Genomic DNA, 230,686 nt, shown 5'->3' with positions numbered 1-230,686 from the left:
ACGACATCGGCGGCCCAGACGATCAGCTTGTGCTCGCCCACGGCGCAGAACGCCCCTGGGTAAGGCTGGGTGACCGCGCGAACGAGGTTGAACAGTTCTTCGGCTGGCTTGCTCCAGACCAGTTTGCCGTCAGCCGGGGTACGACGACCGAAGTAGCTGGCTTGGGATTCGTCCTGAACGGTTTCGCTCAGCTCGCCTTGAGCCAGTTGTGGCAGGACGTCGCGCAAGAGGCTGGCGGCGCTGTCACGCAGCTTGGAATGCAGGCTCAGGGCGGTATCGCAACGTTCGATGGCGATCCGATTCTGCGCCAGGATGCCGCCGGCATCGGCACGCTTGACCATGCGGTGCAGGGTCACGCCAGTCTCGGTTTCGCCGTTGACCAGCACCCAGTTGGCAGGCGCGCGACCGCGATAACGGGGTAGCAACGAACCGTGCAGGTTGAATGCACCCTTCTTGGCGATGCTCAGCAGTTCTTCACTGAGTAGGTTGCGATAGTAGAAGGAGAAGACGAAGTCCGGACTCAGTTTGGCGATGCGCTCGACCCACAGCGGGTGGTTGGCGTCTTCCGGTGCATGCACCGGGATGCCCTTGAGTGCGCACAGTTGGGCAACGGAACCGTAGAAGGTTTTTTCCTTCGGGTCGTCGGCATGGGTAAACACCGCGGCAATTTCATAGCCAGCGTTCAGCAGGGCTTCGATGCCTGCGCAACCGATATCGTGATAGGCGAAGACAACGGCTTTGGGACTCATGATGCGACCTGATTGGCGGGAGTGGTAGAAGAACATTCAGTGCTGGCGCTGCTGGAACGCGGTTGGCTACGCGACACTTTTTCGATAAAGAATCGTGGGCGGGCGCGGACATCGCTATACATACGCCCCAGGTATTCGCCCAACAGGCCCATACCGATGAACTGGCCGCCGGTGAACACGAACAGCACGGCGAACAGCACGAACATACCGTCACCGGCCCACGCGGCACCGAAGATCAGGCGCAGGACGATCAGCATCAGCGCGAACAGTACACCGAGGCCAGCCATGGTGAAGCCAATGATGCTCAATAGCCGCAGGGGCGTGGTGGTCATGCAGGTGACCAGGTCGAACATCAGGTTGATCAGGCGCATCGGGCTGTATTTCGAGTCGCCGTGCTCACGCTCGGCGTGTTGCACCAGCAGCTCGGTGGTGTGGCGGGCGAAGCTATTGGCCAGGATGGGGATAAAGGTGCTGCGCTCGCGGCAGGCGAGCATGGCATCGACGACACTGCGACGGTAGGCGCGCAGCATGCACCCGTAGTCGCTCATGGCTACCCCGGTGGAGCGCTGCACGGCCAGGTTGATCAGGCGCGACGGCCAGCGACGCAGGGCCGAGTCCTGGCGATTGTTGCGCACGGTACCGACGACGTCGTAACCCAGCGCGGCCTGTTCCACCAGGCGCGGAATTTCTTCCGGCGGATTTTGCAGGTCGGCATCCAGAGTAATCACCACATCGCCGATGGATTGTTCGAACCCAGCCATGATCGCGGCGTGCTGGCCGTAGTTGCGATTGAGAATGACCGCAACGACCGGGCTGTCTTCGCGTTCGGCGGCTTCCTGAAGAATCTCGGCGGAGCGATCACGGCTGCCGTCATCGACCAGGATGATTTCCACGTCCTGGGTCAGTTGCGCACAAGCCGCTTGGGTACGACGCAACAGCTCGGGCAGGCTCTGTTCTTCGTTGTAGACCGGTATGACGATCGATACGCGCTGGATTGGATAAGGTTTCAAAGGTTTCTTTCCAGAATGGTTTCAATAATGCAGACGATGATCGGTGTCATCGTGTGGCAAATCGGACTCGTATACGCCTCAATCGGCCTGTACCAGTCATAGCGGCGGACACGGAACAACCCATGAAAGGATGCCAATACATTAATCGGCATCCGGGGACTAACGCCTGAAACCTGGAAAGGCACTGCTGTGCAAGAGTGGTATCTTCATGATTTTCATAGACTCCCTGACATAAGATCGGACATGGGCCTACGGTAAACGCTGAAATGTGAAAAGCCTATGAAAGATGGATCAACAACCTGTCCTTTTTGCCATCCAGACAGCCTGTATTCAGGAAATGATTCATTGGCCCCGCCACGCCACGGACCACCCTCCATGAGTGCCTCAATCTGCTGGACTTAACGTTCCTCGGGGTTGCCCGCAGCACGCCGGTACGAATCCCTGCCGGCCCCGGCCATGACGAAGGGCTACCTAACCATTGGCAAATAACTTCTCATTTCGGCAGAATAAATAATTCTAAAAAGTGTTGATATGGAAATTATTTTCCAATAAAGTCATTTGCAGGTTGCCGACTTATCATGTCTCGCCGATTCAGATTCATTGAGTCTGCTGCGGGCGAACCAACAAAAACAACAGGTGCCGTCGATGAAAACCTTCACTGCCGCACTGCGTCTGCGACGTACCTCACCTCACCGCCCATGCGAGTGCCTCGCGCCCGCATCCTCGTTTTGCGCTCTGGAACCTCATGCCGCTGTGCTGTCGAACGCAAGGGCAGCGTGCCTGTGCGTTGAAATAAAGGAGTGCTCTGAAAGGCTTCCCTCATAAAATCAACAACAATTGTGGAGACAGAATATTCATGGACACCAAGATTCGTTTCGCTTCGCTGGCCTTGTCTCTGCTGTTCGCCAGCGGCGCGGCCATGGCCGACCTGAGGATTGGCGTCAGCATGTCGCAGTTCGACGACACCTGGCTGACCTACCTGCGCGAGAACATGGACAAGAAAGCTCAATCGATACCCGAGGGCGTCAAGCTGCAGTTCGAAGACGCCCGCAGTGACGTGGTCAAGCAGTTGAGCCAAGTGGAAAGCTTCATCAGTCAGAAGGTGGATGCCATCGTGGTCAACCCGGTGGACACCGCTGCCACCCGGAAAATCACCGAAGCTGCGGTCAAGGCCGGCATCCCACTGGTCTACGTCAACCGCCGTCCCGACGACCTGAACCTGCCCAAGGGCGTGGTCAGCGTCGCTTCCAACGACCTGGAAGCCGGCCAGATGCAGATGCAGTACCTGGCCGACAAGTTGGGCGGCAAAGGCGAGATCGTGATCCTGCTGGGTGACCTCGCCAACAACTCCACCGCCAATCGCACCAAGGGTGTCAAGGAAGTCCTGGCCAAATACCCGAACATCAAGATCGACCAGGAGCAGACCGGAGTCTGGTTGCGCAACAAAGGCATGGACCTGACCAATGACTGGCTGACCCAGGGTCGTAAGTTCGATGCAGTGGTCTCCAACAACGATGAAATGGCCATCGGCGCGTCCATGGCTCTGAAACAGGCCGGGGTGGAGAAAGGCAGTGTGCTGATCGCCGGGGTCGATGGCACGCCGGACGGCTTGCGGGCCGTGGAGAAAGGCGATCTGACCGTCTCGGTATTCCAGGATGCCAAGGGCCAGGCCGACGGCTCTATCGACACGGCGATGAAAATGATCAAGAAGGAGCCGGTCGAAGCCGTGGTATGGGTGCCGTACAGGTTGATCACCCCACAAAACGTCAAGGATTTCAAACAAGCTTCGTCTCAATAACAACAATAAACCGGCAGGGTAATTCGTGACGCCTTGCCCACCCCGAGCTGAGGAGTCCCTAACCATGCTCGCTAGCGTGACTGCTGCGTCCACCGTCAACGCCACCGCTGGCGGTTCGCCCTACCTGCTGGAAGTGATCAACGTCAGCAAGAGCTTCCCCGGTGTGATTGCCCTGTCCAATGTACAGTTGCGGGTTCGCCCTGGTTCGGTGCTGGCGCTGATGGGCGAAAACGGGGCTGGCAAGTCGACCTTGATGAAAATCGTCGCCGGCATCTATCCGCCGGACGCTGGCGAACTGCGCCTGCGTGGCAAGCCAGTGACCTTCGATGCCCCCTTGATGGCGTTGCAATCGGGGATCGCGATGATCCACCAGGAACTCAACCTGATGCCGCACATGAGCATCGCCGAGAACATCTGGATCGGGCGCGAGCAACTCAATCGCTTCCACATGATCGATCATCGCGAAATGCATCGTTGCACCACGCACTTACTCGATCGTCTACGTATCGACCTCGACCCGCAAGAGCTGGTGGGCAACTTGAGCATCGCGGAACGGCAGATGGTCGAGATCGCCAAGGCGGTGTCTTACGATTCGGACGTATTGATCATGGACGAGCCCACCTCGGCCATCACCGAGAAGGAGGTCGCTCACCTGTTCTCGATCATCGCCGACCTCAAGTCCCAGGGTAAGGGCATCGTCTATATCACCCACAAGATGAACGAAGTCTTCAGCATCGCCGATGAAGTCGCGGTGTTTCGCGACGGCCAGTACATCGGCCTGCAGCGGGCCGACAACATGGACAGCGACAGCCTGATCTCGATGATGGTCGGGCGTGAGCTGAATCAATTGTTCCCGGTGCGCGAGAAGCCTATCGGCGAGTTGCTGCTGTCGGTACGGGACCAGCGCCTGGATGGGGTCTTCCAGGGCGTGTCGTTCGACCTGCATGCCGGGGAAATCCTCGGGATTGCCGGTCTCATGGGCTCCGGGCGGACCAATATTGCGCAAACCTTGTTCGGCATTACCCCCGCCAGCGGTGGCGAGATCCGCCTGGACGGCAAGTTGCTGCGAATCAGCGATCCGCATCTGGCGATCGAGAGGGGTTTTGCGCTGCTGACCGAGGATCGCAAACTCAGTGGCCTGTTCCCTTGCCTGTCGGTGCTGGAGAACATGGAAATGGCGGTATTGCCACACTACGTCGGCAACGGTTTTATCCAACAAAAGGCCCTGCGTGCCCTGTGCGAGGACATGTGCAAGAAACTGCGGGTCAAGACCCCGTCTCTGGAGCAATGTATCGATACCCTGTCTGGCGGCAACCAGCAGAAAGCCTTGCTTGCGCGCTGGCTGATGACCAACCCACGGGTGCTGATCCTCGATGAGCCGACCCGTGGCATCGATGTCGGGGCCAAGGCCGAGATCTATCGGCTGATCGCTTACCTCGCTGGCGAGGGCATGGCGGTGATCATGATTTCTTCGGAACTGCCGGAAGTGCTGGGCATGAGCGACCGAGTGATGGTCATGCATGAAGGCGACCTGATGGGGGTCCTGGACCGCGGCGAAGCGACTTCGGAGCGGGTGATGCAACTGGCGTCGGGTATTGCGGCGATTCACTGACTTTATCAAGGTGGGCACCGCATACCGGGGTCTGTCGGTGGCAAAGGAGAATAAGCGGTCATGAGCGCAGTCCTGGAAAACAAACCGGCGGACAACAAGCCCGCCCTGGCACCGATCAAGCACCGTCGACGGTTGCCGAGCGAACTGAGCATCTTCCTGGTACTGATCGGGATTGGCCTGGTCTTCGAGCTGGCCGGCTGGATCGTCCGCGATCAAAGCTTTCTGATGAGTTCCCAGCGTCTGGTGCTGATGATCCTGCAGGTATCGGTGATCGGCCTGCTGGCCATCGGCGTGACCCAGGTCATCATCACCACCGGGATCGACCTGTCCTCCGGCTCGGTGCTGGCGTTGTCGGCGATGATTGCCGCCAGCCTGGCGCAGACCTCGGACTTTTCCCGGGCAGTGTTTCCGTCGCTGACCGACCTGCCGGTGTGGATACCGCTGGCGGCTGGGCTGGGTGTCGGGCTGCTGGCGGGGGCGATCAACGGCAGCATCATCGCCGTGACCGGGATCCCGCCTTTTATTGCGACCCTCGGCATGATGGTCTCGGCCCGAGGCCTGGCTCGATACTACACCGAAGGGCAGCCGGTGAGCATGCTCTCGGACGCCTACACGGCCATCGGTCACGGGGCGATGCCGGTGATCATTTTCCTGGTGGTGGCGGTGATCTTCCATATCGCCCTGCGCTACACCAAGTACGGTAAGTACACCTATGCCATCGGCGGCAATATGCAGGCGGCCCGCACCTCGGGGATCAACGTCAAGCGCCATCTGGTGATCGTCTATAGTATTGCCGGGCTCCTCGCCGGGCTGGCCGGGGTGGTGGCTTCAGCCCGAGCAGCTACCGGGCAGGCCGGAATGGGCATGTCCTATGAGCTGGACGCGATTGCCGCGGCGGTCATCGGCGGCACCAGCCTGGCCGGCGGCGTGGGGCGTATTACCGGCACGGTGATCGGTGCGCTGATTCTCGGGGTCATGGCCAGCGGTTTTACGTTTGTCGGAGTCGACGCCTATATCCAGGACATCATCAAGGGCCTGATCATCGTGATCGCGGTGGTTATTGACCAATACCGCAACAAGCGCAAGCTCAAGCGCTAGAGCTCAGGCTTCCGAGGTGGGAGCGTTGCTTGTCGGGCGGCGTTCCGATAAAGCTTTTGAGCGCCCCGGCGGCTTTTTTCCGGATTAGCCCAACCCTCAGTTGTGCCGTTTGTCCCCTGAGTGCGGGCACTGAACGAAATTTCTTGTTATAAACACACTCCGATGCGCATCCATGAAAGGGCTCCAGGACGCTCGTCCGAAGCTATCGGAGGATTTTTGCTGTCATTTCAGTTGCTGACTCGATAACTCGGCCTTAGACTGCCGCCCCTCGTAAATTGAGTGCCGGGTGGCGCTTGGAATGGACGGCGCCTTTCTGTGCATCCCCTCAGGTGCTCAGGACGCTCCCTAATTCGCCTTAATGCACGTATTTTCTATAGAGAAGTCAATGACAAAGGAAAAGTTGCTGGCCATGCCGGCGGACGACTACATGAACGCCGAGCAACTGGCTTTCTTCACCGAGCTGCTGCAGGCAATGAAAGTCGAAACCCACGCGCGTATCGAGCAGAACCGTATTGCTATCGAAAGCCTCGATACCCCGGCAGACCCGGCCGACGCCGCATCCGTTGAAGAAGAGCGCACCTGGCTGGTGAATGCGATTGACCGCGACCAGCGCATGCTGCCACAGCTGGAACAGGCTCTGGATCGCATTCGTGAAGATTCCTTCGGCTGGTGTGACGACAGTGGCGATCCGATTGGCCTCAAGCGCCTGTTGATCAGCCCGACCACCAAGTACTGCATCGAAGCTCAAGAGCGCCACGAGCAGATCGATAAGCATCAGCGTCAGGCCTGATTCAGCTTTCGTGGCGATCAGGCCAGCCTGCTCGCCACCTGTTGAACTCACTCTCCCAAGACCTCGCCACATCCTTTTTCTGCTTTCAGATTCCGCGCTTGCGATTACCACTAATGGAGCATGGCTAATGGCCTTGTAGTGGCGTTTAATGCAAGAAAATAACTAGAAACTGAAAGTAGGTAATGCACATGTCTGGAGAAGGAATTCTGTCTGAGGCCCTGACGCAATCGCCAGTGCAGTCGAAGTCCAGCTCGCATTGGTGGGGAGTGTTGATACAAAGTGTCGGGCTGACGTTGCTGTTGGCAGCCATGGCCTATGCCGACTGGCCATTGGTCGCCTGCCTGCCACTAGCGCTGCTGCTGGTCTGGCTGCCGCACTTGAAGTCGCGCCAGGTAGCGGTTGCCGTTGTCCCCGGCAACAGCGCCTTGGGCGAGCTGACTCGTGATTTGTCCTATGTGACCAGCCATAATGCGTTGTCCGCCGCCGGCGTGGCCTTTTCGGTCAAGCAATTGGCCGGCAAGCTGCAGTCGCAACTCGGCGCCGCGGCGCAGATCGTCAGCAGCGCCGAAATGATGCTCGACACCGAACAAGCCACGTCGCTACTGAGCCAGCAAGCGCTCGTTTGCGCCAGCGAAGCACGCCGGAGCGGTGCCGAAGGGCATGCGCTGCTGTCGGAGTCGATCACGCGCATGCATCAACTCAGCCAGCGTGCCGGCGCCAGCCGGGAGCTGATCGAAGCCCTGAGCCTGCGTAGCGAGGAGATCCAGCGGGTGACTTTGGTGATCCAGGCGATTGCCAGCCAGACCAACCTGCTGGCACTCAATGCCGCCATCGAGGCTGCGCGCGCCGGGGAGCATGGCCGCGGTTTTGCCGTAGTCGCCGATGAAGTCCGTGGGTTGGCCGGTCGCACAGCGACCGCCACCGATGAGGTTGGGGTGATGGTCGCTGATATCCAGCAACGCACTGCCCAGGTGGTGGAGCAGATCCAGCAATTGTCCATGGATCTCAACAACGGTGTCGAACAGGTCGAACATACCGGTGCGTATCTGGAAAATATTGCCCGCCTGGCTGCTGGAGTCGAAAGTCAGGTCAGTGAAATTGCTCGGGGCGCGCACAATAACCGTGAACAGTTGGGTAGCCTGTTTGTTGCGGTAGAGCAGATGCGCAGCGACCTGGCGGCGAGCGACCAACAGACCCGTGGCCTGGCCGAAGCCGCCGTACAAATGGAAGGGCAGGCGGAAACCATCAGCGAGCGCCTGGCTGAGATTGGTCTGGACGACTATCACCAGCGTATCTACGACCTGGCTCGTGAAGGCGCCGAGCAGATCGCCGCACGCTTCGAGGCGGATATCGAACAGAGTCGGATCAGCCTCGACGACCTGTTCGACCGTAATTACCTGGCGATCGCCAACACCTCGCCGGCGAAGTTCCAGACCCGCTTCGATCGTTACACCGACCAGGTGTTGCCGACGATTCAGGAACCGCTGTTGAGCCGACATGAGGGGCTGGTATTTGCCATTGCCTGCACCCCCCAGGGGTATGTGCCAACCCATAACCAGGCATTTTCCCAGCCCTTGACCGGCGATGTAGCGAAAGACACCCTGCAGAACCGGACCAAGCGCAAGTTCGATGACCGCACCGGCGTTCGCTGTGGCAGTCACCGGCAACCGCTGCTCTTGCAGACCTATACCCGCGATACCGGTGAGCTGATGCATGATCTGTCAGTACCGATCATGGTCAAGGGCCAGCATTGGGGCGGCCTGCGCCTGGGCTACAAACCGGAAAATGCGCCCCACGCCGCCCGCAAGCGTTGATCGTTATCATCGATGCAAAGGGCTATCGCGCCCATAGCTTTTTCCCGTCGGTATTGGTCATCTATGATGAGCCACCAGCTATGACGGGAGATCCTTTATGCACAGCAAGATCGATGTGGTGGTGATGATCGGCAGCGGCGTTCCGGCCATGCTGCAGTCGTCTGGACAACGGGTATGTTGGGTTGTGTTGGTGAATGGAGAGCGCCGTGGCACGGCCTTTTCCACTCGGCTCGAAGCGCAAGAATGCCGGGAGGCGTGGTTGGCGCAACTGCATGGGCTTGAAGCGCCGGGCGTGTTCAGCGCCGCCTAGTGGCCTGTGTGACTAGTTCTGTTAGTCAATTTAGGAGGCGACCAACCGCTGATCGGCGTTGCTGCTCCCCCCATAGCGAGCTATGATTCGTCACGGCGTCTTGGGTGTGGGCTTGTGGCTTCCGAACCTGAGCTAAGGTAACCGTGCAGACTATTAGCGGTGCTGACATGGACTCGGAGTGCTTGCAGCTTGCAGCTTGCAGCGTGGGCTGATGCTGACTATCGCCGGAAAGTTTTTTCCGTCATGGCGTACAACGGCGGTGCAGGGACTGGCAGCAGAAAATTTCTTCCTGGCGCCTGTCCGGCCAGAGGTCAAGCCGATACCAATCGCTGCTTTTTTGTCTTGTTTGATATCCATTGTCAGTAGTTTGAATAGCCGCAACAGGTCGACGTGTTCTAGAATCAACCGGTGCTTTGAGGTTTGGTTCATTCGGGGCATTATTTTACTTGTACGTCGGAAACTATTTTTTTCAGGAAAGGGATTCCCGTAACTTCTCTGCCTCACTTTCTGGAGTCAGCAATACGCGGCGTTTTCCTTCACGCTCTGGTGATTGTTCGCAGAAGTAATAGGGTTTTGGATCCTTTAGTCTTCCTGTGTTCCCCGGCGGTCTGCGCAAGGCCGATTTGCAGTCATCAGGGTTTCCAGTGAGTCACCGTCGGCAGTCGCCGAATGTCCTGTGCCGCCCGACCTCTGGCGGGGCGGTTTCATTCTTTGGGTTTGAGGGTTTTTCGTTGGCAGTCAGCAATCTCGATATGCACGCGTTATTTGTACTGGGCGATCTGCGGGCCAAACTGGTCAAGCAGTTTCAATCACGTTTTGTCTACATCACCGAACAAACCGCTGAAGGTATCTATATCGCCGAAATAGACACCGAAACGGCGTTGGTCGTCGATGACAAGCCACGTCTTGAACTGAAAGTCGGCGATCACTTCCGGGCAGCGGTATTGCCCAGCCGCGAAGGCGGAAAGTTCGATATCAAGTTTCGTGACATCAAGCAGACGGTCTATGGCTTGGGCGACTACGCCTATGTGACCACGGAGCTGGGGCATGGGATCCTGTTCAAGGAAGGTCACACCATTATCATGGCCTTCGCCGCCAACGAACAATTATGCGAAGGTCTGACCAAGACGCTCAAGGATGTGACCAAAAAGGCCGCCAAGTGGCGCAAAGGCGAGTTGATTTTCAAAGCCAGTGAGTAGTGAGCGTCGGCAGGGCCGAATTTCACCCGCGATATCTCTACCAGACACACCGATGCTCGGTGCCTGTGGGTGCGCAAGGTCGAGTTGCATTAGAGGGGGTATGCCATGACGCTGGCGACCTATGTCCGTAAGGTCGGGGAGAGTTGTCGCAGTTTCAGACACAGAGCATGGAATAAGTTGACGTACACCGCTCCCGAAATCTCTACTAAAGTCAGTTGATTGAGTTATCCAGAAACTTTCGACTTTCGTCGAAAGCTATCCAGCGACCGAGGTAGATCCATGAAAGTATTTCGCGCGCGGCTGGCCAGCGCCTTGGCTGTATTCTGCGTCACTATCGCGTCACTGTTGGCTCAGGCAGCGCCTGCGCCCGCACCGATTCATTTTGCCGACTTGAACTGGGAAAGCGGCAGCCTGATTACCGAGCTTTTGCGTTATATCGTCGAGCACGGCTACGAGTTGCCAACGGATATGTTGCCGGGTACTACCGTGACCCTGGAAACTGCCCTGGCCAAAAACGATATCCAGGTGATCGGCGAAGAGTGGGCTGGCCGCAGCCCGGTCTGGATCAAGGCCGAGGCGGCGGGCGAGGTGGTCGCGGTGGGCGATACCGTCAAGGGCGCCACCGAAGGCTGGTGGGTGCCGGAGTATGTGATCAAGGGCGATCCAAAGCGGGATATCAAACCCCTGGCGCCGGATCTGCGCAGTGTCGAGGACCTCAAACGGTACAAGGACGTGTTCAAGGACCCCGAGTCGCCTGACAAGGGGCGTTTCCTCAACAGCCCGATCGGCTGGACCTCCGAGATCGTCAATAAGCAGAAGCTCAAGGCTTATGGTTTGAGCGATAGCTACGTGAACTTTCGCAGCGGTTCCGGCGCGGCGCTGGATGCCGAGATCACCTCGTCAATTCGTCGTGGCAAGCCGATCCTGTTTTATTACTGGTCGCCGACGCCGTTGCTGGGCAAGTTCAAGCTGGTGCAGTTGCAGGAGCCAGCGTTTGATGCCGAGGCCTGGAAGACCCTGACCGATGCCGACAATCCCGATCCCCGGCCGACCCGGTCGCTGCCTTCGAAGTTGAGTATCGGTGTGTCCACGCCCTTCAAGGCGCAGCACCCGCAAGTGGTGGCATTCTTTGCCAAGGTCGATCTGCCGATCGATCTGTTGAACCAAGCGCTGGCGAAGATGGCTGACGAGCGTCAACCGCCTGCCCAGGTGGCCCGCGCGTTTCTCAAGGAGCATCCGCAGGTCTGGCAGGCCTGGGTGCCCAAAGACGTGGCGGACCGGCTCAGCGCCAGTCTGTAGGAACAGACCGGCACCGCGTTGCTAAAAAAGCGCGCCTTATGCAACCGCTCGCAGGTTGTCGGTGTCCCGGCCAGGCAGGGCTCCAACGGTGAGGCTTCTTAAGCGGACGGTATCGGTTTTGGGAGGCCGTTAACTCTGGCCTGCTCGCCTGCTTGTGCCTGGAGCAATTCGTACAAAGTCTAGGAAAGGAAGCCACCGTCGACATTCAACGCCACGCCAGTGGTGTAGCTCGATGCTTCGCTAGCCAGGTACAGCACGGCTCCGGCCATTTCGCTCGGCTCGGCTACACGCTTGAGCGGGATCTGTTGCAGCGCGGTCTGGAGGATTGCCTCGTTCTTGACCAGGGCCGAGGCGAATTGAGTGTCGGTCAAGCCTGGTAACAGGGCGTTGCAACGAATACCGAACGGCGCGCATTCCTTGGCGAAGACCTTGGTCATGTTAATCACTGCGGCCTTGGTCAGCGAATAGACACCCTGGAACACTCCAGGGGAAATACCGTTGATCGAAGCCACGTTGATGATGCTGCCAGTACCGTTGTCGCGCATTAGTTTGCCGGCTTCCACCGACATAAAGAAATAACCGCGGATATTCACCTCGACAGTCTTCTGGAACGCACCGAGGTCGGTGTCCAGTACATGGCAGAACTGCGGGTTGGTGGCGGCGTTGTTGACCAGGATGTCCAGGCGTCCGAATTGTTCACGCAGGGTGGCGAAAACCTGGGTGATCTGTTCCATATCGCCGATATGGCAGGCGATAGCGGTGGCTTGGCCACCTTCGGCGACGATCGCGTCGGCGACGCGCTGACAACCGTCGAGCTTGCGACTCGAGACAATCACCTGGGCGCCTTGCTGAGCCAGCAGCCGGGCAATGGCTTCACCGATGCCACGGCTGGCGCCTGAGACAAAGGCAATCTTGCCGTCGAGATCGAACAACTGAGTCTTGGACATGGTTTTTCCCTTGTTTGTGGTCGCGGTCAGAGATTGGACTTATGCAGGACTTGCAGGCTCATCTGCTCCAGCAGCTTGTTCATGTGAATGAACGGCTCAAAGCGTTTGTCCTGAGTCTGACCGTGGAAGAAGCGGTAGTAGATCTGCTGCACGATACCGGCTAAGCGAAACAGGCCATAAGTGTAGTAAAAGTCGAAGTTGTCGATCGACTGGCCCGAACGCTCGGCGTAGTAGTCGACGACCTGACGGCGGCTGAGCATGCCCGGCGCATGGCTAGGCTGGCGCCGCATCAGTTGCACCGCTGGCGGGTCGCCGGCCTCGATCCAGTAGGCGAGGGTATTGCCCAGGTCCATTAGCGGGTTGCCAAGGGTGGTCAGTTCCCAATCAAGCACGCCGATGATCTGCATCGGATTTTGCGGGTCGAGGATGACATTGTCGAAACGATAGTCGTTGTGGACGATGCTTGATGTCGGATGGTCGGCGGGCATCTTGTCATTCAGCCAGGCCTTGACCGTTTCCCACTTCGGGGCGTCCGGGGTCAGGGCTTGTTCATAACGCTCGCTCCAACCGCGAATCTGCCGCGCGACATAGCCTTCGGGCTTGCCCAGCTCGCCCAGGCCACAAGCGTTGTAATCGACGCGGTGCAGTTCGACCAGGCGCTCGATAAAGCTCTTGCACAGCGTCTCGGTTTGGGCGGCATCGAGGCCAAGCTCCGGTGGCAGGTCGGAGCGCAGGATAATGCCCTTGACCCGCTCCATCACATAGAACTGCGCGCCGATCAGGCTTTCGTCGCTGCAATGCGCATAGGCCTTCGGGCAATACGGGAAGCCGTCCTTGAGCCGATTGAGGATGCGGAATTCGCGCCCCATGTCGTGAGCTGACTTGGCTTTGTGGCCGAACGGCGGGCGCCGAAGAACCAACTCCTGCTCGGGATATTGGATCAGGTAGGTCAGGTTCGACGCACCGCCGGGGAATTGACTGATCCGCGGCAGGCCGCTGAGACCTGGAATATGCGCCTTAAGGTATGGATCGATCAACTCGGCATCGAGTTCTTCGCCGGCCCGGGTGCTGGTGGACTGGTCAGTAAGCGCCATGCTTATCCCTTCTGCTTATTCTGAAGATCAGAGATTATTGGCTAATCTAATGCTCGCTCCGCAGAGGTACAAGCAGGACCCGGTCTTATAGGGGCGCGTGTTGCCGGGTAATCAGCGTGCCTGATGCGCTACCGCAAATCTTGTAGTGATGGTGGTGTCAGAGGAATGTATCAGAGGCTTTCGTCGAGGAATTGTACAACCGTGCCCATGCAAGCCTGGCGCTCTTCGACATGGGGCATATGGCTGGAGTCTTCGAATAGCGCCCAGCGTGCGCCGGCGATGTTCTCGACATAGGGCCGGACCACCGCTTCGGTGGCTTCATCGTGGCGACCGGAGATTACCAGCGTCGGTACCCTGATCCGATGCAGGCGGTCGATGATGGTCCAGTCCTTCAACGAACCGATGACGTGGAATTCGGTCGGGCCGCTCATGGCGTGATAGACGGTGGGATCCGCATCGATCTGGGCGAAGGTGCGGGCCACTTCATTCGGCCATGGGGCGATACGGCAGACATGGCGATCATAGAATACCCGCGAGGCCTCGACGTATTCCGGATCGTTATAGGTGCCGGCTTGCTCGTGCTTGAGCAGGGTCTGTTGGACGTTCTCCGGCAACAGCTCGCGCAAGCGATTGGCCTCGCTGACCCAGGTGCGCATGCACGAGGGCGAGTTGGCGAGGATGATCGCCTTGAGCCCTGCCGGCTGGCGCACCGCATGCTCGCTGGCGAGCATGCCACCCCAGGACTGGCCGAGCAGCACGTAGTGCTGGCGAATGCCCAAGTGATCGAGCAGATTGTCCAGTTCGTCGAGAAACAGTTGGACGGTCCAGAAGGACGAGTCCTGAAGAGGCAAGTGGGTCGATTTGCCATTACCTAGCTGGTCGTAATGCACCACTGCGTGACCGCTGGCGGCGATGTCCTTGAAGGCGTCGACATAGTCATGGGTACAGCCTGGGCCGCCATGGAGAATCACCAAGGGGGTACGACCGTTGGCCAGGTCGCCGGTGACACGGTACCAGGTTCGGTGCGAACCAAAGTCCGCAAAACCTTCGCGTATTTCATTGAATTCCATTTCTTCAGACTCCCTGAGTGCATGATTCAGGGCACGATAGCGAAACTTGTTCGGCGACATAACTAGGTGAATTGATAGGTTTTTGCCGGGTCAGCTGTCGAGCAACCGATAATGCGCCGCTCGCAATACCGCCTGTACGCGGTTTTTTGCCCCTAGCTTGTGCATGGCGGACGTCAAGTGCAGGGTCACGGTGGCCAACGACCGATGCAGGTGTTCGGCTATTTCCTTGGCGGTCAACCCCTCGGCAGCCCATTGCAGGCACTCGCGTTCACGCCGGGTCAGGCGAATAAGTGGATATACGCGCATTTCCGGGCTGAATAAAGGGTAGGCGACTTCCTGTAACGCATGGGAAATAACGCTGAAGTCTGTAAGAGTTTGTCGTGCATCCTTTAGGACATATTTACCGTTGCCTGTACGCAAGCCCGTCAAGGAGGCAAAGCCACCCTTGGGCAGATGGATCGGCACGCTGACACCGCAGGTCATTTGCCGGTCCTGCAGGTAGCTGGTCACAGGCGAATGGCGCTGCTCAATGACCTTTTGCAGGGCGGTTTCAGCCTTGGGCTGATAGGACCAGACAAAGGGCGAAACAGTGTTCAGTGCCAGCTGCTGCACAGGATCTATCTGGTAGAAACCCTGTTCGCACCAGAGCGAGTGCCAGTCCGAGGGGGTGTTACGGACCTGAAGCACTGACGGGGTAATCATACTGCCGTCGTGGTCCAGCGGCACCGGCGTATAGTCGTATACCAGGGCATCGAATCCCAGGTGACCTGCGAGGACCAGTGCGTTATCCATCAGTTCATCCATGTTGTTGCCGGATAAGCGACGGGTATCGACCTCAGAGAATTTGACCTGCATCCTTTCCTCTCCTGAATAAATTTCAATCCTGAAATCAGGCAAGTAGAATGCCACGTCTGGACGAGGGACAGCCAGATCAAACCTATAAGAATTGCTAGCTTATGGGCTAGGAAATTCCCCGCTAGGGTGAAGCCGACAGGCTACATAAAGCCAGCAACAGGGAGAGCGTCATGTGGTACGAACTGGAACCGGATCAGCGTTACACCCTAGAAGTCGATGGCCACAGTGTCGTGGTTTATAGCTACGGGAGTGGCGATGAGGTGCTGTTGTGTCTCAACGGCGGTCCGGGCTTGCCATGCGACTACCTGCGCGATGCCCATGGCTGGCTGAAGGAAAAGAACCTGCGGGTAGTGGCGTTCGACCAATTGGGCACCGGCGCGTCCGATCGCCCCACCGACCCGGCATTGTGGGATATCAGCCGGTACGTCGCCGAAGTCGAGCAGGTACGTCAGACCCTGGAGCTGGGCCGGGTGCATCTGCTTGGGCATTCCTGGGGCGGCTGGCTGGCGATCGAATATGCGATCCATCATTCGGCGCACCTCAAGACCCTGGTACTGGAAAATACCGTCGGCGATATCCCGCACTTGACCCAGGAGTTGCAGCGCCTGCGTGCGGCCCTAGGCAGCGAAACCGTGGCGATGATGCAGCGCCATGAGGCCATGGGCACCCTGGATCACCCGCAATATCAGGCGGCGATCACTTTGCTCAACTACCGGCATGTGTGCCGCCTCGATGAATGGCCGGCACCGGTCAAGCGTTCGCTGAATGACTGGAACATGGGACCCTACGAGGCCATGCAGGGCCCCAATGAATTCCTCTATGTCGGCAATCTGAAGGACTGGAACCGCATCGAGCAGATGGCCGATTTCGAGATGCCGGTGCTGATCACCACCGGTCAGCATGATGAGCTGACTCCGGCTTGTGCCTATCGGATGAAGCGGGCGCTCAGGGATGTCGAGCTGCATGTGTTCCCCAACAGCAGCCATATGCCGTTCTACGAGGAGCCCCAAGCCTACTTTCCGGTCCTGCTCGACTTCCTGCAGCGTCATCGGGGCACTGCATGAACCTGCAGCGCTACCGCTTTATCCTGACCCGACCGTTGCAATTGCTGCCGGTGCTGTTCGGCATCAGCCTGGTGACCTTTGTCCTGATCCGTTCGATTCCCGGCGATCCGGCGCGAGCGTTGCTAGGATCGCGAACCACGCCAGAGGCGCTGGCGAATATCCGCGCCCAGTTCGGTCTCGATCAGCCGCTACCGATGCAGTATGTCTATTTCCTGAAGAACCTGCTGCAAGGCGACCTGGGGCAATCGATCCAGTATCGGGTCGATACCTTGAAGCTGATTGCCACGCGTATCGAGCCAACGCTGGTCCTGGTCCTGGGCAGTGTCTTGCTGGCCTTGCTGATCGCGATTCCGTTAGCGACCTTGGCGGCCCGGCACCAGGGCGGCTGGGTCGATAACCTGGTGCGGGTCTTCACCACCAGCGGCCTCGGAGTGCCGGCATTCTGGCTGGGAATCATGCTGATCCTGGTGTTTAGCGTGCAGTTGGGATGGTTTCCGGTGACCGGCTATGGCCGCACCTGGCTGGACAAGCTGCATCACTTGGTACTGCCATGCCTGACCATTGCCCTGGCCCTGTCCTCGGTGCTGATTCGCAACTTGCGAGCCAGCATGCTGGTGGAATTGCAGGCCGATCATGTCAGCGCCGCCCGGGCGCGGGGCTTGTCCGAGGCAGCCATCCTGCGCCGGCATGTGTTACCCAATTCACTGGTGCCCACGGTCAACCTGCTGGCGGTGAATATCGGCTGGCTGATCAGCAGCACAGTGGTGATCGAAAGCCTGTTTGCCATTCCAGGGATCGGTCAGTTGCTGGTACGCGGGATTTTCGGTCGTGATTACATGGTGGTACAGGGCGTGGCGATGGTCCTGGCGCTGGCGACGGTGGCGGTGAACTTTCTCGCCGATATCGCCACGGTGGCCATCGATCCACGGGTGAAGGTCCGATGAGTGGTGCCGAGGTGATGGTGGCGCGACGCAATGCTCTCAGTCTGCGTCTGCGCCACGGTCGACTGGCGATGTATCTTGGCTTGGTGATTCTGGGCGGCTGGCTGCTGCTGGCACTCTTGGCGCCGTGGATCGCGCCCTACGACCCGATCCTGCAAAACATCGAGGTGCGTTTGCTGGCGCCGAGCGCGGCTCATCCGTTCGGCACCGATCACTTTGGCAGGGACGTGCTATCGCGGGTTATTTGGGGCGCCCGGGTCGACCTGCAATTATCGGTGTTGGGCGTGATTTTCCCGTTCCTGATTGGCACCGTGGTGGGGGCCTTGTCCGGCTATATCGGCGGTCGTTTCGACACGCTGTGTATGCGTCTGATCGATATCGTCCTGGCCTTTCCGTTCCTGGTCCTGATGTTGGCGATCATGGCCATTCTCGGCCCTGGGCTGACCAGCTTCTATATCGCCATGGCTCTGGTGGGTTGGGTGTCCTATGCGCGGCTGATCCGCTCGCAGATCCTGATCCTCAAGGAAAGCGATTTCGCCCTGGCGGCGAAAAGCCTCGGCTTCGGTCATGGACGCATCCTGTTCCGTCACCTGCTGCCCAATGCGCTGTTCGGTTCGGTGGTGTTCGCCATGTCCGATGCGGTGCTGGTGCTGCTCAATGGCGCGGCGGTGAGTTATCTCGGGCTAGGCGTCCAGCCGCCGACAGCGGAGTGGGGCACCATGGTTGCCGAAGGGCAGAGCCTGATTACCAGTGCCTGGTGGATCTGCACCTTTCCTGGTATCGCCATCGTGACCCTGGCCATGGGTTTTAGCCTGCTGGCCGACGGTGTCGCCGATGCCATGGGAGCGCGCACATGAGTTCGCCGGTGCTGCAAGTCCAGGACCTGAGTGTATTGGCCCACAACGGCCCAACCCCACTGACCCTGGTCGATCGCCTGTCCTTCGATCTGGCGCAGGGCGAGATCCTCGGCCTGGTGGGTGAAAGCGGTTCGGGCAAGACTCTGGCCTGTCGAGCGCTGATGCGCTTGCTGCCGTCTGCCGGACTGAGTGTCGAGGGTACCGCCGTGCGGCTGGCCGGGCAGAACCTGCTGACGCTGGACGAGGCCGGCATGCGCAGGATGCGCGGACGACAGATCGGCATGATATTCCAGAATCCCAGCAGTCACCTCGACCCGCTGATGCGCATCGGCGAGCAGATCGCTGAAGGTATCCGTCAGCACCAGCAATGCACACGCCGTGAGGCTCGCGTGCAAGCTATCGAGGTACTGCGTCAGGTGGGAATTTCCGATCCCCAGCGCCGCATCGACAACTATCCCCACGAGTTTTCCGGTGGCATGCGCCAGCGGGCGATGATTGCGGTGGCCCTGGGCTGCGAGCCCAAGGTGTTGATCGCCGATGAGCCGACTACCGCCCTCGACGTGACGGTACAGGCGCAGATTCTGCGCTTGTTGCTCGATCTGCGGGATCAACGCGGGCTGTCGCTGATTATGATTACCCATGACCTGGGCGTGGTGGCCCAGACCTGCGACTCGATTGCCGTGATGTATGCCGGTCGCCTGTGCGAGCACGGCAGCAAGCGCGATCTGCTGGCGCGACCGGGCCATCCCTACACTGCCGGGCTGGTGGCGTGCCAGCCGGCCGATGGCGCGGGCCAGGAGCCGTTGCTCACTATCGGCGGCCAGCCTCCCTTGCTCAGTGACCTGCCGACAGGCTGTCGTTTTAATCCGCGTTGTCAGCACCTGGGGTCTCATTGCAGTGACACCTTGCCGGACCTGCGGATAATCGAACATGGGCAGCGGGTGGCCTGTCATTACCCCCTGGCGTTGGGAGGTCGGCCATGAACCTGCTTGAAGTCAAGGATTTGCACGTGCGCTTTGCCGCCCAAGGCGGCGGTTTGCTGGGGATGAGCCGCCAGTGGGTGAGGGCAGTCAACGAGGTTTCCCTGACTCTGGGCGCGGGGCAAACCCTGGGATTGGTCGGCGAATCGGGCAGCGGTAAAAGCAGCTTTGGCCGCGCCATCTTGCGACTCAACGATATCGCCGCCGGCCAGGTGTTGTTTGACGGGGTGGATGTCGCCCAGGGCCATGGGGTTGAGTTGGAGCGCCTGCGCCGCGAAACCGCGATGATCTTCCAGGATCCCTATGCCGCGCTCAATCCACGCCTGAGCATCGGCGAAACCATTGCCGAGGTGCTGCGGGTGCAACGCAAGGTGAGCGTTGAGAAGATTCCGGCACGGGTCGAGGAACTGCTGACCCTGGTCGGACTAAGGCCGGAACTGGCCGGGCGCAAGCCGGGCAGTCTCAGTGGTGGGCAATGCCAGCGAGTGGGCATTGCCCGAGCCCTGGCGGTGGAGCCACGATTGATCGTTGCCGACGAGTGCGTGGCGGCGCTCGATGTATCGATCCAAGGTCAGATCATCAATCTGTTGCTGGAGCTGCGGCAGCGCCTGAACCTGTCGATCCTGTTCATCGCCCATGACTTGGCCATCGTCCGGCGCCTATGCGACCGGGTCGCGGTGATGTACCTGGGGCAGATCGTCGAGGAAGGCAGCGTCGAGGCGGTCTTCACTGCGCCACGCCACCCCTATACGGCGGCGTTGATCAATTCGATCCCCAATATCGATCCGGATCGTCAACTGCCCACCGAACCCTTGCCCGGCGAGCCACCGAGTCCGTTGAACGTTCCGAGCGGCTGCGCCTTTCACCCGCGCTGTCGTCTCGCCCGGCCAGGTTGCGCCGAAGCGCCACCGCCGACCCATTACCTCGCGCATCAACGCTATAGCTGTGTGCTCGAGGAACCGCTGTTGCAAACACTCAACCTACCATCGACTAACAGGGAGTTATACGCATGAGATCCAGGCATTTGAAATTGTTGAGCGCCGCCGCCCTGGCGGTCTGCTCGTTGGCGGCAAGTGTGACGCAAGCCGCAGGCGTGCTGACCATTGGTTGCCGGGAAGACAGCACCACCTTCGACCCGATCAAGAGTGCGCAGAACCGCGATACCTGGGTGTTCGCCAACGTCTACGACACCCTGGTGCGCGTCGACAAGGCCGGCACCCAACTGGAGCCCGGACTGGCGCAAAGCTGGACGACCTCGCCCGATGGCTTGACCTACACCTTCAAGCTGCGCCCGGCGAAGTTCTCCGATGGCTCGGCGATCACCGCCAGCGATGCAGCGTTCAGCCTGTTACGCATCCGTGATAACAAGGCGTCGCTGTGGAGCGATTCCTACAAACTCATCGACAAAGCCGAGGCCAAGGACCCGCAAACCTTGGTAGTCACCCTCAAGACTCCTTCGGTGCCATTCGTCTCGCAACTGGCTTCACCGACCGCTTCGGTGCTGTCGCAAAAGGCCATCGAGAAGATGGGCGAGGATGCCTACGCCGAGACACCGGTGGTCTCCGGTGCCTTTACCGTCAAGGAATGGATTCGCGGCGATCGCGTGGTCCTGGAGAAGAACCCGGACTTCTGGCAGGCCGCCAGCGTCAGCCTCGATGGCGTGGAATGGATCTCCATCCCGGATGACAATACCCGCATGCTGAAGGTCCAGGCGGGGGAGTTGGACTCGGCGATCTTCGTGCCATTCTCGCGAGTGGATGCCTTGCAAAAAGACCAGAATCTGGTGGTCCATCTCGACCCTTCGACTCGCGAGGACCACCTGCTGATCAACCATGCCCATGGCGAATTGGCCAAACCGCAGGTGCGTGAGGCTCTGGACTATGCGATCGATAAGAAATCGCTGGTGGACACCGTGACCTTCGGCAAGGGAGTCGTGGCCTATTCCTATATTCCCAAGGGCGGTCAGTACCACTACGCGGACAATCTGCAACGCCGTTACGATCCGGAGAAAGCCAAGAAGCTGCTCAGCGAAGCCGGTGTGTCGAACCTGAAGCTCAACTATGTGGTCAATGCCGGTAACGAAGCGGACGAGCAGATCGCGGTGATGGTCCAGCAGCAACTGGCCAAGGTCGGCATCACAGCCAACCTGCAGAAAGTCGATCCGACGCAGAGCTGGCAGATGCTGATCGACGGGGCCTATGACTTGTCGGTGATGTACTGGACCAACGATATTCTCGATGCCGACCAGAAAACCACCTTCGTCCTTGGTCACGACACCAACAACAACTATATGACGGGCTATCGGAACGAGAAGGTCAAGGAACTGGTGGCGGCGGCCCGCATCGAAAGCGACCCGGTCAAGCGCAAGCAGATGTACATCGACCTGCAGAAGATGGCCAAAGCCGATGTCAACTGGATCGATTTGTATTACAGCCCGTACATCAACATCTCGCGCAACAACATCGAGAACTTCCAACAGAATCCACTGGGTCGTTTCTCGCTGGAAGAGACCGTGAAGAAAGATGACAAGGTAGCCAGCAACTGATCAGCGACTGAGTCGCCAGGCGGGTAAAACACAAAAGCCAGGGATATCCCTGGCTTTTGGCAACCTCTATGGAAGCTGACCAGCGGTTTCCAACAGGTCTTGGGACGGGAACAGCTCGCTCAGTTTCATGGCCAGCATCATGTCGCCCTCAGCGCGCAGCTTGCCGACCATGAAAGCCTGCATGCCGTCGGTTTCGCCACTGACGATGCCTTTCAGCGTCTCGCTGTCCATCACCAAGGTTACTTGCGCGTCCGGATTTTCGCCTTCCTGCAGTTCGCAAGTGCTGTCCTTGACCACCAGCGAGAAGTGCTTGGTGTCGTCGATACGGAAACCGAACACCAGATCCAGTCCGGCAGCGGCGGCTGGGTTGAATTTGGCGTGCATTGCTTGTACGGCATCGGCTACAGCAGTCATGATTTGATCCTTTTATGGGTGATTACAGCGACTCCAAGGGTCACGGTCAGCCGGTTCTCAATGGCAGGTGAGGAGGTCGGGTGTCTTCAGCAGTTGCAAGTGTGTCTGATTGTTGCCGGACACCAAGGTCACTTCGCGCCCAGGGAACTGGAGTGGAGGAGTGAGGTATTGACGAATTAGCAGTCCAATTCGAATGCCTGCCGTACAGACACCTTGAAGAAGGCCTAGCCATATCGAATCAAGTAGATACTGCCCACGTCCGCGTCGCCCCGGTACGTTGAAGTTCTGGCGAGGTTATGGGGATGACAGAAACCTGTCAATAAAAAAACATACGCTCGTTTGAAATGTTTGTCAGGGACTTGTTTTCTGGCGCAACGGCGGCTGGCCGCAGGGCTGTCCCGACGGTATGCTTGAGGTGTCACGCCCCCAAAGCCGGGGGTAGCCTCGTTTTTAAGGAGTCACTGTGGATTTTCTTGCCGAGTACGCAAGTTTTCTGGCTAAAACCGTCACCCTGGTCATTGCCATCGTCGTGGTGCTGGTCGTCGCGGCCTCGTTGCGTGGCAAAGGGCGACGCAAGTCCGCCGGCCAATTGCAGGTCAGCAAGCTTAACGATTTCTACAAAGGCCTGCGCGAGCGCCTGGAGCAGAGCTTGCTGGACAAGGGGCAGCTCAAGGTGCTACGTAAGGAGCGGGGCAAGCAGCAGGGCAAGGACGATAAGAAGAAGCAGAAGCAGCCGCAGGACAAACCACGGGTGTTCGTGCTGGACTTCGACGGTGATATCAAGGCGTCGGCGACCGAAAGCCTGCGTCACGAAATCACCGCGCTGCTGACCCTGGCCACCCCCAAGGACGAAGTGGTGCTGCGCTTGGAAAGCGGCGGCGGTATGGTCCACAGCTATGGCCTGGCTTCCTCGCAACTGGTGCGCATCCGCCAGGCCGGGGTGCCCTTGACCATCTGTATCGACAAAGTTGCAGCCAGCGGCGGCTACATGATGGCCTGCATCGGCGAGAAGATCATAAGTGCGCCGTTCGCCGTGCTAGGCTCCATCGGCGTGGTGGCGCAGTTGCCCAACGTCAACAAGCTACTGAAGAAGCACGATATCGACTTCGAGGTGCTGACCGCCGGCGAATACAAGCGCACGTTGACAGTTTTTGGCGAGAACACCGACAAGGGGCGTGAGAAGTTCCAGGAAGACCTGGACATCACTCACCAGTTGTTCAAGAACTTCGTCTCCCGTTACCGCCCGCAACTGGCCATCGACGACGTGGCCACCGGCGAGGTCTGGCTGGGTATGGCCGCGCTGGACAAGCAACTGGTCGACGAACTCCGGACCAGCGACGAATACCTGGCCGAGCGCGCCAAGTCCGCCGAGCTGTTTCACCTGCATTATGCCGAACGCAAGAGCCTGCAGGAGCGCATCGGCCTGGCCGCCAGCGGTTCGATCGAGCGCATGCTACTCAACGGCTGGAACCGCATGATCCAGCAGCGTTTCTGGTAAGCCCCCCCAGCTCGTTGACCGCTGTCGGTCTTCACCGCTGGAGGCCACCCGCCAGCGATAAGTACTGCTCCTTCCCATCAGGCGATTCATACACTGGACATCCCTAAGGATGTCCAGGTTGATTGATATGGAAGAAAAAAGCGTCATTGAGCAAATCCCAACACCTGCCGAAGCAGGCATTCATTTCGATACGATCAAGGAAAAAATTCCCCATTGGCTCTATCTGGCCACTGCGCAAACACGCCTGTCATTTCGTGAGAACCTGCTGGCCCTGGAGGCCGCCAGGCATGAAGTCCGGCAAATCATGGCGCAGCTCCAAAAGATCGACGCATTCTGCATGCCACGCCTGGTTCAGGCACTGGAAAGACAGGTCAGTGCCAACCAGAACGTGCAGAGTGCCCGGTTGGTCAGGCTCGATACGGCTTACCTGTCCAGTATCTTCGAGGACCGGCTCTTTAGTTTCTCCCGTAGTCAGACACTGCTTGAGGCGGCCCTGCAGAACTTCGACGCCGACGAGGCCGTGGAGGGTGCTCTTGCGGGCCAGGCTATTATTCAGTTTCCAGGGTCCTCCGCGAGCGGCGACAGGTCTCTCAACCCAGAAGACTTTGCCTGGCTCTGTCGAACATTGGACTTGGGGGGCTTGTATCAGGCGCATATCGACAGTGTGTTCAACCCTCCGGGCCCGTCGGCTAACGGCGTCTTGTCGGTAAAGCAGCATTTTATCGAGTACGACAAACAGGCGCTGGCGGTGAATGCGGATATCGCCTACATGAAGGGAGAGATCTCTTCCACGACCTATGATTTGCTGAAGGGACTGATCAACGGGCAGGCCGGTTTGAAGCTGGGTGGCGAACCGATTCATTGCAGTTGGATGAAAATGTTCGATATCGAGTTGAGTGGGTGGGTGGTCATCGGTGCGAAATTGGTGGAGGGCTGGGCCTTACCCTGCATTGCCTATATTCCGGATGACCCGCACGGCCCGCTGAAGCTCTACAGGCACTTTGTCCACTTGGAACATGATCTGACCCTGAAACTTCGGGATCCGTCTTACCAGAAATTTTTTGCTCGCTTCGTCCCCGAGAAACACCGGCTGCGATTCTTTCGGACCCTGAATGCCAGGTTGCCTCCGCTGAGTCGAAAATGGCCACCGGTACCGCCAGTCTTGCAATATCTCCCGTTAAGTGAAGTGCCCATCGACGGTGATTTATTCGAGAGCTTTCAGCAGCAGCGCCATAGCCAGATCAAGGCGCACGCACGGCACCTGGTGGTACCCACGGCTGATGTCGACGCCCGCTCGCGTCAGGCGCGCCTGGACGCCTATCGCGACGCCGGCCTGAGCCTATTGTCGCTGGCTTTGTCGTTCTTGCCGGTGATCGGCGAGATCGTCTTGGCGGCAGCGGTGGTGAAGATGGTTGTGGAAGTGTATGAGGGCTTTGCGTCCTGGCAAATCGGAGAGAAACACGAGGCCATTTCCTACCTGCTGGGTGTTGCGGAAGACATTGCCATGATGGTGATCGGGTCTGAGGTGGTGAAGGGCGGTAAGATACTGTTCAGGAGCCGGGCTCCGGCTTCGGTCGACGCCTTGGTGCCCATTGAAGGCCCGGGAGGCCAGCGCCGATTGTGGCGAAGTGACCTTGCGCCCTACGAGTGTGATATCCGTTTGCCGAAGGATCTGCAGGCCAATGAAATGGGACTTTACCCGTTTCAGGGCGACCTCTATCTGTCGCGGGAAGGCAAGCTGTATGCCGTGAAGTACGACAGCGCCCGCCTGCAATGGCGGATTGAACATCCGCTAGGCGAAGCGTTTCATGCCGTGCCGCTCAGGTACAACCGCGCGGGTGTCTGGCAAACGATTTACGAACGAGTGGCTGAGTGGCCTGTGGAGCAATTGTTCCGCCGCCTCGGCGAACCCATGATCGGACTCGGCGCCGAGTTGAACTTACAGATCCGTCAATTGTGTTCCGGCCACGAGCATGCCTTGCGTAAATCCCTGGCGGACAATCAGCCGGCGCCCGCGCTGCTGCTCGATACGATCAAGCGCTTCAGAATCGACCAGGCCATCAGCGAGTTTATCGGCAAGGCGCCCGACGCCCTCTCGCACACACCGGAACAGGGCGATCTGCGCTTACGGCTGTTGACATCGCTGCCCGAGTGGCCGGAAAACCGCGTGGTTCAGGTATGCAACGGTTCGGGTGAAATCATCGAGGAATATGGGCAGCGCCGTTCAGAACAGTTCTCCTCGCTGCAAATTATCGAGTCGCAGCTCGCGAATGGCGACTTGCTCAAATCGACGTTGAACATGCTAAGCGAGTCCGAGCGTCGTACCCTGCTCGGCGCGGATCTGCTCGAGAATGATGCGCGCGTCCAGGTCTTGAGCCAACGCCTCAAGAGTTGGGCCGCACAGCGCAGGCAATGGCTGTTCGATCAGTTGTACGCGGCGAGCGAGCGGACCAACGATCCCAGGATCAATCGGATGCTCGAAGCGTTCCCTGGCTTGCCTACCAGTGTCGCCCGGGAGTTGATTGGCCATGCTAACAGTGCTGAACTCGATCTTTTGAGCGAGCGCGTGCCACTGCGGCTCTCGGAGGAAATCGGCTGGTACCTCAAGCAGTTGCAGCTTAATCGGGTGTGCGAGAGTTGGTACTTGCAAGCACCGCAATACGCCCTGGCGGATCGCCTCGCGCTGCATACGCTCAAGCGCCTGCCGGGCTGGCCGGCCAAGGGTCTACGGATCGAGGTGCGCGAGCAGCGGTTTACCAGCCAAGCATCCGAAACGGTGGGGGATCTGGATATCACCACGCCGCGGGTGATTCTCAAGGTCGCTCGACAGTACAACGCCTTTGATCATTCAGGGGCGCTCCTGGGGAGAGCGGATAACATTTTCGATGCCATGGTTCACATCCTGCCAGAGCCTGACCGCATTGCCCTCGGACTCAACGGTACCGCGCAAGGTGCCTGGCTGAAAGAGCGGATTGTCGGCCAGATTATCCGAGATCCCCATGCCGCCCAGGAGACGCTAGGCCTATCGCCCTTCAGTCGTTGGTTCAGGCCTCCGATTCGCCTTGCCTCATGGCGCATCGGCTACCCGATGAGCGACGGCAGTGGGGTTCTCGGGTATTCCCAGCGACTGATCGGTCGTGTGCGTGACCTGTATCCGGGGTTTTCATCGGAGGAAGTGGGGCATTTTCTCACCTCGCTACGCTTGCCCGAATCCGCCTGCCTGGTGAAACTAGAACGCTTGCGGGAAGAGTATGAAACGCTGTTAGCCACGCTGGATAAATGGGTACACCGCCAGACCTGGAGGTCCGTAGGTGGAACCTCGCAGGTCACTCCCGTGAGCCTCGATAGCAGGCAGCGGGTGGCTGATGCGATCCTCGCCTGCTGGAGAAAACAGTCCAACCGCAACGCGTTGGATGGGCGCTATTTCTATGAACTCGACCTGTTAGGTATGCGTGTCGGGGATCTGCCGGCGATCAGTGCCGACTTCAGTCATGTAGGCTTTTTGTTCATGAATGACATGGCCATAGCCAGCAATGAAGTTTCATTCTTGTCGTGTTTCAGGCAACTGCGTTGGTTGTCCATGGGTTTTAATCATCTAAGCAGTCTGCCGGAGCAGCTTGCGCAGATGCCCGAACTGGAGCAGCTACACCTGCCGGGCAATCAGATTGTGCTGAACGATCAGGCATCCACCGTGCTGGCCAGCCTGACCCGGCTGAAACTCCTCAATCTGTCGGACAATCCGTTGTGCCTGCCGCCTGATGTCAGCCCGATGAGCGAATTGGAGAGCCTGTTGCTGCGTCATGCGGAGCTGGATCGTTGGCCTGTCGGGCTATCGGGATTGCGCAACCTGCAGTGCCTGGACCTGCGCGACAATCGGATCGCGACGATCCCCGAGGCGGTTTACTCTGGGCTAGTTTCCACCAACCGGGCTACCTATCTGCATGACAACCCGGCGCTTTCGGCCGAAGGCATGCAACGGTTGCAACGTTACGAGCGCGAAACCGGCATCACCTTCGGCATCGATACCCAGGGTCGACAGCGGGCCCACGCCCAGCGCGGAACCCCGTCAGACGAGTGCGATCATTGGCTGGATGCCGTATCCGCCGACCAGAAAGTCTTGAAGCAACAGCAGTGGCAGTTGCTTTATCGGCAGCAAGGCTGCAAAGACTTTTTTAGACTGTTGGCGGATCTGACTATCACCGCCGAGTACCGCGAGGCACGCCAGGGTTTGAGTCTGCGGGTCTGGCAGGTCATGGATGGGGCCAGTCAATACACTCAACTACGCGAAGAACTGTTTGACCTGGCCTCTCACCCGCAGGCTTGTTCCGATGGCGTCGAGCTGGTCTTCAGCGATCTGGAGGTCAGAGTCATGGTGAATCGGGCGAGTGCAATGGCCGCGAGCACCTCAGTCGACACCGAACTGAATCTACTGAAGCTGGCTCGGGGCTTGTGGCGCCTGGATGAGGTCGACACTCTGGCTCAGGCGGATGTCGAGGCACGGCTGAAGAACTCCGACTCGCCACGGAGCGATCTGTCGGACCTGCGGTTGGCTTACCGCGTTGGCCTGAGAGAGCGACTGCGTTTGCCGGGCCAGCCAGGGCACATGACAGTGACCGGGTTGGCCCAAGTAACGGAGCAAGATCTGGCGGTGGCTTGTGCCAAAGTATTGGCCCGAGAGCACAGCCCTGCGTATGCACGGGCTCTGGCAGATTGCGAGTTTTGGGTCGATTACCTGAAAGAACATTACCCTTCGCGGTTCAACGACATCGATGAGCAACACCAAACGGCGGTCCGTGCACTGGATGCCCTGCGTATGAGTAGCCGCAGTCGCCATTGGCATGAGTTCATTGATGTCGAACTTGAAGCGCAGATGGGCGACCAGCTCAAGGCGTGGCGAGAGGCGATGGCCAATGAGGCGCTGGCTCAGACCCGCAAAATACTGGCGAGGATTTCAGAGCAAACGCTTGATTCATGAGCGCCGGCCCGAGCGCGGGATCCGCCCGGGCCGAACAGGCTTAGCGTCGACGGAACAGTGGCAAGGGTTCGTCAGTGGCAGCCTGGTAGGTCACCGAGAAGTCCTTGAGGCTTTCCAGGGCTTCATACGGATCCTTGTCCGCGCGCAAGGCGTAGGCATCGAAGCCGCAACGGTGCAGGTAGAACAACTGGTCGCGTAGTACATCGCCAATGGCCCGCAGTTCGCCCTTGTAGCCATAGCGGTCGCGCAGCAGGCGGGCATTGGAGTAGCTGCGCCCGTCGGTGAAGGAGGGGAAGTTCAGCGCGATCACCTGGAAGTGGTGCACGTCGACGCCGATTTCCTCGGCTTCTTCGTCGGCGTCCAGCCACACACCCAGGCCGCCGTCGCGGACCTTGAGGGCGTGAGCGTGCTCGCGCCACAGGGCCAATGGTACGATCAGATCGTCACAGTTGGTGATACCGTCGAGGGTCGCGTCCTTGGGCAACAGGTGCCAGGTTTCGTCGACAACCTCGTGGTTCTTAATGATTCGCTGCATAGACGCGTTCCTTGAAGAGGTCGATGCCGATACGTTGATAGGTGTCGATGAAGCGTTCGTCTTCGGTACGCTGTTCCACGTACACCTCGATCAGCTTCGAGATCACCTCGGGCATATCGTCCTGGGCGAAGGACGGGCCGAGGATCTTGCCCAGGCTGGCATCGCGGCTGGCGCTGCCTCCCAAGGACACCTGATAAAACTCTTCGCCTTTCTTGTCCACTCCGAGGATACCGATGTGACCCACGTGGTGGTGACCGCAGGCGTTCATGCAACCGGAGATGTTCAGGTCCAGTTCGCCGATGTCGAACAGGTAGTCCAGGTCGTCGAAACGGCGCTGGATGGATTCGGCGATCGGAATCGACTTGGCATTGGCCAGGGAGCAGAAATCACCGCCCGGACAGCAGATAATATCGGTCAGCAGGCCAATGTTCGGTGTGGCGAAACCGTGTTCGCGCAGTTCGCCCCAAAGGCTGAACAATTGGCTCTGCTCGACATCGGCCAAAATGATGTTCTGCTCGTGGGAGGTGCGCAACTGACCGAAACTGTAGCGGTCTGCGAGGTCGGAAATGGCCTCAAGCTGCTTGTCGGTGACATCGCCTGGAGCAACGCCGGTAGGCTTGAGTGACAGGGTTACGGCAATATAACCGGGCTTCTTGTGAGCCAGGGTATTGCGAGCGCGCCAGCGGGCGAAACCGGGGTGCTGCTGGTCCAGTTCGGCGAGTTCGGTGGCCTGGTTGCCCAATGCCTTATAGTCGGGATCGACGAAGTGCTTGGCCACGCGCTGCACCTCAGCTTCGGTCAGCGTGGTCTGGCCGCCGCGCAGGTGGACCATCTCGGCCTCGACCTTCTCGGCGAAGACCTCGGGAGTCAAGGCCTTGACCAGGATCTTGATCCGCGCCTTGTACTTGTTGTCGCGACGGCCATAGCGGTTGTAGACCCGCAGGATGGCGTCAAGATAGCTCAACAGGTCCTGCCACGGCAGGAATTCGTTGATAAAGGCCCCGACCACCGGGGTACGCCCCAGGCCACCGCCGACCAGCACGCGGAAACCCAGCTCGCCGGCAGCGTTGTACCGTGGCTCCAGGCCGATGTCATGGACTTCGATGGCGGCGCGATCGGAGCTCGACCCGTTGATCGCAATCTTGAATTTGCGCGGCAGATAGGCGAATTCAGGGTGAAAGGTAGTCCACTGGCGAACGATCTCGCACCACGGGCGCGGGTCGACCAGCTCATCGGCAGCCACCCCGGCAAACTGATCGGTGGTGACGTTGCGCAGGCAGTTACCGCTAGTCTGGATTGCGTGCATCTGCACGGTTGCCAGCTCGGCGAGAATATCGGGGATGTCTTCCAGCGCCGGCCAGTTGAACTGGATGTTCTGCCGGGTGCTGACATGGGCATAGCCCTTGTCATAGTCGCGAGCGATCTTGGCCAGCATCCGCGTCTGCCGTGATGTCAACTGGCCGTAGGGCACGGCAACCCGCAGCATCGGGGCGAAACGCTGGATATAAAGGCCATTTTGCAAGCGCAGAGGGCGGAACTCTTCTTCGCTCAGATCACCCTCCAGATAGCGTCGGGTCTGATCACGGAACTGCTTGACGCGGTCCTCGATGATCCGCTGATCGTACTCGTCGTATACGTACATATTGATCCTGTTTTCAGGCTTTTATAGGTCCCGTGAACCCACAAGCGCAGTCACGTTACCTGAACAATTTCCGCGCGCACGGCCGCACGATCCCACAAGGAACTGGCGCAAGATAGCAGTTTGCATTTATGTGCAAAAGTGATGTTTTTGAATATGAACATAATTGAAATCGATAAGCAGATCGACCTGACAAAGACCTTGGTTGTGATAGGGGCAATTGTCGTCTTAACTATCGGTGAGTCTTCGAGCAATCACCGATAAAACCGACAAGAGGCGATGCGATGGGCAATCCAACCAAAGCAAGGAAAAGCGACAGTACGGTCGATGCCTGGGCGATCCTGTTCCTGATCATCCTGGTGGTGGCCACGGCCGTGTTCTGGGTCAGCCATAAATAAAGCCAGGTTTCCTGGCCTTACCATAAGGGCGAGCTGGCTCCGGTGGCATGGCGACGATAACGTCAAGGCTGTGCGACGCTATCGTTGGCATCCACCGTCAGTGAGCTCGTCCCGTCGTCTCGCGCAGGAGAAGACGGCCTCAGACACCGGCAAACAGCAGCACCAATTTCACGATGCCGAACAGCGTCAGCGCGAACACCGCCGTGAACAGGATGCCCAGTATCACGAAATGGCTCGGTTTGCCGTGGGTGAAATCGCGAGCGCGATTTCTCCCGCTTTGTACACCGAAGGCTGCCGCCATCACGCTGTGCAGCATCTGCCAGAAGGTTGGGGGTTTGTTGTCGAGCGGGTCGTCCATAGAATCCTCCACACAAGGTCTGTGTGTGCAGAGCATAGACAATGATCGGCTTCCCGGATCCTCCAGAGAGGTATTTGCGCGGACGGTGAGCGATCATCCGCGTGCGAGATCAATTGTCGTAGCCCAGGTTAGGTGACAGCCAGCGTTCACTGACGCTCAGATCCTGGCCCTTGCGTGCGGTGTAGCTTTGCACCTGGTCCTTGTCAACCTTGCCCACGGCGAAATACTGCGCCTGTGGATGGGCGAAGTACCAGCCACTGACTGCCGCCGCCGGGAACATCGCATAGTGCTCGGTGAGGAACACACCGCTCTTACCGGCCTTGCCTTCGCTGGCATCAGGATCCAGTAGAGTGAACAGCGTGCTTTTTTCAGTGTGGTCCGGACAGGCCGGATAGCCGGGAGCGGGGCGGATACCCGTGTATTGCTCCTTGATTAGGGCTTCGTTGTCCAGTTGTTCTTCCTTGGCATAACCCCAGTAATCTTTACGGACCTGCTGGTGTAGCCATTCGGCACACGCTTCGGCCAGACGGTCGGCAAGGGCCTTGACCATGATCGAGTTGTAGTCATCGCCCTTGTCCTGGTAAGCCTTGGCGACTTCCTCGGCGCCGATCCCCGCCGTGGTGATGAAACCTCCCACGTAGTCGGTGATATCGCTGCTCTTGGGGGCGACGAAGTCGGCCAGGGAGAAGTTCGGCTTGCCGTCGGTCTTGATGATCTGCTGGCGCAGGTGATGCAGTTTCGCCAATGGTTGGCCGTCTTCGCCATAAACCTCCAGATCATCGTCCTGTATCTGGTTGGCTGGCCAGAAGCCGAACACGGCGCGGGCGCCGATCAGTTTTTCGTTGATCAGCTTGTCGAGCATTTCCCGGGCATCGGCATAGAGCGCGGTGGCAGCTTCGCCGACCACTTCGTCCTCGAGAATGCGCGGGAACTTGCCGGCCAGGTCCCAGGAAATGAAGAACGGCGTCCAGTCGATGTATTCGACGAGGACTTTAAGGTCGATATTGTCCAGTACCCTGGCACCGATGAAGCTCGGCTTGACCGGCTGGTAAGCGCTCCAGTCGAACTGTGGCTTCTTGGCGATGGCGGCGGCGTAGCTCAGGCGTTCGGTACGGGCACTGCGGTTGGCGGTGCGTTCACGGACCTCGACGTACTCCTCGCGGGTCTTCTGGACAAAACCGGCCTTGAGCTCCCTGGACAGCAACTGCGTCGCCACGCCGACGGCGCGGGAGGCGTCGGTGACATAGATCACCGCATCGTTGCTGTAGCGTGGTTCGATCTTTACCGCCGTATGGGCCTTGGAAGTAGTCGCACCGCCGATCATCAACGGCAGGTGGAAATCCTGGCGTTGCATTTCCCGGGCGACATGGATCATTTCATCCAGCGACGGGGTGATCAGACCGGACAGGCCGATAATGTCGCATTTCTGTTCCTTGGCCACCTGCAGGATCTTCTCCGCTGGCACCATCACGCCGAGGTCGACGATATCGTAGCCGTTGCAACCCAGGACCACGCCGACAATATTTTTGCCGATATCGTGCACGTCACCCTTGACCGTGGCCATCAGGATTTTGCCCTTGGCTTGCGGCTTGTCGCCTTTTTCCAGTTCGATAAACGGAATCAGGTGGGCCACCGCCTGTTTCATCACCCGGGCGGATTTCACCACCTGGGGCAGAAACATTTTCCCGGCACCGAACAGGTCGCCGACGATATTCATGCCGGACATCAACGGACCTTCGATCACTTCGATCGGGCGGGCGAACGACTGGCGTGATTGCTCGGTATCTTCGACGATATGCGTAGTGATGCCCTTGACCAGTGCATGCTCCAGGCGCTTATTGACGTCCCAGCCACGCCACTCCTCGGTCTCGGCTTCCTTGCTGCTGCCATCGCCCTTGTACTTGTCGGCGATGGCGAGGAGGTCGTCGGTACCTTGCGGGGTGCGGTTGAGAATCACGTTCTCGACGGCATCGCGCAGTTCTGATGGGATCTGGTCGTAGATCTCCAGTTGACCGGCGTTGACGATACCCATGGTCAGGCCGTTGCGGATCGCGTACAGCAGAAACACCGAGTGGATCGCCTCGCGTACCGGGTTGTTGCCGCGAAACGAGAAGGACACGTTAGAGACGCCGCCGCTGGTCAGCGCATAGGGCAGCTCGTCGCGGATATAGGCGCAGGCGTTGATGAAATCGACGGCGTAGTTGTTATGCTCTTCGATGCCGGTGGCGACGGCGAAGATGTTCGGGTCGAAGATGATGTCTTCCGGCGGGAAGCCGACTTCGTTCACCAGAATGTCGTAGGAACGTTTGCAGATTTCTTTCTTGCGCGCCTCGGTGTCGGCCTGGCCGGCTTCGTCAAAGGCCATCACCACCACGGCGGCGCCGTAGCGCTTGCACAACTTGGCGTGGTGAATGAACTGTTCGACGCCTTCCTTCATGCTGATGGAGTTGACGATGCCTTTACCCTGGATGCACTTGAGGCCCGCTTCGATCACCTCCCACTTGGAGGAGTCGATCATGATCGGTACGCGGGAGATGTCCGGCTCGCCGGCAATCAGGTTGAGGAAGGTCACCATGGCCTTCTTCGAATCGAGCATCCCTTCATCCATGTTGATGTCGATCACCTGGGCGCCGGCTTCCACCTGCTGCAAGGCGACTTCCAGGGCTTCGGTGTAGTTGTCCTCGCGAATCAGCCGGGCAAAGCGCGCGGAACCGGTAATGTTGGTCCGCTCGCCGACGTTGACGAACAACGATTGACGGTCGATGGTGAACGGTTCCAGGCCGGATAAGCGGCAGGCTTTGGGAATATCCGGAATGGATCGCGGCGCGTAGCCGGCAACGGCCTTGGCGATGGCCGCAATATGGCCGGGGGTGGTCCCGCAGCAGCCGCCGACAATGTTCAGGAAGCCGCTCTGGGCGAACTCCTCGATGACCTTGGCGGTTTCTTCCGGCAGCTCGTCGTACTCGCCGAATTCGTTTGGCAGGCCGGCGTTGGGGTGCGCCGAGACGTGGGTGTTGGCCTTGTTCGATAGTTCTTCCAGGTACGGCCTCAGTTCGCTGGCGCCGAGGGCGCAGTTCAAACCGACCGAGATGGGCTTGGCGTGGGCCACCGAGTTCCAGAAAGCCTCGGTGGTCTGCCCCGACAGGGTCCGGCCGGAAGCATCGGTGATGGTTCCGGAAATCATGATCGGCAGTTCGAAGCCCAACGCCTCGAAAACGCCTTGCACAGCGAAGATCGCGGCCTTGGCGTTGAGGGTGTCAAAGATGGTTTCGATCAAAATCAGGTCGGCACCGCCTTCGATCAGGCCCTTGGTGGCCTCGGTGTAGTTCTCCACCAGCTCGTCGAAGGTCACGTTGCGGTAGCCGGGGTTATTCACATCCGGCGACAACGAGCAGGTGCGGCTGGTCGGGCCCAGTACTCCAGCGACGAAGCGTGGCTTGTCCGGTGTTTCCAGCGTTTTCGCGTCGGCCACCCGGCGCGCCAGGCGAGCGCCTTCCACGTTGAGCTCATAGACCAGCGTCTCCATGCCGTAGTCGGCCTGGGACACCTGAGTGGCGTTGAAAGTGTTGGTTTCCAGGATATCGGCGCCAGCATCTAGGTATGCCTTCTCAATCGAGCCAATCACGTCTGGACGCGTGATGATCAGAAGATCGTTGTTACCCTTGAGATCGCTGGGCCAGTCGGCGAAGCGTTTGCCACGATAGTCCTGCTCCTCGAGTTTGTAGCTCTGGATCATGGTGCCCATGCCGCCATCAAGAATCAGGATACGTTCTTTGAGGGCTTGCTGAAGAGCGTATAGGCGAGCACTGCGATCGGACATGGGGCTACCTGGAAAGACGGACACAGAAGAAGCGCGATAATAACAAACCTGTGCGCTTTTAGAGCATGCATGGGTTTTGCATGAATATCGCTCATGCTTAGGCCGCGATGAGGCTGTAGAATCATGGCATTTTATGTCCAGGATCAGGGCTATGTCGTACCGCTTTGTCAGCGCTTTTTTATTGTTATGGTTCAGCAGTCTCACTCAGGCACAGAGCCCGGCCCCAACGATTTCCTATACCCGCGACATCCAGCCGATCTTTACCGAGAAGTGCGTGGCTTGCCATGCTTGTTACGACGCAGCTTGCCAACTCAATCTCGGCAGTGCCGAAGGCGTGGCACGCGGCGCATCGAAGGTCCCTGTGTACAACGGCAATCGCGGCAAGGCGTCGAATCCGACCCGGCTGTACTTCGACGCTCAGACCCCGCTCCAATGGCAACAGAAGAAGTTCTATTCGGTGCTGGATGCCCAGGGCAGCCAGGCGGCCCTGATGGCGCGCATGCTGGAACTGGGCCACCGCACGCCCTTGCAGCCCAATGCCAAGCTGCCGGAAGACATCGTGCTGGGTTTGAATCGCCAGAACATGTGCCCCATGCCCGGCGAATTCGAGGCGTATGCGGGCGCTCATCCGAAAGAAGGCATGCCCCTGGCCGTGACCGGTTTGACAGACCAGCAGTACCAAACGCTGCAACGCTGGCTGGCCGCCGGTGCACCGATGGATGCCCAAGTATTGGCACCGAGTGCCAAGGAGTCGCTGCAGATTGCCCAATGGGAAAACCTACTCAACGCACCAGGCGCGCGGGAAAGCCTGGTGGCACGCTGGCTCTATGAACACTGGTTCCTGGCACATATCTATTTCGAAGGCGGCGAGTCGGGCCATTTTTTCCAATGGGTGCGGTCACGCACGCCGAGTGGACAGCCGATCGACCTGATTAACACCCGGCGCCCGAACGATGATCCAGGGACCCAGGTGTACTACCGGCTATGGCCGATACAGGGGGTGATCGTCCACAAGACCCATATTACCTATGCCTTGAGTGCGGCCAAGATGGCCCGGGTCAAGACCCTGTTCTACAGCGGCGACTGGCAGGTCAGTGCCTTGCAGGGATATGGTCCGCAGCGTCGGGCCAATCCCTTCGAGACATTCGAGGCCATTCCGGCGGCTGCGCGTTATCAGTTCATGCTCGATAACGCCGAGTACTTCGTCGATACCTTTATCCGTGGGCCGGTCTGTCGCGGGCAGATTGCTACTGATGTGATTCGCGACAATTTCTGGGCATTGTTCCAGGCGCCGGAGCACGACCTGTATATCACCGACCCAAGCTATCGCGGTGCAGCCACGCCATTGTTGGCGATGCCGGGGCAGAACGACGATGTCGGCAGCGTGCTGAACCTGTGGTTGGCCTATCGCGATAAGCGCAACCAATATGAAGCTCTGCGTGCCGAGGCCTATGCGGCGGTGCCGGCGCCCGGTTGGTCGAGTCTGTGGACCGGCAACGACAACGCCTTGCTGAGCATTTTTCGGCATTTTGACAGCGCCACCGTCAAAAAGGGCCTGATCGGCGAGGTTCCACAGACGATGTGGCTGTTCGACTATCCGTTGCTGGAGCGCACGTATTACCAGTTGGCGGCCAATTTCGATGTGTTCGGCAATGTCTCGCATCAGGCGCAGACCCGGCTCTACTTCGATCTGATCCGCAACGGCGCCGAACTGAACTTCCTGCGCCTGATGCCGGCGGATTCCCGCAATGCTTATCTCGATGACTGGTACCAGAACAGCGGCAAGTTCAAGATGTGGCTGGACTACGAGAGCATCGACAACGATAAGCCAAGTGCGCTGAAACTCGATGACAAGAACCCGAAACTCGATTTCGCCAGGCAGTTGCTCACCCGCTACCGCGAACTCAATGCTCATCCCGATCCGATCAACCGCTGCGAAGGCGCCTACTGCTCGCGGCGCAACATTGCCCCGGCATTGCAGGAGGCCGAACAGTCCCTGAGTCGCCTGACCTCGCGCCCGGCGGCCGGGCTCAAAGTCATCGAGCAACTTCCGGAAGCGACGATGCTGCGTATCGAGACCCGCGGCGGCCAACGCGAGGTCTACAGCTTGCTGCGCAATCGCGCTCACAGTAACGTAGCCTTTATGCTCGGAGAGGCCTACCGCTACCAGCCCGGCCTGGATACCTTGACCATTTACCCAGGAATCCTCACCAGCTACCCCAACTTCATGTTCAATATCCCGGCCGACCAGGTGCCGGCGTTTGTCGATGCCATGGAACAAGCCAAGGATGCCACCAGGTTCGAGCAGATCGTCCAGCGCTGGGGGATTCGCCGCAGTCATCCGCAGTTCTGGCACTATTTCCACGACTTGACGACCTATTTGCGGGAAACCGACCCGATCAATGCCGGGGTGCTGGATATGAACCGCTATGAGAACCTGTGAGGGCTAAGGGAGTGTCCCGGCGCTCGCCGCACTCTCTTACCCATGACTTGACTCGCTGGTTGTCACTGCTTTTCCGACAAAAACACTAGGACTTTGTCCGGCGGCCCGATTGGCGTAAACTGCTGGCAAGTCTGTGAGGAGATTCCATGAGCGCCATAACCATTACCGATGCCGCCCACGATTATCTGGCTGATCTGCTGTCGAAGCAGAACACACCGGGGATCGGCATCCGCGTTTTCATTACCCAGCCGGGTACCCAGTACGCCGAAACCTGTATTGCCTACTGCAAACCGGGCGAGGAAAAACCTGAAGACACGGCGCTGGGGCTGAAAAGCTTCACCGCGTGGATCGACTCCTTCAGCGAGGCCTTTCTTGACGATGCCGTGGTCGACTACGCCACCGACCGCATGGGTGGCCAACTGACCATCAAGGCGCCTAATGCCAAGGTGCCGATGATCAATGCCGACAGCCCGATCAACGAGCGCATCAACTATTACCTACAAACCGAGATCAACCCGGGCTTGGCCAGCCACGGTGGTCAGGTGAGCCTGATCGAGGTGGTTGAGGACGGTATCGCCGTGCTGCAGTTCGGTGGGGGTTGCCAGGGGTGTGGTCAGGCCGACGTGACCTTGAAGGAAGGTATTGAGCGAACCTTGCTCGAACGTATTCCCGAGCTCAAGGGCGTGCGTGACGTGACCGATCATACGCAGAAAGAAAATGCCTACTACTGAGTTCGGTGACAGGGCATTCGCTGCGTTCGGTTGAATAAAAAACGGTGTCCGTGAGCACCGTTTTTTTAAGCGGGGCGGATAGGCCGGGTTCGCTCTTCAAGATAGTGGCGCAAGCGCTCCTGCAGATAGGGCACGCCCAACGGGTGCTCCAGGTACTCGGAAATCGACATCATCCGCCAGTACTGGCCTTCATCGCCAAACCGGATCGTCTCGATTTCCGCCCGTTCCAGTTGCCCCACCAGAAACCACGAGTGAGTATTGGGTTGGGTGACGCTGGGATAACGCCGGATCCATTCGATGCGTTCGGCGTCGAGGTGCAGGGAAAACTCTTCGTCCAGCTCTCGGAGCGCGCATTCGCTCGGGGTTTCATTGCCCTCGCGGCCACCACCGGCAAAGTCCCAATGTCCAGGGTAGGGGATACTGTCCTTCATGTCGCGCAGATAGGTCAACAGCTCGTCACCGCAGATCAGCGCCAGCTTGGCACCGGAAAACAATGGCTCGGACATCGGCGTCCTCCAGATCAAGGCCGATAAAGATGGGCGTGGCTGGCACGGTACAGCGACGAATCGCTGAAGTGGTCGCTGGCCAGTACGCGCCCCACCAGGATCAATGCGGTGCGGCGAAAGCCCTTGGCCTGGACCTTGCCCAGGATGTCCGCCAGTGTACCTTGAACCCAATCCTGATCGGGCCAGGTGGCGCGATGGATCACGGCGATGGGACAGTCCGCGCCGTAATGAGGGCGCAACACCTCGACGATCCTGTCCAGGTGCTTGATTCCCAGATGAATTGCCATGGTGGCCTGGTGTCGGGCCAGGCTGTCCAGCTCTTCGCCGTCTGGCATCGTGGTCTTGTCGGCATAACGGGTGAGGATCACGCTCTGGGAAATATCCGGCAGTGTCAGTTCGACACCCAGCAGGGCCGCGCAGGCGGCGGTCGCGGTTACTCCTGGAATGATCTCGTAGGCAATGCCCAGCTCGCGCAGATGGCGAATCTGTTCGCCGATGGCGCCATACAGCGAAGGGTCCCCCGAGTGCACCCGCGCCACATCCAGGCCCAGGGCGTCGGTCGCCTTGATCAGCTCGATGATCTGTTCCAGGTGCAGTTCGGCACTGTTGATCACTTGTGTAGCGCAATGACCTTCCAGCACAGCTTCAGGGACCAGCGAGCCAGCATAGATGATCACCGGGCAACGATGGATCAGGCGTTGACCCTTGACAGTAATGAGTTCCGGATCGCCAGGGCCGGCGCCGATGAAATAGACGGTCATAACACTCTCTGAACAGGTCTGCACGAGGCGCCACATGAACAACGTTCATGCAGGAGACGGGGATTATCGGGGGTTTTGCCCCGTCCAGGCCAGTGCAAAGGTTGCCAGCGGATGTTTCTGGCGTGAAATCAGCAGGCTCGCGGGGGCTGGTCCCAAGCGTTCGGCGAGGGCCAGCGCGGCACTTTCCGCGACGCCATGGCAACCGGTACGTTCGAAGGCCAGGTCGGAGCGATGGCTCAGGCGGGCTTCGTAAGGTGCCAGTTCAGCGGCACTGAAGAACAGCAATGGCAGGCTCAGGCGCTGCGCGAGTTCAAGTAGCCCTGGCTCATGCTGCTTGTCATTAATGCTGGCCAACCCTTTGAGTGCCTTGAGATCGATCCGGTAGACCTGCAGTGACTGCTCAAGCAGTGCCTGGAGGGTCGATGCGCTGCAGCCTTGCCGACAGCCGAAGCCAACCGCGAGGGTTGGCGTCGTCCAGGTTTCATTCATGCCGGGTAATGATCGTCGGCGTTACGGCGAAACCACCAGGCGCTGATCAGGCCCAGGGCCAGCCAGAACGTCGCGTTGGTCAACTGCGAGGCCATTTTGAACTGCGCTTGCAGTTCTTGCGGCGCGAGGCTGGAGTGAACTGGCGGCTGTGGCGCGCCGATCAGATGGGGCACCACGATAATCGCCACGCCCACCCCTTTGAGTACCCAATGCTTGCCGAAGACCACCAGGGCAATGGCCACGGCGGTGGACGCAGCGGCGCCCACCCACCAGATCTGTCGCGCCAGCAGGTCCGCGGCAGCGGTGCCAGGCAGTTCCGGTGGCAGGCCGAGGGTCGGTGCCAGGCAGAAAGTCGCATAGCCGGCCAGGCCCCAGAGCACTCCTTGGGAGGTGCGCTTCGGTGCGCGCAGGGTGTAGAGACCCGCCAGCATCAGGGCAAAGCCGATCGCCACCACCAAGTTGCTGCCGGTCGTGGAGAGCAGGCGTTGCCAGCCGTCTTGCGGTTCCCAGGCTTCTTCATCATGGCTGTGGTTGTGGCGGGCGGCAGCGGCGTGTTCATGCATCTGGGCGGCGGCGGCTTTCTCATAGGTCTCGGCCTGGAGAATCAGCGGCGCGACCCAGAAGCTCTGCAGCAGGGTCAGCAGCAGCGCGGCCAGCAAACCGGTGAAACCTGCTGTTTGGGCGATACGCTTGATCATGTCGGTATGCTCATTATGTCAAGTCGTAGCTCAATGGCACGGGAAGGCGGAGCTGTGGCGGGTATCATGGGCGGCGTTGTGAACCGCTTCGATTGGTGAGAAACCAGCGAAATAGACCAGTAGTGCGCCGAATACGCTGGCGCCGATGGCGACGGCGATACGATGGATCGAGGTTGCCGCGGCAGCGTTCGAGTGGTTGGTGGTGGTGATTGACATGGCCTTTCCCTCTGAAACGTCAGCGGGCGGCCAGGCGTGAAAAAACCTCGGCGAGCAAGTGCCCGCAGGTTTCAACAGCGCCCGCCCACCGCAGGTTTGTTTTCGATATTTCCGGGCCGGTCTCCGGGCTTGCAAGGGGTTCGAGCCTGGCTTGAACCTGCAAGCGTCGCCTTCCCATGCCGCTGGCGGCACAGTGGATCTGACGCTTCTCTTGCTTACCGTTGCGGGGGCAGCACCGGAGTTGCCAGGCTCGATAACAATCGACCGACGCACCGGTTTCCCGTTTCACCCTGTGAAGGGCACCCAGAACAAGACGGACAGGAAAGCATACGGTTACCCGGCGAGTCAATAAAGCCGGTCGTAGGGCACGGGTTGTGTCGCTGCGGGTAACGGGTGCTTTGAATGACCCGGTTGTGGAACTTAAAGTGATTTATAACAATACAAATTCACATATAATCAGTAAGTTATATAATTAACTTAATTTTGTCCCTCAATTGATCAATAGAGAAAGGTTTGCCGATCAAGTGCATGCCTGTTGGCACCTCGATGCTTTCGGCATAACCGCTGGCAAACAGGATCGGTAGCCCCGGCCGGACCCGGCGCGCCGCTGCCGCCAGTTCTCGTCCATTCATTCCAGGCAGGCTGAGATCCGTCATCAGCAGGTCGATCGGTATGCCGGTGTCATTGATCAGCTCCAGCGCCAAATCGCTTCTACTGGCTTGTAGTACCTTGAACTCCAGTTCCTCAAGTACATCGACAATCAGCATACGGACAATTCTGTCGTCTTCTACAACGAGGATGGTGGAGTTTGCTGTGCACATAGTGGGCTTCCCAAAAAATGAAGGCGAGCAGGAGGATGAAGAACGTTCGCCTCTTGCATCAGTAAGCCGCCGATCGGCACGTTGGCGCCGTTGTACAAAAAAACGCGACCTGTACAAAGCTGACAGGATAGCGCTTCTCCTTGATGGAAGGCAGTACGAGGTCTGAAATTGCCTTCATAGTTGTGAGAAAAATAGATTTTTTTTTTGCAATTACGGCAAACTTCTTTACTTCAACACCCCGTCCGAGGCCCGACATGAACTCACCGTCTTCGGTTGATGAGCGCAGTTTTCGCACAATCTTGAGTCGCAACATTAGCTTGCCACTGGGTGTTGGGGTACTCAGCGCGGTGTTTTTCGTCTCATTGATCACTTATCTGCTGTCGGTGATCCAATGGGTCGAGCATACCGACCGGGTAATCAGCGGTACCAACGAGGCAATGAAGCTGTCTGTCGACCTGGAAACCGGCATGCGCGGGTTCCTGATCACAGGCGATGAGCATTTCCTCGATCCCTATGAAGTCGCCAAGCCGAAGCTCATCGCCGAGCTGCGCGGGTTGCAACAGTTGGTGGCAGATAACCCCCAGCAGGTCGAGCGATTCAAGCGTATCGAAGCCCTGCAAGAGGCCTGGACCGAATACGCGCAATCGATGATCGAGCTGCAACGTTCCGACGGCGACTATCGTGGAGCGGTGAAGGCCGGGCGTGGCAAGCGTCTGAGCGACGAGATTCGCAGTGAATATGAGAGTGCCGTCGACACCGAGCAGCAACTGCGCCTTGCTCGGAACGAGGATGTCAGTCACACCACGATCTGGGTCACTGCTCTCTACTTGTTTTTTGTACTCGGGCTGAGCGTTTTGCTCGCCTATGTGGGGCGAAAAGACTTAATAAATCTTTCAGGTAGTTACAGCAAAAATATCGCGTCGCAACTCAAGAGTTCCCAGCGTCTGGAGAAGCAGGCGTGGCTGCGTAGCGGCCAGACCGAATTGGCTGAGCAGATCCTCGGCCAACTCAGCCTCCACCTGCTGGGGCGCAATATCCTGCAATTCTGCGCCCGATATCTGGGTAGCTCGGTTGCCGCGCTCTATGTGCGCCAAGATCATGGGAGCCTGAAGCGGGTGGCGTGTTATGGCTTTTCCCGCGAGCAGGAGCAGCAGGAGCAATCGATCTATACCGACGAAGGCATTGTCGGTCAGGCCGCCAGCCAGGGGCGATTGATTCGCCTCGACGAAGTGTCGATTGACTACTTCAAGGTCAGCTCTGGTCTTGGTAATGGCTCGCCACGTAGCGTGCTGGTGGTGCCGATCACCAATGACGAGCAGGTCAACGGAGTGATCGAACTGGGTTTTTTGCGCGAGCTCAACGAGCGTGACATCGAGTTGTTGGAACTGATCGCAGACAATATCGGCACATCCATCGAAGCCGCTCGCTACCGCCAGCGCTTGCAGGAGGTTCTGGCCGAGACCCAGCAGCTCAATGAAGAATTGCAGGTCCAGCAGGAAGAGCTCAAAACCGCCAACGAAGAACTGGAAGAACAGTCGCGGGTGCTCAAGGAGTCCCAGGCTCATCTGGAAACCCAGCAAACTGAGCTGGAACAAACCAACGATCAACTGGCCGAACAGCGCGATGCCATGGACCGCAAGAATGGCGAGCTGAATCAGGCTCAGGCGCAGTTGGAAGAACGTGCGGAGGAACTACAGCGTTCGAGCAAATACAAGTCCGAGTTCCTTGCTAACATGTCCCATGAGCTACGCACACCACTCAACAGCTCGTTGATCCTGGCCAAGTTGTTGGCGGAAAACCCTCAGGACAACCTCACCGGCGAGCAAGTCAAGTTCGCTGAGTCGATCTATTCTGCGGGCAATGACCTGTTGAACCTGATCAACGACATCCTCGACATTTCCAAGGTCGAAGCCGGCAAGCTTGAGGTGCGCCCGGAGAACACCAGTGTGGTGCGGCTGGTGGAGGGGTTGCACGACTTGTTCCTGCCCTTGGCGAGCGACAAGCAACTGGCATTCACCGTGGAGATTCAGGAGGGCGCGCCGGCCATGCTGTTTACCGACCGCCAGCGCTTGGAGCAAGTACTGAAGAACCTGTTGTCTAACGCGCTGAAGTTCACCGAGAAAGGCCAGGTCAGCCTGAGCGTCTTTCGTCAGCCAGGCGTGGGGGTTGCCTTTACAGTCCGCGACTCGGGGATCGGGATTGCGCCCGAAGCGCATGAAAGCATCTTCGAGGCGTTCCGTCAGGCCGATGGCACCACCAATCGCCGTTACGGCGGAAGCGGCCTGGGCTTGTCCATTTCCCGCGACCTGGCCGCTTTGCTCGGTGGTTCGATCAGTGTGGCGAGCGAACCAGGGCAGGGCAGCGTATTCACCCTGGCGTTGCCGGAGCACTATGTCGAAGCCGTTGAGGGAACCCCCGCGGTCCAGGCCCCGGCCCATGTACCATCGGTTATGGCTCCGGTGGTGCGCGACGAACCGCCGGTGGCGAGCGAAACACCGATTGCCCGGTTTGCCGATGATCGTGACAAGGCGCCGTTCGGCACGCGCCGCATCCTGGTGATCGAGGACGAGCTGAGTTTTGCCCAAATTCTCTACGACCTGGCCCATGAGCTGGGTTACCAGTGCTTGGTTGCCTGTGGGGCCGATGAAGGCTTCGGGTTGGCGGCGCAGTTTGTTCCAGATGCAATCCTACTGGACATGCGCCTGCCCGATCATTCCGGTCTGACGGTGCTGCAACGACTCAAGGAACTGGCGGCGACCCGGCATATTCCGGTGCATGTGATTTCCGTCGAGGATCGCATCGAAGCCGCCATGCATATGGGCGCCATGGGGTATGCGGTCAAGCCGACGAGCCGCGATGAGCTCAAGGAGATCTTCTCCCGGCTCGAAGCCAAGCTGACGCAGAAGGTCAAGCGTGTACTGTTGGTCGAAGACGATGATCTGCAACGGGACAGTATCGCGCGGTTGATCGGTGACGAGGATATCGAAATCACCGCGGTCGGCTTTGCCCAGAATGCCCTTGAGTTGCTACGCGAGAATGTCTATGACTGCATGATTATCGATCTCAAGCTGCCCGACATGCTCGGTAACGAACTGCTCCAGCGCATGTCCACTGAAGACATCCGCGCCTTCCCGCCAGTGATCGTCTATACCGGTCGCAACCTGACCCGTGATGAAGAAGCCTACCTGCGCAAATATTCGCGCTCGATCATCATCAAGGGCGCTCGCTCGCCCGAACGCCTGCTCGATGAAGTGACATTGTTTCTGCACAAAATCGAATCGCAGTTGTCCCATGAACGTCAGCGCATGCTCAAGACCGCCCGCAGCCGCGACAAGGTCTTCGAGGGTCGCAAGATCCTGCTGGTGGACGACGACGTGCGCAATATCTTCGCCCTGACCAGCGCCCTGGAACACAAAGGCGCCATTGTCGAGATCGGTCGTAACGGTCGCGAAGCGATTGAAAAACTCAATGAAGTCGACGACATCGACCTGGTGCTGATGGATGTGATGATGCCGGAAATGGATGGCTATGAAGCCACCGTGGAAATTCGCAAGGACCCACGCTGGCGCAAGTTGCCGATCATCGCGATCACGGCCAAGGCCATGAAGGACGATCAGGAGCGCTGCCTGCAAGCCGGCTCCAGCGACTACCTGGCTAAACCCATCGACCTGGATCGCTTGTTCTCGCTGATTCGGGTGTGGTTACCGAAAATGGAAAGGACCTAGTGGAGCAAAATTTCGACATCGAACTGCGTCTCTTGATCGAGGCGATTTACCTTAAGTACAGCTATGATTTTCGCGACTACTCCGACGCGTCCATCAGGCGTCGGGTCAACCACGCTTTGCGCCAGTTCGACTGTGCGACGGTTTCGGCCTTGCAGGAGCGTGTGCTGCACGATCCGACGGCATTCATGAAGTTGTTGCAGTTTCTGACCATACCGGTCAGCGAGATGTTTCGCGATCCCAGCCACTTCCTGGCGATTCGTCAGGAAGTGGTGCCGCTGCTCAAGACCTACCCATCGATCAAGATTTGGATCGCCGGTTGCAGCACGGGCGAGGAGGTCTATTCGCTGGCCATCCTGCTGCGTGAGGAGGGTTTGCTGGAGCGCACGATCATCTACGCCACCGATATCAATCCCAGCTCCCTGGATAAGGCCAAGCAAGGGATCTTTTCCCTGGATAACGTGCGCGCCTATACCCACAATTACCTGCAAGCTGGCGGCCAGCGAGAGTTTTCCGAGTACTACACGGCAGCCTATGGCTATGCGATTTTCGACAAGACGTTGCGCGAGAACGTGACCTTTGCCGATCATAGCCTGGCAACCGACAGCGTATTTTCAGAAACTCAATTAATTTTATGTCGCAATGTATTGATTTATTTTAATAAAAAACTTCAAAACCGTGCCTTTGATTTGTTCCATGAATCGCTCTGTCGTCGTGGTTTCCTGGCGCTTGGCAGCAAGGAAACCCTGGATTTCTCTCCCTTTGACAAGCAGTTCGAACCTCTGATCAAGCAAGAGCGGATTTATCGCAAGCTATGAGTAGACAGACTCTCGAGTTAACCCGGCAACAGCGTGTGGGTGTCATTGCGGTCGGCGGGCACGAGCCGGAGTATATTCTCCCTTTACACGGCATCAGCTGTCTGTCTGTCGAGCCGGAACGAATCGAATGCTAAATACTATCCAGGCCAAACTGCTGATCGTCGACGATCTGCCGGAAAATCTGCTGGCGCTGGAGGCACTGATCAGGCGCGAAGATCGCGCCGTCTACAAGGCCTTGTCGGCCGATGAGGCCTTGTCCCTGCTGTTGCGGCACGAGTTCGCAATAGCCATTCTCGATGTGCAGATGCCGGGCATGAACGGTTTCGAACTGGCGGAGCTGATGCGCAGCACCGAGAAGACCCGCAGTATTCCCATCGTCTTTGTCAGTGCCGCCGGGCGTGAGCTCAACTATGCCTTCAAGGGCTATGAAAGCGGTGCGGTGGACTTCCTCTACAAGCCCCTCGATACCTATGCGGTGAAAAGCAAGGTCAATGTTTTCGTCGATTTGTATCGTCAGAGCAAGGCGATGAAGCAGCAGGTCGAGGCCCTTGAGCAGAGCAGGCGCGAGCAGGAGGCGCTACTCAAGGAGCTACGGGCAACTCAGGAGCAATTGCAGTGCGCGATCCGCACGCGCGATGACTTCATGTCAATCGTTTCCCATGAGGTGCGCACCCCCCTCAATGGGCTGATCCTCGAGACCCAGCTACGCAAGATGCATCTGGCCAAGGATAACGCGGCAGCGTTCACCCTGGACAAGGTGCACGCCATGGTCGAGCGCGATGAACGGCAGATCAAGAGTCTGATCCGGCTGATCGAGGACATGTTTGATGTGTCACGCATCCGCACCGGCAAACTGTCGATACGCCGGAGCCGCTTCGATCTTTCGCAACGGGTAGCCAAGGTGTTGGAAGGGTTCGCGCCCCAAGTGGAGGCCGCCGGGTCGACACTCAACTTCCAGGCCGCGCAACCGGTGGTGGGCAACTGGGATGAATTTCGCATCGAGCAGGTCATCTCCAACCTGTTGACCAATGCCTTGCGCTACGGTGCCAAAAGCCCGATCGATGTACGAGTCTACGCCCAGGATGGTGAAGCACGGATTGAAGTTCGCGATCATGGGATCGGGATCAGCGAAGACAACCAGAAGCGCATCTTCCAGCAATTCGAACGGGTTTCGGCCAGCCATGTGGCCGCCGGACTCGGGTTGGGGCTATTCATTTCCGAGCAGATTGTCAGCGCCCATGGTGGCACTATCAGGCTACAAAGTACTCTTGGTGCAGGCGCCACTTTCTGTGTTTGTCTACCGTTGCAGGAAAACCAGGCAATTTCTCGCTGAGTGGATAGTCATATTGGCAGCAACCTTAAGAATGAAGGCTTTCCATGAGTGAAGATGCACAAGACGTCGTCCTGATCGTCGAGGACGATCCCGCGATCCTGATGGTGTTATCGCACTATCTGTCTGGTGAAGGTTATCGGGTCCTGCAGGCCGAAAACGGCGAGGAAGCATTCAAGATCCTCGCGACCAAGCCGAACCTGGACCTGATGGTGACGGATTTTCGCTTGCCCGGTGGGGTCTGCGGAGTCGACATCGCGGAACCTGCGATCAAGCTGCGTCCAGACCTGAAGGTGATTTTCATCAGCGGTTATCCGGCCGAGATTCTCGAGACCAATAGCCCCATCACCCGGATCGCACCGATCCTGGCCAAGCCCTTCGATCTGGACTCACTGCAAAATCAGATCCGGCGCTTACTGGCCTGAGGCAATCAATGTCCAGGACCTGACCGAGCGGTTCCGCCTTTTTGTCGACGTTTCAAAGTCCCTGTTGTAGAGCCGGATCATCGGGATTCTGCTGTTCCAGTTGGGCCAGCAGGATCTGCACGTTCTGCAACTGACCGCTTTCTTTCCAGTAGTTGATCAGCAGTACTCGGGCTTTGCGGTTCGCCGGACGACGCTGGACCAGCTCTTCGAGCTGACGCTGGGCAGCTTCGAGCTGGTGCAGCTCATGCAAGGTGGTAGCGAGCTTGTAGCGGTATTCGCTGTTGTCCGGCTCCAGCTCAACGGCTTTGGCCAGGCCCAGCAGCGCATACTCGGCCTGGTCATGATGCAGCAGCCAAATGCCAAGGGCATGTTGCAGATACGCCGATTGTGGTTGCTGTTCCAATTGCTTGGCCAGCAGTTGTCGGGCCTGATCCGACTGGCCACGCTTATCCAGCAGTTCAACCTGAGCGACCAACGCTTCGAGGTTATTCGGCTCCAGCTGTGAAACCCGTTCAAGCGACTGCTGAGCCTTATCCAATTGCCCTTCGTGCAGGTACAACCGAGCGAGCTGGAACTGGGCATCGGCACTCTCCGGTTGGGCCTCGAGCGTTCGCTCATACTTATCGATCACCTGTTGCAATGGGCCGAAATATAGCCCTTGATCGTCCGGTGACAAACCGAGCATGGCATTGGCGGCGGCAAAGCGCACCTCCTGCTCGCTGTCTTCCAGCACCGGTCCGAGCAACAGGCTGCGTTGTGCTTTCGGTACCAGGCCGACAATGCTCTGGATTGCGGCTTCACGTACCAACGCTGAGGGATTGAGCAAATCCGCATCGGCCAATTTCAACGCCTGGGGACTAGGGTAGTTGGGCAGTTCGGCGTGCAGCGCGGCGCGGCGGATATCCGACAGATCGGTGCGCCCCAGTTGTTGGTAGAGCACTCGCGCAGCGCCTGGCTGGCCGTTGTGTGCCTGTTCCAGGGCCTGACTGTAGTTGACATGTGGGGTTTTCGTGGGTGTCGCCGACGGGCTGCGCAACCAGTACCCGGCGAGCGCCAGAATCAGAAGTGCAAATAGGCTGATGATCAGGTAGCGGTGAGGCTTCGTCATGCAGTGTCCGTGAGCTGGCGAGCTTTTTGTAAAACTGACAGCTTCGGCTAGGAGCGCTTCGGAGTCAAACCCGTGATCAATCGGGCACGCACTCGATCGGTTCGAGGCAACATCAGCTCGATTTCCCCGAGGCTTGCCAGAATCTCCCGTTCGACCGTGCAGGTACCTGTTGCTGTTCCCAAGGTTTTCGCGGCCGAAAAAAACCCCACGACCGAATGGGCGCGGGGTCGAAGAGGTTGGGGGAGCATCCAACCAGGAGAGTTTGAATCAGTTACTGGCCACCGTCTGCGGCGCATAGCCGCCGCCCAGGGCCTTGTAGATGGCCACGATGCCGCGATACAGGTCGGTCTCGGCCTGGGCCTGACTGTCTTCGGCAGCCAAGCGCTCGCGCTGGGCATCGAGCAATACCAGGAAGTCTACGGTGCCCTCGCGGTAGCGGATCGCCGCCAGGTCGGCGGCGGTACGGCTCGACTCGCTCTGGCGAATCAGCGAGATCAGGCGTTGCTGACGCTTGCCATAGTCGCTGAAAGCATTTTGCGATTCCTCCAGGGCCAGCAACACTTGCTGTTCGTAGGTCGCCAGGGCAGCTTCGGCTTCGGCGTTGGCGCCACGTAGACGAGCCCGCACACTCCCCAGGTTGAACGCCGGCCAGGTGATGCTCGGACCGAGGGCCCAGGCATTGGCCGCCGAGGAGCCGATCTGCGAACCGCGTCCGGCGGTGAAGCCGAGGAAGCCACTGAGGCTGACCCGTGGAAACAGGTCGGCCTTGGCCACGCCAATCCGTGCGGTGGCGGCAGCCAGCTTGCGTTCGGCGCTGAGAATATCCGGACGACGTTGCAACAACTCGCCCGGATTACCGATGGCCAGGGCTTTGGAGATCGCCGGCAGGTCCCTGGGACTTAAGTCCACCGACAAGGTATCCGGACGCTCGCCGAGCAACGTCGCGATGCGATTGCGATCGCGCGCCTGTTCGGCTTGCAGTTGCGGCACACTGGCTTCGACCGCCGCCAGGCGGGCATCGGCGCGGACCACATCGAGCTGTTCGCCGACACCGGCATCGCGCAGGCTTTCAGTGATGCCCTTGGACTCCTGCTGGTTCTTCTGGTTGGCCAGGGCGATTTTTTCCCGTAGTTGCGCGCCGCGCAGTTGCCCGTAGGCATCCATCAGCTCGGCAATCATGGTTACCTGCAACTGGTACAGGTCGGCCTGCGCCGACTGCTGATCGGCGTCGGCGGCTTCCAGGTTGCGCTGGATGCGGCCAAACAAATCGATTTCCCAGGCCATGTCCAGACCGAGGTCATAACGGTCGTTATTGACCCGCTTGTCACTCTGACCCGACGGTACCTGACTCTTGCCCAAATCGGCACTGGCACGGCTGGTGATGGTCGGCATGGCGTCGTCGCTGACGTCATCGCGGATCGCCCGCGCCGCTTTCAGGCGGGCGAAGGCGACACGCAACTCACGGTTGCCAGCCAGGGATTGAGTCACCAACTGGTTGAGGGTCGGATCGTCGAACTGCTGCCACCAGAGACCTTCGAAGTGGGCACGATCGAAGTTCTTCTGGCCAGCGCTGCCATCGGTAGCGGAGGTGATATTTGCCGGCGCCGTGTCAGGCGTTTTGTAGTCCGGGCCGACGGCACAGGCGCTCAATGCCAATACCAGCAGGCTGGGTAGAAAGACTTTTACACGGCTCATTGTTGCGCCTCCAGCTTGAGGGCCCGTGCCGCCTTACGATTCTCACTGCGCTCCACAGAGCGGCGAATCAATACATAGAACACCGGAGTCAGCAGCAAGCCGAAGAAGGTCACTCCGAGCATCCCGGAGAACACCGCCACACCCATGGCATGACGCATCTCGGCACCGGCACCGCTGGAAACCACCAGGGGTACCACGCCCATGATGAAGGCCACTGAGGTCATCAGGATCGGCCGCAGACGCAGACGGCAGGCTTCCAGCACCGCGTTCAACGGGTCGAGGCCTTCTTCTTGCTTATCCTTGGCGAATTCGACGATCAGGATCGCGTTCTTGCACGCCAGGCCCACCAATACGATCAAGCCGATCTGGGTGAAGATGTTGTTGTCGCCACCAGACGCAATCACCCCGGCAATGGCCGACAGCAGGGTCATCGGCACGATCAGGATCACCGCCAGCGGCAGGCTCCAGCTTTCATACAGTGCCGCCAGTACCAGGAATGCCAGCAGTACACAGAGCGGGAACACCAGCAAAGCAGTATTACCCGAGAGGATCTGCTGATAGGTCAGGTCGGTCCACTCATAGATCATACCGTTGGGCAATTCCTCCTTGAGCAGTTTCTCGACGGCCGCCTGGGCCTGGCCAGAGCTGTAGCCCGGTGCCGCGGCGCCGTTGATTTCCGCAGTGATAAAACCGTTATAGTGCATCACACGGTCCGGCCCCGAGGTGTCGCTGACCTTGATGAAGGTAGCCAGCGGAATCATCTCGCCCCTGTTGTTGCGTACTTTCAGCTGGCCGATTTGGTCGGATTCGAGACGAAATTGCTGTTCGGCTTGAACGTTGACCTGATAGGTGCGGCCGAAGCGGTTGAAATCGTTGGCGTACAGCGAACCTAGGTAGACCTGCAGGGTGTCGAAGATATCGCTGACAGCCACACCGTGGGTCTTGGCCTTCTCACGGTCGATGGCAGCATCCACTTGCGGTACGTTGACGGTATAGCTGGTGAACAACCCGGCCAGTTCCGGCACGCTGCGGCTCTTGGTGATGATGTTCATCGTTTCTTTGTACAGCTCGTCGTAGCCTAGGTTGCCGCGGTCCTCGATCTGTAGGCGGAAGCCACCGATGGTGCCCAGGCCTTGAACGGGCGGTGGCGGGAAGATTGCCATATAGGCTTCCTGGATGCCGGCAAACTTGCCGTTCAGGGCGCTGGCGATGGCACCGGCCGATTTACTCGGGTCCTTGCGCTCGTCGAAGGGCTTGAGGGTCACGAACACGATGCCAGCGTTCGGGCTGTTGGTAAAACCATTGATCGACAGGCCGGGGAAGGCCACCGCGCTTTCCACGCCAGGCTGCTTCAGCGCCAGGTCGGACATGCGCTTCATCACCTCTTCGGTACGGTCCAGGCTGGCCGCATCCGGCAGTTGGGCAAAGGCTACCAGGTACTGCTTGTCCTGGCCGGGCACGAAGCCGGTCGGCGTGGTGGAAAACCCCAGCCAGGTCAGGACCATCAGTCCGGCGTAGAGCACCAGGGCGACGCCGCTGACTCGGATGACCCGGGTCACGGCGCCGACATAACCATGGCTGGCTCGTTCGAAGAAGCGGTTGAACGGACGGAACAACCAGCCGCCCAACAACGCGTCGAGGATTTTCGAGAAACGGTCTTTCGGCGCGTGGTGGTCCTTGAGCAATACGGCAGCCAGCGCCGGCGACAAGGTCAAGGAGTTGAACGCCGAGATCACGGTCGAAATGGCGATGGTCAGGGCGAATTGCTTGTAGAACTGACCGGTCAAGCCGGAGATGAACGCCGCCGGGATGAACACCGCACAGAGCACCAGCGCCGTGGCGATAATGGGGCCGGTCACTTCACGCATCGCGCGCTGCGTAGCCTCGACCGGGTTGAGGCCCAGGCCGATATTACGCTCGACGTTTTCCACCACCACAATGGCGTCGTCCACCACGATACCGATCGCCAGTACCAGGCCGAACAGCGACAAGGCGTTGAGCGAGAAGCCGAACATATGCATGACCGCAAACGTGCCGATCAGCGACACTGGCACCGCGACTAACGGAATGATCGAGGCACGCCAGGTCTGCAAGAACAGGATGACCACCAGAACCACGAGGATCAGGGCTTCGAACAGCGTATGCACCACGGCTTCGATGGAGCCGCGCACAAAAACCGTCGGGTCGTAGACGATGCTGAAGTCCATACCTTGCGGGAAGTCCTTCTTCAGTTCGTTCATCTTGGCGCGAACTTGGTTGGACACCTCAATGGCGTTGGAGCCAGGACGCTGAAAGATGGGCAGTGCCACCGCCGGCTGGTTGTTCAGCAGCGAGCGTAGCGCGTACTGGTTAGAGCCAAGCTCGACTCGAGCGATGTCCTTGAGACGGGTGATTTCGCCGTTGTCGCCTACGCGAATCACGATGTTCTCGAACTCTTCCTCCGAGACCAGGCGACCCTGAGTGTTGATCGACATCTGGAAACTGGTAGCAGAGGGCGACGGAGGCGCCCCCAGTTGACCGGCCGCGACCTGACGGTTCTGCTCGCGAATCGCGTTCACTACATCGCTGGCGGTCAGGTTGCGCGACGCGGTCTTGTTCGGGTCGAGCCATACCCGCAGGGAGTAGTCGCCCATACCGAACAGTTGCACGTCACCGACACCGTTCAGACGCGTCAGCTCATCCTTGATATTGAGCAACGCATAGTTGGACAGATAGAGCATGTCGTAGCGCTTGTCCGGCGAAGTCAGGTGCACCACCATCGTCAGGTCGGGCGAAGCTTTGTCGACGGTGATACCGATGCGAGTCACTTCAATCGGCAGCTTCGGCTCGGTGCGGGTCACACGGTTCTGCACCTGCACCTGCGCGTTATCCAGATCAGTACCCAGAGCGAAGGTGATGGTCAGGGTCAGCTTGCCGTCGGCAGTGGACTGCGAGGACATGTAAAGCATGTTCTCGACGCCAGTGATGGCTTGCTCCAGGGGCGCGGCCACGGTCTCGCCGATGACCTTGGGGTTGGCGCCGGGGAAGTTGGCACGTACCACCACGGTAGGCGGAACCACTTCCGGGTATTCGCTTATCGGCAACTGGAAGAGCGAGATCGCACCGGCGATCAGGATCAACAGCGACAATACTGCCGCGAAAATCGGTCTTGATATGAAGAACTGGGAAAAATTCATCGAGTATATCCCTTAACCGCGTGGGGTCGCTGCAGCCAGCTTGCTAGCCTGGGCCGAAGCATCTTTGGCCGGGGTAACCTGCGGCAGGTTGCTGGCTTCCAGCACTTGCCGTTGTTCTGCCAGGGCAGCGAGAGTTTCCTGGCTGGCCATCGGGATCACCTCAGGATCTACCAGCGAGCCCGGACGCACACGTTGCAGGCCCTTGACGACAATGACGTCATCCTTGTTCAGGCCGTTGCGCACGATTCGCAGTCCTTCGATTTTTGGGCCCAACTCGACCGAGCGATAGGCGATCTTCTTGTCGGCGTCCACCACCAGCACAAACTTCTTACCCAGGTCGGTGCCCACCGCTTCGTCATTGATCAGCACGGCGGCGTAGGTGCCGCTGCCGACCAGCTTTACGCGGGCATACAAGCCGGGCGTGAAGCTGGCGTCGCTGTTGTCGAACACGGCGCGACCACGGATGGTGCCTGTCCGGGGGTTGACCTGGTTGTCGACAAAGTTCATTTGGCCCAGGTGCGGGTTGCCGGTTTCATTGGACAGGCCCAGGTAGACCGGAGTGGTCTGGCCCCGCTTACCCTGGCGCGCCAATTGGGCGTACTTGAGGTAGACCCGCTCATCGGCGTCGAAATAGGCGTAGACCTTGTCGGTGGAGACCACACTGGTCAACGGTGTGACATCGGCAGTGACGATGTTGCCGGCGGTGATTTCGGCACGGCTGACACGGCCGCTGATCGGTGCGGTGACGCGGGTGAAGCTCAGGTTCAAGCGGGCCAAATCCAGTTGTGCCTGGATCGCATCGACGGCCGCCTTGGCTTCCTGGGCGGTGCTGGTGCGATTGTCGGCCAACTCCGCGGAGATGGCGTTACTGCTCAACAGCCGTTTGCCGCGCTCGGACTCGTTGGCCGTGCGGCTGGCAGTGGCACGGGTTTGTTGCAATTGGGCTTCGAGACGATGGACTTCAGCTTGATAGGGGCGCGGGTCGATCTGGAACAACAGGTCGCCCTTCTTCACCAACGCACCTTCGGTGAAGGCTACTTGGTCGATCTGCCCGGAAACCCGTGGGCGGATTTCCACGGTTTCCGGGGCCTCAAGGCGTCCGGTGAACTCGTCCCATTCGTTGACAGGCTGTTCGATGACTTTGGCCACACTGACCTTGCTCGCCGGCATTGCGCCACCCGCCACGGGTGTCTTGCCGCAGGCACTGAGCACGACGACTGCCAGGGTAGCCAGGGGAAAGCGCAAAAGCTTAAGTGAATGTTCCATGGAGAAGCCGCCAATCTATTGAGATGAGCGGATCATGCTGTGAGCGTTGATCACACACGAATCGAATGAAGCGAAGGTAACTATCATTCGGAATGATAGCAACGCAGACTTAGCTCTCTAGCATGCGCCTTCCGTTAGGTGTCTATCCATGGCTTAAATCGCAAATCACTGTTTCAGTAAATAAGAGAAAGGGCGGTGACACAGCCCCTACAGACCGATATAGGCTATTTTTTCGCGTCGCGCAGTCTGCCATGACGTTGGCCTGATGTAGGAAATGTGCCGCCCCTCCAGAAAAGGCCTGACGACAGTTGGTAATGGCATGCTTATCGGTCTGAATATTCGGAATTATCCGACATTGTGAGGGAATAAAGCCTACATCGCTGCCGATAGGCTTCAGTAAAATGGCGGGGCGGCAGACGGGCGAATACAGCAGCAGAGTATTACCCACAAGACCGGTAAAAACATCGTCAGCCCTTGCAGGTGTGCGATTTCAGACTACGACCACATTTCTGACATCCGCTCATTACGTCTCCTTTCGATGATTGATTACGTTGATTAAATACAGGAGCCCGCTGATTCACACCTCGACACTCGTATTGTCGGGGCGGCTCGACTTTGTCCAGAACATCGTCAGACAAAAATAATTACCGAGGATTATCCATATGGTTCAACTCGACTTCTACGGCACGCTGGTAGCCGCTTCCTTGGTGTTGCTGCTCGGCCGTGGACTGTGTTCCCGTGTCGGGTTCCTGCGCACCTACAATATTCCCGAGCCTGTCGCCGGCGGACTGGTGGTAGCGTTGATGCTGTTGCTATTGCGGGTCTTCGCCGACTTTGTGGTGAGCTTCGACACCTCCCTGCAAATGCCACTGATGTTGGCCTTCTTCGCCTCTATCGGCCTGGGCGCCGATTTCGCCAGCCTGAGGAAAGGCGGGCGGGTCCTGGGTATTTTCCTGCTGGTGGTCGTCGGGTTGCTGGTGGTGCAAAACGCCCTCGGCGTGTCATTGGCCGCCGCCTTGGGCTTGGATCCGCTGATGGGGTTGTTGGCAGGCTCAATCACCTTGTCGGGCGGCCACGGTACGGGTGCCGCATGGAGTTCGGTGTTTACCGAGCAGTATCGGGTGACGTCCGCCTCGGAGCTGGCCATGGCCTCGGCAACCTTTGGCCTGGTACTCGGCGGTCTGATCGGCGGGCCAGTAGCCAGATTGTTAATCAAGCGCGTAAAGGCCCAAAAGCTGATCGATGAAGTCCCGAGTGTGCCGAAGGGCTTCGAGCAGCCCGAGCGCGAGCGGATGATCACCCCAGGTTCCTTTATCGAGACACTGGCGTTGATTGCCATCAGTCTGTTGGCCGGTACCTTTCTGAGTGAATTAATCAAGGGTACGGCTCTTGAGCTACCGACCTTCGTCTGTGTGCTGTTTGTTGGCGTGGTGCTGCGCAATGGCCTATCGGCGCTGGGCTGGCATGAGGTGTTCGAGCGCGAGGTATCGGTACTGGGCAATGTCAGCTTGTCGCTGTTCCTGGCCATTGCGCTGATGTCACTGAAGCTTTGGGATCTGGCGGCGCTGGCCTTGCCGATCTTTATCCTGTTGACGGCTCAAGCCGTGCTGATGGCGCTATTCGCGATCTTCGTCACCTTCCGGGTGATGGGCCGCAACTACGATGCCGTAGCCCTGGCCGCCGGGCATTGCGGCTTTGGCTTGGGCGCGACGCCCACGGCGATTGCCAATATGCAGGCGGTGACCCAGCGTTACGGCCCGTCGCGGATCGCGTTCCTGGTGGTGCCTATGGTCGGGGCGTTTTTTATCGATATCGCCAATGCCATCGTGATCAAGCTATACCTGGCGTTGCCATTCATAGGCAACGTTAGCTGATGAGCGGGGCCGGGTGATGGGAGGTGTCGGCCCCGCTGGGGCCAACTGTCGGCATCGCGCGGTCCTAAAAACGCACACCTAGCTCATGCAGGCACGCTTGCGTCACTTCGGCGGACACGTGGTGAATACCCTGCCAACCGAGAGCAACGGCCGCGTCTATGTTGGTTGCGACGTCATCGATAAACACGACTTCATTGGGTTGGATATCCGGCAGGTGCGCCCGCACCTGATCCAGACTCATATGGTAGATCCCGGCATCGGGCTTGATTTGCTTCACCTCGCCCGACACCACGATGTCGCGAAAGCGCTGCAGGAAGGGGTAATGGGCACGGGCATAGGGAAAGGTTTCGGCCGACCAGTTGGTCAACCCGAATAACGGCATCTGGGCGCTATGCAACGCTTCCAGGATGGCTACGCCTCCTGGCAGTGGACCGCGTAACATTTCGTGCCAGCGGTCGTAATAGGCCTGGATCAGGGGCTCATGTCGCGGGTGTCGGGCAATCAAGCTGCGAGTGGCTTCGGCCAGCGAGCGACCGGCATCCTGCTCGGTGTTCCATTGCTGGGTGCAGATGTTGTCAAGAAACCACTGCCTTTCGTGCTCATCGGCGATCAATTGGCGGTACAGGTACTGCGGGCTCCAATCGAACAAGACGCCGCCGAAATCGAAAACCACCGCGCGAGTCGTCATCGTATCCTCCTGTTGGGGCGAGTGCGGTATGGTCAGAGGCTGTCCGGATCGCCGCAGAACATCTGGATCCGCGAGCGCAACCAGCGTTCGCCCGGATCGTTGTCCTGGGAGCCGCGCCAGGCCATGTGCAGTTCGAAGGTCTGCACCGGCAACGGCAGGTCCTCGGCCCGCACGCCACCCGCGGCGGTCAGGGCGTCGGCGGTGTAGTCGGGCACGGTGGCGACAATATCGGTACCGCTGATCAGCGTACTCAAGCCGTTGAACTGTGGAACCGCAAGCACGACATGCCGCTTGCGCCCGAGCTTTTCCAGCTCGGTATCGATAAAGCCACTCAGGTCGCCGGCAAACGACACCAGCGCTTGCGGACGCGCGCAGAAGTCGTCCAGCGACAGCGGGCCGGGCACGGTATCGGCGCGCAGCAGTTTTGAGGAGCTGCGACGCAAGACCTTGCGTTTGGCGTTGGCAGGCAGGTCGGTGGTATAGCAGACACCGATGGAAATCTCACCGGAACCCAGCTTGGCTGGAATCAGCAGGTAATTGACGCGGCGGACCACCAGGGCGATACCCGGAGCCTCCGCCCGTAACCGCTTGAGCAACTGCGGCAGTAGGGCGAACTCGACGTCGTCCGACAGGCCGATGCGAAACACCGAGGTACTGGTCGCCGGATCGAAATCAGAGGCGCGGCTCACCGCAGTGGAGATCGAGTCCAGCGCTGGCGAGAGTAGGGCGAAGATTTCCACGGCACGGGCCGAAGGTTCCATGCTTCGCCCGGTACGCACGAACAATGGGTCATCGAACAGGCCACGCAGGCGCGACAGTGCCGCACTGATGGCCGGCTGACCGAGGAACAGCTTTTCCGCCGCTCGGGTCACGCTCCGTTCGTGCATCAGGGTTTCGAATACAATCAGCAGGTTCAGATCGACGCGGCGCAGGTCGTTACGGTTCATCGGGCTCGCTTCACTGGTCAGTCAATGACGGATAAGGTCAATAATACGGGCAAAGGCACCTGATTCGCACTGGGAAAATAAACTTTCCTATTTATGTCAGGGTTTATGCCAGAGTGATGCGCGGGGTCACGTCGGCGCCTGAAACCCTGAGCCGAGGGGGCTCCTTGGCAGGAAAAAGCGACCTTGCTTGCGGCCCCGGCCCAGGTTGCCAACATTGTGTACAATGCTCGCCAATCAATGACAGGCATGTCGACTATTAATGGGCACAGATAGTCTTCAAGGGAAACCCCGGATAGAGTTCGTGTCATCAGAGGTTCATTTTGGCGAGGTTTGCGATGTCACGCACGATCCGTTTTCACAAATTTGGTTCAGCCGAGGTGCTCAAATGCGAAGAGCATGTGGCCCCTGTGCCTGCACCGGGTGAAGTGCAGGTACGTGTCGAAGCGATTGGCATCAACTGGTATGATGTTCTCTGGCGGCAGAATCTGGCATCCTCCCGTGCTCTGCTGCCGGCGGGTATCGGTCACGAGATGGCCGGTGTGGTCACTGCTATCGGTGATGGAGTGGACGATCTGTCGATCGGCGACAGAGTCGCCAGCTTCCCGGCCCAGAGCCCCAACGACTACCCCGTCTACGGTGAGGTGATTGTCCTGCCGCGTTCGGCCCTGACCCATTACCCGGATGTGCTGACTCCGGTTGAGGCCAGCGTCCACTACACACCGTTGTTGATCGCCTATTTCGCCTATGTCAACCTGGCCCAGGTCAAGCCGGGGCAGTTTGCTCTGGTCACCGACGCCAGCCACTGTGCCGGCCCGGCGTTCGTGCAACTGGGCAAGGCCCTGGGTGTGAAAGTGATTGCTGCGACCAAGACCGCCGAGGAGCGTGATTTTCTTCTGGCTCTGGGTGCCGAGAAAGTTATCGTCACCGAAGAGCAGGATTTGTTGATGCAGATCACCAAGTACACCGATGGTCGTGGCGTCGACATGGTCTTCGACGGCCTTGGTGGCCCGCAAATGTCGATGCTTGGCGATGTCCTCGCACCGCGTGGCAGCTTGGTGCTTTATGGCCTGCAGGGCGGTAATCAGACGCCATTCCCGGCCTGTGCGGCGTTCCAGAAGAACATCCAGTTCTTCGTACACTGTATCGGCAACTTCACCGGCAAGCCAGAACTGGGCATTGCTCAGGATCAGCCGGCGGTACGCCGGGCACTGCGCGATATCAACCAACTGACGGCGGACCGTGTCCTGTCGCCACTGGAAATCCGTGCGTTCCCTTTCGATGAGTTTGTCGAGGCTCATCGGCTCATGGACGCTTGTCCATGCCGTGGGCGGGTGGCACTGCAGGTCAATCCCGTCTGAGGTCATGCAAGCAATTATCAAGCCCCGTATCAGTCAACTGATACGGGGCTTTTTGTTTTGTCCAACAAATGATTGATTTTTTTGTAAGAAAGTTGCCGAAAAAAGTGATTATTTGGGCAACTGAACCGGTTTTTTTCCAAATTCTGTATCTGTTAATCGCCTTGTAAGCACTGATAATTAACCGGTAACTTTCAGCTCAAGGAACGAGTCATGGTCGAGTTTCAGTTGTTGTACCGTTCGATGCAATTGCACAATTTTCAATCAGGGTGTTCACGGGGAACCGGTGGGAAGAGGATGAGTACGGATAGGGGCTCTCTTTATATTGAACTTATTCGTGTGATCAATAGTTGTAGGTAAGTGTAAGAATATTCCTAGGATGTTCTTATCGCCGCAAAGATTTCCCCATTATTGACCGGCAATCCGTGACTTAGGTCACACTCGCATACCCTTGCTGTGGATGTTACAGGTTTGGAGTCATACTCTTAATTGTAATTCGACTTGTCCAACTGTGGACGGTGAATACACTCCTGAACATAACATGCGTTGATAATTACGAGCGCCGGTTGCCCGACACTGAACCCAATCCAGGTGTAAAGGCTATGAGCTCTATTCACGAGCAGGCAATGAACTATGTCTATCAACAGGTTCTACAACGGTTGTTGAGTTACTTCTCACGTGCCGAACGTATCGCATTGCAGTTGTTGATCCAGCGTTTAATCGTGGCCGCAGGCGGCATTGAGCGCATCGGCGAGTTCAAGGTCATGGTGCCCCATGGCGGGGGCAAGGACAGCAGTTACACCTTGGCCTTCCTGCGGGCCGCTCAGTTGAGCATCGCCGGGCGCTCGCCAGCCACGTTCAAGCTGCGTATCGCCACCTTGCGGCATGCCGGCGTGACCGCTACGGTCATGGATAATATTCACCGCGGTTACTGCGCGCTGTTCGTCTACGACGACCCCCGCGTGGAGTTGTTGATGGTGGACAACCGACATGTCCGCCCGTTTCAGCACCGGACGCCGATGTCCGATCTCAATCGCGATTTCAATCGACGCAACTTGCTTATGAACGGCCATCTGACAGCGGGTGATGGCCGGGCAATGTTCTGCAACAGTTGCTACCTGTCGATGGCGGACTTTCACCAGCGCGCCAGTGCCTGGGACAAGGGTAGCAGTGCCCTGATCATCGGTGATTCCCCACGGGAACAGAAGGAGTACCTGACCTGGCTGCTGCGCTCGACCGCCGGCCCTGATCGGAACAAGCAAAGCAGGGGGCCGCTGGAGTTCGAAGAGGTTGTGCACAACTGCAATGAGCTGAGTCTTGAGTACTATCGAGAGCTTTATGGCGACACCCCGGCGCAACCCCAGGGTCCGGCCATCGGTCACGCCAATGCACCGATGCTAGTGAGTGTCTATGACCTGGTGGGCAGCAACATCGAGCAACGCTGGCCGTTGCTGACGGAGTTCCTCGGCTTCCGCTTTGAGGACCTGGCCTTCCACTTCAGCGAATCGGATTGCGCCAACCCCTTGCTGATGGCTCATATGCGTGGTTTGCAGGCGCAATATGTCCGGGAGCTGAGCTACCAGACGGGCATTACCGAATACCTGCAACTGGCCGCGGTGATGATGCGTAAGAAACGCATGTCGACACGTCTGATCGAGCAGGCCATGGTCGCCTACGATACGCCAGAAAAACTTCTCAACCGTCGCGCCCTGGCCGGGGCGTATGCCCAGGAGGCCTACGGCCTGCGAGAAGAGCAACTGATCTGCTTGCTGTTCGCGCCGTTCGTCAATCAGGGCCTTGGCCTGGAGCCTTTTCTGCGCCACTGCCATCCGGGCATGCTGGTGGCATTGCCGGACCTGCACAGAGCCCTGTCGGCCCAGCCGACTGGCGAGCAGGTGGAACAGTGGTTGACGAATGTCAGCGGCCTGACACTTAAGCTGTTGCAGGAGTTGTATCGGAAAACCCAGGTCGATTTCAACAGCTCCGTCTCGCTGATTGCCCGGATCCGGGCCGGCGATCCAGATAAACATCGTATTGACATCATCAATCCCGATAACGGTGAAGTCTGCAAAGAAGTCCTGTCGGGACGCTAAAAGGATTGGTATTGATAGCTTCAGAAACTCCCGAACCCGATGCGGTTCCACGAACGACCAGAGGGCGCAAGCATTCGGACTTCGCCTATCAGTCGGTCTACCGTTATCTGCTCAACCTGATCAATGAGGTGGAAACCGATGCGCGGGTCAAGCTGCCCTCGTTGCGGCATCTGGCCGAACGCCTGAACGTGTCGATCTCGACTATCCAGTACGCCTACTCCTTGCTGGAGAAGGAGGGTCGGGTCTACTCCCAGGCCAAATCGGGCTATTACGCATTGCCGGTCTCCGGCAATGCGTTCATCAGCAGCGGTGCCGACCTGTTGGAGCGGATGTACGTGCATTCGCGCCGCCCCGGCACTCTGGTGCTAAGCAGCGATGAGCCTGCGTTGCTGTTGTCGCTGGACAATCCACTGCTGCTGCTTGAGCGGGAGTTGGTGCGTCAGTATCCCAGACAGCAGCAACCGCAGTTCCAGCCATTTGGCGAACTGGAGCTGCGCACCGCCCTGGCGGTACGTTACACCACCTCGGCGCAGCGCTATTGGCATGCCGACGATGTCTATATCGGTGCCGACCTGCGCAGTGTCCTGGAAACGCTGATGGCCGCGCTGTCCCTGAAACAGGCAACGGTATTGGTCGAGTCGCCTGGCGATTGGGTGATTCTGCGGTTGTTGCAGGCCGGCGGGGTGAATGTGGTCGAACTACCGCTGGACAGCCACGGTGCCTTTGATCTGGAGGGACTTGAACATCTGTTGCAGACCCAATCGGTCAAACTGTTGCTGATGTCTTCCAGAATCAATATGCCCCACGGTAGCCTGATGCCACTGGAGCAGCGCCAGCAGATCGCCCGATTGCTGGAGCACTTCGGGGTCTGGCTGCTGGAGAACGACAGTCATGGCGAACTCGCCTTTCAAACCGGAGGGGTGTGCATGCGTGATCTGGTCGATCCGGATCGCCTGCTGGTATTCGCCAGTTTCGAGCGTTTCATGGGCTGCGAGGCACCGTTCGGCTATCTGTTGTCACGGCATCTGGGGATGGAGTTGCAGCGGCATTTCCTGCTGCGCTCGTTTCGCATGTCGCCGACGCGACAGAAGGCGATTGCCCGCCTGTACAACAGCGGACGCATCGATCAGCACCTGAGCACCCTACGGCGGCTGCTCAACGAACGGATGTTGCAGGTCAGCCAGTTGTTGCGCGCACGCCTGGCCGACAGCCTGGACTTCGTCACACCTCAGGGCGGCGCAACCGTCTGGGCACGAGCTTCGCGTCCGACGGACATGCGTAAGGTATTCGAACGCCTGCTGGAGCAGAAGATCGTCATGGCCCCCGGTGAATTGTTCAGCCTGCATGGCTTACACCGCGATTGCCTACGCCTGAGCACCACCTCCAACGGCCATCGCCATCTGGAGCAAGCCCTGGGGGCGTTGGCCGACGCCTTGCGCCTGGAATCGATTCCCTGAAAGCGGGCGCCTGGAAATCCTTTGGTCCGATTGTATTTGCCAGGCGTGGGGGAGGGCTGTTATCTGTATGTATAACCAGCATTTGATAACCATGGTCCTGCCCGCCTGTGACGATCCAGCCCTTTGCCGATCCGTTTTACTACCTGAATAACTTCCAGCACGTACTCGACTGGCTGGCACAGCGTTATGCCGATCTATTGAACGAGCAGGAATGGGCGTTCATCGAAGATTTTTCAGCCTTGCCCAAAATTTCGCGGGCTCTGCTGGTGCGCCTGGTGATGCGCAAGGGCGAGCACTTTCGCGCCAGCAAGCTGAACTATGGCGAAATCGGCGACAGCGAAGCGGCGGTGATGCCCTTGCTGGCCCTGGGCTGGGTCCGGGACGACACTTCGCTGGAGTTGGAGGCTTTGTTCGCGGTACTGCAAAAAGCCGAGATCGTGCAAGCGTTCCAGGCCTTTATCGGGCAACCCAAGGCCAGAAAAAGCGAATTGCTGGCCGTCCTTGGCGCACACTTCAAGGACGAGACACGTTCGTTCGCCCAGTGGTGTCCGCAACTGACTGATCGACTCTACAGCCTGCAAGTCATGACACTGTGCGAGCGCCTGCGACTGATGTTCTTCGGCAATCTCTATCAGGACTGGTCCGAGTTCGTGCTGGCTGACCTGGGCATCTTCAGTTATGAAAAGGTCGAGTTCAGCGTCGAGTCGCGCAGCTTGCGCAGCCGCGCCGACGTGGACGGCTACCTGCACCTGCATAGCGCCCGTGAGGCCCTGGAAGCTGGGGTGGAGACCGTTCAGGTGCTGGAGCATATCCAGCGATTGCAGACCGACAACCCCTGGTTGGAGCGGCGACGGCATAAGCTGCTGTTTCAACTGGGACAATACAACGAGCGGCTGCAGGACCTGCCTGGTGCCTTGGCGATCTATGGCGGATGCCGCTATCCCGGTGCCCGCCTGCGCAGGATCCGGGTATTAGAACGCCTGGGCGAGCCCACGCGGGCCATGGCACTCGCCAGCGAAGCCGAAGCGAGGCCAGAGAGTGCCGAGGAGCAACAGCATCTGCTGCGAATCTTGCCACGGCTGCGACGTCGGCTTGGGCTGGCGGTGCAGGAGCGCAAAGCCCCGATGCCGGTGACGCGGCTGGACTTGAGTCTGAGCCACGAGCCGGATGAATCGGTCGAACAACGGGTCGCCCGGCACCTGCATGAGGATCATGCGCCGGTACACGTGGTTGAAAATACCCTGATCAACTCACTATTCGGCCTGCTGTGCTGGCCGGCGATCTTCGCGCCGTTGCCGGGAGCGTTCTTCCATCCCTTCCAAAGCGGGCCGGCCGATCTGCACAGCGAGGATTTTTATCCGCGCCGGGCCGAGCTGTTCGCCCAGTGCCTGGAGCAATTGGCGGACCTGCGCTACAAGCAGACCATGCGTCACACCTTTGTCAGCAAATGGGGGCTGCAATCACCCTTTGTCTTCTGGAACGTGCTGACCCAAGAGCTGCTGGAACAGGCCCTGGAGTGCCTGCCGGCGGTCCACCTGAAACACTGGTTCGAACGCCTGCTGCTGGATATCAAGGCCAACCGATCCGGCATGCCCGACCTGATCCAATTCTGGCCAGCACGCAAGACCTATCGGATGATTGAGGTGAAGGGACCGGGTGATCGCTTGCAGGATAACCAATTGCGCTGGTTGGAGTTCTGTCACCAGCACCAGATGCCGGTTGCCGTGTGCCATGTTCAATGGGCGGAGCTGCTCACTTGAACTACAGCGTGGCTGTACGCGCTTTGTGCGAATTCACCGCCAAGACCGGCGACCTGGACCTACGCTTCACTCCGTCACCGAGCGCCTTGGAGGGTATTGTCGGGCATCGCACCGTGACGGCGCGGCGTAACGAGGGGTATCGGGCCGAACTGGCGCTGGAAGGGCATTACCAGGGCCTGTCGGTCAGGGGGCGAGCGGACGGCTATGATCCGATGCAAAACCAATTGGAGGAAATCAAGACCCATCGCGGCGATCTCGCCACTCAGCCGGCCAACCATCGCCAGTTGCACTGGGCCCAGGCGCGGATCTATGGTTGGCTGGCCTGCGAGCACTTGCGGTTGACGGAAATCCACCTGGCACTGGTGTACTTCGACATTCTCAGCGAAAAGGAAACCCTGCTGCGCGAAACCTGGAAGGCCGCCGATCTCAAGGCTTTCTTTGAGCGGCAGTGCTCGCTGTTCCTGCACTGGGCCGATCAGGAAGCAGGTCATCGCACTGCTCGTAACTTGGCGGCGCAGGCGTTGGCGTTCCCCCATGGTGACTTTCGCCCCGGCCAGCGCACCTTGGCGGAAACGGTGTACAAGGCGGTGAGTACCGGGCGCTGCCTGCTGGCTCAGGCGCCGACCGGTATCGGCAAGACCCTCGGCACCCTGTTTCCGCTGCTCAAGGCCCTGGCGCCACAGCAATTGGACAAGGTGTTTTTCCTGACGGCCAAGACCCCAGGGCGCCAGCTCGCCCTCGATGCGGCACAGGTCCTGTACGACAGCAGCCCCGGCCTGCCTTTGCGGGTGCTGGAATTGGTGGCCCGCGATAAGGCCTGCGAACATCCGGACAAGGCCTGCCATGGCGATGCCTGCCCGCTGGCGCGGGGTTTCTACGATCGTTTGCCGGCTGCGCGCCAGGCGGCTAGCGGTGTCGCCCTGCTCGATCGCCGGGCGCTGCGGGAAATTGCCCTGACCCACGCCATCTGTCCGTACTACCTGAGCCAGGAAATGGCGCGCTGGGCGGATTGGGTGATCGCCGACTACAACTATTACTTCGACTTCAGCGCGCTGCTGTTCGGCCTGGCCCAGGCCAACCGGTGGCGAGTGGCAACGCTGGTGGACGAGGCCCACAACCTGGTGGAGCGCGGTCGGCAGATGTACAGCGCCAGCCTGGACCAGCAGAACCTCAATCGCTTGCGCCAGAACGCGCCAGAGCCCCTGAAAAAATCGCTGCAACGGCTGAACCGCGAGTGGAATGCCTTGCACAAGGAGTCGGTCGTGGCCTATCAGGCCTATGCCCAAGCGCCGACCCGGCTGCTTCAGGCCATGTCGCGCAGCATCTCGACCCTCGGCGATTACCTCAACGAGCATCCGCAAGGACTGGGAGCCGAACTCCAAACGTTCTACTTCGACCTCCTGCAATTCGCTCGGGTCGGGGAGCTGTTCGACGAACACTTTCTCTTTGATATCAGCCTGCGCGAGCATGGCCGGCGACGTCTGTCACAGTTGTGCCTGCGCAATGTGGTACCCGCAGCCTTTATCCGCCCACGGCTGGCAGCCGCTCGCAGCAGCGTACTGTTCTCCGCAACCCTGAGCCCCAGGCATTACTACGCCGACTTGCTGGGACTGCCGGCCGATACCGCCTGGATCGATGTCGAGTCGCCGTTCCGACGCGAGCAGCTTGAACTGCGGGTGGTCAGCGAGATTTCCACCCGTTTCGTCCATCGTCAGGCGTCGTTGCTCCCCATTGTCGAGTTGCTGGCGGAGCAGTTCGCGCAGCGCCCCGGTAACTACCTGGCGTTCTTCAGCAGCTTTGATTACTTGCAGCAGGTGGCGCGGTTGTTGGCTGAACGGCATCCACGGATTCCACTCTGGGAGCAATCGCGACACATGGATGAAAGCCAACGCCAAGCTTTTCTCGAACAGTTCACCGAGCACAGCCAAGGCATCGGCTTCGCAGTGTTGGGTGGGGCATTTGGCGAGGGCATCGATTTGCCCGGCCAGCGCCTGATCGGCGCGTTTATCGCGACCTTGGGATTGGCCCAACTGAACCCGGTCAATGAACAGATCAAACAACGCATGGCAGCGCTGTTCGGTGCCGGGTATGACTACACCTACCTGTACCCAGGGTTGCAGAAAGTCGTGCAGGCCGCAGGTCGGGTGATTCGCAGCCAGCAGGATCGTGGCGTGGTGATGCTGATCGACGATCGTTTTGCCGAGGCCAGGGTCCGGCAACTGTTACCGCGCTGGTGGCAAGTCTGACAATTGCAGCGCCCTGGCGCGTGCACGGCGGTCGGTCTCCTCGATTGCCTCAAGACTGTCTATGGCCACCGAGGCTGTCTGTTCCAGGGTTTGCGAGACGACTCGGGTGATATCGCTGAAGGCCAGCGCGCCGGCCAGAAAAGCCGCTACCGCCACTTCATTGGCCGCATTGAGCACCACACTCAGTTCACAACCGCCGCGCGCTACTTCAAGGGCCAAATGCAGGCAGGGGAAGCGCAACAGGTCCGGCTTGCTGAAGGCAAGCGGCTCGCAGCGTGTCAGGTCCAGCGGCTCGACACCGGAGTCGATACGCCGTGGGTGGGCGAGGGCTTGGGCGATGGGGGTACGCATATCGGGATTACCCAATTGCGCCAGTACCGATTGGTCGGCGTACACCACCATCGAGTGCACGATACTTTGCGGGTGAATCAGCACCTCGATTCGTTCAGCGGGCATATCGAACAGCCAGTGGGCCTCGATCACCTCCAGGCCCTTGTTCATCATGGTCGCACAGTCGACCGAGATCTTGCGGCCCATGCGCCACTTCGGATGGGCACAGGCCTGGTCGGGGGTGACGCTGCCGAGGGTGTCCAACGGACGGGTCAGGAACGGCCCGCCGGAAGCCGTCAGGATCAGGCGTTCGGGGCACACGCCTGGGTGAGTCGACAGGCACTGGAAGATCGCATTGTGTTCGCTGTCCACCGGCAGCAACCGCGCCGACGTCGCAGCGACACGCCCCATCAACAGGGCGCCGGACATTACCAGCGCTTCCTTGTTGGCCAGCAGGATGCGTTTACCGGCGTTGGCGGCGGCTAGTGTCGAAGCCAGCCCGGCAGCCCCGACAATGGCCGCGACCACGGTGTCGCATTCGTTGGCCGCAGCCACCGCCATCAACGCCTGCGGACCGTGGAGTACCTCGGTGTTGTAGCCCGACGCTTTCAGTCGGGTCGATAACTGCAGGGCGCCCTCGGCACCGGCTACCACCGCCACGGCGGGCTTGAAGCTCAGGCACTGGCGGTAAAGCTTGTCGATATTGCGGTGCGCGGTCAGCGCGAACACGGAAAAGTGCTCGGGATGCCGCGCTACCAGGTCAAGGGTGCTGTCGCCGATGGAGCCGGTGGCCCCGAGCAGGGTCAGGCGCTGGTGCATATGCTAACTCCGTGGTTACTGATCGCCACGGGCGATCAGCTCATGGGAATGGGCCGTGTATTGGCTGACCATCTGCGCCAGCCGTTCGCGTGCAGCGGCTTGCCCGCCGTAACGGGCCGCGACATAGGCCTGGAGCAAGCAGGTGAAATCATCGCCGATGGTGCTGCCCTTGAGGGTCAGCACCCGCTCGCCATCCATGTACACCGGCGCCGACGGATGTTCCCCGGCCCCTGGCAGGGAAATGCCGATATCGGCCAGGCGACTTTCCCCCGGCCCGTTGACCACGCACCCCATGACCGCCACCTGGAGTTGTTCGACCCCGGTGAAAAGACCTTTCCAGATCGGCATCTGCTCGCGAAGGTAATCCTCGATCTGCCGGGCCAATTCCTGGAAAAAGCTGCTGCTGGTACGTCCACAGCCGGGGCAAGCCACCACCGCAGGGGTGAACGCCCGCAGGCCCATGGACTGTAGGATCTGCTGGGCAACCTGCACCTCGCGAGTGCGATCACCGCCGGGTTCCGGGGTGAGTGAGATGCGCAGCGTGTCACCGATGCCTTCTTGCAGCAGAACCGCCAAGGCGGCGGTGGACGCGACAATCCCCCTGGAACCCATGCCCGCTTCGGTCAAGCCCAGGTGCAGCGGGAAATCGCAACGCGCGGCGAGGTTGCGGTACACGGCAATCAGGTCCTGAACGTGGCTAACCTTGGCCGACAGCACGATCCGTTGTGCCGGCAGACCGACCTCAATGGCCCGTTGCGCATTCTCCAGCGCCGAGACCACCAAGGTCTCGCGCATCACCGCGTCAGCGGCCTGCGGCTCGGCCAACATTGCATTGGTGTCCATCATACGTGCCAACAGGTCTGGGTCGAGGCTGCCCCAGTTAACGCCAATGCGCACCGGTTTCTGGTAGCGACAGGCAATTTCGATCATCTCGCAGAACTGCGAGTCGCGCCTGGCGCCCTTGCCGACATTGCCGGGGTTGATCCGATACTTGTCCAGCGCCTGGGCACAATCGGGGTAGGCTGCCAGCAAGCGATGGCCATTGAAGTGGAAATCGCCGATCAGGGGCACGTTGATCTGCCGTGCGTCGAGCAACTCGCGGATCTTCGCCACCTGGGATGCCGCCTCATGCCCATTAACCGTGATCCGTACCAGTTCGGCGCCAGCAAGGGCCAATTGCTCGACCTGGGCGGCAGTCGCTCGGGCGTCGGCGGTATCGGTATTGGTCATGGCCTGGACCACGATCGGACTGTCGCCGCCCATCGTGACGGGACCGATAACCACCTCGCGGGTTTTGCGCCGTGGAAGAGTGATATTCATCAGTTCACCCCTTGTCGGACACGCACATCATTGTAACGGGGCACTTGCGATGACCATACAAGATTGCCGCTCATCCAGTTTTCCAGCGTGTCGACGTAGCGTTCAATCGCCACTCTTTGCGCGTGTGGATACCGCTGGCGCTCAATGAATAGCGGCAGCCTCGCTCGCGCCTGCTGGAAGGCCCGGACAAGGTCATTCAGCAAGTCGTTGACGAACGTCATGGCTTCCTGCAGCGATAGACCCATATGGTGTTGGCAGACCATCATGTAGTTGTTGATTTCGTCGTAATGGCTTTCTTTGCCATAGGAAAAAATATCATTGACCAACACCACCACATCACTGGCAGTGTCCTGCAGGACCTGGAAAGGCCAACTACGGCAGAAGGCGTCAGGCAGTTCGGTATGCCGGGCGGCTTCACCGGCGCAGAACATCAGGTGAGTGGCGCCGGTATAGCGACGGACCTCGGCGAAGGCCAGGAGATCGAGGGGTTCGCCGCTGACCCTGGCCTCAATCTCTTTCAATACGGCGTCGAAGTAGGCGCGGATATCGGCGAGTAACCGCTGTTGGCCGTGGGGGCTCAACGCACTGCCGATCGACCCCATCAAGGCCACTCCTGCCTGCTCCAGCCCTGACGTGGCGGGGGCCACGTCCTGATCGGCGGATAATAGCGAGAACAGGCGCGCCAACAATGCCTCCGCCTCACCGACACGGTTTCTCAAGGCACCTTGGTCGAGCGCGTCGTCCAATAGGAAAATTCAGCTGATCAGACTGATCATCCACTCAAGCTCCCGCACTTGCACCTCAGGATAAGATCTGGAAGCCAGCTCGAAGAATCGGCCTGCTTCAAGCGAGCGGTGCGCTTGGGGGTTGAGCAACCCCATCGACTCCAGCCAGTCACTGGAGGCGCGGGCCGCCTCGTCCTGATGTGGGTTGATGCGTGAGACAAAGGGAATGTGGATCGATGGAAGATCGACGTAAGACATAATCTCGGACCTCATAATTGGGGGTTCGACCGAGTGCAATGAGTGCACTAGAAATGTGAGTGTTCATTGACTCAATTTCTATCGTTGATGAAAGTCGTTGTAGCGGGGCACCTGTAGCGACCAGTCCAGATTGGCGCGCATCCAGTGCTCCAGCATGTCCGCGAAGAGACGGATCGCGCGTTGCTCGATGGCTGAGAAGGCCAGAGTTTCGATCAATGCCTTCAATCGCTTTCGGGCCTTCTGAAAGCAGTTAACACGTGAAGCCAGCAATCGGTGGAGAAACGCCACCGATTCATCAATGGGCGCCTCCAGCAGGTGCCGACAGACTGGTACATAGTTGTTGCTCTCGGCGTGCAGCATCTCTTTGTCATAGGAAAATAGGTCGTTGACCATGGCGATCACATCGGTGGCGCAGTTCTGTAGCGTTTCAAACAGCCGACTTTGGTGAAAGGCGTCCGGTAGTTCCGCGTGGTTGGCATATTCACCGGCCCTGAAGATGACCATGGCGGCGCAAGTGGATCTGCGCTGCCGCACAAAACTCAATAGATCCGGCACGCCCGAGCTGGCGCGGGCCTCCACTTCATGAGATACCCAACTGAACAGACCGGCTATCTCATCGAGAAAGCGTGTTCGGCCTCGCGGGGTCATTTCATCGAGCATCGATGTCATCAATGACACACCTGAACGTTCAAGGGCGGTGTCTGGAGATATTGCGTCGGCAGGTCCCCTAAGCAGGGAAAGCATCCGTTCGAGGCGTTGTCTGGCAGCGGCGGGCGGCAAACTTTTAGCACCTTGATCCAGGCCGTCATCCAGCAGAAAGAACCAAAAGGTCAGATTCGTCACGCGTTCCAACTCAACCGGCCCGATATCAGGAAACCCTCTGGCTACCAACTCGCAGGGGCGATTGTTTTCATACTCCTGCATGACGTACTCGTGGTTCTCGAATTCCATCGACCGGAACCAGGATCTAGAAGCCTCGGTGACGGCCTCGTGGTGAGGATTGATGCGTGATTCAAAGGGGATGGAAAACAGGGAAAGATCGAATGTAGGCATAACGTTAGTTCCTGTGCTGGGCAGCTTAGCGACTACGGACGATCAGTCCTGCCGGTAGACTGAACTGGACTCGCTCTTCGCGACCCGGCAGTGTTTTGATCGTCAGAGGAGCCAGCTTTTCAAGGGCGGCGATCACGTTGTCGACCGAGGCTTCGGGGGTGGAAGCTCCTGCGGTGATACCCACGGTCTCGATATCCTGAAACCATTGCCGATCCAGTTCGGCGCCATCGGCCACCCGATAAGCAGGCACTCCGGTTTCGGCGGCGATTGCGCGTAAAGTCAGCGAATTGGCACTGTTTGCGGCGCCCACCACCAACACCAGGTCGACACATTGGCTGAGGACTCGCAACGCAGTCTGGCGATTCTGCACGGCGTAGCAGATGTCCCGGGTATCCGGTCCGACGATCTGCGGGTAGCGCAGCCGCAGGGCCTGGACCACGGCCTTGGTGTCATCGACGCTGAGAGTGGTCTGGGTGATATAGGCTATCGGCGTATCGGGCGCAAAGGGCAGTGTTTGCACCTGTTCCACGTTGCGCACGACCATCACCGGAGCTGGAATTTGCCCGAGTATGCCGATCACCTCGGGATGCCCCGCCTCGCCGATCAGGATCACCTGGTGGCCCTTGGCGGCGTACTGGCGGCCCTGGTTGTGCACCTTGCTGACTAACGGGCAGGTGGCGTCCAGCACCCGCAACTGGCGTTGGCGCGCGGCGTCCTCGACGACTCTGGCCACGCCATGAGCGCTGAATACGGTGACGGCATCCACCGGAACTTCATCGAGCTCCTCGACGAAGATCGCGCCCTTGGCCTTGAGGCTGTCGACCACATGACGGTTATGGACGATTTCGTGGCGGACATACACCGGGGCACCGTACTGTTCCAGAGCCAGTTCGACGATATCGATCGCCCGCACCACACCGGCGCAGAAGCCCCGAGGTTGGGCCAGGATGACGTTCATGAGCAACCTCCCATGGTCAGTTGCCGCCGGGATTCGCCGCGTGCCATGGCCACTTGCCCGGAGAAAATCTGGATTGCGGCGGCGATGCCTTCGGCGTCCAGGCCGCAGGCGCTCAGCAGTTGCTCCGGTGTGCCATGCTCGATGAATTGATCGTCCAACCCCAGTTGTAGAACCGGGTTGGAAAACATTGAAACGGCCAGATGTTCGAGGCATGCGGCACCGGCGCCGCCCTTCACACAGCCTTCTTCAACCGTCACCAGCAGGTCGTGACTACAGGCCAGGGCTTCGATCAGCTCGACATCCAGGGGTTTGACGTAACGCATGTTGGCGACTGTCGCGTCCAGGGTCTCGGCGGCCTTGAGGCTGGGCAGCAGCATGGAGCCGAAGGCGAGGATAGCAATGCGCAAGCCCCAGGGGCGGCTCGATTGCCGACGGATTTCACCGCGGCCCAGGGGCAGGGCATTCAGCTCGTCTTGCGTGGTGACGCCACTACCGGCGCCGCGTGGATAACGCACCGCCACGGGGCCATTCTGCAGCAGAGCGGTGTGCAGCATCTGTCGGCATTCGTTTTCGTCCGTCGGGGCCATAATCATCAGGTTGGGCACACAGCGTAGATAGGCGATATCGAACGCTCCGGTGTGGGTGGCGCCGTCCGCACCGACAATCCCGGCGCGGTCGATGGCGAGCACCACTGGCAGGTTCTGAATGGCGATATCGTGAATCAACTGGTCATAGGCGCGCTGGAGGAAGGTCGAGTAAATGGCAACCACGGGCTTCAAGCCTTCGCTGGCAAGACCCGCGGCAAAGGTCAAGGCATGCTGCTCAGCAATTCCGACATCGAAGTAGCGGTCGGGAAAACGCCGCTCGAACTCCGTCAGACCCGAACCTTCGCGCATGGCCGGGGTGATTGCCATGACGCGCGGATCGAGTTTTGCTTCATCGCACAACCAGTTGCCGAAGACCTGGGTGTAGCTCGGCCGGCCAGGTATTGTAGGTTGAATGCCCTGTTCCGGATTGAACTTCCCAGGCCCGTGGTATAGCACCGGATCGCTGGCCGCCGGGCTGTAGCCATGGCCCTTTTCGGTGACGATATGCAACAACTGCGGGCCGCGCAGGTTTTTCAGCGCCTGCAACACCGGAATCAGCTCATTGAGATCATGACCGTCGACGGGGCCTATGTAGTTGAAACCCAGCGCCTGAAACAGGGTCGCCGACAGTTTCAGCCCGGTGAGCTGTGTTTCGAATGGGTGCCCAGTCCCTTCATTTTTTGCGGCTTGTTCTCGCAGAATGCGTTTGATCGCCGCCTTGGCCGGAGGCGTGCAGCGATGGGCCGTCAATTTCCCCAAGTAATGGCGTAGCGCGCCGACGGCCGGGGAGATCGACATGTCGTTGTCATTGAGGATCACCAGGAATGGCAGGTCCTGATGCAGGCCGGCGTTGTTCATTGCCTCGTAGGCCATGCCACCGCTCAGGGCGCCGTCACCGATGACGGCGATGGCGTGCCGCTGCTCACCTTTGTTCCTAGCTCCCAGAGCCATACCCAGCGCTGCGGAAATCGAGGTGCTGGAGTGGGCCGTGCCGAAGGTGTCGTACTCGGACTCCTGGCGTCGGGGGAAACCGGATATCCCGCCTAACTGGCGGATACCGGCCATCGCCTCGCGGCGTCCGGTCAGGATCTTATGCGGGTAGGATTGATGGCCAACGTCCCAGACGATCCGATCATAGGGGGTATCGAACACATAGTGCAGCGCAATGGCTAGCTCTACGGTTCCCAGATTCGCCGACAAGTGCCCACCGGTTCGTGACACGCTGTGCAGGATAAAAGCCCGCAGTTCGTCGGCGACGGTCGAGAGTGCCCTGGGATGCAACGCTCGAAGGTCGAGAGGGCTGTCAATGGTATTCAGTAGTTGGAACATCTCGGACTCCTCCATGTGTCTCAACGCAGACGGTTGACGATCAAGTCAGCCAGGTCGTGCAGATAGATCGCCCGGAAATCGAAGTTCACCAAGGCAATATGGGCTTGTTCATTTAACTGCCGAACCAGGTTGCGTGAGGGTTCAAGGCCCAGAAGCGAGACGTAGGTTGGTTTGTGATCCCGGGCATCCTTGCCGGCTGTTTTCCCCAGTGCCGCCGAGTCCTGAGTGACGTCGAGAATGTCATCGACGACCTGGAAGGCCAGGCCGATGGCCGCCGCGTAACGATCTAGTTCATTGAGGCTGGGAACGCTCGCTTGGGCACAGAGTGCTCCCATGCGCACGGAGGCGCGGATCAGCGCGCCGGTCTTCATTTGGTGCATGTGCTCCAGGGCCGTACTGTCGAGCGCTACGCCCTGACTGCTCAGGTCGAGCATTTGTCCGCCACACATGCCTTGCGAGCCTATTGCGACCGCGAACTCTGCCATCAACAGCGCTTTACGAGCGGCGGGTAGCGGCACATAGTTCAGGGCGGTGAATGCCTGCGCCAGTAGGGCCGTACTGGTCAGAATGGCGGTGACTTCGTCGAACTGGATGTGCAGGGTCGGGCGCCCGTGGCGCAGGTGATCGTTGTCCATCGCCGGCAGATCGTCATACACCAGGGAACCGACGTGCGCCATTTCCAAAGCGGCGCCGACGATATCCAAGGCCTGGGCCGGTGCATCAAAGGCCGTGCCGCTGGCGTGACACAACAGGGGACGCAGACGTTTTCCCGGATTCAACACTGCATAACGCATGGCCTCATGCAAGCGTGACGGTGGAACTCCCGGCGACGGCAACTCATCTTCAAGCTGCTGTTCGATTCCATTGAGTATCAGTGGCCACCAGTCTTCAAAAGCGGGCAGGGCGTTCTCGGTCGGCAACGAGATCGCCAACGCATCGTGCGCGTTCTGTGTCATGAGGTGAACCTCTAGAGCGCCAGATGGCTGGTCGAAGGGGCCGCGATCGCCAGTTGGTGCCAGGCCCGCAAACTCGCGAGGGTGTAGGTCTCGAAGATTCTGCGGAACCAGACCGTATACCGTTCCGGCTCGGCGCTGATGCACCCTGGGATGTCGGACAGCAGCATCCACTTCCAGGCCAGGGCTTCATCGGGATTGACGACGGGTGGCATATCGCTGGTGCCGACGAACAAATGATCGAACTCATGCTCGATCAGATCGTTCGAGACCTGTTCCCGATAGAGCAGGGACGCCACTTTCATCAGTGGACAGGCCAACCCCATTTCTTCGAACAGTCGCCGTTGCGCGGCGGCATGAGTCTGTTCGCCCAGGCGTGGATGACCACAGCAGGTGTTGGTCCACAATCCTGGCGAATGATATTTGCCGAGGGCACGTTGTTGCAGCAGCAAACAGCCGTGCTTGTCGAAAATGAAGATCGAGAAAGCCCGATGTCGCAGGCCTTGTTGATGGATGAACAACTTATGCGCACTGCCGGTTTCGCAATCATCCTCATCGACCAAGATGAGGGTTTCTTCCATGACTCAGACTCCAGGCTAACGGTATCGCTGGACGGAACTGCGGACCAGAGTAGGTGAGAAGGCAACTCAGATGTTCCTGACCTGTGTTGATAGACATTAGATCAGCGTTGTCCCAGCGCAAGGGGAGACGGACATTCGGTTTGTCCGTTCATCGAAAGAGCAGGTCGGCCGGCTGGCGATGCACTCATTTGACAAAACCCGATTGAGCTTCAACACTTGCGAGCGTTGGGGTGTGATGCTCTTTTTCGCCATTACGCCCGTCATGACCTGGCGCTTGTTCGGTACCTCTGGTTGTATTTCCGGCTTTTCCCAAGGAAACGGTTGTCGCGAGATTGGACGAGTCTTTTCGGCTTGATGGCTCGCGGTCCCGCGAGCGGGTAGACAGTCAATGCACAACCAGCCCTTTCCTCGCGACAACCTTTCAATCGCTGTCGGGCAATCGTCCGGGGCAACATCGAACGCTGACCTGACGGAGGCTGTCGATCGAGCCACTGATGCACTGCTGGCACGCCAGCTCCCTGAGGGCCATTGGCATTATCCGTTGGAGTCCGACGTGGCAACCACGGCCCACTATCTTCTGGCCGCACGCTACCTTGGCGAAGCCATAGAGTGTGAGGTCGAGGTAAAAATCGCCGGTTATCTGCGCGCTCGCCAACTGCCCGAGGGCGGCTGGCCGCTTGATGCCGATGGCCCGATCAATGTCAGTAGCAGTGTGCTGGCTTATTTTGCCTTGAAACTGCTGGGAGACGCTCCGGACGCGCCGCATATGCGCCGGGCCTGTACGGCGATTCGCGCCCATGGCGGCGCCGAAAGCTCGAATGTCTTTGCTCGCTTTATGCTCGCGCTGTTTGGCCTGGTGCCTTGGCGGGCACTGCCGACCATGCCCGTCATCCTCTTGCTGGCACCGCGCTGGTTTCCGTTTCACCTAGCAAAAATGGCCTCCTGGGCACGGCTTGTTCTGGTTCCGCTATTGGTGATCAGCAATCAGCGCCCTCTTGCAAAAAACCTCCAGAATACCGGCCTGGAAGAACTGTTTATCCATTTGCCGTCACGTCTGGGATTGCCGCCGCGAGCGCCCCACCAACAACCGGCGCGGTTTGCCTGTTTGTGGGCAGTGGACAGGTTACTGGGCCTGTTCGATAAGGCATGGCCCAAACGACTGAAACAAAGGGCCATCGATACGGCGCTGACCTTTGTCGGTGAGCGCTTGAACGGCGAAAGTGGCCTGGGCGGACTGCATGTCGCAACGATGCTGGCGAGCCTGATGTACGAAACGGTGGGTTTTCCCTTCGAACACCCTATGCGAGTCATGGCCCGGCAGGCGAGCAACAAGCTGCTGGTGATCGAGGAGGAACAGGCCTATTGCCAACCCAGCGAGTCGCCCTTGTGGGATACCGCGTGGGCGCTACACGCGTTGCTGGAGACACAGACCCTTCGTGGTTGCAGTGCCGCATTGCAAGGCGCGCAGTGGCTGCGCACGCTACAGATTCTCGAAGTGCACGGCGATTGGGCGCAGCAAGCGCCTGATTTGCCTCCTGGCGGCTGGGCGTTTCAGTACCGTAACGAGCGTTATCCCGACGTCGACGATAGCGCCGTGGTGGCGGCAGCCCTCCATCGCGCCAGCCGGTTGAATGCCGACAAGGCAGGCTTGGAAGCGACCCGACGGGCTTGTCGCTGGGTGGCCGGCTTGCAAAGTCACAATGGTGGCTGGGGCGCATACGATAGAGACAATACCGCCGAGTACCTGAACGATCTGCCGTTTGCCGATCACGCCGCCATGACCGACGCGCCGACAGCGGATGTGACGAGTCGCTGCTTGTCATTGCTGGCGCCTTTTCAGCAAGATGCGGAAGAGGCCAGGGTGGTGCGCGATGCAGTCGATTGTCTATGGGCGATGCAAGAATCCGATGGTAGCTGGTTGGGCCACTGGGGCGTCACTTATATCTACGGTACCTGGTCGGCGTTGTGTGCGCTCGACACCGCCGGTGTCGACCATCAGGACCCGCGTATGCAACGCGCCGCTCGGTGGTTAGTGTCGATTCAGAATCAGGACGGAGGCTGGGGCGAGAGCGCCGGCGCCCATGAGGTGAGCGACGTTGGGCACTATCGCGCGGCGAGCACGGCTTCACAAACGGCTTGGGCCATGCTCGGACTGATGGCGGCCGGAGCCGTCGGGCACCCGGCGGTGTCGCGCGGGGCCGATTACCTGATCGCGACACAGCGCGATCAGGGCGGTTGGGCCGAGTCAGGCTTTACTGGGGCCGCAGTGCAGAAGGTGATGTACTTGCGTTATCACGGCTACAGCGAATATTTTCCGCTGTGGGCGCTGGCGCGTTATCGTAATCTTATCCCGTGAGCCTGACCATGACGCTGACTAGCGCTACTGAAATATCGACACCGCAAAGCGCCCTTGCTTATCAAGAGGCGATTTTCCCCCGCGTGTCCCGATCCTTCGCCCTCAGCATTCCGGCGTTGCCCCCCCCATTACGCAAGGCCATGACCAACGCCTATTTGCTCTGTCGTATCGCCGATACCATTGAAGACGAACCGGCGCTGCCTGTTGTCGATAAATTGCACTATGGCGCCGAATACCTGAAAACGATGGCCGGTGATATTGATGCCCGGCAGTTCTGCGATGAGCTGTCTCTACGGCTTTCCGAGGCCAGTTCGCCAGCGGAAAGAGATTTGCTACGCCAGTTTCCGTTGATTTTGGAAGTATTCCATACCCTGAGCACGGTTCAACGGGAGGCTATCTTGAGATGCCTGACTACCATGTGTTCGGGCATGGCCGAGTTCTATCGGCTTACCGGTCCTGTCGGGCTGGCGACCTTGGGTGAATTGGAGCGCTATTGCTACTACGTCGCTGGCGTGGTCGGGGTCATGTTCACCGAGCTGCTGGTGGATTTCGATCAGGAACACGCGGTTCACCGGGAGCGGATGTTGTCACTGGCGTTGTCTTTTGGCGAAGGCTTGCAATTGGCCAATATTCTCAAGGATCAATGGGAAGACCGTCAGGTCGGAATATGCCGGTTGCCACGGGACCTGTTCGAGAGGCACGGCGTAAGCCTGTTGTCATTGCACCCGAATACGCAGCCGGGTTATGGGCCGGCGATGATCGAACTGATCGGCTTCGCCCATGCCCATCTACGTCGCGCCATGGACTATGCGTTGTTGATCGCGCCACGACATTCCAGCCTGAGGTTTTTCTGCCTGCATGCCATTGGCCTGGCGATACTGACGCTGCGCAACTTGCATCGACGTCCAGATTTCCAGGCCGGATCACAAGTGAAGGTGTCACGCACATTAGCGACGGCAACCTTTATCACCTTGCAGTCGATGAGCGCTGATGATGCCGGGTTACGCCAGCTGTTCGAACGGGCGGCACGGCGGCTGCCGCTGGCCCATCTCTGAGCGTGGTTTCTTCAGGTACTATGGCGGCCAACAAATAGCTTCGTTGCGTTCGATAAAGGCTCGTATGTCCGTCACTTTTCTTGCTCGCGGGCTAATTCCGGTGGGTTTGCTCCTGCTGCTTGGTGGCTGTCAGCCGGAGCCGCCCACACCTTTCGACCAGCAACTTTATGTCTGGCAACGCCAGTGGCGGCCAGCCCACGAGCAGGCCCTGGCCCAGAGCCGGGCAGACTTTTCCACCCTGCGGGTGCTGGCGTTGCAGGTCCAACCCAAGGCCGGGTGGAGCAGGGCACTGGTCAATCTGGCGCAGCTCAAAGCCGATGGCCGTCCGGTCATCGCGGTGGTGCGCCTTGACGGCCAATTGCCGGCCCTCGATCCAGACAGGGCGCGCGCGCAGATTTCACAACTGCTGGCGGACTGGCGGGCGGCGGGCGTGGTACCGACAGGACTGGAAATCGACCATGACAGCGCCAGTGCACGCCTATCGGGCTATACTGACTTTCTGTGGAAATTGCGCCAGCACTTACCGTCTTCGTTGAAACTGAGCATTACCGCCTTGCCTGCTTGGCTCAACAGCCCCCAACTACCTGCCTTGTTGCAGGCGGTCGACAGCAGTGTGTTGCAGGTTCATGCGGTCAGTCATCCGAGGCTCGGTTTGTTTAATCCGGGGCTGGCCAGGGAATGGGCCGAGCGCTGGGGGCAGATCAGCGATAAACCTTTCTACCTGGCACTGCCGGCTTATGGCATGGCCTTGCTGCCCGGCGCCGAAGGCGCACCTGTGGTGGAAAGCGAAACGCCGCTGAGCCGTGGCGGTGAGCGCCGCGAACTGTTGGCCGATCCGCAGCAACTGGCGACCCTGGCCAAACAGCTGCGAACCCAACCACCCGCCCACCTGGCCGGGCTGATCTGGTTTCGTCTGCCGTTGCCCGGCGACCGTCGTGCCTGGAGCCTATCCACCTTACAGGCGGTGGCTCGCGGCGATGCCCTGGCGAGTCAGTGGCGGGTTGAACTGTTGGCCCAGGACGGCCTCTATGACATACGACTGGAGAACGTCGGCAATCTCGATCGAGCGCTACCCGAGCGCATTGAACTCACGGCTGAGCAATGTGATGGCGTCGACGGACTCAATGGCTACACCTTGCAGCAAACGCCACGACATCTGATCTTTACCCGCCGATCCAGTGCGCGCATTGCCGCTGGGGGCCAGCGCGTGCTCGGCTGGGCACGCTGTATCCGAATCGATCAAGGAGCTTGGAATGTCTACCCGTAACTGGCCCCGGCACTTGCTGTGCTTGTCCCTCGGACTGCCGCTCGGATCGGCTCTGGCCTGCGGTCCGGACTTCCCGTTACGTTTGCTCGACGATCGCGCACAATCCCTGGCCGAGCTGCCGGAAACCAACTTCGCCTTTGAGGTGAGCCGTCTCGGCCAGGCTATGGCCGGTCTCAAGACTGCCACCGACGCCACGCTGCAACCCTCCTGGGACAGCGACGACAACACTCGGCCCTACCGTGAGCAGCGCGACAAGGTCGAGGCTACTGAACTGCCGGAAAACCTACGGGCTAAGGTGGCGCAGCTGCGGGCGTTGCAGGACCCGCAACAGGTGGAGGCTCTAGGGCGGGAGCTGCCTGACGAATTACGCCTGTATATCGCCGGCGCGGTGGCCTTCGACATTGGCAATCAAGCCCTGGCAGCGCAGTATTTTCGCAAAGTTCTCGCGTTACCGGCTGATCAGCGCGGACTGCGCAGCACTTGGGCAGCCTATTCCCTGGGACGCGCCTTGGTGGCCTTGAGCATCGAGGCCAGTGTCGATCCGCAAGTGATCTCGGCGGCGCTGCGGGCCCAGGCGCGACTGGCCTTCCAGCAGGCGCGGCAACTGAGTGCCGAGGACTTCAGCGACCCGTTGGAGCTGGGAATTGCCAGCCTCGGGGAAGAAGCCCGGTTGGCCAAACTCAACGGCGACTGGGAAAGCGCGGTCCAATTGTACGCCAGTCAGAGCCGCTTGGGCGCGGGTACAGGCTATAGCTCGCTCAAGCAGGTGGCCCGAGAACTGGTGGCGCTGGCGGACGAGCAGTTGCTGGAGCAATTGAAGTACCCAACGGTGCAGAAGCTGTTCACCGCCTACCTATTGAGTCGTGTCGGCTGGTTCTTCGACGAGCAGCCGGCGCAGGAGCAACGCCTGACCCGGTTGCTGCTAGCGAGTGTCACCGCCAGTTTCGACAACGCCGATCGCCTGGCGGCGCTGAGTTATCAGAAGGGTGACTTCGTCGCCGCCAGAGCCTATCTCGATCACGCCGGTGACGGCGGCCTGGCCTGGTGGGTGAGGGCCAAGCTGGCCTTGCGCGACGGCGACAAGCTCCAGGCAGCTGCCGCCTATGCCAAGGCAGCCGAGGCGTTTCCCAAGGACGAGGTGTGGGGGCCACGGCGTAACGCGGACGGGGCCTGGGAAAATGTCCAGCCCGGCTGCCGGGTCGAGGGTGAAAGCGCGATCCTGGCCCTGGATCGCGGCGACTACCTGCAAGCCTTCGACCAGCTCTATCGTAGCCAGGACATCTACTGGCCCGATGCGGCAACTGTGGCCGAGCGGGTCCTGACTCTTGATGAACTAAAGATCTATGTCGATACCCAGGTAGCTGCGCCGCCGCTGGCCAAGGCGCAAGATCGGGACAACTATGTCCTGCGCCCGATAGCCGCGCAATTGCGCGAACTATTGGGGCGACGCTTGCTGCGTGAAGGTCGCTACGATGAAGCACCGGCCTACTTCGAAAGCCCGGAACTGCAAGCTGCTGCCCACGCATACGGCAAGGCCCGCCAGGACGCCGCATCGCGCTGGACCGCTACTGGCCGGGCCGAGTCGCTGTTCGCGGCGGCGACCCTGGCGCGCAAGTCGGGGATGGAGATACTCGGTTACGAGATGTCGCCGGATTATCGCTGGCTGGGCGGCGGATATAGCCTGGGCAAACTGGAGGTGAAACCGGGACCATTCCTGGAAACAGCGGAGGTGCGGCGCCAACAGGGCAGCGAAGCCAGGCCCAACCAGCGTTATCATTATCGCTGGATCGCGGCGGACCTGGCGAACCACGCCGCCGATCAGTTGCCTCGCAGCAGCCAGGCCTTCGCCGCGGTGCTTTGCAACGCCGCTGGCTGGGTGGCGGGTAGCGACGAAGAAATCCGCTATTACCAGCGTTATGTCGAGCAGGGGCCGTATGTCAGTTGGGCGGCGAATTTCGGCCAGCAGTGCCAGGAGCCAAAGTTCGATGAGGCCAATAAACGCTACCTGACCCAACCATTGAACAGCGTGCGTTCGGCATTGCGACCTTACAAGGCGCTGCTCCCGGTGGCCGCCCTGGTATTGCTCGGTGGTGTAGCGTGGCGGTGGGTTCGTCGTCGTAAAGCCACACGGTGAAGCAATCGAGCTCAGGGCGTGCTATTGCTTAAGGGCAACGCCCTGAACAGCCATCAGCCACAAGAGGTGACGATATGCCGGTTAAGCACGATTTGTTCGCAGACCTGAACTTGACCCGGGAGCAGATCAAGGAGAGTAGGGCTCAGGACAACAAACTCAATCAGTTGCTCAATGACTATGAAGATATTGACAAACGTGTGTTGGCAGCCGAGTCGGCCCTGGCGGCAGATGATGAACTGAAAAGGCTCAAGGAGAAGCGCTTGCTGGTGAAGGACAAGATCGTGCAGCAGCTTAGCACTCAATAAACCTGACATTGATCGTTCCCTCGCTCGGGCGCGGGAACGTCGGTCTCCCTATAGTTCAACGGTACTGTATAATCACACAGTGGATTATACTGCGGGATTCATGTCCCGCCTGAGCGAAGGTTTTGTCTTCTCCATCTCTGATTGCGCCCGTCAACCCGCTGGCGGAAGTCCTTCCACCGGTCACACTCTACCTGGCGCGCCTGGCGCCTTCCAGCCGACAGACCATGCGTTATGTGCTGCAGGATGCGGCGGATCGCCTGGGTCTGGACGACACGCCAATCGACGAGATTCCCTGGCACCAGCTACAACCGGCGCATATCACCGCGCTGGTGGCGGCCTTGCGCGAAGACGGCTTTGCTCCCAATACCTCCTCGCTGTACGTCAACGCTATTCGTGGGGTGATGAACCAGGCCTGGCAGCAGGACCTGATCACCCCCGAGCAACTGATGAAGATCCGCGCGGTCAAGGCAACCGGCGGTTCGCGCCTGAGCCCGGGGCGCAACCTGCGGCGCACGCTGATCCGTGAACTGATGGACGTGTGTGCCGCCGATCCACGCCCTCAGGGTCTGCGCGATGCAGCGATCATTGCGATCCTCTATGGCAGCGGCATGCGCAAGTCCGAATCGGTGAACATCGAGCTGCGTCAAGTCGATATGGCCCAGCGTAGCCTGCGGGTCATGGGCAAGGGCAATCGCGAACTGATCAAGTTCGCCCCGGCCTGGGCCTTCGACAAGCTCGACATTTGGTTGAAGTTTCGTCGCGAGCAATTGCCCGAAGGAGTCGCCGACGATGACTTTCTGTTCAACCGCATTCGGCGCGGCCACCACATTACTCGCGAGCGTCTGACCAAACACGCGATCTACTACATTGCCAAGCAACGTGGGCGGCAAGTCGGCGTCGAGATCATGCCCCATGATTTCCGGCGTTCGTTTATCACCAGAGTGATCGAGGAATACGACGTGTCGATTGCCCAGAAACTGGCACACCACGCCAATATCGCTACCACGGCAGGCTACGACACGCGTGACGACAACGAGCGGCGCAATGTCACCGACCGCCTCCTGTTGTGAAGGTCCGACGGGGTGGGCGGTGTTAAGCTCCAGTCACCCCACAGACTGACCACTCCAAAAAGGAGCGAAGATGTTCAGACCCCTTGTCCTTGCCTTGCTGCTGACTTGCTCCCTGGCACAGGCGCAATCCAAGTTGCTCGCGGATATGCCGCTGAATTACCTCGAGCAGACCAGCCTCGAGACCCAAGACCAGCCGCTGGTGATTTTCCTTCATGGCTATGGCAGCAACGAACGGGACCTGTTCGGCATCAAGGACAACCTGCCGGCCAACTACACCGTTCTATCGGTACGCGGTCGCCTGGAGCTGGACTCGGGCAGTTACCAGTGGTTTCACAAGCGTACCGGTATAGCTCAGTACGACGGCAACAGCGATGACCTTAAGCTCAGTGCCCAGGCGCTGACCGATTTTATCCAGCGGGTCACCGAGAAGTACCATACCCAGCCGGATAAGGTGTTCCTCGTCGGTTTCAGTCAGGGGGCGATGATGACCTACGAGGTCGCGTTGCGACACCCAGAAGTGCTGCGCGGTATGGCGGCGTTGAGCGGGCGGCTGCTACCGGTGGTCAGGACACAGGTCAAGACACCGTCGAGCTACCAGTCCCTGAGTGTGTTTATCGCTCATGGCACCGCCGATCCGCAGGTTCCCTACACAGGGGCAAGCGATGCCCAGGCGTTCCTCAAGAGCCTGTCCATCGAGCCACGGTTCCATTCCTATCCCGGTGTCGGGCATACCATCAACGGTCCCGAAGTCACAGACCTGGCAAACTGGATCAGTACCTCGTTGAAACCCTGACAAGACTTTCGACTGCGCTTTGGCAAACAAGCGAGGCACATTGCCAGCGATTAAGCCGGGTCCGCCTGTTTCTTTGCTGGTTTCGATGCGCTGATGTTACAGGGGCTTGTATCGGTTCTGATGATAGTGACCATTAAACATTGCAAATTCTGTTTTCCTGGAAAACCCGGACAATCGCCGTCATCGAAATGACCCACTGTCTTTTTTCAGGAACCGCCCATGCGCTTTCTACTTCTCCCTGTTCTGGCCCTGGCCTCGTTGCTGCTTTCTGCGTGTGCCTCGGCACCCAACGATCCGACCCTGACCTTACAGACCAGCAAGACACCGGAGCAGTATAAGGAATGCGTTGTACCGAAGTTGCAGAAAAACGCCCTCAACCCGATGGTGTCGCAGACTCAGCGACACTACAAGATCGTCGTCGCCAGCAAATTCGCGGCAGACAATGTGCTTGAGGCCTATAAGGCTCCGAGCGGAGGGAAAGTGTTCGTCTACGAGCGCCAGCTGCTGGCGTCTACCTTCGAGCCCTCGAAGTTCAAACGCGCCGCGCAGGACTGCCTGTAACAGCAGCGGCGAGGTCGTGGGGCGCCGGCTCCATAATCGATGACACATTTGATGAGCCAAGGCCGAAGGCTTATCGAGGTTGAATTTGCGTCGAGTGCTCGGACGGATGGCCTGCGCCGCCCATACGCCGATACCCATCTATCGCGCCATCTCATTGTTTGTTCAGTCCCATAGCTATTTTCCAGCCCCAGCTTTCGTGCTCGAACTTGGGCTAACGAACTAATCGCCCCGGCCCGCCAGGACATAACTCAACTAAATAATTGTTACATTTAGTCATGTTTTATATTCATGCTATATGGGTTTACTCATGCAAAAAGGGAGGCGGGCACCTGCTGATTCGCCTATGCAGCTAATCGATGGAACCTCTTGAAGCCCATTGCCACTCACTCGTTTTAAGCCGCTACAAGCGCTTTGCCAAAGAGAAACGAGTGATGCAACCGACCTTTACTGATGTGTTGAAGCCGCTGTTCAAATACCTGGGAATGGCGCCTTCGGTGAGCGGGCATGAAGAGGCTTTTGAGCTGATGCTGCGCTCCCAGCGTTCGATTGAATTGCACAATTACCCACTCGGCACGCTGACGCTAAGCAGCAGTCTGCCGTTTGAAGTCGCGCCAAAAGATGCGGGGAAAGTACTGCTGGAATTACTCCAGGCCAATGTCATGAACCCGCTGTCTCCACCCGTTGTGATTGCTGCCAATAGCGTAGGTGATCAGATTGTGCTGTGGGCTCGTGTAGCGTGGGAAGGATTGACGCCCGATCAACTGATCAGCCTTTATGAACGTTTTGCTCACTACACCGAAACCGTGAACAAGCGGCTGGCTGTGTCTGCGTAAAAACCTGCTCATCCAATATCCTAGGTATTCATTATCATGAACAACAATGGTATTCCGTCTCACAGCGGCGGCTACGCTCATCACAATCAATACAACAGTCCAGCGCCGGTGGCGCCTGCGCAGCCCTCCACGGTACATGCCGCCATGCCCGAAACGACCTTGCGGATGCAGGGCCGGTACAGTCATGCAGTGGTTGTAGTGAAACCGAGAACTTTAGAGAACTTGCATCTGGCAGATAAGGTGCAGAGACACACACAACGCCTATTGCCCCACGGCGCCGGCAACCAGTGGCTGTCGGTGCTTAGCTCTCAAGGTGAAAGTTATTCCCGTGGGCACCTGACTCGTGAACTTAAGCCAGAGTTTCGTAAACAAAATCCCCAGATAGACAGGACTTACAACAGCGCAAGAGCAGCAGCAACCCTGCAAGGCGGTAACTGCCAGGAGTTTGCTGACATCGCTTATACACTGCTTGCCGCGCGCGGCGCCAATACGCCAGTGTTCCATGTTTCGTACAGGAACGACCACATCCTGGTGATGCTCGGCGATCCGCGCGAAAGCAGTGAAAACGTGGCATTGGTCGACGCATGGCCGAGTATCCCCGTCGCGACGACGCTAAGCAATTCACTTATCAATCCCAACGATCTGGTCGTGAAGAAGCAGTTTAATAGCCGCTCGGGTAATCCCGATGCGCAGGCTGTGCTCAGTGGCATACGGCCGATGTCGAGCGTGGAGGTCAATCAACGCATGCAGGCCCAGGGGTTTCCGGCAATCGGTCCTGCGTTGGTCCAGGAGTTGGCTGAGTGTCTTAAGGAGGAAGGCCAGTTTTTTTACGATGTGCGCACACTATCTGCCGACCCGAGCATGAAATACACCGACGGTCACCAACATCCAGAATCCTTTGACAGGATGAGCAGCAATCAGTTGGCCGGAAAACTTGCGGTGGTTCGTGAGTACGAACAGAAGGTTCAGACTCACCCGGATCTGTATGGGCGGTTCAAGGGGATTTAGATATCTCTGAAAGCGGACGGGTAATGGGATTTATGCCGGTTGAAATGTGTCCGACTTAGGTAAGGAAGCGAGAAATGGATAGATTTTATCGTGTTGTCTGGTGTATTAGCCGTCATGGCTGGAAGATGGTAGCCTCGGAATTAGCATCTTCTGCTGGACAGTCATGCAATATTAAAAAGGTGGGGCTCTGGGTTGCAACGAGCACTACTATGGCGTTGAGCAGTGTCCAGCCTGTTTGGGCTAACACCATTACTCCAAACGGAAGCTGTGTCGGAGCAGTAGCACCTGCCGTGACGGTGGGTCGACTTACTACTGGCGTAAATACGGCCGGGCCTACCGATGGCAGTGGAACCTATTCGACAGTGGCAGGATGCAACGCTAACGGTAATGCGCTTAGCGCCGCCTCTGCATACGGTTCATTTGCCACGGTAAGCGGTGATGGCGGCTCGGCTTTTGGCTTCAATAGCAGTGTGGCGAAATGGGGTAGCGCCTTCGGCCTTGAGACCGTTGCAACGGGTATTGGCTCTACTGCCTTGGGCTTTGGTAGTAACGCGACAGCGCTGAACTCTGTTGCGATTGGCGGAGCAGGCGGTAATGGCACAACAGCCCTATCTGTCGCGAACTCCACAACAGCTTCAGGTACAGGCTCTATTGCAATCGGCAGCAATAATATAAAGGGAGCCCAGGCAACGGGTACCGACGCCATAGCGATCGGCGCTCAGAGCGGCGCCGGCGCCGCTTCTGCGACAGCGTTAGGTGTGCTGGCTAATGCCGCACAGAGTAATGCTGTCGCAATAGGTAGTCATACTTCGGCGTCGGGCGCCAGTAGCACAGCCATAGGCAATGGAGCGTCCGCGAGCCAACTGGGCACCATCGCAATAGGCAATGGTTCAACGGCTTCTGCTGCCAACGCCATCAGCATCGGTAGCGGGAATAACGTCAGCGGGGCAAACTCAGGAGCCATTGGCGACCCGACGACGATCACGGGTGCAGGCTCATACTCGCTGGGTAACAACAACATCATCAGTGCCAACAATGCATTTGCGCTAGGCAACAACATCAATGTTGCGGCAGGTCTGGACGGTGCTGTTGTGTTGGGCAATAACTCAACCGTTGCAGCTGCTAAAGCAACGCCCGATGCGACTATCAACGGCACCACCTACACCTTTGCAGGCGGCGCTCCTGTGGCAGGCGGCGTTCTGAGTGTTGGCAGCTCGGGCAACGAACGACAGATCAGCAACGTCGCGGCTGGCCAAGTCACAGGTACCAGCACCGATGCGGTCAATGGCAGCCAGTTGTTTGCCACCAACATCGCGGTAGAGGCTGTCGGCACCACGCTCAACAACATCGTCAACAACGGCGCGGGTATTAAGTATTTTCACGCCAATTCGAGCCTGGCAGACAGCGCCGCCAGCGGCCTTGACAGCGTCGCGGTAGGTCCGCAATCGTTAGCGGGCGGCGCCCAATCCCTGGCGGCTGGAGCTGGTGCGGCAGCAACAACCGATGGCAGCGTGGCACTGGGTAACCGGAGCAGCGTGCAAGTGGTGGGCGGTGTGGCACTGGGCCAAGATTCGGTGTCGGATCGGGCCATCGCCCCTGGCACTGGCCAGATTCCGGTGGGTAACGGCATCATTCGCTATGACACCTCCGACGCAACGCTTTTGGGTGCCGTGTCCGTCGGTAAAAGCGGTGAATACCGGCAAATCACCAACGTAGCAGACGCAACGGACGCTCATGATGCCGTGACCTTGCGCCAACTGAGCGGTGCTATTGGGTCCCTTAGTGCTACGGGTACCCGGTACTTTCACACCAACTCAGCCAATCCGCAAGATTCGCTGGCAGTAGGCCAGGAAGCTATAGCCGTAGGACCGGCGACTGTGGTCAATGGCGACAACGGCATTGGTATCGGCAACCAGGCCACCGTCGCTCAAGCCGCCCCTGGCGGCATTGCCATCGGTCGAAACACGCAGGTGCAGTTGGCCTCCGGCATCGCCATTGGTTCCGAAGCCCAGGCTCAGGGTGAACAGTCCCTGGCCCTCGGCGCGGGGGCGATGGCCAGCCACGCCATGAGCATTGCGCTGGGTTCCAGCTCGATCACCACCGTAGGCGCCCAGGACGCCTACGCCGCCTATGGCCTCACGGCTCCACAGACCTCGGTCGGAGAACTGGGGGTCGGTACCGCCCTCGGCAATCGCAAAGTTACCGGCGTAGCAGCGGGCTCTGCCGCCAACGATGCGGTCAACGTCGCGCAATTGACGGAAGTCGGTGACCAGGTGGCACAGAACACCACCAACATCACCAACCTTGGCGGACGCGTCACCACCATTGAAGGCAACATCAATAACATCACCAATGGCGGCGGCGTGAAATACTTCCACGCCAACTCCACCCAGGCCGATTCGGTGGCCAGCGGTGCCGATTCGATAGCCATTGGGCCTAATGCCCAATCATCAGGCGCCTCTTCGGTGGCCTCAGGCAACGCTTCCGTAGCTTCGGGTACAGGTTCAGTGGCGATGGGTAGCGGCGCCATTGCCAGCGCGGATGGTAGCGTGGCACTTGGCCAGAATGCCAGCGACAACGGACGCGGTGCACAGGCGCCCTATACCGGTAAATACTCTAATGCCAGCAACAACAACGTTGTGGGTACTGTTTCGGTGGGCAATGCCGCCACTGGTGAAACCCGCACGATCAGTAACGTCGCCGATGGTCAGGAGCCCACCGATGCAGTCAACGTGAGGCAACTCGATGGGGCAGTGGCGCAGTCCAAGCAGTACACGGATGACTCACTGCGCAATGTGAACAACTCCATCAGCAACATCGGCAGTGCCATCACCAATGTGGACAACAGGGTCACCCAGGTAGAGGACAATATATCCAAGGTCCAGAACGGTACCGATGGCATGTTCCAAGTGAACAATACCTCCGCTGCCGCCAAGCCGTCCGCAACCGGCGTCAATGCGGTAGCGGGCGGTGCCGGCTCGGTGGCATCCGGCAACAACAGCGCGGCAGTGGGCACCAATGCCAAGGCAACCGGTGAAAACTCGGTTGCCTTGGGTAACGGCGCTACTGCCAGTGGGAAAAACAGTACTGCGCTGGGAGCCAACTCGGTGGCCGATCGTGACAACAGTGTCTCAGTAGGCGCTACTGGTAATGAGCGGCAGATCACCAACGTGGCGGCTGCAACCCAAGGGACCGATGCGGTGAACTTAGACCAGCTCAACAAGAGCGTGTCCAACATCACCAACAACACCAATGCTTATACCGACCAGCGTTACTTCGAGCTCAAGCGCGATCTGAAAAAACAAGACGACATCTTGAGTGCGGGTATTGCCGGTGCGATGGCCATGGCGAGCTTGCCCCAGCCTTACTCGCCCGGTGCCAGCATGACATCAATCGCTGGGGCCAGCTATCGCGGGCAATCGGCGCTGTCGTTTGGCGTTTCGAGAATCTCCGACAATGGCCGTTGGGTCTCCAAACTGCAGGCCACGACCAACACGCGGAGGGATGCAGGGGTTGGTATCGGCGTGGGCTACCAGTGGTAGGTAGCCGGAGCGTTCGCATCATTGCAAACATTGTTTAAAGCTGACGGCCAGGCTGCCCCGTGCCAGCCTGGTTTTATACGTTCCCACACGAGACCCGTGTCATGTCATTACTGAAGATGCCCGGCTGGGTTTTGCCGCTGATCTTTCTGGTTGGTTGCGATGATTCGTCCCTCCATCGGGCTGAAAAAACCGCCTCACACAATGTGGCGTTGCCAGCACTGCCTATCATTCAGGGCGCAGTAATGGCCCTGGTACCGACCGTCGCAGGCCAGCGCAATGACCTGGTGATGCGCCAAGTCTGTGCACTGGCCCGTGGAGAAAGCTCGCAGGAACAGGTTAACCAGACACTGCATCAACAAGGTATCGAGCTCAACAACATCCCAGCACAAGGCCACCCGCTTTCATTGCTGGTGAATCCGGACCTACCTTCGAGAATGACCGCTTGTGCCGCCTATATAGCCACATCAGCCATGACCTTGCCGAAAACCAGCGAATTCATGGTCGAAGCGAAACCCGAAGCTGCCGGGATTACCAAACCCAAAACACTGGTTGTTGACCCAAAGAAACTCAATCTTTTTCTCAGTGTACAACTTGCTGTCGCCAGAGCTGACACAGACCTATTCGCACTCATTGCCAGTGAGCTGGAAAAGACTCCGGGACTTACACTTGATCAATACAACCTGCACGTAAAGAAACTATTTACTGCAATCGCCCCGGATTACTTGAGGCGCGTTAAGGAACTCTACGGCAGCGGTCAGGGTATCGAATTTATTTTGCTTGAATACTCCGATAGCAACTTCAAGTTCCGCAGTAACAACGGCTATCTTTTTGAGTATGGGTACGACGGGCTAAACCTGAGCTTCAATCGTACCTCTTGGTATGGGGGAGGTAAGCTGTTGGGCAAGACGTATTTTCTGGATGCCGCTTATTTTGAAACTGGCTTAATGTAATGAGTTGAGGTGGCGCTTGCGGCACGTCAGCACGAGGACGTGGCTACTCCTATTGATACACTGATAGGAGTAAGGGGAGGAGGGGGTGTTGGCAGAAAGTTTCCTCCAGTTGCACATCATTGGATACTAACATGGCTCGATTCGCCGTAGTTTTGGCTCAACACGTTGTCGATTTAGCAGCTAAATTTCAGATCAGTCTCCGGCGCCCAATCGAATTTCGCCGTAAAAATCCGAATATCTAATTTTAGCTCAACTAAATGACTATTTAGTTGAATTGCACTCAGACCAAGAACGTTACACCTCCAAAACGAATGTACTACGAGAAAACAGTAGTCAAACAGTCCGCTAATGAAAAGCAGCCGTGAATAATCGGAACGGGTGAAGTCGGCAATCCCCAATTGCGTTATTGCCAGCTCGGGATACGCTGCGACGCCTTTGAAACGGGCGTTCGCTAATCTAGTCGACATTTCCAAACACGTTTAGACCGCTTAAATAGTTGTATGTTTTCACAATGGCAAAACCGTACTTCATCGTGTTTATCACATACATGTTGGCCCGCATTTCGAGCGTACAGCATGAGCTCCAGGCATTCTGTTTACTGTGTCAAGAATGCACCGAAAACCGCTTGAAGTGCTTCCCGGCGACTTCCCGATCCAGGAATGCTCAAGCCGTCAGATGAAGCCGCGCCGCTAGCCGGAAAAGGCGCCTACATTTGCCACCTGACTCATACTTAAATGGTGTTTCAGAACAATGCTTGGTGCATGGCTCGCGAGGAGCGTAATTATCGACGGCGTCACCAGGCATTGGCCAATACCGGTATGGCTGTCCTTGAAATCCGCGCACTGACACCATGCCGAAAGCCTCAGATTTCACACAGCGTCATGATTGCTGACATTCTTGGAAGCGTTGTTAATGCAGACCGATCAGGTGCGACGGATGCGGCAAGATCGGCGCTAGACCTTTGAGAAGTCAAACGACTACTGGGCAGGCGATCTGCAACCACTCCGGCAACGAAGGACACCAGGCTCGATTCACCACGCTGACGTTTTAAGGATTTCCGATCCGGTACGAAAGCTGATGCGCATATTTAAATAATACTTTCTGGACGATGCAGTGAGCGGATGTCACTAAGGGGCTGATTTTTCGGCCGTTTCATATTTAGCTATTTATTCGCATATTTAAAAAGTCTCGACAGTTAGGGCTGCCCTCAGATCCGTGCATTTAAGTACGCATAATGTATATTATGTTAAATTAAGTGCTACGAGGGTAACTGCCTGCTGCTCACTTTCAGGGAGCTCGTCCAATCACTCCGACAGAAAGCATTCCTGTGGGAGTGTCGCCCTTGCCTGCTTGAATGGGTCGAATTAGCGGGATTAACGAGTGCAACGACTAACCCGCTACCCAATAAAGGCGGTAGCGTTAGTGTGCAGCCAGAAGTTCGAAGGCGTCACCTTAATCGAACACGATCCGATGCCGCCTCGGAATTACGCGTTTGCCAGTTTGGCAGCGAATTTGGCAACGTACTCGCCCTGGTGACGAGCAATGTCCAGTTCACGAGCATCCGGTTGACGCGAGCCGTCACCACCAGCGATGGTCGAAGCACCATATGGGGTGCCGCCGCCAACCTGTGAAATATCGAACAATGCAGGTGTGCTGTAGCCCAGAGGAACGATGATCATGCCGTGGTGAGCCAAGGTGGTCCAAGTCGAGGCGATGGTCATTTCTTCGCCGCCACCGGTACCGGTCGAGGTGAACACACTGGCAACCTTGCCAACCAATGCGCCTTTTGCCCACAGTCCGCCGGTCTGATCCAGGAAGTTGCGCATCTGGCCCGACATATTTCCGAAGCGTGTTGGGGTACCGAAGATAATTGCATCGTAGTTACCCAGCTCGTCCGGGCTGGCAATTGCTGCCTGCTGGTCGGCTTTGCCGTGGGCAGCTTTGAATGCTTCGGCATCCATGGTTTCCGGTACACGCTTGACGGTGACCTCTACACCCGGCACCTTGCGGGCTCCCTCGGCGACCTGATGAGCCATGGTCTCAATATGACCGTACATGGAATGATAAAGTACCAATAACTTTGCCATCTTTACTTCCTCTTTGTGTGGAGTTTGATTGTCACTGCCAACAACCTTGGCTAGTAAATCGCTGAGCCAACCCATGCTGGAACCTCTGTCGTTAAACGAAATTTGTTACCTGGTGTCGACGCAGATGCAGGAGCAACGTAGCTCGATCATGTCGGTTCTCCAGGTTGCCCAGAAGCCTTTAGCTATCATCCTTTCAAAAAAACAAAACTAAAAGCGTAAATTTTGCTGTAGATCAATCAGTTTTTTTGATAATTCGGTGACTCGTCAGCCATTCGTGTGTGCGGACGCTCTGGCGCTCTACGATGGTGAAGCAGCGTTTTCCCAGGGCGGCGTGAAGAATCGCTCAGCGAGGAAATTAACCAGCGCCCTCACCTTAGGCAGCAAGTGTTTGCGAGTGGGGTAGACGGCATAGATCCCAAGTTGCACGGATTGGTATTCGGGCAAAATTTCTACGAGATCCCCTTTACGTATGTCTTGCGCCACCATGAAGCTTGGCTGCAACGAAATGCCCTCGCCTGCCAGCGTGATGCTGCGACACGTATCGCCGTTGTTGCAGCGAACGATTGATCGGGTGCGCACGCTTTCACGCCCTCCTACCCCATCGAAGAACCATTCGTTGCCACTGGAAAAGTTCGTGTATGCGATCACGCCGTGTTCGGAAATATCTGCAATCGTTTTGATTGCAGGGTGCGTCGCCAAGTAGCTGGGGGCAGCGCATAGGCACATTCGTGTGCTGGCAAGCTGTCGCCCCACCAGCGAGGAATTTTCCAGTCGAGCGATTCGGATAGCCAGGTCGAATCCTTCTTCCACGAGATCAACGATACGATCATTCAGGCTGATGTCGAGTTCGACCTTGGGGTGAGCCTTCATGAAGTCGGCCCATAAAGAGGAGAGATGCAGCACGCCAAAGCTCTGCGGCGCATTGATTCTTAGCACACCGCTGGGCTCGGGGCTTGCTGAGGAAACCGCCTCCTCAGCGGCATCCATCATGACCAAGACTTCCTTGGCGCGCTGGAAAAACTGCCGCCCCTCCTCTGTCATGGATAAACGCCGCGTTGTGCGGTGAAGCAGCCGTGCCCCAAGGCGCTCCTCCAGGCCGCTCACATACCGAGAAATGGCGGCCTTGGACATCCCAAGCGGCTCTGCGGCACCAATGAAGCTGCCCTTCTCGACAACAGTGCAGAAAACTTGCATCTCCAAAGCTCTGTCCAAACTGTCTCTCCTGGTGGAACAATTCATCCCATTTGAGCTTATTTATCCCACCTGATCAACCTATCAAAATGAACCTATTGAAGCGCCAAGCAACCTAAGCGATTGAGCTGGTTATGATATCGGTGGCCTGATTAACAGCCGTTATCTTGAGCCTGAATATCTCAGTGCGGATCCTGCCCCCCCTGCTCCCGCTTGGCTGAGCAAGTCACTCATTTTGGAGATCATTCCATGAGCACACTCTACCCGCCGCTGTTTGTGTCTCACGGTGCTCCGATGTTCGCAATCGAGCCTGGTCTCGCCGGTAAGCGGCTGACCGAACTCAGCCGCGAACTGCCGAAGCCCGACGCCATCGTGGTTCTGTCTCCACACTGGATGACGCGTGATGAAGTCAGCGTGACCGCAAGCACCGCCCCGAAAACCATCCATGACTTTGGAGGGTTTCCCGACGCATTGTACGAGTTGCAATACCCTGCGCCCGGTGCCCCAGAGCTGGCTGAGCACATTGTCAACTTGCTGCAGGGAGCCGGCTGGAAGTCCCAGCTCGATCCTGTCAGAGGGCTGGATCATGGCGCCTGGGTGCCGCTTCTGTACCTGGCTCCCAACGCAGACATTCCGGTAGTTCAAGTGTCAATGCCTGCAACCTTGGACACCCGGAATGCTTGGAAACTCGGTCAAGCCCTAAAGCCCTTGCGAGAGATGAATGTGTTCATCGTGGCTTCAGGCAGCCTCACTCACAACCTCTATGAGTTTCGCGGCAATTCCACGCATGGAGCTGACTATGTGAAGCGTTTCGCCGATTGGACTGCGCGAGCCCTGAAGAGCGGCAACACCGACCAGTTGTTGGACTACCGGCAGTACGCCCCCTCCGCCGAGCGGGCGCACCCGACGGACGAGCACTTCTTGCCGTTATTCATTGCTCTAGGGGCAGCAGGCGAACAGTACGATACCCAGGTACTCGAAGGGGGCATTACCTATGGGGTGCTGTCGATGGACAGCTACCTTTTTACCTCGCCTGGAAAAAACGTTTTGGAGCCCGCTCCAATGATCACAGGTAATGAATAGCATGGTGAATCAGTACCTCTTTTCCGATCCGGAGCGCGAGCCTGAATCGGGCATTATCTTCAGGAAGGCACGCTCTAGCTCTACCCCTAAGGCGCGGCTGTTGTTGCTCCATGGGGTTGGATCGAACGAGGCTAATCTGGCACCACTGGCTGCTGCGCTGCCGGACGATCTGGAGGTGTTACTCCTTCGCGGACCTCTGCAGCTCGGCCCACAGGGCTTTGCCTGGTATCTTCACCAACGATGGCCCTTCGTTCAATCAGGAACAGGCTGAGGCGAGCCGCCAGTTGTTGGCGCGCTTTATCAAGGGACAACCCCAGCTGCCTACGGTCATCGCCGGTTTCAGCCAAGGTGCAATCATGAGTTCGAGCCTGGGCTTGACAGAGCCTGAGCTAGTGAAAGGCTTTGCGTTGCTCAGTGGCCGGATGTTGAGGGAAATCGGCCCTCTCATCGCGGAGCCGGAAAAACTTAAAGCTGTATCGGCATTCATCGCGCATGGTCATTCCGATACGGTGCTACCGGTTTCCTGGGCCAATGAAGCAGATGCTTGGCTTGAGCGCATAGGTGTTGCCCATCAGACGCACTACTACGCTATGGGACACGAGATCATTGCCGAGGAGTTGGCTGATTTCTCGGCGTGGCTAACAAAAACCCTTTCTTTGTCCAACTGAATATCAGGAGTCTCCATCATGATCGATTCTCGCACTGCTCCATATGCAGCGCTCGTAATGCGCTTGGCCTTGGGCATCATGTTCCTTGCCCACGGCCTGACCAAGGTATTTGTTTTCACGCCTGCCGGCACTGCGGGGTTCTTCGAGTCCATAGGCTTTCCGGGCTTCCTCGCCTACCCGGTCATGGCATTCGAAGTCATCGGTGGTCTGCTGCTCGTTCTGGGGGTGTACTCCCGCTGGATTGCCGCTGTGGCCGTGGTCCAACTGTTCGTCGCATCCACCGTTCACTTCGGCAATGGCTGGAGCTTCACCAATGCCAACGGCGGTTGGGAATATCCCATCTACCTGTGTGTCAGTGCGTTGGTTGTCGCATTGCTGGGTGATGGCCCGTTCGCCTTGAAGTCCTCTACCCGCAGGGCGTGACCGGCAGCGGCGGGCGTCTCAAACAGGCCCTCGTCGCTCCTTTTAAAATCACTACTTGCCTGTCTTTTCGCCCGGTGGAACATTGACGTCCTCTCTTGGCCGGGCCTTTTAAATCCTCTTCCGTCGCCGGACGTTCGGTTACCGCCAGGCCCACAGGCCGCAACTGTGACAGCACCGGACAAGACCATTTTGATTAACATCTAGCGACTCGAGCGATTGAATACTCCATGGAAAGCAAGACTGCGCGCCTCACTGTGCTCATTGATCCCGTCAAGAAACAGACTTTCGGGAAACTCTGTGCCGCACAAGATCTGACGCCTTCACAGGTGGTTCGCCAATTGATTCGTGACTATGTGGCTAGCCACGGCGCCAGCTATTCGACCAAGAGCAAGCATGCTGTCAGCACCAAGCGCCCCTAGTGGTCCGTATCGCGAGTGCTGACGCCACCAGCCTCTGACCCGCGTTGCTGTGCCTCGTCATAGCTCTTTGAGCACGGCTTTGTGACAGCCGAACTTGAGCCAGTCCGCTTACCTATAGGGATGGCTCTCCCTCTACCAGGCCGACAGCGTTGGCCAGTGCGGTGTTGAAGTCGGCGTGGTAGTGCTCCGGGCCGATTTCACCCAATACACCTACCCTATCGAGCTTGTTGAGCACCTTCGTATTCGCCTCGCAGAGTTTCACCACGATATGTCGCTTGTGTAGCTGTTGAATGACCTCCTCCAGCGCCTGCAAGCCAGTGATGTCCATAAACGGCACACGTCCGAGACGGATAATCAGCAGGCGTGGGTCGGTATGGGTTTGGGCCAAGACACGCTCGAAGGTCTCAGCCGCGGCAAAGAACAATGGTCCTTCAATCGTATAAATCAATATTCCGGGCGGCAAATGAGCCTGGCCATTGGCCCTCAGTTGTTCCTCAAGGTCCTGCTCGACCACCTGTTGCACTTCCACGGATGAAGCCATACGCCGCATAAAGTGCAGCATCGCCAGAATGACGCCGATATTCACGGCGATCACCAAGTCACTGAACACGGTGAGGCTGAAAGTGATGAGCAGGATGGACACATCGGCGCGTGGGGCTCGCTGGACCATGCGCTTGAAGTGCTTGAGCTCGCTCATGTTGTAAGCGACCACGAAAAGTATGGCGGCCAGTGCACACAATGGGATGTTTGAGGCTAGAGGCGCCAGAAACAGAATAATTAATACCAAGGTGATCGCATGCGTAATGCCGGCCAGGGGGCTCGTGCCGCCGTTACGGATATTGGTTGCGGTGCGGGCAATGGCTCCGGTTGCCGCGAAGCCGCCAAACAACGGGGTGACCAGGTTAGCCACTCCCTGACCGATCAACTCCTGATTGGAATCATGCCGGGTGCCCGCCATGCCATCAGCCACCATCGCCGACAATAGCGATTCGATTGCTCCAAGCATCGCGATAGTGAACGCCGGACCCATCAAATCGATAATACGAGACAGGGTAATTTCAGGCAGGCTCAACGCGGGAAGACCTTGAGGGATGCCACCAAATGCACTACCAATTGTGGCGACGCCCTCAAAGCCAAAGAATGACTGTATGGCTGTGGCGACCGTCATGGCGATTAGCGGGCCCGGTATCCGTTTGAGTCCGGGAATCCTGGGCGCGCTGATGATCAGGAAAAGACTAAGCACAGCCAGCACAGTGGTGGCTAAATGAAGACTTGGCAGCGCCTGTAGCAGATGCCAAAGCCTTTCATGGAAATGCTCTCCACTGATTTTTGGTAAACCGAAAAAGTCTTTCCATTGTCCGACCCAGATAATCACACCGATGCCTGCGGTGAATCCGACAATCACCGGGTCGGGGATAAACTTGATAATGGCGCCGAGCCGGCTCATCCCCAGCAATAACAAGATGATTCCCGCCATCAGCGTGGCGAGTTGCAAACCGTCAACACCATGTTTAGCAGTGACTCCAGCCAGGATCACGATAAATGCACCTGTCGGCCCGGCAATCTGCAGGCGACTTCCGCCAAAGAGCGAAACCAGCAGTCCGCCGATGATCGCGGTGTAGAGGCCTTGCTCAGGCTTGACACCGGACGCGATGGCAAAAGCCATTGCCAGGGGGAGTGCCACGACCCCGACGATCACGCCAGACACGATATTGCGAAGCCAGTGTTCCCGCTTCAACAACCCCGCCTTCCATGCTTCACCTATCGCAATCATGTCTAGTGGGTCCGTGTGCTGGTTTTGTTAATCTATGCACATAGTATTAACATGAACTGATAATTGAAATGCCTCGCGCGACTGGAGGTGTTCATAGCAAACTCGGGATGATCGGTGAACTCGCGAACGCAATGTGGTGCCCCCTCACGACCGTCGAAGTCACCGGCATCCGGCGGCGTGTCCGCCATCACCAAGCAACGGATGCCGACCAGGCGTTTCGCCGCTACACTGCACGCCTTGACCGTGAAGCCTGATTAAAAAACATGTCCCTACCCAAGCATCACCTGGAATTGCTCAGCCCGGCCCGCGATGTTGCCATTGCCCGCGAGGCCATCCTGCATGGCGCCGATGCGGTATATATCGGTGGCCCGAGCTTCGGCGCCCGCCATAATGCCTGCAATGAAGTGAGCGATATCGCTCAGTTGGTGGAGTTCGCCCGGCGTTATCACGCACGGGTATTCACCACTATCAACACCATCCTGCACGACAACGAGCTGGAGCCGGCCCGCAAGCTGATCCATCAGCTTCACGATGCCGGCGTCGATGCGCTGATCGTCCAGGACCTGGGGGTGATGGAGCTGGATATTCCGCCGATCGAGCTGCATGCCAGTACCCAGACCGATATCCGCACCCTGGCTCGGGCCAAGTTCCTTGACCAGGCCGGTTTTTCCCAACTGGTATTGGCCCGCGAGCTGAACCTGCAGGAAATTCGCGCGATTGCCAGCGAGACCGACGCGGCCATTGAGTTCTTCATTCATGGCGCGTTGTGCGTGGCGTTTTCCGGCCAGTGCAATATCTCTCATGCGCAGAACGGTCGCAGCGCCAACCGTGGCGACTGCTCCCAGGCCTGTCGCCTGCCCTATACCCTGAAAGACGACCAGGGGCGCGTGGTGGCCTTTGAAAAACACCTGCTGTCGATGAAGGACAACAACCAGAGCGCCAACCTGCGCGCCCTGGTCGATGCCGGCGTGCGCTCATTCAAGATCGAGGGGCGCTACAAGGATATGGGTTATGTGAAGAACATCACCGCCTACTACCGCCAACGCCTCGATGAGATCCTCGAAGACCGCTCGGACCTGGCCCGCGCTTCCAGCGGGCGTACCGCGCACTTCTTCCTGCCGGATCCGGAAAAGACTTTTCATCGCGGCAGCACCGACTACTTCGTCAGCGACCGTAAGATCGATATCGGCGCCTTCGATACGCCGACCTTTACCGGCCTGCCGGTCGGCGTGGTGGAGAAAGCCGGCAAGCGCGACTTGCAGGTGGTGACCTTCGACCCGCTGTCTAACGGCGACGGTCTCAACGTGCTGATCAAGCGCGAAGTCGTGGGTTTTCGCGCCAACATCGCCGAACTCAGGTGCGAATTCGAGGAAGACGGCGAGAAACGCTATCGCTACCGCGTCGAGCCCAATGAAATGCCGGAGGGCCTGCATCGCCTGCGGCCGAACCACCCGTTGAGCCGTAACCTCGACCACAACTGGCAGCAGGCTTTGCTCAAGACTTCCGCCGAACGCCGGGTCGGTGTTGCCTGGGTTGCCCGTTTGCGCGAGGAACGTCTGGAACTGACAGCCATCAGCGAGGAAGGTATCAGCGCCAGCGTTGCCCTTAACGGCCCGTTCGGTGTCGCCAACAAACCGGAGCAGGCTCTGGAACAGCTGCGCGATCTGCTCGGCCAACTGGGCACTACCCAATACCACGCCAGCGCCGTGGAACTGGATGCGCCGCAGGCGTTCTTCATCCCTAATTCGCAGCTCAAGACCTTGCGCCGCGAAGTGATCGAAGCGCTGACCAGCGCCCGTATCGCCGCTCACCCACGTGGTGGGCGCAAGGCCGAGACCAACCCGCCACCGGTGTACCCGGAGTCGCACCTGTCATTCCTGGCCAACGTCTATAACCAGAAGGCTCGCGACTTTTATCACCGTCACGGGGTCAAGCTGATCGATGCGGCCTTCGAAGCCCATGAGGAAACCGGCGAAGTGCCAGTGATGATCACCAAGCACTGCCTGCGTTTCTCCTTCAACTTGTGTCCCAAGCAGGCCAAGGGTGTCACCGGTGTGCGCACCAAGGTGGCACCGATGCAGTTGATCCACGGCGACGAAGTGCTGACGCTGAAGTTCGACTGCAAGCCTTGCGAAATGCACGTGATCGGTAAGATCAAGGGTCATATCCTCGACCTGCCGCAGCCAGGCAGCGCGGTGGTCGGTCATATCAGTCCGGCCGATTTGCTCAAGACCATCGCTCGCGCACCGCACTGAGGGTCATCCTGTTCAGGAGCAGGCATGTTTTCAAGGATTGCCAATGGCTGGCTTGCAACCTACGGATATTCATCCGTGCAAGGTTTTCGCCGCTGACAGCAATCCTTGAAATTTCCCGTAACGCTCCTGGAGCGCGGTTCGAAGCCCAGGGTCCGGAAGGTAGCGTGCCTTGACCGGCATGCCGGCCTGCAACAGATCGGTGCCCTGCCCCATGGCCAGGAAGCCTAGCTTGGCGGCACCGATGCCGGCGCTCAGTTCGCTGCCCTGCAGGGTGACTATTTCCCGTTCGAGGATATTGGCCAGCAGTTGCGCCCAGTACTCGCTGCGAGCCCCACCTCCCACCAGCGCGCAACGTTGCACAGTCGCACCGGCCGAGCATACAGCATTCATTGCATCCAGCAGGCCAAAGCCAACACCTTCCAGTACCGCGTAGCCGAGCATCGCCGGCCCGCTGTCGTGCCCCAGGCCCATGAAGCCGCCACGCAACAACGGGTCGTTATGCGGCGTGCGCTCGCCGGCCAGGTACGGCAGGAACAAGGGGGTGGAAAGCCCCACCGCCTGACTGACCGGCAACGTCAGCTGGATCTGCCGCAACAGCGTCGCCTCATCGGCAAAACCCAGCAGACGTGTCACCCAGCGCAGGCAACTGGCTCCGGCCAGCATTGCGCCCATGGTGTACCAGCGCTGCGGCAACGCATGGCAAAAACTGTGAACCGCGCAGGTTGGATTACCCGCCGCATGGTCGGTGATCGCGACAATAGCAGCGCTGGTGCCGAGGGTGACGAAGGCGTCGCCCGCCTCGACCGCACCAATGCCGACCGCCGACACCGGGTTGTCCCCGCCCCCTCCAGCGATCACCAGCCCGGCGGCCAGGCCAATCTGCCGCGCCGCTGACGGACTCAATTGTGCGCAGGCCGCCGGTCCCTCCACCAGTCGCGGCATCTGCCGTGGTTCAAGTCCGGTGGCGCGGACCATCGGTTCGTACCAGTCGCGTCGAGCCACCTCCAGCCATAAGGTGCCGGCGGCATCCGAGACATCGCTAATACGTTCGCCACTCAGACACAGGCGCAGGTAGTCCTTGGGCGACAGCACACAATCAATCGCCCGGAACACCTGTGGCTCATGCTGTTGCAGCCAGAGCAGTTTCGGTGCCGTCAGCCCGGCCATCGGCAGGCTACCGGTGACTTCGGCAAAATCCCCATGGTCTTGGCCCAGACGTTCGGCCTGGGCCATCGCCCGCGAGTCGTCCCAGAGGATCGCCGGGTATAGCACGCGGTTGTCGTCGCCCAGCAGCACCGCGCCATGCATCTGCCCTGTCAGGCCGATACAGCGGACTCGTCCGTAAGCGTCGGGTTGCACCTGGCGTAGCTGCGCCAGGGCCGCCAAACAGGCCTGCCACCAGTCTTGCGGGTCCTGCTCGGACCAGCCGCCCTGGCGGCGCGACACCGTCAGGTGCGCAGCGGCATGGCCCAGCACGGCGCCCTCTTCATCCAGCAGGATGGCCTTGAGCTCAGAGGTGCCAAGGTCGATGCCCAGGGAAACGGGATTGTTCATCTACAGGCACTTCCATCCGGCAGGCTGCTCATGGACAGCCACATAAGTTGCCAATCCGCAACGTCGGAGCCGGCTGTATGCGCTGTCTGTGCGCTTCGAGCGATTCAATGCCCGCTCGACCAGCCGGTATAGGCACCGACATTGTCCCGGGTGATCAGCTTCGGCGTCAGTTGAGTCACTTCCTCAACCGGTGGCTTATCGTTGAGCAGGTCATTGCCGATATTCACCGCGGTGCGCGCCATGGACCAGGGATCCTGGCTAGCCGAGGCTTGGATCGAGGTTTCGGTTTTCAGCGCGTTCTCGATATCCGGCGCGCCGTCCACCGAGGTAATGACGATGCCGCCACGCTTCAACTGCCTGGCGGCCAGATCGCTGCCAATGGCCTGCGGATCGTTGATGGCGAACAGGCCGTCGATTTTCGGGAAGCGCGTCAGGTAACCCTGCATAGCGTTCAGGCCGCCTTCGCGGGAGCCCTTGCCATCCTGGTCAGCGGACAGCAGCTTGATCCCCGGCGCGGCCTCCAGCGCGGATTTGCAACCACTGACCCGGTCGGTGACCGCCGTCACTTGCGGACCGTTCTGGATGATCACATTGCCCTGGCCGGCCAGCTTGTCGACGATGAACTGACAAGCCAGCTTGCCGGCTTCGACGTTGTCGGTCTGCACAGTGGCATTCGCACCTTTGGCGCTGACGTCCACGGCCACCACGACGATCCCTGCCTTGCGGGCTTTCTTGATGGCCGACTCGATGGCCGCTGGATCGACCGCGTTCAACAAGATCAGATCGACGCCGGCGGAGATGAAGTTGTCGATCTGGGTGAATTGCTTGCTCAGGTCATAGTCGGCGGACATTGAGGTGACCTTGGCATTCGGGTTTAATTCCTGCGCCCGGGCCTTGGCACCGTCGGCCAGGGTGACGAAATACGGGTTGCCGAGCGAGCCGAGGCTGATGCCCATAGATTTCAGCTCACGGGCCTCGACAGCCTGAGATAGCAACACGGCCAGGCTCAAGGACAGGACAGCGGGAAACAGGTGTTTGCAGTTCATGATTGCGCTCTTGTGATTATTGTTGAAGCGTCTGTACATCGGCATTCGGCTGTTGTCGTGGGTCGCGGCGCGGCGATCAGGTACGGGCTCCGGACTGGCGGTAACGGTCCAGCGCTACCGCGCCGATGATGACGATGCCCTTGATGATGTATTGCCAGATATCGGACACCCCCAGCAGCACCAGGCCGTTGGTCAGTACTGCGATGATCAGCGCGCCGATCAGCGTGCCGCCGATGCTGCCAACGCCACCGGTAAAGCTGGTGCCGCCGAGGATCACCGCGGCAATCGCATCGAGTTCGTAGGACTGCCCGAGTTGCAGGCCGTTGGCAGCGAACAGCCGCGAGGCGCTCATCACCGCGCCCAGTCCCGCCAGGGCGCCGGAGAGCGCATAGACGAACAGCAGCACCTTCCACACCTTGATCCCGGACAGCCGCGCCGCTTCAGGGTTACCGCCCACGGCATAGATCTGCACGCCGATCACGGTCCGGCGCAGGATGAACCAGGACAACCCAACCACACACACCGCAATCACCACCAGCCAGGGTACGCCGAGGATTGCATCGTTGCCGATAAAGGCAAACGGTAAGTCGGGGTTGAACACGGTTTTGTCGTCGGCCAACAACCGGGCCAAGCCACGGATGGCGGTCAAGGCACCGAGGGTGACAATAAACGGCGGCATGCGCATGAAGGCGATCAACCCGCCGTTGACCAGGCCCAGCAACAGGCCGCAGCCGACCCCGGCCAGGATGCCGAACATGCCAAACTGCGGCAACAACGAGGTCAGCAACGCCACCACTGCCGAAGCGGCGAGAATCGAACCCACCGACAGATCGATGCCGGCGGTAAGGATGACGAAGGTCATGCCAGCAGCCAGTACCACATTGACCGAGGCCTGTTGGGTGATGATCGACAGGTTCTGCACCGTCATGAAGTTTTCGCTGACCGAAGCGAAGCCCACCAACAGCAGGATCAGTATCGGTAACATGCCCACCGTGCGCATCAGCTCACGCAGGCGTTGGCGTTTGCCGATCGCCGACGCCGGATTGCCTAGGGTCAGCGCCATAGTGTTCGTCTCCATGGGTTGCGGTTGAAGGGTTGGCCGTTGTGGACGCTTGGCGTCAGCCATGGGCAGTCACCTGCTCGCCACCGGTGGCGAGTTCGATAATGACCTCCTGGGATATTTCCCGTCCGGACATGCCGCCCAGTTCAGCTACCAGTCGGCCTTCACGCATGATCATCACGCGGTCGCAGGTGCCGATAATTTCCGGTAGTTCGCTGGAGATCAACACAATGCCCACGCCGGACTTGGCCAATTGGTTAATGATCCGGTAGATCTCCGATTTTGCCCCGATATCCACGCCACGGGTGGGCTCGTCGAGGATCAGCACATGGGGCTTGACCTCAAGCAGACGCGCCAGCAGCACCTTCTGTTGGTTGCCGCCGGACAAGGCACCGACACTGACCTTGCCCGAGGCGACCCGGATCGACAGCGATTTGATCGCGGCAAGCGCGCGCCGTGCCGCACGGGGACGGTCGAGCACGCCACCGACATGGGCATCGCCGACACAGGCGCAGACATTGATGTTGTCGCTCACACTCATATCGAGGAACAGGCCTTGGGCCTTGCGGTCCTCGGTGAGGTAAATCAGCCCCGCACGGATCGCATCCGTCGGGTGACGCAACGGCACGACCGCCCGCCCGGCGACTTCCAGGCTGCCGCAAAGGCGCGGATCGGCAGCAAAAATCAGCCGGGCCAGCTCAGTGCGACCGGCGCCGACCAGTCCGGCAATACCCAGCACTTCGCCGGCATGCAGGTCAAAGCTGCACGGCTGCACGCGCTTGCCGTCCGCCATGTCGCGCACCCGCATGACCACCTCTCCAGGGGAGTAAGCCGCCTGCTCCTTTTTGTAGAAACCGGACAGATCACGGCCGACCATCATCTTCAACAGGCTTTGCGCCGACAGTCCGTCGCGTTCCAGCATACCCACGTACTCGCCGTCACGGAGCACCGAGACCCGGTCAGACAGTTCGTAGATTTCGGCCATGCGATGGCTGATATAGATGATCGCCAGACCCTGTTCGCGTAGTTGCTTGATCAGCGCGAACAGGCGGTCGGTCTCGCGGGACGACAACGGCGTGGTCGGCTCATCCATCACCAGAATCCTGGCGTCGGCATGCAGCGCCCGGGCGATTTCCACCAACTGGCGTTCGGCGATGGACAAGGTGCTGACCAGGGTAGCGGCCTTGAACTCGGCGCCCAGGCGCGCCAGCACCGGGTGGCAACCGGCTTGCATCGACTTGCGATCGGCGGTCCAACCACGACGCAGCTCGCGTCCGAGATAGATATTCTCGGCCACGCTCAGGTTCGGGCACAGGCTCAATTCCTGGTAGATCACGGCGATGCCATGGGCCTTGGCTGTACGCGGATCGAAGCTGGCAATGGTTTGGCCACCCACGCGGATTTCACCGCCGGCATCGGCCTGATAAGCACCGGAGAGGATCTTCATCAGCGTCGATTTGCCGGCACCGTTCTCCCCCATCAGCGCATGGACTTCCCCGGCATAGACCTTGAGGTCGACGCTTTTCAATACGCGCAGGCCATTGAAGGTCTTGGAGATACCGTGCATTTCGAGAAGAGGAGCAGAGGCTGATGCGGGAGTCATGAACAGGCTCTCGCGACTGCGGCCAGCGCCATCGGCCGAGCGGGACAGCAAAAAAGGCGGAGGACCTGACCCAGTAAGAAATCCATGTTTACACCCGGTTTTTTATTTTTATCCCTGAGCCATGCCGGGAAAATGCCTGGGCCGACTTGATTGAAGTAAAATGTAATCAGATAAAATTGTTTACGCAAGCGTTTGCGCGAAGGTTTTCATCGCCGATGAAACGTTTCACCTTGGTGTTTTTTGCCGACTTCGCTCTGGAAGTTAAACACCAATCGTGACGTTCCGCGTCACAGACGCGGAACAGTCGGACAGTAGATGGCCTACTGCATATCACCATGATCGTGCATGGGCATTTCGTTGAGTGCCCGTGCCGTGGCCTTGACCTCGACCGACTCCTTCACACCCTTGGCATTTTCCACCACCAGGGTCAGTGGCACGCTATCGCCTTCCTTCACCTGTCCGATCAGGTCAATCAGCATCACGTGATAACTCTCGGGGGCGATGCTGACGACGTTGCCGGCCGGCAGGACGACAAACGGCACAGGCTGCATGCTCATGATGTCGTTTTCCATCTTCGATTCATGGATCTGCACAGTCTTGGCCACCGGTGAACTGGCCTCAAGCAGCTTGCCGCCCTCAGTCGAGGTAATACGCATGAACGCACCGGTAGACGGCTGGCCCGGCACCGTGGCGCGGACCCACGCATCCTCCACTAATGTCTCGGCCGAAACTTGCAGGCTCAGCATGAAAAAAAATGGAAAAGCAATATATTTCAAAGAGTTCATTTAAATATCTCGAGTAATTTTAGAGCAGATCAGCAGACTGACATGACGGTGAGCAAATCCTCTGCGCATTGCTGGGCCGACAGCGACGGTGACAGCCCCAGGCGCAGCTGGCCACGGGAGTCGTAGACAAAGCTGGTGCCGGTATGGGACAGCGTGTAGGTGGAGCCAGCGGGGATCTTTTCATAGAACACCTTGAACTCCTTGGCCGTTTGTGCGGTTTCCTCCAGGGTGCCATACAGGGCGACGAAGCTTGGGTCGAAAGCCTTGACGTAGGCGTCGAGCACCTGCGGCGTGTCGCGCTCCGGGTCGAGAGTGATAAAGACCACCTGCAAACGGTCGCCATCGGGACCCATCAGCTTCTTGGCGCGAGCGGCTCGGGCCAGCGTTGTCGGGCACACGGCCGGACATTGGGTGAAGCCGAAGAAGATCATCGGCATCATTCCGCCGAAGCTGCCGAGCAGAGTGACATTACCCTGGGTGTCTTTGAGTTTGAACTTGCGCCCAAGGATCTCGTTGCTCAGGTCCTTGCCGTACTTGTACGACAGTTTGGAAGAGCTGTCGCAACCGGCCAGCAATCCAAGACTCAGGAGCCCGAGGCCGGCAACGACCTGGCGGCGAGTCAGTAATTCATTCATGTAGAGGGTCCTCTAGGTAGCCTTTGTGCAACGCAGGCTGTCGTGCCCCATGGCTCCAACAAGGAGCCTTCGAGGTCGGAGCCGACAACGATTGGCAACGATGATCAGGCGCGCGACGGCGGTGCCCGTGACCGGGAGCCGGGAAAGATGGGCGCGGCAATCCGTTGTGGGCCGGAGGTCGAGGTTGGCCGGCTAATCGGCCAGATGCCCAAGTAACCCAGGGCGGCATTAGAGTCGGCCAGCGCCGGATGCTGGAATAGCAGCGAGCAGTAGCCGCACTTTTCCCAGTGCCGGATGCGCTGGGAATCCGGATCGGTACCGTGTTCGGATGTCAGGTCGGCGCCGGCAATATAGCCGCCTGGTACAGCGCCGCAGATATCGTCCGGATCCACCGGCGTGCCATGGACCTCGCCGCTCGCCTGTCCGATCAACGGCCCGGCGAACACCAGCAGCATGGCGAACAGGCTCAGACAGGCTGCCGAGTGGCGCCTGAAGGTTCGAAGGGAAAGAAAGGAAATCATGGCAGGCAATTTACCACTGTCGCCCTGTTTGCGTCGGTTGGTGCGACAAAATGGCACAGCAAAGCGAGTAGCGACCGTGTCCGCCCTAACACGCTGACAGGCCCAGGTGATGCTCATGGCGGTCGGCGCCCGATAAGCGGGCAACGCCAGCGGCAATCAGCAACTACGCTCTACTACGGAACACCTCCCTCTTTTCAGGAGTCTAGAATCATGCGTAATGCGGTGCTGGTTCTTTGCGTTGCTCTCTTGCTCCCCGTCAGCTATGCCCAGGCCGACGTCGATGCAGGCGATGTGGCGACCTCAGCCGGGGTTTCCGCCTCGCTGTATTCCACCTTCAAGAAGGACAAGAAGCTGGTGGCGCCTTCCCACGATGATGCCTCCAGCTTTATCGCCAGCGGTGGCGCGATTCGTGGTGCCTACCTGGAAGCGGCTCTAAAGCAGATCCGCCAGGAACATCCGGGACTGGTCGCCAGTGATCAGGATTTGGCCGAAGCGATTCTGCTGCAACCTTGAATCGATGTTAGCGGGCACCGGGCTCATCTCGTGGCCCTCTTAGTGGTTGAGCCGCTCGATCACGTGTCGTTAACGGGTTGCGCTCACAGGTTTGAATGAGACCTGGCTCACAAACCGGAGATATTGTTTCTCACGGCTTCAGGCGGCTTGACCACACTTTTCGGCTGTCGAGGTACAGTGAGTAGTCGGCTTTCCGAACACCCCGCATTTATTTGATTCGGACTCCCGAACAAAAAAAAATTCAACAATTCATTGCCGTGTAATTATTACTTTAAATTTCATATTGTTACTTTTCAGATACAACTTTTCACGCAATGGCACACAACCTGCTTGCTTCCACCCCAAACAAAAAACGCCTTTGCAAGCCCTTGGCCGACGGCTTCAGTGGAACCGGAAAAGCCGATTGATTGTGAGGTACGAAGATGTTGATCATGGTTTTTGATGGTCCAACATCTCACGGCGATCCTGTTGTCTCTGCCTTGGCATTGCGCGAGCAACGTTCGAAAACTGGCCTCGACGAACTGGATCCGCCCATGGAGGGTAAGACGATGAGCACGCTGATTCCGGTAACACGCCACTTTTCCGTTTTCTTGTTGCAGCCTCCTGCCTCCTGCAGGCTTCAGGTTTCGCCAGCCAACCTACCGCGCGCTGCCCGCAGCAACGCCTCGCCGTCGTCGGGCCGTCCCCCGTCGAGCTGACCGATCCACCTCAACTGCCCATACGCTCGCGTAGCATGAATACATTCATCTAAATAAAGCCTGCTGCGCTGGCTCTGGGCCGTGCCCTGCGCCCTGTACACCATGCAACGTACCCATAAAAAAGCAAGCGCCTGATTGCCGAAAAACTCAATAAACGGTGCCCACATGAAGTTGAGCAACAGCCCTATCAATATGGACGTCCCCCTCCTCAGCCACATGCAGCAGCAAGGAGCGATCTGTTTCGGTCCCTTCATCTTGCTGGCACGACAGCATCTGCTGTTGAAAGACGGCGAGCCGGTCACTCTAGGCAGCCGGGCCTTGGCTTTGCTGATTGCCATGGTCGAACGGGCTGGAGAGTTGCTGGAGAAAACCGAACTGATTGCCTTTGCCTGGCCAAAGATGGTGGTCGAGGAATGCAACCTGCGGGCCCAGATCGTCGCCCTGCGGCGGGCGCTCAGTGATGACGGCCATTTCGCTTACATCGCCACTGTGCCGGGTCGTGGCTACCGGTTTATCGCACCTGTCACCCAGTACGACAGCGTAGGCGACAATACAGCGGTTGTGGAGGTGAAATCGCCGGTGAAATCCGAACTACCCGCACTGATGACGCCGATTATCGGCCGTGAAGAGGTGATTCGCGAGCTCTGCGAACAGGTGATCAGCCGCCGTTTCGTGACTTTGACCGGCCCTGGTGGCATCGGCAAAACCACCGTGGCTCTGGCGGTGGCTAATGCCCTGGCCGATGAATTTCCTCAGGGCAGTTGCTTTATCGATCTGGCGCCTGTCACCGCGCCGCATCTGATTCCCGGCATGCTGGCCTCGGCCCTGCGCCTCAACGCCATGGTCGACGACCCATTGCGCGGCGTGATCAGTGCGCTGAGCAGCAGCCGTCTGCTGCTGGTCTTCGATAACTGTGAGCCGGTGCTGGAGAGCGTTGCCGGGCTGATCGAACAACTGTTGCGCCAAGCACCTCAATGCTGCGTGTTGACCTCGAGTCGCGAGCCTTTGCGGGCTGCCGGAGAATCGGTGCAAGTTCTCGATTCCCTGCCCACGCCGATGGCGGACAGCGACTTGAACGCCGCGCAGGCCCTGGCTTATCCGGCAATTCAATTGTTTGTCGAGCGAGTCCAGGCCCATGATCCCAGCTTCACCCTCGGCGAGGCCGATGTCGCGGCGGTGTGCGCCATCTGCCGCAAACTGGACAGCAGCCCGCTGGCGATTGAAATCGCCGCCGCACGGGTGCGAACCTTCGGCATTCCCAACCTGGTGAATCTGCTTGACGGCAGTTTCCGCTTGCTGATGACCGGTCGCCGCACTGCCATGCCCCGCCACCGCAGCCTCGCGGCCGCGCTGGACTGGACCTATTCGATTCTCAGCCCAGCCGAACAAGGCATGTTGCGGCAACTGGCGGTGTTTACCGGTCCCTTCACCCTCGCCGCGGTCCGTGCGGTGATCCACCACCAGGAGCCGCAGGATCACAATGCCCTGTCGTTGCTGGAAAGCTTGATGGAAAAATCCCTACTCAGCGCCCGCGAAGACGAAGCCGTCAAACGTTACCGCTTGCTGGAAACCACCCGGGTCTATGCACTGGAGAAACTGGCCGAGCACGACGAGGCGGGGCTGGCGCATGAGCGCCATGCACTCTTTACCCGGCAATTACTCGCGGAAGCCGGACAGAAACTCAACAGCCTTTCACCCGCAGCCTGGATTGCCCTTTACGGCCCGGAAATCAACGCGGTGCGCAGTGCCCTCGACTGGACCTACGGCGCCGCGGAGCATCTGTTGGCGGTGGAAATCACCCTGGTGGCGGTGCCCTTGTGGCTGCGCCTGGGCCTGCTCAACGAATGCCGGAGCCAGGTCGAGCGCGGTCTGGAGGAAAACCGCGATCTCGATCATCCGGCGACTCGTCGGCGCATGCAACTGATGACCGCGCTGGCCACTGTGCTGATGCTCACCTACGGTGCCGGCGAGCCGGTGCGCGGGGCCTGGCGGCAAGTGCGCGAGGATGCTCAGATCCTTGGGGATACCGAACACAAACTCAAGGCGCTATGGGGACTGTGGTCCGATCGCTGCGCCGCCAATCAGTATCGCGAAGCACTGGAGCTGGCGGAGCGTTACATCCTGCTGGCCGAACAGGAACGGATCGACGACTCCCCCTTGCTGGGTAAGCGCATGCTCGCCACGACGCTGTTCTACATGGCCGACCTGGCCGGCGCACGGCAGAATATCGACGAGGCGATCAATACGCCCTGTGTCTCGCACTCGGACGTCATCGAGGCGCATTTCGACCAACGCATCGCTGCTTACTGCCTGAAGGCCAACATCTCGCTGCTCGAAGGTCGGGTCGATGAAACGATGTTCACCTTCGACAGCAATGTGGAAAAGGCTCTGAAGCTCAATCATCCGGCAACGCTCTGGTACACCCTCTGCATGAGCACCTTACCGATCGCGCTACTGACCGACAACCTGCCAAGCGCCGCCTGCTACCTGAGCCTGCTACAGGACAGCACGACCCAGCACGACCTGCATATCTGGCGACTGTTCGGCGACTGTTTCGAAAGTATTCTGTTGATCCGCCAGAATCAGCAAGAACGCGGTGTACGCCAGCTCGGTGAAGCACTTCGGCTGCTGCGCCTGCAAGCGGACGGCCCGTTGTTCAGTTTTTTCCAGGGTGAATACGCCCTCGGCCTATCGGCCATCGGTCTGGGCGATGTCGGGCTCGAAGTGCTGGAGCACACCTTGCAATTGACCCTGAGCCGCCACGAGCGTTGGTACCTGCCGGAACTGCTGCGGCTCAAGGCCCGGCTGCACTTGGCACAAGGCGCCGCCACCGCCAGCGAGCTGGCTCATTCGCTGCTGTACCAGGCACGAGCCGAAGCGACCTACCAAGGCGCGAGGTTCTGGATCGGACGAATCAACAACGACCTGGCGCGGCTTGAGGAGCTGCGTCGGCGCCGGCCAATGACTGAAGCGACAGGGTCAATCGTGCCCACGTTGCGCGTCACTCGTGTCCGGTAAAAACCGAAGGGAAGCGGCTCCTCGCATGACCTTGGCGATGAGAGCCACCAGAGTGATGTCGCGAGCCGCTTCGCTGACCCGTCGCATCAGATCAACCGCGCATTTACCAACAACAACGCGACCGCCTGGAAAGTGTTCTCTGGAATCGGCTCGCCGACCACCGAACGTTTGGCAATTGCCCCGGCCAGTTCCGCATCCACGGCTTGGGGAATGTTCAAGGCTGTCGCTTCTTCGAGCATCTGCGCCGCCTCTTGCGCCGCCGCTCGCGCCACCACCACCGGCACAGGCATCTCGCCACGGACATAACGGACGCCCACCAGCCAGCCATCGCCGGTGCCAATCATCAACGATGCCTGCCCCAATCCCAGCTTGCTGGCCATGGCCTGCATTTCCTGGCGCTGGCGCCGACGCTCGCCCTTAATCAGCGGATCGCCGTCGACGTCCTTGCGCTCGCGCTTACTTTCGCTCTTGGTCATCTTCATGTCGCGCCCGAACAGCCAGCGCTGCATCATCACGTCCACCGCGCCCATCACCAGGTAGGCGGCAACCACGGTGAACACCAGCGGCTTGAGCATCAGGTAGAACGTCGCCTCGATACAGCCGGCGCCGCAGCGCGAGGAATCCATCAGCGCTTGCAGGGCATGCCGCCCGACCACGTAGAACGCCAGTCCGAGCAGGCCGACCTTGATCAGTGCCTTGAGAAACTCCACCAGGTTACGCACCGCGAAGACCCGCTTGAAGCCCTCCGCTGGGTTGATACGTTTGAACTCGGGCTTGAGCGGCTCCACCGAGAAGATAAAACCGCGCATGGTCACGACGTTGGTCAGCACCACCGCCCCGACTGTTACCGCGACCAATGGCAGAGTCACCGACAGCCAGAGCTGTTGTGCGGTATCGAGCAAACGCGGCCAGACAGTATTGAACGGCTCAATGTAAACCTGGGTGGTCAGGTCGATCAACGCGCTGACCTGGCCCTGGACCCGAGCAATGGTGACCGAGATATACAGCGAGGCACACAGAATCACCATTGCCGAAACCAGGTCCTGGCTCTTGGCGACTTGGCCCTTCTTGCGCGCATCCTGGAGTTTCTTGTCCGAGGCCGGTTGCGACTTCTCCTCGCTGGTCTCGCTCATGGCGTCACTCCGCTCAAGGTTTTGAGCACTTCGAAGGCACCACGAAATTCGGCCAACTGATCGAGCATCAGCGGGATCAGGAAGCTGATATAGATGACCATCAGCACCGAGAACACCAGGTTCTTCACCGACAATGCCAGATCGAATATATGCAGGTTCGGCGCCATCCGTGAAAGAAATGCCAGCATCATATCGGCCACCAGCAGGGAAATCACCAGCGGCGAGATCATCATCACACCGATCCGCATCACCTGGTCGAGAATTGACAGCACCGCCATCAGCGCCTGACTGGCGAACAACGGTGTAAAGGCAGTCACCGACCATAGCTGGTAGCTGTGATAATAACCGTCGACCATCAAGATAAACCCGCCGGACATGAAGAACAGAGTGATCATCATCACTGTCAGCAAGGTGGCCATCACGCTGGCTTCGCCCACCGAAAGCGGGTCCACCAACTGGGCCATGGTCGAACCCCGCTGCAAGTCGATCAGCTCGCCAGCGACCTCGGCGGCCCAGAACGGAATGCCGAACAGCAGGCCGATGGTCAATCCGATCAGCAGTTCCTTGAGCATCAGCCCGACGAGGAACAGGCTGCCGTGCTCGCCCATGGAGGTCAGGGCTTCGAACACCGGCAGGAACATCGGGATCGAGATCGCCACGGCGACACAGCCGCGGATCATGCCGGTCAGGCCCAGGCGATTGAACGCCGGGGTGATCAGCACCAGACCGGTGGCTCGGCAGACCGCCAGGGCCGCCGAAGTGATGACGGGGTAAGCGACTTCGACAAAGGCACTGGCGAGGTTGGCTTCCATACCGCTCACCGGGTCCAGAGCGGGAAGTTGTCCAGCACCTGGTTGCCCAGTTCCATCACCTGCCCGGCCAACAACGGCCCGACAAACACAATCACCAGCAACACCGCCACCAGCTTGACTACCTGGGGCAAGGTCTGGTCCTGAATCTGGGTCAAGGCCTGAAACAGCCCGACACTCAGGCCGATGATAATTGCCACTCCGAGTGCTGGCGCCGACAGCAGCAACACCGTCATCAGTGCCTGTTTCATCAGCCCGAGAAATACGTCCTGGCCCATGGGTCAACTCCCGTAACTGAGGATCAGGCCGTGCATCAGACGTGACCAACCACTCAATGCGACGAACAGGAAAATTTTCAACGGAATCGAGATCAGCGTCGGCGAAACCATCGACATCCCCATGGCCATCAACACATTGGCCACCAACAGGTCCACCACCAGAAACGGGATGTACAGCAGGAAGCCGATTTCGAAGGCACGGGTCAGCTCCGAGCTGACAAAGGCCGGAATCAGCACCACCAGGTCGTCGTCGCGCAGCTGTTCACGAGCCTCTGGCGACCAGATAGTCTCGGTGGCCTGGACAAAGAAGCCGCGCTCCTGGACATTGGCGAAGCGCGCGAGGTGCGCCTGCAGGGGTGGCCGCAGGGCATCACCGAGGGCCTTGACGTCCTCCACGTGCTCCAGGTTGATGCTGTGGCCCTCGACCTGGCGGTACATATCGCCGATCAGCGGCGTGGTCACATACACCGAGAGAATCAGCGCAATGCCGTACAACACCAGGTTAGGCGGCGTCTGCTGGACACCGAGGGCGTTGCGGATCAGAAACAGCACCACCGAGATCTTCATGAAGCCGGTCAGGGTCACCACTGCCAGCGGGATCAGCCCGATGGTAGCCACCACCAGGATGATCTCGATCAGATTGGGTTGGTAGCCGGTCATGGCGCGGCGAAACTCAGGATCCGTACACCCAGGCCGTCGCCGATGCGTACCAATTGCCCCTGGCCCAGCTTGCGACCATTGACCAGCAGGTCGACACCGTCCAGCACCGGCGGCGTCAGCAGCAACAGGCTACCGGCGCCCAGCTCGCGCAACTGCGCGAGCGATACCTCGACGCTGCCGGCCTGGCACACCAATTTCAGCGGCAGGTCGTCCAGTTGACTGTCCAGGCTGGCACTGCTGTCGAGATCACTCATTGCATTCTCCATGTCAGGGGGTATCGGTTGCGGTGCTTCGATCAAACAGAAACGGCTGCCGTCGCTGCGGCCCCTGGCTTGCAGGCGCTCGGCCAGGGTCAGGCGCAATTGGTCGGCCGGCAGGTAGTCGAGCATCACCACATCGCCCGGTTGCAGGCTGCGCAAGTCACTCAGGCGCAATGGTGCGTGACCGGCTTCGATGCGCCCACTCAGGCACAGTTGTGGCAGCGGATCGGCCCGCTTCGCCAGGTTTTCCTCTAACAGCGAGGCGACCCAATGCGCGGAGATCGGCGTCATTTCCACGACCACCGCAAAAGCCGGCGCATCGCCCAGGCGAATGCTGACGGTCAGGCTCACGACGAAATTCGGCGGCCGTGGCAAACGCGAGCGCACGGTGACCTGTACTGGCTTGCGCAGCCGTGTCTCGATCGGCTCGATCAGTGCGAGCAACGCCATTTCCGTCAACAGCGTCATGGCCAGCGGATCGAGCCCCGTGGCTGGCGAATCGACCGACAAATCGCCGAGCAGGCCGTCGAAGACCTGGGCCGGCACCAGCAGGCGCAGCGGCTCATGCTCCAAGGTCAACAGCACTTCCTTGCTGCCCGGCAGAGCTCCACCAGGGCTGGCCCATTCCACCGTCAGCGCCTGTCCTGCCCATTCACCGACCCAGGGTTGACGCCGTTGATGCAGACGGTTGATAAGCTTGACCAGTACCGGGTCGATCAATTTCAGGCTGTCGACCAGAGGCTTGACCGGGCGAGTCTCGAGCCGAGGTCCGGGTTCCTGGCACGTCATGAGCCGGAGCCCACGGCAGACCGCGCCAGATCCGATTCTTCACGGGTCTCGCGCATACCCTGCTCCATCCGTTCGCGCCGTTCCACCAGGGTCTGCCAGGCTTCGGATTGACGCTGGCGCATCAGCCGCTCGCGCTGACAGGCATCGCGCAGCAGTTCTTCGGCCTGTAGCTTGTGCGACACTTCACCCACCTGCTCTTCCAGCACGTCCTGGCCCTCGGCAAGATCTTGCAAGCGTGCCTGGGCGGCCTGCCAGTTGGCCACCGACAGACCACCCTCAAGTGCCGCATAGATCGCCTCGGCTTCGTGGGCGATGGATTCGCGGTGCTGGCGCAGCCGTTCCTTGGCCTGATCGCGTTCGCTGCCGGTTTCTCGGACCCGTTGCTGCTGGGCCACCAAAGCGGTGGTGGCGCGTTGTTCACGCAGGACTCGAAGGCTCTGCAGACTCTGCAAGGTTTTGGTTTTCATGACAGTACCTGATGCAAGCGGTGAAGGGTTTCGGCCTGGTTACTGGATTCGTGGGGGCCCTGGCGCAGGAAGTCCTCGATGTCGGCGTGACGGGCAATCGCTTCATCCGTCAGAGGGTCGCTGCCGCTGGCGTACTCGCCGATGCGAATCAGCATCTCGACCTCGGCATGACGGGCCATCAGCTCGCGGATCCGCATCGCCAGGTGCAAGTGTTCTTTGCTCGCCACCTGCTCCATCAGCCGGCTGCGGCTGCGCAGCACATCCACTGCCGGAAAATAGTTGCGTTGCGCCAGTTCGGCACTCAGGACAATGTGCCCGTCGAGGATCGAGCGAGCCTCTTCGGCCACCGGGTCGGTGGCCGCGTCGCCTTCGGTCAGCACCGTATACAGCGCGGTAATGCTGCCTCGTGGCGCCGGTCCGGCACGTTCGAGCAGGCGTGGCAAGGCGGAAAAGAACGACGGCGGATAACCCCGGCGGGTCGGCGGTTCGCCCACCGCCAGGCCGATTTCGCGCTGAGCACGGGCAAAGCGAGTCAGGCTGTCCATCAGCAACAGCACATTCCGTCCCTGGTCGCGATGATATTCAGCCAGGGCCGTGGCAACAAACGCCGCGCGCACCCGCTCAGCCGCCGGTCGGTCGGAAGTCGCCACCACCGCCACGGTACGCGCCCGAGCCGTGGCGTCGAGTTGTACATCGAGCAGCTCGCGCACCTCGCGCCCGCGTTCGCCGATCAGGCCGATGACAATCACATCGGCCTCACTGTTGCGAATGATGCTAGCCAGCAGCGAGGACTTGCCCACCCCCGGCTCGCCGAAAATCCCGATGCGCTGGCCTTGGGCCAGAGTCAGCAGGCCATCGATCGAACGCACGCCGAGGAACATCGGCCGCACGATTAGTTGCCGAGTAAAGGGCGGTGGCGGCTCGGCATGCAACGGGTAGGTTTCGAACAGGCCGCCCGGCAGTTCGCCATCGGCATCGAGAAAGTCGCCCATAGGGCCGATGACCCGACCCAGTTGCCCATCACCGACCACCACGCCGAGGGCTTCGCCGGTGGCGGTAATTTCGGTGCGGGTCGACAGGCCTTCCATCGAGCCAATCGGCGACAGGATCGCCTCGTCAGCGTCGAAACCGATGACTTCCGCCGCCAGGCTACGGCCACTGCTGGGGTCGAGCAGTCGGCACAGTTCACCGATGCGCACACCGGCGACACTGGCTCGCAGCAGGACCCCGCGAATACTGCGAATGGTGCCCTTGACCGGCCGTGGACGCGCACCGGACAGACGTGATTGCAGACGCGGTAGCAGGTTGTCGAGGATCGCGCTCATGCCAGGGTCTCTTCGGACTGGGGTAACAGACCTCGGCGCAATCCGGCCAGTTGCGCGTCAAGACCCAGCTCCACGGAGCCGACCGGACTGCTCAGGCGCGTCTGGTCAGCAGTCAGTTGGTCATCGGCCTCCACGGCGACGCCGGGCGTCGGTAGCGGTTCGACCGCCAGCGCCTGACGCACGCTGTCGAGATGCTCGCGCGCCACGTACAGAGTCAGTGCCTGATCCTGGCGAAAAGCGGTCATGGCCTGGCGGGTGCACCGCAGGATTCGCTCGCCTGCGTCCAGCTCGCCCATCACCTCGCGGGCAATGTTCAGCGCCAGGTCGGCAAATGCGCTTTCCAGGCCGTGGAGGTAGGCGTCGACTTGCCGGGCGGTGTCCTGCAGCAGCAGCGCCGCCTGTTCGGCCCCTTGCCGTTCGGCGCTGGCAAAGCCTTCGGCGCGGGCGTCGGCCAGCCACTGCTGGCTGTCGTTGCGAATCGCCAGGGCTTGATCGCGAGCGGCCTGGAGAAAGGCGAAACCATTGCTCCAGGCATCCGCTTCGGCGGCCCTTAGGATTCGCCCGGTCGGGCGACTGGGCAGCTCACTCATCTGGGCTCTCCTTATCGGGACCTTCCTCGGCGGACAGCAGCGCGGCGGCGCGGCGCACGATATCGATATCTCGACTCAGGCGTGCCTGGTCGAACTGCGGGCAGTCCAGGCGCAGGCTCAGCCAGCCTTTGAGAGATTCGGGTTGCTGATGCAGCCAGGCGGCAACACAAGTCTGACCGTCACGATCAATAGCCTCCACCAGTTCGGCGGGCTCGCGCAGCAGATCGGCGGCACCGGCCAGAGTCGGCAAACTCATGGCGTGGGTAAATACCTCGGAGCCAAGGCGCTGGTGTAGTTCGCCGACCACCTCGCTGCGAATCTCCCGGCGCAGGGTCGCTCCATGCCAGATGGCACCGCAGAGCCTGGCCAGGCGGGAAAACGCCTGAGGGCTCAAGAGCAATACCGGCAGGTCAGCAGGATCGGGCTTCGGCACTTCGGTCCAGGGCAACAACGCGAAACGCTCGTGCAGCCGCCGCAGCAGCCGAGCCTCGAAGCGCGACAGGTTGCGCAAGGCGTGCAGTTGTCCGCTCGAAACCGCGCCGGCAAAACATTCGGCCAGGCTTTCAAGGCCGATAAAGGTCAGCGGGTGAGCAGTCAATTGCTGCCAGCGTTCGAGCAGTTCCGACGACGAATTCATGGGCTTTCCTTCAGCGGGTACAGGGCGATCGCGTCGCGTTGCCGGCGCAGGCGCCACAACAGGACAGAGGCCAGCCCGACAATCGCCAGCAGCAGGCCGCCGAATAACAACCAAGCCCAGGCCAGGTTATCGGCGACTATCCACAGGCCCATGAAACGCGCCAGCGGCGGTTGGCCCTGGCCTTTGCCGGGCACGGCGGCGGCCTTGATCGCCGTCACCGAGACACCGTCATAACTCAGCCCGGAAATACCGTTCGCCACCAGGGTCTTGATCTGGGGAATCAGCGGGTCGATATCCACGCCAGGGTCATAACGCACCAACACCGAGGCAGACGACGGTGAAATCACCCGTTTGAGCAGGTCGTTGTCTGGCAGTACCACATGCACACGAGCCGAAAGAATGCCGTCGATCTGCGACACCGAGTGCGACAGTTCCTCGCTCAGGGCATAGACCATCTGCGCCCGTTCCTGGACCGGCGACGACACCAGACCGTTGCCCTTGAACACCTCGCCCATATTGGAGAAGTTCTGCAGCGGTAAGCCGGCGGCGTCGAGCAGTGCCATGGCCTGGGCAAAGCGATCCTTGTCCACCACCACGGTGATGCGGCCGTCATCCTGGACCTTGCGGCTGGCCGGGACGCCGTCGCGCAGTAGCACGGCGACCATTGCGTTGGCCTCACGCTCGTCGAGGTTGCTGTAGAGGTCCATGTCGCAGGCCTGGAGCAGACAGGCGGTGACCAGGACGATGACGAAGCGCAATATGCGCTGGGCTCTGGACATCGGTTTATTGCCCTCGCAACAAGGTATTGGCGGCACCGGAGATCTGCGTGGCGCCACGAACCACCATTTGGGTTTCGATGGAGTAGTCGAACATTCGGCTGAGGGAATGCACGACCTGGTCAAGGTGCTGGTCGGTGACTTTCTTTGTCGATTCGGTGCCGGCGCCACTCGCCGTGCTGCCGCTGGCGGCAGTCGGACTCGCCACTGGTGGATTGCTCATCGGCGAGCCGTTGCTCAGGGCATCGGCCCGTTCGGCAAAGGTCCGCGAACGGTCGATAAAACCGTTCAGGCGCTCCATCAGGTTGCTGCCGATCTGGTGCGGGCTTGCACCTTCGGGCATCGAGCTCTTGGCACTGTTGGCCATGTGCTCGAAGAGATTCTGCGAAGCCACGAGGCCACCCTGCCCTCCGGCAGGCGGCGCCGCCGCTGTTGCTGTTGTCGCCGCTAGACTCACTGTCATGGTGTTACCTCTGGTAGGTTAGGGCCGGGGATCATTCGTCGCCGTCGTCGTCCGCCATGGCGTCGTTGAGCAGCTCATTGAGGCGCGGCATGATGATGAATTGCCCACCGATCTGAATGGCGCCCTGGACCATAAAGTCGGTGAGCTGCTGGTCGTCGCCGCTGGTGTCGCTGGCCTTGTCGACCGCCGCGTCGAACTTACTTTGTGCGTCGACGGCAGGGGTACCGCCGCCTTCGATTGGATTGACTGCCATGATGTATCTCCTTCAAGTGGGATTGCTTGGGGGTCACGGATTGCAAGGTCACTCGGTACTGACTGTGTTGCCACGAAAGACCCGCACGCCTCGCTCGCGAGCCGCCACGGGCACGGCGGCAGGACGCTGCAGGTCAAGGTGTTGCTGGATCAGCATGAGATAGGCCGGCGGCCCGGAGACGAACAGTTCGTCGTCAAGCGGTCCCGCATGTGTCGACAGGTGCTCGCCGAAGACATCGAGATCGTCCAGGTAGGCCTGCAGTTGCTCACGGCCCACTCCATGGGTCTTGAACAGGCGGGTGGCGGTTTCTTCGTCGGTGCTGACATACAGCACATTGCCGTCGAAGAACCAGGTCAGACCATTGGCGTCGGTGATCAGGTCGAGAAATTCGCCGGCGGTCTTGGCCTGGATATGGCTGCGAGCCTTGCCATGGACCTTATCGGACATCACCACCACCAGTTCAAGATTGTGCCCGAACTCCTCCAGCGCACCGCGTATGTCCTGGTCGACCAGCACATAGGCATAGGGTTGGGCATACCAGGCCGGCTCGTCGGCCGCTTGGGCAAGCGCACCGATCAGCGCTACAAACCCCACCAGCAATCGCAGCAGATTAATCATGGACGCCATTTCCCCGCAGAGGGATCGAACACCCGCCCTGAAACCTCGCTTGCCACTGAGAGCACTTACAATCCCCGAAGACGTTTTCCATGGCTTCGGACATAAAACAATCGGACCGCATTTCAGGGTCGATAAAATGACTTTCGGGTGTCACACTCGCCGTCCAAGTTGTCATGTGTTCCCCCTTGCCTGAGGAGTTGCAGTCTTGCCCAAGCCTTTCCCGTCCGCCCTGTTGCTGTTGAGCAGCCTGCTGCTGGTGTCCTGTGCCAACACCCCTGACAACGCGACCGGCGGCGGTGACAGCTACCAGCGGTTCATGCGCCTGGCCAATGACGTCAACGGTCGTGGCGATCCGGGCACGGCGGCGGCGCTGTATGAAAAAGCTGCGGCCCAACCGGGTGCCGAGATCGAGGCCTGGCGCAAGCTCGGTCAGGCGCGGCTCGACAGTGGCGATGCGCGGGCTGCCGAACGCGCTTTCCAGCAGGGCCTGGAGCTCAAGCGTGACGACCCCGTCGCGCTGCTGGGGCTGGGCACGGCGCAACTGCGCCAAGGCAAGCTCGACCGCGCGGCGGTTGCCCTGACCCAGGCGGCGAGCACGTTGAACACGCCGCAGGCCTACAATCGGCTGGGTATCGCTCAGGTACTGCGCGGCCAGACCGCAGACGCCCAGGCGGCTTTCGGCAAGAGCCTGGCCCTGGCCCCTACTGACCTGGATACTCAGTGCAACCTGGCCCTGGCCTATGTCCTGGGCGGCAAGGCCGATCAGGCCCTGAGCAGTATTCGTCAGGTCGGCCAATCGCCTCGGGCGCAGCCTCGGCACCAGCGCAACGAACTGCTGATCCTGGTACTGGCCGGGCGTGAAGCGCAGTTGAGCACGCTGGCGCTGGACGATATTGCGCCGGCCGAGCAGCAACGGCTGCTGGTCGAAGCCCGACGCATCAAGGCCATCGCCGATCCAGCCGCCCAGGCACGCGAGCTGGGGTTGATCGACAGTCACTGATCCGCCCCCATTCATTGAGCGGCCCCGGTGCTGGTCTGGGCTTCCTGCACCGCTTCGCGGCGCTCCTGCTTTTGCCGGTCCTGTCCTTCGATATAGATCTGCGCCGCTCGCCCCACTGGCGCGGCCATGGTCGGGCCGGTGCTGCGGCCCTGAACCAGGTCCTGGCGCTGCTCGACCATTTGCAACAGATTCAGATTGTTGGCGCACCCCAAGGGCAAGGTCGAGCTCAGATCCGGCTCATCCCCTACCACTTCCCGATTGGTTCGCGGCGGTTTCTGGCACTCCACCGGGATCAGCCCGGCGCGCCCGTTTGCATCGCGGGCACTGAGGTAATCCGCCGAATAGGCCACCGGTTCGAGATGGGTCTTGCAGGCGCCCAGCAACACTAGCGAGGCCAGGACGGGTATAAACGACAGGCTTTGCATAGTCTCGACTCCCGGATCAGTTCATGTAGAAGCCGAACGCGCCGCCGCTGCGCGGTCCGGCGGAGGCCGTGGTGGTGCCCTGCATGCCGTCCAGCGGTGTCGCCAAGGTACGACCGCGTACCGGCTCCACCAGATAGGGAGTGATCAGGATCACCAGCTCGGTTTCATTGCGCTGGAAACGCTTGGAGCGGAACAGGTTGCCTAGTACCGGTAACTCGCCGAGCATCGGCAGCTTGTCGACGTCCTGGCTGGTCTCGCGCTGGAACAAGCCAGCGATCGCGAAGGTCTGGCCGCTGCCGACCTCGACCCGCGTGTCGGCCCGGCGGACCCGAAACGATGGCACCTGGATGCCGGAAATGGTGACGGGGTTGCTGTCCATCAAGCTGCTGACCTCGGGCCGTACCTGCAGGGCAATCCGGCCGTTGGGTAGCAGCGTCGGGTTGAATTGCAGCGACACGCCGAAGGACTTGTATTCGATCCCCACCAGGTCACGGCTGACCGGCACCGGGACCGGTACTTCGCCGCCGGCGAGGAAGCTCGCGGTCTGGCCGGTCATGGCAGTGATATTCGGTTCGGCGAGGATTTCCAGGATACCGTTGCTTTGCAATGCCTCAAGCATTGCGTCGATATTCACGTTACCGGAGCTGAGCCCGCCGCTGATCACGTTGCTTGAGCCCGATATCGCACTGGTGGCAAGCGAACTGCCAGTGATCAGGCCGAAAGAGAAGGTGCCGTTATTGAACAGCGAATTCCAGTTGACCCCGTAGCTCAGCAACTCGGAGCGCGAGACTTCAGCAAAGCGCACACGAATATTGACCTGGGCCGAACCGGGATAGGTCGCACCGTTGACACTGCCCTGGAAATTTTGCCCGCGGGGATCGAGCAAGGCATTCAAGTCTGCGGCCTCGGCAACGCTGCCGACGTTGCCTTGAGCCAGCATCCGGTTGCCGGCGCCGCTGATCCGTGCCGTGCTGGTGGGGTGAAGCTCGCGCAAGGGTTGCGCGACGGCCTGGCTACCGGTGCTGATCGCCAGGATCAGCGAGGCCAGCTCTTTGCCGGCGCTATCCAGGGTGATCAGACTGGTCTGGCCGACGCTCTTGCCGAACACATAGATCTGTCCGGGCGATACCACTTGCACATCGGCCACCGCCGGGTCGGCAACCATCACCGAGTCGACAGGGACGCTGAAATGCAGGATACGCCCCTCCCCGGCCGCCAGGTCGAGGTTGCCATGGCTGCCGCTGGCAATGTCCTGGGCCGCTTGCAGACCAGGCGCCAGCAGGATCAAAAGGAGGAGCCAGAGTGGAGGGAATCGTCTCATGAAGCGCTCGCTAAAGAGGTGACCGAGGCACCGGCGGTGTTCCGGCGATAAGCGGCATCGGGCAGGCCGAGAGTAACCAGAGCTTGCAGGTTGTATTCGGTGGTCAGTTCGCGGAACGACAGCACTGGCAGCTCGACTTGCGCTCGCTGAACCAGGCGACGCATGCTTCGGCGCAAGTCGGCATGGACCAGCAACACGGTGCGGTTGTGGGCCGGGAGCTTGTCGCAGGCCTGGCGTAGCTGGCTGATCAGCGAGCGGTTGATCTCTTCCGGCACCAGCTCCCGGGTCGGCTCTGGCCGGCGCAGGGCCGCACGCAACTGTTCCTCCAACGGCGGCGAGAGCACAAAGGCACTGATGACCCGGTTACGGTCGGCGTATTGATGGCAAATCTGCCGGGCCAACGCCGCGCGCATATGCTCGCCCAACCGAGCGGCATCGCTTTCACGGGCGCCCCACTCCACCATGGCCTCCAACAGCGCTCGCTGGTTGCGGATCGACACGCCCTCGGCGACCACATGACGCAGGGTTTCGGCCATGCGCTGCAACGGCACCACGCGCAAGGCCTCCTTGACCAACTCGCCGTAGCCGGACTCCAGGCGAGCAAGTAGTTGGCGGGTTTCCTGGATACCGAGAAAATCCCCCGCATAGTGCCGCAGGCTGCGTTCAAGCACCGCGCGCAGGACCTCGTCGGGAAACAGGAAGGCGGTACCGGAACTACGCAGGTTTTCTTCGTGGCTCGCCTCGACCCACTGTGCCGGACGCCGGGACAACGGTGAGTCGGCTTCCAGTCCGGGGATTTCCAGTAAGCTCAGGTGTACCGAGTCGTCCTGCAGCAACAAACGACCGGCGGGGAGTTGACCCTCGCTGACGGGGACACCTTCGAATTCGACCCGAAAATGCTCGGCGCCCAGGGCATTGTCGACATAGACTCCGGGCAGCGGGATGTCCACCCCCAGGTCGTTACGAATCTCATGGCACAGAGCTTCGATCTTCTGGCGCAACGAATGCAGTGACGAGACTTCAGCCAGGGCGGGTCCCAGCACCAGCAGGACCCGGCTATCAGGCACCAACTCGGGCAAGGGCTGCGCCAACGCTTCGGCTTGCGGCTCGCTGATGAGTTCAGCCTGCTCTTCGATCTCCGCCGAAGCATTCAGCCGATCACGGCGATGTAAGCCGAACACCGCACCACCGATGATCAGCGCCAAGCCGATAAAGATCGCCGAAGGAAAACCCGGCAACAGGCTAACCCCGGCCAGAATCAGCGCGGTCAGAATCAGCGCGCGCTGACTGGCACCCAGTTGTCGGACAATCTCGGTGCCGAGGTCGCCCTGCACGCCGTCGCTATTGACTCGGGTCACCACGGTGCCGGCGGCCACCGAGATCAGCAGCGCGGGGATCTGCGCAATCAGGCCGTCACCCACGGTCAGCAACGAATAGGTGTGCACCGCATTGGCGAAGCTCATGCCGCGTTCGAGCATCCCAATGAGCATCCCGCCCAGCAGGTTGACCAGCAGAATCACCAGGCCAGCGATGGCATCGCCCTTGACGAACTTCATCGCACCGTCCATCGCGCCGAACATCTGGCTTTCCCGCTCCAGCCGCGAACGCCGCCGACGCGCCTCGGCCTGGTCGATATCGCCGTTGCGCAAATCGTTGTCGATGCTCATCTGCTTGCCAGGCATCGCATCCAGGGTGAAACGCGCCGCCACTTCGGCCACCCGTTCGGCGCCCTTGGTGATGACGACAAACTGCGCCACGGTGATGATCAGAAACACCACCAAGCCCACCACCACCTGCCCGGCGATCACAAAGTCGCCGAAGGCCTTGACGATATGTCCGGCATTGCCGTCCAGCAGGATCAGGCGCGTGGTGGTGATCGACAGTGACAGGCGAAACAGCGTGCTGAGCAGGATCAGCGGTGGCAGCGCGGAAAACTCCACCGAATGGGAAATGTAGAACGCGACGATCAGGATCAGGATGCTCAGGGCGATGTTCAGCGCGATCAGCATGTCCACCATATAGGTGGGCAGCGGGATGATCATCATCACAATGGCCATCAACATGAACGCGACAATGATCACGTCGCTGCGCTGAGAAGCGCGTCGGGCCAGGTTATTGAGTTGCTGGCTGAAGTTCATTGTTCGGCCCTCCGCGCCGCCAGGTAACGTTTGAAACACAGCCGCGCATCCTCTTCGTTGCCCACCACCCAGAGCGCCCGGCTGCGCAGCAGCAGCTCGCCGCGAGACTCGCCCTCCAGAGCGCGCAGGCGATCCAGTGCCGCCAGGGCGCGCAGCCCATCGCCAGCATCGGTAAAGGCCATGGCCAGGCTGCGCAGCAGTTCACCGTCGCGTGGTGAAACCTGCACGGCGATCAGCAGCATCACCAGAGCGCGCGGGGTCTGGCCGTTGCGCCGATACAACTCGCCCATGCTCTTGAGCAACGCGGCAAGGTCCTCGTCTTCACGGTTCATGACACCTGTACCTCGGCGCGCTGCTGTTCGACTTGCTGGCGGGTTTCGATTTCCTCACGAATAAAGTCCTCGGCCATCTCACGCACTTGTGGCTCGAAATCCAGGGCTGGCAAGACCTGCTCCAGCACCCGTTGCAGAATTTCCAGGGAACGACCGTTGCCGAACAGTTCGGGGCTGACACTCGACGCCGCGTCTGCTTCGCTGGTGTGTCCGCGCAGGGCCTGACGGGCTCGCACCTCGCGCTTGCGCAGAACCGCCTCGAAGCTCGCCGCCTGGCGCTGGCTAACGGCATTGATGCTTTGGATCGCAGCGGTTTTGTCGGTCAGTTGCACTGACGGGCGATCGACAATTCTCATCGTTCACGCTTCCTTCGGATGGTGCGGGTCATAAAGTGAAGGTGAAGCGTTCTTCGCCACGAGCGAGGACAACCTCGTTATTTTCAATCCGCTCGATCACCCAATTGTCCGGCAACGCGGCACCGGGATAGAGGCGCATGCCGGAGTCGTTGACCACATAAGGATTGGCGCCGAACCAAACAGCCTGGAAACGTACCCGTGGTGCGGCCACGCCTTCGCGCACACTGACGTTCTGATGCAGGATGAAAGTGCGACCATAACGGCTGTCGAAGCCTTTCTGCAGGGCGATCCATTGCGGTTTCTGGGTAGCGTCGAACGAGCCAAGGGCCAGTAGCTGACCCTCCTTGAGCTGCACCGTGATGCCGCTCAGGCGAGCCGCACGCAAACCGTTATCGAGATACCCTTTGGCTTCGGCCAGGGTTAGCGCAGGCTGGCCGACGCCGAGCTCGGCGGGAGAAGCCACGCTGATCGAATCGACAACAGGTAGCGGCTCACTGCGTAACGCAAAGGCGGTGGTAGCACAGACCGCCAGTAAACCCAGAGCAATCCAGCGCCAACCACTACTGGTGACGCTGTTCGGTGCACTGGCAATTGGCGTGCGGACACTCAGCGGGGGCAAGGGCTCGCGATCAAAGGCGAGTTGCAACTCGACGGTGTCCAGCAGGATCCGCAGCGGCATTCGCGCCCGATGGCCATTACCCAAGGGGACCGTCACGCTGCGTGCGCTATCGCCGATGACCCTTATGTCACCCCCCAGAGCCTCGATGGCAACGTAGGCACCGTCGAAACGCAGGCGCAGATGCTCCGCAGCGATGCCTGAATCGCGTAGCATCAGATCAGCCGTTACGGCGCCGCCGATCAGGTAGGTCGGTGCCTCCAGAACCAGCGATACCCCCTGATGCACCCCTTGGGTGATACTCAGAAGCGGCAAACCGCTGGCGGCGCTCGAAGGTCGGGATATCAGGGCTGTCATGACTGGACTTACCACCATCTACTCCGCTAACCGCAGCGGGCCATGTAGCAAATGCACCGATCAGGAACGGTGAACCGTCTTCGGCAGGCCTTGAGCCGGCACCGCAGACCATTCACATGAGATAAGGTGTAAGTTAAGTGCCATTGCGACAATCAGTCTGAACAGGCGAGCGGCGCCAGGCGCCGCTCGCGAGCCAACTCAGTTGGACGGACGCTGTTTGGTAGCGTCGAGCTCTGCTTTTTTGGCAGTGGACAATTCAGTGATTTTTGCAGACTTCTCGATTGCCATATCGAAAGTTGCTTGCATCTTGGCGATGGCTGCGTCTGCGTTGCCGGAGCTTACTGGTGGGACGTCGCTCATTTTGTATCTCCTAGTCTCGGTCAGAAGTTCCTTCAGTTGCACTATTGCAAACTGAAAGCTATGCAAACTACTGGTAATCACGAACGAGGATAACCTTCTCCTGAACCTGACCCCGTTGGTCTGCATGCGTTGCATAGTACTCAGATGAAATTGAAAGAAGCTGTGAAAGCTTGTGAAAACTTGTGGAGAACCAATGCTCATCCGATAACTAGTGGTTAACCGAAGTGCGCTTCTGAATATAGAACTGGGGAGGATACTAATTATCGAAATAATGGCTTCATCGACAGTCGATCCGCTACAACGGGAGTCAACCGCCAGGCGGCGTGTGGTGGCGTCGAAGACAGGGGCGAAAAGCGATTGCCACCAACGATCTGAACGGGCGAGCGGCCCAGGCCAGTAGCCGACGGTGGCATGGGTGCCAGTATTAGGGCCTCGGTACTACGGGGTCTGGCTGCAGGATGGCAGCTCAGGCAATGCCTTCGAGAGTGATTTCACCCTGTGGCGCTACAGGCATCGGCATCATGCAAGATATCGGGCTGATGCATACACCAAGGCTAAACTCCAACAATGGCTTGCCGATATATCGCATGAAAACAGTGATACTGAAATCACATCAGTGAAATTGTGAAAGCTTGTGAAAAGCTGTGGACACTCTATTTAACTTCCAAGGCACTCGACAGTTATTGAAGCTTTATCAGCGCCTTGAAGCTCGGTAGTTTACTCCAGGAAGTAACCAGCTTGTCAATTTGACCATTCGAATTTTGTGACATAGCCAACAAAACTGCGGGAGTATCGTCCGATTTGCGAGAATCCGCTTATTTATTGACCAACTTTGCATGCGCCGACAGCCCTGGTGAATTTTATACTGAGTTCCCCACGCCCGCCCCAATGCGCTAGCGGCCCGATGATCTTGCAGCGACGTATCAATCAGCGCAGACACCGGGCTGCTCAGTTGGGCCATGACCTGCACATTGCTCCCTGGCCTGTCGAGGCTCATCGCCTGCACGATGCAAGGCAGCTCGGTGCCAGCCACCCGGATCAGTTATAAAACGCCGGACGCGGTGGCAAACCGATCCGCACAATCGCGCCGCTGTTCTGCGCCTCGATGCAGGCATCGGCCGCCACCGCTGCGGCGAAGCCGTCCCAGGCTGATGGGCCACCGACCTGCCCGGCCCGCACGCCATCGATAAACCCTTGCAACTCGACGTCGTATGCCGCGATAAAGCGATCCTTCCAGTCCATCAGAATCGCGTTGGACAGCTTGGCTTGGCTGCGCAACTGCACCTGGGAGGGCTCCGGCAACCTGGCGATACCGGTTTCCCCGACCACTTCGCACTGGATGTCATAGCCGTACTGGCAGTTGACGAAGACCTCAACATCAATCCTGGTACCGCGCGCGGTCTCCAGCAGAACGATCTGTGGGTCCTTGAGATGAGGCAAGGCCTTAGGCGACTTGCGTGGAAACACCACCTGCACCGAGACATAGTCATCGGCCAGCAGCCAGCGCAGCACATCCAGTTCATGGATCAGGGTGTCGGTGATCGCCATGTCGGTCTTGTAGTTCTCACCCACGGTGGGGTTGCGGTGGGCGCAATGCAGCATCAGCGGTTCGCCGATCTGCCCGCTGTCAATCACCGCCTTGAGGGCTCGGTAACCCTGGTCGTAGGAACGCATGAAACCGACCTGGACCTGGCGCTTGCCATGGGCGATCTCGGCCTCGACGATCTTGCGACATCCGGCGGCGGTCACCGCCAGGGGTTTTTCGCAGAACACCGGCTTGCCAGCGGCAATCGCCGCTAAGACAAATTCCTCGTGGCTCGGCCCCCAGGACGTCACCAGCACCGCCTCGGCTTCCGGCGCGTTGATCAACGCATGACCATCGCAATAGATCTCAGCGACCAGGTCCAGCTCAGCCACTACCTTGGCCGCCTGTTCCAGATTGATATCGGTGACCGCCACCACCTGGCTGTTGAGCAAGGCCTGGCTGCAACGACGGATATGATCGCGGCCGATGGCACCGGTGCCGATCACGCCTAGCTTCAAGGACGACATAGAAGTACTCCCGTTGATAGTCTTATTAAAGGGTGAGCAATCAGTACTGCCGGGCTTTCGCCAATTGGGCATTGAGTTTTTTTGCCGCCGCGTCGGTACGCTCGCGGGTGGACACCTGCGCCACGCCGACCCGCCACCAGGACAGGTAGGAGTGGATCATGGTCTTGGGCAGGACCTTGATATCGATCAGCGTCGACACCGTCTGCAATGGCGCATCGGCCAGAGCCGAGTACAACTGTTCCAGGGTGCTGACTTTGTAGGTCTTGCAACCGTAGGCGGCGGCGCTCATGGCAAAGTCTACCGGCACCAAGCCGCCGTCGAGCTGGCCGGTCTGCGGGTTGCGATAGCGAAACTCGGTGCCGAAGCTGTCCATGCCATGCCCCATCTGCAGGTTGTTGATGCAGCCGAAGCTCATGTTGTCCAGCAGGATCACATTGATCTTGCGCCGCTCCTGGATCGAGGTTGCCAGCTCCGAGTGCAGCATCAGGTAGGAACCGTCGCCGACCAGGGCGTAGACCTCACGTGCCGGCTCCGCCAGCTTCACCCCCAGCGCCGCATTGATCTCGTAGCCCATGCACGAATAGCCGTATTCGACATGGTAGGTATTGACACCCTTGCTGCGCCACGCCCGTTGCAGATCGCCCGGCAGGCTGCCGGCCGCGGCGACTATCACCGCATCGTCGGCCAGGGTCTCGTTCAGTACGCCCAGCACCCGACTCTGGGTCAGGCAGGAGCCGGTCAGTTCGATAAATTCGCGCAGGACCGCCGGGTCGGTGTGGTCGTTGACCTCTGGAGCGAAGTCTGCTGCTTGGTACTCGATCTGATAAACCCGCTCGATTTCCTCTTCGAGCAGGACCTTGGCCTGCCGTGGCCGATCCCCCCAATCGCTGCGATAGCCCGAATCGGCCAGAGCCTTGGACAGTGCCTCTAAACCGCTACGGGCATCGGCCAGCAGTTGTACACCGTCGAGCTTGAGGGCGTCGCAGGGGCTGATATTGAGGTTGAGGAACTCGACCTGTGGGTGCTGGAACAGCCATTTCGAGGACGTAGTGAAGTCGCTGTAACGGGTACCGACGCCGATGATCAGGTCAGCGTCCCGGACCAACAGGTTGGCCGCCAGGCAACCGGTCTCGCCGATACCGCCGACATTCAGCGGATGCGCCGACACAATCGCACTCTTGCCGGCCTGGGTCTCGGCAAAGGGAATGGCGAAACGCTCGGCAAACGCCTGCAAGGCCGCACCGGCGCCCGAATAACGCACCCCGCCGCCGCAGATGATCAGCGGTGTGCGCTTGCCCTTGAGCAGCGCCACGGCGTCGCCGAGCATGGCGTCGGTGGCTGGCCGGCGGTCAAAACGATGCACGCGTTTTTGCAGGAAATAGTCTGGGTAGTCATAGGCCTCGGCCTGCACATCCTGGGGCAAGGCCAGGGTCACCGCACCGGTTTCGGCCGGATCGGTAAGTACGCGCATGGCCTGGATCGCCGCGCTCATCAGTTGTTCGGGACGGTTGATCCGGTCCCAATATTTGCTCACTGCCTTGAACGCATCGTTGGTACTGATACTCAGGTCGTGGAACTGCTCGATCTGCTGCAGCACCGGGTCGGGCTGGCGGCTGGCATAGACATCCCCCGGCAACAGCAACAGCGGGATGCGATTGGCGGTGGCCGTGGCCGCTGCCGTCAACATGTTCGCCGCCCCCGGACCGACCGACGATGTGCAGGCATAGATCCGACGCCGCAGGTGCTGCTTGGCGAAACCGATGGCGGCATGACCCATGCCTTGCTCATTGCGGCCCTGATGCACCACCAGTTCGCCGCTGTCCTGCTCAAGCGCCTGGCCCAGGCCCAGGACATTGCCGTGGCCGAAAATGCTGAAAACCCCGGCGACGAACTTGCTTTGCACCCCGTCCACCTCGACATACTGGTTATCGAGGAATTTCACCAGGGCCTGGGCCATCGTCAGTCGTGTCGTGCTCATGCCGCCACCGTGCGGGTCAGGTGATCCATGCTTGCCCCCACGGCCTGGCGGATATCCGTCAGGCCGTGGACGCTCTCGGCAAATGGCTCGAAGGACAGATGCCCTCTGTAGCCAGTGGCGAGCAAGTGGCGGATCTGTGCCGCGTTACCGAGAATATCCGCCTCACCCACCAGTACCCGATGACCATCGCGAATGCTCGCCAGCGGGGCCTCGGTATCTTCCACGCCGGAGATATGCACCAGGCCGGTCAGTTCGGGGAAAAACTCCTCTTCACCCGCCAGATGGTGATGAAAGGTGTCGTGTACCAGGCGGAACACATCCAGCCCGCCAATGGCCTCAATGGCATCGACCGCCTGGCGTTTGCGCCGCAGCGAACACTCCTCGAAACCCAATGGTTCGATAAGACCGAGGATGGCGTATTCGCGCAGGATCGGCGCCAGTTCATTCAATGCGGTGCGCAAGCCCGCGGCGCGTTCGGCGGCGTTACGCGGGTCGGTACGATCGTTCAACGGACACATGACCAGCGCCTCGGCCCCGCAGTCGCGAGCATAGGTCGCCAACCGGATAGCGTGGGCACGGCGCTCATCGTTCCACACATCGAAGGGGTACAGCGCATTGATGGACAACACCCGAAGTCCTTCGCCGGCACACAAGCGGCGAATGTCCTCGGGCGAGCTGCCGTCCTCGATCTCGATACCCTCGATGTCGTTGCGAATCTCGATGGCATCTGCCTTGAGGCTGACTGCCAGGGCGATGAAGTCCGCCAGGGCTAAGCGTGGGGCAACCATACGATTGAGGGCGAAACGCAGGGGCTGGCGCATTATCGTTGTTCTCCGTGAACAGGGGCTGGAATTCGTCAGAGGTCCATCAGCCAGGCGTGTTGAGGGTCGTTGTGGAACTGCCAGATGCGTTTGGGCCCGGCCATTACGTTCAGGTAATAGGACTCGTAGCCGTAGGGCACGCTGACCGGGTGATAACCCTTGGGCACCACCACCAGGTCGCTGTTCTCCACAGCCATGGCCTGGTCGAGGCTGCGGTCGTCGGTGTAGACCCGCTGGAAGACAAAGCCTTGGGGCGGATTGACCTGGTGGTAGTAGGTTTCTTCCAGGAAACTCTGGTGCGGCAGGTCATCGGTGTCATGCTTGTGCGGTGGATAGCTGGAGGAATGCCCTGACGGCGTGCGTACCTCGACCACTAGTAGCGAATGCGCCGGCTCGCTGTCCGGCAGAATATCGCAGACATAACGAGTGTTGGCACCTTTGCCGCGCACGGAGCGCTTCATCTGTTCGGGCCGGATCAACCGTGCTGGCAGCCGCGCGGACGCGCAGCCCGGTGCCGCGCAGACGGCAATCTGCACATCGTTGCTCAGGGCACTGATCCGGGCCTGACTATGAGGCGGCAGGTACGCGGCATAGGGCGACTGGTCCTCGAAGACCGAGTGCCGCTCGCCGATATTGCCCCAGTGAAAGCCCCCCTGCCCCGGCGTCTCGCCCTTGATATCGACCTGCCCGGACAGCACCACCACGCACCGTTCACGGTCATCGGCATCGACCGACAGGCTCTCCCCAGGGGGCAGGCGGTAGGCCGCAAATCCCACGTACTCCAGGGTTCCGGCAGGCAATGCGACCATCTGCTGGCCACGGGGAAAACTCTTGACCAGCAGGTTCATGGCACGCTCCTCTCGTTCAACAGTGCCCGCAGGGTGTCATAGCCTTTTTTCGCATAGGCGTAACTCGGAGCCACGGCCGGGTCCTGTTCCGCTTCGACCACCAGCCAGCCCCGGTAATCCGCGGCCAACAACACATCGAGCAATGCGGCAAAATCGATATCGCCATCGCCCGGTACCGTGAAGGTACCGTTGATGATGCACTCCGGGAAGCTCCAGAGGTTGTTGCGTGCCAGTTGCACCACGGGTTGACGCACATCCTTGAAATGCACATGGCAGACTCGTTGAATATGCTTGCGCAAAACCTCCAGCGGCTCGCCGCCGCCCATGTAACAGTGCCCGGAATCGAACAGCAGACCGACTTCCGGCCCCGTCAGGCGCATCAGGGTGTCGATGTCCGTCGGCGATTCGACATAGGCGCCCATATGATGGTGGTAAGCCAGGCGTATGCCTCGCGATAGAGTGAACCGTGCCAGCTCGGTGAGTTTGTCGGCATAGACCTGCCAGGCCTGTTCGCCGTGCAAGCGTGGTCGCTCGACCAGGCGGATGCGCTGGCCCTGGATAGAGTCGGCGACTTCACCGTAGACCAGCACCTTGGCGCCGTTGTATGCCAGCAACTCGACATGGCTGGCGATGGCATCGATTTCCTCGGCGGCGCCACGATGCGCCAGACGGCCAGAGTACCAGCCCGAGACCAATGCCAGGCCGTAGGGACGCAAGACATCGCCAACGCCTTTGGCGTCTTTGGGAAACTTGCCGTTGAGTTCGAAGCCTTCGTAGCCGATGGCCTGGCCTTCGCTCAAGGCAGTGCTGAGGGGCGTTTCGCCGCCGAGGGAAGGCAGGTCGTCATTGCTCCATGAAATCGGGTTGATGCCAATACGGATAGCGGGCATGGACTGCACCTTTTCTGGTTGTTCAAAACCTCAGGCCCTGGTTTCGCACCAGGCATCGATCAACTGCATGAAAATCGCCTGTACCGCGCGAATCAGCCCTTCATCGTCGAGTTCCCCCGCCAGCCAGGCCCGGCTGGGTTCATAGTGAATCGTGCGCCCCACCGCAAAACCGCGACAGATACTGCTGCGCCCGGCCTGGCGAAAGCCTTCGGCCAGCGCGTCGACCGGCGCATTGAGACCCAGTAGGACCACGCCACGGCAGTACGGGTCGCGCTCCTGGATCAGTGCGTCGAGGCGCTGCCAGTCCTGCGCGCTCTGTGCCTCGATCTTCCACCAGGCCGGGAAGATACTCAGGTTGTACAGGCGTTTGATTGCGCGATAGAGCGCATCGGGATGGGGCGAAGGATGATCCTTGGGCACAATGATCTCCAGCAGCAACTCATGCCCACTGACCTGGGACGCCTGGTACAACCCGAGGACCTGTGCTTCCTGCTCCAGTCGCAGCAGCGGCTCGTCATCGGGGTGGTAGTGCACCAGGCACTTGATGATCTGCTCTTGGGGCCAATTGATCAGGTTGCTGCCCACCGAGCGTCCGTGCTCGAACGCCAGTGGCCGCGAACCCTGGACTTCCACCGGACGTGCAACCCACCAGCCACGACCAGTCGCCGCATTCAGGGCGTCCTGGCCAAAACGCTGGTCGGCGAGCAGACCGATATCCGCCGCTATGCCCTGGCGGTGCAGATCGACCTCGACCCGCTCCACAGCCTTGATGAACAGTTGTTTGAGGTGGCAGATGCAGGCTGGGTCGCGCCCACCCTGGCGCGCCAGTTCCACCAATTGCCCGCGATGATCGAAAGCAAAGATAAACAACTGCTTCCAGGCTTTGCGCGGCACGCTGACCTGATGCAGGCGTTGCAACACTGCGTCCTGATCAGGACGGCTAATCGGCACCGGACTACTGAACAGATAGTCCAGCTCGGCGCGGGTCGGCATCGCCGGGGCGCAGGCATGCCGGGAAACCACCAGGCCGCCGCAGGCGTTGGCCAGGCGACAGCACTGTTCGTCATCGGCACCACCCAACCAACCACTGAGAAACCCGGCCATGAAAGCATCGCCAGCCCCCAGCACATTCAGCACTTGAACCTGAACACCCGGATAGATCGCACCCTCTTCCAGGCGTGCCGGAATCGCCCCGTGAATCACCGTACAACCCTGCGGGCCAAGCTTGACCACTAAGGTTGCGGCGGTCAGTTCGCGCACCCGGCGCAGGGCTGGCAACAATTGGTCCGAACCACCGGCGATGAGGAACTCCTCTTCGGTACCGACGATCAGGTCGAAGCGCGCCAGGATTGCCTGCACATGGGTGCTGACCTGCTGGTCGGCGACAAAGCGGGTTTCCCCATCGGCCTTCCCGGCCAGGCCCCAGAGCACCGGGCGATAGTCGATGTCGAGCACGCGCTTGACCTGATGTTTCTCGGCAAAGTCCAGGGCCTGGATGCTGGCTTTGTAGACCCCTTCGGTGGAGAAGTGCGTGCCGGTGATCAGCAGGGATTGGCTGGAAGCGATAAAGTTTTCTGAAATGTCTTCGGCGCACAACGCCATATCGGCGCAATTTTCCCGGTAGAACACCAAGGGGAAAGTTTCGCGGTCTTTGAGACCGAGCAGGACCATGGCGGTCAAGCGTTGCGGGTCGATGGTGACGCCGCTGACATCGCAGCCTTCACGGACCAGAGACTCCAGCAGGAAGCGCCCCATATGATCGTCGCCGACCCGACTCACCATAGCTGACTTGAGTCCCAGTCGGGCGGTGCCGAAGGCAATGTTGGCCGAGGAGCCACCCAGGTACTTGGCGAAGCTGCCGACGTCCTCCAAACGTGCGCCGACCTGCTGTGCATAAAGGTCGACGCCCAGACGTCCAAGGCAGATCAGATCAAATTGACGCCCATTGGCAAAACGAGTTTGACCCATGCTGGCTCCTGTTATTTTTATCAGTCGACGCCGCTCGCCCGAGCGACGAGGCAGGTGCTTGCTGAATGCAGACTAAAACGTCTGGTGGAGCCAATCAATATTTTTTCTATATATTTTTACGTGGAATATTTTTTCCAATAAACTTTCACAAAATCGCGGCGAGCGAGGTGCATCGATTCAGCTCCGCCGGCGGCTCCCATGGCGACGCTATTTTTGGCGCCTACCCTGTAGACTGCGCAGGCCAACCTATTGTCAGGGGCCGACCGGACAAGTGCCCGCGCCCTAAAAGAACAAACCAGAAGGATTCACTATGTCCCGTACCGATCAGCCGGCTTCGACCTCGCCTGTCGACGACCTTCCCAGCGCCCCGATCAATGCCGAGCGTCTGTTGCAGCTTATCACCGAGGAATACGAAGACCTGCCCCGTCAGCTCAAGCGCATCGCCAGCTATATGAGCCAGCAGAGCGATCGAATCATGGTCGATCGGATCAGCGATATCGCCCGCGAATGCGAAGTGCATCCGTCAGCGATCGTGCGCTTCTCCCAGCGTTTCGGCTTCAGCGGTTTCAGCGAAATGCAGGCCTTGTTCCGCGAGGCCTATACCCACAAGACCACACCGGTACAGAACTACCAGCAGCGCATTCGTAGCATGATCGCCAACAAATCGCAGAAAGCCAGTAGCGCAGACCTGGCACGCGATTGTATCAACGCGACGCTCTGCGGGATCGAACGACTGGGCCTGGAACTCGACGATGCCGCCTTCGAAAAGGCCGTGGACCTGGTGGTCAACGCCGATAATATCTATGTGGTCGGCGTGCGCCGTTCGTTCGCCGTGGCCGACTACCTGGTCTATAACCTACAGCACACCAACAAGCGTATTCACTTGGTGTCCGGCTTGGGCGGCAGCTATCGCGAGCAGATGCGTAGCGTGCGGGCCAACGACCTGGTGATCGCCATCAGCTTCACACCCTACGGCAAGGAAACCCAGCACTGCCTGCGCATTGCCCAGCACCATCAGGCTAACACCCTGATCATTACCGACAGCAACCTGTCACCCCTGGCCAAGCGGGCCAATACGGTGTTGCTGGTCAACGAGGGCAGCTCTTTCGCTTTCCGTTCCCTGAGCGCCACGCTGTGCCTGTGTCAGGCGCTGTTCATTGCCGTGGCCTACCGATTGGAACTGAAGATGGATGAAATTCATGAACAGGCCGGGTTTGACGATTGAGGGTTCGCCAGTGCTAAAAAGCCTATGGTAACAAGATATTACCCGAGGTTTTTAGGTCGGAATATCAACAGCAGTAACGCTAATCAAGGACTGTTCCCACAATTGATGTTTTGGATACCGACTCGCCATGCTGACGCGACGGCACATTCCCTATCTCGAATACGCAGTTTCGCATTTTTCGATTTGGCTTAACCCTACACTCCTGCAAAAAACTAGAAAGATCCTACGGATAAACCCGTAAATATAACGGGTACTAAAAGCCCCACCCAGCCAACCTCGCACGGTTTGCTGACTTACAATAAATCCGTGGACTTGTTCGAACTTCAAAGGTGAGTTTGCGCTGCTGGACGCACGCCACTTGCAGTTCTGTCGCGACACCCACGTCCTCTCTGATCTGATGCCGCCACAGTTGGCAAGGAACCGTCCATGTGCCAAAAAAACCGTCCACGAAAACCGGCCTGTGCTACGTCGCACGTGCAACTATCGTCCGGGCTCTTGCCTGCGAGAGCCGTTACACCGCCGCTGTTGAACGGCCTGATGAAATTGCGCGATGTATTGGTAGCATTCAAGGGGCCACTGGCCGATGACCCAGGCTACCGCGGTGTCATTGAAGGGCTGCTGTTCAACAATGAAGTCCACGAGCGCATCCTCGGCAAACAGGTTCGCGAGAGCGCCGGTCACTTGCTGTTCAGCCCATGGTGCAGCCTAGACCGGCGCCTTGAGATCCACTCCCAGGGACCGGGCGAAAGCCTTGATCAAGGGGCCACGCACCGTATTGTGGCGCAGGATCAGGTTGAATGAGGTGTTGAAGCGGATGGTCTCCGGTCGCAACGCCCGCAACTGTCCTTGAGCAACCAGCGCAGCGGCATAGTGCTGCGGCAGAAAGCCGACAAAACGTCCGGTCTGGATCAGCATCGCCACCGCTTCGACCTGGGAAGCGGAAGCCGAATAACTGTCGTGGCCAACAAAGTCGAGCTTGTCCCGGTGAATCGCATAACGATGATTGACGAACGCATGGTTACGCAGCACATCCCGGTCGATCAGAGAATCGTCGAGATCGAACAACGAATGCCCGACACCACAGTAAGCCTCAGACAGTTCCTCATAGAGGGAAAAATAGTCAAATTCTTCTCTTTTCTGATACACCGGCACAATGCCGGCAACAAATCGCCCTTCAACTACCCCGCGTTCCACCTCATCCAATTGCGCTGCATGCAGGCGAAACCTTACTTTCGGTGATTCATCGTTGATGATCCGCAAGGCAGCAACTAACGGTGAATTAGGGTCGGAAATAGTGTTATCTACGACGCCGATACTAAGGTCGCCGACCAATTCATTCTGCGCCGAACTAAGCCGGTCCCTGAATTTGTCCACCGATGCAAATAACTCAATGGATGCCTGATACACCAGGCTACCCTCTTCGGTAAGGCAGAAACCTTCCCGACCACGCGTGCAGAGGCGCATGCCGATCCGGATTTCCAAGTCGGAAATCTGCTTGCTGATAGCCGCTAGCCCCACATTCAGCTCATTCTGGGCCGCACTGAAGCCTCCCGCCTCGACCACGGCCTTGAATACCTTGAGCAATTTGAAATCCAACCCACTGAGGGCCAACGGCGCTCTCTGGCCGGGTTTTACCGATGGGTTTCCAGAAGTGGAAAGTTGAGTTTCCATAATGCTTATTGACCTCAAACCGCCTAATCACCAGAATTTTTCCCACAACAAGAACGCAGCCGGTCAATAATAATGAACACAGAAAACAGGGCTTGGCAACCACAATCAACTTCTGCCAATCAGCGACAATTCGTTGATTCTACGCATTTAAAAACCGACACTTCGGTCAGTTCTCATCACTTACAACCGCCTTTCTGAAAACGGCATGACCCGTCCTGCTTCGGCCGGCTTCGCCTCGCCTGAACGCTTACCGCGGTCCCGCCTTGAACATTCAATCTGCTTGAGGAAAACAACAATGAACCAAGCCACCGATCGCCTTTGGGGCGCTCGTTTCAAAAGCGGCCCGTCCGCTGCTCTGGCTGCCTTGTCGCGTTGCCCGGACCGCTACTTCCGCTTGACACCCTACGATCTCGCGGGCGGAAAGGCCCACGCTCATGAATTGCAGCGCGCCGGCCTGCTCGACGAGCAGGAAACCCGGAGGATGGTCGAAGCGCTCGATGTTATCGGCGAGGATTTCCGCGCCGGACGCATCGCGCCGACCCTCGACGATGAGGACGTGCATACCTTTATCGAACGATTGCTGACCGAACGCCTCGGTGCCCTGGGCGGCAAGCTGCGTGCCGGTCGCTCGCGCAACGACCAGACCGCCAACGATCTGCGGCTGTTTCTGCGCGATCATGTGCGAACTCTCGCGGTGGAAGTCCTGGTGCTGCAACAGGCTTTGGTCGAACAGGCCGAGCAGCATGTAGAAAGCATCTGCCCCGGTTTCACCCACCTGCAGCAGGCCCAGCCGATCGTTTTCGCCCACCATTTGCTGGCCCATGCGCAATCCATGCTACGCGACGTCCAGCGCCTGATGGACTGGGATGCCCGCACCGCACTGTCGCCCCTGGGTGCAGCCGCGATGGCTGGTTCGGCCATCGCTCGCCAGCCGCAGCAGTCGGCGCGGGAAATGGGTTACAACGGCGTCTGCGAAAACTCCATCGATGCCGTCGCCAGCCGTGACCACGTCGCCGAATTCCTGTTTGTCGCCAGCATGCTAGGGATCAATATCTCGCGCCTGGCCGAGGAGTTCTGCCTGTGGTCGTCGCGTCAGTTCCGCTGGGTCATGCTGGACGATGCCTATGCCACCGGCAGTTCGATCATGCCGCAGAAAAAGAACCCGGATATCGCCGAGCTGGCTCGGGGCAAGGCGGGGCGCCTGATTGGTAACCTGACCGGCTTGCTGTCGACCCTAAAGTCCCTGCCGCTGTCCTATAACCGCGACCTGAGCGAGGACAAGAACGGCGTACTCGACAGCGTCGATACCCTGCTATTGGTGTTGCCTGCCATGGCCGGGATGGTCGCGACCATGACCGTCAATGTCGGGGAGCTGCGACGCCAGGCGCCCCTGGGTTTCACCCTCGCCACCGAGGTTGCCGACTGGCTGGCGGTGCGGGGCGTGCCGTTCAAAGAAGCCCATGAAATCACCGGGGCGTTGGTCAAAGCCTGCGAAGCCCAGGGTATCGAACTCGAAGATGCCAGCCCTGCCCTGCTGACCGAGATCGACAGCCGCCTGACCCCACAAGTACTCGACAGTCTGACGCTCGAAGCCGCCATCAATGCGCGCAGCGGTTGGGGCGGCACCGCACCGCAACAGGTTCGCGAGCAGATTGCCCGGTTGAAAACTGCCCTGGCGGAACAAGCCCACTGGGTGCGCGAATACCGCGGCTTTCGTTTGTAACCAGAACTCGAAAACACCGACGATCCTGTAGCAGACGGGCTTGCGGGAAAGCCCGTCTGCTACAGGGACGGTTTTGTATGACAGCGATAACGGCGGCGCCCAAGCGGTACCACCTGAGGAGAAAGACCATGAGCCTGACCCAGGCAGAACGCCTGCTCGCCGAGCGCAAGCAGGCCGAGAACCAGTTCGATATTACCCAATACGAGCACGTGCCCCGGCGTTACTACGGGCGGATATTCTTTGCCACGGTGATCGTCATCGCCTTGGTGGGGCTGCTCCGCGCCTTTGCCAATGGCCAGATCGAATGGAGCTATATCGGCCAGTTCTTCACCGCCAAATCAATCCTCACCGGCCTGCTGAACACCCTGATCATGGCTGTCCTGGCGATGATCCTGGGCATTGTCTTCGGCGTAATCACCGCGATCATGCGCATGTCGAGCAACCCGATCCTGCGCTACGTGGCAATTACCTACACGTGGTTGTTTCGCGGCACGCCGCTGATCCTCCAGTTGCTGCTGTGGTTCAACCTGGCGCTGATCTTCCCCACCGTTGGGATTCCCGGCCTGTTTCAGCTCGACACTGTGAGCCTGATGACCCCATTCGTCGCGGCACTCCTGGGCCTGAGCATCAACCAGGGCGCCTACACAGCCGAAGTGGTGCGTGCCGGCCTGCTGTCCGTGGACACCGGCCAGTATGAAGCGGCCAAGTCCATTGGCATGCCACGCCTGCAGGCCCTGCGTCGGATCATCCTGCCCCAGGCCATGCGCATCATCATTCCGCCGGTGGGCAACGAATTCATCAGCATGGTCAAGGCGACCAGCCTGGCGAGCGTGATTCAGTATTCGGAACTGCTCTACAACGCGCAAAACATCTACTACGCCAACGCCCGCGTGATGGAACTGCTGATGGTTGCCGGTATCTGGTACTTACTGGCCATTACCGTACTGTCCTTTGGTCAAAGCCGTCTGGAACGCCGATTCGCTCGCGGCGCCGGCAAGCGTTCGTAAGCGCCCAGGAGAATTCGAACATGAGAAGCATCGTCAAGGCCGTCGGCCTGAACAAATACTACGACTCGTTCCACGCCCTCAAGGACGTCGGCATCGAGGTCGAACAGGGCGAAGTGCTGTGCATCATCGGCCCGTCCGGTTCCGGTAAAAGCACTCTGCTGCGTTGCGTCAACCAACTGGAAAAAATCGACAAGGGCGGCCTTTGGGTTGACGGCGAGTTGGTCGGCTATCGCATTGCCGGCAACAAGTTGCACGAACTCAACGAAGCGCAGATCGCCCGTCAGCGCCTGGCCACCGGCATGGTGTTCCAGCGCTTTAACCTGTTCCCGCACATGACCGTGCTGGAAAACATCATCGAAGGTCCTGTCCAAGTCCTGCGCCGCTCGCCCAAGGAGTCCGTCGAGGAAGCCCTGGAGCTGTTGGCACGGGTCGGCCTGGCCGACAAACGCAACAGCTATCCCATTGAGCTGTCCGGCGGCCAGCAGCAACGGGTAGCCATCGCCCGTGCCCTGGCGATGCGGCCCAAGCTGATGTTGTTCGATGAACCCACTTCGGCACTCGACCCGGAACTGGTCGGTGAGGTGCTGTCGGTGATGCGCGATCTGGCGCGCACCGGCATGACCATGATCGTCGTCACCCATGAGCTGGGCTTCGCGCGTGAAGTCTCAAACCGCATGGTGTTCATGGACGGCGGGCAGATCGTGGAGGAAGGAAGCCCCGAAGAAATCCTGATAAACCCGCAGAACCACCGTACCCAAAGCTTCATTTCTGCCGTTCGAACCTAGGCTCACCTGAACCTCACAACACTCATAATAAGAGAACGACCATGAAGAACTCCATAATCCCAGCAGTACTCGCCGGCCTGATGGCTTCCAGCTTCACCTGGGCCGCCGAATTGCCCGCCAGCATCAAGGCCAAGGGCGAAATCGTCGCGGCCATCATGCCTAACTATCCACCGATGGACTTCAAAGACCCGGCCACCAACGAACTCACCGGTGTCGACTATGACCTGGGCAACGCCCTGGCCAAGCGCCTGGGTGTGAAGATGAAATGGCAGGAAACCTCCTTTGAGCAGATGGTCAACGCCCTGACCACCAAGCGCGTCGACATCGTGCTCTCGGGCATGACCGACACCGCTGAACGCCAGAAGGCCATTGACTTTGTCGATTACTTCACCAGTGGTTCGCAGTTCTACACCCTGGAGAAGAACAAGGACATCAACCAGATGACCGATATCTGCGGCAAGACGGCCGGCACCAGTCGCCGTACCACCTTTCCGGCGGAAATCGCCGCTTGGAGCAGCGCACACTGCCCGGCTGACAAGCAGATCAAGGTCATCGGCACCGAAGGCTCCGCCGACGCCCGTGCGCAACTGCGCCAGAGCCGCATCAACGCCGCCGTGCAAGGCAGCGAGACCTTGCCGTACCTGGCCACCCAGGAAAAGAACACCTTCAAGATCATCGGTACGCCGATGACCGTGCAGTTCACCGGCATTGGCGTGAGCAAGGATAATCAGCAACTGCGTGACGCCATCCAGGCTGCCCTGCAAGACATGATCGCCGACGGCAGCTACCAGGCCATCCTGAAGAAATGGGAACTGGCGGTGGGCGCGATCGACACCGTCTCCATCAACAAAGGCCAGTAACCGTCGGTGTAGAGAAGGAATAACCACCCATGTCCCCGACACCGACCTGGCCAAGCGGGCATCAAGCCTGCCTGGCCCTGGCCTTCGACCTCGACGGGCCCACCGGCGATGCCATGCTCGACGATTCGATCTGGCATAAGCCCGAGTACTTCGGCTTTGGTGGCTACGGCCCGTATCGGGCATTGCCACGCCTACTGGACCTGCTGGAGGAGTTTGGCCTGCCGAGCACTTTCTTCGTCCCAGCTTGGGTCGTGGAAAACTGGCCGCGCCAATGCCAGGCAATCATCGAGCGCGGACATGAGGTGGCCTACCACGGCTACAAACACGAATCCTTTTACGCCCTTTCGCTGGACCAGCAGAAGGACGTCATGAAGAAATGCCGCGAGGTGTTCTGGCAGCACCTGAATATCCGCGCCGAGGGCTTTCGCACACCTTCCAGTGACTGGCATGCCGAGACGCCGGCAATGTTGGTGGAAGCTGGCGTGATTTATTCCAGCAGTATGCGCGGGGATGACCGACCTTACTTGGTGAATGTGCCTGGCCACCGCCAGCCGCTGGTGGAAATTCCTGGGCGCTGGGAGATGGATGACTACGCCTCGATTGCCTATACCCGTGGGCCGGACTTCCCCTCCGGGCTGGATCGCACCGCCAGCTACGAGCTGACCCTGGACAACTGGTGCCGCGAGTTCGACGGCGCGGCGAACGAAGGTCTGTGCCTGACCACCCTGTTCCATCCCAAAATCATCGGCAAACCGGGGCGCCTGCTGTTGCTCGAACGGCTGTTCGAGCATATGCGCCAGCGCGATGACGTCTGGTTCAGCACCTGCCGCGAGGTCGCCCGTTGGTGGCTCAAGGAGCATCATCATGGCTGAGTTCCAACGCACGATAGTGCAAAAGCCTGCCTTCGAGAGCCCATGGCCCGCGTCGTATCGCAGCGCGGTGGTGATCACCGTGGACTACAACGACATCCACGGCATCCTCACCCAAGCCCCGCAAGTGGCTGGGCGCGACAAAACACTGTCGGTCTGGCGCTATGGCAGCCAGCGTGGGGTCAATCGCCTGCTCGGACTGTTCGACGAGTTGCAGGTGCGCAGTAGCTGGTGCATTCCTGGCATCGTTGCCGAGGAAAACCCGGCACATATCCAGGCGATCCTCGCGGGCGGCCATGAGATCGCCTGCGCCGGTTATCGGCACCAGAACTACGACCTGCTCACTCTTACGGAGCAGAAGGCAGCACTGGTCCGCGGTTGCGAGGCCTTGGCGGCATTGACCGGGCAACGGCCACGAGGCTTTCGGATTCCAGCCGGCAACTGGCTGCCGGGTTTTACCGAGGCCCTACAGGAGCAGGGCATCCACTGGTCGTCGTCATGGCGCGGCGATGATCTGCCGTTCGCCCACCCGAGCGCCCCGTCACTGATCGAGCTGCCGTTGCACTACGAGTTGGAAGACGAGCCCTACTTCGCCTTCAACCTCAGCCCTGCCGTGCCGCCGGCGCAATCGCGGATCGCCTCCTACCGGCACACTCTGGGCAATATGCAGATGGACTTTGCCGGTTTCCACCGCTTCGGCCTGTGCTACGTACTGCGCCTGCACCCGGAAATCATCGCCACGCCGGGCCGCATCGGTGTGCTGCGCGAATTGATCCAGGGGATCCAGCAGCACGAGGATGTGTGGATCGCCCGCGCCGAAGAAGTCGCCCAATGGTGGGCCCGCAGCGCCGCGCCGATGACCAATGATCACCCGAGCGCGGTCTACGAGCGACACTATCGGAATTACCAGCCATGAACGAACACCCACAAGGCCTGGAAGAGCCGGAGTGCGTCCGTTTGCGATCAATACCTATAAGGACATAAGCATCACCGTGGCCACCTATTCCCTTGTTATTCGCCGGTTGATGATCTGCTCCGTGACCATCGTCGTCAGCCGTGCCATCACCAGTCCACTGTTGACCCTATTCCTCAGCAGAAAGCTGGGCCTGAACCAGCAGGATGTCGGCCTGCTGCTGGGCATCGCGGTCTTTATCGCGACCCTGATGTCGCTCTACGGCGGCTATGTGATCGACCGCTTGGAAAAGCGTCGGCTGCTGATCCTGGCCATGCTTTCCAGCGCCGTCGGCTTCACCCTGTTGACCTTTGCCCAGAATCTGTACCTGACCACCCTGACCCTGATCATCACCGAGACCGCCTCGGCGCTGTTCCTGATCGGTTCCAAGGCGATCATCAGCGAAAACCTGCCCATGGGGCAGCGCGCTAAAGTGTTCTCGTTGCGCTACACCCTGACCAATATCGGCTACGCCACCGGTCCCATGCTCGGCGTGGTCATCGCTGGCGTCCAACCACTGGCACCGTTCCTGATCGCCGCCGGGATCGCCTTTTTCAGCATGTTCCTGATGTTTGGCATCGCTCCCCACGCCCAGGCCTTGATCGGCAAGCCAGCGAGCTTTCTCGGTACACTGTCGACTTTGCGCGGCGACCGGACCTTGATCATGTTCACCTGCGGCAGCTTGCTCAACACCATCGTCCATGGCCGCTACACCCTGTACCTGTCACAGTTCCTGTTGGTCACCCACAGCAACCAGGATGCCATGACCACCATGTCGGCGATCCTCGCTTGCAACGCCATCAGCGTGATCCTGTTGCAGTACCAGATCGGCCGTTTTCTCAAGCGCGAACAACTGCGCTACTGGATCGGCGTCGGCACCACCTTCTTCATCATCGGCCTGATCGGCTTCAGCTACGCCACCAACCTGGTATCCTGGTGCATCGCGATGTTCATCTTCACCCTCGGCGAAATGATCATCTACCCGGCGGAATATCTGTTCATCGATACCATCGCCCCGGAAAACCTGCGCGGTAGTTACCTCGGCGCGCAGAACCTGGCGGCCCTGGGCGGCGCTCTGAGCCCGGTGATCTGCGGCTACCTGTTGATCAACACACCGGCCACCACCATGTTCTATGTCCTCAGCGGCCTGACAGCGCTGGGCGGCTGCCTGTGTTTCCTCGCCGGGCGCGGCATTCCTTTACTGCAAAAATAATGCACTTAATCCGCATTATTATGCATTAGTCAAGAGTTCGATCGACCAGCACACTGTGCCCGTTCCTCCCCCAAATGTTGGAACTTTGAAAGGGCTTTGCGCCAGGCGCACAAGCCCTTCTTTTTTCCCGCCGAACTTGAAGTGGATCGTTCTCACCATGTTTGCCCGCTGGTCACGCCGCCTGCTGCCCTCTCCCCTCAATACCCGTCCCAGCGAATGGAGCCGCGCCGCCATCGGCGTCTCCCTCGGCACCCTATTCAGCGTCTGGGTCTGTGCTCAGCTATTCGGCTTGCCGGTGGCACTGCACCTGATCGGTCCGCTGGGGGCCTCGGCGGTGTTGCTGTTCGCCGTGTCCTCGGGTGCCCTCTCGCAACCCTGGTCGATCCTCGGCAGTTACGGGTGTGCCACGTTGGTGGCGCTGCTGGTGGTGCACTTTCTCGACCGTAATCTGGTCAGTGCCAGCCTGGCCGCTGGCCTGGCGTTGCTGGTGATGTGCCTGCTGCGTTGCCTGCATCCGCCGGGTGGAGCCCTGGCCCTGCTGATGGTAATCGTCGACCCGGACACCGAGGGGTTGGGCTGGCAGGTCCTGGGGCCGGTGATGTGCTCGGCGGTGTGCCTGTTGCTGGTAGCTATTGGCTACAACAACTTGACCCGAGTACGTTACCCCAAGGTGCATATCGAGCCACCAAGTACCTTTATCGCCAGCCATGCGCCAGGTGAACCGCAGAGCATCACCCGCCTGGACCTGGAACAGGCCCTGACGCAGATGGAGGAATTCATCGATGTGACCCCCGAGAACCTGGAGCAGTTGATCATCCTCTGTGAAACCCATGCCAAACGCCGCAGCATCGGTGAGGTGTTTTCCGCTCGGCGCTGAATTTTTCCTGAGCTTGGGTGGGTCCAAGACAGCTTCCACGTCGAGCGACAAGGCAGTGTTTAGCCGAGGGCCATCCTGAAGTTGCGCTTCAACGGCTCAATAGCAGCTCCAGGGCTTCGATATGCCAATAGTCTGCCTTGAGCTCGCTTGCCAGTTGTCGCGCTCGGCCCAGGCGGATCGGTGTTTTTTCCAGGTCGATCAACAGCGTGGGACAGTTAAACGGCGTCGGCGCTGTCCAAGCTTTGAGGCGTCCATCGGTCAGCAGCAGCACCCTGTGTTGCTCCAGGGCGAAGCGTTTTTGTCGCCCCCTCAACCACTCGCTCGCCTCCTGCAAGGCCGCCAGCAATGGCGTGCCACCACCCGCCCCCAACGCCTCCAGCCAGCCACGCAAGCCGCTGGAGGCCTTAAGGCCCTGGATCTGCCAATGCGGTCGATGACCGCTGGCGGTCAATAACGCCAGGCGCGCGCGCTGGCGGTAGGCGTCGTCGAACAGTTGGGCCAGGAGACCCTTGGCGTCACTCTGGGCCTGGTGCCGGCGGATGGACGCCGAGGCATCGACAATCACCAGCCACAATTCATGGGGCGCGCTGCCGCCGGGGTGAAAACGCAGGTCGCGACGCAGCCGTGGCCGGCCGCCCAGCAGGGTCTCGCACCAAGCGATTGCCTTACCTTCGTCGGCTCGGCCTATACCCCGCCGGCCCTTGGGAATTCGCCCCGCCTGGGCTTTGGCATTCGCCCCTGGCGTCAGTCGAGGGCGAATGCCTAAGGCTTTTTTGGCCAGTGCGGGATTTCCCGACGAGCCCCCACCGGCAATCCCTGGGGAGGCAACTCGCCCCATTGGCCCTGGCCCTGGGCCGAATTCGATTCCCGTTGTACGTTGTCGGCAGCACTCGATGTCTGTGCAGCCGGCGGACTCTTCTGTCGCCGATGGCGCAGGGCAAACTCGGCGACCGCCTCGATATCTTCTTCGGTGATCTGCTGTCCGCCACGCCAGGCAGCATGGGCCCGCGCCGCCCGCAGCCAGACCAGGTCCGCCCGCAGGCCATCGACCCCGGCGGCAAAACAACGCTCGGTAATCTGTGCCAGGGTCTGATCATCCAGGGCAATGGCTGGCAACAACGCCCGCGCCTGTTCACAACGCTGGCGCAGCGCCTGTTGCGGCTGTTCCCATTGTTCACAGAACGCCTGTGGATCGCTGTCGAAATTCAATCGGCGTCGAATGATCTGCCCACGCTCGGTCGGTAGTGGCTGGCCGCTCAACGCCACATTCAGGCCGAATCGGTCGAGCAGTTGCGGACGCAACTCGCCCTCCTCCGGGTTCATGGTACCGATCAGCACGAAACGCGCCGCATGCCGGTGGGAGATGCCGTCGCGCTCGATCAGGTTGGTGCCGCTGGCTGCCACATCGAGCAGCAGGTCCACCAGATGGTCCGCCAGCAGGTTCACCTCGTCGACGTACAACACTCCGCCGTCGGCCTTGGCCAGTACGCCGGGGGAAAATTGCGCACGGCCTTCGCCCAGGGCGGCATCCAGGTCGAGGGTGCCGACCAGGCGCTCCTCGGTGGCACCGAGGGGCAAGGTGACGAACTGACCACTGGCAAGCAGATCCGCCAGCCCTCGGGCCAGGGTCGACTTGGCCATGCCACGCGGCCCTTCGATCAGCACACCGCCGATCTTCGGGTCGATGGCGGTCAGGCACAGCGCCAGCTTCAGCGCATCGGCACCCACCACCGCCGACAGCGGGAAATGCAGGGAGTCACTCATTGTGCATACACCTCAGGAATCTTCCTCTATATCCAGCAGCAGGTTTTCCAGGGCCTGGCGATACTCCCCAGGTTCACGCCACAGGCCGCGCTGTTGGGCCTCCAACAAGCGTTCGGTCATATCCCGCAGGGCATGGGGATTATGCTCGCGGACAAACTCGCGGGTATCGGCATCAAGTACGTAGGCATCGGCCAGTAAGGCGTACTGGTGATCGTCGATCAGTTGGGTGGTGGCATCGAAGGCGAATAGATTGTCGACCGTTGCCGCCAGTTCGAAGGCGCCCTTGTAACCATGGCGCTTGACCCCGTCAATCCACTTCGGGTTGGCCGCCCGGGAGCGGATCACCCGATTCAGCTCTTCCTTGAGGGTACGCACCTTCGGCAGGTCTGGCTGGCTATGGTCGCCATGGTAGCTGGCCGCCCTGTCGCCACGCAGGCTTTCCACGGCGGCCAACATACCACCTTGGAATTGGTAGTAATCGTTGGAGTCGAGCAGGTCGTGCTCGCGGTTGTCCTGGTTGTGCAGCACGGCCTGGACCTGACTCAGGCGCTGGGCAAACACCGTCCTGGCGGCTGTGCCTTCGTCGGAGCCGCCATAGGCGTAGCCGCCCCAGTTCAGGTAGACCTCGGCAAGGTCGTCGCGGCTTTGCCAGAGACGTGCGTCAATCGCATTCTGTACGCCAGCGCCATAGGCTCCAGGCTTCGCGCCGAAGATCCGCCAGCCGGCCTGGAGTGCAGCCTGCTCCGCACTCAGTCCTTGGACTTGCAGTTGCTCGCGTTCGTGACGCACCTTGGCGGCCAGCGGATTCATGTCCTCGGGCTCATCCAACGCCGCCACCGCTTGTACCGCCGCGTCGAACAAGCGGATCAAGTTGCCGAAGGCATCGCGGAAGAATCCCGAAACCCGCAAGGTGACGTCCACCCGCGGGCGGTCCAGCAGGCTCAGCGGCAGGATCTCGAAGTCATCGACCCGTTGGCTACCCGTGGCCCAGACTGGTCGCACGCCCATCAACGCCATGGCTTGGGCGATATCGTCGCCGCCGGTGCGCATGGTGGCCGTACCCCAAACCGACAGGCCGAGCTGGCGCAGGTGGTCGCCGTGGTCCTGTAGGTGGCGTTCGAGAATCAGGTTGGCGGATTGAAAACCGATACGCCAGGCCGTGGTGGTCGGCAGGTTGCGCACATCCAGGGAGAAGAAATTGCGCCCGGTGGGCAGCACGTCGAGGCGTCCGCGACTCGGCGCGCCGCTGGGGCCTGCCGGTACGAAGCGTCCCTCCAGGGCCGTGAGCAAGCCTTGCATCTCGGCCGGACCGCAGGCATCCAGACAGGGTGCGACGTGGCTCAACAAACCGTCGATAATGCTGCGCACCTCGGCCCACAGATCACCGTCAGCCACCACCGCCGATCCGGCCAGGGACTGCTCGATCAGTTGCGCGGCATACAGTTCCAGGCGCTCGCGGCTGTCGCCGGCGGTGCGCCAGGTCTCGTCGCTGATCATCTGCAAGGCGTGTGGACGGCTCCCGGTCCAGGGTTCGGCCAGAGCGCAATCAAGCGGGTCGAAGCCCAGCTCGAAGGCCTTGGCCAAGGCTCGCAGCAGGCTGGACTGGGCACCACGACCGTCGCCTCGGGGAATGCGCAGTAACGCCAGCAGGGTGTCGATACGCTGGCGCCCGTCCGGCGACTCACCGAAGATGTGCAGCCCATCGCGAATCTGCGACTCCTTCAAGTCGCAGAGATAGGTGTCCAGGCGCGGCAGCCAGATCGCTGCATCGGCATCACTGTTGAGCCTGGCATCCAGTTGCAGCTCGCGGTCGATCCGAGTCTCGCGAACCCGTTGCAGAATATCGCGCTGCAGTTCCCTGGCGCGCCGTGGATCGAGCAACTGCGCGTCGTAGTATTCGTCGGCCAGCAGTTCCAGGTCACGTAGCGGGCCGTAGGTTTCTGCTCGAGTCAGCGGCGGCATCAGGTGGTCGATGATCACCGCCTGGGTCCGGCGCTTGGCCTGGGCGCCCTCGCCCGGATCATTGACAATGAACGGATAGATATTCGGCAACGGCCCCAGCAGTGCATCCGGCCAACAGTTTTCCGACAGGCCAACCCCCTTGCCGGGCAACCACTCCAGGTTGCCGTGCTTGCCGACATGGATCACGCCGTGGGCGCCGTAGACGTGGCGCAACCAGAAATAGAACGCCAGGTAACCGTGGGGGGGCACCAGGTCCGGGTCGTGGTAGACCGCACTGGCATCGACCTGATAACCCCGGGCCGGCTGGATGCCGACAAAGGTCAGGCCGAACCGCAGGCCGGCCACCATCATCCGTCCGCTGCGAAACATTGGATCGTTTTGTGGGCTGCCCCAACGAGCGAGCACGGCTTGGCGATTGGCCTCGGGCAGACGGTCGAACAGCGCCTGATAGTCCGCCAGCGCCAGACTCTGATGGCAGGGCCGCATGTCGAGACTGTCGAAGTCGTTGCTGACCCCGCCGAGCAAGGCCTGGATCAGCCCGGTGCCGTTGGCGGGCAACTCATCGCTCAACGGGTAGCCCTCGGCCTGCAAAGCCCGCAGGATATTCAGGGCCGCTGCTGGCGTGTCGAGGCCGACGCCATTGCCAATGCGCCCGTCGCGGGTCGGATAGTTGGCCAGGATCAAGGCGATGCGTTTGTCGCCATTGGCCACTCGCGCCAGTTCGACCCAGCGCCGCGCCAGTTCGGCGACAAAGTCCATGCGCTCGGGCTGCGCTCGATAGCACACCACATCACTCTGGCTGCGCTCGCTGCGCCATGCCAGGTCCTTGAAGCTGATGGGCCGACTGATGATCCGACCGTCCAACTCCGGCAAGGCGATATGCATCGCCAGGTCCCGTGGTCCCAGCCCTTGCTCGCTGGCCAGCCAGCCAGGCTCGTTGTCCTGGGCGCAGATGGCCTGGATCACTGGGATATCGCGACGGAACGGACGCAGATGCGGCGCTTCGAGGCTCGACTGGGCGAACCCGGTGGTGTTGAGAATCACCGCCGCCGCGCCCTCGTCCAGCCAGTCCTCGACCACGGACAGGCAACCGGGCTCCTTGAGACTGGCCACGGCGATCGGCAGGGGATTCAGCCCAGCGTTGCGCAAACGCTGACAGAACACATCGATAAAGGCGGTATTGGCCGCCTGCAGGTGCGAGCGATAGAACAGCACTGCCGCCACCGGCAGGTCGACCTGCCAATCGGCCCGCCAGTCAGCCAGTTGCGCGTCACCCAGGCGCGGATGGTAGATCGCCGTGCGCGGCAATGTCCGCGGCTCCTGCCACGGATAGTCGCGCCCCAGCCAGGTACTGGCCAGGCAACGGTACAACTGCAAGGCATTGCCCAGACCGCCCTGGCGCAGGAAGTGCCAGAGCCGCTCGCCCTGTGCCGCCGGGACGTTGCTCAGGTCGCTCAGCGCCGGGTCGGGCCGGTCATCGCCCGGTACCAGGATCAACGTCACACCGCGCTCGGCCAGTTGCACCAGGCGCTCGATACCATAACGCCAATAGCCGATACCACCGTGCAGCGACAACAGAATGACCTTGGCATGTTGCAGCACCTGGTCGACATAGAGGTCGACCGAGGCATGATTTTGTACCTGCATCGGATTGGCCAGACGCAGGCTGGGATAATCCGGCGACAATTGCCGCGCCGCCTCGGCGAGCAACGCCAGGCTGGAATCGCCGCTGCACAGGATCACCAGCTCGGCGGGCGTTTGTCCAAGGTCGGCGATATTGTCGTCCGAGACGAAACCGCCGGGCTGGGTCCTGAGCAGATGCATGGGATCAGGCCGTCAATGCGTTACGAAGCGTCGATTCGAGCAACGCGGCGTCCAGTTCCTGACCAATCAGCACCAAACGAGTGACCCGCGACTCGTCAGCACCCCAGGCGCGGTCGAAGTGCTTGTCGAAACGAGTGCCCACGCCCTGGATCAGCAGGCGCATCGGTTTGTTGGGAATCGCGGCGAAGCCTTTGATCCGCAGGATGCCGTGTTGCACCACCAACTGGGTCAGGGCATCGAGCAACAGGCTTTCGTCGGCTTGCGGCAGCTCGATGGAGATCGAGTCGAAGGCATCGTGGTCGTGGTCGTCGTGATCATCGCCGTCGTGGTGATGGTCATGGTGACTGTGGCGACCGTCGATATGTGCCTCGGAACCGGCGCCCAGCCCCAGCAACACGTCCAGCGGCAGACGCCCGCTGCTGGCTTCGATGACCTTCACCGCTGGCGGCAGCTCTTCGGCCACTTCCAGGCGGACCCTGGCCAGATCTGCGGGGCTGATCAGGTCGGCCTTGTTGAGGATCACCAGGTCGGCGCTCGACAGTTGGTCGGCGAACAGCTCATGCAGTGGCGACTCATGGTCCAGGTTCGGGTCGAGCTTGCGCTGGGCATCCACTTGGTCCGGGAACGCGGCAAAGGTGCCAGCGGCGACGGCTGGGCTGTCGACCACGGTGATCACCGCATCGACGGTGCAGGCACCGCGGATTTCCGGCCACTGAAACGCCTGGACCAGCGGCTTGGGCAGTGCCAGGCCGGAAGTTTCGATGAGGATATGGTCGAGGTCGCCGCGACGGGCCACCAACTCACGCATCACCGGGAAGAACTCTTCCTGTACGGTGCAGCACAGGCAACCGTTGGCCAGCTCATAGACGCGGCCATTGGCTTCTTCCTCGGTGCAGCCAATGGTGCACTGTTTGAGGATCTCGCCGTCGATACCGAGTTCGCCGAACTCGTTGACGATCACCGCGATACGGCGGCCTTGGGCGTTGTCCAACATATGGCGCAGCAAGGTGGTCTTGCCCGAGCCGAGAAAGCCGGTAACGATAGTGACGGGAAGTTTGGCCAGTGTTTTCATCGGATGCCCTTTGGCAAAAGTAGCGGGCATACGGGACGAAAGCCGCTGCCGGCAACGGGCGCGGAAAGCTTCGCCACCGGATCACCCCGCCCGGTTACGGGATCCTACGCTACCGCCCAGGCGAGTTTCGTAGAGTCCCTGTGAGAATCTGTCACGAGGCAGGTCTCCTGGCTTACGGTCGGGCGTGCGGAGTGACTCCGATCCGCCGATTCCCGCGCCTTCCCGCCAGAGGCAGTGGCTTTGCAGGGTTATCGAGCCGTCTACAGTTGCGGGGGCAGCCGCGGCTTACCGCGTTCCCTTCTTAGCTTCGGCCAGATGCCGAAGAACCTCGAACCTGCAAGGCTACGCAGTGCATGGGAACAGGTCAATCTCGGCGGCCGCTGTGGTTTAATTGCACCCCTTCTCTTGCCCTGCCCGCTTCAAGGAAACGCTGCCCATGAGTGCCACCGACACCACCCACGTCCTGGTTATCGGTTATGTCTGGCCCGAACCCCGGTCCTCGGCTGCCGGCGGGCACATGATGCAGATTCTCGAAAGCTTCCTCGAAGCCGGCTGGCGGATTACTTTTGCCAGCCCCGCCAGTGCCGGAGAACACAAGGCCGATCTACACAGCCTGGGCATCGACGAGCAGATCATCGAGCTCAACAACAACAGCTTCGACCGTTTCATCAGCGACTTGAAGCCGGATGTGGTGCTGTTCGACCGCTTCATGATGGAGGAACAGTTCGGCTGGCGGGTCGAGCAACACTGCCCAGACGCCGTGCGCGTGCTGGAGACCTCGGACCTGCAAGCCTTGCGCGATGCCCGCCAGCAGCAGCTCAAGGCACGCCTGAAGGCTGACCCGGACCTGAATGACTTCACGGCGCTGTTCGCTCCCGAGCTGAGTGAGGTGTTCCGGCAGATGAGCGACACTGACCTGGCCAAAAGGGAAATCGCCGCGATCTACCGTTCGGACCTGAGCCTGATGATTTCCGATCTCGAGATTCGCCTCTTGACCGAACAGTTCCAGCTAGCGCCGGCCTTGCTGCACTGGTGCCCACTGATGGTTGAGCAACCCACCACCTTCACTGCCTTCGAAGACCGCGCACACTTTATCAGCATCGGCAATTTCCGCCACGCGCCGAACTGGGACGCGGTGCTCTGGATGAAAACCACCCTCTGGCCGTTGATTCGCCAGCAATTGCCGGGGGCGCAGCTCCATATCTACGGTGCCTACACGCCACCCAAGGCGACCGCGTTGCACAACCCCGCCCAGGGTTTTTATGTGATGAACTGGGCCGAGGACGCGCTGCGGGTGATGAGTGCGGCGCGCATCTGCCTGGCGCCGTTGCGCTTTGGCGCCGGTATCAAGGGCAAGCTCGCCGATGCGATGCTCTGTGGCACGCCGAATATCACCACGCCGATCGGTGCCGAGGCCATGCACGGCGAACTGCCCTGGCCCGGCGTCATCGGGACCAGTGCCGAGGCCTTGGCACAGGCGGCGGTCCAATTGTATCAGGATCAATCGTCATGGCTGCAGGCCCAGGCAAACGGCAAGGCCTTGCTGGCGGCCCGTTATGACCGACGGCTTCACGGCCCGGCCCTGGTCGCACGCATAGAGCGCTGCCGGCAGCAGTTGGTACGGCATCGACGCGATAATTTCACCGGGGCGATGCTACGTCATCACCATCACAAGAGCACCCAATACATGGCCCAGTGGATCGAAGCGAAAAACCGCATAATCGGCGGGTCATGCTCGTCATGAAGCCGAAGCGAAGAGTTGACTGATTTCGATCAACTGCGGCTCCTGATCCGGTACCAGGACCAATGCCGAGCGCGGTGGCAGCCGCCGCCCTTCCGGTGATCGCATAGTTTTCAGGCTGAAATTCACGGTGATCAGGGTACCGTCGGCAAACACCGAGCGTTGCAGTAGACGATTGGCCGACAACACCTGGAAATCGCTCATACGCTCGACGAACAGGCGCTCGTGCAATGGCCGGAACACCCGATCATAGGCGCTGATGAACGGCAAGTCGCGAGCCAGTACTTGATCATTGAGGTGGTACAGCGGCGGCACCATGTACAGCAACTGCAACAGCGCCGTATGCTCACGTTCGCTGGAAAATTTCAACGAGCTGTATTCCCAATGGTGCGTGCTGACCAGGCTGTCGTGGAGCACCAGTTGATACAACGGCAGCCGGAACTGCGCGGAGGTCACAAACCGCGCAATCGAAGGTTTAAGGGGCACCGGCTTGAAGTACAGGGCCGGAGTTTCCGGCGGCCAGTAGCCCCCCCGGTAATAGGCCGACTGCTTGTGCTTGCCGATATCCGGGTCCATCCAGGCAAACGGCTGGGTAGCGATGCCATGACTGTAGGCAATATGCGGTGCGTAGTGCGCCAATCCACCTTCGCTGCCCGTGACCAAGTCCAGGGCATGGGTTGGAAACAACAGGCGGCGAGTACGGGCTTGGGCATCCTCACGTTCACTGGTTTCCCGCCCTGGGGTGTAGTCCTTGAGTTCGGGGCCGGCTGCATCGACATCGAGGAAATAGCTGTTGAGACGTGCCGCTTTCGCCACTGCCGAGATCCTTCGTTGCGCGTAAGGTTCGACCAACCGAGCGTTGACATAGACACCCCGGCCACTGAAACCACGCACCTTGTCACCTTTGCTGTCCCGATAGCCGGCTGCGGCCAGCTCATCGCCCATTTGCGCCGTGGCCCAAGTCGCTCGCAGGTTCGAGGGGTGTGCACTACCATAGCTGTCGTAGACGGCAACCAGATAGCCCGAAGCCTTGGCCGCCTCCACCGCTTCGGGGTGCCACATGGCGTCACGCCAATCATCGGCGCCCAACCAGGCCTTGATCAGGCCGGCTTGCTGCAAGGCGGCTACGGTATCGAGCGACAGTCCGCCCCCCCAGCGTCGAGGCGCCACCAGCCACGGACCGAAGGCCTCGACCAATTGCTCGCGAACTTTATGCCCCCAGACCACGTTGGCCGCCGGATCATGCTTGCCCGGCAAGGGTTCGACCGGCACCAGCGGCAAGGCATGTGGCAACGCCGTATTGAGGGCACGGGTCACTTCGGTCTGGCCGAAGATCGAAACACCTGTTGGCCGAACCTGCGCCTCCAACAGGGCCGCCACGAAACTTTCCCGTGCGGCTGAATCAAACGCTTCCCACAACCGTGAGGCCAGATGCCGGGGATCAGCCCGGTGCGCGGCAAAAAACTTCAGGAACGCCGGCCAATCGGCAATATCCACGGCTTTCAAGGGGCCGGCGCCCCACAAGTAGATATGCGGGGCGCCGCCCAGCCTGGCGACCTGGGGCTGAAGTTCGATTTTCTGTTTCAATGAAACGAAACGGTCATGCTTGAGCAGCCACTCGCGATAAAAGCGTGCACCGTACAATGGATCCCGTGGGCCGATCATCACACTGACGGTATACGCCGCGCCCTCGGCCAGCCGGTTGAATTCGTGACTGATTCGCGGCAGCGGCCGTTGATCCTGCTCGATGATGCTAAAGCGTGTATCGAAAGGGGTTTGCACCAGCCAAGTCACTGAGTGATCCGCGCGCAGTTCGGTCCAGAACGGCATCGACAGCAGCCCGTTCAGCGCATCTGGCTCATAACGCCTTACCAGCCAGTCCAGCCATTGGCGATCATCGCCAGGAATATAACTGCCCTCGCCGAACGGTATGGCATGGGCCTCGATGGCAGTTGCTTCCGCGGGTTTGGGCCATTCCAGACGAGCCGGTTTATTGGCTCGCACCGAGAGACGCAAGGCGTCCTGCTCGATACCGACCTCAACCTGGAACTGATCGGTACCGTTGCGAATACGCCAGCGCCAGCCCTCCAGATCACTTGCCCTGGCGGTCTCGGGGAATGCCGCCGCACTCAGTACCGAGACTTCGCCATTATCCCGGCACAAGGTCATCTCCAGGGTAGCCGGGTCGATGCTGAATACCCCGCCACTGTAGGCCAGGTCGACTCGTACCTGCCCGAACGCAGGTAAGCTGGTCAGCAGCAGGGCAAACACCAAGGGCCGCCACTGAAGTCGATCGATAGCTGGTATGGAGCTCATGGCGTTCTAACAGTCTCACAGGCTATTGTCGGATCCCGCGGACACTAAACGACACCGCCCGTCTTCTCTGTAAGAACGGTCTTGTAGCAACGCAGGAAACATCGCCGAATCAAGGCCAGAGTACTTACTCGTCCGAATTCACAGGGCGACGCAGCAGGTAGGTATCCATGATCCAACCCTTGCGCAGCCTGGTGGCCTCGCGCTGTTCGCGAATCAATCCCTGCACCTCATGAAGCTTGCCGCTCACCAACAGTTCATCCTCGGTCCCCAGGTATGCTCCCCAGTAGATTTCCAGCGCCTGGTCGGCGAACTGAGCAAAAGCGCAATGCGCATCGAGCATCACCACCACATTGTCCAGGTCAGCCGTCTCCAAACGCCGCCCTGTGGTGATGCGGATCGGTTCGCCGATGCGATTCAGCGCAATGCGATGGCGTGCCGCCAGCGCCTGCACGCTGCTGATCCCGGGAATCACCTCGACCTCGAACGCCGAGCCGCCCAGGGCCACGACCCGATCAAGGATGCGCAAGGTACTGTCATACAACCCCGGATCGCCCCAGACCAGAAAGGCGCCGCACTCATTCTCGGCCAACTCTTCGTCGATCAACCGGGCAAACAATTCGGCACGCTGTTCATGCCAACGTTCAACACCCGTCCGGTAGGACCCGTCGGCGTTTTCACGGAGCGGATCACTGACCTGCACCAGGCGGTAATCGGGCTGTTCGATATAAAGCCGGCAGATTTCCTGACGCACACGCAACAGTTCATCCTTGGCCTGCCCCTTATCCAGCAGGAAAAATACCGAGGCCCGGTTCAGGGCCTTGATGGCCTGCACGGTGATCTGTTCCGGATGACCGGAACCGATACCAATCAATAGAATGGTCTTCACTGTTTTGCTCCTCAATGAAGGGCCTGCAAAGCCATGGCCACGGGGTTACGCCGATCCGAACGTCGGCGCAAGGCTGGCGGACGGCAGGCGAAGGAGGCATTATCTGACGGCGAGAACAATAAAAGCACCTCCAATGACCCGAACAACCCGCGTCACCGATCCTTCATATGAACTGATGGACGACCATAATGGCCTGTCCATCATCTATCGCCAGCATGGCTTTCCCTGCCCGCTGGTGCGTTGGCATTTCCATAAGGAATACGAACTGCACCTGATCGTCGCCAGCTCTGGCAAGGTCTTCATTGGTGACTATATCGGTAATTTCTACCCGCAGAGCCTGTTCCTGACTGGCCCCAACCTCCCCCACAACTGGATCAGCCAGGTGGCCGAAGGCGAAGTGGTACCCAAGCGTGACATGCTGGTGAACTTCACCGACGAGCTGTTTGAAGAAGGGCATCGGATTTTTGCGGAACTGAAAACCTTGGCGCCATTGCTCGAACGCGCCCAATACGGCATTGAGTTCCGTTGCAAGGACACCATCCGCCAGGCTATGCACTTGATGCAGCGTATCGCCGACTCCCAGGGTGTGACGCGCTTGGGACACTTTCTGATTCTGCTGGAGCTGCTCAGCGTCTGCACCGACTACCAGCTGCTCTCCGGAGCCACCACCCCACAATTGGCCGACGAGAACAATATTGATCGTACCAACCGCGCCGTGGACTACATCTTTGCCCACTACGCCAGGGAGCTGCCGTTGGAGGAGGTTGCCGAGCATCTGGGAATGAAACCCACCTACTTTTCCCGGGTGTTCAAGCAAGCCACGGGACGTTGCTTCGTGGAGTTCGTCAATCGCCTGCGGATCAGCAAATCCTGCGAGTTACTGGCCGATGGCGACAAACCGGTGACTGATGTGTGTTTCGAGTCCGGGTTCAACAATATTTCCAACTTCAATCGACGTTTTCAGCAGCTCAAGGGCATGACACCGTCTCATTATCGACGCCTGGTGGTCCAGCGCCTGACCGAGCAAAATCTTAGCTGATCCAGGTACGACTCCAGTTAGCGCCCCACCTGGTGGCCTGTACGCTTAGCTGTAACGGCTTGCGTTTGAAAACTGGCGCACTCGCAATCAGCGCAATTTCCGGCTCAGATTAACTGCGATTGACGGAGCCCTTTCGCTCACATGAGTTGCGAGCAAGCTTGCATTCAGCCGCGTCGGTTTGCATTCCATTTTGGCTTGCTCACATTAGCTGCGAATGAAACCTTGATCGTAGCCGTCCATTAAACGTAGGTTTGTTGGACAACTGGTTGTGATCGGGTTGCCTGCTCTGAAAACGGCATTATCGGTGTCCAGTAGCAGTTTCCAATTTTCAATATCCGGCTACACTGAGTTTTCGTCTAATATCTGGACGAAACCATGCTGATTGGATATGCCCGAGTCTCAACCGACGACCAACTCCTCGATCTGCAACGCGATGCGTTGGAGAAAGCAGGTTGCGAGCGCCTGTTTGAAGATACCACCAGTGGAGCCAAAGCCGAGCGAATAGGTTTGACTGCCTTGCTGGGCACGCTGCGCAAAGGAGACATCGTGGTGATTTGGCGCCTGGATCGTCTTGGACGCTCGCGGAAGGATCTGATCCGTTTGGTCGAGCAACTGGACGCCGCCGGCGTCGGCTTGCACAGTTTGCAAGAAAGTATCGACACCGCGTCAAACGAGACCTACGCGAACTGGTGAAGAAGAACAAGCGCCCGGTGGCCCTGTTCGTGGATGAAGCCCATGACCTCAATGGTCATACCCTGACGGGGCTTAAACGGCTAATGGAATTGGTCGAAGACGGTGACGGGCGATTGTCAGTGGTGCTGGCTGGCCATCCCCAACTGCGCAATGACCTGCGTCGTCCGACGATGGAGGAAATCGGTTACCGCACCGACATATTCTCACTCGACGGCATCGCCGGTAGTCAGCGCGAATACATTCACTGGCTACTGGAAACCTGCACATCTGAGCCTGTCCCTGGAGGCCCGTCACCTGATAGGCGAGAAACCTGTCTCGGCGGAGCCGATTGAGTCGGTTCTGTCGCGTCAACTGGATGACCTCAAACCAACCCTGACGCGCCATGGATACCGTACTAAAGATCTAGTAGAGCAATTTGACGCCAGGCCCACCGAAATCAAAGCGTTGCTCAGCAACATGCTCGATCCAGCACGAGCCGCTGAGTTGCGCGACAAAATGCTGGCAGCGGGGTTGCCGATTTAATCTGGGAGGGCTATGGAATATGTGCACGTCCAGCCGGCTAATTGCAATTAATGTGACCTCAACAGTAAATGTGACCTCAATTTAAACTACGACGCAAACTCCACAATTCACAGGGGACTGCTGATTTGTTTGAGTGGTCTGAATTTAGCCATAGTAGTTCCTGGCCCGGCCCTGGATGATCAGGGTAAATAAGCAGCCTATGCCCCAACACTCCCCATCATCCAAACAATAGCGCTGTGCCTGAACCCCATGAGAAAAACCACACAGCAGCTAATGATTCACGACATTGCTGCCTGGCAACACCAAGGTTTGATCGACCAGCAAACCCAGGAGCGGCTGAGCGCGCCTTATCAGCGTCCCAACCAACTGTTATCCACGGTGTTGCAATGGCTGGGCATCGGCGCAGTGTTACTGATTGGTTTGGCAATCCTGGGTGGTGTGAGCTACCTCAGCGAGTCGGCCGCCCTCGGCGTTGTGCTGTTTTTTATCACCGGGGGGGACATTGTGGTGGGTCGGGGTACGCCTGGCGCGTGAGCCGGCCGGGCGTATGCCGGTGGCTGGTGTTGCCATTTTGACCATCGGCCTGATGCTGATAGGTGGCAGCCTGTTACTCAGTGGAATTGGCTCCGACGAGGGCCGGTTTGATCGCATCCCTCTGGCACTGCTGGTCACCGCCTTGCTGAGTGTGGCCACGGCCTATCGTTATCACCTACGCTGGCCATTGTTTCTGGGGCTGCTGTGTGCCTTTCACGGCCTTGGCTCCTGGGCGAGTTATGCTGGTGGCGGGTCATATGTGTTCAACATCCAGGACCCGCGAGCCATGGCAGTGATTGCCGGGTTGGCAGCGCTTCTGGGGCTTTGGCACCAGCAGGCGGAAGAAGAGCCGCTCCGCCACTTCAGCGGTTTCGGGCGTTTGTATGTGATTTTCGGACTGCTCTACTTCAACTGCTCGCTGTGGTTTCTCAGCCTTGATAATTACAGCTCGTCCCAATCGGGGCTCTCGATACTGCTATTCACCGTTGGGGCCATCAGCCAGTTGGTAATCGGTGCTCGTTTCAAACACCCCAGCTTCACCGGGTTTGGTGTAGTGTTTCTGGGCATCGACCTATATACGCGCTTTTATGAATACGCCTGGGACCACCTGAGTGTCGCGGCTTTTTTCGCGGTGGCCGGTGTTGTGGGTGTTTTGCTGGGCTGGTTGTTTGAGCGCGCGGCGCTACGTGCCAGGGAGGATCGTCCATGAGCCCGGATCGCCGCAATCGACAGATCCACGATGCCCTTGATCAATGGCTACGCGAGGGGCAGATCGATCCCGTCGCCCACAACCGTATCGGTGAACTGTATCCCTTGACCCGATGGGACTGGCGCTCACTCGGGCGTTGGTTTCTGACGTTCGGTGCCATCAGCCTGGCGGCCAGTCTGCTGTTGTTTCTGCGTGAGCACCTGACGTTCACCCCGCCCAAATTGGCGATCAGCTTGTCAGTGCTGACCTTGGGCCTGTTCGTCGTCGGGCGCTGGTTGCCCGGGAAAGGCTTGAGGATGCTGGGCAGCACCGCCGAACTGCTCGGCGGCTTTGCCCTGATCAGCGTGAGTTTTGTTGTGGGGATGATCTATTCGGACGGCTCCGGCAACTGGCCGGCGCTGCTGCTGATCGATCTCCTAGTCCTGCTGGTGCTCAGCTATGCCTTGGGCAACGTGTTACTGCTGACGTTGTGCAGTGTGTTATTTTTTGTCTGGTTTGGTGGTCGTAGCGGATATGTGTCCGGCTGGGGCGCCTACTGGTTTGGCATGAACTATCCGCTGCGGTTTCTCGGTGCTGCGACGGTGCTGGTGGCTGCGGGGGCGTTGCATATGCGCTGTGAGGCTAGGTTGCTTGCCCGCTACAGTGGGTTTGCCAAGGTGTGGATTTCCTGTGGCCTTTTTGTCGGCGAAATGTCCTTGTGGCTGTTGTCTCTGTTTGGCAGCTACGACTTGATCGACGGGCCGTGGCATTTTGCCGAGGATGGTGAGCTGCTGATGTTCAACTTGCTTTGGGCGCTGGTTAGCCTCGGCGTATTAACGGTGGGACTGCGCCAGCGGTTCGGCATGTTGGTGGGGTATGGCTTAACGTTTTTGATCATCCAGTTGTACACCCTGTTTTTTACCCAACTGGCCGAAACCTTGGGTTGGCTGCTCAGCTTGCTGATCGCCGGCGGTGGTTTGCTGGTCCTGGTGATCTGGCTGGAGTCGCAGCGCCAGAAGCGTCGGGCGGCGATTTCAGAAGCCTGAGCTGACCCCAAAGGCTCTGGGATTGATGACCAACTGGGAAAGCTGGAATACACACGCTGGAAGGACTTACGCTGGTTTTCGGTTCTAGTGCTCCCCCTATAGAAGAATGGAGCCAACCAACGCAACCCGCCTATGGCCTCAGCCTGACGGCTGAGGAGATGTCCCGCTAGGTTTCCGCAAAATGAACGTTTGGTGGTCCGTCAGTCAGTTGCAGTTAATTTGAGCACGCGCAAATGGAATGCAAGCAGACGCCGCTGAACGCAAGCTCAGTCGCAGTTAATGTGAGTACGAGGAGCCCGTCAGTCGCAATTAATTTGAGCCGAAAATTACGTTGATTGCGAGCATGGCCATTTTCGATTGCAAGCCACTACACTTAGCTCGTTAACTCAAGTTCGGATGCCACAAGTCGGTGGCCAATGGCTCGTGGCGCGAATTTGACTCGCAGACCTCTCCATGCGACGCACTAAGGTGCTCACTTTCGACTTGCTTTTATGATGGAACCTGTACTGATTTATCTCTCTTCCAAGGCTTGACTTACGCCCATCCCCTCCCGAACAGCTGTTTCGCCAACCCGCGACATTTCGCCACAGTGCAAAAAAGTATTAATAAGAGTGTGCCCAAGGATTTGTCAGCACGACGATTGAGAGCTGTAATTATCGGCAGATTCTTCCTGGACACCGGAAGAGGCAAAAAACAATAAACCGACCTTCGACCGCCGCCGTGCGCTAGAAGAGGAGTGTTCGATGAAAGCCGTTGCAAAAGCTCTGCTCGTCTCCACCTGCATGACCATCAGTGGCGTCAGTTTCGGTGCCCAGACCCTGACCATAGCCACCGTCAACAATAGCGACATGATTCGCATGCAAAAGCTCTCGAAGACCTTCGAGGCTGAACACCCGGACATCAAGTTAAACTGGGTAGTACTGGAGGAAAACGTCCTACGCCAGCGCCTGACTACCGATATCGCTACCCAGGGCGGCCAGTTCGACGTGCTGACCATTGGCATGTACGAAGCCGCACTCTGGAGCGCCAAGGGTTGGCTGGAACCGATGACCAACCTGCCCGCCGCCTACGATATCGATGACGTATTCCCTTCGGTACGTGACGGCCTGTCGGTCAAGGGTACCCTGTTCGCCCTGCCGTTCTACGCCGAAAGCTCCATGACCTACTACCGCACCGACCTGTTCGAGGACGCAGGTCTGACCATGCCCGAGCGGCCGACCTGGGAACAGATCGGTGAGTTCGCCGCCAAGCTCAACCATCCCGAGAAGGAGCAATACGGTATCTGCCTGCGTGGCAAGGCCGGCTGGGGAGAGAATATGGCCCTGATTACCACCGTCGCCAATGCCTATGGCGCGCGCTGGTTCGATGAAAAATGGCAGCCGGAATTCAATGGCCCTGAATGGAAAAACGCCCTGAACTTCTACGTCGAGACCATGAAAAGCTCCGGCCCACCCGGTGCTTCGAGTAACGGTTTCAACGAAAACCTGGCGCTGTTTAACAGCGGCAAGTGCGCCATCTGGGTCGATGCCAGCGTGGCCGGCTCGTTCGTCACCGACAAGACTCAGAGCAAGGTCAGCGATCACGTCGGCTTTACCTATGCACCGCAACAGGTCACCGAGAAAGGTTCGTCCTGGCTCTACTCCTGGGCCCTGGCGATCCCGACCAGTTCCAAGGCCAAGGACGCGGCGAGAACCTTCAGTACCTGGGCCACCTCCAAGGAATACGGAGCGCTGGTGGCCAAGGAGGACGGCATCGCCAACGTACCACCGGGCACCCGGGCTTCGACCTACACCGAGGCCTACATGAAAGCGGCGCCGTTCGCCAAGGTCACCCTGGAATCGTTGAAGGTCGCCAACCCGAAAGACCCGAGCGCCAAGCCCGTGCCTTATATCGGGATCCAACTGGTGACCATTCCTGAGTTTCAGGCTATCGGCACCCAGGTCGGCAAGCAGTTCTCTGCCGCACTGACCGGCCAGAGCACGGTCGACAAAGCCTTGGCCGATGCCCAGACCTTCACCGAACGTGAAATGAAACGCGCGGGTTATCCGAAGTAACCCCTGACAACAGCCCCTTTGGGAGCCGGGCAAGCTCCGCTCCCATGGGATTGAGTCCCGGCAGGACTGACGATTGCCCGCTCCTTGTACCTAATTGGTTTTGAACACCATGAATACCTCCGCTGCCAAAGCCCATATGGATATACCCCAGCCGCTGCGCAAAAGCCGTCTGCGCAACCCTGGCTGGTTCCTAGTCTCGCCCTCGGTTGGCCTGTTGCTGCTGTGGATGATCGTGCCCCTGGGCATGACCGTTTACTTTTCGCTGATCCGCTACAACCTGCTCTATCCGGGCGAAAACCAATTTGTCGGCCTGGAAAATTACAGCTACTTTCTGACCGACTCGGGATTTCTCCCCGGTGCTACCAACACCCTGTTGCTGGTGGGCAGCGTGTTGCTGATCAGCATCGTGTTCGGTGTACTGATTTCGGCGCTGCTCGAAGCCAGTGAATTCTTCGGTCGCGGCATCGTCCGGGTCCTGTTGATCTCGCCGTTTTTTATCATGCCTACCGTCGGCGCGCTGATCTGGAAAAACCTGATTTTCCACCCGGTGTCGGGAGTTCTCGCGGCTCTGTGGCGAGTGTTCGGCGCGCAACCGGTGGACTGGTTGGCCCATTACCCGCTGCTGTCGATCATTATCATCGTTTCCTGGCAATGGCTGCCCTTCGCCATCCTGATCCTGATGACCGCCATGCAGTCCCTGGATCAGGAACAGAAAGAAGCCGCACGCCTGGATGGCGCGGGTGCGGTGGCGATTTTCTGGCACCTGACCCTACCCCATCTGGCCCGACCGATTGCCGTGGTGATGATGATCGAAACGATCTTCCTGCTCTCGGTATTCGCGGAAATCTTCACCACTACCAACGGTGGTCCGGGTTATGCCTCGACCAACCTGGCGTACCTGATCTACAACCAGGCCCTGGTGCAGTTCGATGTTGGCATGGCTTCGGCCGGCGGCTTGATCGCCGTGATTATCGCCAATATCGCCGCGATCATCCTCGTGCGGATGATCGGCAAAAACCTGACAGACAAGCCTTGAGGCCCGTGCCATGACCCTCACACTCAAACAATTTCGGCGCCTGCAAAGCGTTCTGCTCGGCGTCCTGGCCTGGGCCATCGCCATCCTGATCTTCTTCCCGATCTTCTGGATGGTGCTGACCAGCTTCAAGACCGAGATCGACGCGTTCGCCACGCCGCCGCAGCTTTTCTTCACCCCGACGCTGGAGAATTATCTGCATATTCAGGAGCGCAGTGATTACTTTCACTTCGCCTGGAACTCGGTGGTGATCTCCATCAGCGCCACGCTGTTGTGCATGCTGATCGCGGTACCGGCCGCTTACTCCATGGCGTTCTACGAAACCCATCGAACCAAGCGCACCTTACTCTGGATGCTCTCCACCAAGATGCTACCGCCGGTAGGCGTGCTGATGCCGATCTACCTGCTGGCCAAGTCCCTCGGCCTACTCGATACCCGCATTTCGCTGATCGTGATCTACACCCTGATCAACCTGCCGATCGTGGTCTGGATGGTGTACACCTACTTCAAGGACATCCCCAAGGACATCCTCGAAGCCGCCCGCCTCGACGGGGCCACGTTGCAACAGGAAATGATTCGGGTGCTGCTGCCGATCAGCAAGGGTGGACTGGCCTCGACCATGCTGCTGTCATTGATCCTGTGCTGGAACGAGGCCTTCTGGTCGCTGAATCTGACCTCTTCCGCCGCCGCGCCGCTGACCGCTTTGATCGCGTCCTACTCAAGCCCCGAAGGCTTGTTCTGGGCCAAGCTGTCCGCCGTCTCGACCCTGGCTTGCGCACCGATCCTGATCTTCGGCTGGATCAGTCAGAAACAGCTGGTACGCGGCCTGTCCTTCGGCGCCGTGAAATAAATGAACGAGTCCCATGTGCGCTGATGAGAACACTACGCAACCTGTAGGGGCATCCCGTCGACGCTTGATTGCTCGCGAAGCTTTTGACGATTTCCAGTGCCTGTTCGCTCGATGCGACGTCCCGACAAACCCGGCGCCTACAAGGGCCACGTTGCAACAAACACACTCAAGCGCATGACCCCAGAACAAGTCTCAAAAGGAGCCTCATCATGGCCAACCTGAAAATCAAGAATCTGAAAAAAGGCTTCGAAGGTTTTTCCATCATCAAAGGCATCGACCTGGAAGTCCGCGACCGTGAATTCGTGGTCTTCGTCGGGCCGTCCGGCTGCGGCAAATCGACCCTGCTCCGCCTGATCGCGGGCCTGGAGGAAGTCACCTCTGGCACCATCGAACTGGACGGTCGCGATATTACCGAGGTCAGCCCGGCCAAACGCGACCTGGCGATGGTGTTCCAGACCTACGCCCTGTATCCGCACATGAGCGTGCGCAAGAACATGTCCTTCGCCCTGGACCTGTCTGGCGTAGCCAAGGCCGACGTCGAGCGCAAGGTCAACGAGGCCGCACGGATCCTCGAACTCGGTCCATTGCTCGAACGTAAACCCAAGCAACTCTCCGGTGGTCAACGCCAACGGGTGGCCATCGGCCGGGCGATCGTGCGCAATCCGAAGATCTTCCTGTTCGACGAACCGCTGTCCAACCTCGACGCCGCCCTGCGGGTGCAGATGCGCCTGGAACTGGCTCGGCTGCACAAGGAACTGCAGGCGACCATGATCTACGTGACCCACGACCAGGTCGAAGCGATGACCCTGGCCGACAAAGTGGTGGTCCTCAACAGTGGTCGTATCGAACAGGTCGGCTCACCTCTGGAGCTCTATCACTCGCCGGCCAACCTGTTTGTCGCCGGTTTCCTCGGCACGCCGAAGATGGGCTTCCTCAAGGGCAAGGTCAGCCGTATCGACGGCCAGGGCTGTGAGGTCGAACTTGAGGCCGGCACCCGTATCAGCCTGCCTCACAGCGGTGCCAGCCTCAGTGTCGGTAGCCCGGTGACCCTGGGCATCCGCCCGGAACACCTGGAAATCGCCAAGGCCGGGGATTGCACCCTGCAAGTCACCGCCGATGTCGGCGAACGCCTGGGCAGCGACACCTTCTGCCACGTCGTGACCCACTCCGGGGAACCACTGACCATGCGTATCCGCGGGGACATGGCCAGCCAGTACGGCGAAACGCTCAACCTGCACCTGGACAGCACCCATTGCCACCTATTCGATGCCGACGGCGTTGCGGTCGCCCGCCCGCTACGCGCTGCCGCCTGATTGACGAGAATCCTTGCAATGAACCTGAACAAACAGAACCTGCACAACCTAGCCCCTGAAGTCGCCGTGCCCCAGTACGCGGCAACCAACACCCGGCAAGGTATTGCCCATATCGGCGTCGGCGGCTTTCACCGCGCTCACCAGGCCTACTACACCGACGCCCTGATGAACCTCGGCGAGGGCCTGGACTGGAGCATCTGCGGCGTCGGCCTGCGGAAAGAAGACCAGGGCATACGCGACGCCCTGTCATCCCAGGACTATCTCTACACCCTCTATGAGCTGGGCGAAGGCGACGACACCGAGACCCGCGTGATCGCTTCCATCAGTGGCATGCTGCTGGCTCAGGACGGTGCCCAGGTGCTGATCGACAAATTGGCTTCGCCGCAGATTCGTATCGTTTCGCTGACCATCACCGAAGGCGGCTACTGCATCGACGACAGCAACGGCGAATTCATGAGCCACTTGCCGCAGATCCAGCACGACCTGCGTCACCCAGAGGAGCCGCAGACGGTCTTCGGTTTTCTCTGCGCGGCCCTGACCCAGCGTCGTGCCCATGGCGTCCCGGCCTTCACCCTGATGTCTTGCGATAACCTGCCGCACAACGGCGCAATGACCCGCAAGGCGCTGCTGGCCTTCGCCGCCTTGCGCGATGCCGACCTGCGCGACTGGATCGCCGAACACGTCAGCTTCCCCAACGCCATGGTCGACCGTATTACGCCGATGACCAGCGCCACCCATCGCCTGCAACTGCATGATGAGCATGGTGTCGACGACGCTTGGCCAGTAGTCTGCGAACCCTTTGTGCAGTGGGTCCTGGAAGACAAGTTCAGCAACGGTCGGCCAGCCTGGGAAAAGGTCGGCGTGCAGTTCACCGACGACGTCACGCCCTACGAAGAGATGAAGATCAAGTTGCTCAACGGCAGTCACCTGGCCCTCACCTACCTGGGCTTCCTCAAGGGTTACCGTTTCGTCCACGAAACCATGAACGATCCGCTGTTCGTGGCCTATATGCACGCCTACATGGACCTTGACGTGACCCCGCAATTGGCGCCGGTGCCCGGGATCGATCTGAGCGACTACAAGGACACCCTGGTCAAGCGTTTCTCCAACCAGACGATTGCCGACCAGCTGGAGCGAGTCTGCTCCGACGGTTCCTCGAAGCTCCCCAAGTTCACCGTCCCCACCATCAACCGATTGATCGCCGACGGTCGCGACACCGAGCGCGCGGCGTTGGTGGTGGCGGCCTGGGCGCTGTACCTCAAGGGTGTCGATGAAAACGGCACGACCTACCGTATTGCCGACCCACGGGCCGAGTTCTGCCAGGCACTGGTGACCGACGACGCACTGATCGCGCAGCGCTTGCTGGCGGTGGAAGAGATCTTCGGTACGGCGATTCCCAAATCGGCGGCGTTTGTCGCGGCCTTCGAAAAGAACCTCAATAGCTTGCAGGAAGTCGGCGTGAGCCAGACACTGGAGCGTTTATTGGCCAAAACAAACTGAATCTGTGATGCCCCTTGTGGCGAGCGGTCTTGTCGGAACGCCACGGTGGCGCTCGCCACAGGTCCACTCGCCACACAGCTATAGCCCTATTCAAGCAGGCCAAGCATGCAGCAGAAACTCTACCTCGGCATTGATTGCGGCACCCAAGGCACCAAGGCGATTGTCCTCGACACCGTCAGCGGCCGGGTGCTCGGCCAGGGCTCGGCCCCTCATAGTATGATCAGCGGTGCCAATGGCCGTCGCGAACAGGACGTCAGCCAATGGCTGGAAGCCTTTACCCTGGCCACCCGCCAGGCAGTGCAGGTTGCGGGGATCGACGGCCAGTCGATTCTCGGCATCGGCGTCTCCGGCCAACAGCACGGCCTGGTGCTGCTTGACCAGCAAGGCCACGTTCTGCGCCCGGCCAAGCTCTGGTGCGACACCGAAACCACCCCGCAAAATCAGCGCCTGCTAGAACACTTGGGCGGCGCAGCAGGCTCACTCGAACGCCTGGGTTTGGTGATTGCCCCCGGCTATACGCTCTCCAAGCTGCTCTGGACCCAAGAACACCACCCTGAACTGTTCGCCCGGATTGCCCATATCCTGCTGCCCCACGACTACCTCAACTACTGGCTGACCGGTCGTGCTTGCGCGGAGTACGGCGACGCTTCGGGCACTGGTTACTTCGATGTGCGCAAGCGCAACTGGGACCTGCAACTGCTGAGCGACATCGACCCCAGCGGACGCCTACAAGCCGCCCTCCCGGAACTGCTGGAAGCCCACCAGCCAGTCGGCCGGGTACTGCCCGAAATCGCCCGGCACCTGGGCATCAACCCAGCAGCCCTGGTCGCCAGCGGTGGTGGCGACAACATGATGGGCGCCATCGGCACCGGCAACATCCGTCCCGGCGTGATTACCATGAGTCTGGGCTCTTCCGGCACCGTCTATGCCTACGCCGAACAACCGCAGATCAGTGCCGATGCCGCGGTAGCGACGTTCTGTTCTTCCAGCGGCGGCTGGCTCCCGCTGATCTGCACCATGAACCTGACCAACGCCACTGGCGCGGTGCGCGAGTTGTTCGATCTCGGGCTCGACGACTTCAATGCCCAAGTCGAGCAGGCCCCTATCGGCGCCAACGGCGTCAGCATGCTGCCGTTTCTCAACGGCGAGCGGGTCCCCGCGCTGCCCCAGGCCAGCGGCAGCCTACTGGGGCTGACCCTGACCAACCTGACCCAGGCCAACCTGTGCCGCGCCGTGGTCGAGGGCACCACCTTTGGTTTGCGCTACGGCCTCGACTTGCTGCGCGACAACGGCCTGCAAAGTCATGGTATTCGCCTGATTGGCGGTGGCGCGAAGAGTGCGGTCTGGCGACAGATGGTCGCCGATATCATGGACACACCAGTGATCTGTACCGAACAGAGCGAGGCCGCCGCACTCGGCGCGGCGATCCAGGCGGCCTGGTGTGAGTCCGGGGAGATTCATAGTCTGGAGGCACTATGCGAGCGTTGCGTCAACCTCGACGCCGCCAGCGAAACCTGGCCGACTCCGGCCAATGTCAGCACCTATCAACCGATTTATCACCGCTACCGTCAACAGGTCGCGGCCATTCAAGAGTGAGCATCCATGTATCTGGTCTGTGGTGAAGCGCTGTTCGATTTTTTCAGTGAGCCTGACGCAAGCGGACAAACCTCCAAGGTAAACTTCAAGGCCATTGCCGGCGGTTCGCCGTTCAACGTCGCGGTCGGCCTACGCCGCCTGGGCGTCGACGCGGCGTTGCTGGCCGGGCTGTCTACCGATTACCTGGGACGGCGCCTGCAACAAGTCCTGTGCGAAGAAGGCGTGCGCGCCGATTACCTACTGGACTTCACGGCCCCCACCACCCTGGCGATGGTCGCCGTGGGTGCCGACGGTTCGCCTCATTACAGCTTCCGTGGCGAAGGCTGTGCCGACCGCCAGTTGCTGGCGGAGCACTTGCCGTCACTCGGTGACGAGGTCCGTGGCCTGCATATCGGCTCGTTCTCGCTGGTGGTGCAGCCGATTGCCGATACCCTGCTGACCCTGGTACGGCGGGAAAGCGGTCGCCGGTTGATCACCCTCGACCCCAACGTGCGCCTCAACCCACAGCCGAATATTGAATTGTGGCGCGAGCGTATCGCGGAGCTGGCCGAACACGCCGACATGATCAAGGTCAGCGACGAGGACCTGAGCCTGCTCTACCCTGATCGCGACCCACGGAGCGTTGCCGAGGGCTGGCTTACCCAGCGCTGCCAGGTGGTATTCCTGACCCGTGGCAACCAGGGTGCCAGCGTATTCAGCCGCCGCCATGGCCACTGGTCAGTGCCCGCGCGCGAAGTCGTCACCGCCGATACGGTCGGCGCCGGCGATACCTTCCAGGCAGCCTTGATCGCTTGGTTGACCGAACATCAACTGGACTCGGTGGAAGGCCTGGAACGCCTGGACAAGGCTCAGATCGACGAGATGCTGGACTTCGCCGTCCGTGCCGCCGCGATCACCTGCAGCCGCACCGGGCCGGACCTGCCGTATCGGCATCAGGTGGTGTGATCCCGGAAAACCACAGGCGACGGTAATCAAACAATGGACGTTTGGGGCTACGACAGGACACCGCTGGTGCGCACGGTCGAGGAGGTTCAATCCGGGCCGCGTTCGCCATCGTCCACCAGGCCCCAATCCTTCACATCCAGCTCCGGCGCCGCCACCGGCGCCGCGGGTGGCATGGTCTGCTGGGCCAGTGCGCCATTGTCATGATGCAGCTTCAGGCGCAGGCGCAAGTTGTTGACCGAGTCGGCATTCTTCAGCGCTTCCTCTTCGTCGATCGCCCCTTCCACCACCAGTTGGAACAAGGCCGTATCGAAGGTTTGCATGCCGCTGATCTCGGATTTCTCCATGATGCCCTTGAGCTCGGCAAACTCGTTGCGCTTGATGAAATCACGAATAGTCGGCGTGCCCAGCATCACTTCCACCGCCGCCCGGCGCTTGTCGTCGGTGGTACGCACCAGCCGTTGCGAAACAAAGGCCTGCAGATTGTTACCCAGGTCATTGAGCAGTTGCGAACGACGGTCTTCCGGAAAGAAGTTGATGATCCGGTCCAGCGCCTGGTTGGCGTTGTTGGCATGCAGGGTAGAGATCGCCAGGTGCCCGGTGTCGGCAAAGGCCAGGGCATGCTCCATGGTTTCGCGATCGCGGATTTCGCCGATCAGGATCACATCCGGGGCCTGGCGCAGGGTGTTTTTCAGCGCCGCGTGGAAGCTGCGGGTGTCGACCCCTACTTCGCGCTGGTTGATGATCGACTTCTTGTGCCGGTGGATATACTCCACCGGATCCTCGATGGTAATGATATGGTCGCCGCTGTGCCGATTGCGATAATCGATCAGGGCCGCCAGCGAGGTGGACTTGCCTGAGCCGGTAGCACCGACGAACAGCACCAGGCCGCGCTTCTCCATGATGGTTTGCAGCAGGATCGGCGGCAGCTTGAGGTCTTCGAAACGCGGAATCTCCAGCTTGATATTACGAGCCACAATCGAGACTTCGTTGCGTTGCTTGAAGATATTGATGCGGAAGCGCCCGACACCCGGCAATGACATCGCCAGATTCATCTCCAGCTCCCGTTCGAACTGCAGGCGCTGCTCGGCGTCCATGATAGCGTCGGCGATCAGCGCCACCTCGCCGGCCTTGAGCGCTTCAGTACCCAACGGCTTGAGTACGCCGTTGAACTTGGCACACGGTGGCGCCCCGGTCGACAGGTACAAGTCCGAACCGTCCTGGACGGCCAGAATTTTCAATAGCGCTTGGATTTCCATGGCAAGGGTTTCCGCAATACAGTCAATTGAGATTCAAACCATTAATCCGGTGTCATTTCGAATTGGTAATGGTCTACAGCTTGGGGGGATAATAAGCCGCCGCGCAACTCAAAGTTTTACCTTCAAGGCAGGTTTATGAACGGATCGATCCCCGACAACGACGTCGCCACCCTCATGAGTCACCAGGACTGGTCGCACAATCCCGTGGGCGCAATCAATCGCTGGCCACAGAGCCTGCGTACCGCAGTCGATATCGTCACCCATTCGCCCATACCGATGCTGCTGCTCTGGGGCACGCAACAGGTACAGATCTACAACGACAGCTTCGCCCGGCTTATCGGCGACCGCCATCCCGAGGCATTCGGCCAGCCGGCCAACGAAACCTGGTCGGATTACCAGGACTTCAGCACGCCGATCTTTCAAGACGTGCTGGCAGGCCAGACCCGCAGCCTGGCGGAGCAATGTTTCAAGGTGCGCCACGCTGGCGTGAACATCGATCTCTGGGTGGACCTGACCTACAACCCGGTGCGCAATGAACGGGGCGACGTTGCCGGCATCCTGATCACCGTGATCGAAACCCATGAACGCCGACTGACCCTTGAACTGCGGCAGCGCTCCGAAGCGAGCATCAAGGCTCAGCAGGACAGCGAAGACCGCCTGCAACTGGCGATGGCTGCCACGGGTACCCTCGGCACCTGGGACTGGGATATCGATCAGGACCGCTTCGTCACCGATGCGCGATTTGCCCGGCTGCACGGCGTCGACCCGGCTCAGGCGGCGCACACGCCTCTTAATGCCTATATGCAGAGCGTTCACCCGGAAGATCGTGGGCTGGTAGCGCGTGGTATCAAGTATTGCCTGGAGAACAATACCGAACATGCCGAGGAATACCGGGTCCAGACCCGTGGCCAGGTCCGCTGGGTGTTCGCCCGAGGCCGCTGCTATCGGGGGCCCCATGGCCGGGCCCAACGCTTTGTCGGGGCGGCCCTGGACATTACCGAACGCAAACACAGTGAACAAGCGCTACGCCAGAGCCAGACCGAACTGCAACTGGTGATCAATGCCGTACCGGCGCTGATCGGCTATGTCGACCACGAGGAGCGCTTTCGCCTGAACAACAGCGCTTACCTCGACTGGTTCGGCAAGACCCCCCAAGAACTCTATGGCAAGACCCTGCTCGAAGTGTTCGGTGAGGACGCCTATGCCCAACGCGCCGAGTACATCGCCAACGCGCTGGCGGGCAAGGCCTGCAGTTTCAGCATCGACAACCTGCACCGCGACGGACGCAGGCGGCACGCGGCGATGCGCTACTTGCCACGCTATGGTCAGGACGGTGCGGTCAACGGTTTCTATATCTTCGTCAGCGACGAAACCGAGCGTAAACAAACCGAAGAGGCGCTGCGCAATCTCAACGAGACCCTCGAAGAGCGCGTGGCCCAGCGCACCCAGGCGCTGGCCGAGTCGAACCAGCGCCTGCAGAACGAAATGTTCGAGCGCGAGCGCGCCGAAGATGCCCTGCGCCATGCTCAAAAAATGGAAGCGGTCGGCCAGTTGACCGGCGGTATCGCTCACGATTTCAACAATATGCTCACCGGTATCATCGGCAGTCTCGACCTGATGCAGCGCTATATCGCCGCAGGGCGCAGTGCCGAGATCGGACGTTTTGCCGATGCTGCGATCAACTCCGCCCAGCGTGCGGCAGCCCTGACCCATCGCCTGCTGGCTTTCTCCCGTCGGCAATCGCTGGACAGCAAGCGCATCGATCCGAACCAATTGGTGCAATCGCTGGAAGAGCTGTTCAGTCGCACCAAAGGCGCCCATATCCAATTGCAAGTCCGGCTCGGCCAGGATATCTGGCCGGTGAACACGGACACCGGACAACTGGAAAGCGCCCTGCTCAACCTGGTGATCAATGCCCGCGATGCGATGCCCGAAGGCGGTACGCTGCTGATCGAAACGGCTAACAGTTGCCTCGACGGCAGTGATATCAACTCCCTGGAGTCGGTCAAGGCTGGCGACTATGTCATGATTGGCGTCAGCGACAATGGCACCGGCATGAGTCCGCTGATCCTGGCCAAGGCCTTCGACCCGTTCTTCACCACCAAGCCCATTGGCCAGGGCACCGGCCTGGGGCTGTCGATGATCTATGGCTTTGCCCAGCAGTCCGGCGGCCATGTCACGCTGCAAAGCGAACCCGGCCAAGGCACCTGCGTGCGTCTTTACCTGCCGCGCTTTCACGCCGAGGCCGACGAGGCGGCGCCCACGCCCAACACCCCACAGTCGCCCACGGCAGCCGCCGATGAGTCGGTGATGGTGGTCGAGGACGACCCGGCGGTACGCATGCTGGTGCTCAACGTGCTGGACGAGCTGGGCTACACCGTCCATCCGGCCGCTGATGCACGAACCGCCCTGCCGTTGCTGGAGTCTGCGTTGCGCATTGACCTGCTGGTAACCGACGTCGGTTTGCCCGGCATGAACGGTCGGCAACTGGCTGAGATTGCCCGTCAGCATCGTCCAGAGCTCAAAGTGTTGTTCATGACCGGCTATGCGGAGAAAGCCGCTGAGCGCCAGGGCTTTCTCGAAGAAGGCATGGACCTCATCGCCAAACCCTTTACCCTTGATCTACTGGCCAACCGGGTGCGCGACATGATCGGCCACGGCAACTGATCTTCGGGCATAATCGCGCACCCTGTCGCCCGCTCCACCGTTTCAAGGTATCTGTCAATGAAAGCTCAAGCCCGTCATATCCTGGTCAAGACCGCCGAGGAAGCCGAACAACTCAAGCAACGCATTGCCAAGGGCGAAGCCTTCGACGTGCTGGCCAAGAAGCACTCCACCTGCCCTTCGGGCAAGCGCGGCGGCGACTTGGGGGAAGTGCGTCCGGGGCAGATGGTCGGGGCAATTGACCAGGTGATCTTCAAGAAGCCGCTGCGTACCGTGCACGGGCCGATCAAGAGCAAGTTCGGTTATCACCTGGTGCAGGTCTTCTATCGCGACTGAAACGAGCATCAGTGGTGGCGAGCAGGTTGAGACTCTCAGCCACGTGCAATCAACGCCCCGTGGACCTGGATCACCTGGCTCGCCAGCCGATGCCCGGCTAGCGCGGCTTGTTGCGGATTGCCACCGGTCAAGCGACTCGCCAGATACCCGGCACTGAACGAATCCCCCGCCGCCGTGGTGTCCACTACGGTCTCGACCTCCTGCGCAGGCACCTCGAACGCTTCGCCTTCACAGTGGATCAGGCAACTCTTGGCGCCCCGCTTGATCACTACCTCCGGCGTGCCGATCTGGTCGTAGGCAGCGAATACCGTTGGGCCGTCGGCATAACCAAACAACGCCTGCTCGTCCTCCAACGTCAACAATGCCAGGTCGACATACGGCAGGATCTGCCGATAAGCCGTGCGGGCCTGTTCGATACCCGACCAGAGGCGTGGCCGGTAGTTGTTGTCGAACACCACTCGGGTATCGCCCCGACGCGCCTCTTGCAACACGGCAATCAACTTCTCCCGGCCAAGCTCGCCGAGCACCGCCAGGGTGATGCCGCTGAAGTACAGCACATCGTAATCCGGCAAGGCCGCGAGGATCGGCACCGCGCCTGGTGTACTGAAGCAATCGCGAACCGCCGCCTCGTTACGCCAGTAGAGAAAGCGGCGCTCGCCGCCCGCATCGGTCTGGATGCAATACAGGCCGGGCAAGCGTCCGGGCAGGCGCTGGACCTTGTCCAGGCCGATGCCCTCCTCGGCCCAGGTCCGGCACATGGCGTCGCTGAAGCTGTCGTCCCCCAGCGCCGTGACGTAATCCACCGATCCCCGCCCGGCCAATTCGCGGGAGAGATAGACCGCAGTGTTCAAGGTGTCGCCGCCAAAGCTCTGGCGCAGGCTGCCATCGGCCTGTTGTTGCAGTTCGATCATGCATTCGCCGATCAGGGCAATACGCGGTGGGGGCAGGCTGTGGGTGGTCATTCAGGCAATATCCCCTTAGAAGCAGGTGTCGAAGGTCTCGATCACGCTCAGTTGCTCATCGACAATGCAGCCAACGCGCCATTTGTCGAAGGTCAGGCACGGATGGGAAGTGCCGAACGAGACAATATCGCCGACCCGCAGCTCGCAGCCCGGTGCCACGGTCATAAAGGCATGCTGGTCCATCACCGCAGTGATCTCACAAGTGCTGACGTCTTCACCCACCGCCGGCAGCACGCCTGCCTTGTAGCGCAGCAGCGGCACCGGCAGGCCGGCGTCGAACGCCACGTCGCGCTTGCCCAGGGCGATCACCGCGAACCCCGGCTCCGGCATCGATTGGACGTGAGCCCAGACTTCCAGCGCCGGGCGCAGGCCTTCGCTCAGGTCGCTGCGACGATGCAGCACACAACATTGCGCTAGCTTGTAGATGCCATGGTCATGGGCCACATAGCTGCCGGGACGCAGCACACTGAGGAAGCACCCGTCGGCATCCTGGGCTTCGAACTCTTCGGCGATCAGGTCGTACCAGGCCGAGCCCGAAGCGGTGATGATCGGCTTATCGATAGCGAATGCACCGCTGTTGCGCAAGCCCACCGCCAGGCGTACCAATGAGCTGGCGAAGGCGCGGATAGCGCTGACGGCCTGGTCGCCGTGGATCACGCCTTCATAACCTTCGATACCGGTCAGCGCCAGACCCGGCTGAACCTTGATAGCCTCGGCCAGCTCCAGCACCTGCTGCTCGCTGCGACAGCCGCAGCGCCCGCCGACCACGCCGTATTCGATCATTACATTGAGCCGTAGGCCGCGCCCGGCAAAGAACTCGCCGAGGGCCGCGACATTGTCCGCATGATCGACCAGGCAGTAGAACTCGAACCGCGAGTCCGCCAGCAACGCGGCGATCAACGCCATGTTCGCCGCGCCGACCAGTTGGTTAGCCATCAGCACCCGCCGCACACCGGCGGCATAGGCCGCTCGGGTCTGCACCGCCGTGGCCAGCGTCAGGCCCCAGGCGCCCTGGGCCAACTGGCGTTGAAACAGCGCCGGGACCATGCTGGTCTTGCCGTGGGGCGCCAGTTCGGCACCGCTGCGGCTGACGAAATCCTGCATCCAGCGAATATTGTGTTCCAGCGCTTCACGGTGCAACACCAGGGCCGGCAGGCTAACGTCACGTACCAGTTGGGCACCGACAGCGGCGGCGCCTTTCTCCACGCGGGGAATGTTCAAGGCAACAGGCATTTCAGACTCCTTAACAGGCACGGCCACAGCCGCTGCTATTCGTTGATTCGACGGGCCAGATTGTTCGCGCTGTCGATCAGTACCCGACGATAGTCGCTGTAGTTTTTCTGCGCATCGGTGCGAGGGGCGACGATACACAGGGTCGCGATGCAGACGCCCCGCTCGTCCTTGACCGGCGCGGCGAAGCAGTGGGTGAAGGTATCGGCGACGCTATCGAAGGAAAAGAACCCGTCGATACCCGCCTGGCGAATTTCCCCGAGGAACACCTCCAGCGCCAGGCGCTGGCCGTCCGGCAGGATAAAGTCGTCGTGATCGATCAGGTCGATGATTTCCTGGTCGCTCAAATGCGCCAGCAGCAGGCGGCCGGACGCGGTCCAGGGAATCGGCGCGTTTTCACCGATATCCGAAGAAATACGAAAATGGCGCTCACCCTCCCTCATCAGCGCCACGGTGTACTTACGACCGTTGAGCAGGCACATCTGCGCGGTTTCGCGGGTCCGACTGACGATTTCCTGCAAGGCCTGATCGGCCTCGCGACTCAGGTCGAAATGACGCAGGTGGGCCTGCCCGAGGAAATACAGTTGACGGCCCAGGTAGACATGTCCGTCCTTGCCGACGGCTTCGAGAATCCGTCGCTCCAGCAGCGACGCCACCAGTTCGTAGACCGTGGACTTAGGACTACCGATGCCGCTGGCAATATCGTTGGGGCGCAAGGGCTGGCCGATTTCCTTGAGGTAATCGAGAATATCGAACGCCCGGTCCAATCCTTTTGCCCGACGCTTGATGGTGTCTTCGGCCATGTCAGCCCTTCTTCTTGTAGGCGATGCAGTCGATCTCGACCTTGCAGTCGACCATCATGTGCGCCTGCACACAGGCCCGCGCCGGAGCGTGTTCGGGCTTGAAGTACTCGGAGAAGACCTTGTTGAAGCTCCAGAAATCCCGCGGATCTTCCAGCCAGGCGCCAACGCGCACCACATCTTCCAGGGCATAACCGGCCTCTGTGAGAATCGCGATGAGGTTCTTCATGGTCTGGTGCGTCTGCTCGACGATGCCGCCGACAATGATTTCACCATTGAGCGCCGGCACTTGGCCGGACACATGCAGCCAGCCATCGGCTTCGACGGCACGGGCGAAAGGGCGCGGCTGACCACCACCGGCGGTGCTGCCGGTGCCGTAACGAGTGATGCTCATGCTGTTCTCCTTGAATGAAAGTTAAAAACGCGTGTTCTTGAGAAACTCCGCGAGACGCAGCGATTGCGGGCGCTCGAACAGTTCTTTGGGTGGCCCCTGTTCCTCAATACGCCCCTGGTTCATAAATACGATCTTGTCGGAAACTTCGAAGGCGAAGCGCATCTCGTGAGTGACCAACAACATCGTCATGCCCTCTTCGGCCAGGTCCTTGATCACCGCCAGCACTTCGCCGACCAGTTCCGGGTCGAGGGCCGAGGTTACTTCGTCGAACAGCATCAGGCTCGGGTTCATCGCAATGGCCCGGGCAATCGCGACCCGCTGTTGCTGGCCGCCAGACAACTGTCCGGGGAAGTGATTGCGCCGGTCCAGTAGGCCGACTCGTTCCAACCACTTCTCCGCCAGGGCCACGGCCTGGTCCTTGGGCAGCTTTTTCACCTTGAGCAGGCCCAGGGTGACGTTCTGCAGCGCGCTCAGGTGCGGAAACAGGTTGAACTGCTGGAACGCCATGCCGGTCATGGCCCGATGCTGGGCAATCAGTTTTTCCCCATGACGCACGCGCTTGCCATTGGCTTCGCTGTAGCCGATAGACTCGCCTTCGAGGATGATCTGCCCGCCCTGGAACTCTTCGAGCAGGTTCACGCAACGCAACAGCGTGGTCTTGCCCGAACCGCTGGAACCAATCAGTGTGACCACGTTGCCACGCTGCATTTGCAGGTCGACACCCTTGAGTACCTCGACCTGGCCGTATTGTTTGTGCAGGTCGCGAATGCTCAGCAGCGCTTGCTTGTCGTTTTGCCTGGTAGTCGCAATCATGGCAATGCCACCCGCTTTTCAATGTGCCGACCGAGCAATTCGATGGCGTAGTTGATGATAAAGAACAGCAACCCGGCGAACAGGTAGAACTCCAGAGTCATGAAGGTCCGGGCAATCACCTGCTGAGTGCTAAGCAGCAATTCGGCAACGCCGATTACCGACAGCAGCGTCGAGGCCTTGACGATCTCGGTCGAGGAGTTGACCCAGGTCGGCAGGATCTGCCGTAGCGCCTGGGGCAACAGCACGTAACCCAGGGATTGGTAGAAGGTCAGGCCAATGGCCTTGCCCGCTTCCAACTGGCCATGGGGAATCGCTTGGAGCGCACCCCGCACGATTTCCGCGACATGGGAACCACAAAACAGCGTCAAGCCCAACACCCCCGCCTGAAACGCACTGATCTGCCAACCCAGCGCCGGGGCCATATAGAAGCAGGCCAGCACCAGGACAAATACCGGCGTGCCGCGAATCAGATCGACATACAGGCGCAACGGCAGGCGCATCCAGAACTTGCCATAGGTCAGCACCAATCCGACAACGATGCCGATCAACGTGCCGCCGACAATAGCCAGGGCCGAGCACTGCACGCTGGTCAAAAAGCCTTGCCCCAGGGTGTCTCGGGCACCCCACAATTCATGCAGCCAGCTTGGGGATTGGTACATAGGGGACTCCTAGCGGCGAATTGCCAGGCGCTGTTCGAGGTAGCGCAGCATCATGGCGATGAGATAACAGACAACCACGTAGAGCGCGGTGGTGACCATCCAGGTTTCGATCACCCGGTAGCTCTCCACATTGATCTTGCGGGCGTAATAGGTCAGTTCCGGCACGGCGATGGCTGCCGCTAGCGAGGTGTCTTTGAACAGCGAGATGAAATTGTTGGACAGCGCCGGCAACACGTTACGCAACATCACCGGGACCGTCACGTAGGCGCGCACCTGCCATTGCCCGAGACCGATTGCCAGCCCGGCCTCGGACAAACCTTTGGGAATGCTCAACAAACCGGAGCGAAATACCTCGGTCAAGTAGGCGCCGGCATACAACGACAAGGTGAGGATGAACGAGGGAATCTTGTCTAACCGGATCCCCAGGCTCGGCAGAGCGAAGTAGATCAGCAGGATCAGCACCAGGATCGGCGTGTTGCGGATCACCGTGACATACACCGAAGCCAGCAGCCGTAATGCGCGATGCTTGCTAAGCAAGGCAAACGCCATCAGCAGACCGATCACGCAGCCGATGGCGATCGACAGTAAGGCCAGTTCCAGGCCCAGGCCGAGTCCTGCCAGCAAGCTGGGGAAATCGCGCCAGACGGAGGCAAAGTTCAACTGATAGTTCATGCTCGACAGTACCTTCGACGGGGCGCCACGCACGGCACCCGGCCCTTAAGGGATCACTTGAATTCGACGGGAAAACCAATCTGCGGCGACGGCAGGTCGACGCCAAACCATTTCTTGAAGGACGCCGCGTAGGCCGGAAATTCGACACCGGTCATCGACTCATGCAAGGCGACGTTGACGAAGTTCAGCCAGTCCTGATCGCCACGCTTGACCGCGCAAGCGTAGGTCTGCGGGCTCCAAGCGTAGGCCGGGCTGCGGTAGCGGCCAGGGTTCTGCACCATCAGGTACTTGACCGAAGACTGATCGGTGGCCGCAGTGTCGGCACGCCCCGAGTTCACGGCCTGGTACATCAGGTCGACACTGTCGTACTGGTCGACCTTGGCCTTTGGCAGCGCCTGGTGCACCAGCTCTTCGGCATACACGTTCTGCAGCACCGCTACGGTGACCTTGTCGCCGGCGGCCCTCAAGTCATCGATTTCTTTGTACTTGCTGTTGGCTGGCAGCAGCAGGCCGACGCCTTCTCGATAGTACGGCAGGGTGAAAGCCACCTGCTGGGCGCGGCTGGCGGTCACGGTGATGAATTGGCAACTGATGTCGACCTTGTCGGTCAGCAGGTTGGGAATCCGCGCATCGGAAGACTGCACCACGTACTCGACCTTGCTCGCATCATTGAACAGGCCCTTGGCGATCATCGCACCGATATCGATATCGAAGCCCTGTAACTTGCCATCCGCGCCCTGGAAGTGCCATGGCGCGTTGGTGCTGCCAGTGCCGACAATCAAATGGCCACGCTTGAGCACATTGTCGAGCTTGCTGTCGGCGGCCTGGGCGACTCCGGCCACAACCGCCGTGGCGGCAAAAATAAAAGCACACGCTTTGAACAAAGAAGGTACGCGATGCATGACGTTGCACTCCGATGATGTGAACTCCGCTATAACGGAATTTAGTGTGTAACAACGGAATGAAGAGCAGAAAGTGTGCCACAGCCCCTGAGCTCACTGAGCTATCTTTAAAAAGCCATGCAAATCAAATAACTAGTATTTTTTTGAAAACCACTGGCCTTCGAAGCAACAAGCTAGAGTGCTACGCAAAGCAACGTGATGGTGGGTGGCAGGACCCCAGAGCGATGCGCGAGTGAATGATTTCGCCGCGCGGACCGACGATGTCAATAATTGATATCGCCAGCTCGGACGCCATCGCCGGCCAGGCTGCGTGAAGCGAATCGCGACAAGCCGACAACGGCTGTCAACGCGACAGCATGAAGGTTTCGTATTCCAGGTCGTCCAATGCCTTCGACAGCCGCGCCAGCCCCAATAGCACGCAGACCAGCAACGAAAAGGTGAAGCCATAACCGAAGAAACTCGGCCCCAGGGACAGGCTAAGCAAGGTAAACATGGCGTTGAGCGCCACGAACAACAGGCACAACTCCAGCACGATCCTTCGTTTGTCGAGGTAGAAAAACACGTTGAGGATCGCCATGAATAGCACCTGAATGCTCACCCCGATCAGATCGATATAGAACAACGGCAGGTAGTAGGCGGACATCCCCAGCCACGCCAACAGGCGTGGGCCAAAGAGGAACAGCAGGACCACCGTCAGCCCCTGGACCTTGCAGATTTCCAGCAAGCCCTGGCGAATCGAGAAGGTCATCTCGGCCTTCAACGAACCGATATGCTGCAAGGTTTCGCCATCGCGCACGGCGCGGAACAGGCGGTCGTACCATTCGGCAAAGTCGGTTTCGATCCGTACCAGGAACACCGCCATGCCGGGGATGATCGCCAGGTAGGCGAGGAAAATCGGCAAGTCATAGAGAATCGAGGCACGCATCGGCCCGATTACCTGACTCGAGGTGTTCGGGTTGAACCAGAAGATGAACTTATCGATCCAGATCCCCAGGTTGTAGCAGAACCCAGTAAGCAGCAGGCTGACAAACACCTGGCCTCGGTCCAGGAAGTCGAAGGCCACCAGCTTCTCGGCTCGGTATTCGCGCAAGATATCGTAGAGGAACAGGAACAGCAGCGTGCTGTGACCTAACAACAACGCCAGCAGTAATCCTTCCATGCCCGTGTGGCGCAAGAGGAATGCGCTGCCGACCATCAACGCATACCCCACCAACATCACCAACAGGATGCGGTTATAGGCCTTCATCCCAGAAAGGAAGATAATCACCAGCCACAGGTTACAGAGCACCACGAAGTTGGCGAGGGTCAGCAGCCGATAAATCAGTGGCTGGTCGAACAGCGTAGTCAGCAAGATAATGCCCAGCACCCCGGAACCCAGGGTCACCAGCAACAACACTCCCACAAGGTTCGGCAGAATCTGTTCGTACTTGCGCTCGAACAGGCGGTCGGAGACGAAGCGGGTGAAAAATAGCTGCAAGCCGCCGGTCAGGATCAGCGACGTCGCCATCAGATAGGTCACAGTGATCAGAAACTGGCGGATCAATACTTCCGGGACCACCAGTCCGAGGCTGATAACCCCCACCAGCATCACACTGAGAATCGACAAGACCCAGGGCCCGGAGCTGATCAGGCCCGCATAGACATAGGCGTGCAACGTCGCCATGTAGGAGTCGCGCGCGAGAATCTTGCGCAGTTCGAAACCGATGCCAGCCATTTACCTGATCTCCCTGTCTACGCTGCCCATGGCCGTGTGATAAAGCCTGCGATAACGGTCGATCATCAACGTCTCGCTGTAGTAACGATGAACCCGCAGCAAGCCCGCCGCCTGGGCGGACTTCCAGCGCTCCGGGCTGCGCAACAGATCGATGATCGCCTGGGACGTCGCCTGTGGGTCGGCAATGGCCACCACCTCCCCGGCCAGGCCGAGATCGCGGTCAGCCACTTCGCCGCCCTCAATCAGTTCGCGGCAAGAACCGACGTCGCTGCTGACCACGGGCGTACCGGCGGCCCAGGCTTCGAGAATCACCAAGGGCTGTGCCTCGCTGATGGAGGTCAACACCATCAAGCCCAGTTGCGGCAGGATGTCCTGGATTGTCCGGAAGCCGAGGAATTGCACCTGTTTCTCCAGCCCCAGGCTGGCCACCAGGCTGCGGCATTCGGCGACGTATTCGGGGTCTTCCTCTTCCGGGCCGACGATCCAACCCTCGACATGAGGCATGACACTGACCACGCCGCGCATGGCTCGCAGAAACGTTTTCACGTCCTTGATCGGTACCACCCGACCGATCAGGCCGACCACCGGCGCAATCCCTTCGGCTCGGGCAGTGAGGGCCTGGGTCCAGAGTTCTAGGTTGATACCGTTGGGAATCACCTGGGTTCGCTCGACCGGCGCACCGTCCTGGATTTGCCGCTGACGGTTGCCGTTGTACAGCGCGATGATCTGGTCGGCACTCTCGTACACCAGATGACCGATACGCTCGAAGAAGCGCACCCAGAGCATGCGGATATAACCGGAACCGGCATCCAGGCTGTCGTTGAGCGGTTGGTTACTGCTTTCGGCGATCCAACTGGCCTGGGCCAGATCGATCTTGCGTTCCTTGGTGTAAATACCATGCTCGCTGAGCAGGAACTGGCAGCCCCACAACTGTTTGAGGATACAACCCACCAGCCCGGCATAACCGGTGGAAATCGAGTGCAGGACCCGCGCCCGTGGCATCCGCCTGGCGGCGTCGGCCAGCATCAGCAGTGGCGACTGCATGGTGCGCAGGGTCCAGAAATAGTTGACGAAGGACGGGTCGGCGCAATGCTGCTCGTAGCCTTCGGTCAGCGCCTCCCAACTAGGACGGCTGTAGAGCACGTCGTCCAGGGTTATTCGCCCCTGAGCCAGGGCGTCGAGCACGCTAAAGCCCAGCTCAGCCGCGGGTTTTTGCGGGTTATGCAGGTAACGATAGAGGCTGCTCAGTTCTATGAGAGAAGCCGTGTGTACGACGCGCTTGTGCTTGGAATTGCGCCAGGCTTCCTCCAGATACACCTCTTCGATGTGCACCACGTTGGATGGAATCTCGTAGCGGCGCGGCCCATAGGCCGCTCGCTGACCACCGATGAACAGCACCGAAAAGGTCAGTTGCGGCAGCCCCAGGATCATCTGGTGAATCCAACCGGACACGCCGCCGCGCACATAGGGCCAAGTGCCTTCGAGCAACAGGCAGACATCGGCGATCGGTGTCGGGTCGATGGGCTTTTTCATGTCCAGGTCCTTAACAGCCCGGCAAAGGGCGGATGCTGTTGCATTTCCGGCGGCAGGCTTTTCAGCAGCTTGGGAATCTCGGCGTAATGCCCGGTCTCAAAGGCAATTTCGGCTCTGAATGGGATAACCTTGGCCGGGGCCATGCCTGCCTCTTGAGCCTGGTGCATGTGTAGCCTTGCCTTGCCGATATCGCCGCGCTCCAAGGCGATACGCCCGGCCAGCAATAGCAGTTCCCCGCCCTCACCGGCTTTCAATGCTAGCTCGGCATGTTCTCCGGCCTGGCCGAGGACATGCTGCTGGACGCTGCCCTGGGCCAGGCCCAGGTAAGCCAGTTCCCAATACCAGCGTGCCAACGTGGCGTGCAAGGCGCCGGCCTTCTGCGGCGCGGCACCGGCCAATTGCTCCAGCGAGGACTGGATCCGCTGGTTGATATCGCTTTCCTGCTTGTCGAGCATCGAGTACGCCAGCAGGCGCACATCGTCGCTCGGATCGCCCAGGGCGAGCTTGAGAATCGGCACCGCCTCCTTGCCTGGCATCCGTCGGGTGGCGAGCAACGCCGCCAGGCGCTGGTCCGGTTCCAGGGCGTGCCGCAGTACATCCTGCAGGCCGCTGTCGCCGAAGGTTGGCGAGTGCAACTGGGGCTGGGCACGGAACGGCAGGTCGGGTATGCCCACCGCCTGCCACATTTGCGTTTCGCGTTTGCGTGGCAGGTACAATGCCGGAAAGATCGCCGTGATCACTCCGACGGCGCCAATCAGCGGCACAAAAAATGCCAGGCTGAAAATGAACAGCGGGCTCCACGGCAACGGCATGCGATAACGTGCCGGCAGCAACAGCCACACCGCTGCCGTCAGCAGGCCACAGGCGAAGCCGTGAGTCATTGCGTACAGGAGCGCGATCTGCAGATCCGACAGCTGTGCAGTCAGACTGGCCCAACTCCCGGCCTCAAAAAGTACCGCCCCGCTAAACAGCCACTTGCTGAACATTCAGGCCACACTCGTTTTGCAGAAAGTTACGCAAACCGTCCCGTTGCCGGGCGGACTCCAGATCGTATGGCAACACCTTGACGCCGAGGCCCGCCAGATCCGAGGTCATGCCGAAATACTCGTGAATCAGCCGACCCAGACGCGCCAGATAGCCCTCGGCGCCCTCGGCGCTGGTCAACGGCAACAACACCAGCAATAGCGCATTCCCACGATTGTTGATCAAGGTCAGGTGCAGGTCGAGACCGCGCCGGCTGCGTTCGAACAGCGGCGCCAGCTCATCGTTGGGCTGGGTCAGCTCGAACGCATAAAGGCAGCCGGATAAGCCATGCTGCTCGACATTCACCAGCGACCGCTTGAGCTGACGGCTGAAGTGCTGGGCGTCGACATTCTCCAGTTGCAGGACCTCGGGATCGTGATGCAGCAGATCGGCGATATGCCCGGCGAGCAACGCCAGCAGACTGAGGGTGCGCTCCTGGAAGGCAAAGAACGGCATCTGCCGCACCGCCAGAATCGCCAACATCCGGCCATGGATATCCACCAGCGGAATACAGGCCTGCAACGACGACACCGCGGCCTGTCCGCCGCTATCGATCAGCTCTTCACGCACGCTCACCAGCTCCTCGCGTTCGAGGCACAAACGCACCAACAAGTCCCTGTTGTCCAGCGGTCCCATGGTCCCGGTGGCCGCCAACAAGGTCAACGTCGGCGTCGGGCTGCGGGGCTGTTCCACACGGTACAACCCGGCCACTCGCAACGAGCCATATTGGCCAAGCAAGGTCAGCACCGGTTCGGCCAACAAGGTCAGCGAGTCGTCACCATCGGCCACCGCACGCAGGCGCTCGCGTAGACCCAGCAATGAACTGCGCAGGCTTTGGTCGCTGCCGGCCAGGCGCTGCTCCAGGCGATCATGGGACACCCGCAGGATCTGATGTGCGCGGGTGAATTCGTCGAGCCGATACTGGCGGTACTCGTTGGCCATTTGCAGGCGCAGCAGCCGCCGCTCCCACAGGTCGCGCACCTCGCCGACGAGCATGCCGCACACCAGCACGCCGACAACATAGGACGGTGCGATCTGCGCATAACCTGCCAGCCCCGATTGGCGCAGGACGAAAAAAGCTGCCACCAGCAAGCTCGCGCTGATCAGGCCACGGACAAAACCGTAGCGCACACCCAGCAACAGCGGCGCGAGTACCGACCAGGGAAACTCACCTTGCACCTGCAATGGGTCTTGCGGCGTCAGCCAGAGCCCCAAGCCGATGACCAGCGCGGTCACCAGGAAGGTTTCCAACCATGACGCCGGACCGCTGGCACGGGGCGCCAGCGCGTAGTCCATGTGTGGAGAGTTCATCGCAGTCACTCGATCCGAAGGCCGCCGATTAGCTTGTCGAGGACCTTCTGGGCCGCGCCAGCCAGGCTCTCACGGGACCAACCGGCACGGGCGCCACTGGTGCTCCAGAGCACCTTGCCGGTGCTGGCCTCGACCACTCGCAGGCTGATGCCCACCGCCGGTTCGCCATCCAGGCCGTTCTTGTACTGCCACTCTTCGACGCTGCCGGATACCACGTAATCGAGCTTCTGCTCACGCGCCCAGTCCATAGCGCCAGCCAGACGCTCGTTATCGTCCAGCAACGCCTGTTCGCCCTGCTCCGGTGCTCCGGCATAGACCTGCGGTTGCAGGCCACGGCTGCTCAGCACGCTGAGCAGGATCTGCTCACTACGCTCACCGGCCTGAGGTGTCTGCGAGTAATTGACCAGCGGCAACACACCCCAACGGGCCTTGCTGGACAGTTCCGGGCTGCGTTGACCGGTAAAGCTGCCGCAACCTGCCAGCAATACCGCGACCATCGCAAGACTCACGCAACGAATGGATTGCATAAGATTAACTCCTCTTTGAATTCCATGATCAGCGTCCGAAACGCACGCTGTAACTGACACCCATGATGCCGCCGGACTTGTCCGCGGCGCCTTCCGGTGCCGACTGGTAGCCCAAGGTCACCGCTAATTCGTCATCGCCCAGCACTTCGGTGCCGACACCTGTACTGATCGCATAGTTGATCGTGTTGTCGGTCCACTGCCAGCCCGAGCTGACATCCACCAACCAGGTGTACTGCCCGCGTGTGCGGTTCAAGGCGCCCGGAAAACCGCGTCGCCACGAGCTGCCAAAGAACCACTGGCCATAACGTTTCTGCAGCAAGGTTTGGCTGGTGATCTCACTCGGATCGTCGAGCTCGACCCCTACCAGGTCGATTGCGCCGCGCTGAGTATTAGCCAGCTTGGCCAGCGAACGATTGTTCAGGCTGTTATGTTGATAGTCGATACCACTGCGCACTTCCCAGTTCGGCCCTTCGAATTGCAAGGTGTGGTCGAACTCGATCTTTACCGCATGGCCATTGCCCAGGTCGTCGCCGCCACGGGTCGAAAACCAGCGTTGGGCCAGGTTCCAGGACAATTGGTCGCGGGCCGAGTAGCGATGTCGACCGCCGACCCAGGCATCGTCCTGGCGACCGAAAGCACGCATTAGTCCGGTGTCCTCGTTCTTGCGGTGCCAGTCGGCGCCGACATCCAGTTCGTTACCGCCGTCCACCTGCCAGGTCCGGCTGATCCCCAGGCCGTTGCGGTCGTCGTCCTGGCGCAGGCTACTGTCGAAAATCAGCTTGTAGTTGCCATTCTCCAGTTGTCGTTGCAAGGTCAACTCGGTGTTGGTTTCATGGCTCAGGCGCGACGAATCGATGGTATCGCCACTGTATTGGCCCTGTTCCAGCACCAGCTTGGCGTACCAGTTGTCATTCAGGTAACTGGCGGTGGTCAGGCGCGGACCAGTGAACACCAGGCCACCATAGTCTTGCCGCTCCCATGAGAACAGCATGCCCTGCGGGGTACGTTCGGTCATCTCGATGGCCTGGCGGCGCAATTGCTCGCGGATCACCGGCGGTTGCTCGTCACCCAGCGCCGACAGGCCGACGGCCAGCGCTTCGCCACCGCGCCCGAGGCTGTTGAGGGCTTCGACCTGCTGCGCCGGGTCCAACTCGCCACTGGCCACCAGGCGTTCCAAAGCTTGACGATTGCTGCCGCGCAAGGCCTGCTGGATCTGTTCGTAGCTGCTGATCTTCAAGCCGCGACTGCGAGCCCAGGCTAGCCAATCATCTTTCTGCGCGGGCTGATTGATGTCATCCAAACGCGCCAATAGCTGATCGAACCACAGTTGTAACATAGGCTTGGAGCCGTCCAACCAGTGCATCGCCTGGTTCTGCGCCTTACGCGAGGAGTAGCTGCTGGCCAGCAACCGTAGCCAGGTTGAGTAACCCTGTGGCGTGGCGCGAATTTGCTCCGACGTCACTTGGCGGTTGAGCTTGAGCCGCAGGCGCTGGGCCGAGTCGGCGTAACCGGCGCCTTCCAGGGCGTCGGCGTAGGCAGCCTGGACCATCCAGTCCCGTGGATGGGTTTGCAGGTACAGGCGGTACCAGGCCAGGGCCTCGCTGTTGCGCCCCACCAACTGGCTGGCGGCGGCAAACGGCAGCCACAGGGTATCGTCGCTACGCGCCAGGGCTCGCCATTGCTCAAGCAATGGCTTGATCTCACGGCTACGGCCCAGGTCGACATACAGCCACATCAGGCGTTCGCGGAAGATGTTGTCATCCGGGAAACGGCTCAGCCCCAGACGATACAGGCGCAGTGCCTCGTCAGTCTGTCCCTGCTGCACCGCCAATGCGCCACGGGCCGCCAACACCTGCGAAATGTCGGACAGATCCGGGTACTGGTCGGCATCCTTGAGCAGGTCGATGACCAAGGGCCAGTCCTGCAACTCCTGGGCCAGTTGCAAAGCAGCCACCAGGCGCTGTGGGTTATGGCTGCGACGCCAACTGTCGACGTTCAACTGCAGGGCATGGCGCGGATCGCGGGCACGATAAAGGGCGATTAATTCGCTCTCGTCGCCGAAATTGAGCGAGCCCTTGATGAGTTGCATCTTCTCCAGCGCAACCCGTAGTTCCTCGTCCAGTTCCAGGTCCCAGGCCAACGCGGAACGGGACTGCCAGTAATCGATGTCGTCGATCTTGTTGCCATCGACCGCCGTGAGCACTTTCCAGGCCGAGGGGCTGTCAAACAACTTGAGATAGTTGTTGGCCCAGTCCACCCGCTCGGTACTGCTCAAGGGGTAGCTTTTGGCGAAGCTCTTCCAGACCTCCAGGCGCGCCTGATACTGCTCAGTGTTTTCCAGGTTTTGCACCAGGCGGACCCAGGCCAGGCGATGCCTGGGGTGTTGGACCAGATAGCTGCGTAGCCATTTCTCCGCCTCTTCGGGTGTTCCACGCGACTCTTGGGCGTACACCAGGGCATCGAGTTCGACATCGGTCAACGCGCGCTTGCGCATGATCCCTGCCAGCACCGGGATCCCCCGGTCGAAGTCGTAGGTCTGCATCGCCAGGCGCCAGGTGTGTTCGAATTCAGCGGCGTTGTCGCGCAGCGTATTGAGGCTGATCCAGTAGCCTAGCGCCGATGCCGAATCACCCCGCCATTCGGCGATATGCGCCATCTGCTCCAGCAGCAGAGGATCTTCAGGGTGCTGTTGGAGCAATTGCAGGCCCACCTCGTGGGCTCCCTCCAGGTCACCGAAAGCCAAGCGCTGCTTGAACTCCTTGGCCAGGACTTGCGGGTTGTCGGGCTGTAACTTGCGCCAGGCGCTAAACAACTGTTCGGCCAGGTCCAGACGGTGATGCGCCACGGCCACATCAACACCCTGATCAAGCAAGGCTGGATTGACTTCACTATCTGGCTGCGTGGCCAGTTCCCTTGCCAGCAACTCGACGGCCTGATCGCCACGGTCCGCCGCCACCAGCCCGTTGAAGGCGGCTTCGAGGAGCGGTCGGCGTTCTTCAGGTTGCGGGCTGTTTTCCAGCAGTTGCACATACAGGTCAGCGGCCTGGCCCGGCTGCTCGCTGGCCAGGTACCATTTCGCCGCCTCGGCCAACCGCTGCTCACGTTGCTTGGGGTCGCGGCGGGCCAGTTCGACATAGGCATCGGCTGCCAGGCCCGGGGCCTGGGCGCTCAGGGCGAACTGGGGCAAGCGTTCGAGCTGTGGTGTCGGCAGCCGCTTATAGTCAAAAACCGTGAAGCGCGTGGCCAAGGCCTGCAGTGCGACGCTGTCGGTGCTGTTGTTCAAGGCCAGGGCATCGAGCTGCAAGCGGTAATAGGCCATCAGCGTCGGATCGGCTTGCGGCCATTCGACCAGATGTTTTTCCGCTCGCGGGTAGTCGCCCAGTTGGATCAGAAGGTCGAGCAACTGGGCACGCAACTCGCTGTTTTGCGGATGCGCCGCCAGCAGGACCTCGGCATAGCTGGCCGAAACCTCGTCCGGCTGGCCGCCTTTGGGGCGGAATGCATCCTCGTTGCGAAAGGTGGCCCACAGCAACACACCGACAGCGATCGCCACCAGCAGTAGCGCCCAAGGGTTGAGCAACCGCGCTTGTTGGGTCTTAGTTGCAGAGGAGTTGGGCATCACTCACCTGCTTCAATGGAAGTTGGAAATGCCACAGGCCCTGTTCAGCCTTGCCGGCGTAACGTTGGCCCTGGACCTCGACCCGGCAGGCGCTGGCCGAGCGTACCGAGAATTGCAGATTGAATTCGCCCGCAAAGGAGAACGTCACTTGTCGGTCGCTCACATAACGCCAGTCCCGCAAGGGAATATTCGCCAGCTCAAGCGCCGGGCGTGGGTCACGCTCCGGTCGCAGGGCCAATAGCGCGTGGTCGCTGCTCAATGCCACATAGCGGCCTTGGGGCAGATCGCGGACGCCGGCCACGCCCTCGGAGCGAGTGAGATCCGGCCAGCCGAGCGTCGGGTCCAGACGCAGGGTGCGCAAGCCATCCATCCCGCGCACCTGCCAGTCACCATCGAGGGTGCGAGCCAGGCTGGCCTGGTACAAGCCGTGGACCCGAGCCAGGTAGTCGCTCATCCACAACGACAGCGGCTGCTGGCCGCGCATGAATTGGTAGATATGGGTCATGGTCTTGATCGAGGCCTGCTTGGTGCCCGAATAGAAGTGGTAGTACAGGTGGATGCCGCGCAGGCGGCGTGGGCTATCGGTCAGCTCAAAGGTGTCGATCACATCGCGGAAACCGTAGTACGGACCCTTCCACAGATTGGTGTACATGTTCTCGTTGATCACCGGCGCGTAGTACTGCAAGCCGCCTTCAGTGGGTCGTAGCAACGGATAGAGGCCGGTCAACGATGGATTGGCCTTGGTCAGAATGGTCTGCCCGCCGTTGACGTTTTTCAGCCCCGCGTCGTAGGCCATCTTGATGGTTTCGGCGCTCGGCAACGCATCGCCCGGCCAGAAGATCATCTTCACCGGCTTCTTCGCGGTAGTCAGGCGGCTGTTGATATAGTCTCGCGAACCGAAGATTTCGCGTTTGTAATCCAGGGTTTTGTAACCTGGGATATTCAGGCGCAGGCCGTATTCGGCATGGAAATCCTCGTCCTGTTTGGCCTTGTCCGGCTGCATGTAGAACGGGTGGCTGTAGGTGTGGCTGGCAACCTCGACCTTGGGGTCGGCAAAGATCTCTTGGGCGATCGGCTCAAGCTCCTTGGCCAGGAACGGCGACATACCCTTGGGTCCGACTTCGCCTTCGATGATCGACACCGAGGTCAGGAATGGGTTGGGGCGAATGTAGTCATCCAGCACCTGGCGCCCCGAATACGGTGTGCCCCGCACTTCTGCACGGGAGGGGAAACCGTCGCCGTCGATATGGACCGTGGCGATCCGCCGACCGTTCTCGGTGGTGGTGTCCGGGCGCGGTTGGACAGGCAGGCGCAGGGCTTTTTGGATAAAGGCGAACGGATCGAGAATCCAGCGGCTGCGCTCAACGTTGGTTTCCACCACATAGGGCGCCAGGGCCATGCCACCCCAGTTGCCGGTGACCACCGGGGCGAACTTGCCGCCCTGGTCATCACCCAGCAGCAGCGCGGGTTTAGGTCCGTCAGGCAGCAGTGTCACTCGGGTCAGTTCACGGCTACGCGCTACTACCGGTGCCTCGAAGGCACCGATCAACGTCTTGTCCTGGCTCAGCACATGCAGACTCTCGCGAGCACCTGGCGCTACCGGGTTCAGACCCAGACGCTTGAGCAGCGCCCGATCCTCGATTGGCAGACCCGCCATGATCGCCAGGGGCACCTGCTCATCCAGGCGCTTACCGATCCAGCTATAAAAGGCACGACTGTCCTCGGGCGGGCCGCTGGTCATCCACACCACCCCCCCAGCGTATAGGCCGGCGAAGCCATGCGCCGGCAGGCTGTCGCCCACCGCCAGGTAATCCACCCGATAACCCAGGTATTCGAGCAGGCCGCCCAACATGCGGTGTCCGGCGTGGTCGTAGAGCTCACCTTCACGCGGGTCGTAGAGCATGGCAATGCGACGCGGTTGCACCTCCACGCGGCTGATGCTCAGGGTATTGAGGTCCGCGGTGGTCACCACCGGGATAAAGCCTTCCTGGCTCAATTGGCGGACCAGTTTGCGGGCTTCTTCACGGCGGTTGGACGGCAGGTAGTCGATCGCCACCAACGGGATGCTCTTCGCCCGTAGCGGCTCGAGTTCGCCTTCCAGCCAGTTGCGGTCTGCCTCGGACACTGGTCGATAACGTTTGCTCGAGGCGTCCCAACCAGCATGGATCGATTCCACGGCCACGGCCGAAGCCACGCCATCGAGTTCGCCCAGCACTTCGAAACCACGGTTGAAGAACAGCTTCAGGCTCGGCTGGCGGCTATGCAGCTCCCGCAGGAACGCAGCCAACGCTTCACGTTGCGGCTCGCGCTTGGCTTTGGGGAGCAGTTGGAAGCTGTCGAGGGTATCGAGGAACAGGCCGGCATAGCCTTGATCCTGCAACGCCTTGGCGCGTTGGAACAGATGTTCGCGCCAGGCCGGCGTGGCGATATCCATGACCTGGCTGTCCCACGCCTTGTTACGAGTGGCGCTCGCCCCCTGACTCAGGCCTTGCTTGTCCAGGGCGATACGCTCGCCATCGAACTCGCCCACCGACAGATAGGCAAAGGGCTGGCTGCCGAGTTGGCGCAAGGTGGCAACATCGGCGCTGGTCATATGGCCGGGTTCGACCACGGCCCATTCGAACTGAGCCAACTCTTCGAGTGGTGGCCGCTCGGCGTACCAGAACCCGACGCTGGCAGGAGCAATCGGCGCAGCTTGCACGACCGAATGAGTCGTACACAACACCAACGCGGTGAACAAACGCCGTATCACTATACAGACACGGCAGAAACCCTTTCCGCGAAACTCGATTTCCATAACTTACTCTTCAGTAGATCAATCCGCACAACATCAGACTTCCGACATCCGCGACCGGGTGCCTGCAAGGCTATGACACTAAAGACTGCGATAAAGTCGCGCTAAACCATCCGCCATGACGGTGGGAGTGCCAAGGTCGAAACGCTCGCACAGACGACGATTGTCAGCCTTGGAATGCCGGATGTCCCCGGAACGGGCAGGCGCATGAGTCACCTTCAGCGGCTGGCCACTGATTTGCTCCAACGCGACAATCAGGTCATTGAGCGTGGTCACCCCACTGAGTCCGACATTAGTGGCATCCGGGGTGGGTTGCGGGCGTTCGAGGCCCTGCACGAGAATCTTCACCAAGTCTTCGACATAGACGAAATCGCGCGTTTGCCCGCCATCGCCGAAAACAGTGATGGGCTGCGCGGTTTTTGCCCGCTCGCTGAAAATGCTGATCACCCCGGAGTACGGCGAGGACGGATCCTGACGAGGACCGAATATATTGAAGAAGCGCAGGATGACCGGTTCCAGATCATGCTGACGCCGATAAAAATCCAGGTAGTACTCGCTGGCAAGCTTATCCGTCGCATAGGGTGTGAGGGGGGATTTTGGTGTGTCTTCGCTGATCGAGGTGCCCTCCCCGTTATTGCCGTATACCGCAGCACTGGAGGCAAATACCACTCGACGGATACCAGCAGCGATCATGGCCTCGCACACTCGCAGAGTGCCGATGAAATTGCTCTGGTGGGTATGTACCGGGTCTTCGACCGAGGCCTGCACCGACGCAACCGCGGCCAGGTGCACCACCGCGCCGCAACCCTCCATGGCTTCAGCCAGGTTGGCGGCATCGGCGACATCGCCGACCACCAGCTTGAGGGAGGCATGGCCCATCGGCAGGTTGCTCACCTTGCCGGTGGAGAGATCGTCCAGAACCTGAACGACATAACCTTTGGCCAACAGCGCTTCCACAAGGTGAGAACCAATAAAGCCAGCCCCACCTGTTACCAGTATCCGTTTGGCAGACATAAATCATCCCAAAGAAAAAACGTCGCAATCCCAACATCAAGTTAGCACTTTCGGGGAGTAATTCATGGCTATACGCCACAATCACTGACCTTCCCTGTAGTGCCCGCCCTCTTTACAAAGGTCGTATCGCCCTTCTCTGGAACCTACAGAACGCTGGCGTCAAAAAAAATGAATAAAATCAAGCAATCCGCGATGCCATAGTGTGATATCACTGAGCCAACGTCAATAATATGTCATTTTTTTAAATTTTAGAAGTCATTTACAAATATGCCAATATTTTGGCTTTTTGTCCGCAAAACGGCCATGCGAATAAGCCTACTAGTAGTCTGTACAACTCGTTCCTTCGCTCAAGCTCGGATGCCTCAAATCCATGGCCGAGGCGCTGTGACAAGTCATAGCCAGTTATGCTGAGGAACAGCGACGCCGGCCAGTGGCTGCGGGAGTGACCAGAACCAGGAGTCCGAGCCTTTCGCGCCTACAGCGCAGGCGCGTAACAATTCCGCCGGGCGGGGGCCATGCTAAGGTGCGTTGATACCAGCAAGCAGAGTACCTTTATGCGCCACCTCGCCCGAACCCATCCACGCCTGACCCTCTCCACCCTCTTCGGCCTCGCCGTCGGCGCACTGGTACCGATCAGCCCCGTATTGACCAAGGTCCTCGTTGGTTGGAACACCGCCGTCTGGTCTTACCTGATCCTGATGCTGTGGCTGACCGTGCGTTCCCGCCCCGAGGACGTGCGGCGCTTTGTCGAGCGTGAGGACGAAAATGCCGGGACGGTGCTGCTGATCGGATCGATCGCAGCCATTGCCAGCCTGGCCGCGATTACGTTCGAGCTGGCAGGTAGCAAGGATCTGGAGGTACACACCCGCTTGTTGCGCTACGGATTTACCGGGTTGACGGTGATGGGCTCGTGGCTGTTGATCGGGGTGATTTTCAGCGTACATTACGCGCGGCAGTTTTACGTTTCAAATGATCAGGACCCGCCCTTGCGTTTTGCCGATGGCGAGAAACATCCGGACTACTGGGACTTCTTGTACTTCTCATTCACCATCAGCGTGGCCGTGCAAACCTCGGATGTCGGAGTCGCGACCAAGACGTTGCGCCGACTGGTGCTGGCGCAGTCGCTGATCGGGTTTGTGTTCAATGCAGCGATTTTGGGGTTTTCGATCAATATTGCAGCGGGGTTGTTTGGCTGAGCAGAGCGGGCAATCCTGTAAATTGCCCCGCTCTACACAAGTCCACATCACTTTGTGGTCAGCACACCTCGAAGAATCTGATCACGCTCGATCGATTCGAACAGCGCCTTGAAATTGCCTTCGCCAAACCCTTCGTCGCCCTTGCGCTGGATGAATTCGAAGAACACAGGTCCCATCAAGGTTTGCGAAAAGATCTGCAACAGCAGACGCTTGTCGCCCTCTTGCGAGGATCCGTCCAATAGAATGCCGCGTGATTGCAGCTCCTCGACCGGCTCGCCATGGTTCGGCAAACGGCCTTCGAGCATTTCATAGTAGGTTTCTGGTGGTGCGGTCATGAAGCGCATGCCCAACACCTTCAATTGATCCCAAGTCTTGACCAGGTCGTCAGTGAGGAACGCAACATGCTGGATACCCTCACCGTTGAACTGCATCAGAAACTCTTCGATCTGCCCGGCCCCTCTGGACGACTCCTCGTTCAGCGGAATGCGGATCATGCCGTCCGGAGCGGTCATAGCCTTGGACGTCAGGCCGGTGTATTCGCCCTTGATATCGAAGTAGCGGAGCTCGCGGAAATTGAACAGCGTCTCGTAGAACTTCGCCCAGTAGGCCATGCGCCCACGATAGACGTTGTGGGTCAGATGGTCGATGATCTTCAGGCCCGCACCTGTCGGGTGGCGGTCGACACCGTCGAGGTAGACGAAGTCGATGTCATAGATCGAACTACCTTCACCATAACGATCAATCAGGTACAACGGCGCGCCGCCGATGCCCTTGATCGCCGGTAGGTTCAGTTCCATCGGGCCGGTGGCGATATGGATCGGCTGGGCACCTAGTTCCAGGGCGCGAGCGTAGGATTTCTGCGCGTTCTGCACGCGAAAAGCCATGCCGCACACCGACGGACCATGTTCGGCGGCGAAGTACGAGGCCACGCTGTGGGGTTCGTTGTTGAGGATCAGATTGATTGCGCCCTGACGGTACAGGTGCACGTTCTTGGAGCGGTGGGTCGCGACCCGGGTGAAGCCCATGATCTCGAAGATCGGCTCCAGGGTGTTCGGGGTTGGCGATGCGAATTCGATGAATTCAAAGCCCATCAGGCCCATTGGGTTTTCGAAGATATCTGCCATGGTGGTGCCTCATCCTATTAATCAAGTAACGATCAGTGAGTGGCTATCGATGCGCAGGCCAATGGGTGGAGCACAGGAAATTCCCCGCACGCTGCGGGCAAGAAAGTCGCCGTAGATCAGTTTGAATCCGAATATCTTCATAAGGCATTATTCTTATAAGCGTAAATTGATTCTACATGGCGTAACTAATTTTGTCCGTATTCCTTTTTCATCCATTCCTGAGCAAGGGCCGCACACGCAGTCTTTGTCCAGGGACAGCTCAGGCTGGTGCTGGAATGGGTCGAGCGAGAGCTGATCGACCCCAGCGCCATTACTCACCCACTGTTCGAACATTTACACGGACAGGTGATGATCGCAATCGATGACTTTGGCACCAAGCTGGAACTAGGCATCGCTGGCGCAGGCGCGCAAACCGCCGAACAGCGTGATTACCTGACTTCCCACGGCATCGACTTCTTGCAGGGTTAACGGCTTGGAAAAGCGTTGCCGAACACGGACTTGATCGGCAGTCTTAAGCAGCAAAACGCCGGTTGATCAGCAATGGAAAAACCGCGCCAGGTAACTCCCGCACTTTCGCCGTGCCACTTTAATCCCATGATTTACTCTTGGGCCGATAACTACTACACTTTTCCTGCCAGCAATAAATTGACGGGAAAGCCTCGGATTTATACATAATGATTCAACGTAGTCAGGTCGTTGTGGGCGGTGCCTGGTGGATCGAGTGTAAGCGATGGCTTGTCTCTTTGTTATAGGTTCATGGCAACCGAATAAACTATTGGAGTAAAAATTTTGTCCAGACTCGCTGAATTTCGCGCCGCAGAAAAGGCCCTTCAAGAACAACTCGCTCAACTGGAAGCCCTGAAAAACGATGCCGGACTCAAGAAGGAAATCGAGTTCGAGAAAAAGCTTAAAGACCTAATGAAGAGCTATAACAAGAGCCTTCGGGACGTTAATGCCATTCTCGACCCTCAGGCTTCCAGCGCCAAGTCCGCTCAGACACCCAAGCAGCGCCGCGCTCGCGTGATCAAGGTCTATCAGAACCCGCATACGGGCGAACTGATCGAAACCAAAGGCGGTAATCACCGCGGACTCAAAGCCTGGAAGGAACAATACGGTGCCGCCACCGTGGACTCCTGGCTCCGCGGCTAAGTTCTATGCCCCATAAAAACCCTGCACATGCAGGGTTTTTTTATGAAAAAAAGCACACGAAACATTTACTAACAAACCACAGGACCACGCTGTTCTTCCAAAAAGCATTCAAACCGGTCACTCCAGGAAAACATGTATGCGGACAGATCGCACCCGACAGCGTTCCGCGGTGTTACTCCTTTCATCTCTGGCACAACTAATGACAACGGGTCAGTAAACGCTGCAATTCCTTGATCGGTGTCGGTCATTTCCATTCGGGCGCCATAGAGAACACAGAAAAAATCCTACGCGAAGCCTTCGCCCTATTAGGTTGAGGTCGTAGAGATAGCCGATAAACGCCAGAAAACTAGAATGCCGCAATGGCTGCCAGTTGAATAGCGACATAGGGAGAGTTTCAGCAGAAATAACAGGCGGGGATAGTCTCCGAGGTACTGGAGAACAAAACCAATGTCAGGCGCAGAAGCGTTGAGGATAACTCCTCAACTATGGAACCCTCCTGCATTGGTTTCTCACTGGGTCTTATAACTGCGTCAGAAGTCCAGGCTCATTCCCATATTGACCGCTTGCTGGGTCAACCCGTCATCCTTTCTCACATTATATGCTGCACTCAGCACCAGCTCCTTCGTCAGCCGCTGGCTAACCCCAAGACTCAGGCGATCCGAATGGGTACGCGGCGTATAGCCATCGAGCTTGAAGTCGATTCCTGGCACGCTGTTGAGCGCGATGTTAACCCGCTGGACATCGTTTTCAAACTCATGCTCGTGGGCCACTTCGCCATACACCTGAGCTTGCGGTGCGATACGGTAGCTGCCTTGCAGGCCTACGCCCAAGCGCCTGGAATCACGTTGTTGGTCGTCGTAGTTCAACGCGGTGGAGCGCACGTCCTTTTCCGAGTAACCATCGACTTCGACCCGTGAATAGTCGGCGCTGATGAACGGCGATAGGTGCCATTCGCTGCCCGGTTGGGCAATGTCATAACCCACGCGACTGCTCAAGGCCCACAGCCAGCCGTCGGTATCGCCTTTTTCACTGCCTTCGCTGACGCCCAGGGCGAACCGGCGCTTGAGGTTGTCGTAATCCAGCTTGCCGCCGGTCAGTGCGGCATCGGCCCACCAGTGGTTTTGCTGGTATTGGGCGAACGCGGTGCCCATGTAGCTGTTGAGTTTGTAGTCCGAATCGTTCGGGCCAGCCTCCAGTTTCTGACGGTAGAAGCCGGCAGCTACACCGACGCGCCAGGCTTCATTGAGCCGGTAGCTGCCGCCGATATTCAGGTTGTAACCGCTGCCGTCACCGCTGGCCGAGCTGCTCCGGTCGTCAAAGTCCAGGTGTTGGCCACCGGCGGCGACAATTGCTCGCCATTGGCCTACGGCCTGCCAATTACCCCAGTCGGCTTGCCACTGGTTGCGCAGTTCATCTTGATGAGCGCGCAGGGTGCCTTGGGCCATTTCCGGCAGCAGGGTGATTTCCCACGGGGCTGCCAGTAGCGAATAGGCGTAGTCGGCAATCAATTGTTGCCCGGCGATGGTGGGGTGAACCGAATCGTTATAGAGCAGCTTGGTCGGGTCCGGATGAGTACCACCGATGCCATAGATGGGATTGGCGGTGCATTCATCACCGCTGAAGCAGGTCCCGGTGAGATTTTGCCCGGTGGCCAGGCCAAAGCGAGCCGGGTCGGCAAAGGTTTCTTTTAGCAGTAGCGGGATATTCAATGGGATGATCTGGGCATCAATTTGCGATAACCGCTGCACCAGCGCCTGGTTGAACACGTTACTCAACGCTGAGGTCGCTGCCTGCAGCGGGGTACCATTGAGGGCCGGTGTAAGCCCCAGATCCGGCAGCATCCACACCATGATGTAACGCGCACCGGCTTGTTGCAGGGTCTGGGCGCTTTCGGCCAGACGTCCGCCAGCGGCAATCGCTTGACCCGGATTGAGCACCAGCCCCTGTAGGAAGTCATTACCACCACCGGATAGAAAATACAGCGCATTGGGGTCGGCCCGCCCACCGTTTGCCGGTAGATACCCTTGGCGCGTGCGCAGTACGGTGCCAGCACCTGGACTACCAGGCGGAATCGCCGTATTGGAGACAGAAGTAATGGAGTCCAGGATATTGTCGGTACGGTAGCCGCCCACCGCCCAGTTATTGCCGTCAGGCAAACCTTGGGCGGCGCGAACCGGAGACGTGGAGGCATTCAAGTCATTTGGCGCGACGCCCAGCCTTGAACCCAGCAAGGTCGATGACACCAGGCCAAAATCCCCTTGGAACGTCGGGCCGGTTCGGTTGGTAAATCGCAAGGTCGAACCCGCCGAGCCATCGGGAAACTGGCCGGCGTCGGCCAGGCTGTCGCCGAAAACGACCAGGGTGGAGTAAGGGGAGGAAGCCGCAAACGCTTGACCACAGGCGATTGTTAGGAGGCAGCCGGCAAAAGGTGCGAAAAAATGACTTTTGAGCATAAAAAACTCCATAAATGTCGAGAACAGAACACCCGACAACCGATTTTATTCCGTTATGGCCTAAAATTTTTAGGCGTACTAATCGCTTATCTTTTCCGGCAACAGATTAATCATTGATGAAGCTCGGGTAACTTGGCACTGGCGCCGATCGCCACGGTTTTCACCCTGCTACCTATCCTCGTGGGTATGCCACAGGCGCAGCAGCTAGCTAGTGGAGTCCACTATCTCGACACACATCTCGCAATGGCCAATCTGAATTCGGCGCACATCCCGTGGCTCGAACTCTTCCAAGTGTTCGCCAATGCGCGAGTTGGTCAACAGCGTGAGCGGTGCAACCGTGAGTTGCCGCACAGTTCGTGCCGCAGCTGCTTGATTCACCAACGCTAAAAATGCGTACAACCGGGTAATGTCGCAAAGGGCCTTGCTTGTCCACTTCAACTCCATCAGCGCGGCACCGGCAACGGAGTGTCGGTGCTGAGGCTATCGGCCCAAGCCTGGACAGCCTGGTGGTCAATCACCCGACCAGCGTCAACATCAGCCAAGGCTTCGCGGGTCAGGCGACTACGTTCTTCTTCCTGGTCTATCCAAGCGGACAGAGCCTGTTTGACAATCCAATTTTTGGAGCGTTCCAGACGCTCTGCCATCAAATCGATTTTTTGGGCCAGTTGCTCTGGGACGTGAGCTGTGACAGACCGGGTTTTCGTGGTGGTTACCATGATGGAGCACTCCTGATCGTTGCTTCTTGAAGACGTTGGTCGGATAAAAGATATCCGTCCGAAGCTTTCACGTTTTTTTCACATCGACTCTCACAGGATGAAAGCTGCTGAAGGATTAGCGCCCCAATGCCCGCTTCGGCGGGCTTCTTTATGCTTCGACGTTTATCTGTTCGCACTTCATATAACTTATCCACCCTCCTGAAGTCGCCCGCTATATATCCCCTGCGCCCCTAGAATTCATCTACAGGATTTGGAGTCAGACTCCGTCTTGCGTATCATCCTGTGTCCCACAAGGTCCGAGACCGGCCAGCCTGTTCTGGCCCTGCACTGATCGACCGCCTTCATCACTTTCGCGGAGGGCCTATGAGCCTGCATGACCTCAACACATTCCCCGGCGTTACCGCTCAACCCGACACCGCCACTCAAGGCTTCGTGTTCAACCACACCATGCTACGCGTCAAGGACGCCACCAAGTCCCTGGATTTTTACACCCGCGTACTGGGTTTCTCCCTGGTTGAGAAACGTGACTTCCCGGAGGCTGAATTCAGCCTGTATTTCCTCGCTCTGGTGGACAAGTCACAGATCCCGGTCGATGCGGCAGAGCGCATGCAATGGATGAAATCGATTCCTGGCATTTTGGAACTAACCCATAACCACGGCACCGAGAACGACCCCGAATTTGCCTACCACAACGGCAATACCGATCCACGCGGCTTCGGCCATATTTGCATCTCGGTGCCGGATATCCGTGCCGCTTGCGCGCGCTTCGAGGCCCTGGGCGTGGAATTCCAGAAACGCCTGACCGATGGCCGCATGAAAAGCCTGGCCTTCGTGAAGGATCCGGATGCCTATTGGGTCGAAATCATCCAGCCGGCGCCGCTGCAAGACGCCTGATCAGCGCCGAAAAAAACAAAAGCCCCATGGATCGACGATCCATGGGGCTTTTGCTTATCCGCTTCAAGCCGGAGCGGAGGTACGGATCAGATGATCAAACGCACTCAGCGAAGCCTTGGCACCCTCGCCCACGGCGATCACGATCTGTTTGTGTGGCACCGTGGTAACGTCACCGGCAGCGAAGATACCCGGCAGTGACGTCTCGCCGCGCGCATCGACAATGATCTCGCCCCGCGGCGACAGCTCGATGCTGCCTTTGAGCCAGTCAGTGTTCGGCAGCAAGCCAATCTGCACGAAGATACCTTCCAGTTCGAAGCTGTTGAACTCACCCGAATCAAGGTCTTTGTAGGTCAAGCCTGTGACCTTCTGCCCATCGCCCTTGACTTCACTAGTCAGCGCACGGGTGATGACATTCACGTTCGGCAGGCTGTACAACTTGCGTTGCAGTACAGCATCGGCGCGCAGCTTGCTGTCGAACTCCAGCAGTGTCACATGGCTAACGATACCGGCCAGGTCGATGGCCGCCTCGACGCCCGAGTTGCCGCCGCCGATCACCGCGACACGCTTGCCCTTGAACAGCGGACCGTCACAGTGCGGGCAGAAACATACGCCCTTGGCTTTGTATTGCTGCTCACCCGGCACGCCCATTTCACGCCAGCGGGCGCCGGTGGCGAGGATCACAGTCTTGGCCTTGAGGCTGGCACCGCTCTCGAAGCGTATTTCGTGCAGCTCACCGACATGCCTGGCCGGTATCAAGGCGCTGGCGCGCTGCAGGTTCATGAGGTCGACATCGTACTGGCGTACATGTTCTTCCAGAGCGCGGGCCAGTTTCGGTCCGTCGGTTTCCTGGACCGAGATAAAGTTCTCGATGGTCATGGTGTCCAATACCTGGCCGCCGAAACGCTCGGCCGCGACACCGGTACGGATGCCTTTACGAGCGGCGTAGATCGCTGCCGCGGCACCGGCCGGGCCACCGCCGACCACCAAGACGTCAAAAGCGTCCTTGGCATTGAGTTTTTCCGCCTGCTTCTCGATGGCACCGCTGTCGAGCTTGCCGAGGATTTCCTCAAGGCCCATGCGGCCCTGACCGAAATTCACACCATTGAGGTAGACACTCGGCACGGCCATGATCTTGCGATCGTTGACTTCGTCCTGGAACAGCGCGCCATCGATGGCGACGTGACGGATGCTCGGGTTCAGCACGGCCATCAGGTTCAGTGCCTGGACCACATCCGGGCAGTTCTGGCAGGACAGCGAGAAATAAGTCTCGAAGTTAAACTCACCCTTGAGCGAGCGGATCTGCTCGATCACCTCGACACTGGCCTTCGATGGGTGGCCGCCGACTTGCAGCAAGGCCAGCACCAGCGAAGTGAATTCGTGGCCCATGGGGATGCCGGCGAAACGCAGATTGATATCGGCTCCCGGGCGATTCAACGAGAACGATGGCTTGCGCGCATCGGTGCCGTTGTCCAACAAGATGATCTGACTGGAAAGACTGGCGACGTCTTTGAGCAACGCGAGCATTTCCTGAGATTTCGCGCCGTCATCAAGGGAGGCGACGATCTCGATCGGTTGCGTAACCCGTTCCAGGTACGACTTCAACTGGGCTTTAAGATTGGCGTCCAACATGCGGGCGATTTCCCTTTTCAGTACCGTAGAAATAACGACGCCCAGGTGATTACCACCCGGGCGTCGTTGGGCGGTGCGGTCGACTTATGAAGTGCGGATGACCGCCCTTGGCTGACTCACTGGCTTAGATCTTGCCGACCAGGTCCAGGGACGGAGCCAGAGTAGCCTCGCCTTCCTGCCACTTGGCTGGGCAGACTTCGCCCGGGTGGGCAGCGACGTACTGAGCCGCCTTGATCTTGCGCAGCAGCTCGGAAGCGTCACGACCTACGCCGCCATCGTTGAGTTCAACGATCTTGATCTGACCTTCAGGGTTGATCACGAAGGTGCCACGGTCGGCCAGGCCAGCTTCTTCGATCAATACGTCGAAGTTGCGGGAGATGGTCAGGGTCGGGTCACCGATCATGGTGTACTGAATCTTGCCGATGGCGGGTGAGGTGTTATGCCAGGCGGCGTGGGCAAAGTGGGTGTCGGTCGACACGCTGTAGATTTCAACGCCCAGCTTCTGGAACGCCTCGTAATTGTCAGCCAGGTCTTCCAGTTCAGTAGGGCAGACGAAGGTGAAGTCGGCTGGGTAGAAGAACACCACCGACCATTTGCCTTTCAGGTCAGCGTCCGACACTTCGATGAAATTGCCGTTTTTGTAAGCGGTGGCTTTGAACGGTTTAACTTGGCTGTTGATGATAGGCATCGTGACTCTCCGTCAGGGGTTAAGAAGTTGATGGGAGAATCCTAGCTACTCTTTGGCATTCCGGCTCATTGGCAAAGCTGATACTCGCGATTGGTTTTCGCTATAAGACCAGGGTATTAATAGAAGAAATCCTATAAACCTTGCTGGACAGCCTTCTCGCCGAGCAGACCCGTGCCCGCAAACGGACTGGCCTGGACATAACGCATGGCAGACTTGAAATCCTTCCAGCCGACATAACCCATCAGCGATTTCAGATCCCAGCCGCTACCATGGGCCCAAGTGGCAAAGCCTCGACGCAACGAGTGGCTGGTGTAGTGCTCGGCGGCGATGCCCGCACGCTCCAGGGCCTGATGCAACAATGGGATAATGCTGTTGGCGTGCAACCCCTCATTGCCCACGTTGCCCCAGCGGTCGACAGCACGAAACACCGGGCCACGCACCAGCGCCGCGCAATTGATCCACTCGATATACGCTTGTACCGGACAAAGCCGTCGCAGCGCCGGGGTCTGGTAGGTGCGTCCGAGGTTGTCCCGGTCACTTTTGCTGCGCGGCAGGTACAGGGTGATACCGGCGCCCGGCTGTGCCTGGACGTGTTCGATCTCCAGCCGGCACAACTCATCGCTGCGAAAGCCGCGCCAGAACCCCAGCAGAATCAGTGCCGTATCGCGCCGGGCGCGCAGCAGTCGCGGCCGATCTTGCCGCGCTGACGCGGCCTGTGCCTCACCCGCCAACGAAGCGATCACCTGCTTCAAGTGTTGCAACTGCAAGGGCGCGGCCTGCTTTTCCTGCATCGGATGCAGGGCGCGGATGCCCTTGAACACCTGGCGTACCACCGGTGCCCGGGTGGGGTCGGTAAATCCCTGGCTGTTGTGCCACTGAGCCAGGGCCGAGAGACGCAGTTTTAGGGTGTTGATCGAGAGCAGCCCGGCATGGGCGACCAGATAGCGCGCGACACTGTCGCCAGTGGCCGGCAGAAATCCACCCCAACTGACTTCGAAGTGCTCGATGGCGGCCCGATAGCTGCGCCGGGTGTTGTCGCGCGTGGCGGCTTGCAAATAACGGTCGAGCTCGCTCATGAGCAGAGATTCCGGCAGGTGTACGCAAAGAACAGGGGCAAATGCAAAAGAATGCCTCTAACACGGGATAATACTAGTATATCCCGTGTTATAAAATTCTAATATGAATCGATTAAGTTTTACTGTTATGCTATGTAATTACAGGGTACATACCACAGTACGAAATCGTAGGAGAAGACATGGCTCGCGGCGGCGTGAACAAGGCAGTGGTGCAGACCGCGCGATTGGCGATCCTCGCCCGTGGCGAACACCCCAGCATTGATGCAGTACGTATCGAAATGGGTAATACGGGCTCGAAAACCACCATTCACCGGTACCTGAAGGAGCTGGCCGAAAGTGACCAGCGCCTGGCGGTGCCTCAGGAAGACCTCGAAGAAGAGCTCGCCGCGCTGGTCGCCCGCCTCGCCTGGCGCCTGCAGGAACAGGCTCAGGAGCCGCTGGAACGGGCTCAGGCCCACTGGCAGGAACAACAGGCCCAATGGCAGATACACCTGACGCAGGCCACACAGAAGCAAGAGCAGCTTGAGCAGCAGCTTGAGGTTCAGGCCGCAGCCTTAGCGCAGCAGTCACAGGACTTGCAGACCACTCGCTCCATGCTGCAGACCGAACAGACCCGCAATGCTGGCCTGCGTCAGGCCCTCAGCGACAGCGAACTGCGCCTCAAGGACAAGGAAAAGCAGATCCACTCGCTGGAAGACAAGCACCAGCATGCCCGCGACGCTCTGGAACACTTTCGCAGCGCAGCCAAGGAACAACGCGAGCAGGAACAGCGTCGCCATGAAGGCCAGCTACAACAGGTACAGATGGAATTGCGTCAGGCCCAGCAAAGTGCCTTGGTACGCCAGGATGAAATCACTCAATTACATCGCGACAACGAGCGCCTGCTGGCCGAAGGCCGGGGGTTGATGAAGGAGATGCGACAGGCGCAGGAGCAACTTCAGCAAAGCAGCGAGCGAGAGAAAGCGCTCTCGCAACGAACGATCCTGCTGGAAACCGAACGCCCGCTCTTCCAGGAACGCCTGCGGGTGGCACTGGAAAAAAGTGCGGCGATCAAGCAACAGCTCGACACACAGCGCGCCGCGAACAAAGCCTTGGAAATCCGTGCAATCAAGGCCGAAACAGCGCTCGCGAATATGCCGGGCGAGCCCTCGACCAGGGTCGCGAGCCCGACAGACAGAGATGCCAATAGCGGGGAAAAGCCGCTTCAGGCTCCCAACGTAAACGCCGCCCCTGAACCCCAATCTGACTGACACGGGTCGTCTGTTACTCGACGCCATGGGCGAGTAACGGATCTTCTTTCGTCGGCGCCTCGTAGTCACTGACCCGAGGTGGCCAGCTTGTCTTCGGTGCGCGTGTCGAAGTCCGTGGACTCGTGGCGTTCGCGCAACTGACTGGAAAGTTCACCGAACGCTCGGTTGACCATTCGCCCGCGCTGCACCGCCGGACGCGCCTCGATGGCATCGGCCCAACGCTGGACATGTCGATAATCCTGCACCGAAAGAAACTGTGCAGCGTCATAGAGACGCCCCTTCGCCAAACCACCGTACCAGGGCCATATCGCCATGTCGGCGATGGTGTATTCGGCCCCGGCAATGTATTCGCTGACGGCCAACTGCTTGTCAAGCACATCGAGTTGGCGTTTGGTTTCCATGGCGAACCGATCGATCGCGTATTCGATCTTCGTCGGCGCATAGGCATAGAAATGCCCAAAACCGCCGCCTAGATACGGTGCGCTGCCCATCTGCCAAAACAACCAGGACAGGCACTCAGCACGATCTGCCGGCGTGGTCGGCAGGAACGCGCCGAATTTCTCGGCGAGGTATTGCAAAATCGCCCCCGACTCGAAAAGGCGAATCGGTTTTGGCCCACTGTGGTCCATCAACGCGGGGATCTTGGAGTTCGGATTCACCTCCACGAAACCGCTGCCGAACTGATCGCCTTCCTCAATACGAATCAACCAGGCGTCGTATTCCGCGCCTTGATGACCCAGGGCCAGCAACTCTTCCAACAAGATGGTGACCTTTTGGCCATTGGGTGTCGCCAGGGAATACAACTGTAACGGATGACGTCCGATTGGCAATTCCCGGTCATGGGTCGCGCCGGCGATGGGTCGGTTGATACTGGCAAATTTGCCGCCGTTTTCCTTGCTCCAGGTCCAGACCTGGGGTGGCTGGTAGGCCACTGAGTGGGTCATGCTCATGCTCCTTGGTTGCAATGGATGATTGTGGCACCGGCAGCGCCGGCCCGTTTGGAACCTTGCACATTCTCGTGGCAAGCAGGCTAGCCCGCCCGCCACAATTTCACCAGGCGCGGGATCGGGCTCAAGTGAATAACCGTGTTGTCATCATCGAGCTACCTGTGCCGAGGAGCACTCCGAGGCGATGGTCGCGCGAAGCTGTGCGGTCTCCTGTTCGAGGCGCTCGCAGACAAAATCGACAAACACGCGAATCTTGCGCGATAGCTGGCGGCTCGACGGCCAGACGATGCTCATCGGGTCTGGCGCAATGAGGTGTTCATGCAGCAAACAGCGCAACGAACCGGCGGCCAATGCCTCACGGGCAAGAAAGTCAGGGAGGGTGCCCAAACCAAATCCATGGATCAGCGCGCCACGGACCATTTCCATATTATTGCTGACCATCACCGTGCGAGTCCGAGACTCGCGAGCGCCCTCCTCTCGCAACAACGGCCAGTCTTGCAGCTTGCCATTCTTGAAATAGCGAAAACGCACTGTCAGATGATCATCCAGCTCTGCCGGCGTGCGCGGCGTGCCATGACGCTCCAGATAAGCCGGCGCGGCGCACAGCACCAGTTGCACGCCGGGCAAGGATCGACGGATCAGACGCGAATCAGGCAGGTCGCCACTACGAATGGCAACGTCAAACCCCTCTTCGATCAGGTCCACCAACTTGTCGCTGAAATCGATGTCCAGCTCGATATCGGGATACAACGCCATGAACGCCATCAACACCGACTGAAACAGATGATAGCTGGCAACCGGCAGGCTCAGCCGCAAGCGTCCACGCGGCACTTCCGTGGACTGTGACAAGGCGGCCTGGGCATCATCCAGATCATCCAGGATGCGTCGGCAGCGCTCCTGAAACACCCGTCCCTCATCAGTCAAACTAAGGCTGCGGGTCGAGCGTTGAAACAATCGTACCCCCAACTGCTGTTCCAGGCGACTCACGCCCTTGCCGACCGCTGATGCGGACAACCCCAACGCCCTGCCCGCTGCGACGAAACTGCCCAGTTCCGCCGTGCGGATAAAGGGCATCAAGCCACTGAGTCGATCCACCTACCTCTCCTATTCGATCTTTTTATTCCGATATGGGCGGAATATTTACCGTTTTCAACTCGATTACTCGCTCTTTAAGATCCTTGCACGCTTCACCGTCGTCGGCAAACCAGCGCAACATCATCAGGCTTTTTTCAAGCAGCGCCGCTTCTCGCCCCACCGCAAGGACTCCACCAGTGCCTCACTCATTGTTACAACAGCGACTGATCTTTCTGGCCGTATGCCTCACGGCCTTGACCATGCCCTTCAACTTCACCGCACCAGCCGTTGCGCTAGCTGCCATCAGTCATGCCCTGGGTGGTACGCCGATGCAGATGAGCTGGGTGACCAACGCCTTTTTGCTAACCTTCGGCAGTTGCCTGATGTTGGCCGGTGCCCTGGCCGATGGCTATGGCCGCAAGAAAATCTTTATCGGCGGCGTCAGCACCTTTGCCGTGCTTGCTGCCGCACTGCCGTTTGCTCCCAACCTGATGTTGTTCGATGTGCTGCGGGCAGCCCAGGGCCTGGCCGCCGCAGCTGCTTTCTCCGGCGGTATGTCGGCTCTGGCGCAGGTGTTCGACGGTCCGGCGCGCCTGCGGGCCTTCAGCTTCGTCGGTGCCAGCTTCGGCATCGGCCTGGCCTTCGGTCCCGTGCTGGCCGGTGCGATCATCGAGGCCTTCGACTGGCACCTGATCTTTCTGTTGATTACCCTGCCGGCGGCAATCTCGCTGGGATTGGCCGCACGCTGCATGGAGGAGTCGCGCAACCCTGAGGCGACGGGGATCGATTGGCCGGGGGCGATCACCTTCACTGGAGCGCTGGGCATCTTCACATTCGCCATCCTCAAGGTGCCGGAAAACGGCTGGGCCGATCCGCTATCCCTGGGGCTGTTCGTCGTCGCGCTGTTGTCCTTCGCCGCCTTTGTGCGGATCGAGCAGCGTGTCGCGCAACCGATGCTCGACTTGTCGTTGTTCCGTTTTGCGCGCTTTGTCGGCGTGCAACTGCTGGCGACCGCGCCGGCCTACTCCTTCGTGGTGCTGTTGATCTTGCTGCCGATCCGTTTCGTGGGTATCGAAGGAATGAGCGAAATCGCCGCCGGCCAATTGCTGATCGCCTTGTCGGCCCCGTTGCTGGTGTTGCCGATCGCCGCCGGCTACCTGACCCGTTGGCTGTCGCCGTCAACCTTGTGCGGCAGTGGCTTACTGATGTGCGCGGTGGGGCTGTACTGGCTGAGCCATGTGCCGGTGGGCAGTGGCGCGGCACCACTGGCCTGGCCGATGCTGGTGATCGGCGCTGGCATCAGCCTGCCCTGGGGCTTGATGGATGGCATGGCGGTCAGCGTCGTCCCCAAGGAGCGCGCCGGTATGGCTACGGGCATTTTCAGCACCACCCGAGTGGCCGGTGAGGGCGTGGCCCTTGCCGTCGCGACGGCGTTGCTATCGACCTTTACGGCCGACAATCTGGCCGCCCTGCCTGGCACTGCGTTGCCCCACATCATCGACGCCGCACAACACCTGGCGACCGGTGACCTGAACGGTGCCGAGCAACTGCTGCCCACCGCCGGACATGCTGCGCTGATCCAGGGATACAGTGCTGCCTTCAGCACCTTGCTGCGGGTATTGGCGGCTATCACCGTACTGACAGCCGCCGTGGTGTTCCTGTTCCTCGATCGCGGTTCACTTGAGGACGATAGGGACAACGAGTTGTGTGAGCGCGCATTGGATCAAGCCCCTTGAAAGGGTCGAATGCACCTGTTTACATCAGACTATCAGTGGACACTCGGGCGCTAACGCCGAATCACCATGCTTCCCTCTCGGACTTGCTGATTAATCGTGTATGGCAGTACAACGGTGTCCACGACGCCAGAAACCAGAATATCCAGCACTATCAGGGGAAAGTTGCCAACAGGCGAGCCATCTGGCTGCCATTGTGCGGTAGGTTCTCCATGCATTACGCAAAAATCGTAGACCACCCCACTGTACATGCGTGGAATCGCCTGGCAATAAGTACGATACCCCGCCAAGCTTTTGCTGACGGCATCGTCGCCACGCAGGAGGGTGCTTCCCGTTCCGCAACCGGCCAACGTCCAGAGCGTAAGTAGATAAGCCGCAGCCCGATAGATGTTATGCAAGACAGCCTCGCCAATGTGCCGATGATGGATCGGCACATCTAGCCTGTCCCTGCCTTGCCTCCTCAAGATGGGTTTTCAGAAACTCAGGTAGTCTCCTGATCCATCCACTGAGAGAAAAGCACCTGGCACCTGCCTGCAGAAGCACCCGCACTGACGCGAACATCCCAGGCTCGGCACACTCAATTTGCAACATCAACAATAATGACATAAAGCCATCACACAACTTTGCTACAACCGCTGGCGTAGTTCTTCATATGAGTCCATCGCCGTGAACCTTCGTTTCGCCTTCCTGCGCAAACCCTCCCACCGTCCCTCCCCGCTACGTCGCCTGAGTATCGGCAAGCGCCTGCTGGCCAGTTTCGGCCTGTGCGCCTTGCTGCTGAGCACCTTGGGCGCGGTATGCCTGGTGGCGATGCAGCACATTCGCCATCAGGGGGAATTGATCGAGCAAGGACCGCTGTCGAGTATCGCCCAGGCAGATGCCATCGCCATCGACCTGGCCAAGCTGCGCACCGAGGCTGCGTTGTTACTGGTATATGCCAACGACCCGACCGAACTGGCTAACCGTAAGATCAACCTGCAACAGCTCAATACCGAGATCGACCAGGGGTTCACCCAATACCTGGCCAAGGTGCCTGAAGGGGCGGAGCGAGACTCGATCAACTTGCTCCAGGGTGCTTCGCGGCAGTTTGTCGCACTGTTCAAGCAGGCCATTGATCTAGTTGAGCACCAGCGGGTAAATGAGGCTGGCAACCTGGCCAACAACAACCTGAACAATCAAGGCTCGTTGATGGACATGCAAGTGCAACTGCTTCGCGAACTGAACAAGCAAAGCACTGCACAAGCCCTGGAAAACGCCGCCGACACCTTCCGTAAGGTCCAGCTATTGCTGCCCATTGTCATTGGCGCGGCGCTGGCCTTGATGCTGTTACAGGCCTGGCGGCTGAGCGTGAGCATCACCCAACCACTGCGCCAGGCCTTGCAGGTAGCCAAGACTATCGCCGCCGGTGATCTCAGCCAGGTGGTGGTTGCCCACGGCCTGGACGAAGTGGCGCAGCTACTGCAGATGCTCGGGCATATGCGCGACCAGTTGCACGGGGTTATCCAGCGGATCGGTGGCGCCGTTGGCCGTCTGAACGCGGCGACCCAAGAGATGGACGCGATCATGCACGACAGTGCCCAGGACCTGCAGCAGCAATGCGCCGAGATCGAACAGGCTGCCACTGCCGTCACCCAGATGAGTCAGGTGGTCGAGGAAGTAGCTCGCAATGCCCTGGAAACCTCCACTGAATCGCGCGACTCAAGCGCCTCCGTGCGCGAGGGCCAACAGCAACTGGATGAAACCATGACCGACATCGGCGCTCTGGCCGATCAGGTCGAGCAGGCCAGCCTGCGCGCCCAGGCCCTGGCGACGGAGACCCAGGGTATCAGCAAGGTGCTGGAAGTGATCCGCAGCGTGGCCGCCCAGACCAATCTACTGGCGCTTAATGCCGCCATCGAAGCGGCACGAGCTGGCGATGCAGGGCGCGGCTTTGCCGTAGTAGCCGACGAAGTGCGTAACCTGGCCCATCGCACCGAGGCCTCGACACGGGAAATCGAACAGATGATGGATGGCATTCATCTGGGCACCGGCCAGACCGTCCAGGCCCTGGCCGAAAGTGCCGCCCAGGCTGGCCGCACGCGTCAACGGGCGCAGGTAACCAAGGACGTATTAGGGAGTATTTCCCGCTCGGTGGTTGGCATTGATGAACGCAACCAGATAATCGCCACCGCTGCTGAGCAACAGGCCCAGGTGGCGCGTGAAGTGGACCGCAACCTGGTGCTGATTCGTGACCTTTCCATGCAGACCGCCAGCGGTGCCGCCCAGACCAGCACCGCCAGCCAGGAGCTGGGGCATCTAGCGGTGGAACTGGATGGCATGCTGGCGCGCTTCTCGTTGTAACGCTCCGCTGTCTGGGCTAGCCGATGTTAGATGGGTTTGACCGACACCACCTCGAAGTAGCGGAACTTCTTCTTTTTCGCCTCGTTCCTGGCCTCTTGTTCTGCGATGAAGGTGCTCAGGGTATTAGCGTCATAAGTGAGCACCTCAATCTGACCTTCAAACTCCCGCGTGGCGTGTAGCGTGACCCTCAGCTTCGGCGAGAGCGCCTTGGCCATCGTTCGACGCTTGGGGGCTGGTGGCGGAGCAGGTGTAGGCTTTGCCTCAGGCAGTAGCGCCGATATTGGGTCGGCGCTTGGGCCGGAGGTACCAAACAGCGCCAAGCGCATCTCCTCCTCGCTCAGTTCATTACTCATTGTCGATGTCTCATTACAGATAGGCGGTTTGATATCCAGAAAACCGCAGGATTTTACCAGTCTTGGCCGCCGGTTGCTGTGATCGGTGCAAATTCGCGATCGATGACTGCGCCAACCCGATCCCGATGATGGTCAAGGAACACAGGATCCCTCCAAGAAAACGGCTTTTCGCCTTGCTCACCGGCCACGGCGACCAGTGAACAAGGCACTTCATCAGTGCTGCTTATGCTTCCCTTCGTAGTTGACCATCCAGGCAATGCCGAAACGATCTTCGAACATGGCGAAGCGTTGCGCCCAGAAAGTTTTCTCCAGCGGCATGAAAACCTTGCCACCCGCGCTCAAGCCATCAAACAACCGCTTGGCCTCGGCCACGCTGTCGACATTGAGGGAAACCGATACACCTTGCGGCTTGTGATACGGCTGGCCGGGCGGGCAATCGGAGGCCATTAGGCTGAAATCGCCCAGAGTCAGGCAGGCATGCAGGATCATGTTTGCGTCCTTGGGCATACCCACTTCTGCCGGTGCCTCGGCAAAAGACATGGAAAACAGCTCGCCGCCGAGCACTTTCTGGTACAACGCAAAAGCTTCCTTGCAACGACCGTTGAAGGTCAGGTAGGGAATGATTTTCATGATAGATCTCCTGTTGTCAGGGTTCACGATTGACCGGACACCTTCGCCAGCACCGACAACTTCCTCGGTCGGCTGCCCAGGGATCGCAACAAAGCCGGGACCGTGGGCCTGCTCAGGCATCATGATCGCCATCAAAACTCCGGGCAACTTGTCTGCTTTGGATCCTACGAGGATAAGTAGCGAGATCGTCCGGTGTTCGACATAAGACCCCCAGCCCCTGACAAGTTCATGCCCTCTGGTGTCCTGACCGGCAATTCAGATGGATCCTACAAAACGCGCTGCCACTGCTCCAGCAGCACCCCCACCGAGAAGAAGCACCAAGCCTCCCGCCAGCCGGATGCTAACGACTGAGTCAATCGCCCGCCGCCGTCAGCTCGAAATAGAACACTGCGCCCTTCTTCGGGATCGACAGTAAACGGATCTGGCTGTCGTGCAGTTGCAGGATGCGCCGCACGATCAATAACCCGAGGCCGCCGGAGCGACGGTCGCCATCATGATTAAAGGGACGGCGAAAGAGGTTTTCCAACAGTTGGGCCGGAATCCCCGGTCCGGTATCGCTGACGGTCACCTGCACTTTTCCCGCCTCCCGCGCCAGCGCCACTTCGATGGTCCCGCCTGCGGGGCTATGACGTAACGCATTGTCGATCAGATTGGTCAGCACCCGCTCGATCATGCCCAGGTCGGCAGTCACCATTGAGGCGCCCCTAGGCACCATCGCCAGCAGTTTCGAACGGCGGGTCTCGGCCATCAGCTCAAACTTCTGGAAGACGTCCTGAAGCAGGTCACTGAGGGAAAAATCCTCGCACTCCAAACGCACCGCGCCGTGCTCCAGGCGCGCCAGCTCGAACAACGCCTGGGCCAGTTTGCCAACCTTGTTGCTCTGGGCCAAGGCAATGCCGAGGTAGCGCCGGCGCTCGTCGGCAGCCAGCACCGCGTCCTTGAGCGAGAGGGTTTCCAGGTAGCCGTGCAGCGAGGCCAGGGGTGTACGCAGGTCATGGGAGATATTCGCCACCAGTTCACGGCGATCCTGGTCGAGCTGGGTCAAGGTTTGCCATTGCTCGCCGATACGGGTCGCCATTTGCGCAAAACTGGCCTCCAGCACTTCGATTTCGTCACGACTGCCGAACCCCGTCCTCGACAGCACCGGCAGGCGATCCGGCGGTACGTCGGTGTCGAAATCGCGCATAGTGTCGGTCAGTCGGCGCAACGGTCGGGTGATCAGCCGGAAAGCGATCAGCCCGGCGATCAGCCCGAGTAACGCCACCAGGGTCATGGCCCACAAGGTGGTGCGCAGGACCGAACTGGCCAAGACCCGTGCCGCCAGGCGATCATGCTCCTCGCCTTGCAACACGACATAGAGATAACCCAAACTCTTGCCGCCGCCCTGCAACACAGCGGCACTGAACACTTTGCGCCCGTCATTGCTGCGCGGGTCGTCACCGAGGATCGGCAAGGGCTGGTCGTCGAGCAGGAGTTGGATCGGTTGCAAGTCGACATGGTCGCGCTTGAGGTGGCCTTGTGGCGCCGCGTCACCGGTGATCCGCCCGCTCGGATCGAGTAGGTAGACCTCCACGCTCGGATTGACGTTCATCAACTTGCCAAACAGCACCCGCACGCTCTCCATGGTCAGGCCTTCGGCGCCCATTAAGCGGTTTTCCAGAGCGATACCGCGGGCCAGGTTGCGCGACAGCCCCTGGACCACTTCCTTTTCGCGCATGTCGCTGGCACGCACCTGCAACCATACCGAGGCACTGCAGCAGGCCAGCAACAAGATCGAAAAGACCACGGACAACCGCTGGGACAGGGTCAGGTTCATTCGGCATGTCCCGAAGGCGCGAAGCGATAACCCCGGCCCCAGACCGTGAGGATTCGCTCGGGCTGCGTCGGATCGACCTCGATCTTCGCTCGTAGGCGATTGATATGCGTGTTGACCGTGTGTTCGTAGCCGTCGTGCTGGTAACCCCAGACCTGGTTCAGCAAGTCCATGCGCGAGTACACCGTACTGGGATTCTTCATGAAGAAGTGCAGCAAGTCGAATTCCCTCGGTGTCAGCTCCAGGTATTGACCGTCGACCTGGGCCTGGCGGGTCAGCGGGTCGAGCCTCAGGCCGTTGAGTTCAAGACTGCCGGCATCGACCTTCAGGCTCTTGGCCAGGGCATCGACCCGGCGCAGCAGCGCCTTGACCCGCGCCGCCAGCTCGAGCATGGAAAACGGTTTGGCCAGGTAATCGTCGGCGCCCAGTTCGAGACCCAGCACCCGGTGCATTTCACTGGAACGGGCACTGGTGATGATGATCGGCGTGTAGCGCGCCATAGCCCGCGCCTGGCGACAGATTTCCAGGCCATCGACGCCCGGCAGCATCAGGTCGAGAATCAATGCATCCCATGAGCCCTTTTCCAGTTGCGCCAGCCCCAGGGTGCCATCGGCGCAATGAGTGACCTCATAGCCTTCATCCTCCAGGTGCAGGCTCAGCAATCCGGCCAGATGGCAGTCATCCTCGACAATCAATATGCGTTTGGGTGAATCCATGGGCAGCACTCCTGCAGGAAATATCCGGATCATCGTACAGAACGAGGTCAAATCCATTGTGCCGGATCGTTACGCGGAAATATTCACAATTAATTTAACTTTACGGGAGGATTTGGCGACCGTGAGCGCCTGACACTTCAAGCCTGATCAATTGCCGTGGAAGTGACATTATGTCCTCTAGAAGAGGCTTTCTTTTCTCCAGCGCTGGCGCCCTGCTCGCGGCCGGCTTTGTCGACTGGCGCGCCACGGCCGCCACCCTGAGTGGCCAGCCTGCTCAGGCTGTTCCGGATGAGACCTTCGAAGTCACCCACAGCGATGACGAATGGCGCACGTTACTGAACGACAAACAATATCAGGTGCTGCGTAATGAAAGCACCGAGCGGCCTTACAGCAGCGCTCTCAATGACGAGCACCGTGACGGTGTGTTTGCTTGTGCCGGCTGCCAACTGGCGCTGTTCACCTCGGCTGCCAAATTCGACAGTCGCACTGGTTGGCCCAGCTTCACCGCGCCGCTGGAAAACGCTGTGAGCACCCGTCGCGACACTTCGCTGGGAGGTTCTCGCATCGAAGTGCACTGTCAGCGCTGCGGTGGGCACCTGGGGCACGTGTTTCCCGATGGCCCGCGGCCAACTGGGTTGCGCTATTGCATGAACGGCGTGGCTATCACCTTTGCCCCAGAAGCGGCCTGACCGCCGCTATCCTTGTGGACATTGGTGTGTGTGGAAACGGGTTTGCCTACGCAGGGGTTGGTGACCTCAAAGGCCTATTCGTTGGCAACCGCTCTCGGAGATTTGCGCAAGATCGCTCTCTCACGATTTCTCACAAGGATCTTCAATCATGATTCTACTTATCCTGGCGTACCTGGGCGGTCTGTTGACCATCCTCAGCCCGTGTATCCTGCCGGTGCTACCGTTTGTCTTCGCTCGCTACGACGAACCGTTTCGCCGCAGCAGCCTGCCGTTGCTGTTCGGCATGGCGCTAACCTTTGCCCTGGTCGCCAGCCTGGTCGCCGTCGGTGGTGGCTGGGTGGTCCAGGTCAACCAATACGGTCGCTGGCTGGCGATGACGTTGATGGCGCTCTTCGCCATCACCTTGTTGTTCCCGCGCCTGGCTGATCGCCTGGCTCGGCCATTGGTGTCAGCCGGTGATCGCCTGGCGCGTTCGGCCCAGGACGGCGGCCAACCGAGCGGCAAATCGTCCTTGCTGCTGGGGATTGCCACTGGCCTGCTGTGGGCACCTTGCGCCGGACCGATCCTTGGTCTGGTCCTCACCGGCGCCGCGCTGGAAGGCGCTAATATCGGCAGCACCCTGTTGCTATTGGCCTATGCCGCCGGTGCCGCCACCTCCCTGGCCGTCGTGCTGCTGGCGGGGGGGCGCCTGTTCACGGCGCTGAAACGCCACCTCGGCACCGGCCAATGGCTGCGCCGTGGCCTGGGCGCGATCATGCTGATCGGTGTGGCGGCGATTGCCTCGGGCCTGGACACCGGACTGCTGACCAGGGTTTCCAGCGTTGCCACCTCCGATATCGAACAGAAGCTACTCGACACCCTGGTCCCGGTCGTACAAAGGGACCCCGCAGCACCAGGTGACGCGATGAGGACCTCGGGCGACGACGACCAGGCCGATGACAACATCGTGGCGACGGCCGTCAAGACCGGCGACGAAGGCGCCTTACCGATAGAAGGTGTCCTGCCCGACCTCTCGGGAGCCGTGCAATGGCTCAACTCGGCACCGTTGAGCGCCGCCGATCTCAAGGGCAAGGTAGTACTGATCAACTTCTGGACTTACTCCTGCATCAATTGCCTGCGCAGCTTGCCCTACGTCAACGCCTGGGCGCAGAAGTATCACGATCAGGGGCTGGTGGTGATCGGCGTGCACGCCCCGGAGTTCGCCTTCGAGCGGGATGTCGACAATGTGCGCCAGGCCGTCGCCAGACTGGGCATCCAGTACCCGGTAGCGATCGACAATCAGTTCAAGATCTGGCGCAGCTTCGACAACCAATACTGGCCAGCGTATTACTTTGTCGATACCCAGGGTCGCGTGCGCCACCACCACTTCGGCGAAGGCGACTATGCCGGCTCCGAGCAGGTCATTCAGCAACTGCTGGCCGAAGCCGGCAACAAGCATGTCTCTGGCGGCTTGGTCACTGCCCAGGCCGAGGGAGAGACGCAGGCCGCCGGAGAGGCGCAAGTGAAGTCCGAGGAAACCTATATTGGTTATGACCGCGCCGAAAACTTCGCGTCCCCTACCGAACAGGTCGCCGACCAGCCGAAGAACTATGTGGCGCCACAACAACCGGCACTGAACGAGTGGGGGCTGGAAGGCAACTGGACCGTTCATTCGGAACAGGCTGCGCTAAACCGGGCCTCGGGCAAGGTCGTCTATCGCTTTCACGCCCGAGACTTGCACCTGGTACTAGGTCCAGGGAGCGATGGCAAGCCGGTACGCTTCAAGGTGCGCATCGACGGCGATATACCAGGCGCCCACCACGGTACCGACACCGACGCCAATGGCGAAGGCGTCGTGGTCGAGCAACGCCTCTACCAACTGGCGCGGCAGGTTGGGGAGATCACCGATCACACGTTCTCCATCGAGTTTCTTGATCCCGGTGTCCAGGCCTACGTCTTCACCTTCGGTTGATACTCAAGAGGATAAACAACATGAACAAATCCATGCGACAGAAGAAAGTCAGGTCGCCGCTGCTGATGCTTAGCGCGCTTGCCGGCGTGGCGCTGTCGGTGTCGATGGTCCTGCGTTTTGCCGGGGCCGCCGAGACGGCGGCGCAGATCGCCCCAGCGGCGCTGGATGAACCGGTAGCGGCCAGCCAGGCCACGGCGGTATTTGCCGGCGGCTGTTTCTGGGGCGTGCAGGGGGTGTTTCAGCATGTGCGTGGGGTACAGAATGTGGTCGCCGGCTACGCAGGCGGCGCGGTAAACACCGCGCATTACGAGGATGTCGGCGACGGCACCAGCGGTCATGCCGAGTCGGTGCAGATCACCTACGATCCGAGCCAGATCAGCTACGGCAAGCTGCTGCAGGTGTTCTTCCTGGTAGCTCATGACCCCACCGAACTCAACCGTCAGGGCCCGGACAGCGGCACCCAATACCGGTCGGCGATCTTTGCGGTGAATGCCGATCAGAAAAAAGTTGCCCAAGCCTATATTGAGCAGTTAAATGCGGCCAAAGTATTTCCGTCGGCGATTGTTACCAGGATTGAGGAAAACAAGAACTTCTACCCAGCCGAGGGCTATCACCAAAACTACCTGACATTACACCCGTATTCGCCGTATATCGTTTTCAATGACCTGCCGAAGGTAGAAAACCTCAAGCGCATGGAGCCGAGCCTGTACAGGACAGACCCGGTGCTGGTGCCGGACGTGCAGTGATCTCAGGCACATCTTCGGCGCAATGCCACGAAAGGAGCAACCCGGACACCACCTCAATCAGGCGGTGTCCCCCCCTTCAGGGATAACGCCGCTTTTCCGGCGCCGGCGGAAAGTACTGATACAACCAAGTCTCACTCAAGGTGCGCTCTTGAGTACGGATAAACAGCCGCAGCTCAACCGGATCGACATCGTCATTAGTTGGATACCAGTCGAATGTCACGCGATAACCATCAATCTCATCCAGTTTAAGGACGTTAAAGTCCTTCACCCGTCCATTGGAGGTAGTGACCACCGGCTCGATCCTGCTTCCCTCCGGCAACCGCTCCAGACCGCCGCCTGTGAAGTCCACGGCAAAGCGCCGCGCCCAGACCTCGGGATAATGTTCGCCCGGCGCCCAGCCCTCGATAAAGCCGCCCATGCCCGAACGGGTCGCATGCACTCGCGCCAGGGGCGTGCCAACCGGCGGTAAGGCGCTCCAATACAACTTGTAGCCATAGCTCAGCGAATCACCCGCCTTGACCGGTTGCTTCGGCGTCCAGAAGGCCACGATATTGTCCAGGGTCTCGCCAGTGGTCGGGATCTCCAGCAGGTCCACCGAGCCTTCGCCCCAAGGGGTGGTCGGTTCGACCCACAGGCTCGGCCGACGGCTGTACCAGTCGACCGTGTCCTGATAGTTGGCGAATTCATGGTCGGTCTGCACCAGGCCGAAACCCTTGGGATCCTGGTCGGCGAATGCATTGAACTGCACTTTCGCCGGATTATTCAGTGGCCGGCAGATCCATTCGCCATTGCCCCGCCACATCGCCAAACGGTCGGAATCATGGATTTGCGGATGGATGGTGTCGCACATGCGCCGTTCGTGGGTACCGCAACTGAACATGCTGGTCATCGGTGCGATACCCAGTTGCTCGATAGCGACCCGGGCGTTGACATGGGCATCGATCGCCATCACCACTTGCTCGGCCTGGCAATCGATATCGAAGCGATAAGCCCCGGTGGCGCTCGGCGAATCGAGCAAGGCATAGACCACAAAGCGGGTGCTTTCCTTGCCGGGCGTCTCGAACCAGAACTTGGTGAAGTCAGGGAACTCCTCGCGTTTGTGCGCATAGGTATCGATGGCTAACCCACGGGCCGAAAGGCCGTACTGGCCAGTCTTATCCACTGCACGAAAATAGCTGGCACCGAGAAACGAGAGAATATCGTGCTGGTCGATCTCCGGTGCCTTGAACAGCTTGAAGCCGGAAAAACCCAGGTCGCCCTTGAGCTGGGATTGATCGACGCCGCTGCTGGCGTAATTGAACAGTGGTGGACGAAAGTGTACTTCCCGCGCCTGGCGGGTCTGGGCATCGACGCTGTACATGCGCACTGGCTGCTTGAAACCCATACCGACGTGAAAGAACTGCACGTCCAGTTGACCCTTGAGGTCATTCCACAATGAGTGTTTGGCGTCATACTGGATGGCATTGAATTGTTGTGGGGTCATGTTCGCCAGGGTCGGCGGCAGCACCTGCCGGGTGTTGACATAAGGATCGCTCGCGAGTTTTTTCGCGTGGGCCTGCAGCGCCTCGAAATCAAAATGCTCGATATCACCATCTGCGGTGGCGGCGAGCACTCGGGTCGCGAACAAACCACTGGCCGACAGGCCGGTATAGGCCGCCAGGGCCATGGAAGCTTTCAGGAGATTGCGGCGATGCATAAAGAGACCTGTACTGGGGACATTCCGGAAGGCTACACGGCACCGGACTAAAAGAAGCATCCGCTCATGACGGCGAACGAACGCGGCTACCGACAAACAGATACCAAATCCTGATGAACGTTCGCAATGACTTTGCAATATTTGCCGATAGCCTCCATTCAGCAAAGGTATGGCTAATGGCCTGTGCGGTTAGTTTTGTGAGTCCATTTCGTGGCGCCCCTTAGCACCGGCCAGAACCGACATGAAGATTTATTCAGAAAGTTTTCATCTCTTTTTTGGCAAAATCCCATACCTGCTGTGAAGATTCGCACGAGGCAACTGCAATGACTCGCATCCTGACCATCGAAGACGATGCTGTAACCGCCAAGGAAATCATGGCAGAACTGAGCAGCCATGGGCTTGAAGTGGATTGGGTGGACAATGGCCGTGAAGGCCTGGCGCGTGCCCTGAGCGGCGACTATGACTTGATCACCCTCGATCGCATGCTGCCGGGGCTCGATGGCCTGGCTATCGTCACCAGTCTGCGGACAATCGGCGTCGCCACGCCGATTCTGATGATCAGCGCCCTCTCCGATGTCGACGAGCGTGTACGTGGGCTGCGGGCCGGCGGTGACGACTACCTGACCAAGCCGTTTGCCTCGGACGAAATGTCCGCACGGGTCGAAGTGCTGCTGCGGCGCAAGAACCCGGCGCGAGAATTCGAAACTTCGCTGCGGGTAGCCGACCTGGAACTGAACCTCATCAGCCGCGAAGCTTCACGGGCCAAACAACTGCTGAACCTGCTGCCCACCGAATACAAGTTGCTGGAGTTCCTGATGCGCAACACCGGGCAGATCCTCTCGCGCATGATGATCTTTGAAGAAGTCTGGGGTTATCACTTCGACCCAGGCACCAACCTGATCGATGTGCATATCGGTCGCCTGCGCAAGAAAATCGAGGGCCCTGGCCTGGCGCCGCTGATCCGCACCGTGCGAGGTTCGGGTTATGTCATTACCGAATCCCTCTAAGGGTTGGCGCTCGTCCACTAGCCGCTTGCTGGCACTGTACAGTTTCCTGTTCGTAGCCTGGAGCTGCAGCCTGATGGGCGTGCTCTACTACGAAGTATCCAGCTACCTCGACACCCTGGCGCGGCATTCGCTGATGCAGCGCCAACACCTGTTCTCACGCTTCCACGGCCAGCAACTGGTGGATGCCCTGACCACCAGCATGACCTTCGACATGCGTGGCATGGACGCCTATGGTTTGTTCAACACGCAGAAAATGCACCTCAGTGGACCGATCCAGGAACTGCCGCCGGACTTGATCATGGACGGGCACATCCATGAACTGGCCAACTGCATCGACTCCGACGACCCCAACCTGCCCCAGGATAGCTGCGACGCCGTCGCCACCCGGACCCATGACGGCAACTGGTTGCTGCTGGTGCGCGACAACGGCTCATTGTTCGGCGTGACCCGGATCATCCTGCACGCACTGTTCTGGGCGGTATCGCTGACCATCCTGCCCGGCGTGGCCGGCTGGCATTTGCTCAGGCGGCAACCGATCCGCCGGATTCGGGCGATCCAGGCCAGCGCCGAAGCGATCGTTGCAGGCGACCTCGGCCATCGCCTCGCGCTGTCCAACCGACGGGACGAACTGGACATGCTGGCGGCCATCGTCAACGCCATGCTCGACCGTATCGAACGACTGATGAACGAGGTCAAGGGCGTCTGTGACAATATCGCCCATGACTTGCGCACCCCCCTCACCCGCCTGCGCGCCCAGCTCTACCGCCTGCAGCAACAGGCCCCGCAAGACTCGCCCGAGGCTCTGCAACTGGATGGCGTGATTGCCGAAACCGACACCCTGATGGCCCGTTTCAAGGGGCTGCTGCGGATTTCCGAGCTGGAAAACCATCAACGCCGCTCTGGTTTTGTCGTGCTCGACCCGCTGCCATTGCTGCATGAGCTGCATGATTTCTACCTGCCACTGGCCGAAGAAGCGCAAATCAACATGCGCCTGGAACTGCCAGAGGCAGTGCCGTTTATCACCGGCGACCGTGCCCTGCTGTTCGAGGCATTGGCGAACCTGCTGAGCAACTCGATCAAGTTCACTCCAGCGGGCGGCGACGTAGTGCTGTTGGCGTCCGACCATGGCGGTAGCACCCGGATCGAAGTGCTGGACTCCGGCCCTGGCATCCCGCCCTCCGAGCGCGACGCGGTGTTCCAGCGCTTCTACCGTTGCGAGGATGGCAGCCAGCACCGCGGCTTCGGTCTGGGCTTGTCGATTGTCGCGGCGATTATCAAGCTGCACGGCTTCAGCTTGGAGATTGGCACCCATGATGGAGCCGGGGCGCGGTTGATTCTTGAGTGTAAGGACAGCTTGATGGCGGCTGACTGAGGTCTGCCCCTCACGGCACCTGCCATCGAAATATCTAGCTCAACCAGACTTATAAACTCCCAGGGTGCTTAAGAGATATGGATCAGCTCTCAGAGGACATGATCGAATCCTGAGCAAACTCAGCAGCCAGCTTCAATCGGTCAGCTTTACTAATGTATTTAGGATTGCTTTTCGGCGCCAACTTGGCACTGGCTTTTTTAGCGTGCGCCTCTAATAGCTGCTTTATTTTTTTACGGCGATTCATATTTTTCTACTCGATTTGCAGACGCTTAAATGATACCAGACTCAAATATTCAATCCGACTCCCTGAGTCACGTGCGTTGTATCCATGGAGCGTTCCGGGCTGATTGAGGTTGATCACCTTCGCGACCACAATGAGGCGTAACCGACCGGTGAAGTCACCTACCTGATCCCAGCCATAAGGGCTTTCCGCGTTCCCCTAGGCCGTGCTTACTAAATAGGCGTTCGGCATAAGCCTCGATATCGAGCCGACTGGGGATCCTTGTCCATATCTGAAGGATGTCCTCACGCGACTGCCGACGCAGCGGGTGAGTGAAATCGATCAGTTGCTGCCGCATAAGTGGCAACTGGATTAAATACTTCAGGCGGCATGCCCGCATGCATGCCTTAAAAGCTATATGGCTTAAGCTCTGCGAGCTGGGACAGCAGGATTAGATGCTCCACTGTTTTTAGTTTCTCAACATGATCAAGAGATGCCGATCCGCCAAGCATTAACGCTGGAACAAAGCCATACATTTCATCATGGCGCAGCGTGCCGAGCTTTTTCTTCGCCGGCTTGAACAAATCATCGAAATCGTTATACTCAACTTCTGTAGATAAAAGAAAATTTTGTAGCTCTCTATCCATTTCATCACTTGTAATTTCAAAGTCATGAATAACACACCGAGAAATACAGCTGGTAATTTTAAGTGAAAATCCTGTTTTTTCGCCCCATAGATACAAGTCGCCAAAGGCGCTGCGGGCAATCAGGTGGTAGGTATCGTGCTCTTCAAAACTCGTCCCTTCAATCCAGGCCGCTACCACCCCTTCGTATTCTTGCGGGTTCACTATCCAGAAAATCCCCTCACCGTAACCGCACCAGCCGTGTTCGGCCCAGTATTCCAACAACTTATTAGGTAACTTGCCTCTATAGTTTTCAATACTTGACGTTGGTACTTCCTGCCGGTCCACAGGCCCGCCAAAGGTTTGCAAAAAAATTGAAAACACTTCATCCATTGCTTTTCCCCTTAACATTTATGAAGCTTGACATTGAGATAGGTGTCACCACGTAAAATTGCTGGCACTGCCTCCACGGCCTTTTTCAAATTTGTTATTTTTGGTCCCCACTGAGGGCCTATACTGGAATTGACTTGTCGGTCACCGAAATCAGCGATGATATCTTTCCCGCCAGCGCTCAGATCAGGGTTGTGTAGTCCTGCAAGGTTTGACATCGTTTCCTGGGCTTTTTTCACACTCTCTGCTTTCGCAGCTACGGGGCCCATAGTTTTCGAATATTCCCTTTGAAGTCGTGTTTGCAAGCTGGCTTGTAAATCTTTTCGAGCTCGTCTGGCAGCCGTTTGGCTACGCTTAACCGGATTGACGATGTTCTCTAAATACTCATCAACCGTCAGTCGATTCAGCCCGTCCTCCTGCCCCTTCAATTGCCGCTCGAACTCTCCGACTTTAGAGGCCGGCATCTTGTCTGCCTTGAAGCATTCGACGTCATG

At 59.4% G+C, this 230,686-nt stretch carries 195 protein-coding genes, 4 pseudogenes and 2 riboswitches (1 of these 201 cut by a window edge); of the genes and pseudogenes, 87 read left to right on the top strand and 112 right to left on the bottom strand.

All coding sequences use genetic code 11. The features are described from left to right. Window positions 1-749, bottom strand: the start of a protein-coding gene (arnA, locus tag BMX68_RS07110) for a bifunctional UDP-4-amino-4-deoxy-L-arabinose formyltransferase/UDP-glucuronic acid oxidase ArnA (protein ID WP_017133904.1). The gene continues 1,243 nt to the left of window position 1, outside the view; 749 of the gene's 1,992 nt are visible here — the first part of the coding sequence; the start codon lies at window positions 747-749; its stop codon lies off the left edge, out of view. Further along, on the bottom strand, window positions 746-1,759 hold the full coding sequence (gene arnC / locus BMX68_RS07105) for an undecaprenyl-phosphate 4-deoxy-4-formamido-L-arabinose transferase (protein ID WP_017133903.1): 1,014 nt from the start codon (window positions 1,757-1,759) through the stop codon (window positions 746-748). The genes arnA and arnC overlap by 4 nt, the downstream gene beginning before the upstream one ends. An 856-nt stretch (window positions 1,760-2,615) precedes the next feature. Here arnC and BMX68_RS07100 point away from each other — a divergent pair. The 8 genes from BMX68_RS07100 to BMX68_RS07065 all read left to right on the top strand — a co-directional run bounded on the left by BMX68_RS07100 (window position 2,616) and on the right by BMX68_RS07065 (window position 11,679). Further along, on the top strand, window positions 2,616-3,557 hold the full coding sequence (locus tag BMX68_RS07100) for a sugar ABC transporter substrate-binding protein (RefSeq protein WP_017133902.1): 942 nt from the start codon (window positions 2,616-2,618) through the stop codon (window positions 3,555-3,557). Window positions 3,558-3,621: 64 nt separating this feature from the next. After that, entirely contained in the window at window positions 3,622-5,169 is a 1,548-nt protein-coding gene (locus tag BMX68_RS07095; protein ID WP_017133901.1) for a sugar ABC transporter ATP-binding protein, read from the top strand. A 60-nt stretch (window positions 5,170-5,229) separates the two neighbouring features. Next, window positions 5,230-6,267: an ABC transporter permease gene (locus BMX68_RS07090; protein WP_017133900.1), complete on the top strand. Its 1,038-nt coding sequence runs from the start codon at window positions 5,230-5,232 to the stop codon at window positions 6,265-6,267. Window positions 6,268-6,652: 385 nt separating this feature from the next. Continuing rightward, window positions 6,653-7,057: a TraR/DksA family transcriptional regulator gene (locus BMX68_RS07085; RefSeq protein WP_017133899.1), complete on the top strand. Its 405-nt coding sequence runs from the start codon at window positions 6,653-6,655 to the stop codon at window positions 7,055-7,057. Between the two features lie 182 nt (window positions 7,058-7,239). Further along, window positions 7,240-8,871, top strand: coding sequence for a methyl-accepting chemotaxis protein (locus BMX68_RS07080; RefSeq protein ID WP_428829782.1), 1,632 nt, complete (start codon window positions 7,240-7,242; stop codon window positions 8,869-8,871). Between the two features lie 97 nt (window positions 8,872-8,968). Then, complete coding sequence (locus BMX68_RS07075; protein ID WP_017133897.1) at window positions 8,969-9,181, top strand: hypothetical protein; 213 nt, start codon at window positions 8,969-8,971, stop codon at window positions 9,179-9,181. A gap of 731 nt (window positions 9,182-9,912) precedes the next feature. Next, window positions 9,913-10,380 (top strand): hypothetical protein, encoded by a 468-nt coding sequence (locus BMX68_RS07070; protein WP_017133896.1) that lies wholly within the window; start codon window positions 9,913-9,915, stop codon window positions 10,378-10,380. A gap of 279 nt (window positions 10,381-10,659) precedes the next feature. Next, the gene (locus BMX68_RS07065) at window positions 10,660-11,679 is read left to right on the top strand and encodes an ABC transporter substrate-binding protein (RefSeq protein WP_017133895.1); all 1,020 of its coding nucleotides are present in this window, start codon (window positions 10,660-10,662) and stop codon (window positions 11,677-11,679) included. 179 nt (window positions 11,680-11,858) lie between these two features. Here BMX68_RS07065 and BMX68_RS07060 read toward each other — a convergent pair whose 3' ends face one another. From BMX68_RS07060 to BMX68_RS07045, 4 genes are all read right to left on the bottom strand, one after another. Beyond that, complete coding sequence (locus BMX68_RS07060) at window positions 11,859-12,626, bottom strand: SDR family oxidoreductase (protein WP_017133894.1); 768 nt, start codon at window positions 12,624-12,626, stop codon at window positions 11,859-11,861. 26 nt (window positions 12,627-12,652) lie between these two features. Further along, window positions 12,653-13,720: a phosphotransferase family protein gene (locus tag BMX68_RS07055; protein ID WP_074861979.1), complete on the bottom strand. Its 1,068-nt coding sequence runs from the start codon at window positions 13,718-13,720 to the stop codon at window positions 12,653-12,655. A 170-nt stretch (window positions 13,721-13,890) separates the two neighbouring features. Continuing rightward, window positions 13,891-14,790, bottom strand: a complete 900-nt coding sequence (locus BMX68_RS07050; protein ID WP_017133893.1) for a proline iminopeptidase-family hydrolase — start codon at window positions 14,788-14,790, stop codon at window positions 13,891-13,893. 90 nt (window positions 14,791-14,880) lie between these two features. Beyond that, entirely contained in the window at window positions 14,881-15,645 is a 765-nt protein-coding gene (locus BMX68_RS07045) for a LuxR family transcriptional regulator (RefSeq protein WP_017133892.1), read from the bottom strand. A 170-nt stretch (window positions 15,646-15,815) separates the two neighbouring features. Here BMX68_RS07045 and BMX68_RS07040 point away from each other — a divergent pair, with 170 nt between their 5' ends. Genes BMX68_RS07040 through BMX68_RS07015 form a run of 6 tightly spaced genes read left to right on the top strand, consistent with a single transcriptional unit; the run spans window position 15,816 to window position 22,032 of the window. Beyond that, window positions 15,816-16,709, top strand: coding sequence for a proline iminopeptidase-family hydrolase (locus BMX68_RS07040; protein ID WP_017133891.1), 894 nt, complete (start codon window positions 15,816-15,818; stop codon window positions 16,707-16,709). After that, on the top strand, window positions 16,706-17,653 hold the full coding sequence (locus tag BMX68_RS07035; RefSeq protein WP_017133890.1) for an ABC transporter permease: 948 nt from the start codon (window positions 16,706-16,708) through the stop codon (window positions 17,651-17,653). Before BMX68_RS07040 ends, BMX68_RS07035 begins: the two co-directional genes overlap by 4 nt. Next, window positions 17,650-18,507 (top strand): ABC transporter permease, encoded by an 858-nt coding sequence (locus BMX68_RS07030; RefSeq protein ID WP_017133889.1) that lies wholly within the window; start codon window positions 17,650-17,652, stop codon window positions 18,505-18,507. The genes BMX68_RS07035 and BMX68_RS07030 overlap by 4 nt, the downstream gene beginning before the upstream one ends. Next, a complete protein-coding gene (locus BMX68_RS07025) occupies window positions 18,504-19,490 on the top strand; it encodes an ABC transporter ATP-binding protein (protein WP_060782403.1) in 987 nt (328 codons plus the stop codon). Before BMX68_RS07030 ends, BMX68_RS07025 begins: the two co-directional genes overlap by 4 nt. Beyond that, window positions 19,487-20,500, top strand: a complete 1,014-nt coding sequence (locus tag BMX68_RS07020; RefSeq protein WP_017133887.1) for an ABC transporter ATP-binding protein — start codon at window positions 19,487-19,489, stop codon at window positions 20,498-20,500. Before BMX68_RS07025 ends, BMX68_RS07020 begins: the two co-directional genes overlap by 4 nt. Further along, entirely contained in the window at window positions 20,497-22,032 is a 1,536-nt protein-coding gene (locus BMX68_RS07015; RefSeq protein ID WP_026013395.1) for an ABC transporter substrate-binding protein, read from the top strand. Before BMX68_RS07020 ends, BMX68_RS07015 begins: the two co-directional genes overlap by 4 nt. A gap of 66 nt (window positions 22,033-22,098) precedes the next feature. On the opposite strand, the gene BMX68_RS07010 is transcribed toward BMX68_RS07015, so the two are convergent. Next, on the bottom strand, window positions 22,099-22,446 hold the full coding sequence (locus BMX68_RS07010; protein WP_017133885.1) for an SCP2 sterol-binding domain-containing protein: 348 nt from the start codon (window positions 22,444-22,446) through the stop codon (window positions 22,099-22,101). Window positions 22,447-22,909: 463 nt separating this feature from the next. Between BMX68_RS07010 and sohB the strand changes: the two genes are divergently transcribed. After that, on the top strand, window positions 22,910-23,944 hold the full coding sequence (gene sohB, locus BMX68_RS07005; protein ID WP_017133884.1) for a protease SohB: 1,035 nt from the start codon (window positions 22,910-22,912) through the stop codon (window positions 23,942-23,944). A gap of 127 nt (window positions 23,945-24,071) precedes the next feature. Then, window positions 24,072-28,919 (top strand): dermonecrotic toxin domain-containing protein, encoded by a 4,848-nt coding sequence (locus BMX68_RS07000; RefSeq protein WP_039792892.1) that lies wholly within the window; start codon window positions 24,072-24,074, stop codon window positions 28,917-28,919. A 40-nt stretch (window positions 28,920-28,959) separates the two neighbouring features. Here the strand turns inward: BMX68_RS07000 and BMX68_RS06995 are convergent, their stop codons facing one another. The 4 genes from BMX68_RS06995 to metH all read right to left on the bottom strand — a co-directional run bounded on the left by BMX68_RS06995 (window position 28,960) and on the right by metH (window position 35,669). Further along, window positions 28,960-29,454, bottom strand: a complete 495-nt coding sequence (locus tag BMX68_RS06995) for a DUF934 domain-containing protein (protein WP_017133882.1) — start codon at window positions 29,452-29,454, stop codon at window positions 28,960-28,962. Beyond that, window positions 29,438-31,096 carry a nitrite/sulfite reductase gene (locus tag BMX68_RS06990; RefSeq protein WP_017133881.1) on the bottom strand — a complete coding sequence of 553 codons (1,659 nt, stop codon included), beginning with the start codon at window positions 31,094-31,096 and terminating at the stop codon, window positions 29,438-29,440. Before BMX68_RS06990 ends, BMX68_RS06995 begins: the two co-directional genes overlap by 17 nt. Before the next feature lie 534 nt (window positions 31,097-31,630). Further along, window positions 31,631-31,849, bottom strand: coding sequence for a DUF2970 domain-containing protein (locus tag BMX68_RS06985; protein ID WP_017133878.1), 219 nt, complete (start codon window positions 31,847-31,849; stop codon window positions 31,631-31,633). A 109-nt stretch (window positions 31,850-31,958) separates the two neighbouring features. Next, complete coding sequence (gene metH, locus BMX68_RS06980; RefSeq protein WP_074861977.1) at window positions 31,959-35,669, bottom strand: methionine synthase; 3,711 nt, start codon at window positions 35,667-35,669, stop codon at window positions 31,959-31,961. Window positions 35,670-35,820: 151 nt separating this feature from the next. On the opposite strand from metH, the gene BMX68_RS06975 reads away from it, so the two are divergent. Next, on the top strand, window positions 35,821-38,112 hold the full coding sequence (locus tag BMX68_RS06975) for a fatty acid cis/trans isomerase (RefSeq protein WP_017133875.1): 2,292 nt from the start codon (window positions 35,821-35,823) through the stop codon (window positions 38,110-38,112). A 146-nt stretch (window positions 38,113-38,258) separates the two neighbouring features. Further along, window positions 38,259-38,843, top strand: a complete 585-nt coding sequence (gene nfuA / locus BMX68_RS06970; protein ID WP_017133874.1) for a Fe-S biogenesis protein NfuA — start codon at window positions 38,259-38,261, stop codon at window positions 38,841-38,843. Between the two features lie 65 nt (window positions 38,844-38,908). Here nfuA and BMX68_RS06965 read toward each other — a convergent pair whose 3' ends face one another. The 6 genes from BMX68_RS06965 to BMX68_RS06940 form a co-directional block, all read right to left on the bottom strand. After that, a complete protein-coding gene (locus BMX68_RS06965) occupies window positions 38,909-39,349 on the bottom strand; it encodes an NUDIX hydrolase (protein ID WP_017133873.1) in 441 nt (146 codons plus the stop codon). Between the two features lie 14 nt (window positions 39,350-39,363). Beyond that, window positions 39,364-40,110 (bottom strand): precorrin-4 C(11)-methyltransferase, encoded by a 747-nt coding sequence (cobM, locus tag BMX68_RS06960; protein WP_026013394.1) that lies wholly within the window; start codon window positions 40,108-40,110, stop codon window positions 39,364-39,366. 63 nt (window positions 40,111-40,173) lie between these two features. Further along, window positions 40,174-40,599, bottom strand: a complete 426-nt coding sequence (locus BMX68_RS06955; RefSeq protein ID WP_017133871.1) for a cobalamin biosynthesis protein — start codon at window positions 40,597-40,599, stop codon at window positions 40,174-40,176. Further along, the gene (locus tag BMX68_RS06950; RefSeq protein WP_017133870.1) at window positions 40,596-41,297 is read right to left on the bottom strand and encodes a CbtA family protein; all 702 of its coding nucleotides are present in this window, start codon (window positions 41,295-41,297) and stop codon (window positions 40,596-40,598) included. The genes BMX68_RS06955 and BMX68_RS06950 overlap by 4 nt, the downstream gene beginning before the upstream one ends. A 30-nt stretch (window positions 41,298-41,327) precedes the next feature. Then, window positions 41,328-41,513, bottom strand: coding sequence for a CbtB domain-containing protein (locus BMX68_RS06945; RefSeq protein ID WP_017133869.1), 186 nt, complete (start codon window positions 41,511-41,513; stop codon window positions 41,328-41,330). 97 nt (window positions 41,514-41,610) lie between these two features. Further along, window positions 41,611-41,835: riboswitch (cobalamin riboswitch) on the bottom strand. Between the two features lie 142 nt (window positions 41,836-41,977). Then, window positions 41,978-42,334, bottom strand: coding sequence for a response regulator (locus BMX68_RS06940; protein ID WP_017133868.1), 357 nt, complete (start codon window positions 42,332-42,334; stop codon window positions 41,978-41,980). A 254-nt stretch (window positions 42,335-42,588) separates the two neighbouring features. On the opposite strand from BMX68_RS06940, the gene BMX68_RS06935 reads away from it, so the two are divergent. The 4 genes from BMX68_RS06935 (at window position 42,589) to BMX68_RS06920 (ending at window position 48,629) form a co-directional block, all read left to right on the top strand. After that, a complete protein-coding gene (locus tag BMX68_RS06935) occupies window positions 42,589-46,059 on the top strand; it encodes a response regulator (RefSeq protein WP_017133867.1) in 3,471 nt (1,156 codons plus the stop codon). After that, window positions 46,059-46,874, top strand: coding sequence for a CheR family methyltransferase (locus tag BMX68_RS06930; RefSeq protein WP_017133866.1), 816 nt, complete (start codon window positions 46,059-46,061; stop codon window positions 46,872-46,874). The genes BMX68_RS06935 and BMX68_RS06930 overlap by 1 nt, the downstream gene beginning before the upstream one ends. A 127-nt stretch (window positions 46,875-47,001) precedes the next feature. After that, window positions 47,002-48,207 (top strand): hybrid sensor histidine kinase/response regulator, encoded by a 1,206-nt coding sequence (locus BMX68_RS06925; protein WP_017133865.1) that lies wholly within the window; start codon window positions 47,002-47,004, stop codon window positions 48,205-48,207. Window positions 48,208-48,251: 44 nt separating this feature from the next. Continuing rightward, complete coding sequence (locus tag BMX68_RS06920) at window positions 48,252-48,629, top strand: response regulator (protein ID WP_017133864.1); 378 nt, start codon at window positions 48,252-48,254, stop codon at window positions 48,627-48,629. A 52-nt stretch (window positions 48,630-48,681) separates the two neighbouring features. On the opposite strand, the gene BMX68_RS06915 is transcribed toward BMX68_RS06920, so the two are convergent. The 4 genes from BMX68_RS06915 to mexE all read right to left on the bottom strand — a co-directional run bounded on the left by BMX68_RS06915 (window position 48,682) and on the right by mexE (window position 55,874). Continuing rightward, the gene (locus BMX68_RS06915) at window positions 48,682-49,737 is read right to left on the bottom strand and encodes a tetratricopeptide repeat protein (RefSeq protein WP_017133863.1); all 1,056 of its coding nucleotides are present in this window, start codon (window positions 49,735-49,737) and stop codon (window positions 48,682-48,684) included. Between the two features lie 267 nt (window positions 49,738-50,004). Next, the gene (locus BMX68_RS06910) at window positions 50,005-51,432 is read right to left on the bottom strand and encodes an efflux transporter outer membrane subunit (protein ID WP_074861974.1); all 1,428 of its coding nucleotides are present in this window, start codon (window positions 51,430-51,432) and stop codon (window positions 50,005-50,007) included. Then, the gene (locus BMX68_RS06905) at window positions 51,429-54,608 is read right to left on the bottom strand and encodes an efflux RND transporter permease subunit (RefSeq protein ID WP_017133862.1); all 3,180 of its coding nucleotides are present in this window, start codon (window positions 54,606-54,608) and stop codon (window positions 51,429-51,431) included. Before BMX68_RS06905 ends, BMX68_RS06910 begins: the two co-directional genes overlap by 4 nt. A 12-nt stretch (window positions 54,609-54,620) precedes the next feature. Further along, entirely contained in the window at window positions 54,621-55,874 is a 1,254-nt protein-coding gene (gene mexE, locus BMX68_RS06900) for a multidrug efflux RND transporter periplasmic adaptor subunit MexE (protein WP_017133861.1), read from the bottom strand. Between the two features lie 662 nt (window positions 55,875-56,536). Here mexE and gltS point away from each other — a divergent pair. Continuing rightward, window positions 56,537-57,748, top strand: coding sequence for a sodium/glutamate symporter (gene gltS, locus BMX68_RS06895; RefSeq protein WP_017133860.1), 1,212 nt, complete (start codon window positions 56,537-56,539; stop codon window positions 57,746-57,748). Window positions 57,749-57,812: 64 nt separating this feature from the next. Here the strand turns inward: gltS and BMX68_RS06890 are convergent, their stop codons facing one another. Both BMX68_RS06890 and BMX68_RS06885 read right to left on the bottom strand, forming a co-directional pair. Continuing rightward, the gene (locus tag BMX68_RS06890) at window positions 57,813-58,436 is read right to left on the bottom strand and encodes an HAD family hydrolase (protein WP_017133859.1); all 624 of its coding nucleotides are present in this window, start codon (window positions 58,434-58,436) and stop codon (window positions 57,813-57,815) included. A gap of 32 nt (window positions 58,437-58,468) precedes the next feature. After that, on the bottom strand, window positions 58,469-59,383 hold the full coding sequence (locus tag BMX68_RS06885; protein WP_017133858.1) for a LysR family transcriptional regulator: 915 nt from the start codon (window positions 59,381-59,383) through the stop codon (window positions 58,469-58,471). 335 nt (window positions 59,384-59,718) lie between these two features. On the opposite strand from BMX68_RS06885, the gene BMX68_RS06880 reads away from it, so the two are divergent. From BMX68_RS06880 to BMX68_RS06860, 5 genes are all read left to right on the top strand, one after another. After that, window positions 59,719-60,741 (top strand): zinc-dependent alcohol dehydrogenase family protein, encoded by a 1,023-nt coding sequence (locus BMX68_RS06880; protein ID WP_017133857.1) that lies wholly within the window; start codon window positions 59,719-59,721, stop codon window positions 60,739-60,741. A gap of 599 nt (window positions 60,742-61,340) precedes the next feature. Next, window positions 61,341-62,831 carry a hypothetical protein gene (locus tag BMX68_RS06875; protein ID WP_026013393.1) on the top strand — a complete coding sequence of 497 codons (1,491 nt, stop codon included), beginning with the start codon at window positions 61,341-61,343 and terminating at the stop codon, window positions 62,829-62,831. An 11-nt stretch (window positions 62,832-62,842) separates the two neighbouring features. Continuing rightward, window positions 62,843-64,288, top strand: coding sequence for an aminotransferase-like domain-containing protein (locus tag BMX68_RS06870; RefSeq protein ID WP_017133855.1), 1,446 nt, complete (start codon window positions 62,843-62,845; stop codon window positions 64,286-64,288). 107 nt (window positions 64,289-64,395) lie between these two features. Then, on the top strand, window positions 64,396-66,048 hold the full coding sequence (locus tag BMX68_RS06865) for a VRR-NUC domain-containing protein (protein WP_074861972.1): 1,653 nt from the start codon (window positions 64,396-64,398) through the stop codon (window positions 66,046-66,048). Continuing rightward, window positions 66,045-68,294 carry an ATP-dependent DNA helicase gene (locus BMX68_RS06860; RefSeq protein ID WP_017133852.1) on the top strand — a complete coding sequence of 750 codons (2,250 nt, stop codon included), beginning with the start codon at window positions 66,045-66,047 and terminating at the stop codon, window positions 68,292-68,294. The genes BMX68_RS06865 and BMX68_RS06860 overlap by 4 nt, the downstream gene beginning before the upstream one ends. Here BMX68_RS06860 and ispC read toward each other — a convergent pair. The 9 genes from ispC to idi all read right to left on the bottom strand — a co-directional run bounded on the left by ispC (window position 68,271) and on the right by idi (window position 77,207). Then, window positions 68,271-69,443 carry a 1-deoxy-D-xylulose-5-phosphate reductoisomerase gene (gene ispC, locus BMX68_RS06855; protein WP_017133851.1) on the bottom strand — a complete coding sequence of 391 codons (1,173 nt, stop codon included), beginning with the start codon at window positions 69,441-69,443 and terminating at the stop codon, window positions 68,271-68,273. The genes BMX68_RS06860 and ispC overlap by 24 nt on opposite strands. A gap of 15 nt (window positions 69,444-69,458) precedes the next feature. Beyond that, the gene (ispG, locus tag BMX68_RS06850) at window positions 69,459-70,763 is read right to left on the bottom strand and encodes a flavodoxin-dependent (E)-4-hydroxy-3-methylbut-2-enyl-diphosphate synthase (RefSeq protein WP_017133850.1); all 1,305 of its coding nucleotides are present in this window, start codon (window positions 70,761-70,763) and stop codon (window positions 69,459-69,461) included. Then, window positions 70,763-71,509, bottom strand: coding sequence for a terpene synthase family protein (locus BMX68_RS06845; RefSeq protein ID WP_017133849.1), 747 nt, complete (start codon window positions 71,507-71,509; stop codon window positions 70,763-70,765). The genes ispG and BMX68_RS06845 overlap by 1 nt, the downstream gene beginning before the upstream one ends. A gap of 9 nt (window positions 71,510-71,518) precedes the next feature. Continuing rightward, window positions 71,519-71,746, bottom strand: a complete 228-nt coding sequence (locus BMX68_RS06840; RefSeq protein ID WP_017133848.1) for a hypothetical protein — start codon at window positions 71,744-71,746, stop codon at window positions 71,519-71,521. A gap of 78 nt (window positions 71,747-71,824) precedes the next feature. Next, window positions 71,825-72,799, bottom strand: coding sequence for a terpene synthase family protein (locus BMX68_RS06835; RefSeq protein ID WP_017133847.1), 975 nt, complete (start codon window positions 72,797-72,799; stop codon window positions 71,825-71,827). A 25-nt stretch (window positions 72,800-72,824) separates the two neighbouring features. Next, window positions 72,825-73,757, bottom strand: coding sequence for a 4-hydroxy-3-methylbut-2-enyl diphosphate reductase (gene ispH, locus BMX68_RS06830; RefSeq protein ID WP_017133846.1), 933 nt, complete (start codon window positions 73,755-73,757; stop codon window positions 72,825-72,827). Beyond that, on the bottom strand, window positions 73,754-75,673 hold the full coding sequence (gene dxs, locus BMX68_RS06825; RefSeq protein ID WP_017133845.1) for a 1-deoxy-D-xylulose-5-phosphate synthase: 1,920 nt from the start codon (window positions 75,671-75,673) through the stop codon (window positions 73,754-73,756). Before dxs ends, ispH begins: the two co-directional genes overlap by 4 nt. Before the next feature lie 20 nt (window positions 75,674-75,693). Next, complete coding sequence (locus BMX68_RS06820) at window positions 75,694-76,629, bottom strand: polyprenyl synthetase family protein (protein ID WP_017133844.1); 936 nt, start codon at window positions 76,627-76,629, stop codon at window positions 75,694-75,696. Window positions 76,630-76,640: 11 nt separating this feature from the next. Further along, window positions 76,641-77,207: an isopentenyl-diphosphate Delta-isomerase gene (gene idi / locus BMX68_RS06815; RefSeq protein ID WP_017133843.1), complete on the bottom strand. Its 567-nt coding sequence runs from the start codon at window positions 77,205-77,207 to the stop codon at window positions 76,641-76,643. A 388-nt stretch (window positions 77,208-77,595) separates the two neighbouring features. On the opposite strand from idi, the gene shc reads away from it, so the two are divergent. The 11 genes and pseudogenes from shc to BMX68_RS26630 form a co-directional block, all read left to right on the top strand. Continuing rightward, window positions 77,596-79,563 carry a squalene--hopene cyclase gene (shc, locus tag BMX68_RS06810; protein ID WP_017133842.1) on the top strand — a complete coding sequence of 656 codons (1,968 nt, stop codon included), beginning with the start codon at window positions 77,596-77,598 and terminating at the stop codon, window positions 79,561-79,563. 8 nt (window positions 79,564-79,571) lie between these two features. After that, window positions 79,572-80,618 carry a squalene/phytoene synthase family protein gene (locus tag BMX68_RS06805; protein WP_074861969.1) on the top strand — a complete coding sequence of 349 codons (1,047 nt, stop codon included), beginning with the start codon at window positions 79,572-79,574 and terminating at the stop codon, window positions 80,616-80,618. A 64-nt stretch (window positions 80,619-80,682) separates the two neighbouring features. Beyond that, window positions 80,683-81,885: a DUF3142 domain-containing protein gene (locus tag BMX68_RS06800; RefSeq protein WP_074861965.1), complete on the top strand. Its 1,203-nt coding sequence runs from the start codon at window positions 80,683-80,685 to the stop codon at window positions 81,883-81,885. Next, window positions 81,872-84,019, top strand: coding sequence for a hypothetical protein (locus BMX68_RS06795; protein WP_017133839.1), 2,148 nt, complete (start codon window positions 81,872-81,874; stop codon window positions 84,017-84,019). Before BMX68_RS06800 ends, BMX68_RS06795 begins: the two co-directional genes overlap by 14 nt. A 74-nt stretch (window positions 84,020-84,093) precedes the next feature. Beyond that, window positions 84,094-84,324 (top strand): DUF465 domain-containing protein, encoded by a 231-nt coding sequence (locus BMX68_RS06790; protein ID WP_017133838.1) that lies wholly within the window; start codon window positions 84,094-84,096, stop codon window positions 84,322-84,324. A gap of 122 nt (window positions 84,325-84,446) precedes the next feature. Then, the gene (locus tag BMX68_RS06785) at window positions 84,447-85,394 is read left to right on the top strand and encodes a site-specific integrase (RefSeq protein ID WP_017133837.1); all 948 of its coding nucleotides are present in this window, start codon (window positions 84,447-84,449) and stop codon (window positions 85,392-85,394) included. 70 nt (window positions 85,395-85,464) lie between these two features. Then, complete coding sequence (locus tag BMX68_RS06780) at window positions 85,465-86,187, top strand: alpha/beta hydrolase (RefSeq protein WP_017133836.1); 723 nt, start codon at window positions 85,465-85,467, stop codon at window positions 86,185-86,187. A gap of 219 nt (window positions 86,188-86,406) precedes the next feature. After that, the gene (locus tag BMX68_RS06775; RefSeq protein ID WP_017133835.1) at window positions 86,407-86,748 is read left to right on the top strand and encodes a hypothetical protein; all 342 of its coding nucleotides are present in this window, start codon (window positions 86,407-86,409) and stop codon (window positions 86,746-86,748) included. A gap of 356 nt (window positions 86,749-87,104) precedes the next feature. Beyond that, window positions 87,105-87,581 carry a CesT family type III secretion system chaperone gene (locus tag BMX68_RS06770; protein WP_143063248.1) on the top strand — a complete coding sequence of 159 codons (477 nt, stop codon included), beginning with the start codon at window positions 87,105-87,107 and terminating at the stop codon, window positions 87,579-87,581. A 36-nt stretch (window positions 87,582-87,617) separates the two neighbouring features. Next, the gene (locus BMX68_RS06765) at window positions 87,618-88,589 is read left to right on the top strand and encodes a hypothetical protein (protein ID WP_143063247.1); all 972 of its coding nucleotides are present in this window, start codon (window positions 87,618-87,620) and stop codon (window positions 88,587-88,589) included. A 74-nt stretch (window positions 88,590-88,663) separates the two neighbouring features. Continuing rightward, window positions 88,664-89,446 (top strand): annotated as a pseudogene (locus BMX68_RS26630) (hypothetical protein); the annotation flags it as partial. Here BMX68_RS26630 and BMX68_RS26280 read toward each other — a convergent pair. After that, window positions 89,392-89,745 carry a hypothetical protein gene (locus BMX68_RS26280; protein ID WP_244159621.1) on the bottom strand — a complete coding sequence of 118 codons (354 nt, stop codon included), beginning with the start codon at window positions 89,743-89,745 and terminating at the stop codon, window positions 89,392-89,394. The pseudogene BMX68_RS26630 and the gene BMX68_RS26280 overlap by 55 nt on opposite strands. Window positions 89,746-89,773: 28 nt before the next feature. Between BMX68_RS26280 and BMX68_RS06755 the strand changes: the two genes are divergently transcribed. Together BMX68_RS06755 and BMX68_RS06750 are read left to right on the top strand one after the other, a co-directional pair. After that, window positions 89,774-92,131 carry a YadA family autotransporter adhesin gene (locus tag BMX68_RS06755; protein ID WP_017133831.1) on the top strand — a complete coding sequence of 786 codons (2,358 nt, stop codon included), beginning with the start codon at window positions 89,774-89,776 and terminating at the stop codon, window positions 92,129-92,131. Between the two features lie 101 nt (window positions 92,132-92,232). Next, window positions 92,233-93,081 carry a hypothetical protein gene (locus BMX68_RS06750; RefSeq protein WP_017133830.1) on the top strand — a complete coding sequence of 283 codons (849 nt, stop codon included), beginning with the start codon at window positions 92,233-92,235 and terminating at the stop codon, window positions 93,079-93,081. A 1,484-nt stretch (window positions 93,082-94,565) separates the two neighbouring features. On the opposite strand, the gene wrbA is transcribed toward BMX68_RS06750, so the two are convergent. Next, window positions 94,566-95,168, bottom strand: coding sequence for an NAD(P)H:quinone oxidoreductase (gene wrbA / locus BMX68_RS06745; RefSeq protein ID WP_026013388.1), 603 nt, complete (start codon window positions 95,166-95,168; stop codon window positions 94,566-94,568). Between the two features lie 297 nt (window positions 95,169-95,465). After that, a complete protein-coding gene (locus BMX68_RS06740) occupies window positions 95,466-96,380 on the bottom strand; it encodes a LysR family transcriptional regulator (protein WP_017133826.1) in 915 nt (304 codons plus the stop codon). 228 nt (window positions 96,381-96,608) lie between these two features. Between BMX68_RS06740 and BMX68_RS06735 the strand changes: the two genes are divergently transcribed. The 4 genes and pseudogenes from BMX68_RS06735 to BMX68_RS06720 all read left to right on the top strand — a co-directional run bounded on the left by BMX68_RS06735 (window position 96,609) and on the right by BMX68_RS06720 (window position 98,952). Continuing rightward, the gene (locus tag BMX68_RS06735; RefSeq protein ID WP_017133825.1) at window positions 96,609-97,442 is read left to right on the top strand and encodes a DODA-type extradiol aromatic ring-opening family dioxygenase; all 834 of its coding nucleotides are present in this window, start codon (window positions 96,609-96,611) and stop codon (window positions 97,440-97,442) included. Between the two features lies 1 nt (window position 97,443). Beyond that, window positions 97,444-98,110: pseudogene (locus BMX68_RS06730) on the top strand (alpha/beta hydrolase). Between the two features lie 18 nt (window positions 98,111-98,128). After that, window positions 98,129-98,533, top strand: coding sequence for a DoxX family protein (locus BMX68_RS06725; RefSeq protein WP_017133824.1), 405 nt, complete (start codon window positions 98,129-98,131; stop codon window positions 98,531-98,533). Between the two features lie 227 nt (window positions 98,534-98,760). Further along, the gene (locus BMX68_RS06720) at window positions 98,761-98,952 is read left to right on the top strand and encodes a ribbon-helix-helix protein (protein ID WP_017133823.1); all 192 of its coding nucleotides are present in this window, start codon (window positions 98,761-98,763) and stop codon (window positions 98,950-98,952) included. Window positions 98,953-99,064: 112 nt separating this feature from the next. On the opposite strand, the gene BMX68_RS06715 is transcribed toward BMX68_RS06720, so the two are convergent. After that, window positions 99,065-100,726 carry a SulP family inorganic anion transporter gene (locus BMX68_RS06715; RefSeq protein WP_017133822.1) on the bottom strand — a complete coding sequence of 554 codons (1,662 nt, stop codon included), beginning with the start codon at window positions 100,724-100,726 and terminating at the stop codon, window positions 99,065-99,067. A 263-nt stretch (window positions 100,727-100,989) separates the two neighbouring features. Between BMX68_RS06715 and BMX68_RS06710 the strand changes: the two genes are divergently transcribed. Beyond that, the gene (locus tag BMX68_RS06710) at window positions 100,990-102,981 is read left to right on the top strand and encodes a peptidase U32 family protein (RefSeq protein ID WP_017133821.1); all 1,992 of its coding nucleotides are present in this window, start codon (window positions 100,990-100,992) and stop codon (window positions 102,979-102,981) included. A 69-nt stretch (window positions 102,982-103,050) separates the two neighbouring features. Here the strand turns inward: BMX68_RS06710 and xylB (BMX68_RS06705) are convergent, their stop codons facing one another. The 7 genes from xylB (BMX68_RS06705) to BMX68_RS06675 form a co-directional block, all read right to left on the bottom strand. Further along, complete coding sequence (gene xylB, locus BMX68_RS06705) at window positions 103,051-104,535, bottom strand: xylulokinase (RefSeq protein WP_017133820.1); 1,485 nt, start codon at window positions 104,533-104,535, stop codon at window positions 103,051-103,053. A 104-nt stretch (window positions 104,536-104,639) separates the two neighbouring features. Continuing rightward, complete coding sequence (locus BMX68_RS06700; RefSeq protein ID WP_017133819.1) at window positions 104,640-105,581, bottom strand: ABC transporter substrate-binding protein; 942 nt, start codon at window positions 105,579-105,581, stop codon at window positions 104,640-104,642. Between the two features lie 76 nt (window positions 105,582-105,657). Then, a complete protein-coding gene (locus BMX68_RS06695; protein WP_017133818.1) occupies window positions 105,658-106,644 on the bottom strand; it encodes an ABC transporter permease subunit in 987 nt (328 codons plus the stop codon). 55 nt (window positions 106,645-106,699) lie between these two features. Next, complete coding sequence (locus BMX68_RS06690; protein WP_039792885.1) at window positions 106,700-108,244, bottom strand: sugar ABC transporter ATP-binding protein; 1,545 nt, start codon at window positions 108,242-108,244, stop codon at window positions 106,700-106,702. A 320-nt stretch (window positions 108,245-108,564) separates the two neighbouring features. After that, on the bottom strand, window positions 108,565-108,990 hold the full coding sequence (locus BMX68_RS06685; RefSeq protein WP_081503069.1) for a copper chaperone PCu(A)C: 426 nt from the start codon (window positions 108,988-108,990) through the stop codon (window positions 108,565-108,567). A gap of 68 nt (window positions 108,991-109,058) precedes the next feature. Continuing rightward, complete coding sequence (locus BMX68_RS06680; protein WP_017133815.1) at window positions 109,059-109,664, bottom strand: SCO family protein; 606 nt, start codon at window positions 109,662-109,664, stop codon at window positions 109,059-109,061. Window positions 109,665-109,768: 104 nt separating this feature from the next. Further along, the gene (locus BMX68_RS06675; RefSeq protein WP_074861989.1) at window positions 109,769-110,185 is read right to left on the bottom strand and encodes a DUF2946 domain-containing protein; all 417 of its coding nucleotides are present in this window, start codon (window positions 110,183-110,185) and stop codon (window positions 109,769-109,771) included. Between the two features lie 210 nt (window positions 110,186-110,395). On the opposite strand from BMX68_RS06675, the gene BMX68_RS06670 reads away from it, so the two are divergent. Together BMX68_RS06670 and BMX68_RS06660 are read left to right on the top strand one after the other, a co-directional pair. Continuing rightward, complete coding sequence (locus BMX68_RS06670; RefSeq protein ID WP_017133813.1) at window positions 110,396-110,698, top strand: DUF2388 domain-containing protein; 303 nt, start codon at window positions 110,396-110,398, stop codon at window positions 110,696-110,698. 863 nt (window positions 110,699-111,561) lie between these two features. Further along, window positions 111,562-114,414: an ATP-binding protein gene (locus tag BMX68_RS06660; RefSeq protein ID WP_176987671.1), complete on the top strand. Its 2,853-nt coding sequence runs from the start codon at window positions 111,562-111,564 to the stop codon at window positions 114,412-114,414. A gap of 86 nt (window positions 114,415-114,500) precedes the next feature. Here BMX68_RS06660 and BMX68_RS06655 read toward each other — a convergent pair whose 3' ends face one another. From BMX68_RS06655 to BMX68_RS06595, 13 genes are read right to left on the bottom strand one after another with little or no spacing between them, the layout of a single operon-like run. Continuing rightward, window positions 114,501-115,547, bottom strand: coding sequence for an EscU/YscU/HrcU family type III secretion system export apparatus switch protein (locus tag BMX68_RS06655; RefSeq protein ID WP_017133810.1), 1,047 nt, complete (start codon window positions 115,545-115,547; stop codon window positions 114,501-114,503). Further along, complete coding sequence (gene sctT / locus BMX68_RS06650; protein WP_017133809.1) at window positions 115,544-116,359, bottom strand: type III secretion system export apparatus subunit SctT; 816 nt, start codon at window positions 116,357-116,359, stop codon at window positions 115,544-115,546. The genes BMX68_RS06655 and sctT overlap by 4 nt, the downstream gene beginning before the upstream one ends. A gap of 5 nt (window positions 116,360-116,364) precedes the next feature. Beyond that, window positions 116,365-116,634 (bottom strand): type III secretion system export apparatus subunit SctS, encoded by a 270-nt coding sequence (gene sctS, locus BMX68_RS06645; protein WP_017128406.1) that lies wholly within the window; start codon window positions 116,632-116,634, stop codon window positions 116,365-116,367. A gap of 3 nt (window positions 116,635-116,637) precedes the next feature. Beyond that, the gene (gene sctR, locus BMX68_RS06640; RefSeq protein ID WP_017128407.1) at window positions 116,638-117,294 is read right to left on the bottom strand and encodes a type III secretion system export apparatus subunit SctR; all 657 of its coding nucleotides are present in this window, start codon (window positions 117,292-117,294) and stop codon (window positions 116,638-116,640) included. After that, window positions 117,291-118,343: a type III secretion system cytoplasmic ring protein SctQ gene (sctQ, locus tag BMX68_RS06635; RefSeq protein ID WP_017133808.1), complete on the bottom strand. Its 1,053-nt coding sequence runs from the start codon at window positions 118,341-118,343 to the stop codon at window positions 117,291-117,293. The genes sctR and sctQ overlap by 4 nt, the downstream gene beginning before the upstream one ends. After that, on the bottom strand, window positions 118,340-118,810 hold the full coding sequence (sctO, locus tag BMX68_RS06630; RefSeq protein WP_017133807.1) for a type III secretion system stalk subunit SctO: 471 nt from the start codon (window positions 118,808-118,810) through the stop codon (window positions 118,340-118,342). Before sctO ends, sctQ begins: the two co-directional genes overlap by 4 nt. Beyond that, window positions 118,807-120,135 carry a FliI/YscN family ATPase gene (locus tag BMX68_RS06625; RefSeq protein ID WP_060782436.1) on the bottom strand — a complete coding sequence of 443 codons (1,329 nt, stop codon included), beginning with the start codon at window positions 120,133-120,135 and terminating at the stop codon, window positions 118,807-118,809. Before BMX68_RS06625 ends, sctO begins: the two co-directional genes overlap by 4 nt. Continuing rightward, window positions 120,132-120,725, bottom strand: coding sequence for a FliH/SctL family protein (locus BMX68_RS06620; RefSeq protein WP_017133806.1), 594 nt, complete (start codon window positions 120,723-120,725; stop codon window positions 120,132-120,134). The genes BMX68_RS06625 and BMX68_RS06620 overlap by 4 nt, the downstream gene beginning before the upstream one ends. Then, a complete protein-coding gene (locus BMX68_RS06615; protein ID WP_074861963.1) occupies window positions 120,718-121,362 on the bottom strand; it encodes a hypothetical protein in 645 nt (214 codons plus the stop codon). The genes BMX68_RS06620 and BMX68_RS06615 overlap by 8 nt, the downstream gene beginning before the upstream one ends. Continuing rightward, a complete protein-coding gene (gene sctJ / locus BMX68_RS06610; RefSeq protein ID WP_017133805.1) occupies window positions 121,359-122,141 on the bottom strand; it encodes a type III secretion system inner membrane ring lipoprotein SctJ in 783 nt (260 codons plus the stop codon). Before sctJ ends, BMX68_RS06615 begins: the two co-directional genes overlap by 4 nt. Window positions 122,142-122,145: 4 nt before the next feature. Then, window positions 122,146-122,601, bottom strand: a complete 456-nt coding sequence (locus BMX68_RS06605) for a hypothetical protein (RefSeq protein WP_026013385.1) — start codon at window positions 122,599-122,601, stop codon at window positions 122,146-122,148. A gap of 31 nt (window positions 122,602-122,632) precedes the next feature. Then, window positions 122,633-122,854: a hypothetical protein gene (locus tag BMX68_RS06600; protein WP_017133803.1), complete on the bottom strand. Its 222-nt coding sequence runs from the start codon at window positions 122,852-122,854 to the stop codon at window positions 122,633-122,635. A gap of 48 nt (window positions 122,855-122,902) precedes the next feature. Beyond that, window positions 122,903-123,472, bottom strand: coding sequence for a hypothetical protein (locus BMX68_RS06595; RefSeq protein WP_017133802.1), 570 nt, complete (start codon window positions 123,470-123,472; stop codon window positions 122,903-122,905). A gap of 205 nt (window positions 123,473-123,677) precedes the next feature. On the opposite strand from BMX68_RS06595, the gene BMX68_RS06590 reads away from it, so the two are divergent. Further along, window positions 123,678-124,472, top strand: coding sequence for a tetratricopeptide repeat protein (locus tag BMX68_RS06590; protein ID WP_017133801.1), 795 nt, complete (start codon window positions 123,678-123,680; stop codon window positions 124,470-124,472). A gap of 11 nt (window positions 124,473-124,483) precedes the next feature. On the opposite strand, the gene BMX68_RS06585 is transcribed toward BMX68_RS06590, so the two are convergent. From BMX68_RS06585 to BMX68_RS06525, 13 genes are all read right to left on the bottom strand, one after another. Continuing rightward, window positions 124,484-124,897, bottom strand: coding sequence for a hypothetical protein (locus BMX68_RS06585; protein ID WP_017133800.1), 414 nt, complete (start codon window positions 124,895-124,897; stop codon window positions 124,484-124,486). Window positions 124,898-124,913: 16 nt separating this feature from the next. Continuing rightward, window positions 124,914-126,218 (bottom strand): type II and III secretion system protein family protein, encoded by a 1,305-nt coding sequence (locus tag BMX68_RS06580; protein WP_026013383.1) that lies wholly within the window; start codon window positions 126,216-126,218, stop codon window positions 124,914-124,916. Beyond that, complete coding sequence (gene sctV, locus BMX68_RS06575; RefSeq protein ID WP_017133798.1) at window positions 126,215-128,356, bottom strand: type III secretion system export apparatus subunit SctV; 2,142 nt, start codon at window positions 128,354-128,356, stop codon at window positions 126,215-126,217. Before sctV ends, BMX68_RS06580 begins: the two co-directional genes overlap by 4 nt. Next, entirely contained in the window at window positions 128,353-128,688 is a 336-nt protein-coding gene (locus tag BMX68_RS06570) for a hypothetical protein (RefSeq protein ID WP_017133797.1), read from the bottom strand. The genes sctV and BMX68_RS06570 overlap by 4 nt, the downstream gene beginning before the upstream one ends. Continuing rightward, window positions 128,685-129,044, bottom strand: a complete 360-nt coding sequence (locus BMX68_RS06565) for a hypothetical protein (RefSeq protein ID WP_017133796.1) — start codon at window positions 129,042-129,044, stop codon at window positions 128,685-128,687. Before BMX68_RS06565 ends, BMX68_RS06570 begins: the two co-directional genes overlap by 4 nt. 28 nt (window positions 129,045-129,072) lie before the next feature. Further along, window positions 129,073-130,017, bottom strand: a complete 945-nt coding sequence (locus tag BMX68_RS06560; RefSeq protein WP_017133795.1) for a SctD/MshK family protein — start codon at window positions 130,015-130,017, stop codon at window positions 129,073-129,075. A 198-nt stretch (window positions 130,018-130,215) separates the two neighbouring features. Further along, complete coding sequence (locus tag BMX68_RS25845) at window positions 130,216-130,377, bottom strand: hypothetical protein (RefSeq protein ID WP_017128419.1); 162 nt, start codon at window positions 130,375-130,377, stop codon at window positions 130,216-130,218. Between the two features lie 1,038 nt (window positions 130,378-131,415). Beyond that, the gene (gene iolG, locus BMX68_RS06550; RefSeq protein ID WP_074861958.1) at window positions 131,416-132,429 is read right to left on the bottom strand and encodes a bifunctional inositol 2-dehydrogenase/D-chiro-inositol 1-dehydrogenase; all 1,014 of its coding nucleotides are present in this window, start codon (window positions 132,427-132,429) and stop codon (window positions 131,416-131,418) included. 40 nt (window positions 132,430-132,469) lie between these two features. Further along, window positions 132,470-134,407, bottom strand: a complete 1,938-nt coding sequence (gene iolD, locus BMX68_RS06545) for a 3D-(3,5/4)-trihydroxycyclohexane-1,2-dione acylhydrolase (decyclizing) (RefSeq protein WP_074861954.1) — start codon at window positions 134,405-134,407, stop codon at window positions 132,470-132,472. Beyond that, window positions 134,404-135,228 (bottom strand): TIM barrel protein, encoded by an 825-nt coding sequence (locus BMX68_RS06540; RefSeq protein WP_017133791.1) that lies wholly within the window; start codon window positions 135,226-135,228, stop codon window positions 134,404-134,406. The genes iolD and BMX68_RS06540 overlap by 4 nt, the downstream gene beginning before the upstream one ends. 35 nt (window positions 135,229-135,263) lie before the next feature. Then, the gene (gene iolB, locus BMX68_RS06535; RefSeq protein ID WP_017133790.1) at window positions 135,264-136,076 is read right to left on the bottom strand and encodes a 5-deoxy-glucuronate isomerase; all 813 of its coding nucleotides are present in this window, start codon (window positions 136,074-136,076) and stop codon (window positions 135,264-135,266) included. Next, entirely contained in the window at window positions 136,073-136,966 is an 894-nt protein-coding gene (iolE, locus tag BMX68_RS06530; RefSeq protein ID WP_017133789.1) for a myo-inosose-2 dehydratase, read from the bottom strand. The genes iolB and iolE overlap by 4 nt, the downstream gene beginning before the upstream one ends. A 30-nt stretch (window positions 136,967-136,996) precedes the next feature. After that, window positions 136,997-138,934: a bifunctional 5-dehydro-2-deoxygluconokinase/5-dehydro-2-deoxyphosphogluconate aldolase gene (locus BMX68_RS06525; RefSeq protein WP_074861951.1), complete on the bottom strand. Its 1,938-nt coding sequence runs from the start codon at window positions 138,932-138,934 to the stop codon at window positions 136,997-136,999. 310 nt (window positions 138,935-139,244) lie between these two features. On the opposite strand from BMX68_RS06525, the gene BMX68_RS06520 reads away from it, so the two are divergent. Continuing rightward, window positions 139,245-140,159, top strand: a complete 915-nt coding sequence (locus BMX68_RS06520) for a MurR/RpiR family transcriptional regulator (RefSeq protein ID WP_017133787.1) — start codon at window positions 139,245-139,247, stop codon at window positions 140,157-140,159. A 705-nt stretch (window positions 140,160-140,864) separates the two neighbouring features. Here the strand turns inward: BMX68_RS06520 and BMX68_RS06510 are convergent. After that, complete coding sequence (locus tag BMX68_RS06510; protein WP_026013382.1) at window positions 140,865-141,830, bottom strand: LysR family transcriptional regulator; 966 nt, start codon at window positions 141,828-141,830, stop codon at window positions 140,865-140,867. Between the two features lie 295 nt (window positions 141,831-142,125). Between BMX68_RS06510 and argH the strand changes: the two genes are divergently transcribed. The 8 genes from argH (at window position 142,126) to BMX68_RS06470 (ending at window position 150,116) form a co-directional block, all read left to right on the top strand. Further along, a complete protein-coding gene (argH, locus tag BMX68_RS06505) occupies window positions 142,126-143,553 on the top strand; it encodes an argininosuccinate lyase (RefSeq protein WP_060782442.1) in 1,428 nt (475 codons plus the stop codon). Window positions 143,554-143,681: 128 nt separating this feature from the next. Beyond that, on the top strand, window positions 143,682-144,560 hold the full coding sequence (locus tag BMX68_RS06500; protein WP_017133783.1) for an amino acid ABC transporter permease: 879 nt from the start codon (window positions 143,682-143,684) through the stop codon (window positions 144,558-144,560). A gap of 20 nt (window positions 144,561-144,580) precedes the next feature. Continuing rightward, window positions 144,581-145,345 (top strand): amino acid ABC transporter ATP-binding protein, encoded by a 765-nt coding sequence (locus BMX68_RS06495; protein ID WP_017133782.1) that lies wholly within the window; start codon window positions 144,581-144,583, stop codon window positions 145,343-145,345. Between the two features lie 41 nt (window positions 145,346-145,386). Beyond that, the gene (locus BMX68_RS06490) at window positions 145,387-146,205 is read left to right on the top strand and encodes an ABC transporter substrate-binding protein (protein ID WP_017133781.1); all 819 of its coding nucleotides are present in this window, start codon (window positions 145,387-145,389) and stop codon (window positions 146,203-146,205) included. 29 nt (window positions 146,206-146,234) lie between these two features. Continuing rightward, window positions 146,235-147,077: a polysaccharide deacetylase family protein gene (locus BMX68_RS06485; RefSeq protein ID WP_017133780.1), complete on the top strand. Its 843-nt coding sequence runs from the start codon at window positions 146,235-146,237 to the stop codon at window positions 147,075-147,077. Then, window positions 147,070-147,990: a polysaccharide deacetylase family protein gene (locus BMX68_RS06480; RefSeq protein WP_017133779.1), complete on the top strand. Its 921-nt coding sequence runs from the start codon at window positions 147,070-147,072 to the stop codon at window positions 147,988-147,990. The genes BMX68_RS06485 and BMX68_RS06480 overlap by 8 nt, the downstream gene beginning before the upstream one ends. A 76-nt stretch (window positions 147,991-148,066) precedes the next feature. Continuing rightward, the gene (locus tag BMX68_RS06475; protein WP_026013380.1) at window positions 148,067-149,239 is read left to right on the top strand and encodes an MFS transporter; all 1,173 of its coding nucleotides are present in this window, start codon (window positions 148,067-148,069) and stop codon (window positions 149,237-149,239) included. A 157-nt stretch (window positions 149,240-149,396) separates the two neighbouring features. Next, window positions 149,397-150,116, top strand: coding sequence for an HPP family protein (locus BMX68_RS06470; RefSeq protein WP_017133777.1), 720 nt, complete (start codon window positions 149,397-149,399; stop codon window positions 150,114-150,116). An 88-nt stretch (window positions 150,117-150,204) separates the two neighbouring features. Here BMX68_RS06470 and BMX68_RS06465 read toward each other — a convergent pair whose 3' ends face one another. The 4 genes from BMX68_RS06465 to cobW are packed head-to-tail and all read right to left on the bottom strand — an operon-like array spanning window position 150,205 to window position 156,738. Next, window positions 150,205-150,954: a vWA domain-containing protein gene (locus BMX68_RS06465; RefSeq protein ID WP_074861948.1), complete on the bottom strand. Its 750-nt coding sequence runs from the start codon at window positions 150,952-150,954 to the stop codon at window positions 150,205-150,207. Next, the gene (locus BMX68_RS06460; RefSeq protein WP_017133775.1) at window positions 150,879-151,880 is read right to left on the bottom strand and encodes a magnesium chelatase ATPase subunit I; all 1,002 of its coding nucleotides are present in this window, start codon (window positions 151,878-151,880) and stop codon (window positions 150,879-150,881) included. Before BMX68_RS06460 ends, BMX68_RS06465 begins: the two co-directional genes overlap by 76 nt. 12 nt (window positions 151,881-151,892) lie before the next feature. Continuing rightward, complete coding sequence (gene cobN / locus BMX68_RS06455) at window positions 151,893-155,666, bottom strand: cobaltochelatase subunit CobN (RefSeq protein ID WP_017133774.1); 3,774 nt, start codon at window positions 155,664-155,666, stop codon at window positions 151,893-151,895. A gap of 4 nt (window positions 155,667-155,670) precedes the next feature. Next, window positions 155,671-156,738: a cobalamin biosynthesis protein CobW gene (gene cobW / locus BMX68_RS06450; RefSeq protein WP_017133773.1), complete on the bottom strand. Its 1,068-nt coding sequence runs from the start codon at window positions 156,736-156,738 to the stop codon at window positions 155,671-155,673. Between the two features lie 140 nt (window positions 156,739-156,878). Continuing rightward, window positions 156,879-157,084: riboswitch (cobalamin riboswitch) on the bottom strand. Between the two features lie 90 nt (window positions 157,085-157,174). Here cobW and BMX68_RS06445 point away from each other — a divergent pair. Beyond that, window positions 157,175-158,482, top strand: coding sequence for a glycosyltransferase (locus BMX68_RS06445; RefSeq protein ID WP_017133772.1), 1,308 nt, complete (start codon window positions 157,175-157,177; stop codon window positions 158,480-158,482). Here the strand turns inward: BMX68_RS06445 and BMX68_RS06440 are convergent. Beyond that, window positions 158,477-160,795, bottom strand: coding sequence for a glycoside hydrolase (locus BMX68_RS06440; protein WP_026013378.1), 2,319 nt, complete (start codon window positions 160,793-160,795; stop codon window positions 158,477-158,479). The genes BMX68_RS06445 and BMX68_RS06440 overlap by 6 nt on opposite strands. A 124-nt stretch (window positions 160,796-160,919) precedes the next feature. Continuing rightward, complete coding sequence (cobF, locus tag BMX68_RS06435) at window positions 160,920-161,681, bottom strand: precorrin-6A synthase (deacetylating) (protein ID WP_017133770.1); 762 nt, start codon at window positions 161,679-161,681, stop codon at window positions 160,920-160,922. A 133-nt stretch (window positions 161,682-161,814) separates the two neighbouring features. Here cobF and BMX68_RS06430 point away from each other — a divergent pair, with 133 nt between their 5' ends. From BMX68_RS06430 to BMX68_RS06370, 13 genes and pseudogenes are all read left to right on the top strand, one after another. Beyond that, window positions 161,815-162,720 carry an AraC family transcriptional regulator gene (locus BMX68_RS06430; RefSeq protein ID WP_017133769.1) on the top strand — a complete coding sequence of 302 codons (906 nt, stop codon included), beginning with the start codon at window positions 161,815-161,817 and terminating at the stop codon, window positions 162,718-162,720. A 375-nt stretch (window positions 162,721-163,095) separates the two neighbouring features. Next, window positions 163,096-163,389: pseudogene (locus BMX68_RS06425) on the top strand (recombinase family protein); the annotation flags it as partial. Next, window positions 163,275-163,745: an AAA family ATPase gene (locus tag BMX68_RS26625; RefSeq protein ID WP_428829781.1), complete on the top strand. Its 471-nt coding sequence runs from the start codon at window positions 163,275-163,277 to the stop codon at window positions 163,743-163,745. The pseudogene BMX68_RS06425 and the gene BMX68_RS26625, both read left to right, overlap by 115 nt. 439 nt (window positions 163,746-164,184) lie before the next feature. After that, on the top strand, window positions 164,185-164,469 hold the full coding sequence (locus BMX68_RS25840; RefSeq protein ID WP_169316122.1) for a hypothetical protein: 285 nt from the start codon (window positions 164,185-164,187) through the stop codon (window positions 164,467-164,469). Further along, window positions 164,438-165,178: a hypothetical protein gene (locus BMX68_RS06410; protein WP_176987670.1), complete on the top strand. Its 741-nt coding sequence runs from the start codon at window positions 164,438-164,440 to the stop codon at window positions 165,176-165,178. Before BMX68_RS25840 ends, BMX68_RS06410 begins: the two co-directional genes overlap by 32 nt. Next, on the top strand, window positions 165,175-166,203 hold the full coding sequence (locus BMX68_RS06405) for a membrane protein (RefSeq protein ID WP_017133765.1): 1,029 nt from the start codon (window positions 165,175-165,177) through the stop codon (window positions 166,201-166,203). Before BMX68_RS06410 ends, BMX68_RS06405 begins: the two co-directional genes overlap by 4 nt. Before the next feature lie 782 nt (window positions 166,204-166,985). Next, a complete protein-coding gene (locus BMX68_RS06400) occupies window positions 166,986-168,257 on the top strand; it encodes an ABC transporter substrate-binding protein (protein WP_425262056.1) in 1,272 nt (423 codons plus the stop codon). 109 nt (window positions 168,258-168,366) lie between these two features. Then, window positions 168,367-169,293: a carbohydrate ABC transporter permease gene (locus BMX68_RS06395; protein ID WP_017133763.1), complete on the top strand. Its 927-nt coding sequence runs from the start codon at window positions 168,367-168,369 to the stop codon at window positions 169,291-169,293. Window positions 169,294-169,303: 10 nt separating this feature from the next. After that, a complete protein-coding gene (locus tag BMX68_RS06390) occupies window positions 169,304-170,140 on the top strand; it encodes a carbohydrate ABC transporter permease (protein WP_017133762.1) in 837 nt (278 codons plus the stop codon). A gap of 209 nt (window positions 170,141-170,349) precedes the next feature. Then, entirely contained in the window at window positions 170,350-171,453 is a 1,104-nt protein-coding gene (locus BMX68_RS06385; RefSeq protein WP_017133761.1) for an ABC transporter ATP-binding protein, read from the top strand. An 18-nt stretch (window positions 171,454-171,471) separates the two neighbouring features. Next, entirely contained in the window at window positions 171,472-172,953 is a 1,482-nt protein-coding gene (locus BMX68_RS06380; RefSeq protein WP_017133760.1) for a mannitol dehydrogenase family protein, read from the top strand. Between the two features lie 105 nt (window positions 172,954-173,058). Continuing rightward, entirely contained in the window at window positions 173,059-174,549 is a 1,491-nt protein-coding gene (gene xylB, locus BMX68_RS06375; RefSeq protein ID WP_017133759.1) for a xylulokinase, read from the top strand. A 6-nt stretch (window positions 174,550-174,555) separates the two neighbouring features. Beyond that, window positions 174,556-175,494, top strand: coding sequence for a carbohydrate kinase family protein (locus BMX68_RS06370; RefSeq protein WP_017133758.1), 939 nt, complete (start codon window positions 174,556-174,558; stop codon window positions 175,492-175,494). Window positions 175,495-175,580: 86 nt separating this feature from the next. Here the strand turns inward: BMX68_RS06370 and BMX68_RS06365 are convergent, their stop codons facing one another. Continuing rightward, on the bottom strand, window positions 175,581-176,750 hold the full coding sequence (locus BMX68_RS06365; protein WP_017133757.1) for a PilT/PilU family type 4a pilus ATPase: 1,170 nt from the start codon (window positions 176,748-176,750) through the stop codon (window positions 175,581-175,583). Window positions 176,751-176,885: 135 nt separating this feature from the next. On the opposite strand from BMX68_RS06365, the gene BMX68_RS06360 reads away from it, so the two are divergent. Both BMX68_RS06360 and BMX68_RS06355 read left to right on the top strand, forming a co-directional pair. Beyond that, complete coding sequence (locus tag BMX68_RS06360) at window positions 176,886-179,417, top strand: PAS domain-containing hybrid sensor histidine kinase/response regulator (protein ID WP_060782453.1); 2,532 nt, start codon at window positions 176,886-176,888, stop codon at window positions 179,415-179,417. 57 nt (window positions 179,418-179,474) lie between these two features. Beyond that, on the top strand, window positions 179,475-179,750 hold the full coding sequence (locus BMX68_RS06355; RefSeq protein ID WP_017133756.1) for a peptidylprolyl isomerase: 276 nt from the start codon (window positions 179,475-179,477) through the stop codon (window positions 179,748-179,750). Window positions 179,751-179,785: 35 nt separating this feature from the next. On the opposite strand, the gene BMX68_RS06350 is transcribed toward BMX68_RS06355, so the two are convergent. The 16 genes from BMX68_RS06350 to pelX all read right to left on the bottom strand — a co-directional run bounded on the left by BMX68_RS06350 (window position 179,786) and on the right by pelX (window position 199,717). Then, the gene (locus BMX68_RS06350; protein WP_017133755.1) at window positions 179,786-180,712 is read right to left on the bottom strand and encodes a sugar kinase; all 927 of its coding nucleotides are present in this window, start codon (window positions 180,710-180,712) and stop codon (window positions 179,786-179,788) included. Between the two features lie 15 nt (window positions 180,713-180,727). Further along, window positions 180,728-181,945 carry an amino acid deaminase gene (locus BMX68_RS06345; RefSeq protein ID WP_017133754.1) on the bottom strand — a complete coding sequence of 406 codons (1,218 nt, stop codon included), beginning with the start codon at window positions 181,943-181,945 and terminating at the stop codon, window positions 180,728-180,730. Window positions 181,946-181,980: 35 nt separating this feature from the next. Next, a complete protein-coding gene (locus tag BMX68_RS06340; protein WP_017133753.1) occupies window positions 181,981-182,745 on the bottom strand; it encodes an IclR family transcriptional regulator in 765 nt (254 codons plus the stop codon). 1 nt (window position 182,746) lies between these two features. Then, on the bottom strand, window positions 182,747-183,136 hold the full coding sequence (locus BMX68_RS06335) for a RidA family protein (protein ID WP_017133752.1): 390 nt from the start codon (window positions 183,134-183,136) through the stop codon (window positions 182,747-182,749). Between the two features lie 21 nt (window positions 183,137-183,157). Continuing rightward, complete coding sequence (locus tag BMX68_RS06330; RefSeq protein ID WP_017133751.1) at window positions 183,158-183,949, bottom strand: amino acid ABC transporter ATP-binding protein; 792 nt, start codon at window positions 183,947-183,949, stop codon at window positions 183,158-183,160. Beyond that, window positions 183,946-184,608, bottom strand: coding sequence for an amino acid ABC transporter permease (locus BMX68_RS06325; protein ID WP_017133750.1), 663 nt, complete (start codon window positions 184,606-184,608; stop codon window positions 183,946-183,948). Before BMX68_RS06325 ends, BMX68_RS06330 begins: the two co-directional genes overlap by 4 nt. Window positions 184,609-184,617: 9 nt before the next feature. After that, window positions 184,618-185,280, bottom strand: coding sequence for an amino acid ABC transporter permease (locus BMX68_RS06320; RefSeq protein ID WP_017133749.1), 663 nt, complete (start codon window positions 185,278-185,280; stop codon window positions 184,618-184,620). A 53-nt stretch (window positions 185,281-185,333) separates the two neighbouring features. Further along, window positions 185,334-186,182 (bottom strand): transporter substrate-binding protein, encoded by an 849-nt coding sequence (locus BMX68_RS06315; protein ID WP_017133748.1) that lies wholly within the window; start codon window positions 186,180-186,182, stop codon window positions 185,334-185,336. A gap of 343 nt (window positions 186,183-186,525) precedes the next feature. Continuing rightward, window positions 186,526-187,896, bottom strand: a complete 1,371-nt coding sequence (pelG, locus tag BMX68_RS06310; protein ID WP_017133747.1) for an exopolysaccharide Pel transporter PelG — start codon at window positions 187,894-187,896, stop codon at window positions 186,526-186,528. Next, the gene (gene pelF / locus BMX68_RS06305) at window positions 187,897-189,429 is read right to left on the bottom strand and encodes a GT4 family glycosyltransferase PelF (RefSeq protein ID WP_017133746.1); all 1,533 of its coding nucleotides are present in this window, start codon (window positions 189,427-189,429) and stop codon (window positions 187,897-187,899) included. It lies immediately after the preceding gene. After that, window positions 189,426-190,415: a hypothetical protein gene (locus BMX68_RS06300; protein WP_017133745.1), complete on the bottom strand. Its 990-nt coding sequence runs from the start codon at window positions 190,413-190,415 to the stop codon at window positions 189,426-189,428. The genes pelF and BMX68_RS06300 overlap by 4 nt, the downstream gene beginning before the upstream one ends. Then, the gene (locus BMX68_RS06295) at window positions 190,393-191,763 is read right to left on the bottom strand and encodes a PelD GGDEF domain-containing protein (RefSeq protein ID WP_026013376.1); all 1,371 of its coding nucleotides are present in this window, start codon (window positions 191,761-191,763) and stop codon (window positions 190,393-190,395) included. Before BMX68_RS06295 ends, BMX68_RS06300 begins: the two co-directional genes overlap by 23 nt. 5 nt (window positions 191,764-191,768) lie before the next feature. Next, a complete protein-coding gene (locus tag BMX68_RS06290; protein ID WP_017133743.1) occupies window positions 191,769-192,290 on the bottom strand; it encodes a transporter in 522 nt (173 codons plus the stop codon). 28 nt (window positions 192,291-192,318) lie between these two features. After that, window positions 192,319-195,909 carry a tetratricopeptide repeat protein gene (locus tag BMX68_RS06285; RefSeq protein ID WP_017133742.1) on the bottom strand — a complete coding sequence of 1,197 codons (3,591 nt, stop codon included), beginning with the start codon at window positions 195,907-195,909 and terminating at the stop codon, window positions 192,319-192,321. Beyond that, complete coding sequence (locus BMX68_RS06280; RefSeq protein ID WP_017133741.1) at window positions 195,887-198,706, bottom strand: bifunctional glycoside hydrolase/polysaccharide deacetylase family protein; 2,820 nt, start codon at window positions 198,704-198,706, stop codon at window positions 195,887-195,889. Before BMX68_RS06280 ends, BMX68_RS06285 begins: the two co-directional genes overlap by 23 nt. Window positions 198,707-198,784: 78 nt before the next feature. Beyond that, window positions 198,785-199,717 carry a UDP-N-acetylglucosamine C4-epimerase PelX gene (pelX, locus tag BMX68_RS06275; protein ID WP_026013375.1) on the bottom strand — a complete coding sequence of 311 codons (933 nt, stop codon included), beginning with the start codon at window positions 199,715-199,717 and terminating at the stop codon, window positions 198,785-198,787. 554 nt (window positions 199,718-200,271) lie between these two features. Between pelX and BMX68_RS06270 the strand changes: the two genes are divergently transcribed. Further along, a complete protein-coding gene (locus BMX68_RS06270) occupies window positions 200,272-200,913 on the top strand; it encodes a DUF1345 domain-containing protein (protein ID WP_017133739.1) in 642 nt (213 codons plus the stop codon). A 47-nt stretch (window positions 200,914-200,960) separates the two neighbouring features. Here BMX68_RS06270 and hppD read toward each other — a convergent pair whose 3' ends face one another. Then, window positions 200,961-202,037 carry a 4-hydroxyphenylpyruvate dioxygenase gene (gene hppD / locus BMX68_RS06265; RefSeq protein ID WP_017133738.1) on the bottom strand — a complete coding sequence of 359 codons (1,077 nt, stop codon included), beginning with the start codon at window positions 202,035-202,037 and terminating at the stop codon, window positions 200,961-200,963. 267 nt (window positions 202,038-202,304) lie between these two features. Here hppD and BMX68_RS06260 point away from each other — a divergent pair, with 267 nt between their 5' ends. Both BMX68_RS06260 and BMX68_RS06255 read left to right on the top strand, forming a co-directional pair. After that, a complete protein-coding gene (locus BMX68_RS06260) occupies window positions 202,305-202,505 on the top strand; it encodes a hypothetical protein (protein ID WP_017133737.1) in 201 nt (66 codons plus the stop codon). A gap of 321 nt (window positions 202,506-202,826) precedes the next feature. After that, window positions 202,827-203,186, top strand: a complete 360-nt coding sequence (locus tag BMX68_RS06255; protein WP_017133736.1) for a histone-like nucleoid-structuring protein, MvaT/MvaU family — start codon at window positions 202,827-202,829, stop codon at window positions 203,184-203,186. 530 nt (window positions 203,187-203,716) lie between these two features. On the opposite strand, the gene estP is transcribed toward BMX68_RS06255, so the two are convergent. From estP to BMX68_RS06240, 3 genes are all read right to left on the bottom strand, one after another. After that, a complete protein-coding gene (estP, locus tag BMX68_RS06250) occupies window positions 203,717-205,639 on the bottom strand; it encodes an esterase EstP (protein WP_074861943.1) in 1,923 nt (640 codons plus the stop codon). A gap of 204 nt (window positions 205,640-205,843) precedes the next feature. After that, entirely contained in the window at window positions 205,844-206,083 is a 240-nt protein-coding gene (locus BMX68_RS06245; RefSeq protein WP_017133734.1) for a type II toxin-antitoxin system RelE/ParE family toxin, read from the bottom strand. Then, entirely contained in the window at window positions 206,083-206,355 is a 273-nt protein-coding gene (locus tag BMX68_RS06240) for a CopG family ribbon-helix-helix protein (RefSeq protein ID WP_017133733.1), read from the bottom strand. Before BMX68_RS06240 ends, BMX68_RS06245 begins: the two co-directional genes overlap by 1 nt. A 363-nt stretch (window positions 206,356-206,718) precedes the next feature. Between BMX68_RS06240 and gloA the strand changes: the two genes are divergently transcribed. After that, a complete protein-coding gene (gloA, locus tag BMX68_RS06235) occupies window positions 206,719-207,249 on the top strand; it encodes a lactoylglutathione lyase (protein WP_017133732.1) in 531 nt (176 codons plus the stop codon). 63 nt (window positions 207,250-207,312) lie between these two features. Here the strand turns inward: gloA and ahpF are convergent, their stop codons facing one another. From ahpF to BMX68_RS06220, 3 genes are all read right to left on the bottom strand, one after another. After that, complete coding sequence (gene ahpF / locus BMX68_RS06230) at window positions 207,313-208,878, bottom strand: alkyl hydroperoxide reductase subunit F (RefSeq protein ID WP_017133731.1); 1,566 nt, start codon at window positions 208,876-208,878, stop codon at window positions 207,313-207,315. Between the two features lie 124 nt (window positions 208,879-209,002). Continuing rightward, window positions 209,003-209,566, bottom strand: coding sequence for an alkyl hydroperoxide reductase subunit C (gene ahpC / locus BMX68_RS06225; RefSeq protein ID WP_017133730.1), 564 nt, complete (start codon window positions 209,564-209,566; stop codon window positions 209,003-209,005). A gap of 131 nt (window positions 209,567-209,697) precedes the next feature. Beyond that, entirely contained in the window at window positions 209,698-210,642 is a 945-nt protein-coding gene (locus tag BMX68_RS06220; RefSeq protein ID WP_017133729.1) for a site-specific integrase, read from the bottom strand. Between the two features lie 179 nt (window positions 210,643-210,821). Here BMX68_RS06220 and BMX68_RS06215 point away from each other — a divergent pair, with 179 nt between their 5' ends. Beyond that, window positions 210,822-211,892 carry a DNA-binding protein gene (locus BMX68_RS06215; RefSeq protein ID WP_017133728.1) on the top strand — a complete coding sequence of 357 codons (1,071 nt, stop codon included), beginning with the start codon at window positions 210,822-210,824 and terminating at the stop codon, window positions 211,890-211,892. Between the two features lie 65 nt (window positions 211,893-211,957). Here BMX68_RS06215 and yghU read toward each other — a convergent pair whose 3' ends face one another. From yghU to BMX68_RS25835, 3 genes are all read right to left on the bottom strand, one after another. Then, window positions 211,958-212,836 carry a glutathione-dependent disulfide-bond oxidoreductase gene (gene yghU, locus BMX68_RS06210; protein WP_017133727.1) on the bottom strand — a complete coding sequence of 293 codons (879 nt, stop codon included), beginning with the start codon at window positions 212,834-212,836 and terminating at the stop codon, window positions 211,958-211,960. A gap of 150 nt (window positions 212,837-212,986) precedes the next feature. Further along, window positions 212,987-213,934 (bottom strand): LysR family transcriptional regulator, encoded by a 948-nt coding sequence (locus BMX68_RS06205; RefSeq protein ID WP_017133726.1) that lies wholly within the window; start codon window positions 213,932-213,934, stop codon window positions 212,987-212,989. Window positions 213,935-213,956: 22 nt separating this feature from the next. Continuing rightward, window positions 213,957-214,094, bottom strand: a complete 138-nt coding sequence (locus BMX68_RS25835) for a hypothetical protein (protein WP_017133725.1) — start codon at window positions 214,092-214,094, stop codon at window positions 213,957-213,959. 16 nt (window positions 214,095-214,110) lie between these two features. Between BMX68_RS25835 and BMX68_RS06200 the strand changes: the two genes are divergently transcribed. Then, window positions 214,111-215,649 (top strand): MFS transporter, encoded by a 1,539-nt coding sequence (locus BMX68_RS06200; protein ID WP_086009314.1) that lies wholly within the window; start codon window positions 214,111-214,113, stop codon window positions 215,647-215,649. A gap of 50 nt (window positions 215,650-215,699) precedes the next feature. Here BMX68_RS06200 and BMX68_RS26620 read toward each other — a convergent pair whose 3' ends face one another. Beyond that, complete coding sequence (locus BMX68_RS26620; RefSeq protein WP_341844454.1) at window positions 215,700-215,897, bottom strand: YceK/YidQ family lipoprotein; 198 nt, start codon at window positions 215,895-215,897, stop codon at window positions 215,700-215,702. Between the two features lie 415 nt (window positions 215,898-216,312). On the opposite strand from BMX68_RS26620, the gene BMX68_RS06190 reads away from it, so the two are divergent. After that, window positions 216,313-217,986: a methyl-accepting chemotaxis protein gene (locus BMX68_RS06190; protein WP_017133722.1), complete on the top strand. Its 1,674-nt coding sequence runs from the start codon at window positions 216,313-216,315 to the stop codon at window positions 217,984-217,986. A 26-nt stretch (window positions 217,987-218,012) separates the two neighbouring features. On the opposite strand, the gene BMX68_RS06185 is transcribed toward BMX68_RS06190, so the two are convergent. From BMX68_RS06185 to BMX68_RS06165, 4 genes are all read right to left on the bottom strand, one after another. Then, on the bottom strand, window positions 218,013-218,339 hold the full coding sequence (locus tag BMX68_RS06185) for a hypothetical protein (RefSeq protein WP_017133721.1): 327 nt from the start codon (window positions 218,337-218,339) through the stop codon (window positions 218,013-218,015). Window positions 218,340-218,552: 213 nt separating this feature from the next. Continuing rightward, a complete protein-coding gene (locus BMX68_RS06175) occupies window positions 218,553-218,969 on the bottom strand; it encodes a VOC family protein (RefSeq protein ID WP_017133719.1) in 417 nt (138 codons plus the stop codon). 352 nt (window positions 218,970-219,321) lie between these two features. Continuing rightward, window positions 219,322-220,785 (bottom strand): sensor histidine kinase, encoded by a 1,464-nt coding sequence (locus tag BMX68_RS06170; protein ID WP_017133718.1) that lies wholly within the window; start codon window positions 220,783-220,785, stop codon window positions 219,322-219,324. Further along, window positions 220,782-221,498, bottom strand: a complete 717-nt coding sequence (locus BMX68_RS06165; protein ID WP_017133717.1) for a response regulator transcription factor — start codon at window positions 221,496-221,498, stop codon at window positions 220,782-220,784. Before BMX68_RS06165 ends, BMX68_RS06170 begins: the two co-directional genes overlap by 4 nt. A 170-nt stretch (window positions 221,499-221,668) precedes the next feature. On the opposite strand from BMX68_RS06165, the gene msrB reads away from it, so the two are divergent. The 3 genes from msrB to msrA all read left to right on the top strand — a co-directional run bounded on the left by msrB (window position 221,669) and on the right by msrA (window position 224,884). After that, window positions 221,669-222,187: a peptide-methionine (R)-S-oxide reductase MsrB gene (msrB, locus tag BMX68_RS06160; RefSeq protein WP_017133716.1), complete on the top strand. Its 519-nt coding sequence runs from the start codon at window positions 221,669-221,671 to the stop codon at window positions 222,185-222,187. A 148-nt stretch (window positions 222,188-222,335) separates the two neighbouring features. Next, entirely contained in the window at window positions 222,336-224,138 is a 1,803-nt protein-coding gene (locus BMX68_RS06155) for a cytochrome c biogenesis protein DipZ (RefSeq protein ID WP_017133715.1), read from the top strand. A gap of 20 nt (window positions 224,139-224,158) precedes the next feature. Beyond that, on the top strand, window positions 224,159-224,884 hold the full coding sequence (msrA, locus tag BMX68_RS06150; protein ID WP_017133714.1) for a peptide-methionine (S)-S-oxide reductase MsrA: 726 nt from the start codon (window positions 224,159-224,161) through the stop codon (window positions 224,882-224,884). A gap of 76 nt (window positions 224,885-224,960) precedes the next feature. On the opposite strand, the gene BMX68_RS06145 is transcribed toward msrA, so the two are convergent. Further along, the gene (locus BMX68_RS06145) at window positions 224,961-226,580 is read right to left on the bottom strand and encodes a glucan biosynthesis protein D (protein WP_017133713.1); all 1,620 of its coding nucleotides are present in this window, start codon (window positions 226,578-226,580) and stop codon (window positions 224,961-224,963) included. A 323-nt stretch (window positions 226,581-226,903) separates the two neighbouring features. Here BMX68_RS06145 and BMX68_RS06140 point away from each other — a divergent pair, with 323 nt between their 5' ends. Then, the gene (locus tag BMX68_RS06140) at window positions 226,904-227,587 is read left to right on the top strand and encodes a response regulator transcription factor (RefSeq protein WP_017133712.1); all 684 of its coding nucleotides are present in this window, start codon (window positions 226,904-226,906) and stop codon (window positions 227,585-227,587) included. Further along, a complete protein-coding gene (locus BMX68_RS06135; RefSeq protein WP_026013372.1) occupies window positions 227,565-228,959 on the top strand; it encodes a sensor histidine kinase in 1,395 nt (464 codons plus the stop codon). The genes BMX68_RS06140 and BMX68_RS06135 overlap by 23 nt, the downstream gene beginning before the upstream one ends. A gap of 82 nt (window positions 228,960-229,041) precedes the next feature. Here the strand turns inward: BMX68_RS06135 and BMX68_RS06130 are convergent, their stop codons facing one another. Next, complete coding sequence (locus BMX68_RS06130; protein WP_017133710.1) at window positions 229,042-229,203, bottom strand: DUF2986 domain-containing protein; 162 nt, start codon at window positions 229,201-229,203, stop codon at window positions 229,042-229,044. Between the two features lie 253 nt (window positions 229,204-229,456). Between BMX68_RS06130 and BMX68_RS06125 the strand changes: the two are divergent. Continuing rightward, window positions 229,457-229,555: pseudogene (locus BMX68_RS06125) on the top strand (transposase domain-containing protein); the annotation flags it as partial. A gap of 31 nt (window positions 229,556-229,586) precedes the next feature. Here BMX68_RS06125 and BMX68_RS06120 read toward each other — a convergent pair. Both BMX68_RS06120 and BMX68_RS06115 read right to left on the bottom strand, forming a co-directional pair. Further along, window positions 229,587-230,195 carry a GAD-like domain-containing protein gene (locus BMX68_RS06120; RefSeq protein ID WP_060782474.1) on the bottom strand — a complete coding sequence of 203 codons (609 nt, stop codon included), beginning with the start codon at window positions 230,193-230,195 and terminating at the stop codon, window positions 229,587-229,589. 11 nt (window positions 230,196-230,206) lie between these two features. Then, window positions 230,207-230,686: polymorphic toxin type 15 domain-containing protein (locus BMX68_RS06115; RefSeq protein ID WP_256218764.1), on the bottom strand; the 480-nt coding region annotated here is incomplete at its 5' end.

This window comes from Pseudomonas agarici, from assembly GCF_900109755.1.
In the GTDB taxonomy this organism is placed as follows: domain Bacteria; phylum Pseudomonadota; class Gammaproteobacteria; order Pseudomonadales; family Pseudomonadaceae; genus Aquipseudomonas; species Aquipseudomonas agarici.
The sequence above is the reverse complement of the archived record's forward strand: the minus strand, read 5'-3'. Positions and strand labels throughout refer to the sequence as shown.

What these genes read in the sequence shown, in the direction of transcription:
- BMX68_RS07100 (WP_017133902.1), top strand. Translation starts at nt 2,616, where the DNA reads ATGGACACCAAGATTCGTTTCGCTTCGCTGGCCTTGTCTCTGCTGTTC.
- BMX68_RS07095 (WP_017133901.1), top strand. Translation starts at nt 3,622, where the DNA reads ATGCTCGCTAGCGTGACTGCTGCGTCCACCGTCAACGCCACCGCTGGC.
- BMX68_RS07090 (WP_017133900.1), top strand. Translation starts at nt 5,230, where the DNA reads ATGAGCGCAGTCCTGGAAAACAAACCGGCGGACAACAAGCCCGCCCTG.
- BMX68_RS07085 (WP_017133899.1), top strand. Translation starts at nt 6,653, where the DNA reads ATGACAAAGGAAAAGTTGCTGGCCATGCCGGCGGACGACTACATGAAC.
- BMX68_RS07080 (WP_428829782.1), top strand. Translation starts at nt 7,240, where the DNA reads ATGCACATGTCTGGAGAAGGAATTCTGTCTGAGGCCCTGACGCAATCG.
- BMX68_RS07075 (WP_017133897.1), top strand. Translation starts at nt 8,969, where the DNA reads ATGCACAGCAAGATCGATGTGGTGGTGATGATCGGCAGCGGCGTTCCG.
- BMX68_RS07065 (WP_017133895.1), top strand. Translation starts at nt 10,660, where the DNA reads ATGAAAGTATTTCGCGCGCGGCTGGCCAGCGCCTTGGCTGTATTCTGC.
- BMX68_RS07060 (WP_017133894.1), bottom strand. Translation starts at nt 12,626, where the DNA reads ATGTCCAAGACTCAGTTGTTCGATCTCGACGGCAAGATTGCCTTTGTC.
- BMX68_RS07055 (WP_074861979.1), bottom strand. Translation starts at nt 13,720, where the DNA reads ATGGCGCTTACTGACCAGTCCACCAGCACCCGGGCCGGCGAAGAACTC.
- BMX68_RS07050 (WP_017133893.1), bottom strand. Translation starts at nt 14,790, where the DNA reads ATGGAATTCAATGAAATACGCGAAGGTTTTGCGGACTTTGGTTCGCAC.
- BMX68_RS07045 (WP_017133892.1), bottom strand. Translation starts at nt 15,645, where the DNA reads ATGCAGGTCAAATTCTCTGAGGTCGATACCCGTCGCTTATCCGGCAAC.
- BMX68_RS07040 (WP_017133891.1), top strand. Translation starts at nt 15,816, where the DNA reads ATGTGGTACGAACTGGAACCGGATCAGCGTTACACCCTAGAAGTCGAT.
- BMX68_RS07035 (WP_017133890.1), top strand. Translation starts at nt 16,706, where the DNA reads ATGAACCTGCAGCGCTACCGCTTTATCCTGACCCGACCGTTGCAATTG.
- BMX68_RS07030 (WP_017133889.1), top strand. Translation starts at nt 17,650, where the DNA reads ATGAGTGGTGCCGAGGTGATGGTGGCGCGACGCAATGCTCTCAGTCTG.
- BMX68_RS07025 (WP_060782403.1), top strand. Translation starts at nt 18,504, where the DNA reads ATGAGTTCGCCGGTGCTGCAAGTCCAGGACCTGAGTGTATTGGCCCAC.
- BMX68_RS07020 (WP_017133887.1), top strand. Translation starts at nt 19,487, where the DNA reads ATGAACCTGCTTGAAGTCAAGGATTTGCACGTGCGCTTTGCCGCCCAA.
- BMX68_RS07015 (WP_026013395.1), top strand. Translation starts at nt 20,497, where the DNA reads ATGAGATCCAGGCATTTGAAATTGTTGAGCGCCGCCGCCCTGGCGGTC.
- BMX68_RS07010 (WP_017133885.1), bottom strand. Translation starts at nt 22,446, where the DNA reads ATGACTGCTGTAGCCGATGCCGTACAAGCAATGCACGCCAAATTCAAC.
- BMX68_RS07000 (WP_039792892.1), top strand. Translation starts at nt 24,072, where the DNA reads ATGGAAGAAAAAAGCGTCATTGAGCAAATCCCAACACCTGCCGAAGCA.
- BMX68_RS06995 (WP_017133882.1), bottom strand. Translation starts at nt 29,454, where the DNA reads ATGCAGCGAATCATTAAGAACCACGAGGTTGTCGACGAAACCTGGCAC.
- BMX68_RS06990 (WP_017133881.1), bottom strand. Translation starts at nt 31,096, where the DNA reads ATGTACGTATACGACGAGTACGATCAGCGGATCATCGAGGACCGCGTC.
- BMX68_RS06985 (WP_017133878.1), bottom strand. Translation starts at nt 31,849, where the DNA reads ATGGACGACCCGCTCGACAACAAACCCCCAACCTTCTGGCAGATGCTG.
- metH (WP_074861977.1), bottom strand. Translation starts at nt 35,669, where the DNA reads ATGTCCGATCGCAGTGCTCGCCTATACGCTCTTCAGCAAGCCCTCAAA.
- BMX68_RS06975 (WP_017133875.1), top strand. Translation starts at nt 35,821, where the DNA reads ATGTCGTACCGCTTTGTCAGCGCTTTTTTATTGTTATGGTTCAGCAGT.
- nfuA (WP_017133874.1), top strand. Translation starts at nt 38,259, where the DNA reads ATGAGCGCCATAACCATTACCGATGCCGCCCACGATTATCTGGCTGAT.
- BMX68_RS06965 (WP_017133873.1), bottom strand. Translation starts at nt 39,349, where the DNA reads ATGTCCGAGCCATTGTTTTCCGGTGCCAAGCTGGCGCTGATCTGCGGT.
- cobM (WP_026013394.1), bottom strand. Translation starts at nt 40,110, where the DNA reads ATGACCGTCTATTTCATCGGCGCCGGCCCTGGCGATCCGGAACTCATT.
- BMX68_RS06955 (WP_017133871.1), bottom strand. Translation starts at nt 40,599, where the DNA reads ATGAATGAAACCTGGACGACGCCAACCCTCGCGGTTGGCTTCGGCTGT.
- BMX68_RS06950 (WP_017133870.1), bottom strand. Translation starts at nt 41,297, where the DNA reads ATGATCAAGCGTATCGCCCAAACAGCAGGTTTCACCGGTTTGCTGGCC.
- BMX68_RS06945 (WP_017133869.1), bottom strand. Translation starts at nt 41,513, where the DNA reads ATGTCAATCACCACCACCAACCACTCGAACGCTGCCGCGGCAACCTCG.
- BMX68_RS06940 (WP_017133868.1), bottom strand. Translation starts at nt 42,334, where the DNA reads ATGTGCACAGCAAACTCCACCATCCTCGTTGTAGAAGACGACAGAATT.
- BMX68_RS06935 (WP_017133867.1), top strand. Translation starts at nt 42,589, where the DNA reads ATGAACTCACCGTCTTCGGTTGATGAGCGCAGTTTTCGCACAATCTTG.
- BMX68_RS06925 (WP_017133865.1), top strand. Translation starts at nt 47,002, where the DNA reads ATGCTAAATACTATCCAGGCCAAACTGCTGATCGTCGACGATCTGCCG.
- BMX68_RS06920 (WP_017133864.1), top strand. Translation starts at nt 48,252, where the DNA reads ATGAGTGAAGATGCACAAGACGTCGTCCTGATCGTCGAGGACGATCCC.
- BMX68_RS06915 (WP_017133863.1), bottom strand. Translation starts at nt 49,737, where the DNA reads ATGACGAAGCCTCACCGCTACCTGATCATCAGCCTATTTGCACTTCTG.
- BMX68_RS06910 (WP_074861974.1), bottom strand. Translation starts at nt 51,432, where the DNA reads ATGAGCCGTGTAAAAGTCTTTCTACCCAGCCTGCTGGTATTGGCATTG.
- BMX68_RS06905 (WP_017133862.1), bottom strand. Translation starts at nt 54,608, where the DNA reads ATGAATTTTTCCCAGTTCTTCATATCAAGACCGATTTTCGCGGCAGTA.
- mexE (WP_017133861.1), bottom strand. Translation starts at nt 55,874, where the DNA reads ATGGAACATTCACTTAAGCTTTTGCGCTTTCCCCTGGCTACCCTGGCA.
- gltS (WP_017133860.1), top strand. Translation starts at nt 56,537, where the DNA reads ATGGTTCAACTCGACTTCTACGGCACGCTGGTAGCCGCTTCCTTGGTG.
- BMX68_RS06890 (WP_017133859.1), bottom strand. Translation starts at nt 58,436, where the DNA reads ATGACGACTCGCGCGGTGGTTTTCGATTTCGGCGGCGTCTTGTTCGAT.
- BMX68_RS06885 (WP_017133858.1), bottom strand. Translation starts at nt 59,383, where the DNA reads ATGAACCGTAACGACCTGCGCCGCGTCGATCTGAACCTGCTGATTGTA.
- BMX68_RS06880 (WP_017133857.1), top strand. Translation starts at nt 59,719, where the DNA reads ATGTCACGCACGATCCGTTTTCACAAATTTGGTTCAGCCGAGGTGCTC.
- BMX68_RS06875 (WP_026013393.1), top strand. Translation starts at nt 61,341, where the DNA reads ATGAGCTCTATTCACGAGCAGGCAATGAACTATGTCTATCAACAGGTT.
- ispC (WP_017133851.1), bottom strand. Translation starts at nt 69,443, where the DNA reads ATGCACCAGCGCCTGACCCTGCTCGGGGCCACCGGCTCCATCGGCGAC.
- ispG (WP_017133850.1), bottom strand. Translation starts at nt 70,763, where the DNA reads ATGAATATCACTCTTCCACGGCGCAAAACCCGCGAGGTGGTTATCGGT.
- BMX68_RS06840 (WP_017133848.1), bottom strand. Translation starts at nt 71,746, where the DNA reads ATGTCTTACGTCGATCTTCCATCGATCCACATTCCCTTTGTCTCACGC.
- BMX68_RS06835 (WP_017133847.1), bottom strand. Translation starts at nt 72,799, where the DNA reads ATGCCTACATTCGATCTTTCCCTGTTTTCCATCCCCTTTGAATCACGC.
- ispH (WP_017133846.1), bottom strand. Translation starts at nt 73,757, where the DNA reads ATGAACGTCATCCTGGCCCAACCTCGGGGCTTCTGCGCCGGTGTGGTG.
- dxs (WP_017133845.1), bottom strand. Translation starts at nt 75,673, where the DNA reads ATGTTCCAACTACTGAATACCATTGACAGCCCTCTCGACCTTCGAGCG.
- BMX68_RS06820 (WP_017133844.1), bottom strand. Translation starts at nt 76,629, where the DNA reads ATGACACAGAACGCGCACGATGCGTTGGCGATCTCGTTGCCGACCGAG.
- idi (WP_017133843.1), bottom strand. Translation starts at nt 77,207, where the DNA reads ATGGAAGAAACCCTCATCTTGGTCGATGAGGATGATTGCGAAACCGGC.
- shc (WP_017133842.1), top strand. Translation starts at nt 77,596, where the DNA reads ATGCACAACCAGCCCTTTCCTCGCGACAACCTTTCAATCGCTGTCGGG.
- BMX68_RS06805 (WP_074861969.1), top strand. Translation starts at nt 79,572, where the DNA reads ATGACGCTGACTAGCGCTACTGAAATATCGACACCGCAAAGCGCCCTT.
- BMX68_RS06800 (WP_074861965.1), top strand. Translation starts at nt 80,683, where the DNA reads ATGTCCGTCACTTTTCTTGCTCGCGGGCTAATTCCGGTGGGTTTGCTC.
- BMX68_RS06795 (WP_017133839.1), top strand. Translation starts at nt 81,872, where the DNA reads ATGTCTACCCGTAACTGGCCCCGGCACTTGCTGTGCTTGTCCCTCGGA.
- BMX68_RS06790 (WP_017133838.1), top strand. Translation starts at nt 84,094, where the DNA reads ATGCCGGTTAAGCACGATTTGTTCGCAGACCTGAACTTGACCCGGGAG.
- BMX68_RS06780 (WP_017133836.1), top strand. Translation starts at nt 85,465, where the DNA reads ATGTTCAGACCCCTTGTCCTTGCCTTGCTGCTGACTTGCTCCCTGGCA.
- BMX68_RS06775 (WP_017133835.1), top strand. Translation starts at nt 86,407, where the DNA reads ATGCGCTTTCTACTTCTCCCTGTTCTGGCCCTGGCCTCGTTGCTGCTT.
- BMX68_RS06770 (WP_143063248.1), top strand. Translation starts at nt 87,105, where the DNA reads ATGGAACCTCTTGAAGCCCATTGCCACTCACTCGTTTTAAGCCGCTAC.
- BMX68_RS06765 (WP_143063247.1), top strand. Translation starts at nt 87,618, where the DNA reads ATGAACAACAATGGTATTCCGTCTCACAGCGGCGGCTACGCTCATCAC.
- BMX68_RS06750 (WP_017133830.1), top strand. Translation starts at nt 92,233, where the DNA reads ATGTCATTACTGAAGATGCCCGGCTGGGTTTTGCCGCTGATCTTTCTG.
- wrbA (WP_026013388.1), bottom strand. Translation starts at nt 95,168, where the DNA reads ATGGCAAAGTTATTGGTACTTTATCATTCCATGTACGGTCATATTGAG.
- BMX68_RS06735 (WP_017133825.1), top strand. Translation starts at nt 96,609, where the DNA reads ATGAGCACACTCTACCCGCCGCTGTTTGTGTCTCACGGTGCTCCGATG.
- BMX68_RS06725 (WP_017133824.1), top strand. Translation starts at nt 98,129, where the DNA reads ATGATCGATTCTCGCACTGCTCCATATGCAGCGCTCGTAATGCGCTTG.
- BMX68_RS06720 (WP_017133823.1), top strand. Translation starts at nt 98,761, where the DNA reads ATGGAAAGCAAGACTGCGCGCCTCACTGTGCTCATTGATCCCGTCAAG.
- BMX68_RS06715 (WP_017133822.1), bottom strand. Translation starts at nt 100,726, where the DNA reads ATGATTGCGATAGGTGAAGCATGGAAGGCGGGGTTGTTGAAGCGGGAA.
- BMX68_RS06710 (WP_017133821.1), top strand. Translation starts at nt 100,990, where the DNA reads ATGTCCCTACCCAAGCATCACCTGGAATTGCTCAGCCCGGCCCGCGAT.
- xylB (WP_017133820.1), bottom strand. Translation starts at nt 104,535, where the DNA reads ATGAACAATCCCGTTTCCCTGGGCATCGACCTTGGCACCTCTGAGCTC.
- BMX68_RS06700 (WP_017133819.1), bottom strand. Translation starts at nt 105,581, where the DNA reads ATGAACTGCAAACACCTGTTTCCCGCTGTCCTGTCCTTGAGCCTGGCC.
- BMX68_RS06695 (WP_017133818.1), bottom strand. Translation starts at nt 106,644, where the DNA reads ATGGCGCTGACCCTAGGCAATCCGGCGTCGGCGATCGGCAAACGCCAA.
- BMX68_RS06690 (WP_039792885.1), bottom strand. Translation starts at nt 108,244, where the DNA reads ATGACTCCCGCATCAGCCTCTGCTCCTCTTCTCGAAATGCACGGTATC.
- BMX68_RS06685 (WP_081503069.1), bottom strand. Translation starts at nt 108,990, where the DNA reads ATGCTGAGCCTGCAAGTTTCGGCCGAGACATTAGTGGAGGATGCGTGG.
- BMX68_RS06680 (WP_017133815.1), bottom strand. Translation starts at nt 109,664, where the DNA reads ATGAATGAATTACTGACTCGCCGCCAGGTCGTTGCCGGCCTCGGGCTC.
- BMX68_RS06675 (WP_074861989.1), bottom strand. Translation starts at nt 110,185, where the DNA reads ATGATTTCCTTTCTTTCCCTTCGAACCTTCAGGCGCCACTCGGCAGCC.
- BMX68_RS06670 (WP_017133813.1), top strand. Translation starts at nt 110,396, where the DNA reads ATGCGTAATGCGGTGCTGGTTCTTTGCGTTGCTCTCTTGCTCCCCGTC.
- BMX68_RS06660 (WP_176987671.1), top strand. Translation starts at nt 111,562, where the DNA reads ATGAAGTTGAGCAACAGCCCTATCAATATGGACGTCCCCCTCCTCAGC.
- BMX68_RS06655 (WP_017133810.1), bottom strand. Translation starts at nt 115,547, where the DNA reads ATGAGCGAGACCAGCGAGGAGAAGTCGCAACCGGCCTCGGACAAGAAA.
- sctT (WP_017133809.1), bottom strand. Translation starts at nt 116,359, where the DNA reads ATGGAAGCCAACCTCGCCAGTGCCTTTGTCGAAGTCGCTTACCCCGTC.
- sctS (WP_017128406.1), bottom strand. Translation starts at nt 116,634, where the DNA reads ATGGGCCAGGACGTATTTCTCGGGCTGATGAAACAGGCACTGATGACG.
- sctR (WP_017128407.1), bottom strand. Translation starts at nt 117,294, where the DNA reads ATGACCGGCTACCAACCCAATCTGATCGAGATCATCCTGGTGGTGGCT.
- sctQ (WP_017133808.1), bottom strand. Translation starts at nt 118,343, where the DNA reads ATGACGTGCCAGGAACCCGGACCTCGGCTCGAGACTCGCCCGGTCAAG.
- sctO (WP_017133807.1), bottom strand. Translation starts at nt 118,810, where the DNA reads ATGAAAACCAAAACCTTGCAGAGTCTGCAGAGCCTTCGAGTCCTGCGT.
- BMX68_RS06625 (WP_060782436.1), bottom strand. Translation starts at nt 120,135, where the DNA reads ATGAGCGCGATCCTCGACAACCTGCTACCGCGTCTGCAATCACGTCTG.
- BMX68_RS06620 (WP_017133806.1), bottom strand. Translation starts at nt 120,725, where the DNA reads ATGAGTGAGCTGCCCAGTCGCCCGACCGGGCGAATCCTAAGGGCCGCC.
- BMX68_RS06615 (WP_074861963.1), bottom strand. Translation starts at nt 121,362, where the DNA reads ATGAATTCGTCGTCGGAACTGCTCGAACGCTGGCAGCAATTGACTGCT.
- sctJ (WP_017133805.1), bottom strand. Translation starts at nt 122,141, where the DNA reads ATGTCCAGAGCCCAGCGCATATTGCGCTTCGTCATCGTCCTGGTCACC.
- BMX68_RS06605 (WP_026013385.1), bottom strand. Translation starts at nt 122,601, where the DNA reads ATGACAGTGAGTCTAGCGGCGACAACAGCAACAGCGGCGGCGCCGCCT.
- BMX68_RS06600 (WP_017133803.1), bottom strand. Translation starts at nt 122,854, where the DNA reads ATGGCAGTCAATCCAATCGAAGGCGGCGGTACCCCTGCCGTCGACGCA.
- BMX68_RS06595 (WP_017133802.1), bottom strand. Translation starts at nt 123,472, where the DNA reads ATGATTAATCTGCTGCGATTGCTGGTGGGGTTTGTAGCGCTGATCGGT.
- BMX68_RS06585 (WP_017133800.1), bottom strand. Translation starts at nt 124,897, where the DNA reads ATGCAAAGCCTGTCGTTTATACCCGTCCTGGCCTCGCTAGTGTTGCTG.
- BMX68_RS06580 (WP_026013383.1), bottom strand. Translation starts at nt 126,218, where the DNA reads ATGAGACGATTCCCTCCACTCTGGCTCCTCCTTTTGATCCTGCTGGCG.
- sctV (WP_017133798.1), bottom strand. Translation starts at nt 128,356, where the DNA reads ATGAACTTCAGCCAGCAACTCAATAACCTGGCCCGACGCGCTTCTCAG.
- BMX68_RS06570 (WP_017133797.1), bottom strand. Translation starts at nt 128,688, where the DNA reads ATGAACCGTGAAGACGAGGACCTTGCCGCGTTGCTCAAGAGCATGGGC.
- BMX68_RS06565 (WP_017133796.1), bottom strand. Translation starts at nt 129,044, where the DNA reads ATGAGAATTGTCGATCGCCCGTCAGTGCAACTGACCGACAAAACCGCT.
- BMX68_RS06560 (WP_017133795.1), bottom strand. Translation starts at nt 130,017, where the DNA reads ATGACAGCCCTGATATCCCGACCTTCGAGCGCCGCCAGCGGTTTGCCG.
- BMX68_RS25845 (WP_017128419.1), bottom strand. Translation starts at nt 130,377, where the DNA reads ATGAGCGACGTCCCACCAGTAAGCTCCGGCAACGCAGACGCAGCCATC.
- iolG (WP_074861958.1), bottom strand. Translation starts at nt 132,429, where the DNA reads ATGTCGTCCTTGAAGCTAGGCGTGATCGGCACCGGTGCCATCGGCCGC.
- iolD (WP_074861954.1), bottom strand. Translation starts at nt 134,407, where the DNA reads ATGAGCACGACACGACTGACGATGGCCCAGGCCCTGGTGAAATTCCTC.
- BMX68_RS06540 (WP_017133791.1), bottom strand. Translation starts at nt 135,228, where the DNA reads ATGCGCCAGCCCCTGCGTTTCGCCCTCAATCGTATGGTTGCCCCACGC.
- iolB (WP_017133790.1), bottom strand. Translation starts at nt 136,076, where the DNA reads ATGAACCTGCTGGTCAAGAGTTTTCCCCGTGGCCAGCAGATGGTCGCA.
- iolE (WP_017133789.1), bottom strand. Translation starts at nt 136,966, where the DNA reads ATGCCCGCTATCCGTATTGGCATCAACCCGATTTCATGGAGCAATGAC.
- BMX68_RS06525 (WP_074861951.1), bottom strand. Translation starts at nt 138,934, where the DNA reads ATGGGTCAAACTCGTTTTGCCAATGGGCGTCAATTTGATCTGATCTGC.
- BMX68_RS06520 (WP_017133787.1), top strand. Translation starts at nt 139,245, where the DNA reads ATGTCCCGTACCGATCAGCCGGCTTCGACCTCGCCTGTCGACGACCTT.
- BMX68_RS06510 (WP_026013382.1), bottom strand. Translation starts at nt 141,830, where the DNA reads ATGGAAACTCAACTTTCCACTTCTGGAAACCCATCGGTAAAACCCGGC.
- argH (WP_060782442.1), top strand. Translation starts at nt 142,126, where the DNA reads ATGAACCAAGCCACCGATCGCCTTTGGGGCGCTCGTTTCAAAAGCGGC.
- BMX68_RS06500 (WP_017133783.1), top strand. Translation starts at nt 143,682, where the DNA reads ATGAGCCTGACCCAGGCAGAACGCCTGCTCGCCGAGCGCAAGCAGGCC.
- BMX68_RS06495 (WP_017133782.1), top strand. Translation starts at nt 144,581, where the DNA reads ATGAGAAGCATCGTCAAGGCCGTCGGCCTGAACAAATACTACGACTCG.
- BMX68_RS06490 (WP_017133781.1), top strand. Translation starts at nt 145,387, where the DNA reads ATGAAGAACTCCATAATCCCAGCAGTACTCGCCGGCCTGATGGCTTCC.
- BMX68_RS06485 (WP_017133780.1), top strand. Translation starts at nt 146,235, where the DNA reads ATGTCCCCGACACCGACCTGGCCAAGCGGGCATCAAGCCTGCCTGGCC.
- BMX68_RS06480 (WP_017133779.1), top strand. Translation starts at nt 147,070, where the DNA reads ATGGCTGAGTTCCAACGCACGATAGTGCAAAAGCCTGCCTTCGAGAGC.
- BMX68_RS06470 (WP_017133777.1), top strand. Translation starts at nt 149,397, where the DNA reads ATGTTTGCCCGCTGGTCACGCCGCCTGCTGCCCTCTCCCCTCAATACC.
- BMX68_RS06465 (WP_074861948.1), bottom strand. Translation starts at nt 150,954, where the DNA reads ATGGGGCGAGTTGCCTCCCCAGGGATTGCCGGTGGGGGCTCGTCGGGA.
- BMX68_RS06460 (WP_017133775.1), bottom strand. Translation starts at nt 151,880, where the DNA reads ATGAGTGACTCCCTGCATTTCCCGCTGTCGGCGGTGGTGGGTGCCGAT.
- cobN (WP_017133774.1), bottom strand. Translation starts at nt 155,666, where the DNA reads ATGCATCTGCTCAGGACCCAGCCCGGCGGTTTCGTCTCGGACGACAAT.
- cobW (WP_017133773.1), bottom strand. Translation starts at nt 156,738, where the DNA reads ATGAAAACACTGGCCAAACTTCCCGTCACTATCGTTACCGGCTTTCTC.
- BMX68_RS06445 (WP_017133772.1), top strand. Translation starts at nt 157,175, where the DNA reads ATGAGTGCCACCGACACCACCCACGTCCTGGTTATCGGTTATGTCTGG.
- BMX68_RS06440 (WP_026013378.1), bottom strand. Translation starts at nt 160,795, where the DNA reads ATGAGCTCCATACCAGCTATCGATCGACTTCAGTGGCGGCCCTTGGTG.
- BMX68_RS06430 (WP_017133769.1), top strand. Translation starts at nt 161,815, where the DNA reads ATGACCCGAACAACCCGCGTCACCGATCCTTCATATGAACTGATGGAC.
- BMX68_RS25840 (WP_169316122.1), top strand. Translation starts at nt 164,185, where the DNA reads ATGAGAAAAACCACACAGCAGCTAATGATTCACGACATTGCTGCCTGG.
- BMX68_RS06405 (WP_017133765.1), top strand. Translation starts at nt 165,175, where the DNA reads ATGAGCCCGGATCGCCGCAATCGACAGATCCACGATGCCCTTGATCAA.
- BMX68_RS06400 (WP_425262056.1), top strand. Translation starts at nt 166,986, where the DNA reads ATGACCATCAGTGGCGTCAGTTTCGGTGCCCAGACCCTGACCATAGCC.
- BMX68_RS06395 (WP_017133763.1), top strand. Translation starts at nt 168,367, where the DNA reads ATGAATACCTCCGCTGCCAAAGCCCATATGGATATACCCCAGCCGCTG.
- BMX68_RS06390 (WP_017133762.1), top strand. Translation starts at nt 169,304, where the DNA reads ATGACCCTCACACTCAAACAATTTCGGCGCCTGCAAAGCGTTCTGCTC.
- BMX68_RS06385 (WP_017133761.1), top strand. Translation starts at nt 170,350, where the DNA reads ATGGCCAACCTGAAAATCAAGAATCTGAAAAAAGGCTTCGAAGGTTTT.
- BMX68_RS06380 (WP_017133760.1), top strand. Translation starts at nt 171,472, where the DNA reads ATGAACCTGAACAAACAGAACCTGCACAACCTAGCCCCTGAAGTCGCC.
- xylB (WP_017133759.1), top strand. Translation starts at nt 173,059, where the DNA reads ATGCAGCAGAAACTCTACCTCGGCATTGATTGCGGCACCCAAGGCACC.
- BMX68_RS06370 (WP_017133758.1), top strand. Translation starts at nt 174,556, where the DNA reads ATGTATCTGGTCTGTGGTGAAGCGCTGTTCGATTTTTTCAGTGAGCCT.
- BMX68_RS06365 (WP_017133757.1), bottom strand. Translation starts at nt 176,750, where the DNA reads ATGGAAATCCAAGCGCTATTGAAAATTCTGGCCGTCCAGGACGGTTCG.
- BMX68_RS06360 (WP_060782453.1), top strand. Translation starts at nt 176,886, where the DNA reads ATGAACGGATCGATCCCCGACAACGACGTCGCCACCCTCATGAGTCAC.
- BMX68_RS06355 (WP_017133756.1), top strand. Translation starts at nt 179,475, where the DNA reads ATGAAAGCTCAAGCCCGTCATATCCTGGTCAAGACCGCCGAGGAAGCC.
- BMX68_RS06350 (WP_017133755.1), bottom strand. Translation starts at nt 180,712, where the DNA reads ATGACCACCCACAGCCTGCCCCCACCGCGTATTGCCCTGATCGGCGAA.
- BMX68_RS06345 (WP_017133754.1), bottom strand. Translation starts at nt 181,945, where the DNA reads ATGCCTGTTGCCTTGAACATTCCCCGCGTGGAGAAAGGCGCCGCCGCT.
- BMX68_RS06340 (WP_017133753.1), bottom strand. Translation starts at nt 182,745, where the DNA reads ATGGCCGAAGACACCATCAAGCGTCGGGCAAAAGGATTGGACCGGGCG.
- BMX68_RS06335 (WP_017133752.1), bottom strand. Translation starts at nt 183,136, where the DNA reads ATGAGCATCACTCGTTACGGCACCGGCAGCACCGCCGGTGGTGGTCAG.
- BMX68_RS06330 (WP_017133751.1), bottom strand. Translation starts at nt 183,949, where the DNA reads ATGATTGCGACTACCAGGCAAAACGACAAGCAAGCGCTGCTGAGCATT.
- BMX68_RS06325 (WP_017133750.1), bottom strand. Translation starts at nt 184,608, where the DNA reads ATGTACCAATCCCCAAGCTGGCTGCATGAATTGTGGGGTGCCCGAGAC.
- BMX68_RS06320 (WP_017133749.1), bottom strand. Translation starts at nt 185,280, where the DNA reads ATGAACTATCAGTTGAACTTTGCCTCCGTCTGGCGCGATTTCCCCAGC.
- BMX68_RS06315 (WP_017133748.1), bottom strand. Translation starts at nt 186,182, where the DNA reads ATGCATCGCGTACCTTCTTTGTTCAAAGCGTGTGCTTTTATTTTTGCC.
- pelG (WP_017133747.1), bottom strand. Translation starts at nt 187,896, where the DNA reads ATGGCTGGCATCGGTTTCGAACTGCGCAAGATTCTCGCGCGCGACTCC.
- pelF (WP_017133746.1), bottom strand. Translation starts at nt 189,429, where the DNA reads ATGAAAAAGCCCATCGACCCGACACCGATCGCCGATGTCTGCCTGTTG.
- BMX68_RS06300 (WP_017133745.1), bottom strand. Translation starts at nt 190,415, where the DNA reads ATGTTCAGCAAGTGGCTGTTTAGCGGGGCGGTACTTTTTGAGGCCGGG.
- BMX68_RS06295 (WP_026013376.1), bottom strand. Translation starts at nt 191,763, where the DNA reads ATGAACTCTCCACACATGGACTACGCGCTGGCGCCCCGTGCCAGCGGT.
- BMX68_RS06290 (WP_017133743.1), bottom strand. Translation starts at nt 192,290, where the DNA reads ATGCAATCCATTCGTTGCGTGAGTCTTGCGATGGTCGCGGTATTGCTG.
- BMX68_RS06285 (WP_017133742.1), bottom strand. Translation starts at nt 195,909, where the DNA reads ATGCCCAACTCCTCTGCAACTAAGACCCAACAAGCGCGGTTGCTCAAC.
- BMX68_RS06280 (WP_017133741.1), bottom strand. Translation starts at nt 198,706, where the DNA reads ATGGAAATCGAGTTTCGCGGAAAGGGTTTCTGCCGTGTCTGTATAGTG.
- pelX (WP_026013375.1), bottom strand. Translation starts at nt 199,717, where the DNA reads ATGTCTGCCAAACGGATACTGGTAACAGGTGGGGCTGGCTTTATTGGT.
- BMX68_RS06270 (WP_017133739.1), top strand. Translation starts at nt 200,272, where the DNA reads ATGCGCCACCTCGCCCGAACCCATCCACGCCTGACCCTCTCCACCCTC.
- hppD (WP_017133738.1), bottom strand. Translation starts at nt 202,037, where the DNA reads ATGGCAGATATCTTCGAAAACCCAATGGGCCTGATGGGCTTTGAATTC.
- estP (WP_074861943.1), bottom strand. Translation starts at nt 205,639, where the DNA reads ATGCTCAAAAGTCATTTTTTCGCACCTTTTGCCGGCTGCCTCCTAACA.
- BMX68_RS06245 (WP_017133734.1), bottom strand. Translation starts at nt 206,083, where the DNA reads ATGGAGTTGAAGTGGACAAGCAAGGCCCTTTGCGACATTACCCGGTTG.
- BMX68_RS06240 (WP_017133733.1), bottom strand. Translation starts at nt 206,355, where the DNA reads ATGGTAACCACCACGAAAACCCGGTCTGTCACAGCTCACGTCCCAGAG.
- gloA (WP_017133732.1), top strand. Translation starts at nt 206,719, where the DNA reads ATGAGCCTGCATGACCTCAACACATTCCCCGGCGTTACCGCTCAACCC.
- ahpF (WP_017133731.1), bottom strand. Translation starts at nt 208,878, where the DNA reads ATGTTGGACGCCAATCTTAAAGCCCAGTTGAAGTCGTACCTGGAACGG.
- ahpC (WP_017133730.1), bottom strand. Translation starts at nt 209,566, where the DNA reads ATGCCTATCATCAACAGCCAAGTTAAACCGTTCAAAGCCACCGCTTAC.
- BMX68_RS06220 (WP_017133729.1), bottom strand. Translation starts at nt 210,642, where the DNA reads ATGAGCGAGCTCGACCGTTATTTGCAAGCCGCCACGCGCGACAACACC.
- BMX68_RS06215 (WP_017133728.1), top strand. Translation starts at nt 210,822, where the DNA reads ATGGCTCGCGGCGGCGTGAACAAGGCAGTGGTGCAGACCGCGCGATTG.
- yghU (WP_017133727.1), bottom strand. Translation starts at nt 212,836, where the DNA reads ATGACCCACTCAGTGGCCTACCAGCCACCCCAGGTCTGGACCTGGAGC.
- BMX68_RS26620 (WP_341844454.1), bottom strand. Translation starts at nt 215,897, where the DNA reads ATGTACAGTGGGGTGGTCTACGATTTTTGCGTAATGCATGGAGAACCT.
- BMX68_RS06185 (WP_017133721.1), bottom strand. Translation starts at nt 218,339, where the DNA reads ATGAGTAATGAACTGAGCGAGGAGGAGATGCGCTTGGCGCTGTTTGGT.
- BMX68_RS06175 (WP_017133719.1), bottom strand. Translation starts at nt 218,969, where the DNA reads ATGAAAATCATTCCCTACCTGACCTTCAACGGTCGTTGCAAGGAAGCT.
- BMX68_RS06170 (WP_017133718.1), bottom strand. Translation starts at nt 220,785, where the DNA reads ATGAACCTGACCCTGTCCCAGCGGTTGTCCGTGGTCTTTTCGATCTTG.
- BMX68_RS06165 (WP_017133717.1), bottom strand. Translation starts at nt 221,498, where the DNA reads ATGGATTCACCCAAACGCATATTGATTGTCGAGGATGACTGCCATCTG.
- msrB (WP_017133716.1), top strand. Translation starts at nt 221,669, where the DNA reads ATGTCCTCTAGAAGAGGCTTTCTTTTCTCCAGCGCTGGCGCCCTGCTC.
- BMX68_RS06155 (WP_017133715.1), top strand. Translation starts at nt 222,336, where the DNA reads ATGATTCTACTTATCCTGGCGTACCTGGGCGGTCTGTTGACCATCCTC.
- msrA (WP_017133714.1), top strand. Translation starts at nt 224,159, where the DNA reads ATGAACAAATCCATGCGACAGAAGAAAGTCAGGTCGCCGCTGCTGATG.
- BMX68_RS06145 (WP_017133713.1), bottom strand. Translation starts at nt 226,580, where the DNA reads ATGCATCGCCGCAATCTCCTGAAAGCTTCCATGGCCCTGGCGGCCTAT.
- BMX68_RS06140 (WP_017133712.1), top strand. Translation starts at nt 226,904, where the DNA reads ATGACTCGCATCCTGACCATCGAAGACGATGCTGTAACCGCCAAGGAA.
- BMX68_RS06135 (WP_026013372.1), top strand. Translation starts at nt 227,565, where the DNA reads ATGTCATTACCGAATCCCTCTAAGGGTTGGCGCTCGTCCACTAGCCGC.
- BMX68_RS06130 (WP_017133710.1), bottom strand. Translation starts at nt 229,203, where the DNA reads ATGAATCGCCGTAAAAAAATAAAGCAGCTATTAGAGGCGCACGCTAAA.
- BMX68_RS06120 (WP_060782474.1), bottom strand. Translation starts at nt 230,195, where the DNA reads ATGGATGAAGTGTTTTCAATTTTTTTGCAAACCTTTGGCGGGCCTGTG.